This is a genomic window from Mesorhizobium prunaredense, assembly GCF_900156895.1.
GTDB lineage: Bacteria > Pseudomonadota > Alphaproteobacteria > Rhizobiales > Rhizobiaceae > Mesorhizobium > Mesorhizobium prunaredense.
This window is the reverse complement of sequence record NZ_FTPD01000013.1, coordinates 1-226,913: the sequence shown is the minus strand read 5'-3', so window position 1 is coordinate 226,913 and position 226,913 is coordinate 1. Positions and strand designations below refer to the sequence as shown.

The 226,913-nt window shown below is 63.0% G+C and carries 207 protein-coding genes, 1 tRNA gene, 1 other RNA gene and 1 pseudogene (1 of these 210 running past the window's edge); 86 read left to right on the top strand and 124 right to left on the bottom strand.

Annotation, left to right across the window (positions count from 1 at the left end):
• The 9 genes from pnp to rimP form a co-directional block, all read right to left on the bottom strand.
• Window positions 1-854 carry the 5' end (the start) of a polyribonucleotide nucleotidyltransferase gene (gene pnp / locus BQ8794_RS11915; RefSeq protein WP_077377256.1) on the bottom strand. Its footprint begins 1,294 nt before the window's first position, so only the first 854 of its 2,148 coding nucleotides appear in the window; its start codon is at window positions 852-854; its stop codon lies off the left edge, out of view.
• A 404-nt stretch (window positions 855-1,258) separates the two neighbouring features.
• Window positions 1,259-1,633, bottom strand: coding sequence for a 30S ribosomal protein S15 (rpsO, locus tag BQ8794_RS11910; RefSeq protein ID WP_274609416.1), 375 nt, complete (start codon window positions 1,631-1,633; stop codon window positions 1,259-1,261).
• Window positions 1,634-1,710: 77 nt separating this feature from the next.
• Window positions 1,711-2,805: a magnesium/cobalt transporter CorA gene (corA, locus tag BQ8794_RS11905; RefSeq protein WP_077377253.1), complete on the bottom strand. Its 1,095-nt coding sequence runs from the start codon at window positions 2,803-2,805 to the stop codon at window positions 1,711-1,713.
• Window positions 2,806-2,848: 43 nt separating this feature from the next.
• Window positions 2,849-3,811 carry a tRNA pseudouridine(55) synthase TruB gene (truB, locus tag BQ8794_RS11900; protein WP_077377249.1) on the bottom strand — a complete coding sequence of 321 codons (963 nt, stop codon included), beginning with the start codon at window positions 3,809-3,811 and terminating at the stop codon, window positions 2,849-2,851.
• Window positions 3,811-4,248, bottom strand: coding sequence for a 30S ribosome-binding factor RbfA (rbfA, locus tag BQ8794_RS11895; RefSeq protein ID WP_077377246.1), 438 nt, complete (start codon window positions 4,246-4,248; stop codon window positions 3,811-3,813). Before rbfA ends, truB begins: the two co-directional genes overlap by 1 nt.
• Window positions 4,249-4,462: 214 nt before the next feature.
• The gene (gene infB / locus BQ8794_RS11890; protein WP_077377243.1) at window positions 4,463-7,030 is read right to left on the bottom strand and encodes a translation initiation factor IF-2; all 2,568 of its coding nucleotides are present in this window, start codon (window positions 7,028-7,030) and stop codon (window positions 4,463-4,465) included.
• Window positions 7,027-7,677 carry an RNA-binding protein gene (locus tag BQ8794_RS11885; protein ID WP_077377240.1) on the bottom strand — a complete coding sequence of 217 codons (651 nt, stop codon included), beginning with the start codon at window positions 7,675-7,677 and terminating at the stop codon, window positions 7,027-7,029. The genes infB and BQ8794_RS11885 overlap by 4 nt, the downstream gene beginning before the upstream one ends.
• A 38-nt stretch (window positions 7,678-7,715) precedes the next feature.
• Entirely contained in the window at window positions 7,716-9,311 is a 1,596-nt protein-coding gene (gene nusA, locus BQ8794_RS11880) for a transcription termination factor NusA (RefSeq protein WP_077377530.1), read from the bottom strand.
• Between the two features lie 48 nt (window positions 9,312-9,359).
• Window positions 9,360-10,016 (bottom strand): ribosome maturation factor RimP, encoded by a 657-nt coding sequence (gene rimP, locus BQ8794_RS11875; protein ID WP_077377237.1) that lies wholly within the window; start codon window positions 10,014-10,016, stop codon window positions 9,360-9,362.
• A gap of 320 nt (window positions 10,017-10,336) precedes the next feature.
• Between rimP and BQ8794_RS11870 the strand changes: the two genes are divergently transcribed.
• Window positions 10,337-10,501: a hypothetical protein gene (locus BQ8794_RS11870; protein WP_077377234.1), complete on the top strand. Its 165-nt coding sequence runs from the start codon at window positions 10,337-10,339 to the stop codon at window positions 10,499-10,501.
• A gap of 74 nt (window positions 10,502-10,575) precedes the next feature.
• Here the strand turns inward: BQ8794_RS11870 and trmB are convergent, their stop codons facing one another.
• The 19 genes from trmB to BQ8794_RS11775 form a co-directional block, all read right to left on the bottom strand.
• Window positions 10,576-11,277, bottom strand: a complete 702-nt coding sequence (trmB, locus tag BQ8794_RS11865; protein ID WP_077377231.1) for a tRNA (guanine(46)-N(7))-methyltransferase TrmB — start codon at window positions 11,275-11,277, stop codon at window positions 10,576-10,578.
• A 26-nt stretch (window positions 11,278-11,303) separates the two neighbouring features.
• The gene (gene metK, locus BQ8794_RS11860) at window positions 11,304-12,617 is read right to left on the bottom strand and encodes a methionine adenosyltransferase (protein WP_244554923.1); all 1,314 of its coding nucleotides are present in this window, start codon (window positions 12,615-12,617) and stop codon (window positions 11,304-11,306) included.
• A 327-nt stretch (window positions 12,618-12,944) separates the two neighbouring features.
• Window positions 12,945-13,364, bottom strand: coding sequence for a helix-turn-helix domain-containing protein (locus BQ8794_RS11855; RefSeq protein WP_077377225.1), 420 nt, complete (start codon window positions 13,362-13,364; stop codon window positions 12,945-12,947).
• Between the two features lie 139 nt (window positions 13,365-13,503).
• The gene (gene lnt / locus BQ8794_RS11850; protein WP_077377222.1) at window positions 13,504-15,096 is read right to left on the bottom strand and encodes an apolipoprotein N-acyltransferase; all 1,593 of its coding nucleotides are present in this window, start codon (window positions 15,094-15,096) and stop codon (window positions 13,504-13,506) included.
• A 180-nt stretch (window positions 15,097-15,276) separates the two neighbouring features.
• Entirely contained in the window at window positions 15,277-16,101 is an 825-nt protein-coding gene (locus BQ8794_RS11845) for an alpha/beta fold hydrolase (RefSeq protein ID WP_077377219.1), read from the bottom strand.
• Between the two features lie 104 nt (window positions 16,102-16,205).
• Entirely contained in the window at window positions 16,206-16,424 is a 219-nt protein-coding gene (locus tag BQ8794_RS36390; RefSeq protein ID WP_244554922.1) for a VOC family protein, read from the bottom strand.
• A 267-nt stretch (window positions 16,425-16,691) separates the two neighbouring features.
• Window positions 16,692-17,765, bottom strand: a complete 1,074-nt coding sequence (locus tag BQ8794_RS11835) for a hemolysin family protein (RefSeq protein ID WP_077377216.1) — start codon at window positions 17,763-17,765, stop codon at window positions 16,692-16,694.
• Window positions 17,766-17,792: 27 nt separating this feature from the next.
• Entirely contained in the window at window positions 17,793-18,299 is a 507-nt protein-coding gene (ybeY, locus tag BQ8794_RS11830; RefSeq protein ID WP_077377213.1) for an rRNA maturation RNase YbeY, read from the bottom strand.
• Between the two features lie 12 nt (window positions 18,300-18,311).
• Window positions 18,312-19,304, bottom strand: coding sequence for a PhoH family protein (locus BQ8794_RS11825; RefSeq protein WP_029356966.1), 993 nt, complete (start codon window positions 19,302-19,304; stop codon window positions 18,312-18,314).
• An 83-nt stretch (window positions 19,305-19,387) separates the two neighbouring features.
• Window positions 19,388-20,797, bottom strand: coding sequence for a tRNA (N6-isopentenyl adenosine(37)-C2)-methylthiotransferase MiaB (gene miaB, locus BQ8794_RS11820; RefSeq protein WP_077377210.1), 1,410 nt, complete (start codon window positions 20,795-20,797; stop codon window positions 19,388-19,390).
• 98 nt (window positions 20,798-20,895) lie between these two features.
• The gene (gene olsA, locus BQ8794_RS11815; protein ID WP_077377208.1) at window positions 20,896-21,696 is read right to left on the bottom strand and encodes a lyso-ornithine lipid O-acyltransferase; all 801 of its coding nucleotides are present in this window, start codon (window positions 21,694-21,696) and stop codon (window positions 20,896-20,898) included.
• A 143-nt stretch (window positions 21,697-21,839) separates the two neighbouring features.
• Window positions 21,840-22,334: a ribosomal protein S18-alanine N-acetyltransferase gene (gene rimI / locus BQ8794_RS11810; protein ID WP_077377205.1), complete on the bottom strand. Its 495-nt coding sequence runs from the start codon at window positions 22,332-22,334 to the stop codon at window positions 21,840-21,842.
• Window positions 22,334-23,023: a tRNA (adenosine(37)-N6)-threonylcarbamoyltransferase complex dimerization subunit type 1 TsaB gene (gene tsaB, locus BQ8794_RS11805; RefSeq protein WP_077377527.1), complete on the bottom strand. Its 690-nt coding sequence runs from the start codon at window positions 23,021-23,023 to the stop codon at window positions 22,334-22,336. Before tsaB ends, rimI begins: the two co-directional genes overlap by 1 nt.
• A gap of 181 nt (window positions 23,024-23,204) precedes the next feature.
• Window positions 23,205-24,311 (bottom strand): DUF1513 domain-containing protein, encoded by a 1,107-nt coding sequence (locus tag BQ8794_RS11800; RefSeq protein ID WP_077377200.1) that lies wholly within the window; start codon window positions 24,309-24,311, stop codon window positions 23,205-23,207.
• A gap of 2 nt (window positions 24,312-24,313) precedes the next feature.
• On the bottom strand, window positions 24,314-25,405 hold the full coding sequence (locus BQ8794_RS11795) for an imelysin family protein (protein WP_077377197.1): 1,092 nt from the start codon (window positions 25,403-25,405) through the stop codon (window positions 24,314-24,316).
• Window positions 25,405-27,012, bottom strand: a complete 1,608-nt coding sequence (locus BQ8794_RS11790; RefSeq protein WP_077377194.1) for a di-heme oxidoreductase family protein — start codon at window positions 27,010-27,012, stop codon at window positions 25,405-25,407. Before BQ8794_RS11790 ends, BQ8794_RS11795 begins: the two co-directional genes overlap by 1 nt.
• 12 nt (window positions 27,013-27,024) lie before the next feature.
• Entirely contained in the window at window positions 27,025-27,510 is a 486-nt protein-coding gene (gene bfr / locus BQ8794_RS11785; protein ID WP_077377191.1) for a bacterioferritin, read from the bottom strand.
• Entirely contained in the window at window positions 27,476-27,787 is a 312-nt protein-coding gene (locus tag BQ8794_RS11780) for a (2Fe-2S)-binding protein (RefSeq protein WP_077377188.1), read from the bottom strand. Before BQ8794_RS11780 ends, bfr begins: the two co-directional genes overlap by 35 nt.
• Window positions 27,788-27,919: 132 nt before the next feature.
• Entirely contained in the window at window positions 27,920-29,212 is a 1,293-nt protein-coding gene (locus tag BQ8794_RS11775; RefSeq protein WP_174654421.1) for an imelysin family protein, read from the bottom strand.
• Window positions 29,213-29,681: 469 nt separating this feature from the next.
• On the opposite strand from BQ8794_RS11775, the gene BQ8794_RS11770 reads away from it, so the two are divergent.
• A complete protein-coding gene (locus BQ8794_RS11770) occupies window positions 29,682-30,935 on the top strand; it encodes an NAD(P)/FAD-dependent oxidoreductase (protein WP_077377185.1) in 1,254 nt (417 codons plus the stop codon).
• A gap of 158 nt (window positions 30,936-31,093) precedes the next feature.
• On the opposite strand, the gene BQ8794_RS11765 is transcribed toward BQ8794_RS11770, so the two are convergent.
• From BQ8794_RS11765 to ffs, 12 genes are all read right to left on the bottom strand, one after another.
• Window positions 31,094-32,371: a 4-aminobutyrate--2-oxoglutarate transaminase gene (locus tag BQ8794_RS11765; protein WP_077377182.1), complete on the bottom strand. Its 1,278-nt coding sequence runs from the start codon at window positions 32,369-32,371 to the stop codon at window positions 31,094-31,096.
• 329 nt (window positions 32,372-32,700) lie between these two features.
• Entirely contained in the window at window positions 32,701-33,447 is a 747-nt protein-coding gene (locus BQ8794_RS11760) for an ABC transporter ATP-binding protein (protein ID WP_077377179.1), read from the bottom strand.
• Window positions 33,444-34,277, bottom strand: a complete 834-nt coding sequence (locus BQ8794_RS11755) for an ABC transporter ATP-binding protein (RefSeq protein WP_077377176.1) — start codon at window positions 34,275-34,277, stop codon at window positions 33,444-33,446. Before BQ8794_RS11755 ends, BQ8794_RS11760 begins: the two co-directional genes overlap by 4 nt.
• Before the next feature lie 10 nt (window positions 34,278-34,287).
• On the bottom strand, window positions 34,288-35,214 hold the full coding sequence (gene nikC, locus BQ8794_RS11750) for a nickel transporter permease (protein WP_077377173.1): 927 nt from the start codon (window positions 35,212-35,214) through the stop codon (window positions 34,288-34,290).
• Between the two features lie 196 nt (window positions 35,215-35,410).
• Window positions 35,411-36,478 carry an ABC transporter permease gene (locus BQ8794_RS11745; protein ID WP_023802089.1) on the bottom strand — a complete coding sequence of 356 codons (1,068 nt, stop codon included), beginning with the start codon at window positions 36,476-36,478 and terminating at the stop codon, window positions 35,411-35,413.
• Between the two features lie 18 nt (window positions 36,479-36,496).
• Complete coding sequence (locus BQ8794_RS11740) at window positions 36,497-38,140, bottom strand: ABC transporter substrate-binding protein (RefSeq protein ID WP_077377170.1); 1,644 nt, start codon at window positions 38,138-38,140, stop codon at window positions 36,497-36,499.
• Between the two features lie 223 nt (window positions 38,141-38,363).
• Complete coding sequence (locus BQ8794_RS11735) at window positions 38,364-39,635, bottom strand: lytic murein transglycosylase (RefSeq protein ID WP_077377167.1); 1,272 nt, start codon at window positions 39,633-39,635, stop codon at window positions 38,364-38,366.
• 184 nt (window positions 39,636-39,819) lie between these two features.
• Window positions 39,820-40,425: a recombination mediator RecR gene (recR, locus tag BQ8794_RS11730; protein ID WP_023802085.1), complete on the bottom strand. Its 606-nt coding sequence runs from the start codon at window positions 40,423-40,425 to the stop codon at window positions 39,820-39,822.
• A gap of 275 nt (window positions 40,426-40,700) precedes the next feature.
• Window positions 40,701-41,579 (bottom strand): cell wall hydrolase, encoded by an 879-nt coding sequence (locus BQ8794_RS11720; protein WP_077377521.1) that lies wholly within the window; start codon window positions 41,577-41,579, stop codon window positions 40,701-40,703.
• 246 nt (window positions 41,580-41,825) lie between these two features.
• Window positions 41,826-42,149, bottom strand: a complete 324-nt coding sequence (locus BQ8794_RS11715) for a YbaB/EbfC family nucleoid-associated protein (protein WP_023802083.1) — start codon at window positions 42,147-42,149, stop codon at window positions 41,826-41,828.
• Window positions 42,150-42,218: 69 nt separating this feature from the next.
• On the bottom strand, window positions 42,219-44,063 hold the full coding sequence (locus tag BQ8794_RS11710) for a DNA polymerase III subunit gamma/tau (protein WP_077377161.1): 1,845 nt from the start codon (window positions 44,061-44,063) through the stop codon (window positions 42,219-42,221).
• Window positions 44,064-44,168: 105 nt separating this feature from the next.
• Window positions 44,169-44,265: signal recognition particle sRNA small type (gene ffs, locus BQ8794_RS11705), an RNA gene on the bottom strand.
• A gap of 232 nt (window positions 44,266-44,497) precedes the next feature.
• Between ffs and BQ8794_RS11700 the strand changes: the two genes are divergently transcribed.
• Genes BQ8794_RS11700 through BQ8794_RS11690 form a run of 3 tightly spaced genes read left to right on the top strand, consistent with a single transcriptional unit; the run spans window position 44,498 to window position 46,208 of the window.
• The gene (locus BQ8794_RS11700) at window positions 44,498-44,917 is read left to right on the top strand and encodes an HIT domain-containing protein (RefSeq protein ID WP_077377518.1); all 420 of its coding nucleotides are present in this window, start codon (window positions 44,498-44,500) and stop codon (window positions 44,915-44,917) included.
• A gap of 35 nt (window positions 44,918-44,952) precedes the next feature.
• Window positions 44,953-45,894: an NAD(+) diphosphatase gene (gene nudC, locus BQ8794_RS11695; protein ID WP_077377158.1), complete on the top strand. Its 942-nt coding sequence runs from the start codon at window positions 44,953-44,955 to the stop codon at window positions 45,892-45,894.
• A 20-nt stretch (window positions 45,895-45,914) separates the two neighbouring features.
• Entirely contained in the window at window positions 45,915-46,208 is a 294-nt protein-coding gene (locus tag BQ8794_RS11690) for a Dabb family protein (protein WP_077377155.1), read from the top strand.
• 584 nt (window positions 46,209-46,792) lie between these two features.
• Here BQ8794_RS11690 and BQ8794_RS11685 read toward each other — a convergent pair.
• The 4 genes from BQ8794_RS11685 to BQ8794_RS11670 all read right to left on the bottom strand — a co-directional run bounded on the left by BQ8794_RS11685 (window position 46,793) and on the right by BQ8794_RS11670 (window position 50,005).
• Window positions 46,793-47,446, bottom strand: coding sequence for a glutathione S-transferase family protein (locus tag BQ8794_RS11685; protein WP_077377152.1), 654 nt, complete (start codon window positions 47,444-47,446; stop codon window positions 46,793-46,795).
• Between the two features lie 91 nt (window positions 47,447-47,537).
• Window positions 47,538-48,341 (bottom strand): alpha/beta hydrolase, encoded by an 804-nt coding sequence (locus BQ8794_RS11680; protein WP_077377149.1) that lies wholly within the window; start codon window positions 48,339-48,341, stop codon window positions 47,538-47,540.
• A gap of 44 nt (window positions 48,342-48,385) precedes the next feature.
• Window positions 48,386-49,249, bottom strand: a complete 864-nt coding sequence (locus BQ8794_RS11675) for a prephenate dehydratase (protein ID WP_077377146.1) — start codon at window positions 49,247-49,249, stop codon at window positions 48,386-48,388.
• 27 nt (window positions 49,250-49,276) lie between these two features.
• Complete coding sequence (locus tag BQ8794_RS11670) at window positions 49,277-50,005, bottom strand: 3-deoxy-manno-octulosonate cytidylyltransferase (RefSeq protein WP_077377143.1); 729 nt, start codon at window positions 50,003-50,005, stop codon at window positions 49,277-49,279.
• A 193-nt stretch (window positions 50,006-50,198) separates the two neighbouring features.
• Between BQ8794_RS11670 and BQ8794_RS11665 the strand changes: the two genes are divergently transcribed.
• From BQ8794_RS11665 to BQ8794_RS11630, 7 genes are all read left to right on the top strand, one after another.
• A complete protein-coding gene (locus BQ8794_RS11665) occupies window positions 50,199-50,888 on the top strand; it encodes a c-type cytochrome (protein ID WP_077377139.1) in 690 nt (229 codons plus the stop codon).
• Between the two features lie 157 nt (window positions 50,889-51,045).
• A complete protein-coding gene (locus tag BQ8794_RS11660; RefSeq protein ID WP_077377136.1) occupies window positions 51,046-52,923 on the top strand; it encodes an extracellular solute-binding protein in 1,878 nt (625 codons plus the stop codon).
• Window positions 52,923-54,791 carry an extracellular solute-binding protein gene (locus BQ8794_RS11655; protein ID WP_077377133.1) on the top strand — a complete coding sequence of 623 codons (1,869 nt, stop codon included), beginning with the start codon at window positions 52,923-52,925 and terminating at the stop codon, window positions 54,789-54,791. The genes BQ8794_RS11660 and BQ8794_RS11655 overlap by 1 nt, the downstream gene beginning before the upstream one ends.
• A 279-nt stretch (window positions 54,792-55,070) precedes the next feature.
• Window positions 55,071-56,165, top strand: coding sequence for a microcin C ABC transporter permease YejB (locus BQ8794_RS11645; protein ID WP_077377130.1), 1,095 nt, complete (start codon window positions 55,071-55,073; stop codon window positions 56,163-56,165).
• On the top strand, window positions 56,165-57,304 hold the full coding sequence (locus BQ8794_RS11640) for an ABC transporter permease (RefSeq protein WP_077377127.1): 1,140 nt from the start codon (window positions 56,165-56,167) through the stop codon (window positions 57,302-57,304). The genes BQ8794_RS11645 and BQ8794_RS11640 overlap by 1 nt, the downstream gene beginning before the upstream one ends.
• Window positions 57,301-58,932 carry an ABC transporter ATP-binding protein gene (locus BQ8794_RS11635; protein ID WP_077377124.1) on the top strand — a complete coding sequence of 544 codons (1,632 nt, stop codon included), beginning with the start codon at window positions 57,301-57,303 and terminating at the stop codon, window positions 58,930-58,932. The genes BQ8794_RS11640 and BQ8794_RS11635 overlap by 4 nt, the downstream gene beginning before the upstream one ends.
• A gap of 31 nt (window positions 58,933-58,963) precedes the next feature.
• Window positions 58,964-59,905, top strand: a complete 942-nt coding sequence (locus tag BQ8794_RS11630) for a 2-hydroxyacid dehydrogenase (RefSeq protein WP_077377121.1) — start codon at window positions 58,964-58,966, stop codon at window positions 59,903-59,905.
• Here BQ8794_RS11630 and BQ8794_RS11625 read toward each other — a convergent pair.
• Window positions 59,902-60,234: a hypothetical protein gene (locus BQ8794_RS11625; protein WP_077377118.1), complete on the bottom strand. Its 333-nt coding sequence runs from the start codon at window positions 60,232-60,234 to the stop codon at window positions 59,902-59,904. The genes BQ8794_RS11630 and BQ8794_RS11625 overlap by 4 nt on opposite strands.
• Before the next feature lie 216 nt (window positions 60,235-60,450).
• On the opposite strand from BQ8794_RS11625, the gene BQ8794_RS11620 reads away from it, so the two are divergent.
• Window positions 60,451-61,461 carry a ligase-associated DNA damage response exonuclease gene (locus BQ8794_RS11620; RefSeq protein WP_077377116.1) on the top strand — a complete coding sequence of 337 codons (1,011 nt, stop codon included), beginning with the start codon at window positions 60,451-60,453 and terminating at the stop codon, window positions 61,459-61,461.
• A 241-nt stretch (window positions 61,462-61,702) separates the two neighbouring features.
• Window positions 61,703-63,304: a cisplatin damage response ATP-dependent DNA ligase gene (locus BQ8794_RS11615; protein ID WP_077377113.1), complete on the top strand. Its 1,602-nt coding sequence runs from the start codon at window positions 61,703-61,705 to the stop codon at window positions 63,302-63,304.
• A gap of 3 nt (window positions 63,305-63,307) precedes the next feature.
• Here BQ8794_RS11615 and BQ8794_RS11610 read toward each other — a convergent pair whose 3' ends face one another.
• Window positions 63,308-64,531, bottom strand: coding sequence for a hypothetical protein (locus BQ8794_RS11610; RefSeq protein ID WP_167378709.1), 1,224 nt, complete (start codon window positions 64,529-64,531; stop codon window positions 63,308-63,310).
• A 340-nt stretch (window positions 64,532-64,871) separates the two neighbouring features.
• Here BQ8794_RS11610 and BQ8794_RS11605 point away from each other — a divergent pair.
• Window positions 64,872-64,947: transfer RNA gene (locus BQ8794_RS11605), tRNA-Thr, on the top strand.
• A gap of 126 nt (window positions 64,948-65,073) precedes the next feature.
• On the opposite strand, the gene BQ8794_RS11600 is transcribed toward BQ8794_RS11605, so the two are convergent.
• Window positions 65,074-66,201, bottom strand: a complete 1,128-nt coding sequence (locus tag BQ8794_RS11600) for a PQQ-dependent sugar dehydrogenase (RefSeq protein ID WP_077377107.1) — start codon at window positions 66,199-66,201, stop codon at window positions 65,074-65,076.
• Between the two features lie 297 nt (window positions 66,202-66,498).
• On the opposite strand from BQ8794_RS11600, the gene BQ8794_RS11595 reads away from it, so the two are divergent.
• From BQ8794_RS11595 to BQ8794_RS11585, 3 genes are all read left to right on the top strand, one after another.
• Window positions 66,499-66,924: a globin family protein gene (locus BQ8794_RS11595; RefSeq protein WP_077377104.1), complete on the top strand. Its 426-nt coding sequence runs from the start codon at window positions 66,499-66,501 to the stop codon at window positions 66,922-66,924.
• A gap of 65 nt (window positions 66,925-66,989) precedes the next feature.
• Window positions 66,990-67,316, top strand: coding sequence for a hypothetical protein (locus BQ8794_RS11590; RefSeq protein ID WP_077377515.1), 327 nt, complete (start codon window positions 66,990-66,992; stop codon window positions 67,314-67,316).
• Between the two features lie 127 nt (window positions 67,317-67,443).
• Entirely contained in the window at window positions 67,444-67,983 is a 540-nt protein-coding gene (locus tag BQ8794_RS11585) for a DUF2380 domain-containing protein (RefSeq protein WP_077377101.1), read from the top strand.
• A 74-nt stretch (window positions 67,984-68,057) separates the two neighbouring features.
• On the opposite strand, the gene BQ8794_RS11580 is transcribed toward BQ8794_RS11585, so the two are convergent.
• The 6 genes from BQ8794_RS11580 to BQ8794_RS36385 all read right to left on the bottom strand — a co-directional run bounded on the left by BQ8794_RS11580 (window position 68,058) and on the right by BQ8794_RS36385 (window position 74,104).
• Window positions 68,058-68,888 carry a dipeptide ABC transporter ATP-binding protein gene (locus BQ8794_RS11580; protein ID WP_077377098.1) on the bottom strand — a complete coding sequence of 277 codons (831 nt, stop codon included), beginning with the start codon at window positions 68,886-68,888 and terminating at the stop codon, window positions 68,058-68,060.
• Window positions 68,885-69,760, bottom strand: a complete 876-nt coding sequence (locus BQ8794_RS11575) for an ABC transporter ATP-binding protein (RefSeq protein WP_077377095.1) — start codon at window positions 69,758-69,760, stop codon at window positions 68,885-68,887. The genes BQ8794_RS11580 and BQ8794_RS11575 overlap by 4 nt, the downstream gene beginning before the upstream one ends.
• A gap of 2 nt (window positions 69,761-69,762) precedes the next feature.
• Window positions 69,763-70,680, bottom strand: coding sequence for an ABC transporter permease subunit (locus BQ8794_RS11570; RefSeq protein WP_023802898.1), 918 nt, complete (start codon window positions 70,678-70,680; stop codon window positions 69,763-69,765).
• Window position 70,681: 1 nt separating this feature from the next.
• On the bottom strand, window positions 70,682-71,689 hold the full coding sequence (locus BQ8794_RS11565; protein ID WP_023802897.1) for an ABC transporter permease subunit: 1,008 nt from the start codon (window positions 71,687-71,689) through the stop codon (window positions 70,682-70,684).
• A 57-nt stretch (window positions 71,690-71,746) separates the two neighbouring features.
• Complete coding sequence (locus BQ8794_RS11560; protein WP_077377092.1) at window positions 71,747-73,339, bottom strand: ABC transporter substrate-binding protein; 1,593 nt, start codon at window positions 73,337-73,339, stop codon at window positions 71,747-71,749.
• Between the two features lie 243 nt (window positions 73,340-73,582).
• Window positions 73,583-74,104 (bottom strand): hypothetical protein, encoded by a 522-nt coding sequence (locus BQ8794_RS36385; protein WP_244554921.1) that lies wholly within the window; start codon window positions 74,102-74,104, stop codon window positions 73,583-73,585.
• Between BQ8794_RS36385 and BQ8794_RS11555 the strand changes: the two genes are divergently transcribed.
• Together BQ8794_RS11555 and BQ8794_RS11550 are read left to right on the top strand one after the other, a co-directional pair.
• Window positions 74,082-75,752 (top strand): long-chain fatty acid--CoA ligase, encoded by a 1,671-nt coding sequence (locus tag BQ8794_RS11555; protein WP_244554920.1) that lies wholly within the window; start codon window positions 74,082-74,084, stop codon window positions 75,750-75,752. The genes BQ8794_RS36385 and BQ8794_RS11555 overlap by 23 nt on opposite strands.
• Before the next feature lie 86 nt (window positions 75,753-75,838).
• Complete coding sequence (locus BQ8794_RS11550; protein WP_077377086.1) at window positions 75,839-76,522, top strand: class I SAM-dependent methyltransferase; 684 nt, start codon at window positions 75,839-75,841, stop codon at window positions 76,520-76,522.
• Here BQ8794_RS11550 and BQ8794_RS11545 read toward each other — a convergent pair.
• Both BQ8794_RS11545 and pgi read right to left on the bottom strand, forming a co-directional pair.
• Window positions 76,506-77,228 carry an HAD family hydrolase gene (locus BQ8794_RS11545; RefSeq protein WP_077377083.1) on the bottom strand — a complete coding sequence of 241 codons (723 nt, stop codon included), beginning with the start codon at window positions 77,226-77,228 and terminating at the stop codon, window positions 76,506-76,508. The genes BQ8794_RS11550 and BQ8794_RS11545 overlap by 17 nt on opposite strands.
• A gap of 5 nt (window positions 77,229-77,233) precedes the next feature.
• Complete coding sequence (gene pgi, locus BQ8794_RS11540; RefSeq protein WP_077377080.1) at window positions 77,234-78,877, bottom strand: glucose-6-phosphate isomerase; 1,644 nt, start codon at window positions 78,875-78,877, stop codon at window positions 77,234-77,236.
• 348 nt (window positions 78,878-79,225) lie between these two features.
• Between pgi and pdxR the strand changes: the two genes are divergently transcribed.
• Both pdxR and BQ8794_RS11530 read left to right on the top strand, forming a co-directional pair.
• On the top strand, window positions 79,226-80,719 hold the full coding sequence (pdxR, locus tag BQ8794_RS11535) for a MocR-like pyridoxine biosynthesis transcription factor PdxR (protein ID WP_077377077.1): 1,494 nt from the start codon (window positions 79,226-79,228) through the stop codon (window positions 80,717-80,719).
• A gap of 288 nt (window positions 80,720-81,007) precedes the next feature.
• Window positions 81,008-82,597, top strand: coding sequence for a trimethylamine methyltransferase family protein (locus tag BQ8794_RS11530; RefSeq protein ID WP_077377074.1), 1,590 nt, complete (start codon window positions 81,008-81,010; stop codon window positions 82,595-82,597).
• Between the two features lie 222 nt (window positions 82,598-82,819).
• Here the strand turns inward: BQ8794_RS11530 and BQ8794_RS11525 are convergent, their stop codons facing one another.
• From BQ8794_RS11525 to BQ8794_RS11515, 3 genes are read right to left on the bottom strand one after another with little or no spacing between them, the layout of a single operon-like run.
• Window positions 82,820-83,218 (bottom strand): hypothetical protein, encoded by a 399-nt coding sequence (locus BQ8794_RS11525; RefSeq protein WP_077377071.1) that lies wholly within the window; start codon window positions 83,216-83,218, stop codon window positions 82,820-82,822.
• A 55-nt stretch (window positions 83,219-83,273) separates the two neighbouring features.
• Window positions 83,274-84,671, bottom strand: coding sequence for a chromate efflux transporter (gene chrA / locus BQ8794_RS11520; protein ID WP_077377068.1), 1,398 nt, complete (start codon window positions 84,669-84,671; stop codon window positions 83,274-83,276).
• A complete protein-coding gene (locus tag BQ8794_RS11515; RefSeq protein ID WP_077377065.1) occupies window positions 84,668-85,486 on the bottom strand; it encodes a chromate resistance protein ChrB domain-containing protein in 819 nt (272 codons plus the stop codon). The genes chrA and BQ8794_RS11515 overlap by 4 nt, the downstream gene beginning before the upstream one ends.
• 188 nt (window positions 85,487-85,674) lie before the next feature.
• On the opposite strand from BQ8794_RS11515, the gene BQ8794_RS11510 reads away from it, so the two are divergent.
• Complete coding sequence (locus BQ8794_RS11510) at window positions 85,675-86,094, top strand: GFA family protein (protein WP_077377512.1); 420 nt, start codon at window positions 85,675-85,677, stop codon at window positions 86,092-86,094.
• A gap of 73 nt (window positions 86,095-86,167) precedes the next feature.
• Here BQ8794_RS11510 and BQ8794_RS11505 read toward each other — a convergent pair whose 3' ends face one another.
• Window positions 86,168-87,973 carry an IlvD/Edd family dehydratase gene (locus BQ8794_RS11505; RefSeq protein ID WP_077377509.1) on the bottom strand — a complete coding sequence of 602 codons (1,806 nt, stop codon included), beginning with the start codon at window positions 87,971-87,973 and terminating at the stop codon, window positions 86,168-86,170.
• A gap of 157 nt (window positions 87,974-88,130) precedes the next feature.
• On the opposite strand from BQ8794_RS11505, the gene BQ8794_RS11500 reads away from it, so the two are divergent.
• Window positions 88,131-88,592, top strand: a complete 462-nt coding sequence (locus BQ8794_RS11500) for an SRPBCC family protein (protein WP_077377062.1) — start codon at window positions 88,131-88,133, stop codon at window positions 88,590-88,592.
• A gap of 149 nt (window positions 88,593-88,741) precedes the next feature.
• Here the strand turns inward: BQ8794_RS11500 and BQ8794_RS11495 are convergent, their stop codons facing one another.
• Window positions 88,742-89,947, bottom strand: coding sequence for an Mrp/NBP35 family ATP-binding protein (locus tag BQ8794_RS11495; protein ID WP_077377506.1), 1,206 nt, complete (start codon window positions 89,945-89,947; stop codon window positions 88,742-88,744).
• Between the two features lie 238 nt (window positions 89,948-90,185).
• Between BQ8794_RS11495 and BQ8794_RS11490 the strand changes: the two genes are divergently transcribed.
• The 7 genes from BQ8794_RS11490 (at window position 90,186) to BQ8794_RS11460 (ending at window position 97,780) form a co-directional block, all read left to right on the top strand.
• Entirely contained in the window at window positions 90,186-90,563 is a 378-nt protein-coding gene (locus BQ8794_RS11490) for a VOC family protein (RefSeq protein ID WP_077377059.1), read from the top strand.
• A gap of 96 nt (window positions 90,564-90,659) precedes the next feature.
• Window positions 90,660-91,559, top strand: a complete 900-nt coding sequence (locus BQ8794_RS11485) for a LysR family transcriptional regulator (RefSeq protein WP_077377057.1) — start codon at window positions 90,660-90,662, stop codon at window positions 91,557-91,559.
• Window positions 91,560-91,690: 131 nt separating this feature from the next.
• Window positions 91,691-92,170 carry a formate dehydrogenase subunit gamma gene (locus BQ8794_RS11480; protein WP_077377054.1) on the top strand — a complete coding sequence of 160 codons (480 nt, stop codon included), beginning with the start codon at window positions 91,691-91,693 and terminating at the stop codon, window positions 92,168-92,170.
• The gene (locus tag BQ8794_RS11475; protein WP_077377051.1) at window positions 92,167-93,723 is read left to right on the top strand and encodes a formate dehydrogenase beta subunit; all 1,557 of its coding nucleotides are present in this window, start codon (window positions 92,167-92,169) and stop codon (window positions 93,721-93,723) included. Before BQ8794_RS11480 ends, BQ8794_RS11475 begins: the two co-directional genes overlap by 4 nt.
• A 10-nt stretch (window positions 93,724-93,733) precedes the next feature.
• Window positions 93,734-96,610 carry a formate dehydrogenase subunit alpha gene (gene fdhF / locus BQ8794_RS11470; RefSeq protein ID WP_077377048.1) on the top strand — a complete coding sequence of 959 codons (2,877 nt, stop codon included), beginning with the start codon at window positions 93,734-93,736 and terminating at the stop codon, window positions 96,608-96,610.
• Between the two features lie 2 nt (window positions 96,611-96,612).
• Entirely contained in the window at window positions 96,613-97,443 is an 831-nt protein-coding gene (gene fdhD / locus BQ8794_RS11465) for a formate dehydrogenase accessory sulfurtransferase FdhD (RefSeq protein WP_077377045.1), read from the top strand.
• A complete protein-coding gene (locus tag BQ8794_RS11460; protein ID WP_077377042.1) occupies window positions 97,433-97,780 on the top strand; it encodes a formate dehydrogenase subunit delta in 348 nt (115 codons plus the stop codon). Before fdhD ends, BQ8794_RS11460 begins: the two co-directional genes overlap by 11 nt.
• A gap of 68 nt (window positions 97,781-97,848) precedes the next feature.
• On the opposite strand, the gene BQ8794_RS11455 is transcribed toward BQ8794_RS11460, so the two are convergent.
• The 7 genes from BQ8794_RS11455 to BQ8794_RS11420 form a co-directional block, all read right to left on the bottom strand.
• On the bottom strand, window positions 97,849-99,276 hold the full coding sequence (locus BQ8794_RS11455; protein WP_077377039.1) for a gamma-aminobutyraldehyde dehydrogenase: 1,428 nt from the start codon (window positions 99,274-99,276) through the stop codon (window positions 97,849-97,851).
• 29 nt (window positions 99,277-99,305) lie between these two features.
• Window positions 99,306-100,121, bottom strand: a complete 816-nt coding sequence (locus tag BQ8794_RS11450; RefSeq protein WP_077377036.1) for an ABC transporter permease — start codon at window positions 100,119-100,121, stop codon at window positions 99,306-99,308.
• Window positions 100,111-101,076, bottom strand: coding sequence for an ABC transporter permease (locus tag BQ8794_RS11445; RefSeq protein WP_077377032.1), 966 nt, complete (start codon window positions 101,074-101,076; stop codon window positions 100,111-100,113). The genes BQ8794_RS11450 and BQ8794_RS11445 overlap by 11 nt, the downstream gene beginning before the upstream one ends.
• A 256-nt stretch (window positions 101,077-101,332) precedes the next feature.
• On the bottom strand, window positions 101,333-102,331 hold the full coding sequence (locus tag BQ8794_RS11435) for an ABC transporter ATP-binding protein (protein ID WP_077377030.1): 999 nt from the start codon (window positions 102,329-102,331) through the stop codon (window positions 101,333-101,335).
• A 189-nt stretch (window positions 102,332-102,520) separates the two neighbouring features.
• Complete coding sequence (locus BQ8794_RS11430; protein WP_077377027.1) at window positions 102,521-103,672, bottom strand: ABC transporter substrate-binding protein; 1,152 nt, start codon at window positions 103,670-103,672, stop codon at window positions 102,521-102,523.
• A gap of 126 nt (window positions 103,673-103,798) precedes the next feature.
• Window positions 103,799-104,725: a LysR family transcriptional regulator gene (locus tag BQ8794_RS11425; RefSeq protein WP_077377025.1), complete on the bottom strand. Its 927-nt coding sequence runs from the start codon at window positions 104,723-104,725 to the stop codon at window positions 103,799-103,801.
• Between the two features lie 71 nt (window positions 104,726-104,796).
• Window positions 104,797-105,570 (bottom strand): DeoR/GlpR family DNA-binding transcription regulator, encoded by a 774-nt coding sequence (locus tag BQ8794_RS11420; protein ID WP_077377022.1) that lies wholly within the window; start codon window positions 105,568-105,570, stop codon window positions 104,797-104,799.
• Window positions 105,571-105,996: 426 nt separating this feature from the next.
• Here BQ8794_RS11420 and BQ8794_RS11415 point away from each other — a divergent pair, with 426 nt between their 5' ends.
• Together BQ8794_RS11415 and BQ8794_RS11410 are read left to right on the top strand one after the other, a co-directional pair.
• Window positions 105,997-106,881, top strand: coding sequence for a phosphotransferase family protein (locus BQ8794_RS11415; protein WP_077377019.1), 885 nt, complete (start codon window positions 105,997-105,999; stop codon window positions 106,879-106,881).
• Complete coding sequence (locus BQ8794_RS11410; protein ID WP_077377016.1) at window positions 106,878-109,331, top strand: GcvT family protein; 2,454 nt, start codon at window positions 106,878-106,880, stop codon at window positions 109,329-109,331. The genes BQ8794_RS11415 and BQ8794_RS11410 overlap by 4 nt, the downstream gene beginning before the upstream one ends.
• Window positions 109,332-109,451: 120 nt before the next feature.
• Here BQ8794_RS11410 and BQ8794_RS11405 read toward each other — a convergent pair whose 3' ends face one another.
• A complete protein-coding gene (locus BQ8794_RS11405) occupies window positions 109,452-110,084 on the bottom strand; it encodes a class I SAM-dependent DNA methyltransferase (RefSeq protein WP_077377012.1) in 633 nt (210 codons plus the stop codon).
• Between the two features lie 158 nt (window positions 110,085-110,242).
• On the opposite strand from BQ8794_RS11405, the gene BQ8794_RS11400 reads away from it, so the two are divergent.
• Window positions 110,243-111,145 carry a phosphotransferase family protein gene (locus tag BQ8794_RS11400; protein ID WP_077377009.1) on the top strand — a complete coding sequence of 301 codons (903 nt, stop codon included), beginning with the start codon at window positions 110,243-110,245 and terminating at the stop codon, window positions 111,143-111,145.
• 41 nt (window positions 111,146-111,186) lie between these two features.
• Here BQ8794_RS11400 and BQ8794_RS11395 read toward each other — a convergent pair whose 3' ends face one another.
• The 4 genes from BQ8794_RS11395 to ilvD form a co-directional block, all read right to left on the bottom strand.
• A complete protein-coding gene (locus tag BQ8794_RS11395; RefSeq protein ID WP_077377006.1) occupies window positions 111,187-112,107 on the bottom strand; it encodes a DMT family transporter in 921 nt (306 codons plus the stop codon).
• Window positions 112,108-112,247: 140 nt separating this feature from the next.
• Window positions 112,248-112,502 carry a hypothetical protein gene (locus BQ8794_RS11390; RefSeq protein WP_077377003.1) on the bottom strand — a complete coding sequence of 85 codons (255 nt, stop codon included), beginning with the start codon at window positions 112,500-112,502 and terminating at the stop codon, window positions 112,248-112,250.
• A gap of 46 nt (window positions 112,503-112,548) precedes the next feature.
• Window positions 112,549-113,859, bottom strand: coding sequence for an amidohydrolase family protein (locus BQ8794_RS11385; protein ID WP_077377001.1), 1,311 nt, complete (start codon window positions 113,857-113,859; stop codon window positions 112,549-112,551).
• A 78-nt stretch (window positions 113,860-113,937) separates the two neighbouring features.
• Entirely contained in the window at window positions 113,938-115,782 is a 1,845-nt protein-coding gene (ilvD, locus tag BQ8794_RS11380; RefSeq protein WP_077377503.1) for a dihydroxy-acid dehydratase, read from the bottom strand.
• 298 nt (window positions 115,783-116,080) lie between these two features.
• Here ilvD and BQ8794_RS11375 point away from each other — a divergent pair, with 298 nt between their 5' ends.
• On the top strand, window positions 116,081-116,554 hold the full coding sequence (locus BQ8794_RS11375; protein WP_077376998.1) for a VOC family protein: 474 nt from the start codon (window positions 116,081-116,083) through the stop codon (window positions 116,552-116,554).
• Between the two features lie 278 nt (window positions 116,555-116,832).
• Here the strand turns inward: BQ8794_RS11375 and BQ8794_RS11365 are convergent, their stop codons facing one another.
• Window positions 116,833-118,440 (bottom strand): peptide chain release factor 3, encoded by a 1,608-nt coding sequence (locus BQ8794_RS11365; RefSeq protein ID WP_077376995.1) that lies wholly within the window; start codon window positions 118,438-118,440, stop codon window positions 116,833-116,835.
• 122 nt (window positions 118,441-118,562) lie between these two features.
• On the opposite strand from BQ8794_RS11365, the gene BQ8794_RS11360 reads away from it, so the two are divergent.
• A complete protein-coding gene (locus tag BQ8794_RS11360) occupies window positions 118,563-119,639 on the top strand; it encodes an NAD(P)/FAD-dependent oxidoreductase (protein ID WP_077376992.1) in 1,077 nt (358 codons plus the stop codon).
• On the opposite strand, the gene BQ8794_RS11355 is transcribed toward BQ8794_RS11360, so the two are convergent.
• The 3 genes and pseudogenes from BQ8794_RS11355 to BQ8794_RS11345 form a co-directional block, all read right to left on the bottom strand.
• Window positions 119,633-121,006: an amidase gene (locus BQ8794_RS11355; protein ID WP_077377500.1), complete on the bottom strand. Its 1,374-nt coding sequence runs from the start codon at window positions 121,004-121,006 to the stop codon at window positions 119,633-119,635. The genes BQ8794_RS11360 and BQ8794_RS11355 overlap by 7 nt on opposite strands.
• Window positions 121,007-121,172: 166 nt before the next feature.
• Window positions 121,173-121,770, bottom strand: a pseudogene (locus BQ8794_RS11350) (class II glutamine amidotransferase).
• A gap of 18 nt (window positions 121,771-121,788) precedes the next feature.
• Window positions 121,789-122,043 carry a DUF6356 family protein gene (locus BQ8794_RS11345; protein WP_077376989.1) on the bottom strand — a complete coding sequence of 85 codons (255 nt, stop codon included), beginning with the start codon at window positions 122,041-122,043 and terminating at the stop codon, window positions 121,789-121,791.
• Between the two features lie 115 nt (window positions 122,044-122,158).
• Between BQ8794_RS11345 and BQ8794_RS11340 the strand changes: the two genes are divergently transcribed.
• The 5 genes from BQ8794_RS11340 (at window position 122,159) to BQ8794_RS11320 (ending at window position 125,852) form a co-directional block, all read left to right on the top strand.
• Entirely contained in the window at window positions 122,159-122,629 is a 471-nt protein-coding gene (locus BQ8794_RS11340) for an Lrp/AsnC family transcriptional regulator (protein ID WP_077376986.1), read from the top strand.
• A gap of 84 nt (window positions 122,630-122,713) precedes the next feature.
• Window positions 122,714-123,199 (top strand): dUTP diphosphatase, encoded by a 486-nt coding sequence (gene dut, locus BQ8794_RS11335; protein WP_077376983.1) that lies wholly within the window; start codon window positions 122,714-122,716, stop codon window positions 123,197-123,199.
• On the top strand, window positions 123,199-123,855 hold the full coding sequence (locus BQ8794_RS11330) for an HAD family hydrolase (protein ID WP_077376980.1): 657 nt from the start codon (window positions 123,199-123,201) through the stop codon (window positions 123,853-123,855). The genes dut and BQ8794_RS11330 overlap by 1 nt, the downstream gene beginning before the upstream one ends.
• Before the next feature lie 201 nt (window positions 123,856-124,056).
• On the top strand, window positions 124,057-124,860 hold the full coding sequence (locus BQ8794_RS11325) for an isocitrate lyase/PEP mutase family protein (RefSeq protein ID WP_077377497.1): 804 nt from the start codon (window positions 124,057-124,059) through the stop codon (window positions 124,858-124,860).
• Window positions 124,857-125,852, top strand: a complete 996-nt coding sequence (locus BQ8794_RS11320) for a proline racemase family protein (RefSeq protein WP_077376977.1) — start codon at window positions 124,857-124,859, stop codon at window positions 125,850-125,852. The genes BQ8794_RS11325 and BQ8794_RS11320 overlap by 4 nt, the downstream gene beginning before the upstream one ends.
• A 101-nt stretch (window positions 125,853-125,953) precedes the next feature.
• On the opposite strand, the gene BQ8794_RS11315 is transcribed toward BQ8794_RS11320, so the two are convergent.
• On the bottom strand, window positions 125,954-126,649 hold the full coding sequence (locus BQ8794_RS11315; protein WP_077376974.1) for a sulfate transporter family protein: 696 nt from the start codon (window positions 126,647-126,649) through the stop codon (window positions 125,954-125,956).
• A 195-nt stretch (window positions 126,650-126,844) separates the two neighbouring features.
• On the opposite strand from BQ8794_RS11315, the gene BQ8794_RS11310 reads away from it, so the two are divergent.
• Complete coding sequence (locus tag BQ8794_RS11310) at window positions 126,845-127,837, top strand: adenosine kinase (protein WP_077376971.1); 993 nt, start codon at window positions 126,845-126,847, stop codon at window positions 127,835-127,837.
• A 54-nt stretch (window positions 127,838-127,891) separates the two neighbouring features.
• Here the strand turns inward: BQ8794_RS11310 and BQ8794_RS11305 are convergent, their stop codons facing one another.
• Complete coding sequence (locus BQ8794_RS11305; RefSeq protein ID WP_077376968.1) at window positions 127,892-130,171, bottom strand: NADP-dependent malic enzyme; 2,280 nt, start codon at window positions 130,169-130,171, stop codon at window positions 127,892-127,894.
• Window positions 130,172-130,376: 205 nt separating this feature from the next.
• Between BQ8794_RS11305 and mutS the strand changes: the two genes are divergently transcribed.
• Window positions 130,377-133,064 (top strand): DNA mismatch repair protein MutS, encoded by a 2,688-nt coding sequence (mutS, locus tag BQ8794_RS11300; protein WP_244554925.1) that lies wholly within the window; start codon window positions 130,377-130,379, stop codon window positions 133,062-133,064.
• 150 nt (window positions 133,065-133,214) lie between these two features.
• Here mutS and BQ8794_RS11295 read toward each other — a convergent pair whose 3' ends face one another.
• From BQ8794_RS11295 to BQ8794_RS11285, 3 genes are all read right to left on the bottom strand, one after another.
• Window positions 133,215-134,060 carry an aldo/keto reductase gene (locus BQ8794_RS11295; protein WP_077376962.1) on the bottom strand — a complete coding sequence of 282 codons (846 nt, stop codon included), beginning with the start codon at window positions 134,058-134,060 and terminating at the stop codon, window positions 133,215-133,217.
• A gap of 75 nt (window positions 134,061-134,135) precedes the next feature.
• Window positions 134,136-134,537, bottom strand: a complete 402-nt coding sequence (gene copM / locus BQ8794_RS11290; RefSeq protein WP_077376959.1) for a CopM family metallochaperone — start codon at window positions 134,535-134,537, stop codon at window positions 134,136-134,138.
• 43 nt (window positions 134,538-134,580) lie between these two features.
• Window positions 134,581-137,085, bottom strand: a complete 2,505-nt coding sequence (locus tag BQ8794_RS11285) for a heavy metal translocating P-type ATPase (protein WP_077376956.1) — start codon at window positions 137,083-137,085, stop codon at window positions 134,581-134,583.
• 307 nt (window positions 137,086-137,392) lie between these two features.
• Between BQ8794_RS11285 and BQ8794_RS11280 the strand changes: the two genes are divergently transcribed.
• The 5 genes from BQ8794_RS11280 (at window position 137,393) to BQ8794_RS11260 (ending at window position 144,528) form a co-directional block, all read left to right on the top strand.
• Window positions 137,393-140,194 (top strand): [protein-PII] uridylyltransferase, encoded by a 2,802-nt coding sequence (locus BQ8794_RS11280; RefSeq protein WP_077376952.1) that lies wholly within the window; start codon window positions 137,393-137,395, stop codon window positions 140,192-140,194.
• A gap of 46 nt (window positions 140,195-140,240) precedes the next feature.
• Window positions 140,241-141,818 (top strand): murein biosynthesis integral membrane protein MurJ, encoded by a 1,578-nt coding sequence (gene murJ / locus BQ8794_RS11275; protein WP_077376949.1) that lies wholly within the window; start codon window positions 140,241-140,243, stop codon window positions 141,816-141,818.
• A gap of 289 nt (window positions 141,819-142,107) precedes the next feature.
• The gene (gene trpS / locus BQ8794_RS11270; RefSeq protein WP_077376946.1) at window positions 142,108-143,190 is read left to right on the top strand and encodes a tryptophan--tRNA ligase; all 1,083 of its coding nucleotides are present in this window, start codon (window positions 142,108-142,110) and stop codon (window positions 143,188-143,190) included.
• An 88-nt stretch (window positions 143,191-143,278) separates the two neighbouring features.
• Window positions 143,279-143,770, top strand: a complete 492-nt coding sequence (locus BQ8794_RS11265; RefSeq protein ID WP_023796709.1) for a universal stress protein — start codon at window positions 143,279-143,281, stop codon at window positions 143,768-143,770.
• Window positions 143,771-143,958: 188 nt separating this feature from the next.
• Window positions 143,959-144,528 (top strand): NifU family protein, encoded by a 570-nt coding sequence (locus tag BQ8794_RS11260; RefSeq protein ID WP_023796710.1) that lies wholly within the window; start codon window positions 143,959-143,961, stop codon window positions 144,526-144,528.
• Window positions 144,529-144,646: 118 nt separating this feature from the next.
• On the opposite strand, the gene BQ8794_RS11255 is transcribed toward BQ8794_RS11260, so the two are convergent.
• Entirely contained in the window at window positions 144,647-145,264 is a 618-nt protein-coding gene (locus tag BQ8794_RS11255; protein WP_077377494.1) for a L,D-transpeptidase, read from the bottom strand.
• A 226-nt stretch (window positions 145,265-145,490) separates the two neighbouring features.
• Between BQ8794_RS11255 and cueR the strand changes: the two genes are divergently transcribed.
• Complete coding sequence (gene cueR, locus BQ8794_RS11250) at window positions 145,491-145,913, top strand: Cu(I)-responsive transcriptional regulator (RefSeq protein WP_077377491.1); 423 nt, start codon at window positions 145,491-145,493, stop codon at window positions 145,911-145,913.
• 101 nt (window positions 145,914-146,014) lie between these two features.
• Here the strand turns inward: cueR and BQ8794_RS11245 are convergent, their stop codons facing one another.
• A complete protein-coding gene (locus BQ8794_RS11245) occupies window positions 146,015-146,839 on the bottom strand; it encodes a TSUP family transporter (RefSeq protein ID WP_425293534.1) in 825 nt (274 codons plus the stop codon).
• Between the two features lie 28 nt (window positions 146,840-146,867).
• Window positions 146,868-147,101: a hypothetical protein gene (locus tag BQ8794_RS11240; protein ID WP_077377488.1), complete on the bottom strand. Its 234-nt coding sequence runs from the start codon at window positions 147,099-147,101 to the stop codon at window positions 146,868-146,870.
• A 197-nt stretch (window positions 147,102-147,298) separates the two neighbouring features.
• Between BQ8794_RS11240 and BQ8794_RS11235 the strand changes: the two genes are divergently transcribed.
• Complete coding sequence (locus BQ8794_RS11235) at window positions 147,299-147,553, top strand: hypothetical protein (RefSeq protein ID WP_143744527.1); 255 nt, start codon at window positions 147,299-147,301, stop codon at window positions 147,551-147,553.
• Window positions 147,554-147,598: 45 nt separating this feature from the next.
• Here BQ8794_RS11235 and BQ8794_RS11230 read toward each other — a convergent pair whose 3' ends face one another.
• The 3 genes from BQ8794_RS11230 to BQ8794_RS11220 all read right to left on the bottom strand — a co-directional run bounded on the left by BQ8794_RS11230 (window position 147,599) and on the right by BQ8794_RS11220 (window position 149,882).
• Entirely contained in the window at window positions 147,599-147,787 is a 189-nt protein-coding gene (locus tag BQ8794_RS11230) for a hypothetical protein (protein ID WP_077376937.1), read from the bottom strand.
• Window positions 147,780-148,592 carry a hypothetical protein gene (locus BQ8794_RS11225; RefSeq protein WP_077376934.1) on the bottom strand — a complete coding sequence of 271 codons (813 nt, stop codon included), beginning with the start codon at window positions 148,590-148,592 and terminating at the stop codon, window positions 147,780-147,782. The genes BQ8794_RS11230 and BQ8794_RS11225 overlap by 8 nt, the downstream gene beginning before the upstream one ends.
• Before the next feature lie 336 nt (window positions 148,593-148,928).
• Window positions 148,929-149,882, bottom strand: a complete 954-nt coding sequence (locus tag BQ8794_RS11220; RefSeq protein WP_077376931.1) for an IS1595 family transposase — start codon at window positions 149,880-149,882, stop codon at window positions 148,929-148,931.
• Window positions 149,883-149,992: 110 nt separating this feature from the next.
• On the opposite strand from BQ8794_RS11220, the gene BQ8794_RS11215 reads away from it, so the two are divergent.
• From BQ8794_RS11215 to BQ8794_RS11205, 3 genes are all read left to right on the top strand, one after another.
• Window positions 149,993-150,493 carry an MmcB family DNA repair protein gene (locus tag BQ8794_RS11215; protein WP_077376928.1) on the top strand — a complete coding sequence of 167 codons (501 nt, stop codon included), beginning with the start codon at window positions 149,993-149,995 and terminating at the stop codon, window positions 150,491-150,493.
• Window positions 150,494-150,655: 162 nt separating this feature from the next.
• A complete protein-coding gene (locus tag BQ8794_RS11210) occupies window positions 150,656-151,402 on the top strand; it encodes an SDR family NAD(P)-dependent oxidoreductase (protein ID WP_077376926.1) in 747 nt (248 codons plus the stop codon).
• A gap of 42 nt (window positions 151,403-151,444) precedes the next feature.
• Window positions 151,445-152,467 carry an RNA polymerase subunit sigma-70 gene (locus tag BQ8794_RS11205; RefSeq protein WP_077376923.1) on the top strand — a complete coding sequence of 341 codons (1,023 nt, stop codon included), beginning with the start codon at window positions 151,445-151,447 and terminating at the stop codon, window positions 152,465-152,467.
• Here the strand turns inward: BQ8794_RS11205 and nhaA are convergent.
• The 4 genes from nhaA to hrpB all read right to left on the bottom strand — a co-directional run bounded on the left by nhaA (window position 152,464) and on the right by hrpB (window position 158,456).
• Window positions 152,464-153,654: a Na+/H+ antiporter NhaA gene (nhaA, locus tag BQ8794_RS11200; protein ID WP_077377485.1), complete on the bottom strand. Its 1,191-nt coding sequence runs from the start codon at window positions 153,652-153,654 to the stop codon at window positions 152,464-152,466. The two genes, BQ8794_RS11205 and nhaA, sit on opposite strands and share 4 nt — an antisense overlap.
• A gap of 198 nt (window positions 153,655-153,852) precedes the next feature.
• Window positions 153,853-154,416 (bottom strand): ActR/PrrA/RegA family redox response regulator transcription factor, encoded by a 564-nt coding sequence (locus BQ8794_RS11195; RefSeq protein ID WP_023796717.1) that lies wholly within the window; start codon window positions 154,414-154,416, stop codon window positions 153,853-153,855.
• A gap of 63 nt (window positions 154,417-154,479) precedes the next feature.
• Window positions 154,480-155,805: an ActS/PrrB/RegB family redox-sensitive histidine kinase gene (locus BQ8794_RS11190; RefSeq protein ID WP_167378715.1), complete on the bottom strand. Its 1,326-nt coding sequence runs from the start codon at window positions 155,803-155,805 to the stop codon at window positions 154,480-154,482.
• Between the two features lie 32 nt (window positions 155,806-155,837).
• Complete coding sequence (hrpB, locus tag BQ8794_RS11185; protein ID WP_077376917.1) at window positions 155,838-158,456, bottom strand: ATP-dependent helicase HrpB; 2,619 nt, start codon at window positions 158,454-158,456, stop codon at window positions 155,838-155,840.
• Window positions 158,457-158,857: 401 nt separating this feature from the next.
• On the opposite strand from hrpB, the gene BQ8794_RS11180 reads away from it, so the two are divergent.
• The 14 genes from BQ8794_RS11180 (at window position 158,858) to BQ8794_RS11115 (ending at window position 172,268) form a co-directional block, all read left to right on the top strand.
• Window positions 158,858-160,189: an ABC transporter substrate-binding protein gene (locus BQ8794_RS11180; RefSeq protein WP_077376914.1), complete on the top strand. Its 1,332-nt coding sequence runs from the start codon at window positions 158,858-158,860 to the stop codon at window positions 160,187-160,189.
• A 126-nt stretch (window positions 160,190-160,315) separates the two neighbouring features.
• A complete protein-coding gene (locus tag BQ8794_RS11175; protein WP_077377482.1) occupies window positions 160,316-161,263 on the top strand; it encodes a carbohydrate ABC transporter permease in 948 nt (315 codons plus the stop codon).
• Window positions 161,260-162,210 (top strand): carbohydrate ABC transporter permease, encoded by a 951-nt coding sequence (locus BQ8794_RS11170; RefSeq protein ID WP_077376911.1) that lies wholly within the window; start codon window positions 161,260-161,262, stop codon window positions 162,208-162,210. The genes BQ8794_RS11175 and BQ8794_RS11170 overlap by 4 nt, the downstream gene beginning before the upstream one ends.
• A complete protein-coding gene (locus BQ8794_RS11165) occupies window positions 162,207-162,413 on the top strand; it encodes a hypothetical protein (protein ID WP_027151572.1) in 207 nt (68 codons plus the stop codon). Before BQ8794_RS11170 ends, BQ8794_RS11165 begins: the two co-directional genes overlap by 4 nt.
• 3 nt (window positions 162,414-162,416) lie before the next feature.
• Window positions 162,417-163,529, top strand: a complete 1,113-nt coding sequence (locus BQ8794_RS11160; RefSeq protein ID WP_077376908.1) for an ABC transporter ATP-binding protein — start codon at window positions 162,417-162,419, stop codon at window positions 163,527-163,529.
• Entirely contained in the window at window positions 163,522-164,541 is a 1,020-nt protein-coding gene (locus BQ8794_RS11155; RefSeq protein WP_077376905.1) for an ABC transporter ATP-binding protein, read from the top strand. The genes BQ8794_RS11160 and BQ8794_RS11155 overlap by 8 nt, the downstream gene beginning before the upstream one ends.
• Before the next feature lie 65 nt (window positions 164,542-164,606).
• Window positions 164,607-165,209, top strand: coding sequence for a dihydroxyacetone kinase subunit DhaL (dhaL, locus tag BQ8794_RS11150; RefSeq protein WP_077377479.1), 603 nt, complete (start codon window positions 164,607-164,609; stop codon window positions 165,207-165,209).
• Window positions 165,206-165,595 carry a dihydroxyacetone kinase phosphoryl donor subunit DhaM gene (gene dhaM / locus BQ8794_RS11145; RefSeq protein WP_027151568.1) on the top strand — a complete coding sequence of 130 codons (390 nt, stop codon included), beginning with the start codon at window positions 165,206-165,208 and terminating at the stop codon, window positions 165,593-165,595. Before dhaL ends, dhaM begins: the two co-directional genes overlap by 4 nt.
• 21 nt (window positions 165,596-165,616) lie before the next feature.
• Window positions 165,617-165,919: an HPr family phosphocarrier protein gene (locus BQ8794_RS11140; protein WP_023796727.1), complete on the top strand. Its 303-nt coding sequence runs from the start codon at window positions 165,617-165,619 to the stop codon at window positions 165,917-165,919.
• Window positions 165,903-167,489 (top strand): phosphoenolpyruvate--protein phosphotransferase, encoded by a 1,587-nt coding sequence (gene ptsP / locus BQ8794_RS11135; RefSeq protein WP_077376902.1) that lies wholly within the window; start codon window positions 165,903-165,905, stop codon window positions 167,487-167,489. Before BQ8794_RS11140 ends, ptsP begins: the two co-directional genes overlap by 17 nt.
• A gap of 8 nt (window positions 167,490-167,497) precedes the next feature.
• On the top strand, window positions 167,498-167,923 hold the full coding sequence (locus tag BQ8794_RS11130) for a hypothetical protein (protein ID WP_077376899.1): 426 nt from the start codon (window positions 167,498-167,500) through the stop codon (window positions 167,921-167,923).
• A 35-nt stretch (window positions 167,924-167,958) separates the two neighbouring features.
• Entirely contained in the window at window positions 167,959-168,945 is a 987-nt protein-coding gene (gene dhaK, locus BQ8794_RS11125) for a dihydroxyacetone kinase subunit DhaK (protein WP_077376896.1), read from the top strand.
• A gap of 198 nt (window positions 168,946-169,143) precedes the next feature.
• Entirely contained in the window at window positions 169,144-171,051 is a 1,908-nt protein-coding gene (locus BQ8794_RS11120) for a propionyl-CoA synthetase (RefSeq protein WP_077376893.1), read from the top strand.
• A gap of 134 nt (window positions 171,052-171,185) precedes the next feature.
• Window positions 171,186-172,268 (top strand): acyltransferase family protein, encoded by a 1,083-nt coding sequence (locus BQ8794_RS11115; protein WP_077376890.1) that lies wholly within the window; start codon window positions 171,186-171,188, stop codon window positions 172,266-172,268.
• 298 nt (window positions 172,269-172,566) lie between these two features.
• On the opposite strand, the gene BQ8794_RS11110 is transcribed toward BQ8794_RS11115, so the two are convergent.
• From BQ8794_RS11110 to BQ8794_RS11085, 6 genes are all read right to left on the bottom strand, one after another.
• Complete coding sequence (locus tag BQ8794_RS11110) at window positions 172,567-174,948, bottom strand: polysaccharide biosynthesis tyrosine autokinase (protein WP_077376887.1); 2,382 nt, start codon at window positions 174,946-174,948, stop codon at window positions 172,567-172,569.
• Between the two features lie 265 nt (window positions 174,949-175,213).
• On the bottom strand, window positions 175,214-176,110 hold the full coding sequence (locus tag BQ8794_RS11105; RefSeq protein WP_023796734.1) for a UTP--glucose-1-phosphate uridylyltransferase: 897 nt from the start codon (window positions 176,108-176,110) through the stop codon (window positions 175,214-175,216).
• Window positions 176,111-176,168: 58 nt separating this feature from the next.
• The gene (locus tag BQ8794_RS11100) at window positions 176,169-177,137 is read right to left on the bottom strand and encodes a glycosyltransferase family 2 protein (RefSeq protein WP_167378707.1); all 969 of its coding nucleotides are present in this window, start codon (window positions 177,135-177,137) and stop codon (window positions 176,169-176,171) included.
• Complete coding sequence (locus tag BQ8794_RS11095; protein ID WP_077376879.1) at window positions 177,127-178,077, bottom strand: glycosyltransferase family 2 protein; 951 nt, start codon at window positions 178,075-178,077, stop codon at window positions 177,127-177,129. The genes BQ8794_RS11100 and BQ8794_RS11095 overlap by 11 nt, the downstream gene beginning before the upstream one ends.
• On the bottom strand, window positions 178,077-179,072 hold the full coding sequence (locus tag BQ8794_RS11090; protein WP_425293533.1) for a glycosyltransferase family 2 protein: 996 nt from the start codon (window positions 179,070-179,072) through the stop codon (window positions 178,077-178,079). Before BQ8794_RS11090 ends, BQ8794_RS11095 begins: the two co-directional genes overlap by 1 nt.
• A gap of 25 nt (window positions 179,073-179,097) precedes the next feature.
• A complete protein-coding gene (locus BQ8794_RS11085; protein ID WP_077376876.1) occupies window positions 179,098-180,267 on the bottom strand; it encodes a glycosyltransferase family protein in 1,170 nt (389 codons plus the stop codon).
• 190 nt (window positions 180,268-180,457) lie between these two features.
• Here BQ8794_RS11085 and BQ8794_RS11080 point away from each other — a divergent pair, with 190 nt between their 5' ends.
• Window positions 180,458-181,954: an oligosaccharide flippase family protein gene (locus tag BQ8794_RS11080; RefSeq protein WP_077377473.1), complete on the top strand. Its 1,497-nt coding sequence runs from the start codon at window positions 180,458-180,460 to the stop codon at window positions 181,952-181,954.
• Between the two features lie 38 nt (window positions 181,955-181,992).
• Window positions 181,993-183,015: a phosphoribosyltransferase family protein gene (locus tag BQ8794_RS11075; RefSeq protein ID WP_077376873.1), complete on the top strand. Its 1,023-nt coding sequence runs from the start codon at window positions 181,993-181,995 to the stop codon at window positions 183,013-183,015.
• Between the two features lie 142 nt (window positions 183,016-183,157).
• Here the strand turns inward: BQ8794_RS11075 and BQ8794_RS11070 are convergent, their stop codons facing one another.
• The 8 genes from BQ8794_RS11070 to BQ8794_RS11035 form a co-directional block, all read right to left on the bottom strand.
• On the bottom strand, window positions 183,158-184,237 hold the full coding sequence (locus BQ8794_RS11070) for a glycosyltransferase (protein WP_077376870.1): 1,080 nt from the start codon (window positions 184,235-184,237) through the stop codon (window positions 183,158-183,160).
• A gap of 67 nt (window positions 184,238-184,304) precedes the next feature.
• Window positions 184,305-184,754: a hypothetical protein gene (locus BQ8794_RS11065; RefSeq protein ID WP_077376867.1), complete on the bottom strand. Its 450-nt coding sequence runs from the start codon at window positions 184,752-184,754 to the stop codon at window positions 184,305-184,307.
• Complete coding sequence (locus tag BQ8794_RS11060; protein ID WP_077376864.1) at window positions 184,751-186,211, bottom strand: GMC oxidoreductase; 1,461 nt, start codon at window positions 186,209-186,211, stop codon at window positions 184,751-184,753. The genes BQ8794_RS11065 and BQ8794_RS11060 overlap by 4 nt, the downstream gene beginning before the upstream one ends.
• 75 nt (window positions 186,212-186,286) lie before the next feature.
• Entirely contained in the window at window positions 186,287-187,618 is a 1,332-nt protein-coding gene (locus BQ8794_RS11055) for a UDP-glucose dehydrogenase family protein (RefSeq protein WP_077376861.1), read from the bottom strand.
• Window positions 187,619-187,679: 61 nt separating this feature from the next.
• Window positions 187,680-188,549, bottom strand: coding sequence for an endo-1,3-1,4-beta-glycanase ExoK (gene exoK, locus BQ8794_RS11050; protein ID WP_077376858.1), 870 nt, complete (start codon window positions 188,547-188,549; stop codon window positions 187,680-187,682).
• Between the two features lie 146 nt (window positions 188,550-188,695).
• The gene (locus BQ8794_RS11045; protein ID WP_077376855.1) at window positions 188,696-189,094 is read right to left on the bottom strand and encodes a single stranded DNA-binding domain-containing protein; all 399 of its coding nucleotides are present in this window, start codon (window positions 189,092-189,094) and stop codon (window positions 188,696-188,698) included.
• A 264-nt stretch (window positions 189,095-189,358) separates the two neighbouring features.
• Complete coding sequence (locus BQ8794_RS11040; protein ID WP_077377471.1) at window positions 189,359-190,372, bottom strand: glycosyltransferase family 2 protein; 1,014 nt, start codon at window positions 190,370-190,372, stop codon at window positions 189,359-189,361.
• A gap of 421 nt (window positions 190,373-190,793) precedes the next feature.
• Window positions 190,794-191,114, bottom strand: a complete 321-nt coding sequence (locus BQ8794_RS11035) for an exopolysaccharide production repressor exox (protein WP_244554916.1) — start codon at window positions 191,112-191,114, stop codon at window positions 190,794-190,796.
• A gap of 555 nt (window positions 191,115-191,669) precedes the next feature.
• Between BQ8794_RS11035 and BQ8794_RS11030 the strand changes: the two genes are divergently transcribed.
• From BQ8794_RS11030 to BQ8794_RS11020, 3 genes are all read left to right on the top strand, one after another.
• Window positions 191,670-192,344 (top strand): sugar transferase, encoded by a 675-nt coding sequence (locus BQ8794_RS11030; protein ID WP_023796749.1) that lies wholly within the window; start codon window positions 191,670-191,672, stop codon window positions 192,342-192,344.
• A 172-nt stretch (window positions 192,345-192,516) separates the two neighbouring features.
• A complete protein-coding gene (locus BQ8794_RS11025; protein WP_077377469.1) occupies window positions 192,517-193,725 on the top strand; it encodes a polysaccharide biosynthesis/export family protein in 1,209 nt (402 codons plus the stop codon).
• Window positions 193,726-193,927: 202 nt separating this feature from the next.
• On the top strand, window positions 193,928-194,686 hold the full coding sequence (locus tag BQ8794_RS11020) for a class I SAM-dependent methyltransferase (protein WP_077376849.1): 759 nt from the start codon (window positions 193,928-193,930) through the stop codon (window positions 194,684-194,686).
• A gap of 140 nt (window positions 194,687-194,826) precedes the next feature.
• On the opposite strand, the gene BQ8794_RS11015 is transcribed toward BQ8794_RS11020, so the two are convergent.
• Window positions 194,827-196,089: an O-antigen ligase family protein gene (locus tag BQ8794_RS11015; protein ID WP_077377466.1), complete on the bottom strand. Its 1,263-nt coding sequence runs from the start codon at window positions 196,087-196,089 to the stop codon at window positions 194,827-194,829.
• The gene (locus BQ8794_RS34615) at window positions 196,086-196,478 is read right to left on the bottom strand and encodes a hypothetical protein (protein WP_143744525.1); all 393 of its coding nucleotides are present in this window, start codon (window positions 196,476-196,478) and stop codon (window positions 196,086-196,088) included. Before BQ8794_RS34615 ends, BQ8794_RS11015 begins: the two co-directional genes overlap by 4 nt.
• 67 nt (window positions 196,479-196,545) lie before the next feature.
• Between BQ8794_RS34615 and BQ8794_RS11010 the strand changes: the two genes are divergently transcribed.
• The 3 genes from BQ8794_RS11010 to BQ8794_RS11000 all read left to right on the top strand — a co-directional run bounded on the left by BQ8794_RS11010 (window position 196,546) and on the right by BQ8794_RS11000 (window position 199,832).
• Window positions 196,546-197,475 carry a TIR domain-containing protein gene (locus BQ8794_RS11010; protein WP_077377462.1) on the top strand — a complete coding sequence of 310 codons (930 nt, stop codon included), beginning with the start codon at window positions 196,546-196,548 and terminating at the stop codon, window positions 197,473-197,475.
• A gap of 212 nt (window positions 197,476-197,687) precedes the next feature.
• Entirely contained in the window at window positions 197,688-198,440 is a 753-nt protein-coding gene (locus BQ8794_RS11005; RefSeq protein WP_077376846.1) for an SDR family NAD(P)-dependent oxidoreductase, read from the top strand.
• 51 nt (window positions 198,441-198,491) lie between these two features.
• Window positions 198,492-199,832: a glucoamylase family protein gene (locus tag BQ8794_RS11000; protein ID WP_077376843.1), complete on the top strand. Its 1,341-nt coding sequence runs from the start codon at window positions 198,492-198,494 to the stop codon at window positions 199,830-199,832.
• A gap of 111 nt (window positions 199,833-199,943) precedes the next feature.
• Here BQ8794_RS11000 and BQ8794_RS10995 read toward each other — a convergent pair whose 3' ends face one another.
• The gene (locus tag BQ8794_RS10995; RefSeq protein ID WP_174654419.1) at window positions 199,944-201,380 is read right to left on the bottom strand and encodes an aldehyde dehydrogenase family protein; all 1,437 of its coding nucleotides are present in this window, start codon (window positions 201,378-201,380) and stop codon (window positions 199,944-199,946) included.
• A 265-nt stretch (window positions 201,381-201,645) separates the two neighbouring features.
• On the opposite strand from BQ8794_RS10995, the gene BQ8794_RS10990 reads away from it, so the two are divergent.
• Window positions 201,646-202,677: a hydroxyacid dehydrogenase gene (locus BQ8794_RS10990; RefSeq protein WP_077376840.1), complete on the top strand. Its 1,032-nt coding sequence runs from the start codon at window positions 201,646-201,648 to the stop codon at window positions 202,675-202,677.
• A gap of 29 nt (window positions 202,678-202,706) precedes the next feature.
• On the opposite strand, the gene BQ8794_RS10985 is transcribed toward BQ8794_RS10990, so the two are convergent.
• The 9 genes from BQ8794_RS10985 to BQ8794_RS10945 all read right to left on the bottom strand — a co-directional run bounded on the left by BQ8794_RS10985 (window position 202,707) and on the right by BQ8794_RS10945 (window position 214,098).
• Window positions 202,707-203,192, bottom strand: coding sequence for a hypothetical protein (locus BQ8794_RS10985; RefSeq protein ID WP_027151538.1), 486 nt, complete (start codon window positions 203,190-203,192; stop codon window positions 202,707-202,709).
• A 154-nt stretch (window positions 203,193-203,346) separates the two neighbouring features.
• Window positions 203,347-206,022, bottom strand: coding sequence for a nitrate reductase (locus BQ8794_RS10980; protein WP_077376837.1), 2,676 nt, complete (start codon window positions 206,020-206,022; stop codon window positions 203,347-203,349).
• A 3-nt stretch (window positions 206,023-206,025) separates the two neighbouring features.
• Window positions 206,026-206,361: a nitrite reductase small subunit NirD gene (gene nirD / locus BQ8794_RS10975; RefSeq protein WP_174654416.1), complete on the bottom strand. Its 336-nt coding sequence runs from the start codon at window positions 206,359-206,361 to the stop codon at window positions 206,026-206,028.
• A complete protein-coding gene (nirB, locus tag BQ8794_RS10970; RefSeq protein ID WP_077376834.1) occupies window positions 206,361-208,811 on the bottom strand; it encodes a nitrite reductase large subunit NirB in 2,451 nt (816 codons plus the stop codon). Before nirB ends, nirD begins: the two co-directional genes overlap by 1 nt.
• A 4-nt stretch (window positions 208,812-208,815) precedes the next feature.
• On the bottom strand, window positions 208,816-209,613 hold the full coding sequence (locus BQ8794_RS10965) for an ABC transporter ATP-binding protein (protein ID WP_077376831.1): 798 nt from the start codon (window positions 209,611-209,613) through the stop codon (window positions 208,816-208,818).
• Between the two features lie 10 nt (window positions 209,614-209,623).
• Window positions 209,624-210,520, bottom strand: a complete 897-nt coding sequence (gene ntrB, locus BQ8794_RS10960; protein WP_077376828.1) for a nitrate ABC transporter permease — start codon at window positions 210,518-210,520, stop codon at window positions 209,624-209,626.
• A 65-nt stretch (window positions 210,521-210,585) separates the two neighbouring features.
• A complete protein-coding gene (locus BQ8794_RS10955) occupies window positions 210,586-211,902 on the bottom strand; it encodes a CmpA/NrtA family ABC transporter substrate-binding protein (protein WP_077376825.1) in 1,317 nt (438 codons plus the stop codon).
• 355 nt (window positions 211,903-212,257) lie between these two features.
• A complete protein-coding gene (locus BQ8794_RS10950) occupies window positions 212,258-213,496 on the bottom strand; it encodes a CmpA/NrtA family ABC transporter substrate-binding protein (protein WP_167378706.1) in 1,239 nt (412 codons plus the stop codon).
• Window positions 213,497-213,498: 2 nt separating this feature from the next.
• A complete protein-coding gene (locus BQ8794_RS10945; RefSeq protein WP_077376819.1) occupies window positions 213,499-214,098 on the bottom strand; it encodes an ANTAR domain-containing response regulator in 600 nt (199 codons plus the stop codon).
• Between the two features lie 242 nt (window positions 214,099-214,340).
• Here BQ8794_RS10945 and BQ8794_RS34610 point away from each other — a divergent pair, with 242 nt between their 5' ends.
• Window positions 214,341-214,634, top strand: a complete 294-nt coding sequence (locus BQ8794_RS34610) for a hypothetical protein (RefSeq protein WP_143744524.1) — start codon at window positions 214,341-214,343, stop codon at window positions 214,632-214,634.
• Between the two features lie 110 nt (window positions 214,635-214,744).
• On the opposite strand, the gene BQ8794_RS10935 is transcribed toward BQ8794_RS34610, so the two are convergent.
• Window positions 214,745-214,945, bottom strand: a complete 201-nt coding sequence (locus BQ8794_RS10935) for a hypothetical protein (RefSeq protein ID WP_077376813.1) — start codon at window positions 214,943-214,945, stop codon at window positions 214,745-214,747.
• Window positions 214,946-214,993: 48 nt separating this feature from the next.
• Complete coding sequence (locus BQ8794_RS10930; RefSeq protein WP_077377453.1) at window positions 214,994-215,341, bottom strand: hypothetical protein; 348 nt, start codon at window positions 215,339-215,341, stop codon at window positions 214,994-214,996.
• Between the two features lie 413 nt (window positions 215,342-215,754).
• Here BQ8794_RS10930 and BQ8794_RS36050 point away from each other — a divergent pair, with 413 nt between their 5' ends.
• Window positions 215,755-215,991 (top strand): hypothetical protein, encoded by a 237-nt coding sequence (locus BQ8794_RS36050; protein WP_244554915.1) that lies wholly within the window; start codon window positions 215,755-215,757, stop codon window positions 215,989-215,991.
• Window positions 215,992-216,635: 644 nt separating this feature from the next.
• Complete coding sequence (locus BQ8794_RS10920) at window positions 216,636-217,121, top strand: ion channel (RefSeq protein WP_077376810.1); 486 nt, start codon at window positions 216,636-216,638, stop codon at window positions 217,119-217,121.
• Window positions 217,122-217,241: 120 nt separating this feature from the next.
• Here BQ8794_RS10920 and BQ8794_RS10915 read toward each other — a convergent pair whose 3' ends face one another.
• Complete coding sequence (locus BQ8794_RS10915; RefSeq protein ID WP_077376808.1) at window positions 217,242-218,669, bottom strand: DUF2252 domain-containing protein; 1,428 nt, start codon at window positions 218,667-218,669, stop codon at window positions 217,242-217,244.
• 373 nt (window positions 218,670-219,042) lie between these two features.
• Between BQ8794_RS10915 and BQ8794_RS10910 the strand changes: the two genes are divergently transcribed.
• Window positions 219,043-219,804 carry an MIP/aquaporin family protein gene (locus BQ8794_RS10910; protein ID WP_210189828.1) on the top strand — a complete coding sequence of 254 codons (762 nt, stop codon included), beginning with the start codon at window positions 219,043-219,045 and terminating at the stop codon, window positions 219,802-219,804.
• A 58-nt stretch (window positions 219,805-219,862) separates the two neighbouring features.
• Complete coding sequence (locus BQ8794_RS10905) at window positions 219,863-220,189, top strand: hypothetical protein (RefSeq protein WP_077376803.1); 327 nt, start codon at window positions 219,863-219,865, stop codon at window positions 220,187-220,189.
• Window positions 220,190-220,216: 27 nt separating this feature from the next.
• On the opposite strand, the gene BQ8794_RS34605 is transcribed toward BQ8794_RS10905, so the two are convergent.
• Window positions 220,217-220,567 (bottom strand): hypothetical protein, encoded by a 351-nt coding sequence (locus BQ8794_RS34605; protein WP_167378705.1) that lies wholly within the window; start codon window positions 220,565-220,567, stop codon window positions 220,217-220,219.
• Window positions 220,568-221,675: 1,108 nt separating this feature from the next.
• Between BQ8794_RS34605 and BQ8794_RS10890 the strand changes: the two genes are divergently transcribed.
• The 4 genes from BQ8794_RS10890 to BQ8794_RS10875 all read left to right on the top strand — a co-directional run bounded on the left by BQ8794_RS10890 (window position 221,676) and on the right by BQ8794_RS10875 (window position 223,687).
• Window positions 221,676-221,906 carry a hypothetical protein gene (locus BQ8794_RS10890; RefSeq protein WP_077376795.1) on the top strand — a complete coding sequence of 77 codons (231 nt, stop codon included), beginning with the start codon at window positions 221,676-221,678 and terminating at the stop codon, window positions 221,904-221,906.
• 82 nt (window positions 221,907-221,988) lie between these two features.
• Window positions 221,989-222,753 carry a hypothetical protein gene (locus BQ8794_RS10885; protein ID WP_143744522.1) on the top strand — a complete coding sequence of 255 codons (765 nt, stop codon included), beginning with the start codon at window positions 221,989-221,991 and terminating at the stop codon, window positions 222,751-222,753.
• Window positions 222,750-223,226, top strand: a complete 477-nt coding sequence (locus tag BQ8794_RS10880) for a hypothetical protein (RefSeq protein WP_077376789.1) — start codon at window positions 222,750-222,752, stop codon at window positions 223,224-223,226. The genes BQ8794_RS10885 and BQ8794_RS10880 overlap by 4 nt, the downstream gene beginning before the upstream one ends.
• A 110-nt stretch (window positions 223,227-223,336) precedes the next feature.
• Window positions 223,337-223,687: a hypothetical protein gene (locus BQ8794_RS10875; RefSeq protein WP_077376786.1), complete on the top strand. Its 351-nt coding sequence runs from the start codon at window positions 223,337-223,339 to the stop codon at window positions 223,685-223,687.
• Between the two features lie 587 nt (window positions 223,688-224,274).
• Here the strand turns inward: BQ8794_RS10875 and BQ8794_RS37355 are convergent.
• Both BQ8794_RS37355 and BQ8794_RS35595 read right to left on the bottom strand, forming a co-directional pair.
• Window positions 224,275-224,559, bottom strand: a complete 285-nt coding sequence (locus tag BQ8794_RS37355; RefSeq protein ID WP_077376778.1) for a DUF982 domain-containing protein — start codon at window positions 224,557-224,559, stop codon at window positions 224,275-224,277.
• A gap of 347 nt (window positions 224,560-224,906) precedes the next feature.
• Entirely contained in the window at window positions 224,907-225,209 is a 303-nt protein-coding gene (locus BQ8794_RS35595) for a hypothetical protein (protein ID WP_167378704.1), read from the bottom strand.
• A gap of 11 nt (window positions 225,210-225,220) precedes the next feature.
• Here BQ8794_RS35595 and BQ8794_RS10860 point away from each other — a divergent pair, with 11 nt between their 5' ends.
• Window positions 225,221-225,667 carry a potassium channel family protein gene (locus tag BQ8794_RS10860; RefSeq protein ID WP_244554914.1) on the top strand — a complete coding sequence of 149 codons (447 nt, stop codon included), beginning with the start codon at window positions 225,221-225,223 and terminating at the stop codon, window positions 225,665-225,667.
• Between the two features lie 1,018 nt (window positions 225,668-226,685).
• Here the strand turns inward: BQ8794_RS10860 and BQ8794_RS36045 are convergent.
• On the bottom strand, window positions 226,686-226,913 hold a 228-nt coding region (locus tag BQ8794_RS36045; protein ID WP_077376772.1), incomplete at its 5' end, for a hypothetical protein.

Genomic DNA, 226,913 nt, shown 5'->3' with positions numbered 1-226,913 from the left:
CCTTCCGCGGGCGCGAACGCAGCCTTGACCTTCGCCTTGACGGCGTCGACGGCGGAATAGCGCTTCTGCTTGTCGGTGATCTTGTAGGCATCGCGAAGCTCGCCTTCGACGATCTTCAGCATCTCGGCTTCAAGCGCCGAATAATCCGGCGCGGTGAAGTCACGCGGGTCCTTGGCGGCGACTTCTGCCAGCTTGATGATGGCGTCGATCACCGGCTGGAAGCCGCGATGGCCGAACATGACGGCGCCGAGCATCAGATCCTCGCCGAGTTCCTTGGCTTCGGACTCGACCATCAGCACGGCGTCGGAGGTGCCGGCGACGATCAGGTCAAGCTTGGATTCCTGCATCTCGTCGACATGCGGATTGAGCACATATTCGCCGTTGATGTAACCGACGCGGGCGCCGCCGATCGGGCCCATGAAAGGGACGCCGGACAGCGTCAAAGCCGCCGAGGTGGCGACGATCGACAGGATGTCCGGGTCGTTTTCGAGATCATGCTGGACGACAGTGACAACGATCTGCGTGTCGTTCTTGTAACCGTCAGCGAACAGCGGGCGGATCGGACGGTCGATGAGACGGGAAACCAGCGTTTCCTTTTCGCTCGGACGGCCTTCGCGCTTGAAATAGCCGCCCGGGATCTTGCCGGCGGCATAGGTCTTTTCCTGGTAGTTGACGGTCAGCGGGAAGAAATCGAGGCCGGGCTTCGGTTCCTTCATCGAAACGACGGTGGCGAGAACCTTGGTTTCGCCGTAGGTGGCGAGCACCGCGCCGTCGGCCTGGCGCGCAATCTTGCCGGTTTCGAGGATGAGCGGACGGCCGCCCCATTCGATTTCCACTTTGTGGTGATTGAACATGTCTTGTCCTTCATATGCGGAAAGGGCCGCGCCATTTCACTGTGCGCGAATACCCCTTTCCCTTGGCTTCGTTTCTCGGGCAGTCACGGGCAAGACAACGGGAAGCTCGGGTAAATCCGGCGCTGTGCCGCGCGAGCATCCTGCAATCCTGCCCCATGACCGTCCATGGGCGGTTTCGAACGGCCCTGTGCTATCTCGAAACCGGGTCTGGCCAATCGATCCGACTGGCCTTGCGCATGACCCGAAAACCGCGGCTCTCGGAATGCCTTGCGCAAATTCAAAGTTTCAGAGCGTCCTATGTACGCGTCCAAATCGAAGCGCGGCGCTCTACTTCCTTCATTGGAGCAATGGACTGCTCCAATGCGCGACCGGCGGGCTCTCGAAAGAACCCGCCGGTCAATTCGTCAACGGCGCAGACCGAGCTTCTCGATCAGCGTCTGATAGCGCGCGTCATCCTTGCGCTTGAGATAATCAAGCAGGCTGCGGCGCTGGGAGACGAGAGCGAGCAGACCACGGCGGGAATGGTTATCCTTCTTGTGGTCCTTGAAATGGTCGGTCAGGTTCTTGATGCGCTCGGAAAGGATGGCCACCTGGACTTCCGGAGACCCGGTATCGCCCTTGGCGGTTGCGAATTCACCCATCAATTCCTTCTTGCGCTCGGCAGTAATCGACATCGTGTTTTTCCTTATCTGTTTGAGGAAACGGGACGCCCTCGGCCGGGATGTCGTCCAGCAGGGGCCGGTACAAGCAACGTGGCATTGCACGATGCTGCGGCGCATATAGTGCAATTCAGGCAAAAACACCAGCCCAATTCACAAGCCGGCTTTTTGCTGCACAAACGAAGATTTCGCTTCGGCTAAAGCCACTTCTTCCATCTGAAGAAAGCTATAAGCCCGAGCGCGACAACAGTCATGAACACCAGCGCTGCCGGATACCCGTATTGGGCCTTCAGCTCCGGCATGTTCCATGGCGAGGCTTCGGGATCGAAGTTCATGCCCCACACGCCAGCGAGAAAGGTGAGCGGGATGAAGATCACCGAGACGATCGTCAGATAGCTGATGACGTCGCTGGTGCGTGCCTGGCTCAGCGACAGATGCATCTCGATCAGACCGGTCAGCATGTCGCGCTGGGTTTCGACTAGCTCGATAAGCCGAAGCGAGTGATCGAGCGTGTCGTTCAGGAAGATCTTGGTCTCGGGCTTCACATAGGGCACGTCGTTGCGGATCAGCGTCGCCAGCGCGTCGCGCATCGGCCAAAGTACCCCCTTCAGCACATTGGCGTCGCGCCGCAACTCGTGAAGCCGCCGCATCTGGTGCTTGTCCGCCGCACGCAGCATCTGGTCCTCGATGCTGTCGACCAAGTCGCCGGCAGCCTCGATCGGCGGGAAATAGCTGTCGACGATGGCGTCGATCAGCGCATAGGCGAGATAGTCGGCACCGCGTGAGCGCAGCCGGTTGGGCATCGAGCTTTCGATGCGCTTGCGCACGGGATCGAACGGATCGCCTTCGCGCTCCTGGAAGGTGACGACGAAGTTCCTGCCGAAGAAGACCGCGATCTGCTCGTAGCGATGCGCGGTGACGTCGTCGATCATCCTGACGACGACGAAGGCATGGTCTTCGAAGAAATCCACCTTCGGCCGCTGGCCGGTGTTGACGACGTCCTCCAGCGCCAGCGGATGCAGGCTGAAAATCCGGCCAATCTCCTCGATCAGCGGGATGTTGGCGAGACCGGTGCAATCGAGCCAGATGACCGGCCATGCGTTGCAAAGAGCATTCAGGTCGTCGATGCTGGCATTTTCGATTGTCTCGAATTTGTCGGGCGACATCAGTGTCAGTCGCAGTTCGCTGCGCCGCGCCGCAGGGTCGGCGATCAGTGTGCCCGGTGATGCGCCGATCGGCGGCCGCCGTGCTGTCACCGGCGCCCGCTTCCTGATCGTCTCGGCCTTTGCCATGTGCCCCTCGAATGTACCTCTGATCGAGATTAGACGACGGGACTCACCCGGCAAAGACCCGCTTCGGCTTGAACATGCCTTGCTCGATGGCGCCGATGGCGACCAGCTTGCCGCGCGCCGTGGCGCAGGCTTCCTCGGCTTCCACCGGCGCGTCGCGGCCACGGATGATGACCGGGTTGCCGAGGCGGATTTTTGTTGCCGCGTCGTCGCTGATCGCGATCTGCGGCAGGCAGTCGAGCGCGGCTGATGTGTCGACCAGAAACGCGTCGATGGCGTCGAAGTCGACCGGCACCATGTCCGCTGAATCCGAACCTTCATCGCCCTGTTCGCCGAAGCGGGCGGCTTCCAGCTCGGCGATGGTGACGAAGTCTTCCTGCGTGAACGGCTCGACCTCGATCCGGCGCAGTTCGGCGATGTGACCGAAACAGCCGAGATCGCGGCCCATGTCGCGGGCCAGCGAGCGGACATAGGTGCCCTTGCCGCATTCGACCTCGAAAATGGTGCTGTCAGCATTGTGCTCGATCAGGTCGAGGCGGCCGATCTCGACTTCCCGCGCCGGAATGTCGACCGTCGCGCCGTCGCGGGCAAGATCATAGGCGCGCTCGCCTGCGATCTTGATGGCCGAAAATTGCGGCGGCGTCTGCATGATGACGCCGGTGTATTTCGGCATCAGCAAAAGCACATCGGCTTCAGCCGGACGCTGGTCGGAGCTTTTCGTCACCGGCCCTTCGAGGTCATCGGTCGAACGCTCCTCACCCCAGGCAACCGTGAAGCGGTAGACCTTGGCGCCATCCTGGACATAGGGCACGGTCTTGGTTGCTTCGCCGAGCGCAATTGGCAGCATGCCGGAAGCAAGCGGGTCGAGCGTGCCGGCGTGGCCGGCCTTTTCCGCCTGGAACAGCCATTTGATCTTGGACACGGCTTCGGTCGAGCCCATGCCGACGGGTTTGTCCAGCACCAGCCAGCCGGAGATCGGCCGACCCTTCTTCTTGCCCCGACGCGCCACTATTTTTTGTCCTTGTCGTTGTCTTTGTTCTGGTCGCCAGTCTGGGCGTCTGGGGTGAGATCGCGCGCCACTTCCGGCGAGTGCAACAATTCGTTGATCTTCTGGAAATTGTCGTAGCTGGTGTCGAGCCGGAAGCGGAATTCCGGCATGTACTTCATCTGCCGGAGCGCGCCGGAAACGCGGCCGCGCACGAATTTCGCATGCTTGTTGAGCGCCTCGACCACCGCATCGGCATCACTGGCGCCAAGCGGCGAGACGAAGGCGGTGGCGATCTTCAGATCGGGCGACATGCGCACCTCCGAGACCGAAACCACCGAATTCTCGATCAACGGATCGAGGATCTCGCCACGTTGCAAGGTTTCAGACAGCGCATGACGCACCTGCTCGCCGACGCGAAGCATGCGCTGGGATGGACCTGACGTGGTTGAACGCGGCATTTTTCTCTATCCTGAAATCGTGAGGCACGGGATAGGACCGTGCCGCATGTCTCATATGCTTTAGAGCCTGATCCATCCGATAAAAATCGGATGGATCAGGCTCTATCTTTTTGTTTGACCATGATCTTCTCCGAAAACCGGATTCCACTTTTCGGGATCATGGTTTAGGCGGCGGCCTTTCGACCACCGCCCGGTTGGCCTGGAATACTCGAACTCAAAGCGTTCTGGTCACCATCTCGACGCGGAAGCACTCGATGACGTCGCCGACGCGCATGTCTTCGTAGTTCTGGAAGGCCATGCCGCATTCCTGGCCACCCGGAACCTCCGCAACTTCGTCCTTGAAGCGCTTCAGCGTCTTCAGCGTGCCTTCATGGATGACGACGTTGTCGCGGATCAGGCGAACGCCCGCACCGCGCTCGACCTTGCCTTCGGTGACACGGCAGCCGGCGATCTTGCCGACCTTGGTGATGTCGAAGATCTCGAGGATCTCGGCATTGCCGATGAAGGTCTCGCGACGCTCCGGCGACAGCAGGCCGGACAGCGCCGCCTTCACGTCATCCACGAGGTTGTAGATGATCGAGTAGTAGCGGATCTCGATGCCTGCAGCCGCGGCCGCCGCACGCGCCTGCACATTGGCGCGAACGTTGAAGCCGATGATTGCGGCACCCGAGGTTTCCGCCAGCGACACATCGCTTTCGGTGATGCCGCCGGCGCCCGCATGAACGATGCGCGCACGCACCTCGTCGGTGCCGAGCTTGTCCAGCGCCGCGCTGATCGCCTCGATCGAGCCCTGCACGTCGCCCTTGATGACCAGCGGGAATTCCTTCAGCCCGCTCGTCTGCAGTTGCGACATCATCTGTTCGAGCGAACCACGCTGGCCGGCATGCTTGGCCACCGCCTTCTCACGCGCCAGACGCTGGCGATATTCGGTGATCTCGCGGGCGCGGGCCTCGTTGTTGACGACGGCGAAGCGGTCGCCGGCCTGCGGGGTTCCCTGCAGACCGAGCACTTCCACCGGCATAGCCGGCGGCGCTTCCTTGATCTGCCCGCCGCGGTCGTTGACCAGCGCGCGCACCCGGCCCCATTCGTTGCCGGCAACGAGGATGTCGCCAGGCATCAGCGTGCCGGTCTGGACCAGCACCGTGGCGACCGGGCCGCGGCCCTTGTCGAGCTGGGCTTCGATGACGACGCCCTCGGCGGTGCGGTCCGGATTGGCTTTCAGGTCGAGGATTTCGGCCTGCAGCAGGATCGCTTCGAGCAGCTTGTCGAGATTGGTGCCCTTGGTCGCCGACACTTCGACGTCCAGCACCTCGCCGCCCATCGATTCGACGAAGACTTCGTGGCGCAGCAGTTCCGAGCGCACCTTCTGCGGGTCGGCGTCATGCTTGTCGATCTTGTTGATCGCCACGATGATCGGAACGCCGGCCGCCTTGGCATGGCTGATCGATTCGATCGTCTGCGGCATCACGCTGTCGTCGGCCGCCACCACGAGGATGGCGATGTCGGTCGCCTGAGCGCCACGGGCGCGCATTGCCGTGAAGGCGGCGTGGCCGGGCGTGTCGATGAAGGTGATCTTGTTACCGTTCTTCTCGACCTGATAGGCGCCGATATGCTGGGTGATGCCCCCGGCCTCGCCGGACACGACATTGGCATTGCGGATGGCGTCGAGCAGCGACGTCTTGCCGTGGTCGACATGGCCCATGATTGTCACCACCGGCGGACGCGGCTCGAGATCTTCGGGGCGATCGGCGATGTTGAAGAGGCCTTCCTCGATGTCGGACTCGGCGACGCGGCGAACCGTGTGGCCGAATTCGGTAGCGACCAGCTCGGCCGTGTCGGCGTCGATGACGTCGCCCGGCTTCAGGATCTGGCCCTGTTTCATGAAGAACTTGACCACGTCGACGGCGCGCTCGGACATGCGCTGCGCCAGTTCCTGGATGGTGATGGTTTCGGGCAGTATCACTTCGCGCATAACTTTCTCGCGCGGTTCGTTATGCAGCGCGCGCTTGAATTTCTCCTGGCGCCGACGCATCGACGACAGCGAACGCGCCCGCGCATCCTCATCGGAAAGTGCGGCATTCAGCGTCAGCTTGCCGCGGCGGCGATCTTCCTCGCCCTTGGTCGGCTTGGCCGGACGCGCCACTTCGGGCGTGACCGGACGGCGCACCGGGGCACCGGCGCCGGTCCGCTTCGGCTTGACGTCCTCGTCCTCGACTGTCGCCAGTTCGGCGGCCAGCGGCGCGCGGCGGCGCGCCTCTTCCTCGGCACGCCGGCGGGACTCGGCCTCGGCCTGCAGCCGGGCTTCTTCCTCGGCCTGGCGGCGCGCGGATTCTTCGCGCTCGCGACGGCGGCGCTCTTCATCCTCGGCGCGGCGCTTGGCCTCTTCGATGGCGCGCTGGCGATCTTCGACATCGCGCACCTTCGAACCCTCAAGAGCCCGGCGGCGCGCCTCCATCTCATTGCGCGACAATTCGTTGAGCACCATGCCGCCGCGTTCTGCCGGCGGCGGAGGCGGCGGCGCCTTGGGCGCTTCCTGCACAACCGGCGCTGCCGCGACCGGCGGCTTCGGCGTGAAGACGGACACAGGGGCAGCGGCCGGCTCCGGCTTGTCACCGGGCAGCGAGAACTTGCGCTTCTTGGTCTCGACCACGACCGCCTTGGTGCGGCCATGCGAGAAGCTCTGGCGCACGGTGCCCTGCTCGGTACCGGGGCGCTTCAGCGTCAAGGTCTTCTTCGGCGTAACACTCAACGTCTTGTCGTCGCCCGATTTCGTATCGCTCATTCCATATCCTCTGCGGCATCATCTTCGTCAGCAACAGCCGCAAGCATTGCCAGATCGTCCGGGGAACCGCCCCGATATCGGTCGAGCGCAACCACGCGCTTCTGGACCGCCCTGCCCGCGTCTCCCGCGAGAACGGCAGCATGTATCACATTTGTACCCCCCAATGCCAAGCTCAACTCGGCCTCGGAGAAAAGTTTGTAGGCAAGGATGGCGGGACCACCGAGGTGGACGGTTGCCCGTCGCGCCTGGCTGATCTTGCGGACGCCGTCATCTGACGCCTCGGTCGCATGCAACACGAAAAGCGCCAGCCCACCACGCACCGCGCTCTCGACCTTGGTGGCGCCGAGCGCGATCGCGCCTGCCTTGCGGGCAAGACCGAGCATGCCCAGAGCGTATCTGGAAAGCAGCCCGTCGACCATGCCGCCGAGATCGGTCGGCACGGTCACCTGCGCCTTGAAGGCGCGAGCGAACAGGTTTTTCGCTGCCGCCTTGTCGATATGTAGGCGGTCGGCAGTCACCCAGCAACCGCGTCCGGGCAGGTTTTTCTTGATATCCGGAACGACGGCCGAATCCGGGCCGACGACGAAACGGATCAGTTCATCCGGTTCGGCCTGTTTGCGCGTAACGATGCAAGTGCGATCGTTCATCTCGTCCAAGGGCGGCTTGTGTGCGATGCGGTTTCACCTCACGCACCAACGGCTTCGTCAGCCGGCACGTCTTCGGCTGCAAGCTCGTCTTCGGTGATCCAGCCGGCCTTGAGGCGAGCAGCCAGAACCATCTGTTCAGCATCGGCCCGCGACACGCCGTGATTGGCGAGCACGCCCGGGAATACCTTCGTCTCGCCGTCCTTGCGTTCCTTCCAGCCGGTCAGATCATCGGCCGCATAGCCGGCGAAATCCTCGATCGTCTTCACGCCGTCCTCGCCGAGCGTCACCATCATGGCGGTGGTCACGCCTGGAATCTCACGCAACTCGTCCTTGACGCCCAGCGCCTTGCGCTTCTCGTCATGCTCGGCTTCGATCTTCTCCAGATATTCGCGGGCGCGCGCCTGGATTTCCGAGGCGGTGTCCTCGTCGAAGCCGTCGATCGACGCGATCTCGTCGGCATCGACATAGGCGACTTCCTCGACGCTGGTGAAGCCTTCGGAGGCGAGCACCTGGCCGACCATCTCGTCGACGTTGAGCGCATCCATGAACAGAGCCGAGCGTTCGACGAACTCCTTCTGGCGGCGCTCGCTCTCTTCCTGCTCGGTCAGGATGTCGATATCCCAGCCGGTGAGCTGCGAGGCGAGCCGGACGTTCTGGCCGCGGCGGCCGATGGCCAGCGACAGCTGGTCGTCCGGCACCACGACCTCGATGCGCTCGGCGTCCTCGTCGAGCACGACCTTGGCGACTTCCGCCGGCTGCAGCGCGTTGACGATGAAGGAAGCGGCCGAAGGCGACCACGGGATGATGTCGATCTTCTCGCCCTGCAATTCGCCGACCACCGCCTGAACGCGGCTGCCGCGCATGCCGACGCAGGCGCCGACCGGATCGATGGAACTGTCACGCGAGATGACGGCGATCTTGGCGCGCGAACCTGGATCGCGGGCGACCGACTTGATCTCGATAATGCCGTCGTAGATTTCCGGCACCTCCATGGTGAACAGCTTCGCCATGAACTGCGGGTGGGTGCGCGACAGGAATATCTGCGGACCGCGCTGCTCGCGGCGCACGTCATAGACATAGGCGCGGACGCGATCGCCATATTTGTAATTTTCGCGGGGGATCAGCTCGTCGCGACGGATGATCGCCTCACCGCGGCCGAGATCGACGATGACGTTGCCGTATTCGACGCGTTTGACAGTACCGTTGACGATCTCGCCGATGCGGTCCTTGTACTCGTCGTACTGGCGGTCACGCTCGGCCTCGCGCACCTTCTGCACGATGACCTGCTTGGCCGACTGGGCGGCGATGCGGCCGAAATCCATCGGCGGCAGCTGTTCGGCAATGAAGTCGCCGAGCTGGGCGTCGGGATTGCGCTCACGCGCCGAGGATATGGCGATCTGCGTCGCATAGTCATCGACCCTCTCGACCACTTCCATCAGCCGCTGCAGCTTCATCTCGCCGGTATTCGGATTGATGTCGGCACGGATGTTGGTTTCCTGGCCATAGCGCGAGCGCGCCGCCTTCTGGATCGCATCGGCCATGGCGGCGATGACGATCGACTTGTCGATCGACTTCTCACGCGCGACCGCATCGGCGATCTGCAGCAGTTCAAGCCTGTTTGCGCTTACAACCATCTCTTTTCTCCCGAGCTTGTTGCCGAGGCTTTGCGCCCGGCAGCCCAATCACATTTCCTGTTCGGTTTCATCTTCCGCGCCCGCTTCTACGCCCGCTTCCACGCCCTCTGGCGCGTCTTCGGGCTCGCCGCGGCGCTTCTTGGCTTCCTTGCGCGCCCTGTTGTCCTTCGACAGTGCGTCGCGGATAAGGTCGTCGGTCAGGATCAGCCGTGCTTCGGCAATCGCATCGTAGGGCACACGCACCGTCGGCTGTTCGCCATAGGCCGCCTTGTCGCGCTCGATCAGCACGCCGTCCGCGTCGCTCTCGGCGATCTTGCCCTTGAAGCGCTTGCGGTCGGCGACGAGGACCGAGGTTTCCATCTTCACCAGATGACCCGTCCAGGTCGCGAAATCCGTCTTGCGGACCAGCGGCCGGTCGATTCCCGGCGACGACACTTCGAGATGATACGCCTTTTCGATCGGATCATCGACATCGAGCGCCGGCGACACTGCCCGGCTGACCTCTTCGCAATCCTCGACGGTCATGGTGCCGTCCTCGCGTTCGGCCATGATCTGCAGCGTCAGCCCGTTCTGGCCCGTCAGATGCACCCTGACAAGGCGGAAGCCGATGGCACGCATCACCGGCTGCACGATCAGCGCGATGCGCGCATCGATGCCGCTTTCGCGGATGATGCGGTCGTCGCTGTCGGGTACCGTTGCCGTCATTCTATTCCTGTCGCTTCATCGGCGGCCGGAAGGTAACAAAAAAGAGCGGGACCGGGTGGACCCACTCTTCGCCATACCGACCAAGAATTTGAGCCTGATATAGACGATCGCAGCCGTCGTTTCAAGTCCGCATGCAGTCTGTGTCGTAAGCAGATAAGTTGCCCGCATGCAGGGGTGGGGCGAACTGTCGGGGCGGCAGCGTTGCACAGGGCGCATGGCGGCCATGCGCCAACGTCCCTGTGATATCAGGCAGTACGCGCCTATCTATGTTGCGTTGCACAAAATCAATCACGCATTGCAGCAGGCGAAAGGGCATAATCGTGACCAACCGCAAGGTTTTCTCGGCCATCGGCGATTTCTTCACCGTGTTCGGCAGCGCCGTCGCCGCTTCGCACGCCGTCGAAGCCGGCCGCAAGCCGCGCGCGCACGATCTGCGCAATCTCGGCATGGATCCGGCCGCCTTCAACAAGATCGGCCGCTTCTAAGTCCGGCGACGAGCGGCGAGGACATCACTGGTCCTCGTCGACGGCAAAGCGCGCTTAGCGCGCTTTGAATAGGACTATCTTCGGACGAAGGTGAGGTAGGCTGGCCGACGGCCTTCGCGAACGGCTTTCGCCTCGTAGCGTGTACCCGGCCAACCCTCATAGGGCCGCTGCCAGTCGGCTGCCTCTTCAGCCTGCCACGCAAACGCATCATGTGCCCGGCAGTTCAGCAGCGTCCAGTTCACATAGCTATCGATATCGGACGCAAAGCGGAATGTTCCGCCTGACTTCAGGACGCGCGCGAAACGGTCGAGATTGACCGGACTGACGAAGCGTCGCTTCCAGTGCTTCTTCTTCGGCCAGGGATCGGGATAGAGAAGGTCGATGCCGTCGATCGAGGCTTGCGGGAGCCAGTCGAGCAGGCGCGTGGCGTCGTCGTCATAGACCCGAAGATTGGCAAGCGGCCGTTCCCTGACCGCCATCATCATCTTGGCCATGCCGTTGACGAAAGGCTCGACGCCGACAAAACCGGTCTCAGGAGCCGCCGTCGCCCGATGCAGCAGGTGCTCGCCGCCACCAAAACCAATTTCGAGATGAATGGCGCGGACATCGGCTTCGAACAGGCTGCGCAATTCGGCCGGCGGTCCGGCCGTCAGATCAAGCCGGTAGGTGCTGAAACCGCTTTCCAGTGCCGCCGCCTGCTGCGGACGGATGGTCTTGCCGCGCCGGCGACCGAAAAATGCTTCGGTCGCACGGCTTGGCCGGTTTTTCGGATCCATGTCTTCCGGATCTATGGACGCCGCGGCTAGGCCGCGACTGCTTCGGCAGGCGCTTCGGCGAGTGCGTCCTTGAGTGCCTTGGCGAGGTCGGTCTTTTCCCAGGAGAAGGACCCGTCGCGGCCGGCCTTGCGGCCGAAATGACCATAAGACGACGTCTTGGCATAAATCGGCTTGTTGAGATCGAGATGGCGGCGGATGCCGGACGGCGACAGATCCATCACGGTGCGCAGCGCCTGCTCGAGCTTTGCCTCATCGACCTTGCCGGTGCCGTGCAGGTCGACATAGACCGACAGCGGCTGGGCGACGCCAATGGCATAGGAAAGCTGGATGGTGCAGCGATCGGCGAGCTTCGCCGCCACCACGTTCTTGGCGAGGTAGCGGGCCGCATAGGCTGCGGAACGGTCGACCTTGGTGGTGTCCTTGCCGGAAAAAGCCCCGCCGCCATGAGGGGCAGCACCGCCGTAAGTGTCGACGATGATCTTGCGCCCGGTCAGGCCGGCGTCGCCGTCGGGCCCGCCGATGACGAACTTGCCTGTCGGGTTGATGTACCAGTTGCAGCTGTCGGCGATCTTCAGCTCGCCCAGCGCCTCACGAATATAGGGTTCGACGACGTTGCGGACCTTCTTCGAATCCCAGCTGGCGTCGAGATGCTGGGTGGACAGCACGATTTGCGTCACTTCCGCCGCCTTGCCGTCGATATAGCGGACGGTGACCTGGCTCTTGGCGTCAGGCCCGAGCCGGCCGGCATCGCCGTTGCCCGCATGGCGCGCGGCGGCCAGCAATTCGAGGATCTTATGGCTGTAGTAGATCGGCGCCGGCATCAGATCCGGCGTCTCGCGGCAGGCATAGCCGAACATGATGCCCTGGTCGCCGGCCCCTTCCTCGCCTTGCCGGTCGGAAGCATTGTCGACGCCCTGGCCGATATCCGGCGACTGGCCGTGCAGCAGAACCTCGATCTTTGCCGTTTTCCAATGGAAACCTGGCTGTTCATAGCCGATTTCGCGAATCGCCTTGCGGGCGGCCGACTTGAACTTGGCCGGATTGACGAGCGGATGACCGGCGGCATCCATCAGGATGTTGCCGGCCTTGTCCTTTTTGAGCAGGGTCTCGGGGACGCGCACCTCGCCGGCGATGACGACGCGATTCGTGGTCGCCAGCGTTTCGCAGGCGACGCGGACCTTCCAGGGGTCCATGCCGGTCTTTCTGGCCTCGCGATAGACCAGATCGACGATCTCGTCGGAGATACGGTCGCAGACCTTGTCGGGATGACCCTCAGCAACGGATTCCGAGGTGAATAGATAGTTTTGCCGCGTCACGGGTGTCCCCTCTTGAAAAATCATCGGCACGCTGCCGATTGGCGCGCCACGTGTTAGCTGTGCCGAGCAGCGCTCGTCAAGCGGTGGGCGCCATTATCTTGTACCACTTTGACCGCCGGCAGGATGCCGCCAGCCTGCTTGGCTCCAGCACGTGCTTTAGCTTCAACACGTTGATGAGAAAGACTTTAAGCATGGCTGTCGAGCAAAATCGATCCGCTCTCCGGCATGCCTGCGGGATGTAAATTCCACGATGCGCGAGATCGAAAGAAATTGCCTGCCCGCAATGACGGCTTCGCTATCTTCGACTTTTCAACGGCTGCCCAATCAATCGACCCAGACCAATCTGCGTAATCAATCGACTCCGTCGGAGGAAAGGGCCTTCACAAGCTCGATAACCTTGCGGCGTACCTTCACGTCGGCGATCTTGACGAAGGCCCGATTGAGTTGAAGACCTTCAGGACTGCCGCAGAATTCGACGGCAGAAGCCATTGATGCATCCTCGGCAAATCCGCGGTTGCCCACGGCCTCCTGGCCCGGCGCGTCCTCGAAAAAGAAAGCGACAGGCACGCCCAGTATCGAAGCGATTGCCTGCAAACGGCTGGCGCCAACGCGGTTGGTCCCCTTTTCGTATTTCTGTATCTGCTGAAAGGTTATGCCGAGGTTCTCGCCGAGCTTTTCCTGGCTCATTCCCAACATATTGCGACGAAGCCTGATGCGACTTCCGACATGGATGTCGATAGGATTCGGCTTCTTCTTGTTTTCTTCTGCCATTTTTTCCTCGCCGAATTTTTCCGGCTTTTTGTGTTTTTTCTGCCCAAAACGAAGCCGGCGGCCAGTGCCCCAACAGAACGACGTGCTGACTTCGAGAAATTTCAGGCCGTTACAGTATGAGTTTCTAATGTGTCGACTGTCAATTCGCCCGTAGCCGTTGCCTTACATTCATTGTGAAAGCGGCGAGGGCGAACAGCAACATGATCATCAGTCCATTAATGCGTCTTTGGCTGGAAGAAACGATGGCTTGATTGGAAATCGGCACGTGGACATCGATGGCTCCGCGGGCGTCGATCGCCAGCGCGTCGAGGATGCGTCCGCGCGGATCGACGACAGCGGAAATGCCGTTATTGGCTGCACGCAACAAGGGCACCCCGTTCTCCACCGCACGAATCTGCGCCTGCCTGAAATGCTGGTACGGACCCGGCGTGTCACCGAACCACGCGTCGTTCGTGACATTCACAATAAGCTCAGCTGACGTTGCGTCAACCGCCACCAGATCGGGAAAGATGACTTCGTAGCAAATGAACGGAAGCACGCGGATGCCGCCGGGCAACGCGATCGGGTGCCGCTCATTGCCCGCCGCGTAGGTTGTCGGCCCAGCGACGAGCTGTTTGAGCCCCAAGCGGCCAAGCAGGTCGGCAAAAGGCAGATATTCGCCAAAGGGCACCAGATGAACCTTGTCGACTGCATCTGCGATTTGACCCTTGTCGTCGATCGCCACCACCGAATTGTAGTACCGCCTGTCGGCATCTTCCGCCGACCCGCCTTCCTCCCGGACGACGCCGGCGATGAGCGTCTGGTCGTCGCCAAGCATCTCTCCCAGCGCGGTCAGCGCATCGGGACGTTCGGCGAAAAAAAACGGCACGGAGGTTTCCGGCCACAGGATCAATTGCGGCTTGTCATGACCGGCCTCTGGCGCCTTGGCCGAAAGCCCCATCAGCGTCGCGAAGATCCGGTCGGGCACCGAAGCGTCCCACTTCTCGCTGAGGTCGACAGCCGGCTGCACGATGCGGACGTCGATTGCGCGGGTTGCGGGCTCGACCTTGGCAGCAAGCCTGATATAGCCGAAGCCGAGATGGGCCGCGACGAGAACGGCAACCAGTGCCCCCCCCAGGCGGACATGCCGGCGCGCCGCAAGCAGGGCCGGCAAGGCAAAGACGAAGACCGCCAGCGCGTTGATGCCGACCATGCCGGTCACCGACACGCTCTGCATAAGCAAGGGCACCGGCATCGCCGCGTAGCCGACGGCATTCCAGGGAAAGCCGGTGAACAGAAAGTCGCGCAGCCATTCCGCCAGGCCGAAGCCGAAGGCAAGGGCGGCGATGCGGCCGATGTCGTTGCTCCACAGCAGCCGGGCAACCGCTGTCGCGAAGCCGTAGAAAAAGGCGAGCGCCAGAGGAATTCCGACCACTGCGAAGGGAAGCGCCCAGGCGAAACTGTCGGCCTCGACCAGGAGTGCTGAGCCGATCCACCACAGGCCGGCGAGAAAATAGCCGAAGCCGAACCACCAGCCGACGGCGAAGGCCGGCCGCAAATGCCGGAACCAGCCATCGGAGGCTTCGCCGGTTGCGCCGTCGAGGAGCCAGACCAGCAGCGGAAACGAAACGAAACAGACGGCGAAGAAATCGTAAGGCGCCTGGGCAAGAACCGCCAGCGCACCGGCAAGAAACGCCACAAGCGCGCGGCGCCAGCCCCACAACAGAATTATCCGGCCGGCCAGGCGCTTCATCGATGCTTCCGAGTCGTGCGAATCACGGCAGAAGATTTATCAGGCCGCAGTCCACGCTCCAAACGGCCATGCTTCAGCCAGCGTGCCGGATTAGGTCTGCTGGATAGGTGGGGCGACTGACGCCGGCAAGATAATTGTCGCATGCGAATTGTCGCGCAGACCGCACGTGCCGGTGTATCACTATAATGCGCGCGATAGAAAAGCGTTCAGCCGCTCCAGTACGAGATCCGGGGCTTCGAGCTGAGGCAAGTGACCGACGCCAGGCAGTGTTTCGAACGATGCCTGCGGGATCAGCGCATGAAGCGCTTTGCCTCGCTCCAGCGGGATCCATGGATCGTCCTTGCCCCAAATTATCTTTACCGGACACCTGATATCCCCGAACGCCGGCTCGACTTCGGCGGTATATTTTTCGTCGGCTTGCGCGAATTGCCTATAAAAGCTTCCTCGTCCCTCCTCGGCAAGCCACGGCTCGACAAGTTTCTCGAAATCTCCGGGCGCGATGTCATTTACAATCGCCCCCTTGATATATGCTTCCACGACCGCTCTGTGGATATGCGGCGGCAGGCCCAGAAAGGCATCCACGTGGCGACCGACATGATCGAAGAACTCCGATCCCCAAGGGCGCATGGCGACGACATTCATCAGGACATACCGCTCGAAGTCGCAACCATGCAGCAAATGCGCCCGTAGCGTCGTCGCTCCGCCGAAATCATGGGCAACAACGATGGGCTGCTCAAGGTCCCAATGCGCGAGCATCTCGGCGAATACTTCTCCTTGCACATCGAGTGAGGTGCGCTGCTCCGCGCCTTTGTCGGATCGCCCGTATCCGGGCATATCGTACCAGTGGACACGATACCGCCTTGCAAGGTCTGGAATAATCCGATGCCATGAGAACGAAGACCACGGCCAGCCGTGAGCCAGCACAAGCGCCGGTCCACTACCAAATTGACCCGCTGCCACAGCGCCCGCGGATGTTTCCACGGTCTCATCGAGTTTCCACGACATCAGCCATTCTCCTAGTACTCAGGACAGCGTCCAGACGAATTGGTTCGCAAACCATTTAGTTCGAGACCGCTCCCCACCCATTGCTGAAATTCAGACCGAGGATACTATCGGTGCGAGCCTACGATCTGCAGATCGCCCAGCCGCTCAGCCTCCTCGCGTGGAACCAAGCGTACGGTCTGGGAAAATGTCCAGACGTGACCTTCAGGATCGCGCGCCCTGTACTGCCGTTCACCGTAAAACTGGTCAACCGGCTCCTGGACGATCTCGGCTCCCGCCGCCCTTGCACGATCGCAGTGGGAATCTAGGCCGTCCTTGAGGCACACATAAACCGACTGCGTGTTCTTGCCGGCGACCGACGCGGGACTGGCTACATGGTCGGCCCATTCGGAATCGACGATGATGTAGCGTCACCGAACCGCATCTCGGAATGAACGAGCCTGCCATCAGCGTCGCTGACCACCATGCTCGGCTCGAAGCCGAAAGCCTTTTCAAGCCAGATCAATGCAGCGCGCGGGCCCTTGCAGAATATGACTACGCCCAGGGTTGAGCGCTGAACGGATCGTCGACCGTCATCGGGCGAGCGGCGTCTTTCAAGCCTGCTCGGCGCGGACGGCGCGCCGCCGGCGCTCGCCTTTCTGGGTCTCCACGATGCGCACACGCTTGACGCGGCGTGGATCGGCGTCGAGCACATGGAATTCGAAGCCGGGGATGGCCTGCACCACTTCGCCGCGGGCCGGGACCCGGCCAAGCGTGTTGAAGATCATGCCGCCGATCGTGTCGACATATTCGCCATGCTCGCCGGCGGCGAAATCCTCGCCGATCATCTTGGCGACATCGTCGATCTCGGCCTTGCCGTCGACGACGAACACGCCCTCGCCGGTCTGGGTGATCATCGGCTCGTCCTCGTCGTGCTCGTCCTCGATGTCGCCGACCACCATCTCGACGATATCCTCGAGCGAGACCAGGCCATCGGTGCCGCCATATTCGTCGATGACCAGCGCCATCTGGGTGCGCATCGCCTGCATCCGCCCCATCAGGTCGGAGGCGAGCATCGACGGCGGCACGAAAAGCACCGGGCGGATTAGGGTCAGGTCGCCGATGGTGCGCGTGAGATCGACCTTGGCGAGATCGAGAAGCGTGGCAGGGGCGGCTTTCCTGGTCGTCCTGCCCTTTCTGACGCGGGCGAGCTTGGTGATGTGAGCGAGCACGTCGCGGATGTGGACCATGCCGCGCGGGTCGTCGAGCGTCTCCGAATAGACCGGCATGCGGGAATGGCCGGACTGCTCGAACAGTCCCAGAAGATCGCCCAGGTTCGTCGTGATCTCGACCGCCTCGATGTCGGCGCGCGGCACCATGACATCCTCGACGCGAACCTCGCGCAGGCGCAGAATGTTGTTGAGCATGGCCCGTTCGCCGGGCGAAAAGGCGCCGGCATCGCTCGCCGTTTCGGCAAGCGCGTCGGCGATCTCCTCGCGCAGGCTGGTGCCGTTGCGCTGCCTGAACAGGCCGAGCACGCGATCGAACAGGGAAGGACCGGCAGGCGATGGCTCGCTGGCGAAGCTGCCGGTCGTGGTACTCGGACTAGAGTCCTCTTCCGTCTGTTCGGATGGCTTGGTCGCACTGCCGGCGTCTGGGTGGGCGGCAGTCTCTGGTTTGTCGTTCATCGTCGTCCGGTCATTTGATCTTTTTAGTTACGCGTAGGGATCGGGAATGGCAAGCCTTGCAAGTGCTGCGCGTTCGACGGCTTCCATTTCTTCGGCCTCGGCGTCGGTCTCGTGATCGTAGCCCAGCAAATGCAGCAGGCCGTGGATGACGAGATGGGTGATATGGTTGTCGACAAGCTTGTCTTCCAGTGCGGCTTCCCGCGCAACCGTCTCGGCGGCCAGCACAATGTCGCCCAGCATGGGCGGCAGCGGACCGCCCTTGGCGAGCGGAAAAGCCGGGAAAGACAGGACGTTGGTCGGTTTGTCCTTGCCGCGCCATCCCGCATTGAGACTGCGGATATGGGCATCGTCAGAAAAAACGATGCTGAGCTCGGAACGGCCGGCCGCGCCGGTTCCGGCAAACGCGGCGGCAACGGCGCGATCGACCAGCCGCGTCAGCGCGGCCTCATCGGGCCAGTCGCCCGCTTCGACTGCTATATCGATGTCGACGGGAACCGGAAGATCCCCGCCTGCAGATTTTTTGTCCTCAGCCATAAGGCTGCATCTTCAGCTTTCGGCGCCCAGGCCCCGGGCCAGCTTGCCGTCGCGGTCGTAGGCCTTGACGATCTCGGCGACCAGCGGATGCCTGACGACGTCGCCTTCGTTGAAGCGCACCGTCACCATGCCGGTGACGCCGTCGAGGATCCTGAGCGCCTCGACCAGACCGGACTTGGTGTTTTGCGGCAAGTCGATCTGGGTCGGATCGCCGGTGACGATCATGCGCGAATTCTCGCCGAGACGGGTCAGGAACATCTTCATCTGCATCGGCGTGGTGTTCTGCGCCTCGTCGAGGATGACGGCGGAGTGCGCCAGCGTGCGGCCGCGCATGAAGGCCAGCGGCGCGATCTCGATCACCTCGGCGGCAATCGCCCGCTCGACCTTGTCAGCCGGCATCATCTCGTAAAGCGCGTCATAGAGCGGCCGCAGATAGGGATCGACCTTCTCCTTCATGTCGCCGGGCAGGAAGCCGAGCCGCTCGCCGGCCTCGACGGCCGGCCGCGACAGCACGATGCGCTCGACCATGCCACGTTCGAGCAGCATGGCCGCATGCGCGACCGCCAGGAAGGTTTTTCCGGTGCCAGCCGGGCCGATGCCGAAGACGAGTTCGGACCGCTCCAGCGCGCGCATATAGGCGTCCTGGTTGAGCGAGCGGGCATAGATCGTCTTCTTGCGCGTCGATATCTGGGCGGCGGACACCTTGCCCTTGCGCTCCAGCGTCGGCAGCGTCAGCTGGTCGTCGGCGGCGATCGCCATGCGCACGGCGCCGTCGACGTCCGACTGGCCGATGTCAGCGCCTTTCTGGAGAATGCCGTAGAGATTATCCAGGGCGCGGCGCGCCTGCTCGGCCGCCGAGGCGGAGCCCTTGATGGTCAGCTGGTTGCCGCGCGAGCGGATATCGACGCCAAGCTTCTGCTCGAGCCTGGCCAGATTCTCGTCGAACTGGCCATAAAGGGCACTGGCAAGCTTGTTATTGTCGAAAGTCAGAACGATGTGCGCCATATCCGAAGCCCCCGATGGTAGGTTCTGGGGCAGGTTCTTCACTTCCGCAGCGCTCAACCGTCTCTCCTCATCTGCCGAGACCTTCAGGCCAATTCGGCGAACAGGCTGTTGTAACCCGTCTTCGTGATTCGTACCTGGATAATCTCACCGATTTCGCCGGACTTTTCATCAACAATAACCGGCTGCAGCCACGGCGAGCGGCCGACCTTCTGGCCAGGCTGACGGCCCGGCTTCTCGATCAGCGTGTCGATGGTGCTGCCGACCAGGCTGGCGCCGAACTCCTGCTGCTGTGTCAGCAACAGCGCCTGCAGCTGCTGCAGGCGCTCGTCCTTGACCGCTTCCGGCACATGATCGGCCATCTCCGCGCCCGGCGTGCCGGGGCGCGGCGAATATTTGAACGAGAAGGCCGAGGCATAGTTCACCTGGCGGACAAGGTCCATCGTCGCCTCGAAATCCGCATCCGTCTCGCCGGGAAAGCCGACAATGAAGTCGCCTGAAAGTGCGATATCGCTCCGTGCGGCGCGGATCCGGTCGAGCAGCGTCAGATAGTCTTTTGCCGTATGCCTGCGGTTCATCGCCTTGAGGATGCGGTCGGAGCCGGATTGCACAGGCAAATGCAGATAGGGCATCAGCGCCGGCAAGTCACGGTGGGCGGCGATCAATTCGTCGTCCATGTCGCGCGGGTGGCTGGTGGTGTAGCGCAGCCGCGCCAGCCCAGGAATCTCGGCCAGCCGAAACAGCAGGCGGCCAAGACCCCATTCCTCGGCGTTTTCACCTTCGCCATGCCAGGCATTGACGTTCTGGCCAAGCAGCGTCACCTCGCGCACGCCGGCTTGCGCCAGCCGCTCGGCCTCGGCGACGATCTGCGCCACCGGCCGCGACACTTCCGAGCCTCTGGTATAGGGCACGACGCAGAAGGTGCAGAACTTGTCGCAGCCTTCCTGCACGGTCAGGAACGCGGTGACGCCGCGCCTGATGATCTCGGCGCGCTTCGGCTGCGGCAGATGCTCGAACTTGTCCTCGATGGCGTAGTCGGTCTCGACGATCTTTTCGCCGCCGCGCACCCGTGCCAGCACGTCGGGCAGCCGGTGATAGGTCTGCGGGCCGATGACCAGATCGACGGACGGCGAGCGGCGGATGATCTCGGAGCCCTCGGCCTGCGCCACGCAGCCGGCGACGCCGACCAACATCTCGCGGCCGGCACGAGCCCGTTCGGCCTTCATCTCACGAATGCGGCCGAGTTCGGAATAGACCTTTTCGGCGGCTTTCTCGCGGATATGGCAGGTGTTGAGCAGCACCAGATCGGCCTCGCCGATCGTATCCGTCGCAGTATAGCCGTCGGCGGCCAGCGCGTCGGTCATACGCTGCGAATCGTAGACGTTCATCTGGCAGCCATAGGTCTTGACGAAGACCTTCCGGCTCGCGGCAGGCGGCGCGACCGCAGTTTCGGTCGCAGTATCGATGTCGTCCCGTTCGATCGTGTTCAATTCCATCTGGCGGCTTCTAACGCCTTTCCCCGACAAAAAACAGACGATTCTGCCTTACAGCGCCGCGCCTCCTTGGACGGGCAAAGCGCTGGAGCTTTTCCGTCTTACCGGCTCGGGCGCGGATCGGCGAGTGCCGCCTGCACCATATCACGCACCTGACTTTCCATCAGCCTGGCCGTTTCCTTGCGGCTGGAGCCCTTGGAGAAGGCGACCGGCTCACCGAAATGCACTTCGACATCGAGCCCGCCCTCCGCCATCAGCACATTGAGATGCGGCATCAAATCCTCGTCGCCGATCCAGGCGGCAATCGGCCGGTGCCTGCGGCCGAGCGGCACGCCGTGCAGGCGCGTATAGACGATCGCCACCGGCTGGATGAAGACCTTTTCGGCCGCCCCTTCCGAAATCGCCATCGAGGCGGCGCCGAACAGCGTGCTCTTGAACGGCAGGATCATGTTGCCGTCGCTAGTCGAACCTTCGGCAAACAGCACCATGGCGTCGCCCCCGGCCATGCGGCTGGCGATCTCGCTCGCCTGGTCGCCCGACGAACGCTTGCGCTCGCGCTCGATGAAAACGGTGCGCTGCAGCTTCGACAACATGCCGATCAACGGCCAGCCGGCCATGTCGGCCCTGGCGATGAACGTCACGTCGGCCATCGATCCCAGCACCATGATGTCGGTCCAGGAGATGTGGTTCGACGCAACCAATAGCGGGCGCTGTTTGGACAAGGTCCCCTTGACATGGATGCGCATGCCGAGCGCCCGGATGATGAGCCGGTGCCAAATCTTGAGGATGAACGTCTCGCGCCAGAGGCCGGTCTTCATCGACAGGATCTGCAACGGCACGAGGATCAACGAGCCTGCGACAACGAGGCTCAGCGCCAGGAAGATCCTGATTTTTCCGATCATCCGCTCTTGGCCCTATCCGAGTTCTGGCTAGAGCGACGCGTCCAACTGGACGCCCAAAGTACGCTCTAGCGCTTTTTAATCTGCGCATCTCAACCTGCGCATCGTGCTTTCCGAAAATCGGTTCCGATTTGCGGGCCGATGCGCTAGCGAAGATCGCGGCGCATGACAAGCGCTCCGGTCGGGCCGTGCTCGGGCGATCTGTAATAGTTGGCACGTTTGCCTACCTCGCGGAATCCCAGCCGCCGGTAGAGCGCGATCGCGGCGACGTTGGTCTCGTCGACCTCGAGGAAAAGCGCCTCTGCGCGTTGCGCATGCAGTTCGCGCAGCACCGCATCCATCAGTTGCCAGCCGAGCCCCTGGCGGCGATGGGAGCGTGCCACCGCGACAGTCAGGATCTCTCCTTCGCCGGCTGCCAGGCGCGCCAGCACGAAACCGACCGGCGGCTTGGCACCCTGGCCGGTCTCGCGCGCCGCATAGCCGAACACCGTGTCCTGCTCGATCAGCGCGGCGAATTCGTCATCGCTCCACGGCCGGACGAAATCCTCGCGATGCAGCACCGACAGGGCCGCACTGTCGGCAATCGTCAGCGGCTCGAGCGCAAAGTCCCTGCGGCGCGGCTGGAGGAAAGGAATGCGCATCAGTCTTTCTTCCCGGCTTTCTTCCTGGACAGGATAAACCCGGCCTGCGGCTTGGCGTCCGCCCCGCGCAGATAAAGCGGTTTCGGCTTTTCGCCTTCACCCGTGGTAGCGGCCAGCCGGGCATAGATTGCGATATCCGCAGTGGCACTTGTCGGGCCGATGTCGAAGGCGCGCCCGGCCGATGCGGCGATTTGCGTGGCCGCCGTGCCGGCCAGAACCGGAGACCTGTCAGCCGCCATGGCGGCGGCTTGCGAAAGCGTGGTCACCGCGGGACCGTAAATCAAAACGGATGCTTCGTCGTAAAGCGCTGCATGGATCTCCTCGCGGCCGGCGTCGAGCGCGGCCAGCACGGCGCGGCCGGGAAATGTCGCTTTCGCTTGCGCCGCCAGCGCTTCCAGCGTCGTCACCCCGATTGCCGGTATTTTCAGCACCAGCGCCAGGCCCCGCGCCGCCGAGACGCCGACGCGCAGTCCTGTGAAGGAGCCCGGGCCGGTGGAGACAGCGATGGCGCCGAGGCCGGCATAGTCGGCGCCGCCGGTCGTCAACGCCTGTTCGATCACAGCCATGAGATGTTCGGCATGGCCCTTGCCGAGATCGAGCACCGAGCGGCCGAGTTCCTTCCCGGCCGCCGCGTCGTAGACACAGGCGGCGCAGAGATTGGCGGCACAATCGATGGCAAGCAGCTTCATGAGGCGGCCGGTTGGGAGCACCCGTTTGGGGCACAGGGGGTTCGAAAGACAATTTCCCTGTGCCTGCCATGGCTCGTCCCTGCAAGGGGATAATGCATAAATCGTTTGGCGGCTTCGCTTCGACCTCGCCCAGAAAGAGGTAGCTTTCGGCGACCACAACCGTCAATGAACCAGCGCCGCACTATGCGACCTGGTCGATGCGCAGCATGTGATTGTCCCAGACATAGTCCGGCTCGGACCGTGTCGCGCCGCCGGCTTGGGCTATTTGCCCCGTGCCGGTCGTCGCCATGAAGCTCGCCCCGTCGGGCGCCAAGCCGCAGACCTCGGCCAATGCGTTGGTAGCGACGATGCGGCCGCTGGCCGCATCGATCACCGCAAGCGAGTTGCCTTCCGGCGAGGACACCGCGACGGTGCCGGCAGCGGGGTTGGCGGCGACCGAGCCGATGTAGTTCCTGAAGCCGGAGAGCACGTCCTGCGGCATGTCGAGCAGTTGCAGATCCTTGCCGCGCGCGGCGCGGCCGACCAGCAGCGGACGATCGCTGCCCGGCCCCCTGTACTGGCAGCCGAACCAGACCGCTCCGGATTTGTCGGTATCCATGTGTCGGATCGAAAGCTGGTGCAGCGCCGGCGGCAATTCGTGCTTTTCGACAAGGTCGCCGGTAAGGCGGTCGACCAGAACATAGGATGGCTTCATCGTCGCGATGTTGAGCTCGGCGCGGCCATAATCCGGATGCGTCTCGATGCCGCCATTGGCGACGGCAATCGTCCTGCCGTCGCCGAGCAGCAGAAGCTCGTGCGGACCCATGCCATAGGTCGGGAACTCGCCAATGCGCTTGAATTTCGCACGCGCGTCATAGACGCCGACCACGCCGGCGGCATTGTCGAAATCGTTCTCGGTGGCGTAGAGCAGCGCACCATCGGTCGAAAACACGCCGTGGCCGAAGAAATGCCGGCCACTGATGCTGGCAATGGTCAGCGGCTCGTCGCGGCCGGTATGGTCGAACACAACCGCGAAAGTGCCGGGCTGCCTGGCAAAGACCACCGAGCGTTTCGACAGCGGATCGAAGGTGACGTCGTGACCGCGGGCGGGCAGGTCGATGGCATGCAGCACCTTGCCGGCCTCGGACAGGACCGCCGCGCCATAGCTGCCGTCGCGCTTGACGAAAGCGGTGGCGAAGACGGCGTCGGTGGCAAGCGTCTTCGCCCATGCCGATGGCGCCATCGCGGCAACAAAGCCTGCCCCGGCAGCCCTCAGGAAGTCGCGGCGGTCGATCAGCGACGTCTTCATGCTCAGTCGCCGTCGAGCGACGAGAAACCGGCGGTCAGGCCGAATTCGGCCGTCAGCCTGGTGCCGATCAGGGTCGACAGGCTGGATGTCACCAGCGAGAAGTGGTCGAGCTTCTGGCGCAGCGCCGGATCGGCAAGCGCCTTGTCGATCGGGCCTCTGATGGCGCTGGCGTCGGCGGCGCCGTTGACGAGCTGGATGTGGATCGATTCCGCCATCCAGCGCGCATCGGGCGGCAGCGCGTCGCCAAGCTGCGAAGCCTGGAACAGCGCGTCCATGCCCGAAAGGTTTCCGGTCAGCGAACGCGCGGTGTTTTGTGAACGCCAGTAGATCGCCTGTTTCGGCTTGTCGGCCTCCGGGCTACTCCCCAGAAAACCTTTCAGGCGCACGTCACGGACCATCTCCAGTTCGTTGATGAAGACGCCGACCAGTTCGGCCACCGCTTCCGTGCCGTCGCGGTAGAGTGCGTTTTGCGGCCCCGGATTGGCCCAAAGTGCTGCAAAGCCGTCGGGCTTGTTCCAGGCGTCTCTGACCTCGGCGGCAATCGTTTCGATGTTGCCGGCGACGGCCGCGCCGTAAGCGCAGCGATAGGGATCGTCCTTGCCGGCGAGCCGCTCGGCGCCATCGCCGTAAAGCACGAATTCCAGCGCGCCGAGCCCTTGCATTGCGACGCTCTTTTTCGCCAGCTGGGCCGGATCGGCGGCGGTCCGGTTTTTACTGGCCAGCGCCGCCTGCACCTGCCTCAGGCCGATGCTCTTGCGGTCCGGCCAGAACAGCATGCGCTCCAGCCGGTTGTTCTGCGTGATCGGTCCGATGCGGATGATCTCGACGACCGACCAGGCATCCACGGTGCCGGAGAATTCGGCGCGCGCCGCATCGAAATGGTCCTGCGAAGGCGCGTCGCACAGCGTGCGCATTGCCTTGCTCAGGCTGTCCGCATGGTCATGCAGGCGCGCATAGGCCGGGCGGACAAAGCCGTCGATCGCTCGCTGGATCACGTCGGAAGCCTTCACCGCTGCGGACGCCGGCAATGCGCCCGCGAGGACCAGCGAGAGGACCAGCGGGAGAACCAGGACAAACGCCAGAGGCTTCGACATCACAACGACTCCAGGAATTTGACCAATGCGGCGCGATCGGGCGCGTCGGCGGTGGCAAAGCGGTCGCGCGCCTTCTGCCCCTCGCCGCCATGCCACAGGATCGCCTCGGTCAGCGTGCGCGCCCGCCCGTCGTGCAGGAAGAAGGTGTTGCCGTTGACGGTCTCGGTAAGACCGATGCCCCACAGCGGCGGCGTGCGCCATTCGCTGCCGGTAGCATCGCCCACCGCTTGCCCGTCGGCGAGGCCCGGCCCCATGTCGTGCAGCAGAAAATCGGAATAGGGCCAGATCAGCTGGAAGGCCTGTGCCTTGTTCGGCGTGCCGCGGCGGGTGACGAATTTCGGCGTATGGCAGGAAATGCAGCCCATGTCGTAGAACAGCTTCTTGCCGGCCAGCACATCGGGCTTGTCGAGATCGCGCCGCGCCGGCACGGCGAGGTTTTGCGAATAGAAGGTGACCAGGTCCATGACCGGCGGCGGCGCCTCGACCGGGCCGAGGCGCTGCTGGGCGCCGTTGGCCATGGCAAGGCAGTTCTTTTCGGCCGCGGTGCAATCGCCCCAGTGTTTCGGCACTTCCGGCGTCGAAATGCCGATGTCGCCGGCGAACGCGTCCGCCGCTTGCTGGCGGATCGAAGGGGTCTGCGCCTTCCAGCCGAAGCGGCCGAGCGTCGGCTCGCCGGTCTGGCCGTCGCGCACGATGTTGGGCTTGCCGGAGATGCCGTCACTGTTGCGATCGTCCGGATCGGCACGGCCAAGAATGTCGGCCGGCGCGATCTGCTCGACCAGGCCGAGACCGATCATCGGCGGCGTCAAGCGCGGCGAAAGCGTGGTGTGCGGATCGAGCGGCCCGTCGGCAAGATCATCGACCGAATAGCTCGGCTTGCGCAGCGAAACCTCGGTGCCGTCCGGCAGCGTGACTTTTTGCTGCTGATAGACGACACGCATCCTGCCTTCGCCGCGAAGACCCGGAACGGCCAGTTCCTGCAATTGCGAGCCGTAGACCGGATCGGGGAAGTTGAGCACCTTGCGGGCGGCCAGCGCTGCTTTCTCCGCCTCGGTGCTCGCCTGCCGCGCCAGCCGCAGGAACATCGAGGTGGTGCCGCTGTCGGCTTCCGGCGGATGACCGCGGCCATCCTTCAGATGGCAATTCTGGCACGCCCGCTCGTTGAACAGCGGACCAAGCCCGTCCGATGCCTGCGTCGACGAGGGCGACGACACCCAGTTCTTGCGGAAAAGGGCATTGCCGAGCTTGAAGGTGCCCTCTTCCTCGAAAGTGATATTGGCGGAAGATTGCGAGAAAGCGTCCTTGTTGGCGCCTTTGCGCGACGTGCCGGCGCCGCCCTGCATCGGCTCGAACTGCTCGGGCCTGGAGAAATCCCTGGTCGGCCTGGTAATGGCAACGACGCGCGCCAGATCCTTCGGCGTCAGATCGGCACGGCTGGTGGCGAGGCCCGCCGGTTCGGGCGCGCCGGCCAGCGCCGAGGCGGTCAGCGCGACGACTGCGGCAAGCGAAAGCCCGCGATGCCAGCCGTATCGCGGGTTGTGCTGGGACGGCAGGCCGCAATCCTCGACCCGCCGCAAGCGGCGCAAGTAATCTAAGGAGCGCCGCATTCCCGCATGTCCCTAATCCGCCTCGTCGGCTGATGCGGCGTTGAGCTGGCCGTATTTTTCCTCGCCGATCGAGGCGAGCAGGTCGAGTTGCGTCTCGAGGAAGTCGATGTGACCTTCCTCGTCGGACAACAAATCCTCGAACAGCTTCATCGTCACATAGTCACCTGCTTCCTCACAAATCTCGCGCGACCGCTTGTAGGCAGTGCGCGCGTCATATTCGCCGGCAAGATCCGATTCGAGCACTTCCTTGACATTCTGTCCGATGCGCAGCGGCGCTACCGACTGCAGGTTCGGATGGCCTTCAAGGAAGATGATGCGGGCCACGAGCCGGTCGGCATGGTGCATCTCCTCGATCGATTCGGCGCGTTCCTTCTTCGCCAGCTTGGCGTAGCCCCAGTCCTCCAGCAGGCGGAAATGCACCCAGTACTGATTGACTGCTCCAAGTTCCAGAAACAGAGCCTCGTTAAGCCGCTCTATGATCTGTTGTTCGCCTTTCATGGGTTCTGCTCCCGTATTGGACGCGCAGGCCTCTGACGCGATCCAGGTGTGAAACGACATCCACGCCGCTCGCCTCCGAGCGGGTGTGGTAATTTTCGGTTACCCGAATGATCGTTTCGACCACATTTGGGAAGCAGCCGCAACAGCGACCACGCTTCTGCATGGCATGATAGATCTTCGCCGGCACGATAAGCTGCCAGGGGTCCTGATCCAGCAGCTCGACGATCGTCTGCTCAATCTCCTTCTCGGTGATGATGTTGCAATGGCAGATCAGCATTATTTGCTCTGTGTGGCTGACGGCGCGTGCTCGGCGCCGTGTGGCTTATTTTCTTAGGTGGGGCCTGATACCGAGACCGTTTTCCAGTTTTCGCGACTCGGACTTTCGGTTCTGGCTCCGCGCATCGACGCCTTACTGAAACACCTTGTCTGGCGCATCGAGGCTGTCCGAGCCCTCGAAGGCGATAGCATTGAGTTTCAGGGTGCCGACGGCGCGTTCGATCGACTTGGTCTGATCGACCAGCGCGTCGATCGCCGCCTGCACGGTGGCATTGCCTTGGCTATTGCCTTCGCCGATCTGCTGGTCATAGGCTTCGCCGCCAAGCGCCCGCGCCTTGATGGCTCCCATCTTGGCGACAGTGACATCAAGCTTGTCCGACAGTTCCTTGTCGATCGCCGGATCGGCCTCCTTGACCATGTCGGACACCGAAGGGCCTTCGACGACGGTGCCGTCGAGGCGCGTGTAGCTGCCCTTATAGGCGGCGCGAATGCCGACGGCATCGTAGAGATGGGAATCGTAGGTGTTGTCGGAGAAGCAGTCGTGCTCCTCTTCCGGGTCGTGCAGCAGCAGGCCGAGCTTCATCCGCTCGCCGGCGAGTTCGCCGTAGGAGAGCGAGCCCATGCCGGTGAGGATGGCCGAGATGCCGGCTTTCGGCTCGCCATCGGCAAGGTTCTTGCGGGCGGCGCCGCCTTCCTTCCAGTCGTCGACCATGTCCTGCAGATCGGAAACCACAAGCTCGCTCGCCGACTTCAAATACTGCGCGCGACGATCGCAATTGCCGCCGGTGCAGTTGGCGAGATCATAGTCCGTATAGGGCCGTTCGCCAGCGCCCGGACCGGTGCCGTGCACGTCCTGGCCCCACAGCAGGAATTCGATGGCGTGATAACCGGTCGCCACATTAGCCTCGATGCCGCCAGCCTCCTGCAGCGTGCCGGAGAGGAACTCGGGAGTAAGATTGGTGGCGTCGATCTTCTTGCCGTCGATCTCGATCGACTTGTTGGCGATCACATTGGCGGTGTAGAGCGCATTCGCGTCCGACTCGGTGCCGTAGTTCTCGGCGACATAGTCGATCAGGCCTTCGTCCAGCGGCCAGGCATTCACCTTGCCTTCCCAGTCGTCGACGATGGCGTTGCCGAAGCGATAGACTTCGGTCTGCTGATAGGGAACGCGCGCTGCCTTCCAGGCCTCGCGGGCGGCAGTCAGCGTTTCCACCGAAGGCTTGGCGAGCAGCGCGTCGACGGCCTTGTCGAGCGCCTGCGCCGTGGTCAGCGAATCCTCATATTTGGCGAGCGCAATATCGGAATAGGTCTTGATGACCGCCTTGGCATCGGTTTCCGCCTTGGCCGGCAGCACGAATATCGCCGCCGTCAATGCCGCCGTGGCGCCGATCGCTGCGAGCCTGCTGCCATATCGCGCCGTGATCATCGCTCTCATGATTGTCATCTCCCTCGGGAATTCAGTGAAAATGCCGGCGCCAAAGGCGCGCGGCAGGCAATCGGCGCCAAGGCAGGTCCATGCCATTGGGCGAGAAACAGGCCGCGGCATAGCGCGGTTTGCGGAAGAAAGACATCGAAATGCCTCCAATCGAAAGGGTTCAAGGCCCAGACATCAAAGGGATGCGCTTGACGCGCAAGCTTCCATAAAGCGATGAAGGTGCCGGAAGTCAACCAATTTCAGAGAGAAAAGCCAATCGAAACAACAGTTTAGAATTATTCTAAACTGTAAGTATCAACTTTAGCCGCATTTGCCGTGCCGCCGTCGAACGAAACGATTGACAGACCGCCATTCCGGGTGCGACCCGCAAAGGCGGTCTTGCGGCGGCGCCAGACAATCGCCACTTGGCGAGACGTCCTAGACTTGCATGACGCTGGAGAGACGAGGAATTGGGGCTGCGATGAAAAACGGTGTGGTCATTGTCGGTGCGGGTCATGCGGGCGTGCAAGCGGCCGCCAGCCTGCGCGAGGACGGCTACGACGGCCCCGTGATCCTCATCAGTGACGAGGACGAACTGCCCTACCACAAGCCGCCGCTGTCGAAGACCTTCATCAAGGATCAAGAGGCCAAACCGCAGCCGCTGCGCGGCGAGGCGTTTTATACCGGCAGCGCGATCGACTACCGGCCGGGCGTCTGCATCGATCGCATCGACGCCGGCGGCCGCAGGTTGGAGCTATCAGATGGCGCCACGCTGCCGTTCGACCGGCTGATCCTGGCGACTGGTTCGCGGCCGCGCATCCCGTCGCTGCCGGGTTCGGATTTTTCGGGCGTGGTGTCGCTGCGCTCGCTCGCCGACGCACGCCTGATCCGCGAATTGAGCGCGCAGAGCGAAGATGTCGTCATCCTCGGCGGCGGCTTCATCGGGCTGGAGATCGCCGCGACGCTCACTGCGGCCGGCCGCAAGGTCACCGTGGTCGAGGCGGTCGACCGGCTGCTTGGCCGGGCGGTGGCGCCGATCATCGCGAGCCACGTGCGGCAGCGGCTGGAAGCGACCGGCGTGCGCATCCTCAGCGGCATCACGATCGCGCGGCTCGAAGGCGGGAACGGCCATGTCTCGGCGGCAATCACCGCATCCGGCGAGCGGCTGCCGGCGCAGATGGTCATCATCGGCATCGGCGTCGTGCCGAATGTCGAACTGGCGCAGGCCGCCGGCATCACTGTCGCCAACGGTATCCGCGTCGACCAGCAGATGCGCACGTCTGTGCCCGAAATCCTCGCCATCGGCGATGCCGCCTCCTACCGGCACTGGCTCACCGGCGGCGATGTGCGGCTGGAATCGGTGCAAAATGCAACCGACCAGGCGCGCCTCGCCGCGCGCACCATCCTTGGTCACGCCGACGCCTTTACGGCGGTGCCATGGTTCTGGTCCGATATCGGCGACATCAAGCTGCAGATGGTCGGCCTGATTTCGGGCGGCGACAGCCATGTCGTGCTCGGCGACGTCAACGAGAACCGGTTCTCCATCTACCACTATGCTGGAAATCGTCTGCTCGGCATCGAATCGGTCAACCGGCCAGGCGACCACATGCTTGGCCGCAAGATGCTCGGCGCCGGCTTCTCGCCGACGCCGCAGACGGTCGCGACAGGACCAGACGGACTGAAGGCGGCGCTCGCCGCCTTCCAGCAGGAAGAGCCTGTCCGCGCCGCTGAATAAGGATATGTTGATATTCAGGTGATGCCGGCCTGCGAACGGCGGTTTCCTGCGCTTCCGGTACTCACGTACCCGAAAGTACGCTCCGTTCCGGTTCTCGGAACCCACCATTCTCGGCGCGGCCTGACCTGAATCTCATCACATCCCGGAGCAAACGAGGGTCAGGCGGCGCGGACCTCGCGGATTGAGCTTTCCAGGACGTCGAGCGCTTCGTTCATGACTTCGTCCTGGATGGTGATCGGCGCCAGGAAGCGGATGACGTTGCCGTAAACGCCGCAGGTGAGCAGGATCAGCCCCTTGTCGAGCGCCTTCAGCCGGACCGCATTGGCAATCTCGGCCGATGGCAGGCCCTTCTTCACATCGTTGAACTCGACAGCGTTCATGAAGCCCGGGCCTCTGATATCGACGATCTCCGGCGTGTCGTCGCGGATTGACTGCAGCCGCTGCTTCAGCCGGTTGCCCAGCGTGTTGGCGCGGTCGCACAGCTTTTCCTCGTCGATCACGTCGAGCACGGCGTGCGCCGCGGCAACGCCGATCGGGCTGCCGCCATAGGTGCCGCCGAGCCCGCCGGGGTTGGGCGCATCCATGATTTCGGCACGCCCGGTGACCGCCGCCAGCGGGAAGCCGCCGGCCAGGCTTTTCGCCATGGTGGTGATGTCGGGCGCCACCTCGTGATGATCCATGGCGAACATCTTTCCGGTGCGGGCAAAGCCGGTCTGCACCTCGTCGGCGATCAACAGCATGCCGTGCTGGTCGCAGATCTTGCGCAGCGCCGTCATGAACTCGCGCGGCGCCTCGTAAAATCCGCCCTCGCCCTGCACCGGCTCGACGATGATGGCGGCGACGCGGGCCGGATCGACATCGGCCTTGAACAGCCGATCGAGCGCGGCCAGCGAATCGGCGACCGAGACCCCGTGCAGCGCCACCGGGAACGGCGCGTGGAAAACATCGGCCGGCATGGCGCCGAAGCCGACCTTATAGGGCACGACCTTGCCGGTCAGCGCCATGCCCATGAAGGTGCGGCCATGGAAGCCGCCGGCAAAGGCAATGACTGCCGGCCGGCCGGTGGCGTTACGGGCGATTTTTATAGCGTTCTCCACCGCTTCGGCACCGGTGGTGACGAAAATCGTCTTCTTGTCGAACTTGCCCGGCAGCATGCCGTTCAGCCGTTCGGCCAGCCTGACATAGCTCTCATAGGGCACCACCTGGTGGCAGGTGTGGGTGAAGCGGTCGAGCTGCGCCTTGACCGCCTCGATCACCTTGGGATGGCGGTGGCCGGTGTTGACGACGGCGATGCCGGACGAGAAATCGATGTAGCGACGGCCTTCGACATCCCAGATCTCCGAATTCTCGGCGCGGTCGGCGTAAATCTGCGTGGTCATGCCGACGCCGCGCGAGATCGACTGGTTCTTGCGTTCGGAAATGGCTGAGTTCTTCATGATGTTCCCTCACCGGGCCGGCGCCCGTTCTCGTTTGGATGACTGCCGGGAATTGTTCTGACCTTATTTCACGTTTTCCTCAAGTTGGCACTGGCGGCAGGCGATTGGGCCTGCCGCCGTTAAGGTCGCGATCCTTCGCGCCCCCCTCTGGCCTGCCGGCCATCTCCCCCACGGGTGGGGAGATTGGCTGTCATTGATGGTTTCGCCAATCGCGAACGTTGCAGCAGGAGCGCCGTCGACGAAGCTGCCGATCTCCCTCCTTGTGGGGGAGATGGCCGGCAGGCCAGAGGGGGGCGCCAAGGAATGCGACATATGGAATAAAAGATACTCTAAGCCCTGACAAACCCGTCGCTCGCCCTCAGCAAATTGCGCGTGTAATCCTTGCTGACGCGGCGCTCGACGAGGTCGCCCGCGGTGAGGTGCTCGACCGCCTCGCCGTTCTGCATCACCATCAGCCGCTCGCACATATGGGTGATGATGGCGAGGTCGTGGCTGACCATCAGGAAGGTCAGCTTGCGCCGCCGCCGGATCTCTTCCAACAGGTTGAGCACCTCCGCCTGCACGGAAGCGTCGAGCGCCGAGGTCGGCTCGTCGAGCAGCAGGATCGCCGGTTCGAGGATGAGCGCCCGCGCGATCGCCACGCGCTGGCGCTGGCCACCCGACAATTGATGCGAATAGCGGAAGCGGAAGCCGGTACCGAGCCCGACCTCGTCGAGCGCCCGCTGGATGCGCTTCTCGCCATCGGCAAAGCCGTGGATGGCGAGCGGCTCCTGCAGTAGCCGGTCGACGGTCTGGCGCGGGTGCAGCGAGCCGTAGGGGTCCTGGAAGACCATCTGCACCTCGCGATAAAAGGCCTTGTCGCGGCGCGCACCGAGTTTTTTCCCGTTGACGGTGATGCTGCCCGAAGCGGCCGGCGCGAGGCCGGCAATCGCCCGCAGCAGCGTCGATTTGCCGGAGCCGGATTCGCCGACCAGGCCGAAGGATTCGCCGGATTGTACTTCGAGGCTGACGCCCTTGAGCGCGCGAAACCGATCGAAGACCACCTCCAGCCTGTCGACCGAAAGTGCTGCCGTCATACCGCCCACTCCGGCTTACGGTCGAGCACCGGCAGCGGGTGGCGGTCGGCGCCGATCTTGGGCATGCAGTTGAGCAGGCCGCGCGTATAGGGGTGCTGGGCGCGGCCGAGCTCCGACGCCTTGAGCTGCTCGACCACCTTGCCGGCATACATGACGATCACCCGGTCGCAGAAGGACGAGACCAGGCGCAGATCGTGCGAGATGAAGATCAGCCCCATGCCGCGCTCGCTGACCAGCCTGTCGAGGATGCCGAGCACGTCGAGCTGCACGGTGACGTCGAGCGCCGAGGTCGGCTCGTCGGCGATCATCATCTCCGGCCCGGCAATCAGCATCATGGCGATCATGGCGCGCTGGCCCATGCCGCCCGACACCTCGTGCGGATGCAGGTCGAAGACACGGGCGGGATCGCGGATCTGCACCGCCTCCAGCATGGCGAGCGCCCGCGCGCGGGCTTCCGCCTTGCCGACCTTCTCATGCGTGCGCAGCGTCTCGACGATCTGGCGGCCGATGCTCATCACCGGATCGAGCGAGTATTTTGGATCCTGCAGGATCATGGCGATGCGCTTGCCGCGCAGCGCTCGGCGGTCGCGGGGCGAGGCCGCGAGCAGGTCGATGCCGTCGAAGGCAAGCTTGCTGGCCGTGACCTCGGCCTGCGGCGGGGTCAGGCCCATGATGGCGCGGCCGGTCTGCGACTTGCCGGAACCGCTCTCGCCGACGATGCCAAGCCGTTCGCGGCCGAGCGAGAAGGAGACGCCGCGCACCGCCTCGATCCGGCCGGTGCGCGTCGGGAAGGTGACGCGCAGATCGTCGACCTCGAGAAGCGTGCTCATTGATCACCGCTCATTGGTCGCCACTCCGGGGGTCGAGCGCGTCGCGCAGGCCGTCGCCAAGCAGGTTGAAGCCGAGGCTGACGATGAGGATGGCAAAGCCCGGTGCGCCCGCCACCCACCATTGGTCGAGCACGAAGCGGCGGCCCGACGCGATCATCGCGCCCCATTCCGGCAGCGGCGGTTGCGCGCCGAGGCCGAGGAAGCCGAGACCGGCGGCGGTCAGGATGATGCCGGCCATGTCGAGCGTCACCCTGACGATCAGCGACGATATGCAGAGCGGCATGATGTGGCGCAGCACGATGCGGAACGGCGAGGCGCCCATCAACTGCACCGCCTTGATGTAATCCGAATTGCGCACGGTGAGCGTTTCGGCACGTGCAATACGGGCATAGGGCGGCCATGAGGTGATGGCGATGGCGAGCACCGCATTCTCGATGCCGGGGCCAAGTGCCGCGACAAAGGCCAGCGCCAGGATCAGCTTCGGAAAAGCCAGAAAGATGTCGGTGATACGCATCAGGATCGCATCGATCCAGCCGCCGGCATAACCGGCGACGGTGCCGACCAGCAGGCCGATAGGAGCGGCGATGACTGCGACGAGAATGACGACGTAAAGCGTCCATCGCGAGCCGAAGATGACGCGCGAAAGGATGTCGCGGCCGAGGTCGTCGGTGCCGAACCAGTGCTCGGCGCTTGGCGCCAGCAGCCGCGAGCCCTTGAGGTCGCCGAATGTCGGCGAATAGGGCGCCAGCACATCGGCAAGGGCGGCGACCACCAGCAAAGCGATGATGATGAGCAGGCCGAGAAACGCCAGCCGGTTGGCGGAAAAGCGCCGCCACGCCACATAGGCTCGCCCGAGCCTGGCCTGCATGCGCGACGCCGGCCGCTCGCTGAGCAGCCAGTCGCGGCGGGAGAGGAGGCCGGCGTGGGTGGCGGTCATGACGATGCCTCTTGAAGCTGTCGACCCCCACTCCGGTCTGCTTCGCAGACCACCTCTCCCCCGTTCGACGGGGGAGAGGAAAGGCGCCACGCGTGCGACCAGCTTTTCCTCTCGCCCGGGCAGGGGGAGAGGTGGCCCGAAGGGCCGGAGTGGGGGTGATTGGCCGCAGCCAAGCCCGCAAGTGCGATACCTCTGCTCATCGTACCTTGGTCCTTGGGTCGAGCACCCGATAGAGCAGGTCGGACAGCAGATTGATGCCGATGAAAACCGAGCCGATGATGATGGTGCCGCCGAGCACCGCGTTCATGTCGGCGTTCTGCAAGGAATTGGTGATGTAGAGGCCGATGCCCGGCCATGAAAAGACGGTCTCGGTGAGCACCGAGCCTTCGAGCAGGCCGGCATAGGAAAGCGCGATCACGGTGACCATCGGCACCGCCGCGTTGCGTAGCGCGTGGCCCCAGATGATACGTGTTTCCGACAGGCCCTTGGCGCGCGCCGCGACGATATATTCCTGGGCAAGCTCGTTCAGCATGAACGATCGGGTCATGCGGCTGATATAGGCGAGCGAGAAATAGCCAAGCAGCGAGGCCGGCAGGATGATGTGGCGGAAGGCATCGCGAAACACATCCCACTGTCGCTGCCACAGCGCATCCAGGAGATAAAAGCCGGTGATCGGCGTAAAAGTATATTCATAGACGATGTCGAGACGGCCGGGAAAAGCCACCCATTGCAGCCTGGCGTAGAACAGCACCAGCGCCAGCAGTCCTAGCCAGAAGATCGGCACGGAATAGCCGACCAGGCCGATGATGCGCACGATCTGGTCGATGATGCTGCCGCGCCGGACCGCTGCCAGCACGCCGAGCGGCACACCAAGCAATGCGCCGATCAGCGTTCCCAGCGTCGCCAGCTCGATCGTCGCCGGAAAGGCGCGGCGGATGTCGGTCATGACCGGATTGGTGGTCAGCACCGAGGTGCCGAAATTGCCGTTCAGGGCATTCTTCACATAGATGTAGAACTGCTCGATCAGCGGCAGGTCGAGCCCCATCTCGCGGCGCGTGCGCTCGACGACATTGGCCGGCGCCCGGTCGCCGAGCACCGCCAGCACCGGGTCGATCGGGATCACCCGGCCGATGAAGAAGGTCACCGCGAGAAGACCAAGATAGGTGGTTATCGCGATGACCAGGAAACGGGCGATCGACGACGCGACAGCGACGGCGCGGGCACTGCCGCGCCCTGCCGTCGCTTCGCTTTCAACAGTGCTCATGCGGCGCGTCCGCCGGCGTCACTCCTTGGAGATCTGGCTGACGAAATTGGTGTCGAAGCTCGGGCCGAGCGCGAAGCCCCTAAGGTTCTTGAGCAGGCCGGCCACTTCCAGCTGCTGGTGAACGATGATGAAAGGACTGGTTTCGAGAACCTTCCTCTGCAGATCCTGATACATTGTGGCGCGCTTGGCCGGATCCTTCTCGAGCAGGGCCGCTTCCGTCTGCTTGGACAAGTCCGGAATGTCCCAGGCGTTGCGCCAGGCCAGCGTCTTGGTCTTGCCTTCATCCGAATTGTCGGGGTTGCTGGCGAAGGTCTGGGCGTTGGAGTTCGGATCGAAATAATCCTGGCCCCACTGGCCGATATAGATGTCGTGGTTGCGGGCGCGGTATTTGGTCAGCGTCTGCTTGCCGTCGCCGGGAATGATCTCCAGCTTGACGCCGGCCTGGCCGAGCGTCTGCTGGAACGATTCCGCCATGCCGGTCACCGGCTGGGTGTTGCGAACGTCTATGGTGACGCTGAAGCCGTCGGCCAAGCCGGCCTTGGCAAGCAGTTCCTTGGCCTTGTCGAGGTCCAATTTGAACGGATTCTCGTCCAGCTCGCCGAGCACGCCTTTGGGCAGGAAGGTCTGGTGGATCTCGCCGATGCCCTTGAGGATGGTCGAGCTCAAGGCATCATAGTCGACGAGATATTTGAAGGCCTGACGAACCTCAGGCTTGGCGAGGTTCGGGTTCTTCTGATTGAGGCTGATGTAGAAGACCGTGCCCTTCGGCGCGCTGGTGGTGGTGAGATCGGCGTTCTTGGCGATGGCGTCGAGGTCGTTCGGCTCGAGATTGCGGGCGACGTCGATGTCGCCGGCCTCGAGCGCCAGGCGCTGGCCCGAACTTTCCTTCATGTTGCGATAGATGACGCGGGCAAGCTTGGCCTTTTCGCCGTGATAATTGTCGTTGCGCTCCATGACGACGACCTCGTTGGCCCGCCATTCGCGCAGCTTGAAGGCGCCGGAGCCGGCATAGCCGGTCTTCAGCCAGGCGTTGCCGAAGTCGTTGTCGTATTTGTAATCGTCGCTCGGCGTCACCGCGGCGGCATGCTCCTTGACCAGCTTGGCGTCGACGACCGAGGCAACGGTTGCCGACAGGCAGTTCAGGACGAAGCTCGGCGCATAGGTCTTGTCGACGGTGAACTGGAACGTCGTGTCATCGACGGCCTTGGCCTTCTCGGTGACGTTGTCGCCATTGATGCCGAACTGCCCGATGATGAAGGCCGGGCTCTTGTCGAGCTTGATGGCGCGCTCGAATGAATAGGCGACGTCAGCCGCGGTGATCGGGTTGCCCGAGGCAAATTTCAGGCCGGGCTTGAGCTTGAAGGTGTAGGTCAGGCCGTCGTCGGAGACAGTCCAGCTTTCGGCGAGATCGCCTTTGACCTTGGACGTATCGCTGAGATCAAGGCGAACAAGAAGATCGTAGGTGTTGCCGGTGACCTCTGCGGTCGACAACTCGAACGCCTCGCCCGGATCCATGGAGATGATGTCGTCGATGGCGAAACCCTCGACCAGCGTGTCGGCCGGCGTGACAGCAAGGGCAGGCGCACCGGCCAGAAGCAGCGCGGACATGGCTGCGCCGGCAAGCAGGACGCGGGAGCGTAGGGCAAACTTTTCCATCATCATTTTTGACTGTTCCCTGTTTTTGTTGACCTGAGTTCCCGGCTCAGGGTTTGGCATTCACATGCCTGATCGAACGGTGACCCTGAACCGGTCGTCCTGGTGATTTTTATCCAGTTCCGCCTCACCATATCCGGCGGTTTCAGGCGCGGCAACGAGCATTTGCAAAGCTGTTTGTTGGACCAGGATCAGCCAGCCGCCACCACCGGAAGCGACGCCCGCAGTCGCGTTATTTCAACGCGGTGACCAGGTCGGCGTCGGGAAAACAGGTGGCGGCGCGACCGTTCCTGGCCTGCCACTTGCCGATCGAGCGGCGGGTCTTGAAACCGGGCAGGCCGTCGGCGCTGCCGACGTCGTGACCCTCGGCCTCCAGCGCCCGCTGCAAGGCGGCGATATCGGACCTGTGGAGCCCGCCGACCGGACCCCAGCGCCCTGAAAAATTGCTGTCGCCATTGGCGATGCGGTCGGCGGCGTGGCCGATGAACAGGGCGTAGAGATCGCTGGTGTTGTATTGCTTCAAGACGTAGAAATTGGGCGTGACGATGAAGGCCGGACCGCTGCGCCCGGCCGGCATCAGAAGAAAGCCTTCGGCCTTCAATTCGCGCGCCGGAAACGGTCTTGCCGCGACGCGCTCGATGCCCATATCAGCCCATTCGGAAATCCTCTTGCCCTGGTCCGGACCTTCGAGCGAACAGGAGACCGCTTCCGGCACCGACACCTCAAAACCCCAGCCGCGGCCCTTCACCCAGCCATGGTGGACGAGATAGTTGGCGATCGAGGCCAGCGTGTCCGGCACCGAGTTCCAGATGTCGACCCGACCGTCGCCGTCGAAGTCGACGGCATGTCTGAGGAACGAAGTCGGCATGAACTGCGGCTGGCCGAGTGCGCCGGCCCATGACGATTTCATCGCGCCGACCGGGGCCAGCCCGCGCTCGACGATCTCGAGCGCCGCCATAAGCTCGGTGCGGAAGAAATCCTTCCTGGTCGCCATGAACGCCTTGGTGCCCAGCACTTCGAAAGCGTCGTAAGGCATCTTCGCCGCGCCAAAGCCGCTCTCGCGACCCCAGATCGCCAGCAGCACCTCGCCCGGCACGCCGTAGCGCTTCTCGATCGCGGCAATGGTCCCGGCATTGGCCGCCTTGCGCGCGCGGCCACCAGCGGTCACGGCGCGAACCGTCTTTTCGGCAAAATAGGCGCCGGGCGAACCGAACTCCGCCTGATGCTGCTTTTGCGGCGTCGTCGCCTTTTTGCCCGGGATCACCAGGTCGGGCAGTTTGAGGTTCGGTTTGACGCCGTCGAAGGCGGCGTCGAAGGTTTTTCTGGAGATGCCCTTGGCGTTGGCCTCGGGCCAGAGATCGTCGTTAAGCCAGGCGCGGAACTGGGTGTCGAGTTTTGTGGCGGAGGCGGGGGTGGCGAGGAGGAGGGCGACAAGGGCTGCAAGAAAAATCGCCAGTCTGCAAAGTCGACGTTCTGTCGCGCCCCCCTCTGTCCTGCCGGACATCTCCCCCACTTGGGGGGAGATTGGCAGCTTTGACCACCGCGCCTTTTCTCCAACGCTGGGGGTTGGCGAAAGCCGGCGTGACGTCCGATCTCCCCCCTTGTGGGGGAGATGCCAAGTTTTGGCAAAGAGGGCAGGACAGAGGGGGGCGCGACGGAATGCAATCATCTCAATAGGCCCCCCCTCCTCAAAACGCCGTCCGCGAACGCAGCGCGGCGGCCAGCGTGCCTTCGTCGAGATAGTCGAGTTCGCCGCCGACCGGCACGCCATGCGCCAGCCGCGTTACCTTGATATCGAAGCCGGACAATTGATCGGTGAGATAATGCGCGGTGGTCTGGCCCTCGACCGTGGCGTTGACGGCGAGGATCACCTCCTTGACCTCGCCGCCGGCGACGCGGTCGACCAGCGAGCGGATGTTGAGCTGTTCGGGGCCGATGCCGTCGAGCGGCGACAAGGAGCCGCCGAGCACGTGGTAGCGGACATTCATGGCCGCCGCCCGCTCCAGCGCCCACAGGTCGGCCACGTCCTCGACGACGATAAGCGTGCCGGCATCGCGGCGCGGATCGGTGCAGATCATGCAGGGGTCGGACGTATCGACATTGCCGCAGGTCGAGCAGATGCGCACCTTGTCGACCGCCTCGCTCATGGCGGCAGCGAGCGGCGACAGCAACTGCTCCTTCTTCTTGATGAGGTGAAGCGCTGCCCGCCTGGCCGAACGCGGCCCGAGCCCCGGCACCTTGGCCAGGAGCTGGATCAGGCGTTCGATCTCGGGACCGGCGATTCGCTTCGACATCGCATCGGTTTAGGATTTTTCAATGAGTTTTGGAACACTGCTGCGGCGCGGCTGCTGCGAACAATCGCTGAGGTCTGCGCTGCCCCTCATTGCCCTGCCGGGCATTTCTCCCCGTATAGTGACGGGGAGAAAGGACGCCTTCGCAAAAGATTTCGTCAACCTCAAGCGTCGCAGGAAGGGTGCCAAGGTTGCGGCCAGCTCCTTCTCCCTGTCCCTATACGGGGAGAAGATGCCGACGGGCAGATGAGGGGCGGCGCCGACGTCGGTCGATCGTCTCAGTAGGTTTCCAGCGGCCTGCCCTGGCCGGCGATCATCGCACCGATGGCATCGGTGTTCTCAGGTGTCGATTCAAACGACATCGTCGGCTCGGCCGGCGCCGCCGGAAATGACGTCACCGGTTGCGCACTGGCGGTGCCGCCGAAACGGGCCGCGTCCGGCTCCTGCATCGCTACAAGCGTCGCCTTCTGCGGCATCACCTTGTCCAGAGTAGCCTTTGCCGGTTGCGATGCGACCGCGGTCACATAGGTTGCCTTGGCGAATTCTGCCTTGGCGGCCGGCGCCGCGGAGGCCATGAGCGTCACCGGTGCGGCGCGCGACCCCCGCGGCGTGGCCTGCGCCACCGCGACCGTGGGCTCGTCCGGCAACGGTTTCCAGTTCCGGCCGCGCTTTTCGTAGAAGGCGTTGCCGCCGGCGACCATGGTGTAGTGCATGTTCTTGTAGGGAAAGCGCAGGCCGGCGGTGTGAAAGAACATCGAGTTCTTCAGCTTGGCCTTGCGCTCGCCCCTGAGCACCGCCTCGGCGGCTTCCTCGACATCGGGCATCGCCTTCGAATTCATCGGCCGTGTCATCACGCCCGGCGCGAACTGGCCGCGTTCGCCGACCACCTGGCAAATGGTGTTGCCGTGCTTGCCGGAGCGCAGCCGGTTCATCACCACCGTGCCGACGGCAATCATGCCGTCGCGGCTCGACCGGTTGGATTCGAAGAACATCGCGCGCTGGAGGCACTCCTTGTCCTTCGCGGTGTGGCTGTATGGCCGGGATCTGACGGTATCGGCCACGGACAGGCCGTGCGTGGTCTGACTGCAACCGGCCAAAAACAGCGGAGAGGTGATGACGCCGAGCAGCAACGGCGTCTTCCATCGGGTCGCGATCAAAGATATCCCCTCATTCTGTCGCCAGCCCGCCTCTGGTTGCGGCAAGAATGAGACACTTTCGGGCAAAAAGATGGCCAAAGCGTTATTAAGTCTGCGGAGTTGCCGAATAGACACAACTGGCCGGCGGGTGGCGTTGATCACTGCGCTCCTCGGCCACTGCAACGGCATGACCTTCGAGCGTCGCAGCCTTCGCAGCATAGCCTGCCGAGCCAAAGCCATGGGCTCGCTCGACCGGCATACAGCCTCTTAGAAGGGCAGCTTCATTCCCGGCGGTATCGGCAGCCCGGCGGTCAGTGCCTGGGTCTTTTCCTGCATCATCTGCTCGACCTTGGCCCTGGCGTCATTGTGGGCGGCGAGAAGCAGATCCTCCAGAATCTCGACCTCGTCCTCCTTGAACAGCGACGGGTCGATTTTCAGGGACTTCATCTCGAATTTCCCGGTCAGCGTCACGCTGACCAGGCCGCCGCCGGCCTGTCCGGTGGCCTCCAACGTGGCGATCTCGTCCTGCATGGCCTGGAACTTGGCCTGCATTTCTTTCGCCTTGCCCATCAGGCCGAGAAGATCTTTCATCGCGTTGTCCTCTACGATTGATCTGTTTCTTGTTTAAGCATGATCTTCTCCGAATTTTCGGGATCATGCTTAGGTTTCGTCTTCGTCGGTGGCCGGCTCGATCGGAACCTCGGCCTCCACCGCATCGGCTTCCGGTGCGTCGGGAATACGCACGTCGATGATCCTGGCGCCGGGAAAACGCGCCAGGATGGCGGCGACGGTCGGGTCGCTCTTGGCATCGAGGAGGGCGTTTTCGCGTTTGGTCGATTCCATCTCGGCCAGCGTCTGGCCGCCCGCTTCCTTCGACAGCGACACTAGCCAGCTGCGGCCGGTCCAGGCGCGCAATTTGGCGGTCAGATCGTTGAGCAGCATCTTCGGCGCGTCATCCGTCAGGCTGACGTCGATGCGGCCCGGCTCGATGCGCACCAGGCGCACGCAGCGCTTGACCAGCACCTTGAAGGCGATGTCGCGCTGGGCGTCGGCAAGGGCGACGATGTCGGCCAGCGATTTCACCGGCACCGGCGGCGCATCGGCGACCGGCTCTGGCGCCGGAACGAAAGGCGCAGGCATCGGCTCGGGTTCGACCAGCCGCATCGTCTGGGCGCCGCCATTGGTCGTCGGCATCCGCGTCTGCGCCACGGCGCCGGCGCCGCCATTTGTTGGATTTGCTGGGCCGGGATTTGCTTGGCCGGGATTTGCGGCGGCAGAGGTTGCGGGTGCAGCATTCGAGCGTGGCGCGCCATTCGGCACCGACGCAGCGCTTTCCAGCGATTTCAGCGCCTCGTCCAGTGTCGGCAGGTCGGCGGCATGCGCCAGCCGGATCAGCACCATTTCGGCGGCGCTGACCGGCCGGTTGGAGGACTGCACCTCGGGAATGCCTTTCAACAGCATCTGCCAGGTCCGCGACAGCACCCTGACCGACAGCGCCTTGGCGAAATCGGCGCCGCGCCGTCGCTCGTCCTCTGACAGCGAGGCGTCCTCGAGGGCTGTCGGCACAAAGCGCAGCCGGGTGACGAGATGGTTGAACTCGGCCAAGTCGGTCAGCACAGCGGCCGGATCGGCGCCGGTGTCGTACTGGTTGCGGAATTCGGCCAGTGCGGCCGCCACATCGCCCTTCATCACATGTTCGAACAGGTCGACGATGCGGGCGCGGTCGGCCAGCCCGAGCATGGCGCGCACCGCGTCGGCGCTGACTGCGCCGCTGCCATGGGCGATCGCCTGGTCGAGAATGGACAGCGAATCGCGCGCCGAGCCCTCGGCCGCGCGGGCGATCATCGCCAGCGCGTCGTCATCGACCGCGATGCCTTCTTTTCCGGCGATCGAAGAGAGGTGCGCGACCAGCGTGCCGGCATCGATACGCCTGAGATCGAAGCGCTGGCAGCGCGACAGGACGGTGATCGGGACTTTTCTGATTTCGGTGGTGGCGAAGATGAACTTGACATGCGGCGGCGGCTCTTCCAGCGTCTTCAGCAGGCCGTTGAAGGCCTGCGTCGAGAGCATGTGCACTTCGTCGATGATGTAGACCTTGTAGCGCGCCGACACCGGCGCGTAGCGCACGCGCTCGATGATGTCCCTGATGTCGTCAATGCCGGTGTGCGAGGCGGCGTCCATCTCGATGACGTCGACATGGCGGCCTTCCATGATCGCCTGGCAATGCTCGCCCGGCACGGCAAGATCGACCGAAGGCTGGTCGACGGTGGCTGTTTTGTAGTTCAGGGCCCGCGCGAGTATGCGCGCCGTCGTCGTCTTGCCGACACCGCGCACGCCGGTCAGCATCCAGGCCTGGGCGATGCGGCCGGTGGCGAAAGCGTTGGTGAGGGTGCGGACCATCGGCTCCTGGCCGATCAGTTCGGAGAAATTGGCAGGACGGTATTTGCGCGCCAGAACGCGGTAGGCGGCGGCCTTTTCCGTTCCCGAATTTCCGGCTTCGCTCATTCGCCCGTAAAGCTCCAAGGGCCGCGCCTGCAGGCGGCCGATTCCTGCGCATAGTTTCGCCCGCAGGGCTTGGCGCCGTCAATGTCGCGGGAGAAAGGCGAAGAGGTGGGAGGCTGGAACAATGACCCGTTCCGGGCTCGTTAGGGCTGCTTCCTTCCGGACCTGACCCGGTTGGCGAGTGGACCGTCCACCACCAACCTCCCGCTTTCCATATCGGCAATCCGGCAACGAAATGCAAGGGCGCAGTGAAATGCAAGGGCGCAGTGACGGTGGCTTCATTCCAGCCCAGGCCTTGACAGGCCACCTCCCGAGGTCGTCGCCGGACCATCATCGCAACGATAGAACTTGATTCGCTTGCGGCCCTCTTGCGGGCTAACGGCAGCCGCTCTAGCGTCCATGGAGTAAAAAATACTACAAAAGTGAAGGAAACGCCGATGTCGCCGGGCCTCGAGGCCGGATTCACGCTGGATGCTCGTCTGGAGGCCGACAGCGAGCAGTTGATGTGGCTCGGCCTGTGCGAGTTGCGGGTGATGAACGACCGCCGCTGGCCGTGGCTGCTTCTGGTGCCACAGCGACCGGGCGCGGAGGAAATCCATGAGTTGACGCCGCTCGACCAGGCGATGCTGACGTTCGAGACCAACATGGTGGCGCAGGCGCTGAAGACAGTGACCGGCTGCACCAAGATCAACAGCGGCGCCCTCGGCAACATCGTGCGTCAATTGCATGTCCATGTCGTCGCGCGCTCGGAAGGCGATCCCGGCTGGCCCGGCCCGGTGTGGGGGCACGGCATGCGCGAGCCCTATGAGCGCTCCGACCTGCGCCGGTTTGCGCAGAAGATAAAGGCGGCGCTATAAGCCTGTCCCGTGTCCATCTTGAACTTGAGTCTCCGATGAGCTTCCGCCTGTTTGACGCGCCCTTGCGCGAGCCGAGCCAGTTCGTCGGCTTCGCCGGCAATGTGATCGATCGGCAATCGGAAAACCGCGCCGACGATTCCGTCGAAAAGGCGCTCGCCGATCCCTCAGCCAGGCTTTTGCTGATGCATGGCGGGCGGCTTTATCTGAAGCTCAGCGGTGGCGGCTTCGACCCCTGGTTCGGCGCCGGGGAAAGCCAGCCGCTCGAGGCGTCGCTCGAGCGTGGCGTCCTGCTCGGTTTTTCTGACAGCGGCCCGGTGCTCGCGGTGCCGGCCGGCGTCGACCCCGAACAGCTGCCCGATACCATCAAGGCCATCGACTATCGCTCGGTCTATATGCAGGGGCTGATCGACGAGGCGGCGGCCGGCGCGATGGCGCAAGGAGCTGCATTGCTCGCCTGGCATGCCAGCCACCGCTTCTGCAGCAAATGCGGCGCTGAAGCCGCGATGCGGGCCGGCGGCTACAAGCGGCTTTGCCCGGCCTGCGCCACCGAGCATTTTCCGCGCACCGATCCGGTGGCGATCATGCTGACGGCGACGCGTGAAAAATGCCTGCTCGGCCGCGGCCGGCATTTCGCGCCCGGCATGTATTCGGCGCTTGCCGGCTTCATCGAGCCTGGCGAGACGATCGAGGCGGCGGTGCGCCGTGAAACGCTGGAGGAAGCCGGCATCCGGCTTGGCCGCGTCGTCTACCACGCCAGCCAGCCCTGGCCGTTTCCGTATTCGCTGATGATCGGCTGCTTCGGCGAGCCGCTCAACGAGGACATCCAGGCCGACCTCAACGAGCTGGAAGACTGCCGCTGGTTCTTTCGCGACGAGGTGCTGTCGATGCTGGCCCGCGAGCATGCGGGCGACCTGGTCACGCCGCCGAAGGGGGCGATCGCCCACAACCTCATCCGCGCCTGGGCAGACAGCGCATAGCCTTGCAGAGGGAAACAAAAATGATCCGTCATACAGTGGTGTTCAGGCTGAAGCACAAGGAGAGCTCGGCCGAGGAGGCAAAATTTCTGGAAGACGCCAAAATACTGGCGGCGATACCGGGCGTCGAGAAATTCGAGCAGTTGCGGCAGGTCAGCCCGAAGAACGATTATCGCTTCGGCTTCTCGATGGAGTTCGCCGACCAGGCTGCCTATTCCGGCTACAACGACCATCCCGAACACGTCGCCTTCGTCCGCGACCGCTGGATCCCGGAGGTCGCGGCGTTTTTGGAGATCGACTACGCGCTGCTGAGCTAGGATCAGAGTTCAATCAGTATCCAGAGAAGCTTACTATAGCTTGCTTATCAAAGGGTACGTGTCGATCTGTACCCAAGCCAACGCTGAAACCGCCTAGTGCAGGAAGTCCGACGAGGGCACCCACTCCGCTCTTATTTGCAAAATTTATAGAGGGCGGAGCGCTTCTCCTACGTCAGTGCTTTTTTATGATACTAACCAAGCGATAGACGCCATTACAAAAATCATCCCAATCTGAGAAAATCTCACCGTTTTAATTGATAGGTGCGGAAGATTCGCTCGGATGATTTTATCATTATGACTCTCATATTTTAAGTACATATAGGCCGTACCAAACATCAGTAAAACCAACAGCAAACGTCTTAGTCCCAAGGTTTCATAAAAATCTCCTGGGCTAGATATAACTAAGTAACCACCAATGCCTTTTGACAAAAAGAACAAACATAATATCTCAAAAACAAAGGCAAAAACTATTAGGATTTTTATGAGTCTGCGCATAAACGGCGGTTCTTTCACGAGATTGCACTTTTATAGAAATGGCCATTGCCCTTTCTGAACGAGCAAGTTCGGCCGATTGCAGATCTTTATCAGCCGGTCGGCGACTTGCCAGTGAAAATCGCCAGTTGAGCGGCGAAAGCACGCTTGTAGGCGGGCCGGGCTTCGCCACGGGCGACATAGGCGGAGAGGTTCGGATATTCGTCCAGTATCCCCGACCCGCTCAATCTTAGCAGCACGTGCACCATCATCAGGTCTCCGGCGCTGAAGGCGCCATCGAGCCAGTCGGCATCGCCAAGGCGACCGGAAAGCTCGCCCAGCCGGTCACGGATGCGATCATCGACCATAGGCAGGCGCTGTTCGTGCCAGGTTTCGTCGCGCTCCAGGAGCACGGCGGTTTGGCGTTCAAGGATCGGCGGCTCCACGGTGTTGAGCGCGGCAAACATCCATGAGATTGCGCGCGCCCGGGCATTCGCCTCGTCTGGCAGCAGGCCCGCATGGCGCTCGGCGATATAGAACACGATCGCCCCGGACTCGAACAGCGCGAGATCGCCTTCCTCATAGGTCGGAATCTGCCCGAAAGGATGAAGCGCGAGATGCGCGGGTTCCTTCATCGCCTTGAACGAAACGAGACGAACCTTGTAGGGCAGGCCGACTTCTTCAAGCGCCCAGCGAACCCGCATGTCACGCGCCAGTCCCCTGCCGCGATCGGGCGACCGTTCAAAGGCGGTGATGGTGGGGGTCATTGGCAGGCCTCATCTCGTCGTCTCCCTTCTTCGACTGCGGCAAGCAAAGGACGTATGTCGCGCCGGAATTCCGACATCCGGGAACTGTTTTTCAATCGCGCATGACCGCCGCGACGGAGGCGCGTAGCGCTTCGGCGAAGTCGGGATGGCCATAGAGGTCGTTGTGGCCAGCCGCTATGGCGATGTGGCTACGCAGGTCACGGGCAGCCGCGCGCAGAGGCGCCGAACGCGCCGCAGGTACGATGGTGTCGTTCTCGGCGGTGATGACCGCCGTCGGCACGTCGAGGCCGCGCAGAGCTTCAGCCGCTTCCATGCGGTGCCGCAGCAAGAGGCGCACCGGCAGCCAGGGATAGTGGTGTGCGGCGAGTTCTCTGAGCGAATCGAAGGGAGTAACCATGACGATGCCGCGCAGGCGCCGGGCCGTCGCCAGATCGACCGCGACCGCAGCGCCGATGCTAAGGCCGACGGCGACGATGCCGGATTTGGCATCGCCGGCCAGCTGGTCATGGGCGCGTCGGGCGTCCTCGAACAGGGCCGCGGCCGACGGGCTGCCGCTGCTTGGCGCATAGCCGCGGTAGTGCAGCGCAGCGACCTCATGTTCGGGAAATAGCTGGTGCAGCATGAGGGCAAGTGCGTCGGCGTTCCAGGCGTTGCCGGCGAACCCCAGCAGCAGCGGGCGTGGCTCGGCCGGCGCCTGCCTTGCCGGCAGGCGGACCAGAACGACGCGCTCGCCACCCTCAGTCGCCAGCTCGACATGGCGTGCCCCGGCCGGCAGATCGGGTCCGAAAGCCGCAAGGCCGGCTGGAAAGATCAGCCAGGACTGGAGCACATACACGACGGCAACAATCACCGCATACAATCCAGCGACCGCGAGCGTCAGTTTCAAAAGCCACATCGCAGGAATGTCGCCCGATGGTCGTCACCTGGCAAGGCGCTGAGCTAATCCGCCACCTTCCATTGCTCGCGCGACTGGCTGGCCGGGTAGACGCCGAGTATCCGCATTTCGCGCGAGAAGAAGGCAAGCTCGTCGAGCGCCAGTTTGACCAGCGGATCATCGGGATGACCCTCGATATCGGCGTAAAACAGGGTCGCCGTGAATGCGCCGAGCTGGTAGCTCTCCAGCTTGGTCATGTTGATGCCGTTGGTGGCAAAGCCGCCCATCGCCTTGTAAAGCGCGGCCGGCACGTTGCGGACGCGGAAGATGAACGTCGTCATCATCCTGGCATCGGCCGAGGGACGTTCGGCCCACTGCCTGTTCCTGGTCAGCACGACGAAGCGGGTGACGTTGCTGTCGGTGTCCTCGACATTCTGCTCGATGATGTCGAGCCCATAGAGCGTCGCGGCCAGCGCCGGCGCCAACGCCGCCATGGTGCGGTCCTTCAGCTCGGCGACCAGCTTGGCGGCGCCCGCCGTGTCGCCGGCGACCACCGGCTTCCAGCCGTTCTTGCGGATATACTTGCGGCACTGGCCGAGCGCATGGATGTGGCTATGCACGGTCTTGATCTCGTCGCGCCTGACGCCCGGCAGAACCATCAGCTGGAAATGGATCGGCAAAAAATATTCGCCGACGATGTGCAGCTTCGATTCCGGCAGGAGATGATGGATGTCGGCGACGCGCCCGGCAATCGTGTTCTCGATCGGGATCATGGCGAGGTCGGCCTTGCCGGTCTCGACCGCATTGAAGGCGTCCTCGAAGGTCGGACACGGCAACGGCTCCATATCAGGGAACATGTTGCGGCAGGCGGTGTCGGAATTGGCGCCCGGCTCGCCCTGGAAGGCTATTCTGTTGGTTTTTTCAGGCATGCCAAATGTCTCAGGTGTCCAAATGTCTCAGGTTGAAAGGACGGTTCTGGCGCGTTCGAGATCGTCCGGCGTGTCGACGCCGAACGGCGCCGACTTTACGATCTCGGCATCGATGCGCATGCCGGCCTCCAGCGCCCGCAACTGCTCGAGCTTCTCGCGCCGTTCCAGCGGCGACGGCTGCAGCGCGACAAAGCGCTCGAGCGCTGAGCGGCGATAGGCATAGAGGCCGATGTGATGATAGAGCGGCCCATCGCCCCAGGGTGCGGTGGCGCGGGTGAAGTAGAGCGCCCGCAGCCGTGTCTCAGACAGTGGCGAGCCGACGATCTTGACGACATTCGGATTGGTCTTTTCCTCGTCGCGGACGATCTCGATACCGAGCGTGGCGATGTCGACCGTCGCGTCCTCGAAAGGCTTCAGCGCGGCCTTGATGATGTCGGGATCGATGGTCGGCAGGTCGCCCTGCACGTTGACGATCGTTTCGACCTCACGCCCGGGATCCAGCGTGGCCAGCGCCTCGAAGATGCGGTCGGAACCAGATTCGTGGCCGACGCGCGTCATCACCGCCTCGAAACCGTGCGTGCGCACCGCCTCCGCCACGCTGACAGTATCGGTGGCGACGACCACCCGGCCGAGTCCGGCCTCGGCGGCGCGGCGGGCGACATGGACGATCATCGGAACGCCGGCGATGTCGGCCAGCGGCTTGCCCGGCAGGCGGGTCGAGGCCATGCGGGCCGGGATGAGGATGAGCGTGGACATCGGGTGATGAAGCATCCAAAAAAGAGCAAGGCAAAAGTGGCAAAAGGTCTCACTGGAAGCGCCCTTATATGTGTTGCAACGCCAGAGCAAAAGACCTAGTTTCCGCCCGATTTGACCGCCTCGCGGGGTGGTTCACGACTACCGACGGACGGAGTGGACGGATCGGTCCGCCGGAAAAGGGAGCCTGGGGCGTATGGACTCTTTCGAAATCAACAAGCTGATCGGCGGTCTGCTCGGAACCGTGTTCGTCGTCTTCTCGGTCGGCATCGTGTCCGACGCCCTGTTCGCCTCCCCGGCACCGGAAAAACCCGGCTACGCCATCGAGGCGACCGAGGAGCCTGCCGAGGGCGGCCCGGCAGCCCCCGCCGAAGCCAAGCCGATCGCCGACCTCCTGGCCAACGCCAATGTCGAGGCGGGTGCGTCCGTGTTCAAGAAGTGCCAGGCCTGCCACACCGGCGAAAAAGGCGGGCCGAACAAGGTCGGCCCTGATCTGTGGGACATCGTCGATCGTCCCGTCGCCGAGCATGCGGGCTTCGCCTATTCGGCGGGGATGAAGGAGTTTTCCAAGGGCGGCGCCGAGAAGTGGACCTACGACAACCTCAATCATTTCCTGCTCGCGCCGAAGAAGCTGGTGAAGGGCACGGCGATGGGCTTCGCCGGCCTGCCGAAGGACGAGGACCGCGCCAACGTCATCGCCTATCTGCGCACGCTGTCGGACAGCCCGAAGCCGCTGCCGACACCCGGCGCTTCGGCCGAGAATGCAGCCGCGCCCGCCGAAGGCGCCGCGCCGGCCAAGCCGGCAGAGGGTGAAGCACCGGCCGCACCAGCTCCGGCCCCTGCTGCGCCAGCCCCTGCCGCTCCGGCACCAGCTCCGGCGCAATAACGCAATTGTAATCGAAACATTCCTTGAAAAAGCCGGGTTCAGCCCGGCTTTTTCAATGGGAAAAGCGCACGTGCGGCGACAAAGCCGGGCTGGCGCGGTTTTCATGAGCGTCAAATGAACTAGATTGTCCGCTAGCAGCTATCGCACAGGAGAAGGCATGACGGTTGGCCGAACGGTTCTCAGATCGATGCTGGTTGTGGCGGCTTTCGCCGGCGGCCTGCAGGCAGCCTTCGCGGACGAATGGCGCACCACCTCGTCGCTGATCGGCGAATCCAAATATGGCGACAGCTTCCAGCACTATGATTACGTCAATCCGGACGCGCCGAAGGGCGGCACGCTGAATTCGGTGGTGCTCGGCACGTTCGACAGCTTCAATCCGTATATCGTCCAGGGTTCCGCCGCGGCTGGCTTCGCCCCGTTCGGCGGCGGATTGCTCTACGACACGCTGATGGAGCAGGCAACCGACGAAGGCAGCGTCAGCCATCCGCTGATCGCCGACGCCTACAAACATCCGGACGACTATTCGTCAGCGACCTACCGTCTCGATGCGCGGGCCAAATGGCATGACGGCAAGCCGATCACCACCGACGATGTGATCTGGTCGTTTCAGGTGCTGAAGGCCAACAGCCCGATGTACAGCCGCTATTTCGAGAATGTCACCGAGGCGATTGCGGTTTCCGACCGCGAAGTCGAGTTCCATTTCAACCAGAAGGGCAACCGGGAGTTGCCGAAAATCCTCGGCGATCTCGTTGTGCTGCCGAAGCATTGGTGGGAAGGCACCGACGCCAACGGCAAGAAGCGCGACGTCACCAGGCCGACGCAGGAGCCGCCGCTCGGCTCGGCCGCGTACAAGATCGCCAGCTTCAAGCCGGGCTCTGAAATCATCTGGCAGAGGGTTCCGGACTACTGGGCTGCCAAACTGCCGGTGAAGATCGGCCGCGAGAATTTCGACAGGCAGCGTTTCAGCTATTTTCTCGACGACAATGCCGCCTGGCAAGCCTTCACCAAGGGCGGACTGCATGACATCAGGCCGGAAAACAGTTCGAGGCGCTGGAACACCGCCTATAATTTCCCGGCGGTCCAGGCAGGCGACGTCATCAAGCAGGAATTCAAGACCGCCTCACCCGAGCCGATGCAGGCCTTCATGCTCAACACAAGGCGTCCGCTGTTTGGGGATCGTCTGGTGCGCGCCGCGCTGACTTACCCTCTCGACTTCGAGAGCATGAATCGTACCTTGTTCTTCGGTTCCAACACCCGTACCAGCAGTTACTTCCAAGGCACCGAACTGGCATCGAGCGGCCTGCCGCAAGGCAAGGAACTGGACATCCTCGAGCAATATCGCGACAAGCTGCCGCCCGAAGTCTTCACCCAAGAATTCAAGCTGCCGGTCTACGATTCGCCACAGGCGGAACGCAAGTATCTCAAGACTGCGGTCGATCTCTTCGCCAAGGCGGGCTGGGTGATCAAGGGCGGCAAGATGGTCAATGCCAAGACGGGCGAGCCTTTCAAGTTCGAAATCCTCGGCTGGAACGATACCGACCAGGTCCTTTCCAGTCCCTACATCGCCAATCTGCGCAAGATCGGCGTCGACGCCACGCTGCGGCTGATCGACCAGACCCAATACATCAACCGCGTCAACAATTTCGATTTCGACGTCACCATATCGCAGTTGGGGCAGTCGGATTCGCCGGGCAACGAGCAGCGTGACTTCTGGAGTTCCAAGGCCGCCGACACGCCTGGATCGCGCAACTACGCCGGCATCAAGAATCCGGTCGTCGATGCGCTGGTCGATCGCGTCATCTTTGCGACCGACCGCGACGATCTGGTTGCCGCCACCCATGCGCTCGACCGGGTGCTGCTTTGGAATTACTATGTCGTGCCGCAACACCATCGGTCGGTGGTCTGGATAGCCTACTGGAACAAGTTCGGCATCCCGGAAAAGCAGCCGGCCTATAGCGGCGTTGACCAGAATTCCTGGTGGATCGATCCGGACAAGGAAAAGGCGCTGGCGGCAAAATACAAGAGTGGCAATTGATGGCGGCGCTCCCCCGCCGCGACTTTCTGGCCCTAGGCGCTGCGGCCACGGCGGCAGCTTTGCTGCCCGGCCGGGCTTTCGCCGCCATCCCGACCGGCGTCAGACTGCACGGCCTGTCGGCCTTCGGCGACCTCAAATATCCCCAAGGTTTCAGCCATTTCGACTATGTCAATCCGGACGCGCCCAAGGGCGGCCAGATGAATTTCGCACCGCCGAACTCCACCTTCAATCAGAGCTTCCTGACGTTCAACACGCTGAATTCACTGGTATTGAGGGGGGAGTCGCCGCCGCGCACCGAACTCTGTTTCGATTCGCTGATGGCAGGCGCACTCGATGAGCCGGATACGGTCTATGGCCGGCTTGCCGAGTCAGTTACCTTATCGCCGGACCGCAATGGCTTCCGCTTCAGCCTGCGACCGCAAGCGCGCTTCCATGAGGGCTCGCCACTGACCGCGGAGGACGTCGCCTTCGCATTGAAGCTGTACAAGGACAAGGGCCATCCGAACCTCTCCCAGGCGTTGCGGCATATGACGGAAGCGGTTGCGGCCAATCCGGCAACCGTCGACCTCACCTTCAACGGCAAACAATCGGCGCAGAATATCCTTGCGATCGTCGCCATGCCGATCGTGTCCAAAGCCTTTTATACGGTCAATGATTTCGATGCCTCGACGATGACACCGCCGCTCGGCTCCGGACCTTACAAAATAGGGCGCGTGGCGGCCGGACAGACCGTCGAATATGAGCGCGTCGCTGACTATTGGGGCAGGGATCTGGCCGTGAACCGCGGCCTCTATAATTTCGACCGCATCCGCATCGATTTTTACATCAATCGCCAGGCAGCGTTTGAAGCCCTGAAGAAGGGGGACACGCATTTTCGCGAGGAATTTACCTCGCGGGTATGGGCGACCGGCTACGACTTTCCGGCGCTGAAGGACGGCCGGGTCGTCAAACGCGAATTTCCCGGCGAGAAAACGCCATCGATGCAGGCTGTCGCGCTGAACCAGCGTCGTGCGCAATTCCGCGATGTGCGCGTCAGACGCGCGATCGCCAATTGCTTCGATTTCGAATGGACCAGGCGGGTTCTGTTTTACGGCGCCTACGAGCGCTCGCAATCGAACTTCGAGCGGTCGGATTACAAGGCCGAGGGCCTGCCCTCGCCCGAGGAATTGGCCCTGCTTGAGCCGTTCCGAGCCGAGTTGCCGCCGGAAACCTTCGGCGAAGCGGTGATGCAGCCTGTCTCCGACGGTTCGGGCCACGACCGCAAGCTGCTGCGCGCTGCTTCGAGACTGCTTGCCGAAGCCGGTTGGAAGCGGGCGGGCAATTTCGTCGTCGATGAAAAGGGCGAGCGACTGCGGGTGGAAATGCTGGCCGAGGACGACGGCATCGTTCGGCTTTTCTCGCCCTGGGCCGAGAATATGAAAACGATCGGCATCGACGCTTCGATCCGGCAGGTCGATTCGACGCAATATGAACAGCGGCAAAGCAATTTCGACTTCGATTTCACCCTGCTAGCGTGGTCGATCGGGGCGACGCCGACTGCCGACGGCCTGGAGATACTCTATGATTCCCGGATGGCGAAAACGCCGGGGATGCGCAACTATCCCGGCACGGAAAGCCGGGCCATCGATGCGCTGATCGAGGCAGCCAGCAAGGCGCAGAGCCGGATCGAACTGGTCACGGCGCTCAAAGCACTCGACCGGGTCTTGCGCGCGCGGCTAGACTGGATTCCAACATATTATCTCGCGAATCACCGAGTCGCCTATTGGGACATTTTCGGCTTTCCCGAGCAGAAGCCCGATTTCGGCTTTCCGGTCGAGGCGCTGTGGTGGTTCGACAAGGACAAGGCGGCAAAGATTGGCAAAGGGTGAATTTCTTGCGGGCGTCGGCGCCGCCCCTCACCTGCCTGCCGGCATCCTCTCCCCGTATAGTGACGGGGAGAAGGGCGCCTTCATCGATGGTTTTGCCAATCACAAGCGTTGTAGAAAAAGCGCCGAGACTCCGGCCGGCCCCTTTCTCCCCGTCGCTATACGGGGAGAAATGTCCGGCAGGACAATGAGGGGCGGCGCTGCCGTCGACAATTGGTCTGACGCGATTGCCTTGGGGGACCCTCCAGACACAGTGCTCTTCCTCGAGGAGGACAACGCCTGATGGGCGCCTATATCCTGCGCCGCATCCTGCTGATGATCCCGACCTTGTTCGGCATCATGGCGGTGTCGTTCGCCGTCATCCAGTTCGCGCCGGGCGGGCCTGTCGAGCAGATCATCGCCCGGCTGACCAACCAGGGCGGCAGCGACCGCCTTGGCGGCGGCGGTGGTGACGCCGGCGCCAGCAATTTTGACGTGGCCGGCGACGCCGGTTCGAGATATCGCGGCGCGCAAGGGCTCGATCCCGAATTCATCGCCAAGCTGGAAAAGCAGTTCGGCTTCGACAAGCCACCGCTCGAGCGCTTCGGCATGATGCTGTGGAACTATATCCGGTTCGATTTCGGCGACAGCTATTTCCGAGACATCTCAGTGATCGATCTGATCCTGGAAAAGATGCCAGTGTCGATCTCGATCGGGCTGTGGATCACGCTGCTGTCCTACCTGATTTCGATCCCGCTCGGCATCCGCAAGGCCGTCAAGGACGGCTCGGCATTCGACGTATGGACCAGCGGCGTCGTCATTGTCGGCTACGCCATTCCGGGCTTCCTGTTCGGCATCTTGCTGATGGTGCTGTTTGCCGGCGGATCGTTCTACGACTTGTTTCCGCTGCGCGGCATCACCTCCGACAATTGGGACCAACTGTCCTGGCCGGCGAAGATCGTCGACTATCTCTGGCACATGACCTTGCCGCTGACGGCGCTGGTGCTGTCGGCCTTCGCCACCACGACGCTGCTGACCAAGAATTCGTTCCTCGAGGAAATCCGCAAGCAATATGTGGTGACCGCGCGCGCCAAGGGTCTGTCGGAACGGCGGGTTCTCTACGGTCACGTCTTCCGCAACGCCATGCTGATCGTCGTCGCCGGCTTTCCCGGCGCCTTCATCTCGGCCTTCTTCACCGGCTCGCTGCTGATCGAGAACATCTTTTCGCTCGACGGCCTCGGTCTGCTCGGTTTCAGGTCAGTGGTCGAGCGCGACTATCCGGTGGTATTCGCCAATCTCTACATCTTCTCGCTGCTTGGCCTGATCGTCGGGCTGCTGTCCGACCTGATCTATACCTGGGTCGACCCGCGCATCGATTTCGAGCGGAGGGACGTCTGATGGCCGGGGCCGCAGCCGAAACGGCGCCGGAGCGGATCGCACGGCCCTGGCTGTCGCCGCTAAACCAGCGGCGGCTGCAGAATTTCAGGGCTAACCGGCGCGGCTACTGGTCGTTGTGGATCTTCCTCGTGCTTTTCGTGCTGTCGCTGTTTTCCGAATGGATCGCCAACGACAAGCCGGTCCTCGTCTCCTACAAGGGCGAGATCCTGTTTCCGGTCGTTGTCGCTTATCCCGAGGAGAAGTTCGGCGGCTTTTATGCGGTCACCGACTATCGCGACCCGGTCATCCAGGACGAGATCAATGCTCATGGCTGGATGATCTGGCCGCCGGTCCGCTACTCCTACCGGACCGTCAACAACGCCATTCCCGAGGCGGCGCCCACCAAGCCGTCCTGGCTCTATGACGTCAAGACACGTTGCAACCAGTATCCGCAAGGTGCCGCCGACCCCAATTGCGTCGTCGGCAACTGGAACTGGCTGGGCACCGACGACCAGGCCCGCGACGTGCTGGCGCGCGTCATCTACGGATTCAGGGTCTCGGTGCTGTTCGGTCTGATCCTCACCGCCGGCTCGGCGGTGATCGGCGTGACGGCCGGCGCATTGCAGGGTTATTTCGGCGGCTGGACCGACCTTCTGTTCCAGCGCTTCATAGAAATCTGGTCGGCGATCCCGGTGCTTTATCTGCTCCTCATCGTCGCCGCCATCCTGCCGCCCGGCTTCTTCATCCTGCTCGGGCTGATGCTGCTGTTCTCCTGGGTAGCGCTGGTCGGCGTTGTGCGGGCCGAGTTCCTGCGCGCCCGCAACTTCGAATATGTCAACGCCGCCCGCGCGCTCGGCGTACCCAACGGTACTATCATGTTCCGGCATTTGCTGCCCAACGCCATGGTGGCGACGCTGACCTTCCTGCCCTTCCTGCTCAGCGGCTCGATCTCGACGCTGACCTCGCTCGACTACCTTGGCTTCGGCTTGCCGCCCGGCTCGGCCTCACTGGGCGAGCTTCTCAAGCAGGCGCAGCGCAACCTCAACGCGCCATGGCTGGGCATTTCCGGCTTCGTCGTCATCTCGCTGATGCTGTCGCTGCTGGTCTTCGTCGGCGAGGCGACCCGCGACGCCTTCGATCCGCGCAAGACGTTCAGATGAGCGAAGCCCCTCTCCTCTCGGTGCGCGATCTCAGCGTCGCCTTCGCGCAGGAAGGCCGCCAGTCGATGGCCGTCGACCACATCTCCTTCGACATCGCCAAGGGCGAGACGGTGGCGCTGGTCGGCGAATCCGGCTCCGGCAAGTCGGTCTCGGCGCTGTCGGTGCTGAAGCTGCTGCCTTATCCGGCCGCCAGCCATCCGTCGGGAAAGATCCTGTTCCAGGGCGCCGATCTGCTCGCTGCCGACGAGAAGGCATTGCGCCGCGTGCGCGGCAACAAGATCACCATGATCTTTCAGGAGCCGATGACCTCGCTCAACCCGCTGCACACGATCGAGCAGCAGATCGTCGAGGTGCTGACGCTGCACCAGGGCCTGGGTGACCGCCAAGCCAAGGCGCGCACGCTGGAGCTGCTCAACGAGGTCGGCATCCGCGAGCCGGAGAAGCGGCTCGACGCTTATCCGCACCAGCTTTCCGGCGGCCAGCGCCAGCGCGTCATGATCGCCATGGCGCTGGCCAACGAGCCGGAACTGCTGATCGCCGACGAGCCGACGACCGCACTCGACGTCACCGTGCAGGCGCAGATCCTCGAACTGCTCGCGGAACTGAAGAGCCGCAAAGGCATGTCGATGCTGTTCATCACCCACGATCTCGGCATCGTCAGAAAGATCGCCGACCGGGTCTGCGTGATGACCAAGGGCAAGATCGTCGAGACCGGGCCGACGAAAGAAATCTTCGCCAACCCGCAGCACAGCTACACGCGCCACCTTTTGGCCGCCGAACCGAAGGGCAAGCCGCCCGCCGCCAACGCGGCCGCCAGGCCAGTGATGACCGGCCAGGACATAAAAGTCTGGTTTCCGATCAAAAAGGGCTTTTTCCGGCGCACCGTCGACAATGTGAAGGCGGTCGACGGCATCGACGTTGCCGTACGCGCCGGCCAGACGCTCGGCGTCGTCGGCGAATCCGGCTCGGGCAAGACGACGCTCGGCCTGGCGCTGGCCAGGATGATCTCGTCGACCGGAACCATTCAGTTCAACGGGCGCGACATCAACGAGCTGTCATTCAACGCCATGCGGCCGCTGCGGCGCGAGTTACAGATCGTTTTCCAGGATCCGTTCGGGTCGTTGAGCCCGCGCATGTCGGTCTCCGAGATCATCGAGGAAGGGCTGAAGATCCACGAGCCGAAGCTGTCGCCTGATGAGCGCGACAAGCGCATTGTCGATGTGCTCGGGGAAGTCGGGCTCGATCCCGCCACGCGCAATCGCTATCCGCACGAGTTTTCCGGCGGCCAGCGCCAGCGCATCGCCATCGCCCGCGCCATGGTGCTCAACCCGCGCTTCGTCATGCTGGACGAGCCGACCTCGGCGCTCGACATGAGCGTGCAGGCGCAGGTGGTCGACCTTCTGCGCAGCCTGCAGGCGAAGCACGACCTCGCCTATCTGTTCATCAGCCACGATCTCAAGGTCATCCGTGCGCTTGCCAACGACGTCATCGTCATGCGCAATGGCAGGATCGTCGAAGCCGGCCCGTCCGAACAGATTTTCGAACGGCCGCAGACCGACTATACCAAGGCGCTGATCTCGGCCGCATTCAGGATCGAAACGGCACCGGTCGGCATCGTCAGCGAGTAGGCTGTACCGCATAAAGGAAAAAGAACCCGCCATGGAAAAAGGCCGTGTCCTGCTTGCCCTCACCGGTATCCATCCAGGCCGTTGGCGCGAACTCTTGGCGGCCGAACGCGAGGTGGTGCTCGAGCCGGAAGGCGCCAGCGATCCTTCGATCACCTATGCGGTGGTTTGGAAGCAGCGGCCGAACCTTCTGTCGTCCCTGCCCAATCTGCGCGCTGTCTTTTCGATCGGCGCCGGCGTCGACCACATCTTCGCCGATCCCACTTTGCCCGACGTGCCGATCGTCAAGGTCGTGGCCGACAATTTGACCCAGTACATGACCGAATATGTCGTCTGGCGGGTGCTCGATCATCACCGTCAAGGCATGCTCTACCGGGCGCAACAGCAAAAGAAGATCTGGCACGAGTCGCCGCAGCGGCCGGCCGGCGACATCTCCGTCGGCATCATGGGGCTCGGCACGCTTGGCCGCGCGGCAGCGTCGGTGCTTCTGTCGCTCGGCTTTGCGGTCAATGGCTGGTCGCGCAGCGAGCGGCCGATGGACGGCGTTTCAACCTATGCGGGTGAGGCCGGATTGATCCCCTTCCTCAACGCCACCGACATCCTGGTGGTGCTGTTGCCGCTTACGCCGCAGACGCAAGGCATCATCAATTACGGCGTGCTGAAGGAGTTGAGGAAACGCAACGGCCTCGGCGGCTCAGTGCTGATCAATGCCGGGCGCGGCAAGTTGCAGAAGGACGCCGACATTCTCCGTGCGCTGGAGGACGGCACACTGAAGGAGGCGAGTCTCGACGTGTTCGAGGTCGAGCCGCTGCCGAAGACCAGCCGGCTGTGGAGCCACCCGAAAGTGTTCGTGACGCCGCATGCGGCGGCGACCTCCGATCCCGTGCATCTGGTGCCGATCATGCTGCGCCAGATGGCCGCCTTCGAGCGCGGCGAGAAGCTCGAGAACGTCGTCGATCGCAACGCGGGGTATTAACCCGGCTTGCCACATTCGCGGCGGGCGATCGACCGGTTCATGGCGTCGATCCGGCCGCTGGCTTGTTCGACCTCGCGCTGGGCCTCGGAGCGGGTGTCCGGCGTGAACGGGCCGAGGCCCACACCCGGATCGGAGAAGGACGGCTTGGCGTCCTGCGGAAGACGATGTCGCTGCGCCAGCGCGTTGCGTTGCGCCAGCAATTGATCGCAAGGCACGCTGTCATATTGCAGCGAGGACTGGACATTCGCGTCCTGTCGCTCGGCAATCGAGGTGCCGACGCAACCGGCCATTGCCAGGCAAGATAACAAGACCACCAAGTTCCAGCGCATGCAACGTCCTCCATGTCGGTGTCCAGCCCTTTCGGGCATGCGAATCGGACCTTTTCGCAGCCGCTGCCACGCGTGGCGCAGGTGAACGAAAAGGGTCGCCGGACAAGGCCTGATGCGATTTCGTGATGGAAGTCCCGCCGGCAGTTGCCTGTATGCCGAGTCAGCAGTCACTTGCAACAGGCTTCCCGCGCCGGAATTAGCAACTATCTTGGAGCCATGCGCGCCAGCGACCTGCTTCACCCCCGGCCCGAGGGCCTCTATTGCCCGCCCGGCGATTTCTTCATCGATCCGGTGCGGCCGGTCAGCCGGGCGCTGATCACGCACGGCCATTCCGACCATGCCCGTTCCGGCCACCGCTCGGTGCTGGCCACACAACAGACGCTTGACATCATGGGACTGCGCTACGGCGAGGGTTTTGCCGGGACGACGCAAGCGGCAGCACTTGGCGAGGCGATTGCGCTGAACGGCGTCACCGTAACCTTCCATCCGGCCGGCCATGTGCTGGGCTCGGCGCAGATTGAGGTCGTGCATCAGGGCTCATGCATCGTCGCTTCGGGCGACTACAAGCGCCAGAGGGACGCGACTTGCGAGCCGTTCGAACCGGTCAAGTGCGACGTGTTCATCACCGAGGCGACTTTCGGCCTGCCGGTGTTCCGCCATCCGCCCGATACCGAAGAGATCACCCGCCTGCTGAAATCGACGGCGCAGTTTCCCGAACGCGCGCATTTGGTCGGCGCCTATGCGCTCGGCAAGGCGCAGCGCGTCATGCGCTTGCTGCGCGACGCCGGCTACGACAGGCCAATCTATATCCACGGCGCGCTGGCCAAGCTCAGCGACTACTATCAGAGCCAGGGCATCGAACTCGGGACGCTGGAGCCGGCGACCGTCGAAAGCAGTCGCAAGGAGGATTTCACCGGCGCCATCGTGGTCGGCCCTCCCTCGGCCTTCGCCGACCGCTGGGCGCGGCGCTTTCCCGATCCGATCTCGTGCTTTGCGTCCGGCTGGATGCGCATCCGCCAGCGCGCCAAGCAGGGCGGCGTCGAGCTGCCGCTGATCGTTTCCGACCATGCCGACTGGGACGAACTGACCGCCACGATAAGGGAAACCGGCGCCGGGGAAATCTGGGTGACGCATGGCCGCGAGGAGGCCCTGGTGCGCTGGTGCGAACTCGAAGGCATCGCCGCGAGACCGCTGCATCTCGTTGGCTACGAGGACGAGGGCGATTGATGGTCACGGCCGATGTAGCGCTCTACGGCGCCCCCCTCTGGCCTGCCCTCTTTGCCAAAACTTGGCATCTCCCCCACTTGGGGGGAGATTGGCAGCTTCTTCGCCGGCGCTCGTTCTGCAACGTTGATGGTTGGCGAAACCGGCGACGCCATCCGATCTCCCCCCAAGTGGGGGAGATGTCCGGCAGGACAGAGGGGCGCGCGACAGAACGCAAGGCTGGCCCATTGGCGCGGCCCGCATCATGAACCGGTTCGCCGAACTCCTCGACCGCCTCGTGCTGACGCCGTCGCGCAACGGCAAGCTGACGCTGCTGACCGATTATTTCCGCAGCGTCGAGGATCCGGATCGCGGCCTGGCGCTGGCTGCGATCACCGGCGACCTGACCATCGCGGCGGTCAAGCCGGCGATGCTGCGCGCGCTGGTGATGGAGCGCATGGACCCGGTGCTGTTCGGCTATTCCTACGACTATGTCGGCGACCTGGCGGAGACGGTGTCGCTGGTCTGGCCGCAATCGCCGGCGGATGTCGCCAACCATGAGCCGACGCTCGCCGAGGTCGTCGCCAAGCTGCAGGCGGCGAGCCGTTCCGACGGGCCGAAGGTGCTGGCCCGGCTGCTCGACAGCGCCAGCATCTCGGCGCGCTTCGCCATCATCAAGCTGGTCACCGGCGGCCTGCGCATCGGCGTTTCGGCGCGATTGGCCAAGCAGGCACTGGCCGATCTCGGCAAGGTCGACGTCGCCGAGATCGAAGAACTCTGGCATGGGCTGACGCCGCCCTATGCCGAGTTGTTCGCCTGGCTGGAAGGCAAGGCGGACAAACCCGAAAAGACAGCGCTGGCGCTGTTCCGGCCGGTGATGCTGTCGAACCCGATCGGTGACGGCGACCTCGAAAAGCTCGACCCGGCCGACTACGCCGCCGAGTGGAAATGGGACGGCATCCGCGTCCAGGCCGTCTCGGAAGGCGGTGTTCGCCGGCTCTACTCGCGCACCGGCGACGATGTCTCCGGGGCTTTTCCTGACCTCGCAGAGGCGATGAATTTTTCCGCCACCCTCGACGGCGAGCTTCTGGTCGGCGATCCCTTGCGGGCGACCGGCACGTTCTCGGACCTGCAGCAGCGGCTGAACCGCAAGAGCGTGACGCCGAAGATCCAGCAGCAATATCCGGCGTTCATGCGCTGCTACGACGTGCTTCAGATCGGCGACGAGGACTTGCGCGCGCACACTTTCCGCGAGCGGCGCGGCCGCCTCGAAGCCTTCGTGCAGACACTCGATCCGAGCCGCTTCGATCTTTCGCCGCTGGTCGAATTCACCGACTGGCAGGCGCTGGAGGAATTGCGCCGCAAGCCGCTGCATCCGGTCATCGAAGGCGTGATGCTGAAGCGCTGGGATTCGCCCTATCTCACCGGCCGGCCGAAAGGCCCATGGTTCAAATGGAAGCGCGATCCGCACACAATCGACGCCGTGCTGATGTATGCCCAGCGCGGCCACGGCAAGCGTTCGAGTTTTTATTCCGATTACACGTTCGGCGTGTGGTCCGGCCCGGAAGGATCGGAGGAACTGGTGCCGGTAGGGAAAGCCTATTTCGGCTTCACCGATGAGGAACTGAGGCAGATCGACAAATATGTCCGCGACAACACGATTGAGCGCTTCGGCCCGGTCCGCTCGGTGCGGGCCGACCGCGGACAAGGCTTGGTGATGGAGGTGGCGTTCGAAGGGCTCAATCGCTCGACACGGCACAAATCCGGCGTCGCCATGCGCTTTCCGCGCATTTCACGGCTGCGCTGGGACAAGCCGGCGGCCGAAGCCGACCGCATCGAGACGCTGCAGGCGCTGCTTGATACCTGAGGCTCAAGGAACAATCGCGACGCGGATCTCGTAGATATCGACCGACTTGCCCTGCTTGTCGAAGTCGGAATTGATGGCGATGGTGCCGGCAGCGCCCGGACGCTTGTCGGGAAACCGCACATCGAAGAGGTATTCGTTGCGCTCGTGGCCGACCGCGTAGCGCTTGCGGCCGCAGTCGCCGAGTTCGCCGAAATTGCAGTCGACGGAGATCTGCGTCTCCTGGCCCTCCTCGGAGCGGGCGATGATGTCGAACGTGGCGTGCTTGCCGGCGAGTTTCTCCAGGACGCCTTGCTCGACGTCGAAGCTGATCGCCGAACCGGAGGCGCCCGACCGGATGCGCAGGAAGGAACCGCTGTCGTCCTGCATGACTTCGGCCTTGGCATCCGAAGGCGCGCTGACAAGCGTCGGGTCGCTCGGTGAAAACACATTGATCCAGTCGCGCGCCTCATCCGCCTCGCCGGAGTTCAGCGGCGGGGCCGTGTCGCCTGGCGGCGTGAAATCATCGTCTTCCACCGTCGGTGGCGTTTGCGGCGGGGCGGTGTCGAGTTCGGCCGCCGACTTGAAGACGCCGGTCTGGGCAGCGAAATAGAGGCCGATGCCGGCGGCTGCGAGCAGCGTCACGCCGAGGAAGATCGCGGTGAGAGGCAGGCGGGGGCCTCTCACCCGCCTGTCGTCGCGGTCGGGCATCACCTCTGCGTCGGCGTCTCCGGCCGATGGAGGGGACGACATGTCGATCTCCGGCGCACCGGGAAAAACCGCTTCGGGCATGATGTCGGGAACGACCGGCAAGACGCGCGAGCGCGGCGCATCGGAAGCTTGGGGCGCGTCGGAAACGGGGCGCGCAGGAGGCTCCACCGGAGCGTCGACAACGACCTCGGGCGACGGCGCCGGTTCAGCGTCGGCGCCGGCATCCGGTTCGGCATCGGCCTCGGGTTCGGCATCGGCTTCGCTGCCAGCCGGCTGCTCCACAGCCGGTGCTGCAGCGTCATCATCGGTCGGCCGGCCGACAGCGGGAACCGCCGGCAGGAATTCGGATTCGATTTCGGTTATCTTGGCCTGCACCGCCTTGCGGCGCTTGATGGCGACTTCCACCGTCACGTTCGGGTTGGCCTGCAGGGCACGATCAAGTGCGGCGAAGGCCGATCGGTAGACCCGCTCGCGAAACGCGCGGTCTTCGGCATTGCCTTTCTCGAAGGCATTCCGGATCGCTTTTTCGATCGCGTCCAACGGGGACCCCTCTGCACGTACGGTCACATTGTCATGATCGTTAGCCGCAGGCGACCGATCAATCAACGGGCCAGCGGCCGCATTCTGCCTTGGCGATGCATCCAAAGCCGATTTCGGTGGTTTTCAGTAAAGGAATCAACATTTTTCGCCGGTTTCCCGATGCAGCGCCAACGCGACCGCGCGCAACCTGGCGTTGAGGCTTCGCGCGACCTCATGGCGAGATCGGTGGGCGGTCGCCTATAGGCCCGGGACGAGGCGACACGAATTGCCAAGTCCCATCTTGAATTTGTGGCAGGTTGCGTCTATCACCCAGCGCATCTTGGAGGCCTTGGCTTCCCGGGCCGCTTTAGCTCAGTTGGTAGAGCACATCATTCGTAATGATGGGGTCAGGTGTTCGAGTCACCTAAGCGGCACCACTAATCCACTGATATCATTACGCTTTCTGTCGTATCGAAACGCAACGTTTCGGATGATCTAGAAGCGTGGCAAAAAAGTGTGGCCGCGATGATGTTCGGCCCTTTCCCAAGCGCCACCGCGCGGCATCACTGCGACGCTGCCGGCGTCAGTCGCAATATCTTTCCCGCTGGTTCGTCGGTCAACGCCATGACCGCGCCGTCGGGAGCCTGCACCACGTCCCGGATACGCCTGCCGAGAGCGAGGACTTCCTCGGCAGCGACCTGCTTTCCGTCGATCCTGACACGAACGATGCCTTCCGCCGACAGTCCGCCAATCAAGAGGTCGCCTCGCCAATCGGCAAACATGTCGCCGGTGTAGAAGGTCATGCCGGAAGGCGAGATGACGGGCGTCCAGCTATGGATGGAGTCGGCAAACTCCGGGCGCGTCGAAGGATCGGGGATGCGTTCGCCCGAATAATGCCGGCCCCAGCTGACCACGGGCCAGCCGTGATTCCTGCCCGCTTGCGGAATGTTCAACTCATCGCCGCCGAGCGGTCCCATTTCCGCCGTCCAGAGCACGCCGGTTTGGGGATGGAGCGCAGCACTTTGCACATTGCGATGGCCGTAGGACCAGATCTCGTCGGCGCCGTCCTTGCCAACGAAGGGATTGTCGTCAGGCACGGAACCATCGGGGTTGATGCGGACGATCGTCCCAAGATAATTGTTCGCGTCCTGCGCCTCTCGCATCTTGCCGCGCTCGCCGAGCGTGACGAAGAGCTTGCCGTCCGGCGCGAAGACCAGGCGGGAGCCGTAGTGCAGCCGGCTGGACACGGCTGGTTCCTGCCGGAAGATCACTTCGAAGTTCGAAAGCGCGCTGCCGTTCTTATCCAGACGTCCACGGCCGACGGAGGTGGCCGCGCCGCCGCCGCGTTCCTCCGAATAGGAGAGATAGACCGTCCGGTTGTTGGCAAAGTCCGGATCGAGCGCCACATCCAGCAGGCCGCCTTGTCCGCTGGCAAAGACGTCCGGCACACCGTCGATCGGATCGGAAACGGCTCCGTCGGTCGAGACGAGCCGCAGCCGCCCCGGACGCTCGGTGACCAGCAACGCGCCGTCGGGCAGGTAGGTCGCGCCCCAGGGATGCTCGAGCCCTTCGGCAAAGGTCTCGACCGCAAAGCGGCCTGTTTCGCTCTCAATGCTGCTGTCCTGCGCGAGCGTGGTCGAGGGCGCACCGAAGGCAAGAAGAAGAGACGAAGCAATGAGTATCCGCAGCATGATTTCTCCATCCGAACGGAGGCATAGGGGAGGAGCCGCCGGCTCCCCGATATAATGACCGACTGCCGATGCAGTTCCAAACTGGCACCGCGCCCAGGTTTTCAGTTATGGCCAGGTCGAGGTCGACGAGAGTCCGGCCTGGCACTCTCGGCATGCCTCTACAGATAAAGAAGACAAATGAGCGCGAACTGAAACCAATTGAGACACAACTGAAACACTTCCAGGCGCAGGCGACATGTATGCGAAACGCTTTGGGGCGATGGTCGCCGCAAGACCAGGAACGCAGGAGCGTCGCCGATGACACCCGACCAGATAAGACTTGTCCAGGACAGTTTTCGCGAGATCGTGCCGATCCGCGTGGCCGCCGCCGCACTGTTCTACGAGCGTCTGTTCGCGATCGACGCGGACCTTCGCGCGCTGTTTCCAGTGACAGACATGACCAAGCAAGGCGCCAAGCTGATGGCGAGCCTCGGCTTCGTCGTACATGGACTGGAACGTGCCGACACCATCCTCCCGACGGTGCGCGTGCTCGCCAAGCGTCACGTGACTTACGGCGTCGAGGAGCGTCATTACCCGATCGTCGGGCAAGCGCTCATCGAGACGCTGGCGGCCGGCCTCGGTACGGCTTTTACGCCGGCTGTCCGCGAGGCTTGGGAGGCGGCCTACGGGTTGCTCGCCAGCGTGATGATCGCGGCTGCCCGTGAGGATCAGCTCGCCGCGTAATTTTTGGGATGCAGCCGCAGGCGACCACCCACCCAAACGACAATTCCAAAATGGAGAGAAACACCATGTTCAGATACACAGCACTTGCGGCGCTTTGCGTCGTGGCAAGTTCCGCTTCTGCCGGCGAACTCACCGCCCGTCAGGGTGGGACCGTCGATCTCGGCAATTTTCACGGCGTCGTCTACTACACGGAGGCGGATGACGGCTACCGGGTGGTCACCACGATGGCGGCGGGCGAAGAGAACCTGCCGGTACGCTTCGTCGCGACCCTCAGCGAGGGCCAGGCGTTCGTGATCTCGGTCCCGGGCGCGTTGGCAGGGGCCGGCCAGGCACTCGAAATCTCGCGCGCCCAAGGCAAGCTGGTTGTCGCCAAGGTGGAGTCCACCCAGTAACGGGTTGAAAGTTGACGTTGCGACGCAACCGGGTAGTCTGCGGCCGCTTCCGCGTCTTCCAACAGCGCGAAGAGACAAATCGGCACCGTCATTGGGATGGCTATCGTCCTAACCTCGGAGAAACGAGATGCTCAAGGTGCAAAGTGCGGAAGTTCGATTTCGACTTTTTGAGTGTGGACAATTTTTCCTGATCCTGATGGGCGCTGGTCTACTTGCGCCGGCCGCTTTTGCCGATGTCGTCGAGCCAGCGACCCTCGCCGTCGCGGATTTCGAGTTCAGGGATACATCAGGTGAAGTCAGGGACCAGACCGCCGAACACGAAGCGCGACTGAAGGCATTTGGGGTTGCGTTGCAGGATGGCCTTTCGGGCAACCAGAAGATCGACCTCGTCGCATTACCCTGTCAGGCAGAACAGTGCACCATCAAGGACCCCGGCCTTGTCGATCTCTCGAAACAGGCAAAAACAGCCAGCGCGAAATATCTCCTCATCGGTCAGGTGCACAAGATGAGCACGCTGGTCGGCTGGGTGAAGTTTGCAGTGCTGGATTTGAGCAACAACAAACCTGTCTGCGATCGATACCTGACTTACCGGGGAGATACCGACGAGGCATGGCGGCGAGCAGCAGAGTTCACGGCGCGTGACGTCGAGAAGCACTGCATTCCGTAGGTATCGCGGTCGCTGTAGCCCTTGATCAGCCGGCCCCTGAACCTCAGCATGGCCTGGGAGCCTCAGTTGCGGCGTCAGGCGGCTTTCTTTTTCGCCAGCCTCGCCCTGATGCTGGCGACGTCGGCGCGCGGCGTCGCCGCGAACAGCGTCTTGGTGTAGCTGTGCTTGGGGTCGGCAAAGACCGCGTCGCGCGAGCCGTATTCGACGGCCTCGCCATAATACATGACCATCACCTCGTCGGCGATGTAGCGCACCACCGAGAGGTCGTGGCTGATGAAGACATAGGTCAGCTCGAACTCGTCCTGCAGGTCGGCGAGCAGGTTGAGCACCTGCGCCTGCACCGACAGATCGAGCGCCGAGACCGGCTCGTCGAGCACCAAAAGGCTCGGATTGAGCATCAGCGAGCGGGCAATGGCGATGCGCTGGCGCTGGCCGCCCGAGAACATGTGCGGGTAACGGTTGTAGTGCTCGGGTCCGAGGCCGACCTTCTTCAGCATCTTCATGGCGAGATCGCGCCGTTCGTCGGCCGGCGTGTCGGTGTTGATGAGCAGCGGCTCGCCCAGTACGTCACCGATCTTCTGGCGCGGATTGAGCGAACCGTAGGGGTTCTGGAAGACGATCTGCACCTTGCGGCGCATCTCCTTCGTCAGCCCATCCCTGGCGATGTCGACCTTGTTGCCGTCGATGAAGAGCTCGCCCGCTGTCGCCGGATCGATCAGGGTGATGATACGTGCGAGCGTTGACTTGCCGCAGCCGCTTTCGCCGACGATGGCCAGCGTCTTGCCCTTGTCGACGCTGAACGAAACGCCCTTGACCGCGTGCACCGTGCGCGAGGGGCGAAACAGGCCGCCGCCGACATGATAGTCGCGCACGATATTCTTGCCTTCGAGAACCGTCACGCTCATGACGCGGCTCCCGTTGCAGACCCGCTTCCCGCAGCAGACGGAGCCGGTTCGAACAGCATGTCGGAAATGGTCGGCAGCCGATCGCCGACCGCGTTTTCCGGCAGCGCCGACAGCAGCGCCCGCGTGTAGTTGCTCTTCGGCTGCTCGAACAGCGACAGAACGTCGGCCTCCTCCATCTTGCGGCCCTTGTACTGGACGATGACGCGGTCGGCGGTCTCCGCCACGACGCCCATATTGTGGGTGATCATGATCAGCCCCATGCCGTATTTGGCCTGCAGGCCAACCAAAAGATCGAGGATCTGCTTCTGGATGGTGACGTCGAGCGCGGTGGTCGGCTCATCGGCGATCAGCAGCTTCGGATTGCAGGCGATGGCGATGGCGATCATGACGCGCTGGCACTGGCCGCCCGACATCTGGTGCGGGAACGAGTTCAGCCGCTCTTCCGGATCAGCGATGCCGACCAGCTTCATCAGTTCGATGGCACGGGCCCGGCGCTGGGCGCGGTCCATGCCCAAATGGAAGCGCAGCACCTCCTCGATCTGGAAACCGGCGGTGAAGCACGGATTGAGGCTGGCGATCGGCTCCTGGAAGATCATCGAGATGTCCTTGCCGACGATCTTGCGGCGCTCGGACGGGCTGAGCTCGAGCAAGTCGACGCCGTCGAAGGCCATGCGGTCGGCCTTCACTGTCGCCGTGTTCGGCAACAGCCCCATCACCGCCAGCATCGCCACCGATTTGCCGGAGCCGGATTCGCCGACGATCGCCAGCACCTCGCGCGGCTCGATCGACAGGTCGATGCCTTGCACGGCCATGAACGGTCCGGCGGCGGTATCGAACGACACGGTAAGGTTCTTGATCTCGAGAAGAGGCATGGTCACGACCTCTTCAGCTTGGGATCGAAGGCATCGCGCAGGCCATCGCCGATCAGGTTGATGGCGAGCACCGTGATCAGGATGGCAAGGCCGGGGAAGGTCACCACCCATGGCGCGCGCAGGATGAACTCGCGCGCCGTGGCAAGCATGGTGCCCCATTCCGGCGTTGGCGGCTGGGCGCCGACGCCAAGGAAGCCGAGAGCCGCGGCCTCGAGAATGGCGTTGGAGAAGGACAGCGTCGCCTGCACGATCAGCGGCGCCATGCAGTTCGGCAGGATCGTCTTCACCATCAGCCTGAGATGGCTGGCACCGGCCACCTTGGCGGAGATCACATATTCGCGGTTCTTTTCGGCCATCACCGCCGCACGGGTGAGCCGCGCGAAATGCGGCTGCAGCACGAGCGCGATCGCCAGCATGGCGTTGAACAGGCCGGGTCCGAGGATCGCCACAAGAACCAGGGCGAGGAGCAGCGACGGGAAGGCCAGAATAACGTCCATGACGCGCATGATCAGCGTATCGACCCAACCGCGGAAATAGCCGGCGAGCACGCCGAGGACGATGCCGCTGGTCAGCGAGAAAACGACGACGACCAGTCCGATGAACAGCGAGAACCGCGCCCCGAAAATCAGCCGCGAAAGCATGTCGCGGCCAACGGCGTCTGTGCCGAGCAGGAACGTCGATCTGCCGCCCTCCTGCCAGGCCGGCGGCGCCAGCAGCGCATCGCGAAACTGTTCGTCAGGTGAATGCGGCGCGACCAGCGGCGCGAAAATCGCCACCAGCACCAGGGCCGTGAACACGACCAGGCCGATGACCGCGCCGGTGTTCATCGAGTAGTAATGCCAGAACTCGGTGAAGGCGCGTTGCCGGCCGCCGGTCGGAATGGAGGCGGCGGTGGCTTCTGCCGTGGTTTGGTCGGTCATCTCACTGCACCCGGATACGTGGGTTGATGACGGCGTAGAGCACGTCGACGATCAGGTTCACCGCCATGACGATCAGCGCGATGATCAGCAAGCCGCTCTGGACGACAACATAGTCGCGCTTGGCGATCGCGTCGATCATCCACTTGCCGATACCGGGCCAGGAAAAGATCGTTTCGGTCAGGATGGCGCCCGCCATCAGCGTGCCGACCTGCAGGCCGATGGTGGTGACGACGGGGATCAGCGCATTGCGAAAAGCGTGGAGCCCGATGACGCGACGCGGCGCGAGGCCCTTGGCGCGGGCGGTGCGGACGTAGTCTTCGCCCAGCACCTCCAGCATCGCCGACCGCGTCTGGCGCGCTATGACGGCAAGCGGAATCGTCGCCAGCACGATCGCCGGCAGGACCAGATGACTGGCGGCGGACCTGAAAGCGCCGCTTTTGCCGGAGATCAGGCTGTCGATCAGCATGAACCCGGTCGTCGGCTTGAAGAAATATTGAAGGCCGATGCGGCCGGACACCGGCGTCCAGCCGAGATAGCCGGAGAAGAAGATGATGAGCAGCAGCCCCCACCAGAAGATCGGCATCGAATAGCCGGTCAGCGCCACGCCCATCGTCGCCTGGTCGAACCATGATCCGCGCTTGACCGCGGCGAAGATGCCGGCGGGAATGCCGATGAGAACGGCGATGATCAGCGCGATCGTCGCCAGTTCCAGCGTCGCCGGAAACAGCGCCTGGAATTCACCCAGCACCGGCCGCTTGGTGGCGAGCGATATGCCGAAGTCGCCGGTCAGGACCCTGCCGATATATTCCAGATACTGGACGACATAAGGCCTGTTATAGCCAAACCGCTCGACAAGCTCGGCGTAGCGTTCCGGGCTGACGCCGCGCTCGCCGGCGAGCGCCGTGATCGGGTCGCCCGGCAAAAGCCGGACGAAAGCGAACGCCGCCAGCGATATGCCGAACACGGTCGGGATGATCAAGGCGAGCTTGTGGAGGAGATAACGGAGCATCTTGCTTCATAGAACGGCGGCGCTTCAAGTCCAGCGTCGCCGTTCTATTTCTCAGCGTTATTCGGCGACGTCGACGCCGTCGAACCGATGAATGCCGAGCGGATCCATGACGAAGCCGGTAATTTTCTTGTTCATCGGCATGAAGACCTTGGAATGGGCGATGGTCAGCCACGGCGCCTCACGCTTGAACACCACCTGAGCCTCCTCGTAGATCTTGGTGCGCTCGGCGACGTCGGTGGTCGCCTTGCCCTTCTGCAGCAGGGCTTCGAACTCCTGGTTGCACCAGATCGCATAGTTGGACTGGCCGATGGCATCGCAGCCGAGCAGGAACAGGAAGTTGTCCGGGTCGCCATTGTCGCCGGTCCAGCCGAGTTGGAAGGCGCCGTCACGGTCCTTCTGCTTGCCGCGTTCGCGATACTCGGTCCATTCGTAGCTGACGATCTCGGCCTTCACGCCGATCTTGGCGTAGTCGGCCTGGATCAGCTCCGCGACCCTTTGGGCGTTCGGATTGTACGGGCGGCTGACCGGCATTGCCCAGATCTTCATCGACAGATCCGTGACGCCGGCATCCGTCAGCATCTTCTTGGCCGCGTCCGGATCGTACGGGTCGTCCTTGATCTCCTTGTTATAGGACCACATCGTCGGCGGGATCGGGTTTATCGCCGCCTGGCCAGCGCCCTGGTAGACCGCATCGAGAATGGCCTGCTTGTTGACGGCCATGTTGAGGGCCTTGCGGACCTCGACCTTGTCGAAGGGGGCCTGCGTCGTGTTGTAGGCCATGTAGCCGATGTTCAGGCCTTCCTGCTCATCGACCTTGAGGTTCGGGTCGGCTTTCAGGCCGGCAATGTCGGCCGGCGCCGGGTACGACATGATATCGCACTCGCCCGCCTTCAGCTTCTGCGCGCGCACGGCCGGATCGGTGGTGATGGCAAAGATCAGATCGTCGATCTTCTGGCGGCCGCCATGGTAGCCGTCCCATGCCGCATAGCGGATGACCGCATCGACCTGGTAGTCGACGAACTGGAACGGACCGGTGCCGATCGGCTTCTGGGTGAATTGCTGCCTGGTGCCGGCCTTGTCGAGCTGGTCGGCATATTCCTTGGAGACGATCGAAGCGAAATCCATGCCGAGATCCGGCAGGAAAGCGACTTCAGGCTTGTTCAGCACGAATTTCACCGTCAGGTCGTCGACCTTGACGATTTCCTTGAGAAGATCCGGGAAGCCCATGCCGGCAAAATATTCCCAGCCGGTGCCTGCCAGATAGTCGAACCACGGGTTTTCCTTCTTCCACTGGCGTTCGAAGGAGAAGATCACGTCGTCGGCGTTGAGATCGCGCGTCGGCGTGAAGTAGTCGGTGGTCTGGAACTTCACCCCCGGCCGAAGCTTGAACGTGTATTCGAGACCGTCGTCGGAAACCGTCCAGCTCTCAGCGAGGCCGGGTGTGATGGTGGTTTTGCCGTGCTCGAACTCGACCAGGCGCGAATAGATGGTGCGAGACGACGCGTCGAAGTCGTTGCCACCGCTCCACGGCGACGGGTCGAAGCCGGCCGGCGACGCCTCCGAGCAGTAGACCAACTGCTTGGCATTGGCCATGCCGCAGAGGACGCTTGCGGCCAGCAACGCGGCCGCAAAAGTCAGTTTCTTTTTCATGGAGGACTCCCTGATGTTCTTCCAAGCCCCTCTATCAGGCTCGCGAAGCGCGCATATAAGCACCGTTTTTCCGGCTTTGGAACACCTGGTTTGCCTACCCCATGGGAAGCAGAATTTCTTTCTTCGCATTCGCCGAAAGAGGGAATGAAATGTCAAAACTCATCGATCACGATATTGTTAACGACTGCATTTTTTTATCATCTCGAGCGCATCCGACGGTGAGGAACCGCCGCCTTCGGCTTGTCATTGGCGCGGACGATTTCTTCCCAGCTTGCCGCAGGGGCAGACTTGCACGGCTGCCGATAGTCGCAATACATAGATGACAGGCTGGATTTCCTGGGTGCCGGCAGCAACGGAGGACGTCTCTGTCATTCGGAGGCGACGCGGCGGGCGGAGACAACAAGAACGATCGAGGGAGGGACGAGTGGCAAAAACACCAAGGACGACGGCACCAGCGACAGCCAAGGCCAAAACTGCTGCGAAACCGGCCAGCCCCGACAAGCCCCCGACAAGCCAAAGGCCAAAAGCGCCGACGGCCAAAGCCAAGCCGAAGGCGGCCGCGGTGTCCGCGAAAACCAATGAATCCGCGAAGACCAATTCATCCGCGAAGATCAATGCATCCGCGAAGGCAGGCGCAAAGCCCGCCGCCGCCAAACCAGCGGCGAAGGCGGCGCCGACAGCGGCTTCATCGGCGTCAAACCCAGGTCCGGGCAGAAGATTGCCGAATGCGGCTGCCGCCGGATTGCCGGAAAAACCCTGGCTCAAAAGCTATCCGAAAGTCGTTCCGGCCGAGATCGGCGCTCTGCCCTTCGGCTCCATCGGCGATCTGCTCGCCGACGTCTGCAAGCAGTACGCCAGCCGGCCCGCCTTTACCTGCATGGGAAAGACCATCAGCTACGCGGAAGTCGAGCGGCAATCGGCCGCCTTCGGCGCCTATCTGCAATCGTCGGGGCTGCCGAAAGGCGCACGCGTGGCGCTGATGATGCCGAACGTGCTGCAATATCCGGTGGCGATGATGGCAGTGCTGCGCGCCGGCTATGTCGTGGTCAACATCAACCCGCTCTACACGCCGCGCGAGCTGGAGCATCAGCTCAAGGATTCCGGCGCGCAAGCCATCGTCATTCTCGAAAATTTCGCCAGCACCTTGCAGGCAGTAATCGCTAAAACAGCGGTCAAGCATGTCGTGGTCGCGGCGATGGGCGACATGCTTGGCGGCCTGAAGGGAACGATCGTCAATCTCGTCGTGCGCCGCGTGAAGAAGATGGTGCCGGCCTGGTCGCTGCCGGGCCATGTCAAGTTCAACGCCGCATTGGAGGCAGGCGCCGGCATGAGTTTCAAGCCGGTGAAGGTCGCTGCCGACGACGTCGCGTTCCTGCAATACACCGGCGGCACCACCGGCATCTCGAAGGGCGCGATGCTGCTGCACAGCAACGTGCTGGCCAACGTCGCGCAGAACGCGCTGTGGATCGAGGACGCCTTCACGGTCAAGCCCAGGCCGGCGCATCTCAACTTCGTCTGCGCGCTGCCGCTCTATCATATCTTCGCGCTGACGGTGAACGCGCTGATGGGCATGCAGTTGGGCGGCCAGAACATACTCATTCCCAATCCGCGCGACATTCCCGGCTTCGTCAAGCAACTCGGCAAATACCCGATCCACATCTTTCCAGGCCTCAACACGCTGTTCAACGCGCTGCTCAACAATGAGGATTTCCGCAAGCTCGACTTCAGGCCACTGATCCTGACGCTGGGTGGCGGCATGGCGGTGCAGAAGGGTGTCGCCGAACGCTGGAAGGCGTTGACCGGCTGCCCGGTCACCGAGGGCTACGGGCTTTCGGAAACCTCGCCGGTGGCCACCGCCAACACATTCAGCGATGGCAACTTCACCGGCACGATCGGCCTGCCGCTGCCCTCGACCGAGATCGCCATCCGCGACGACGACGGCAATGATCTGCCGCCCGTTGAGGTCGGCGAGATCTGCATCCGCGGACCGCAGGTGATGGCCGGTTACTGGAACCGGCCGGACGAGACCGCCAAGGTGATGACCAAGGACGGCTTCTTCAAGTCGGGCGACATGGGCTTCATGGACGAGCGCGGCTATACCAAGATCGTCGACCGCAAGAAAGACATGATCCTTGTGTCCGGCTTCAACGTCTATCCGAACGAACTCGAGGAAGTGGTGGCGCTGCATCCGGGCGTGCTCGAAGTGGCCGCGATCGGCGTGCCGGACGAGCATTCAGGCGAAGTGCCGAAGCTGTTCGTCGTCAAGAAGGACCCGTCGCTGACCGCAGAGGTGCTGACTGTGTATTGCCGCGATAACCTGACCGGTTACAAGCGGCCAAAATACATCGAGTTCCGGACCGAACTGCCAAAGACGCCGGTCGGCAAGATCCTGCGCCGTGCATTACGAGAATAGGGACAATTTTGGCCGATAGCCTTACTGTCGATGACGCGGCGGATAGGCTTTCCCGTCCCGATCCGCTAACATTCATCAAGGCGAACATGCGTATCGCCCCTGTTCCGGCACTTCCCGAAATCCGGCTTTATGCAGCCCATCCGGCAAGCGGCCTGTGGCGGCTCACGCGTCCCGAAGGACGAGCCGCCGAGCCGGAAGGAGAAGAAACCGACGAGGATGGCCCCGAGCCGCAGCCTCCTTACTGGGCCTATGCCTGGGCCGGCGGCGCGGTGCTTGCCCGCTACATCCTCGATCGGCCGGAGACCGTGGCCGGGCTTCGCGTGCTCGACATCGGCGCCGGGTCCGGCCTCGTCGGTATCGCCGCGGCAAAGGCCGGCGCCAGCGAAGTGATTGCATCCGAGATCGACCGCAACGGCGTCGCCGCGCTTGGTCTCAATGCGGCGGCGAACGGCGTCGCAATCACGGTCGTCGGCGAGGATATCACCGCTGGGCCGCCGCCGCCGGTGGACGTCGTAGCAGCTGGCGACTTGTTTTACCGGCAAGATCTCGCCGACCGGGTCATCCCCTTCCTCGACCGCTGCCTGGCCGCCGGCATCAATGTGCTGATCGGCGACCCGGGCCGCGCCTATCTGCCCCGCTCGCGGCTTCGCCTGCTGGCCGAATACCAGGTGCCGGATGTCGGCCAAGCAAAAGGCGCGGCGACGAAGCCGAGCGGCGTCTTCTCGTTCGAGCCGGAGCAACTCGGAGGCGCGTTCAGATCGTCTCCTTGACCCTTGCCGAAAGAAGGTCGGGCAGATCGGCAACCGAATCCAGAATGACATCGGCGATCTGCGACAGCGATTCCCGCGTCCCGGTGCCGGAGAGCACGCCGATCGCCAGACCGCAGCCGCCGGCCCGCGCCATCTCCAGATCGTGGCGATTGTCGCCGACCACGGCGATCGCTGCAGGCCTCAGGCCGGTCAGGTCCGAGAAGGCGAGGATCGTATCGGGCGCCGGTTTCGGATTGGCCACCGCGTCGTAACCATAGGCGGCGTCGAACAACTGCGCGACACCCAGCGTCAGCAATGTCTTCTCCGCGCCAGTGGTCGAATCGTTGGTGGCGACGCCGAGCCGGTAGGCTTTCCTGTGAAGAAGGCCAAGCGTCTCGACGATGCCCGGCAGCGCCACCGCCATCGCCGAGCCCTGCACCGAGGTGATCTCGTTGAAGCGGGCGACGGCAAGCATCTGGTCTTCATCCGACAGTCGCGGAAACCAAAGCTCGACGACATCCATGTTGGTGCCGGAGGCAAAGATGGAATCGGGCTTGAAGCGTTTGGTGGCGAAATCGTAGCCCGCCGCGGCAAGCAGCCTGTCGGCCTTCCAGCGGTCGCCCTCCGCCGCATCCATCGCCATGAAATCGGCAACGCCGAGCCACGTCGCGTTGAAGTCGACAAGGGTGCCGTCCTTGTCGAACAATATTCCTTTGATCTCGGCCAAGCCGCTTACTCCGATCCGCGCAATCGATGGATGTGTCCCACCAGTCCAGCGGTCGAAGCGTCCCGCTTTGCGGCATTCTCCTTGCCTTCCACGACAGGCAGCAGCCCGGTCGCCAGTTCCTTGCCGAGCTCGACGCCCCATTGGTCGAAGGAATTGATGTTGAAAAGCGTGCCCTCGACGAAGACGCGGTGCTCATAGAGCGCGATCAGCCGTCCGAACGTATGCGGATCAAGTTGTCTGTAGAGGATCGTCACCGAGGGCCGGTTGCCGGAGAAGACGCGATGCGGGGCGATCCTGTCGACCTCGGCGGGCGCCATGCCTTTTGCCAGCATCTGCGCGCGCGCTTCCTCCAGCGTGCGACCCTTCATGAACGCCTCCGACTGCGCCAGGCAGTTGGCGAGCAACAGGTCGTGGTGATGCTTGAGATCCGGCTCATGGCCGATGGCTGCGGCGAGGAACTCGACCGGAATGAAATCGGTGCCCTGGTGCAGCAGCTGGAAGAAGGCGTGCTGGCCGTTCGTGCCGGGCTCGCCCCAGACCAGCGGGCCGGTCGGCGTCGTGACAGCGCCGCCGTCGAGGGTGACGCTCTTGCCGTTCGATTCCATGTCGAGCTGCTGCAGATAGGCCGGCAGCCTCGACAGGCGCTGGTCGTAGGGAATGACGGCGCGGGCGGGGTATTGGCAGATCACCCGATGCCACCAGCCGATCAGCCCCATCAGCGCCGGCAGGTTGCTGGCCAGCGGCGCCGTCTGGAAATGTTCGTCCATCGCATGCGCGCCGTCGAGAATGGCGCGAAAATTCTTCGGGCCGACGGCGATCATCACCGGCAGGCCGATCGCGCCCCACACCGAATAGCGTCCGCCGACCCAGTCCCAGAAGCCGAAGACGCGGTCGGACGCAATGCCGAACTTGGCCACCAGGTCGAGCGCCGTCGAGACGGCGGCGAAATGCTTGTCGACCGCTTCCTTGCCGAGCGCCTTCTGCACCCATTCGCGCGCCGTCTCGGCATTGGTCATCGTCTCGATCGTGGTGAAGGTCTTGGAAGCAACGATGAACAGCGTGGTTTCGGCGGAGAGGTTCTTCAGCGTGTCGTGGATATGGGCGCCGTCGATGTTGGACACGTAATGCGTGCGCGGCCCGTCGTGATAGGGCGCCAGCGCCAGCGTCGCCATGGCCGGGCCAAGGTCGGAACCGCCGATGCCGATGTTGACGATGTCGGTGATCTTCTTGCCGGTGGCGCCGGCCGCCTTGCCGGAGCGCACGGCATCGGCGAAGCCGCCCATCGCATCGAGCACGGCGACAACCTCCGCCTTCACGTCCTGACCGTCGAGCACGATGCCCTTGCCGTTCAGGTTGCGCAGCGCGGTGTGCAGCACGGCGCGGCCTTCGGTGACGTTGATCTTCTTGCCCGAGAACATCGCGGCGCGCCGGCCTTCGAGATCCGCGGCTGCCGCCAGCTTCTCGAGCAAATCCATCGTCTGCGCATCGACCGCGCATTTCGACCAGTCGAGCAGCAGGTCGCCGTCGGTGGCGGAGAATTTTTCGAAGCGCTGCGGATCGGCGGCGAAAGCCTCGCGCATGCTGCCCGATTTGGCCGCACGGTGATCGTGCAGGGCGTCGAGCTGTTTTTGAAAGGACGATTGATCCACTGCCTCACTCCGAGCCTTGAGATGCCAACATATCAGACCGGATGTTTCCGGCGCGTGTCGTCGCGTCCAAACTATCTAGCCGAAATCCACTGGTTTCAATGCGCCGCGATGACGCGTTGCGTCCGGCAGCGATGACGCGTTGCGTCACAGCTGGGGATGACGCGTTGCTTCACGCCGCGATGACGCGTTGCGTCACGCGGGGGGATGACGCACAGCGTCACCCTGGGGAAGGATCACTGGCGTAAATCCCTACGATCAGAAAAATTGATTGGCGCAACGCCTTGTGCCACCGGTACATTCGACTGGTCCAGCCGGGTGAAAAAGGCTGGCCATCGAGGAACATCTCCCATGCCACAGCGAAACGACACGGCCATATGGTCCGGCCTGTTCCGGATTTCGGCGGAATCCGGCCAGACCCTGCAGGCGCAGATCCGCCAAGCGATCGTCGCCGCTATCCTCGACCGGCAAATCGCCGCTTCAATGCCGCTTCCGTCCTGCCGAATCCTGGCCGAGAAACTCGGCGTGGCGCGCGGCACCGTGGTGTTGGCCTTCCAGCAGCTCGTCGACCAGGGTTTTCTGGTGGCGCGCGAACGGCGCGGCCATTTCGTCAATCCGGACGTGCTGGCGACGCCGGCCAAACCGCACCAGAAGGCGCCAGACCAGGCCAACGAGATCGACTGGAAGGCGCGCCGGCAGATCGCGGCCAGCGACATGCCGCCGCCGGCCAAGCACGACAACTGGATCAAGTCGTCCTACCCCTTCGTCTATGGCCAGTTCGATCCGGCACTGTTCCCGACCGCCGAGTGGCGCGAGTGCAACCGCATGGCGCTCGCCGTGCTCGAGATCCGCAATTGGGCGTCCGACATGGTTGACCGCGACGATCCGCTTTTGATCGAGCAGATCCAGGCGCGGCTGTTGCCGCGGCGCGGCATCTTCGCCAATCCCGACGAGATCATCGTCACTCTCGGCGCGCAGAACGCGCTCTACATGCTGGCGACGCTGCTGATGACCAAGGGCTCCAAGGTGGCCATGGAAGACCCCGGCTATCCCGACGCACGCTCGATCTTCCGGCTGGCGGGTGCCGACGTCGCACCGGTTCCGGTCGACCATTCCGGCATTGTAACCGCTTCTATTCCCAGCGATTCCGGCTTCGTCTTCGTCACGCCCAGCCACCATTGCCCGACCATGGTGCCGCTGTCGGCGGAGCGCCGGCAGGATTTGCTGGCGCGCGCCAATCGTCACAACCAGATCATCATCGAGGACGGCTATGACAGCCAGCTTCTGGACGAAGCGCCGCAGCAGGCGCTGAAGAGCCTCGATCGTTCCGGCCGCGTCATCTATGTCGGCTCGATGTCGAAGACGCTGGCTCCGGGTCTGCGGCTCGGCTACATCGTCGCCTCGGCCGGGCTGATCTCCGAGCTTCGCGCGCTGCGCCGCTTCATGCTGCGTCATCCGCCGGCCAACAACCAGCGCGCGGTCGCGCTGTTCCTGTCGCTTGGCCATCACGAGGCGCTGGTGCGGCGGCTGTCGAGCGCCTTCGACGAACGGCGCAAGCGTCTGATCCATGCGATTTCCGCCTTCCTGCCGGAGTGGCGCTCGACCGATTCCGCCGGTGGCGCGTCGCTCTGGCTTGAGGGGCCGCGCGGCACCGATTCGCGCGGGCTGGCCGAGGCCGCCGCCTCGCGCAGCGTCATCATCGAGCCTGGCGACCGTTTCTTCGATCGCACCGAAAAGCCGTCGCGCTTCATGCGGCTGGGCATCTCCTCAATCGCGCTGCAGCACATCGAGCCCGGCATCCGCGAACTGGCGACGGCGGCCGGGCGCAGGCCGGCCGCCGCTTGATGCCTCGTCGGGGCCGGCACCGGCCACCGTTGTTTAGCGCCCTGGCATATGCGACGGGACCGTCTGGCTCATAGGCTGTGCCAATGCCGGCGGCATAGTTCGAGGCATAGCGCATGCCCCCGGAAACCAGTCTTCGGTTTGCGGAAAGGATCATGCGCAAGCAAGAAAGTCTTAGAGCGTCCTTTGCGCGTCCAAGTGGACGCGCGGCGCTCTAGCGGGAACGAAGCGGGCCGATGGTGGACCAACCACCGCCGCCCGCTTCGCAGCTAAAGGTGGAGTGTGCCTCCGATGTCAGTGGCTGTCGACAAGCCGGATGCGCCTTCGGACCAACGTTCGCGGCGTTCCGGCGGGCGCGAAGCGCGTCGCGCCATGCGGGCAGCGCCGCTTGCCGACGATATCAAGCCGGTGCGCGCCGGCCTCGAAGGCGGAAGCTACGGGCCGCTCAGCGACAACGACCGCGAGCGCATTCACGAAGCGGTGCTGACGCTGCTTGAAACGGTCGGCTTCGCCAATGCCATCCCATCCTGCATCGAGGCGCTGACCAAGGCCGGCGCCACCCTCAGCGAGGACGGCCGCATTCGTTTTCCGCGCGCGCTCGTCCTCGACACCATCAAGAAGGCGGCGCGCCATTTCACCCTGCATGGCCAGGATCCCAGGCACGACATGCTGATCCAGGGCAAGCGCGTGCATTACGGCACGGCGGGTGCCGCGGTGCATCTGGTCGACGTCGAGAAGCGCTGTTATCGCGAATCGCTGCTGCAGGACATCTATGACGCCGCCCGCATCGTCGAAGGGCTCGACAACATCCATTTCTTCCAGCGGCCGATGGTGCCGCGCGACATTCCCGATCCGCTCGATATGGATTTCAACACGCTTTACGCCTGCGTGATGGGCACGTCGAAGCATGTCGGCACGTCCTTCACGGTGCGCGAGAACGTCAAGCCGGCGCTCGACATGCTCTATGCGATTGCCGGCGGCGAAGAGAATTTTCGCGCCCGGCCTTTCGTCTCCAATTCGAACTGTTTTGTCGTGCCGCCGATGAAGTTTGCCGAGGATGCCTGCGGTGTGCTCGAGGCCTGCGTCGAAGGCGGCATTCCGATCCTGCTGCTGTCGGCCGGCCAGGCAGGCGCCACGGCGCCGGCGGCGATCGCCGGTGCGGTGGTGCAAGCGGTGGCCGAGGTGCTCGCCGGCCTCGTCTACGTCAACGCCATCAAACCCGGGCATCCGGCGATCTTCGGCACCTGGCCGTTCGTCTCCGACCTCAGGACCGGCGCCATGTCCGGCGGCTCGGCCGAGCAAGCGGTGCTGACCGCTGCCTGCGCCCAGATGGCGCAATTCTACGACCTGCCGGGCGGTTCGGCCGCCGGCATGACGGATTCGAAACTGCCCGACATTCAGTCCGGTTACGAAAAGGGCATCACCGATGTGATGGCCGGCCTTGCCGGCCTCAACCTTGTCTATGAATCGGCCGGCATGCACGCCTCGCTGCTCGGCTTTTGCCTGGAAAGCCTGATCATCGACAACGACATGCTCGGCCATTGCCTACGCTGCGTGCGCGGCATCGAGGTGACCGATGAGTCGCTGTCGATAGACACCATCGCCGAGGTCTGCCTGAAGGGGCCGGGTCACTATCTCGGCAACGAGCAGACGCTGCGGCTGATGCAGACGGAATATTTCTATCCGGCGGTCGGCGACCGCTTTTCGCCGAAGGAGTGGAACGAGAAAGGCAGGCCCGACATCTTGCAGCGGGCGATCATCGAGAAGAAACGCATCCTCGCCGAGCGCTTCCCGCGCCATGTGCCGAAGCCGGTCGACGACAAGTTGCGTGCCCGCTTCGGCAATCTTATCCAACTGCCGCGCAGCGGCATGGGCGGCTGAAGACGGTTCTCGTCAAAACGGTCAGAGCCTAATCCATCCCGACAAAATCGGGATGGGGCTCTAGCTTTCTGTTTGACCATGATCTTTTCCGAAAACCGGGTTCCACTTTTCGGGATCATGGTCAGAGCCTAATCCATCCCGACAAAATCGGGATGGGGCTCTAGCTTTCTGTTTGACCATGATCTTTTCCGAAAACCGGGTTCCACTTTTCGGGATCATGGTCTAGTCGGTGCTCAACCCGTAGTGCTCGACGACCTCGCCACTGATCAGCTTGGCATGCAGCGTCATCAGTATGATTTGCGCATCGAAGCTGTCGCCGGCCTCAAGTGCCGCCTCGAGCCGGCGCTCCGCATCCAGCCTATGTCTAAGGCCGTTGGATTGCTCGAATGCTTCCGGCCCGGCAATACAATAGCCAAGCAGTTGCGCCACCGGCGGGTAGGCCTGTGGCGGCGGCTCGTCGGGCCAGTGGTCCTTCATCAGATTGACGATGGTGAGCTTTGCTCCCTCCGGTACAAGGGCGGGATGAAGGTCGACGCCGCGTAACGCGGCATCGAGTTGCCTGAGGTCGCCTGAACGGCCGAACATTCCAAGGAAGCCTAGGGAGGAGCGCCGTCTCGCCATGATGTTCCTATCCGAATGCCCGAAACCGCAGCGAAACGCCGGCCGCGGCCAGCCGCTAACCGCTCGCTGCCAGCAACAAGACACCGGCGAGGGCCGATCCCGCAAGCGTCGGCAGCATGCCGATCTTCAGCTTCAGGATGGCGATCATGGCAGCACACGACAGCAGCGCCGCGCGCCAGTCGATCGATGAGAGCACCGGCACGTCCGTTCCAAGCCCGACGTTGCGCACCTCGCCGAAAATGACGTGCAAGCCGAACCACAGAGCGAGATTCATGATGACGCCGACGACGGCGGCGGTGATCGCGCCCAGCGCCGCCGACAGCGCCTTGTTGCCGCGCAGGGATTCGATATAGGGCGCGCCGAGGAATATCCAGAAGAAGCAAGGCGTGAACGTCGCCCACAGGGTGAGCATCGCCCCAAGCGATCCGGCAAGCAGCGGGCTCAACGATCCGGATTGGCGGAACGCGGCCAGAAAGCCGACGAACTGCAGGACGAGTATGAGTGGACCCGGCGTGGTTTCGGCAAGCCCAAGGCCATCGACCATCTCACCGGGTGCGAGCCAGCCGAAGGACTCGACCGCTGCCTGCGCGACATAGGCAAGGACCGCGTAGGCGCCGCCGAAGGTGACGACCGCCATGACGCTGAAGAAGCCGCCGATCTGCGTCCACACACTGGCGGATCCGGTAAAAGCCCAGATCAGCAGCATCGGCCCGAGCCAGATCGGCAGCCAGATCGCGACGGTGCGCGGCGCATGCCATCGCGTCGGCAGGGTGTGGGCCAGTTCGCCGCGCTCGAACATCAGGTCGACCGCGCCCTTGATGTCGGGAACCGCGTCCTTGCCGTGCGCCGCGCCGGAAAAAAGCGCTGGCGCAACACGATTTCCAATCCAGCCCGCCAGGCCGGCAAGCAGGACGATGAGCGGAAACGGCATGTTCAATGCATAGATGGCGATGAAGGCGGCGAGCGCGATCGAAACCATGACCCGGTTCTTCAGGGCACGACGTCCGATCCGGATCATCGCCTCGATCACGATGGCGAGCACGGCCGCTTTCACCCCGAAAAACAGTGCCTCGACGAGCGGAGCATCGCCATACAGCGCATAGAGGATGCTCAAGGTGAGCATCACAAGCGCGCCCGGCGCGACGAACAGGATGCCGGCGACCAGGCCGCCGATCGTCCGGTGCAGCAGCCAGCCGATATAAATGGCGAGTTGCTGGGCTTCAGGGCCGGGCAGCAGCATGCAGTAGTTCAACGCATGCAGGAAACGTTGCTCGCCGATCCAACGCCGTTCCTCGACCAATTCCTTGTGCATGAGTGCGATCTGGCCGGCCGGCCCGCCGAAGCTGAGCAGGCCGATTTTCGCCCAGAGTTTTACGCCTTCACGGAAGCTTGGCGCAGCCGCCGCTTCGACGGTTTCGCCCGTTTTTCCCGAAGCAGAAGGCAGGGCGCTCATGATGGCTTGCTCGCGCTTGGCCAGTTGTGCGTCTCCTCGGTGGCGTCGCGGCACCACCGGAAAAACGCGTCGTAGAGCAGCATGCCTGCCTCCATCTGTTCCAGATCGTCGCGAAACATCCGCGACAGGCCAAGCGAGGCGGCCAGGAATCCGGCTGCCTGGGGAACCAGATCGAGGCGTGCGGTATCGGCTGCGCGCACGATCATGGCCAGGCGGTCGAGTGCCTCGGATTCGAGCCCGAACTCTTCGATCATCGTATCGAAGGTGCAGCACTCGCCCCGGTGAGTCCAGAACACCTTGTCGATGTCGAAAGGCACGGCCTGAAAGCGATCCGCAGTGGCCGACACTTCGGCCGCCTCGACAAAGAGGAAGACCGCGCTCGGATCGATGAAGCGCCGGATCAGCCAGGGGCAGGCGATGCGATCGACCTTCGGGCGGCTCCGCGTCACCCACACGGTGCGGCCTTTTTCATCGCGGGGCGGTATCTTGCCGGCATCGATCAAAGGCCCCTTGCCATCGCGCCAGGCCTCGAACCCGCCTTCGAGGGATTCGGCACTGACGCCCTCATGCCGCAGCCATGCGGCCACGCCTTGTGAGAGCTTTTGCCCTTTTTGGCAGACGACCGTCACTCGGCTGCCGGCGAATTCGGATGCCCAGGTCGAGACGGTTTTGAAATCACGCCGGTTTGAGGCCGGCAGCAGGCGTGGATCGGCGCTGTAGTCCTCCTCGATGCGAACATCGACGATCGCGGGCGCACCCGGCAGACCAATCAGACGGGACAGTTGCGATACGGTGATAGCGGTTGTCGACGGCATGGCGTCCACCCTCCTTGAGAGAGAAGCTTGGACGCGAACGTTGGGCTGACGCCTCACGGGGTCGTCGCGATGCACCCCTTGCCATGATCGTGGATTTGTCGCGCCCGCTTGTCAAGCGCCATGCCTGCAGCAAAGGATGCTCTGGCTCCGGCGGGCGGCGGAGCCAGGACACGTCCGGGAGGAAACCCATGAAAAAGACCTATCACGGCAGCTGCCATTGCGGTGCGGTGCGTTTCGAAGCCGAAATCGACCTCGCCGAAGGCATCCGCAAATGCAATTGCAGCTTCTGCTGGAAACTCGGCTACCGGAAATCCTTCGCCGCCTATGAGGCCGTGCGGGTGACGGATGGCCGCGACCGGATGCGGGAGTACAAGGCGACGCCGTCGAACTGGCCGGAAGGCGACATCAACCACTATATGTGCCCGAACTGCGGCGCGAATTTTCTCTCGCGCGGCTATCTGGATTTCATGGGCGGGAATTTCTGGGCGGTGAACGTCGCCTGCCTCGACGACGTCACCGAAGAGGAACTCGCCGCAGCCCCGATCGTCTACGAGGACGGCAAGCGCGACAGGCAGGACCAGACGCCTGAGATCACTGTTTATCTATAGGCGCTTGGATGCGGATCTTCCTTCTCCCCTTGTGGGAGAACCCCACAGGGGGAGAAGGCAAGAAAAGAGGCGTTCAGTGATTGTCCCGCGGCACGCCGCGGGTGTGCGCCACATCCTGGTATTTCACCGCCGGCTTCAGCACCATTCCTTCGGAGAACTGGTCGACCATGCCGCGCTGGATCTCCTGCCACGGCGTCTGGTGCTCGGGGTATCGATAGCCGCCATTGTCCTGCAACTCGGCGCGCCGGCGCGTGATCTCGTCGTCGGTGACGAGAATGTCGGCGGTGCCCTTGCGCAGGTCGATGCGGACGCGGTCGCCGGACTTCAACAGCGCCAGCCCGCCGCCTATGGCGGCTTCGGGCGAGGCGTTGAGGATCGACGGCGAGCCCGACGTGCCTGACTGGCGGCCGTCGCCGATGCAGGCCAGCGCATGAATGCCCTTCTTGATGAGATGGGCCGGCGGCTGCATGTTGACGACTTCTGCGCCGCCGGGATAGCCGATCGGGCCGGCGCCGCGCATGAACAGGATGGTGTGCTCGTCGATGCCTTGCGCCGGATCGTCGATGCGGGCGTGGTAGTCTTCGGGCCCGTCGAAGACCATGGCGTTGCCCTCGAAGGCCTCGGGGTCGTTCGGGTTCGACAGATAGCGCTCGCGGAATTCGGGCGAGATGCCGCTGGTCTTCATGATCGCCGAATCGAACAGATTACCCCTAAGATTGATGAAACCGGCATTGGCCTTAAGCGGCTCGGCGACGGTGCGGATAACATCGAGATTCTCGTTGACGGCCGCGCTGCAATTGGCGCCGATCGTCTTGCCGTTGACCGTCATGGCGTCGGGATGAGGCAGCAGCCCGGCCTTCATCAGTTCGGCCACCACCGCCGGCACACCGCCGGCATGGTGATAATCCTCGCCGAGATACTCGCCCGACGGCTGCAGATTGACGAGGAGCGGCACTTTCAGGCCGACCGTCTGCCAATCGTCATTGTCGAGCGGCACGCCGAGATGGCGGGCGATGGCGTTGAGGTGGATCGGCGCGTTGGTCGAGCCGCCGATGGCCGAGTTGACGACGATGGCGTTCTCGAAGGCCTGGCGAGTCATGACGTCGGAGGGTTTCAAATCCTCATGCACCATATCGACGATGCGTTTTCCCGTTTCATAGGCGATCTGGCCGCGCTCGCGGTAGGGCGCCGGAATGGCGGCCGAGCCCGGCAGCTGCATACCGAGGGCCTCGGCCAACGAGTTCATGGTGGTTGCGGTGCCCATTGTGTTGCAATAGCCGGTGGACGGCGCCGAGGAGGCGACGATGTCCATGAACTCGTCATAGCCGATCTCGCCGGCCGACAGACGCTGGCGCGATTCCCAGACGATGGTGCCGGAGCCGGTGCGCTTGCCCTTGTGCCAGCCGTTGAGCATCGGGCCGACCGACAGCGCGATAGCCGGGATGTTGACGGTGGCGGCGGCCATCAGCAGGGCCGGCGTCGTCTTGTCGCAGCCGATGGTGAGCACGACGCCGTCAAGCGGGTAGCCGTAGAGCACCTCGACCAGGCCGAGATAGGCAAGGTTGCGGTCGAGTGCGGCGGTCGGGCGTTTGCCCGTCTCCTGGATCGGGTGGCACGGGAACTCGAAAGGGATGCCGCCCATCGAGACGATGCCCTCGCGCACGCGCTTGGCCAGCTCGAGATGATGGCGATTGCAGGGCGACAGATCCGAGCCGGTCTGGGCGATGCCGATCAGCGGCTTGCCCGACATCAGTTCAGCACGCGTCAGCCCGTAATTCAGGTAACGCTCGAGGTAAAGCGCCGTCATCCCCGGATTGTCGGGATTGTCGAACCACTCCTGCGAGCGAAATTTCTTTTTCTGCGTGGGGGCGCCGGCCATCATGGTCTCCGTATTTGTATGACAAATCGATATGACAACGCGCGAGAGCAGGCAAGAGGCACGCGCCATCCGATTCCGGACTTTGGTGCGATAGACATGCGTCTACCCCCGCGCTAGACCGCATCGGGGCTTGTCAATTCGTATCCGGGAGATTTTGATGGCTTTGGTTATCGAAGGCGAGGAACGCATCGCCGCACCCCTGCAAAAGGTGTGGGAAGCGCTGAACGACCCGGACGTTCTGAGGCAGACCATTCCGGGCTGCCAGAGCCTCGAAAAGAAGTCAGACACCGAGATGGCGGCGACCGTGGTGGTCAAGATCGGCCCGATCAAGGCGACGTTCAACGGCGAGGTGACGCTGACGAACCTCAACCCGCCGAACTCCTACACCATCCAGGGCGAGGGCAAGGGCGGCATCGCCGGCTTCGCCAAAGGCGGCGCCGATGTGACGCTGACCGCCGATGGCCCGGAGGCGACGATCCTCAGATATGCGGCCAAGGCCGATGTCGGCGGCAAGATCGCCCAGCTCGGCAGCCGGCTGATCGAATCGACATCGAAGAAACTGGCCGGACAGTTTTTTTCGAGTTTTGGCGAGAAAGTTGGCGGCTCCCCTCCCCCTTGAGGGCCCTTGAGGGGAGGGTGCCGCGCGGAGCGCGGCGGGAGGGGTCGCCTCAACCGCCTCGACCTCGACTTAAGAAGATGGAGCGCGTCGCTGCGGACCCCACCCAGCCCTGCGGGCCACCCTCCCCTCAAGGGGTAGGGATATCCGCATCACTCAAACACGATGCTCGGCACGGCGGCTTCGGCCGCGCCGCGTTCCTCGTTGACCCTGCCCCAGACGTTCGCCGCGATGTCGCGGTAGATCTTGGCCTCGGCGCTGTCGGGCTTCGAGACCACCACCGGCGTGCCGGCATCCGAGCTTTCGCGGATGCCCATTTCGAGCGGCACTTCGCCGAGGAAGGAGACGCCGAGACGCTCGGCCTCGCGGCGGGCGCCGCCATGGCCGAAGATGTCGTAGCGCTTGCCGGTGTCGGGGGCGAGGAAATAGCTCATGTTCTCGACGATGCCCAACACCGGCACGTCGACCTTCCTGAACATGTTGAGGCCTTTTCGCGCATCGATCAGGGCCAGATCCTGCGGCGTCGAGACGATGACGGCGCCGGCCAGCGGCACCTGCTGGGCCATGGTCAGCTGCGCGTCGCCGGTGCCGGGCGGCATGTCAACGACGAGCACGTCGAGCGGACCCCACTCGACCTCGCGCAGCATTTGCGTCAAAGCCGACATCACCATCGGTCCGCGCCAGATCATTGGCGTCTCCTCATCGACGAGGAAGCCCATCGACATGACCTTCAGGCCGTAATTCTCCATCGGCCTCAGGACCTTGCCGTCGACGGTCTGCGGCCGGCCATGGATGTTGAGCAGCCGCGGCATCGACGGGCCGTAGATGTCAGCATCGAGCACGCCGACCCTCAGGCCGTTGGCGGCGAGGCCTAGCGCGATGTTGACGGCGGTGGTCGACTTGCCGACGCCGCCCTTGCCCGAAGCGACAGCGATGATCGCCTCGATGCCGGGCACGCCGCGCTTGCCCTGGCTGTGCGAGGCCGGAGCATGCGGAGCCGGACGTGGCGCGGCAGCGGGTGCGGCCGCAGGTGTGGGCCTTGGGGCGGGCCTGGGGGCAGGCCTTTGCGGCACCGGGGCCTCCATGCCGCCGCCTTTCCTTTCCGCCGTCAGCGCGACCACGGCGCCGGCGACACCGGGGATCGCCTTGACGACACGCTCGGCGGCGGCGCGCAATGGCTCCATCTCCTGGGCACGGGCAGCCTGCACGGTGATCGAAAAGAAGACCTTGGAGTCGGCAATGAAAATCTCGGAAACCATGCCGAGGTCGACGATGTTGCCGGTGAAGTCCGGTCCGTTGACCGTCTTCAGGCGCTCGATGACGATTTCCTTGGTGACGTTTTCCTGGACGGCGGGCATCAGCTTTTCCTCTGCTTTTGCGCCTGAGATAATGCAGTTCCCGAACAGAACCAAGCGGCGGAACGACACGCACGGGCGTGGCTGCAAAAACTTGCGTCCGTTTGTCGGGCTTGCAGGGGACAAAACGTCCTTGGGGAAGAGGGCACGCCGATAGCGCCAGCTGCGATCGCCGGAAGACGAAGCAGCCCTATCTTTGCAGGCTTCGGACGTGCTCGCCCGCAAGCAAAGGAGACCAATCATGCTCGCAAACAGCAACGCAACGGCCAATCTCGCAGTGAAGGACCTGGCTAGGGCCAAGGCCTTCTATGAAGACGTTCTGGGGCTGACGGAGGTTCACAACGAGGGTGGCGAACTGATCGTCTACAAATGCGGCGACACCAGCATCAATGTCTATCGCTCGCAATTCGCCGGAACCAACAAGGCGACGGCGGTGACCTGGATGGTCGGCGATGAGATCGATAACACCGTCAAGGCGCTGAAATCGAAGGGCGTCGTCTTCGAGCATTACGACATGCCGGGCCTGACGATGGAAGGCGACATCCATGTCGGTCACGGCATGAAGGTCGCCTGGTTCAAGGATCCCGACGGCAACATCCTGAACCTTGTCGACAGGTAGGCCTGGACGGCGGCGATGCTTCGGCCGCATGAGGATTCGCCAAGCAAAAACAGCATGCATCTGGCGCAGCCTCGCTTGGCCGGCTAGCGTCCGCTCATGATCGACAAGCTGGAATTCTTCATCGCGCTGGCCAGGGAGGAGCATTTCGGCCGGGCGGCGGAGGTGTGCGGCGTCACCCAGCCGACGCTTTCGGCCGGCATCAAGCAGCTGGAGGGCCAGCTCGGCGTGATGCTGGTTCTGCGCGGCTCGCGCTTCCAGGGGCTGACGCCGGAGGGAGAACAGGTGCTGGCGTGGGCGCGCCGCATCGTCGGCGATACCCGCACCATGCGCGAGGAGATGCGAGCGGCGCGTCACGGCCTTTCGGGGCGCATCCGCATCGCCGCCATCCCGACGGCGCTAGCCATGGTGGCGCGGCTGACGACACCTTTTCGGGCAAAACATCCCGGCGTCACCTTCTCGGTGCTGTCGCGCACCTCGATCGAGGTGCTGTCGCTGCTCGGCAATTTCGACATCGACGCCGGCATTACCTATCTCGACAACGAGCCGCTGGGGCGGGTGACCAGCGTTCCGCTCTATGACGAGCGCTATCAGCTGATCACCGCGATCGGAAACCCCTATTCCGACCGCGACAAAGTGACATGGGCGGAGCTCAGCCAGCTGCCGCTCTGCCTGTTGACGCCGGACATGCAGAACCGCCGCATCATCGACCAGCATTTGGCCGAAGCCGGCACGCAGGTGCGGCCGACACTCGAATCCAATTCGATGATCGTGCTGTTCTCGCATATCCGTACCGGCAAATGGTCGTCGATCATGCCGCTCAACCTCTCGGAAACATTCGGCTTTTCCGAGCCGATCCGGGCCATTCCGATCATCGATCCGGACGCCAGCCACACCGTCGGGCTGGTGGCGACGCTGCGCGAGCCGCACACCCCGCTGGTCTCGGCGCTGCTGGACGAGGCGATGGCGCTGGCAGACGATTTCCGCGCCCGCCACTGAGCTAGAGATTGCAGGCTGGAAGGCATCGATAGAAGATTTCTATCGAGCGACGGATCAGCTTTATTGATTTAGCGGGTTTCGTCCGATTTCCTAAGCACTTAGCGGATCACCACGACCAGGGAGGGCGCTGCATGATCATGCAGCCTGCAAGTACCGAGATCGCATCGCGCACGGCGGCGATCGTCCAGGAGTTGAAGGGCCTCGAAGGCCCGCTGCTGCCGATCCTGCACGGCATCCAGGAAGAGTTCGGCCATGTGCCGCACGACGCGCTGCCGGTCATCGCCGAGGCGCTGAACATCTCCAAGGCGGAGGTGCATGGCGTCGTCACCTTCTACCACGACTACCGCAGCCGCCCGGCCGGCCGGCATGTGCTGAAGCTCTGCCAGGCCGAAGCCTGCCAGTCGATGGGCTCAGACGCGATTGCCGCCAAGCTCAAGCAATTGCTGGGCATCGGCTTCCACGAGACGGCCCGCGACGGTTCGGTGACGCTGGAGCCGGTCTATTGCCTCGGCCTTTGCGCCTGCGCGCCATCGGCGATGCTGGACGGCGAGGTGATCGGCCGGCTCGATGACGAAAAGCTCGACGAGATCGTTGCCGAGGTGCGCTCATGACCCCGCGCATCTATATTCCCGGCGATTCCGGCGCGCTGGCGCTCGGTGCGGAAAAGGTCGCCAAGGCGATTGAGAAAGAATTGGCCGATCGCGGCATCGAGGCCAAGATCGTGCGCAACGGCTCGCGCGGCGCCTATTTCCTCGAGCCGATGGTCGAGGTGGTCACAGACAAGGGTCGCGTTGCCTATGGGCCGGTGAAGCCGTCCGAGGTCAAAAGCCTGTTCGACAGCGGCTTCCTCACCGGCGGTCATCACAAGCGCTGGCTGGGCGCGCCCGACAAGATCCCGTTCCTGGCCAGGCAGACGCGGCTGACCTTCGCGCGCTGCGGCGTCATCAATCCACTGTCGCTCGATCACTACAAGGCGCATGGCGGGCTGAAGGGCCTGCAGAACGCCGTGGCTATGGCGCCGGCCGAAATCGTCAAACAGGTGACGGAATCAGGCCTGCGCGGTCGCGGTGGCGCCGGCTTCCCGACCGGCATCAAGTGGAAGACGGTGCTCGATACGACCGCCGACAAAAAGTACATTGTCTGCAATGCCGACGAGGGTGACAGCGCCACCTTCGCCGACCGCATGATCATGGAGGGCGACCCCTTCGTGCTGATCGAAGGCATGGCGATCGCCGGTGTCTCCACCGGCGCAACCAAGGGCTTTGTCTATATCCGCTCGGAGTATCCGCATGCGGTGGCGATGATGCAAAAGGCGGTCGAGGTCGCCCGCAAGGCCGGCCTGCTCGGCCTCAACGTGCTGGGCTCGCCCAACGCCTTCGACATGGAAATCCGCGTTGGCGCCGGCGCCTATGTCTGCGGCGAGGAAACCTCGTTGCTCAACAGCCTCGAAGGCAAGCGCGGCGTCGTTCGCGCCAAGCCGCCACTGCCGGCCATCCAGGGCCTGTTCGGCAAGCCGACGGTGATCAACAACGTCATTTCGCTGGCCTCGGTGCCCGTCATCATGGACAAGGGTGCTGCCTTCTACAAGGATTTCGGCATGGGCCGCTCGCGCGGCACCATTCCGATCCAGATCGCCGGCAATGTCAGATATGGCGGCCTGTTCGAGGCGGCGTTCGGCATGACGCTTGGCGAGATCGTCGACGACATCGGCGGCGGCACCGCGACTGGGCGGCCGGTCAAGGCGGTGCAGGTCGGCGGGCCGCTGGGTGCCTACTTCCCACGCAGCCTGTTCGACACGCCGTTCGACTACGAAGCCTTTGCCGCCAAGGACGGGCTGATCGGCCATGCCGGCATCACCGTGTTCGGCGACACCGCCGACATGTTGAAGCAGGCACGCTTTGCCATGGAGTTTTGCGCCATCGAGAGCTGCGGCAAGTGCACGCCCTGCCGCATCGGCTCGACACGCGGCGTCGAGACGATCGACAAGATCGCCAGGGGTATCGAGCCGGAAAAACAGATCGAGCTGGTGACGGACCTCTGCAACACGATGAAGTTCGGTTCGCTCTGTGCGCTGGGTGGCTTCACACCTTATCCGGTGATGAGCGCAATCAACCACTTCCGCGAAGATTTCAAGCCGGCGCCAGTCGCCGAAGCAGCAGAATAGGAGTCTCGCGATGGGTCTCATTCAGGAAATCGACTACGGCACGCCGGCCTCGACATCCGAGAAGCAGGTGACGCTGACGGTCGACGGCTTCACCGTCACCGTGCCGGAAGGCACCTCGATCATGCGGGCCTCGATGGAGGCCGGCATTGCCATCCCGAAGCTTTGCGCCACCGACATGGTCGACGCCTTCGGCTCCTGCCGGCTCTGCCTGGTCGAGATCGACGGCCGCAACGGCACGCCCTCCTCCTGCACGACGCCAGTTGCGCCGGGCATGGTCGTGCACACCCAGACCGGAAGGCTGAAGGACATCCGCCGCGGTGTGATGGAGCTCTACATTTCCGACCATCCGCTCGACTGCCTGACCTGTGCTGCCAATGGCGACTGCGAATTGCAGACGCAGGCCGGCGTCGTCGGCCTGCGCGACGTACGCTACGGCTATGAGGGCGACAACCACGTTTTCAAGACGAACGACGGCGCAGAGAACTTCAAATGGATGGCGAAGGACGAGTCCAACCCGTACTTCACCTATGATCCTTCGAAATGCATCGTCTGCTCGCGCTGCGTGCGCGCCTGCGAGGAGGTGCAAGGCACTTTCGCGCTGACCATCGAGGGCCGCGGCTTCGAAAGCCGTGTGTCACCCGGCATGCACCAGCTCTTCATCGACAGCGAGTGCGTGTCCTGCGGCGCCTGCGTGCAGGCCTGCCCGACGGCGACGCTTTCCGAGAAATCGGTGATCAAGATCGGTCAGCCGGAGCATTCGGTCGTCACCACCTGCGCCTATTGCGGCGTCGGCTGCTCGTTCAAGGCCGAAATGCGCGGCGACGAACTGGTGCGCATGGTGCCCTACAAGGACGGCAAGGCGAACCGTGGCCATAGCTGCGTCAAGGGCCGTTTTGCCTACGGCTACTCGACCCACAAGGAGCGCATCCTCAATCCGATGATCCGCGAAAAGGTCACCGATCCATGGCGCGAGGTGTCATGGGAAGAAGCGCTGACCCACACCGCCAACGAGTTCCGCCGCATCCAGTACCAGTATGGCCGAACCTCGATCGGCGGCATCACCTCGTCGCGCTGCACGAATGAGGAAACCTATCTGGTGCAGAAGCTGATCCGCCAGGGTTTCCGCAACAACAATGTCGATACCTGCGCCCGCGTCTGCCATTCGCCGACCGGCTATGGCCTTGGCCAGACTTTCGGCACCTCGGCAGGCACCCAGGATTTCGATTCGATCGAGCAGACCGATGTGGTGATGATCATCGGCGCCAATCCGACCGACGCACATCCGGTGTTTGCCTCGCGCATGAAGAAGCGGTTGCGCAAGGGCGCCAAGCTGATCGTGCTCGACCCACGCCGCACCGACATCGTGCGCTCGGCCCATATCGAGGCGCAGCATCATCTGCCGCTGAAGCCCGGCACCAATGTCGCCGTGGTCACCGCGCTTGCCCATGTCATCGTCACCGAAGGCCTGTTCGACGAGGCCTTCATCCGCGAACGCTGCGACTGGGACGAGTTCCAGGACTGGGCGTCGTTCGTCGCGCTGCCGGAAAACAGCCCTGAGGTGGTCGGCCAGCTTGCCAATGTCGATCCTGAAGAGATCCGCAGCGCCGCGCGGCTGTTTGCCACCGGCGGCAACGGCGCGATCTATTACGGCCTCGGCGTGACCGAGCACAGCCAGGGCTCGACCACCGTCATCGCCATCGCCAATCTCGCCATGGCGACCGGCAATATCGGCCGGCCGGGCGTCGGCGTGAATCCGCTGCGCGGCCAGAACAATGTCCAGGGCTCCTGCGACATGGGCTCGTTCCCGCATGAGCTGCCCGGCTATCGCCACGTCTCCGGCGACGCGGTGCGCGACATCTATGAAAGCCTGTGGGGGGTCAAGCTCGACGACGAGCCCGGCCTGCGCATCCCCAACATGCTGGACGCCGCCGTCGACGGCTCGTTCAAGGGCCTCTATGTGCAAGGCGAGGACATTCTGCAGTCCGACCCCGACACCAAGCATGTCGCCGCCGGCCTTGCGGCGATGGAATGTGTCGTCGTCCACGATCTCTTCCTCAACGAGACCGCCAACTACGCGCATGTCTTCCTGCCCGGCTCGACCTTCCTCGAGAAGGACGGCACCTTCACCAATGCCGAGCGCCGCATCAACCGCGTGCGCAAGGTGATGGCGCCGAAGAACGGGCTGGCCGACTGGGAAGTAACGCAGAAGCTCGCGCAGGCGATGGGGCTTGCCTGGAATTACCAGCATCCGTCCGAAATCATGGATGAGATCGCCAGGACGACGCCGAGCTTCGCCAAGGTCTCCTACGACTATCTGGAAAAGATGGGCTCGGTGCAGTGGCCGTGCAACGAGCAGGCGCCGGAAGGCACGCCGATCATGCATATCAGCGGCTTCGTGCGTGGCAAGGGCAAGTTCATCCGCACCGAATATGTCGCGACCGACGAGAGGACGGGACCGCGCTTCCCGCTGCTGCTGACCACAGGCCGCATCCTGTCGCAGTACAATGTCGGCGCGCAGACCAGGCGTACCGACAATGTCATGTGGCACAGCGAGGACCGGCTCGAGATCCACCCGCATGACGCCGAAAACCGCGGTCTGCGCGACGGCGACTGGGTCCGCCTGACCAGCCGCTCCGGCGAGACGACGTTGCGCGCGCTGATCACCGACAAGGTGTCGCCTGGCGTGGTCTATACGACGTTCCACCACCCCGACACGCAGGCCAACGTCATCACCACCGACTTCTCCGACTGGGCGACCAACTGCCCGGAATACAAGGTGACCGCAGTGCAGGTCGGCGCGTCCAACGGGCCGTCGGAATGGCAGCGCGACTATGACGAGCAGGCCCGCAACAGCCGTCGCATCGCGACCTTGGAAGCAGCGGAGTAACCTTGAGCGCGCGCCGCAAAGCGACGACGCAGATCTCGCGGCTGGCGCACCGCGCCGGCGGCACTGCGGCCGCCAACCGGATGGTGCCGGAAGAGACGCCGGTGGCGTTCTCCTTTGCCGGCACCACTCACGCGGTGATGATGGCAAGTCCGGCCGATTTCGAGGATTTCGCGCTCGGCTTCTCGCTGACCGAAGGCATCATCGCCGACGGCCGGGAAATCGAGGCGATCGAGGTTGAGGATCACGGCGCCGGCATCGACATCCAGATCAGGCTGAAGGACCAGGCCAATACGCGCTTCGAGGCGCGGCGCCGACGGCTGGCCGGCCCGGTCGGCTGCGGGTTGTGCGGCATCGAGTCGATCGAGGAGGCGATGCGCTCGTTCGAGGCGGTCGGTTCGTCAAGACTTACACTTAACACCGACGACATCGTCCGTTCGGTCAGGCTTTTGTCGAAAGCGCAGCCGCTGCATGCCGAGACCGGTGCGGTCCATGCCGCCGGTTTTTATATCCCAGGCAAGGGCATCGTCATGGCGCGCGAGGATGTCGGCCGCCATAATGCGCTCGACAAGCTGGCCGGGGCGCTCGCCAAAGCCGGCATCGATGGCACCTTGGGTGCCGTCGTGGTGACGTCACGCGTTTCGGTCGAGATGGTGCAGAAGACGGCGGCGATCGGCGCTGCGTTCATCATTGCCGTTTCGGCGCCGACGGCACTTGCCATCCGTACCGCCGGGGACGCCGGCATGACGCTGGTGGCTTTGGTGCGCGGCGATGATTTCGATATTTTCACCCACCCCGAGCGGGTGACTTCCGGAGTTGCCAAGCATGTCGCATGACGAGGGCCACATCATGAGCACCAGCGAAAAGCTGGTCCGCATGGCCAACCAGATTGCCGCCTTTTTTCACTCCAAGCCGCGCGAGGAAGGCATTGCCGGCGTCGCCGAGCACATCAACAAGTTCTGGGAACCGAGGATGCGGCGGCAATTGTTCGAAATGCTGGACAATGGTGGCGAAGGCTTCAACGAGCTTGTCGCGGCCGCCTCGGCAAGGATCAAGCGGCCGGCCGCACCGGAAGCAGCGGGCTTCGGCGCCGATGCCGGGGGCGTCGCTTCCGGCGGCAAAGGCCCCCGGGCCGGTGAGTCGAATACCGGGATCGCCGCTTCGCAGAAGTAGGCCCGTGCTGCCCCTCATCCGGCCCTTCGGGCCACCTTCTCCCCGTCAACGGGGAGAAGGAAAAGGCGCTACCCGTGCGCAACCATCACATGGCGGACGGCGGTATAATCTTCCAGCGCATAGAGCGACATGTCCTTGCCGTAGCCGGACTGCTTCAGCCCGCCATGCGGCATCTCGTTGGTCAGCATGAAGTGGGTGTTGATCCAGGTGCAGCCGTACTGAAGCCGCGCGGCCGTCGCCATGGCGCGCGAAACATCCTTGGTCCACACCGAGGACGCAAGGCCATAATCGCTGTCATTGGCCCAGTTCACCGCCTCATCGACCTCGGAAAAACGGGTGACCGAGACAACCGGCCCGAACACTTCGCGGCGCACGATCTCGTCTTCCTGCAGCGCTCCGGCGACGACTGTTGGCTGGTAGAAGAAGCCGGTGCCCTCGCCCGGCTTGCCGCCGGTGGTGATCTCGATGTGCTTAAGCTCCGAGGCGCGCTCGACGAAGCTCGAGACGCGGTCGCGCTGGCGGCGTGAGATGAGCGGCCCGATCTCGTTTTCGGTGTCGTCGGGGCGATTGTATTTGATGGTCGAGACGGCGGAGGAAAGATCGGCGACGAGCTTGTCGTAGATCTTCTTGCCGGCATAGATGCGGCAGGCAGCGGTGCAGTCCTGGCCGGCATTGTAATAGCCGAAGGCGCGCAGGCCGTTGACCACCGCGCCGAGATCGGCGTCGTCGAAGACGATGACTGGGGCCTTGCCGCCGAGCTCGAGATGCGTGCGCTTGACCGATTTGGCGGCGGCCTGCAGCACCTTCTTGCCGGTGGCGACATCGCCGGTGATCGAGATCATGTTGATTTTCGGGTGGTTGATCAGCGTGTTGCCGACGCTGTCGCCCCTGCCGAGCACGACGTTGACGACGCCCTCGGGCAGTATCTCGGCAAGGATTTTCGTCAGCTTCAGCGCCGTCAGCGGCGTCTGCTCGGACGGCTTGAAGACGACCGTGTTGCCGCCGGCAATCGCTGGCGCCAGCTTCCAGGCCATCATCATCAGTGGGTAGTTCCACGGCGCGATCGAGGCGACGACGCCGATGGCATCGCGGCGAACCATCGAAGTGTGGCCCGGAATGTATTCACCGGCGACCTGGCCCGGCATCGAGCGGACAGCGCCGGCAAAGAAGCGGTAGCAGTCGACGATCGCCGGGATTTCGTCGTTGAGCACGGCATTGATTGGCTTGCCGCAATTGAGCGCCTCGAGGGCGGCGAAATCTTGTGCCGCGGCCTCGATGCGATCGGCGATCTTCAGGAGATAACCGGAGCGCTGCGCCGGCGTGGTGCGCGACCAGGTGACGAAGGCCTTTTCGGCCGCCAGCACCGCGGACTCGATCTGCGCCTGGCTGGCTTCAGGCAGGTTGAGGATAGTCGCCCCGGTCTTTGGATTGAGGATCGGCTCCTCGGTCTCGGTGCCCTTCTCGAATTTGGAGCCGATCAGCATCTTTGTGTCCATGGCAGTCTCTCCCTTATGGATTCTTGACGTCATTTGCCCGAACCGGCGATCTGGTCGCCGTCGCGGGTGAGGTAATAGGCGACGAGGATGGGCAGCAGCGTCACCAGCACGACGACCATGGCCACGACGTTGGTGACCGGGCGCTGGCGCGGACGGATCAGCTCTTCCAGCATCCAGATTGGCAGCGTCTGCTGCTGGCCTGCGGTGAAGGTGGTGACGATGACCTCGTCGAACGACAGCGCGAAAGCGAGCATGCCGCCGGCAAGCAGCGCGGTGGCGATGTTGGGCAGCACGACATGCCGAAACGTCTGGAAGCCGTCGGCGCCGAGGTCCATCGACGCCTCGATCATCGAGCCGGAGGTGCGGCGAAAGCGGGCGACGGCGTTGTTGTAGACGACGACGACACAGAAGGTGGCGTGGCCGAGCACGATCGTCCAGAACGAGAACGGAATCTCGGCCAGCGAAAAGGCCGAACGCAGCGCGATGCCGGTGATGATGCCGGGCAGCGCTATCGGCAGGATAACCAGCAGCGAGATGGTTTCGCGGCCAAAAAACCGTGTTCGCGAAACGGCGGCCGCGCAGAGCGTACCGAGGACCAGTGCGACGAGTGTCGAGATAGCGGCGACACGGACCGACAGCGACAGCGCTTCCCACACGTCCGGGCGGTTCCAGGTGACGGCGAACCATTGCATCGTCAGCCCCGGCGGCGGCCAGGCGAAGCTCTTTTCCTCGGTCGTAAAGGCATAGACGAAGATCAGGAAGATCGGCAAATGCAGGAACAGCAGGCCGCAGGCGGCGGCGATCTTCAGGCCGAGAGGGGCGGATGGCGAGCCATCAGAGCGCATCGAAGGCCCCCATGCGCTTGGCGCCCCAGAGGTAGAGACCCATGATGACGATCGGCACCACGGTGAAGGCGGCTGCGAGCGGGATGTTGCCGGCGGTGCCCTGCTGCGAATAGACGGCCTGGCCGATGAACAGCCGCGAGGTGCCGATGATCTGCGGGATGATGTAGTCGCCGAGCGTCAGCGAGAAGGTGAAGATCGAACCGGCGACGATGCCCGGCAGCGCCAGCGGGAACAGCACGTTGCGGAAGGTCTGGCCGGGCGAGGCGCCGAGATCGGATGAGGCCTCGACCAGATTGCCGGGCACGCGCTCGAGCGCCGCCTGCACCGGCAGGATCATGAACGGCAGCCAGACGTAGACGAAGACGATGAAGGTGCCGGTGGACGACACCGACAGCGAGTTGCCGCCGACGACCGGCAGCGACAGCCAGCCATCGAGCAGCCATAGCAGATGCAGCTTGGCGAGCAGCCAGGTCAGGATGCCTTCCTTGGCCAGGATGAGCTTCCAGGCGTAGATCTTGACCAGATAGCTCGACCACAGCGGCAGCATCACGCCGAGATAGAACAGCGCCTTCCAGCGGCCGCGCGCATAGCGCGCCGCGTAATAGGCGATGGGAAAGGCGATGATCGCCGAGGCGAACGTGACCAGGGCCGCCATCGTCACCGTGCGCAGGATGATGTCGAGATTGGCGGCCTGCAGCAGGTCGCCATAGGTCTTCAGCGTGAACTGCCGGTTGATGAGGCCGGAGAATTCGTCGATCGAGAAAAAGCTCTGCAAGAGCAGCGCGAACAGCGAGCCGACATAGACGATGCCGAGCCACAGCACCGGCGGCAGCAGCATCAACAGCAGTAGCAGCTTGGGCTTGCGCCAGAACAGGTCGGACAACGCGCCGCGCACGCCGCCGCCGCGAGGCAGGATGGCTGAGGCGGATTTGGAGTTGAGCGCGACGATTGTCATGACGCCGCGCTGTCTTGACGGAGGATAAATGAGAGGTCGCGATCCTTCGCGCCCCCCTCTGTCCTGCCGGACATCTCCCCCACTTGGGGGGAGATCGGCAGCGTCGCCGGCGGCGCCTTTTCTGGAACGTTGATAATTGGCGAAAGTGGTCGCGACAGCCGATCTCCCCCCTCGTGGGGGAGATGTCCGGCAGGACAGAGGGGGGCGCCGTAGAGCGCCTTGCCTCGGCTATTAGCCACAATTGCCGAAACCTTCATCATCCCGGCTCGTCCATCAAATGCAAATGCTCGCGGTTGAAGGTGAGCACGACCGCCTCGCCTTCCCCAGGCAATTTCGCACCGGCCGGCACGATGGCATGCAATCTCAACCCTTCGGCGTCGAGCGCCAGTCTGGTCGTGGCGCCGAGATAATTGGTCGAGACGAGACGGGCGGTAACGCCGTCGCCCTTGGCGGCACGGCCGATGCGAATGGATTCAGGGCGCAGGCTGCCCCAGCGATGCTGGCCGCAATAGCGCTGGACGAAATCCGGCGGCAGCACATTGGACGAGCCGACGAAATCGGCGACGAAGCGCGTCTTCGGCCGCTGGTAGATGTCCTCCGGCGTGCCGATCTGCATGATCTTGCCGTCGTTGAAGACGGCAACGCGGTCGGCCATCGACAGCGCCTCGCCCTGGTCATGGGTGACGAAGACGAACGTGATGCCGAGCGCCTTCTGCAGCGACTTCAGCTCCTCCTGCATGTTTTCGCGGAGCTTGAGGTCGAGCGCGCCAAGCGGCTCGTCGAGCAGAAGCACCTTCGGCTGGTTGACCAGCGCGCGGGCGAGCGCGACGCGCTGGCGCTGTCCGCCGGAAAGCTGGCTCGGGCGGCGGGCGCCGTAGCCGGGAAGCCGGACCAGCGACAATGCCTCCTCGGCCGCCTTCTGCCGCTCCAGCTTGCCGACACCCTTGACCATCAGCCCGTAGGCGACGTTGTCGAGCACGTTCAGATGCGGGAACAGCGCGTAGTCCTGGAAGACGGTGTTGACGTTGCGGCGATAGGGCGGAACGCCTTCGGCGCGTTCGCCGAAAATGGAGATCGAGCCCGATGTCGGCTGCTCGAAGCCGGCGATCAGACGCAGGCAGGTCGTCTTGCCGGAACCCGAAGGTCCAAGCATGGCGAAGAACTCGCCCGGCACGATATCGAGATCGACCATGTCGACGGCGCGCACGCTGCCGAAATGGCGCGAGACTTTTTGGAAGGAAACGGCTGATGTCATGGGCTGTCCTGATCTGCCAGGCTCGTCAATTCAGGCGACAGCGCTGCCCCTCATCCGCCTGCCGGCACCTTCTCCCCGTATAGAGACGGGGAGAAGGGGCTAGCCGCAACGCTCGCGATCCCCTCTTCCCGTTCTTCACGGGGAGAGGGTAGGGGTGAGGGGCAGCGCCAACTTGCGAGCAAAACGAACTCAGCGTCCGCCGATGACGCCGATATAGTCCGACACCCAGCGATAATAAGGCACGCACTGGTCCTGGGTGGCGCATTTCGACACCGGCGTCTTCCAGAACTTGATCTTTTCGAAATTGTCGTAGCCGTTGGTCTTGCAGCCTTCGTCGCCGAGCAATTCGTTGCCCTTGCAGGCAGCCGGCACCACCGGCAGCGAACCGAACCAGGCGGAGACATCGCCCTGCACTTTCGACGACAGCGAGTGCTCCATCCACATATAGGCGCAGTTCGGGTGAGCTGCGTCGGCTGCCAGCATGGTCGTGTCGGCCCAGCCGGTGACGCCTTCCTGGGGGATGGTCGAAGCGACCGGCTTCTTGGCAGCAACCAGCGTGTTGACCTGGTAGGGCCATGAACCGGAGGCAACGACGCCTTCGTTCTGGAAGTCATCGACCTGGATGGCAGCGTCATGCCAGTAGCGTCCGACCAGCGTGCGCTGGACGCGCAGCAGATCGAGGGCGGCCTTGTACTGGTCTTCGGTCAACTCGTAGGGATCCTTGATGCCGAGCTCCGGCTTGTGGAACATCAGATAATTGGCGGCATCGGCGATGTGGATCGGCCCGTCATAGGCCTGGACGCGGCCCTTGTTCGACTTGCCGTCTGGCAAGGTCACCTCCTCGAAGACGACGTTCCAGCTCTTCGGCGCTTCCTTGAACACCTCGGTGTTGTACATCAGCACGTTCGGCCCCCACTGGTAGGGGGCGCCGTAGTGGACGCCGCCGACCGTGAACCACGGCGCATCCTTCAGCCGGTCGTCGACCGTGTTCCAGCTCGGGATCAGATCGGTGTTGATCGGCTGGACCCGCTTGCCGGCGACAAGGCGCAACGACGCGTCGCCCGAGGCGGTGACGAGGTCGAAGCCGCCCTCATTCATCAGCGCGACCATCTCGTCGGAGGTGTTGGCGGTCTTGATATTGACCTTGCAGCCTGTGTTCTTCTCGAAAGACGTGACCCAATCATAGTTCTTGTCGGTTTCGCCGCGTTCGATGTAGCCGGGCCAGGCGACAATGTTGACTTGGCCCTCGCCCTTGCCAAGTTCCTTAACCTGGGCGATCGCCTGGCCGGAGAAGGCCAGCGCGACCGTCAATGCAGTGCATGACTTCAGGAATGAATTCATCGTCGATCTCCCATCTGAGGGGCCGCACTCTCGCGGCGGCTTTGGTCCCTGATCATGAAGGTGCTGTGAAATTCCCGGTTTCGCAAATTCATTTATCAGAAAGGCGATATCGGTTTTTCCGATAGATCAGCGGCCGTTCTTGTCAGGCCGCTGACGAACCATGCGCTGCGACTGGGCAAGCCCGATAAAGTCGCGCGCGGCCTGCGGCAGGCCGGAGCCGCGCCGCCAGACCGTGCCGACCTGGACAACCGGCAACGAGCCCGAAACATCGCGCGATTCGATGCGGTCGCCTTCCAGCGACCATGGCCGGTAGACGAGATCCGGCAGCAGCGCCACGCCGGCGCCGGTGGCGACGAGGCTGCGCACCGCTTCGACCGAGCGGGTGCGGAAGGCGACATGCGGCTTGGCGGCGATCGCTGCCAGCAATTTTCCGGTATTCTCTTCGATCTCGTCGACGGTCAGCATGATCAGCGGCTCCGACGCGATATCGCTGATGCCGATGATGTCGGCGCCGGACAGCGGATGGCCAAGCGGCAGCCATAGCCGGTAGGGCGAGACTTCGAGAATTTCCGATTGCAGGGCGGTGCGGTCGCGCAGGTTCGAGGTGACCATGACGGCGATGTCGAGCTTGCCGCCGATCAGCAGATGTTCAAGGTAGTCGCCATTGTCCTCGATGGCCGAGATCTCGACGCCCGGATAGGCGCGGCGATAGCGGGCGAGAAGGTCGGACAGCACATAGCCGGCGACCAGCGAGGTGACGCCGAGTTGCAGCCGGCCGCCAGCCGCCGCATGCTCGCCGGAGAAGGCGCGGCGCGCATCGGAAACATCGGCAAGGATCTTTGTCGCGTGGCGCAGGAACTGGTGGCCCTTGTGGGTGATGTTGAGGCCGCGCGGATGGCGCTCGAACAGCTCGACGCCGAGATCGCCTTCGAGCTCCTTGATCGCCTCGGTGACCGACGATTGCGAGATGGACAGGTTTTGGGCGGCGCCAGACACAGTGCCTTGCTCAGCGACGGCGATGAAGAACTGCAATTGGCGAATGGTGAAGGCCATGGCCGGACTAAACACCGGGACGGCAAGGAAGAAAAGCCGCGGACCCCAGGCTCACCACTGCTCTGGCCAGGTCAGATCCCGCTTTCGCTGCCGGCAATGCTGAGCCGCGCGCCCGCTTGCTCGAGGGCTGCGGCGATGGCGCGCGGCGGCGGCCGATCGGTGACGAGTTCGGAAAAACCGTCGAGGCTGCAGACCTGGACCAGGCCTTGGCGGCCGAACTTGGTGTGGTCGGTGATGACGAGCGAGCGCTGGCCGCGCGACAGCACCATGCGGGCGAATTCCGCCTCTTCCAGATCATAGTCCATCACGCCGGTGACGGCATCGACCGCGCCGGTGGAGATCACAGCGTGGCTAACGGAAAAGCGGCTGACGAATTCAATGGCCGTGACGCCGAAGGCGGCGCCCGAATCGCTGCGCAGTTCGCCGCCGGCCATATAGACCTTGTTGCCGTTGACGGTGGCCAGCGTGCGGGCGATGTCGGAGGAGTTGGTGACCACCGTCAACCGCCGGTGGCCGAGCAGTTCGCGGGCCAGGAAAGAGGTCGTGGTGCCGGTGTCGAGCATGATCGCTTCGCCGTCGCGGATGGTCGCGGCAACCATGCGGGCGATGGCGCGCTTGGCATCGGCATTCTCGCGCATGCGCCGCTCGAACGGCGCCTCGCCGGCCATCGACGGCAGGCCGACGGCGCCATGCATCTTCAGGATCGAACCGTCACTGGTCAGTGGCTTGACGTCGCGGCGCACGGTCTCCAGCGAGACGCCGAGCCGGTCGGCCAGGCTGGCGATGGTGACGGTGCCCTCCTCATGGAGGAGACGCAGGATTTCGCCATGCCGCTTCGAGTGCATCGGTCTCACCCACTCGGTTTGTTGCGCTACTGACCGCTTCTAAGGCAAATCGGCCACAGCTTACAAGAAAACCTTGTGATTTCGGGCAAAAAGCCACAAGTTTTCGTTGACAAGCCAGATCACATGGCGTGAGACTGGCTTGTGACAGGCTTCGGAACTGCCACGGGAGAACGATGGCAGAGCCGCACCAAAATTCGCCTGCCCGAACGTCCGGGAAATCGTCTGACGTGAGGGAAAAGGACTTTTTTGAATCCGCGGGGGCGGATGCCGGAGTCAAAGAACCCGGCACTGGGGCTCGTCGGTGCGGTGCGGGATACCGATCCCGGGATCCCGCACCGACGAGAATTTCGCATTTCTCCCTCCTGCCGGCCGCCCTCTTTGCGACGCCCGCGACGCCTTGAACCCCGCGCAACGAGGGATCCCCCTGTGACCGCCGAGGACCGCATCCGCGCCCTGCCCTGCTGGACCGGCAGCATCGAGATCGCGCCGCTGCCGGGCGGCCTGAGCAACGCCAACTATCTGATCAAGGACGCCGCCGGGCGGCATGTCGTGCGCATTGGCCAGGACTTTCCCTTCCATCACGTTTTTCGCGAGCGCGAGGTGATGACCGCGCGCGCGGCGCACGCCGCCGGCTTCGCGCCAGCGGTCCACTACTCCGAGCCCGGCATCCTGGTGACGGAATTTCTCGGCGCCAAGACTTTTGTCGCCGAGGACGTACGCGCCAATATCGGCCGCGTCGCCGCCCTGATGCGGGGCTTCCATCGCGAGATGCCCAATCATGTCTCCGGCGCCGGCTTCATGTTCTGGGTATTTCATGTCATCCGCGACTATGCGCGCACGCTGGAGGAAGCCGACAGCCGCATGCGAAGCGAGTTGCCGCGGCTGCTGACACTTGCGGACGAGCTTGAACGGGCGCAGAAACTGCTGCCAATCGTCTTTGGTCATAATGACCTTCTGCCGGCTAACATTCTCGATGACGGCCACAGGCTGTGGCTGATCGATTTCGAATATGCCGGCTTCAACACGGCGATGTTCGACCTCGCCGGCGTCGCCTCAAACGCCAGCATGAACGACGAGGAGTCCTTCGCCTTCCTGACCGCCTACTTCATGAAGGAGCCGGACGAGGCGATCCGCCGCTCGCATGCGGCCATGCAATGTGCATCGTTGCTGCGCGAGGCGATGTGGAGCATGGTTTCCGAACTTTATCTCGACGCGCCCGGCATCGACTACGTCGCCTATACCGACGAAAACCTGACGCGGCTCGATGCCGCGCTGGAAAACTACAGAACAAAATACGGACAGAAATCATGACCTTGCCCGCCTACGCCGAGATCGTCGTCATCGGCGGCGGCATAATCGGCTGTTCGACGGCTTATCATCTGGCGCGTGACCACAAAGCCGATGTCGTGCTCCTGGAACAGGGCAAACTGACTTCGGGCTCGACATGGCATGCCGCGGGGCTGGTCGGTCAGTTGCGGTCTTCGGCCTCGATCACCCGCGTGCTCAAATATTCGGTCGATCTCTACAAGGGGCTGGAAGCCGAAACCGGCCTCGCCACCGGCTGGAAGATGACCGGGTGCCTCAGGCTCGCCACCAATGCCGACCGTTGGATCGAGTACAAGAGGCTGGCGACGACGGCGAAAAGCTTCGGCATGGATATGCCGTTGCTGTCACCGGCCGAGGTCAAGGCAATGTGGCCGCTGCTGGAGACTGGCGATCTCGTCGGCGCCAGTTGGCTGCCGACCGACGGCCAGGCAAGCCCTTCCGACATCACGCAGTCGCTGGCCAAAGGCGCGCGCATGCATGGCGCCAGGCTGTTCGAGGATGTCCGCGTCACCGGCTTCGACATGAAGGGGGGCCGCATCACAGCGGTAAAGACCAACAGGGGCGATATCGCCTGCGACAAGGTGGTGAACTGTGCCGGGCAATGGGCGCGTCAGGTGGGGGCGCTAGCCGGCATCAACGTGCCGCTGCAGCCGGTGAAGCACCAGTACATCGTCACCGAGAGAATAGACGGGTTGGCGACCGATGCGCCGACGATCCGCGACCCCGACCGCCGCATCTATTTCAAGGAGGAGGTCGGCGGGCTGGTGATGGGCGGCTATGAGCCGAACCCGCAAGCCTGGACGACCGATATTCCCGGCGGCGATGTCCCTGACGAGTGGCAGTTCCGGCTGTTCGACGACGACTACGATCATTTCGAGCAGCATATGAACCAGGCGATCACGCGGGTTCCGGCGCTCGAAACCGTCGGCGTCAAGCAGATGATCAACGGGCCGGAGAGCTTCACGCCGGACGGCAATTTCATTCTCGGCGTGGCGCCAGAATGCGCCAACATGTTCGTCGGCGCCGGCTTCAACGCCTTCGGCATCGCGGCGGGCGGCGGCGCCGGCTGGGTGCTGGCGCAGTGGGCGGTCGACGGCGAGGCGCCGCTCGACCTGTGGGTGGTCGATGTCAGGCGCTTTTCCGACCTGCACCGCGACCGGCAATGGGTCCGCGACCGCACGCTGGAAGCCTATGGCAAGCACTACACGATCGGCTTCCCGCATGAGGAGTATGTCACGGGTCGGCCACGGATCGTGTCGCCGCTCTATGAACGGCTGCAAAAGCACCGCGCCGTGTTCGGCTCCAAACTCGGTTGGGAGCGGCCGAACTGGTTTGCGCCCGAAGGCGTCGAGCCGAAGGACATCTATTCGATGGGCCGGCAGAACTGGTTCGCGCCGGTCGGCGACGAGCACCGGCACGTGCGCGAACACGTCGGCATCTTCGACCAGTCATCCTTCGCCAAATACGAAATGACCGGTGCGGATGCGCTGAAGGCGCTCGACTGGATCTGCGCCAACGACGTCGCCAAGCCGGTCGGCCGGCTGACCTACACGCAGCTTCTCAACACGCGCGGCGGCATCGAGGCCGACCTGACCGTGGCGCGGCTCGGCGAAGACCGATTCTACGTCGTCACCGGCACCGGCTTTAGGACGCATGACTTCTCGTGGATCGGCGACCATGTCGGCAACGAGCTCGACGTGACGCTCACCGATGTCACCGAGGATTTCGGCACGCTGTCGCTGATGGGGCCGCGCGCCCGCGACGTGCTGGCTGCGGTGACCGATGGGGACGTGTCGAACACCGCTTTCCCGTTCGGACACGTGCGGGAAATCTCCATCGCCGGCCACACAGTTCGGTCGCTGCGCGTCACCTATGTCGGCGAGCTCGGCTGGGAGCTGCATGTGCCGATCGCGGCGACGGGCGAAATCTTCGACGCGCTGATGGCGGCGGGCGAGGAGCACAGCATCCGCCCGGTCGGCTATCGGGCGCTGGAATCGCTGCGGCTGGAAAAAGGCTACCGCGCCTGGGGCTCCGACATCACGCCCAACGACACACCGCAGGAGGCCGGCCTCGGCTGGGCGGTGAAGCTTCGCAAGAATACCGATTTTCTCGGGCGGCGGGCGCTGGAAGAGATCAGCGGCGCGGCGCTGAAAAAACGCTTTGCCGGCTTCACCGTCGATGATTGCGAGATCGTGCTGCTCGGGCGCGAAACGATCCTGCGCAACAGCGAGCCGGTCGGCTACCTGACCAGCGGCGGCTATGGCTACACGATCGGCAAGAACATCGGCTACGGCTATGTGCGCAATGCCGACGGCGTCAGCGACGATTTCCTCACCTGCGGCGACTACGAGTTGGTGGTGGCTATGGAGCGCACGCCGGCAAAAATTCATCTCAAGCCGCTTTACGACCCGGCCGGAGAAAGGATCAAAGCCTAAAGCGCGGCGCGTCTGAACGGATTCATGCGAGACCCTTTAAGTCGTATCGCAAAACCGCTGCGCACCCTCGGGTCAGGCCCGGGGCGTGCTTTTGCGCGACAAGTCATTAGAGCAGGATGGTCAGTTCACGCGCAGAACGAGGCCGCGGCTGGGCACGGTATCGGCCTCGCCCGGCATGGAGACATAGGGCGATGTCTCCTCGGCGCGCGTGACGACGCCCTTCGCCTCAAGGTCGGCGATCCGTGCGGAAAAGCCGGCGTCCCACAGCGTGTTCTTGACCGTCAGCACGATTATCCCGCCCGGCCGGCAGATGCGGATCAGTTCGTCCAACCCCTCAGCGCCGACATGGCCCGAGGTGAAGACGCCGGCCGATATGATGCCGGCATAGGCATCATCCGCGAAGGGCAGCGGACCGCCGAGCGCCAGGCAGTGAAGCGCCGAATAGACGCCCTTGCGCGCTGCCTGGGCCAGCATGCCCTCCGAAATGTCGAGCGCCTCGACCTGCGGATAGCCCGCGATCTTCAGCCACTCGCCGATGAGCCCGGTGCCGGCGCCGGCATCGAGGAGTGGCGCCGCGCCGCGCGGCAGGTGGCGGGCAAGCAGGGCGAGGCAGATGGTCGGATGGCGATAACCGGCCGCCGACATGTCGGCGTCGTAGGTGTCGGACCAGCGGTCGTACAGCGCCGCCACTTCTTCAGGCCGCTTCGCTGCATAGGCCGCGGCGAGCGCGCCTTCATTTTTCTTGTCCGCCATCACAGTCTCGTCCGCAAATCAAAGCGCCGCAGCGTCCTTAGCGCGTCCTGCGGGAACGCACGGCGCTGGAGTGAACCGCATGCCGGCGATGATAGCCAAACGGCGAAATTTGTGGAACCGTCGTCACCACAAATAAGACGCGAAAGAGGGCAGAAGCGATGGTGGACGAGGAAGCACGCGCGGCGCTTGCAGCCATTCCGGCGCTGGCCGGCTACGAGGGACCGCTGGAGCGGCTGGGTGGCCTCACCAACTTCGTCTTCAGGGCTGGAGATGCCTGCCTGCGGATTCCCGGCAAGGGCACGGAGGAGTATATCAACCGCGCCAACGAGGCGGTGGCAGCGCGGGAGGCAGCGATGGCCGGCGTCAGCCCCGAGCTGCTGCATGTCGACGGCGAGACAGGCGTGATGGTGACGCGCTTCGTCGCCGGCGCCGAGACGATGTCGCCGGAAAAATTCAAGACCCGGCCGGGCAGTCCGGCGCGTGCCGGCAAGGCCTTCCGCAGATTGCATACATCCGGCGCGGTGTTTCCCTTCCGCTTCGAGCTGTTTGCGATGATCGACGACTATCTGAAGGTGCTGTCGACCAAGGACGTCGCCCTACCTGCCGGTTACCACGACGTCGTTATCGAGGCGGAAACCGTGCGCTCGGCGCTTGCCGCGCATCCCCTGCCTCTCGTCGCCTGCCACTGCGATCCGCTGTGCGAAAACTTCCTCGATACGGGCGACAGGATGTGGATCGTCGACTGGGAATATTCCGGCATGAATGATCCGCTCTGGGATCTCGGCGACCTCAGCGTCGAAGGCCAGTTTGATACGGCACAGGAGGAAGAGATGATGGGCGCCTATTTCGGAGGCGAGCCAACCTCGGCGGAGCGCGGCCGCATCGTCATCTACAAGGCGATGTGCGATCTCTTGTGGACGCTGTGGGGGCTGATCCAGCTTGCCAACAGCAATCCGGCCGACGATTTCCGCGCCTATGCCGACGGTCGTTTTTCACGCTGCAGGGCGCTGATGGAGACGGCCGACTTCTCAACGCATCTGGCGGCGGTGCGCGCCGGTTAAGTACCAAAAATCTGAACCTTAAGGTACCAGAAATCTGGACCCTAGTTGACACCTTTCGGCACGTTTTCGGGCGGCACCGTGTCGACCACTTTCTGGCGATGGAAGATGAACAGGCCGGCCAGCACGATGATGCCCGAGCCGATCAGGATGCGCGGGCCGGGCATGTCGCCGAAGAAGGCCAGCCCGAAGATGACGGCCCACAACAGCAGGCTGTAATGCAGCGGCGCCAGCGTCGACGCCGGCGCCAGCTTCAGCGCCCTGGTGATCATCAGATGCGCGCCGCAGGAGACGATGCCAAGAAGCAGCATGGCGCCGAAATCGAGCGAGGACGGCGTCTGCCAGTTGCCGATGGTGAGAAACCCGCCGACCAGCAGCGTGCCGATGGTTTGCCAGGTAACGAGCGAGGTGTCGCTGGTGCCGCGCAACCGCCGGTTGAGGATGATGGCGAAGGCGAATGAAATGCTTCCAGCCAGCGCGAAGGTCGACGACAGCGAAAACGCGGCCGAGGACGGTTCGAGCATGATCAGCACGCCGCAGAAGCCGACCAGGATCGCCATCCAGCGGCGCCAGCCGACCTTTTCACCAAGCAACAGGTGGGACAGCGCCGCCACGTAGATCGGCCCCGCCATGTAGAAGCTCATGACGTCGGCGAGCGGCAGATAGACGACGGCGGCGTAGAACAGCGCCGTGTCAAGCGTCGTCATGACGACACGCAAGACCTGCAATTCCAGGCGCTCCATGCGGAATAGCTTGGCCGAGCCTTGACGCGCGATCATCGGACCGAGCACGAAAAAGGCGCCGACCGAGCGGATCAGCACAACCTGACCGACGGAAAAGCTGGCGACCAGCCATTTGCCCATCGCATCGTTCAACGCAAACAGGAAGTCGCCGGCCAGCATCAGCAGAATGCCAGCCAAAAGCACGTTCCTGATCGTCGAATTCTGGGCTGTTGGCTCTGCCATGCCGATGTCGCTTCCTCCCGCATGAAAGCCCGGTGGGCAGTGTCGTAGACGCAAGCAGCCGCTTTGACGAGCGGAAATCGAGAAGCCGGCCAGACCAGGGACCGGAAATCGGCTGGGCCTGTACGGACGATCGGAACGGCCTACTTTGGCCGTGGCCGAATGATAACCGGACGATAGATCACCGGCCGATCCCAGGGATCGAAGACCGACGCACTTCTGAGTTCGGCGCGGCGCGCCAGATCGATGCGCTGCAGACATTCGGCGAAGGCATCATTCTTCCTGACGAAGCCGTAGGAACGGCATTTCGCCTCGTCCGCGGCACGACGGTCCTCGGCCGTCATGCAGCCTGCACAGGTCGCCGCCAACGCGACCACCATCGCCGTCTTGTGCCACATGGCATCCTCCTCGGCATAAAACTGGAGGTTGATTGTAGGCTTGTGGTTAGGACCTATCAATCTGATCGATGGAGTTTTGAGACGGGCGATGCCTGCGGTTCGCTGTTGCCGGCCGTCCGGCGATCGAGAGCCGTGTTTCCTGCCTGGCCCGCTCGGCCACCACCTTGCCCCTGGCGATGACACAGAGTCGCTCGGGACGCAGGCGCAAGGCCTCGACCGGATCGCCGGCATCAAGGACGACGAGGCTGGCGCGCTTGCCGACCGCCAGGCCGAGATGGTCGAGGCCCATGATGGCGGCGTTGACGTTGGTGACCATGTCGAAGCAGCGCGCCATGTCGGCCGGGCTCGACATCTGGGCAACGTGAAGGCCCATGAAGGCGACGTCGAGCATGTCGGCGGTGCCCAGCGAATACCAGGGGTCGAGCACGCAATCCTGGCCCCAGCCGACGCGGATGCCGTGGGCAAGCATTTCCTTGACCCGCGTCAGGCCGCGGCGTTTGGGGAATGTGTCGTGGCGGCCCTGCAGCATGATGTTGATCAGCGGATTGGGGATCGCCGAGACGCCTGCCTCTGATATCAGCGGCAACAGCTTCGAGACATAGTAATTGTCCATCGAGTGCATCGAAGTAAGATGCGAGCCGGCGACCCTGCCCTGCAGGCCGAGGCGTTGTGTCTCATAGGCCAGTTGTTCGATATGGCGCGACAGCGGATCATCGGTCTCGTCACAATGCAGGTCGACCATGAGGCCGCGTTCTGCCGCGATTTCGCACAGTTCCGTCACCGAACGCGTGCCGTCGGCCATGGTGCGCTCGAAATGCGGAATACCGCCGACGATGTCGACACCCATGTCGAGCGCGCGGATGGTGTTATCACGCGCCGTCGGCGAGCGATAAAACCCATCCTGCGGGAAGGCGACCAGTTGCAGGTCGATATAGGGCGCGACGGTCTTCTTCACATCGAGCAGGGCTTCGACCGCCAGCAGCCTGGTATCGCAGACATCGACATGGCTGCGGATGGCGAGCAGGCCCATCGACACTGCCCAGTCGCAATAAGCGAGCGCGCGGTCGCGCACCGCTTCGTGCGTCAACAGCGGCTTCAGTTCGCCCCACAGCGAGATGCCTTCGAGCAGCGTGCCCGACACGTTGATGCGCGGGATGCCCAGCGAGAGCGTGGCGTCCATGTGAAAATGCGGATCGACGAAGGGCGGAGAGATCAGATTGCCATGGGCGTCAATCGCCGTGCCCGTGCCAGCGTTCAGCGCCGGCTCGATGGCCGCGATCGTCTCGCCGATGACGCCGATATCGGCGATCCTGCCGTCGGGCAGCGTGCCGCCGCGGACGATAAGGTCGAAATCCATCTAAAGCCACCTCGTTCAAAAGCCGGAACTTTCAGCCGCGGCTCTCCTTTCTCCCTGTGGGAGAAGGAAAAGCGAGCCCTATTCCGGCACATGCCTTACCGCACCCTTTGCAGCGCTGGTCGCCATCGAGGCATAGGCGCGCAAGGCCATCGTCACCTTGCGCTTGCGCTTTTCCTCGGGCTTCCAGGCGGCGGCTCCCTTGGCCTCCATCGCGGCGCGGCGGGCGGCCAGTTCGGCATCGTCGACGGCAAGCCGGATGGTGCGGTTCGGGATATCGATCTCGATCGTGTCGCCCTCATGCACCAGCCCGATCAGCCCGCCTTCCGCCGCCTCGGGAGAGGCATGGCCGATCGACAGGCCGGAGGTGCCGCCGGAGAAGCGGCCATCGGTGACCAGCGCGCAGGCCTTCCCGAGGCCCTTCGACTTCAAATAGCTGGTCGGGTAGAGCATTTCCTGCATGCCGGGGCCGCCGCGCGGCCCTTCGTAGCGGATGACGACGACATCGCCGGCCTTGATCTCGTTGGACAGGATCGCCTTGACGCTGGCGTCCTGGCTTTCGAACACCCTGGCCGGGCCGGTGAATTTCAGGATCGATTCATCGACACCCGCGGTCTTCACGATGCAGCCGTCGAGCGCCAGGTTGCCTTTCAGCACGGCAAGGCCACCATCCTTGGAAAAAGGATATTGGGCCGAGCGGATGACACCCTTCTCCCGGTCGAGATCGAGTTCGTCCCAGCGCCGATCCTGGCTGAAGGCGACCTGCGTCGGCACGCCGCCCGGGGCCGCCAGAAAGAAGTCGCGGACATTCTGGCTTGTCGTGCGCGAGATATCCCAATGGTCGAGCGCTTCGCCGAGGCTTGCGGTGTGCACCGTCGGCAGGTCGCGGTTGATCAGGCCGGCGTTATCGAGCTGACCGAGGATCGCCATGATGCCGCCGGCGCGGTGGACGTCTTCCATGTGCACATCCGCCTTGGCGGGGGCAACCTTGCATAGCACCGGCACCTTGCGCGACAGCGCGTCAATGTCGTCCTGATCGAAATCGATCTCGCCCTCATGCGCGGCAGCCAGGATGTGCAGCACGGTGTTGGTCGAGCCGCCCATGGCGATGTCGAGGGTCATGGCGTTCTCGAAGGCTCCCTTCGAGGCGATGCTGCGCGGCAGCGCGGTGTCGTCGTCCTGCTCGTAGTAGCGCTGGGCGAGATCGACGATCAGGTGGCCGGCCTCGACGAACAGCCGCCTGCGTTCGGCGTGCGTCGCCAGCGTCGAACCGTTACCGGGCAGCGAAAGGCCGAGCGCCTCGGTCAGGCAATTCATTGAATTGGCGGTGAACATGCCCGAGCAGGAGCCGCAGGTCGGGCAGGCCGAGCGCTCGATGGTCTTGACGTCCTCGTCGGAGATCTTGTCGTCGGCTGCCGCGACCATGGCGTCGACCAGGTCAAGCGCCTGCGTCTTGCCGGCAAGCACCACCTTGCCGGCTTCCATCGGGCCGCCGGAGACGAAGACGGTCGGGATGTTGAGACGCAGCGACGCCATCAGCATGCCCGGCGTGATCTTGTCGCAATTCGAGATGCAGACCATCGCGTCGGCGCAGTGGGCATTGACCATGTACTCGACCGAGTCGGCGATCAACTCGCGCGACGGCAGCGAATAGAGCATGCCGTCATGGCCCATGGCGATGCCGTCGTCGACAGCGATGGTGTTGAACTCTTTCGCAACGCCGCCGGCCTTCTCGATCTCGCGGGCGACCAGCTGGCCGAGATCCTTGAGATGGACGTGGCCTGGCACGAACTGGGTGAAGGAATTGACCACCGCGATGATCGGCTTGCCGAAGTCGGAATCCTTCATGCCGGTGGCGCGCCACAGGCCGCGGGCGCCGGCCATGTTGCGGCCATGGGTGGTGGTGCGGGAGCGATAGGCGGGCATAGGCTGTCCCTTGCTGTCTGCGTCGCGCCCGGACAGGCGCGGAAAACCGGAATTGAGCGGCGTTATATACGCCGCGGTCTGGTCTGGCCACGGTTTTGCGATGCGCCAGATAATGGATCCAGCGGCGATGGCCTCGAGCCAAAACCGGCAGCCGGACCAGGCCGTAAAAAAAGTCGGAGGTGCTGTCGGATCGTGTTTTGTTCGAGCGTCCTTGGGCAGACGGCGGCGACCGGCATCAATCGCCAGCCGGCCGTTGTACGCGTGAAAACAAAGCCAAAACAGCCCGAGGAGCAAGAAAATGCAAAAGATCACCCCCTGCCTGTGGTTCGACGACCAGGCCGAGGAGGCCATGAACCACTACATCTCCATCTTCAAGAACTCGAAGGTGCTGAGCGTGATGCGCTGGCCCAAGGGCAGCGGCGATAATGAGGGCAAGGTGCTGGTGACCTATTTCGAGCTCGACGGCGTGCAGTTCCAGGCGCTCAACGGCGGGCCGCAATTCAAGTTCACCGAGGCAGTCTCGCTGTCCATCGACTGCAAGACGCAGGAGGAGGTCGACTATTTCTGGGACAGGCTCATCGAGGGCGGTGGCGAGCCCAGCCAGTGCAGCTGGCTGAAGGACAAATTCGGCGTCTCCTGGCAGGTCGTGCCGGAGCAATTGCCTAGACTGCTGCAGGACCCCGACACCGAAAAGGCCGGCCGTGTCATGCAGGCGATGATGCAGATGACCAAGATCGACATCGCCAAGATCGAAGAGGCCGCCAGGGGGTGAGCGAGTCGCTCCCGACTGGCGATCTTCGCCCGATTTTGGGAATATCAACTGCCGAAGTCGGCGCCGCCCCTCACCTGCCTGCCGGCATCCTCTCCCCGTATAGTGACGGGGAGAGGGGCGCTCTCATACATGATTTCGCCAATTACCCACGTTGCAGGAAGGCGTTGGCATTGCGGCCAGCCCCCTTCTCCCCGTCACTATACGGGGAGAAGGTGCCGGCAGGCGGATGAGGGGCGGCGCAACGCGCGAGTGTGATCTTGGCGGCCATACGGCGCAGCTCAAGCCGCCTTGTCGCGGACCTGGTAATCCTTGACCGCTGCGAAGCGGATCGCCTTCCAGCGCTCGGCCTCGTAGTTGAGCGAAAAGGCGTGCTGGGCCAGGAACACCGGATCGTTATCGAGATCGCGGGCGATGTCGCCGCGATGCGCCTCGATGAAGCGATGCATCTCGGCCTTGTCGTCGGCCGATATCCAGCGGCATACGGAAAAGCGCGACATCTCGAAATCGACAGGCAGCGTGTATTCAATGTTCAGCCGCTCCTTCAGCACGTCGAGCTGCAGCGCACCGACGACGCCGACGATTGCCGGCGAACCGTCCTCCGGCGAGAACAGTTGCACGACGCCTTCCTCGGCCATCTGGTGCAGCGCCTCCTTCAGCTTCTTGGCCTTCATCGCGTCGCCGAGACGGACGCGGCGCAGGATTTCCGGCGCGAAATTCGGCACGCCGCGGAACAGGATCTCCTCGCCCTCGGTCAGCGTGTCGCCGATGCGCAGCGTGCCATGGTTGGGGATGCCGACGACGTCGCCAGCAAAGGCCTCGTCGGCGGTGACACGGGTGCGGGCGAAGAAGAATTGCGGCGCCGACAGGCTCATCGGCTTTCCGGTGCGCACCAGTTTTGCCTTCATGCCGCGCTCGAGCCTGCCCGAGCAGACGCGGACGAAGGCGATGCGGTCGCGGTGGTTGGGATCCATGTTGGCCTGGATCTTGAAGACGAAGGAGGTCATCCTGTCCTCGGTCGCCTCGACCTTGCGGGTGTCGGCCTCCTGCGCGCGCGGCGGCGGCCCGTAGGCGCCAAGCGCCTCGATCAGGTCGCGCACGCCATAATTGCGCAGCGCCGAGCCGAAATAGACCGGCGTCAGATGGCCCTCGCGGAACGCATCGATGTCGAGCGGGCGGCAGGCTTCGCGCGCCAGTTCCAGCTCCTCGATGAAAGCCTCGCGCTCGTTCTCCGGCAACAGGCCGGCGACGCGGTTGGAGTCGGGACCATTGACCGGCGTGCGTTCTTTCTCCGCGTCGCCCTTGCGCACGGCGTTCAGCGCCAGATGGTAGGTGCCGGAAAAGGTCTTGCCGCGGCCGATCGGCCAGGTGATTGGTGCGGTGTCCAGTGCCAGCTTCTGCTCGATCTCGTCGAGGATCTCAAACGGGTCGCGGCTTTCGCGATCCATCTTGTTGACGAAGGTTATGATCGGGATGTCACGCAGCCGGCAGACCTCGAACAGTTTTAGCGTGCGCGGCTCGATACCCTTGGCGGCGTCGATGACCATGACCGCCGCATCGACTGCTGACAGCGTGCGATAGGTATCGTCGGCGAAATCCTCGTGGCCGGGCGTGTCGAGCAAATTAAAGACATTGTCCTCATACTCGAAGGTCATCACCGAGGTGACGACCGAAATGCCGCGCTCGCGCTCGATCTTCATCCAGTCCGACCGGGTCTGGATGCGATCCTTCTTGGCCTTGACCTCGCCGGCAAGCTGGATGGCGCCGCCGAACAAAAGCAGCTTTTCGGTCAGCGTCGTCTTGCCGGCGTCCGGATGCGCGATGATCGCGAAAGTGCGGCGGCGCGCCACCGCGTTCGTGATGTCTTCAGCCAATTTATGGAATCCCATGTGGTGCGCGGGCTTCTAGCAGCGCTTTTGTAGCCTGTCGAACAATTTTGGGCGCTTGCCCGGCCTTGAGATAGGTCCGCCGCAATGGCATCAACAGAGGCGGTTCGATAAAGGCCCCATCCATGAGCGCAGCCAAGCACGTCATTGTCGTCGGCGCCGGCATCATCGGCGCGTCCATCGCCTGGCATCTGGCGAAGGCTGGCGCGAACGTGACGATCGTTGCCGACAGCGGCGCCGGCGGTGTCGCGACGCCGAATTCCTTTGCCTGGATCAATGCCAGTTGGGGCAATCCAGAGCCGTATTTCCGGCTGCGTACCCGTTCGATGGCCGAGTGGACGCGGCTTGCTCATGACGTGCCCGGCATTCCGCTCGCCTGGTGCGGCGGCCTGTGCTGGAACCTGCCGCCGGCCGCGCTTGAGGCCTATGCCGCCGAACATTCCGCCTGGGGCTACGGGATCGCGCGAGTCGACCGCGTGGGCGCCGCACGTATAGAGCCCAATTTGACCGCGCTTCCCGATTTCGCCCTTCACGTCGCTGAGGAGGGCGTGGCCGAACCGGTCGCGGCCACGCAGACGCTGCTGGCCGACGCCGAGCGGCTTGGCGCGCGGGTGATTACCGGCACGACAGTCACCGCGCTGATACAGACCAATGGCAGGATTAGCGGCGTCGATACGTCAGGCGGACGCATTGTCGCCGACGAGGCGGTGATTGCGGCCGGCGCCGGCTCTGCGGCAATTGCGGCGACCGCTGGGCTAAAACTGCCGATCGAGACGCCGCCCGGCCTGATCGTCCATTCACGCCCGTACGAAAAGCTGCTCAACGGCCTGGTGATCGGCGACCGGCTGCACATGCGCCAGACTGCCGAGGGCCGCATCATCGCCGGCTCGGATTTCGGCGGCGCCGATCCGGGCATGGATGCCGCAGCCACCGCCCGCGACCTGTTTGCGGCGATGAAGAGCATGCTGCGCGGCGCCGACCGGCTGGAACTGGATTTCCACACGGTCGGCTACCGGCCGACGCCCGTCGACGGTTTTCCGATCATCGGACGGGCTGAAGGCATCGGCGGCCTCTATGTTGCGGTCATGCATTCGGGGATCACGCTGGCGCCTGCCGTAGGCCTGTTCGCCGCCCGGGAAATCCTCGACGACGCGCGCGATCCGCTGCTTGAGCCCTATGGGCTGACGCGGTTTGCTCAATAGCCGGGCGGACGGCGAAAACCGCCGCTCAGCGGCGCCATCGCCTTGGCGATGCCAAGCAGCTGCGATTCGGACCAGCGACGGCCGACCAGCTGCAGGCCGATGGGCAGGCCGTCGCGGTCCTGCCCGCAGGGCAGCGAAAGCGCGGGGTGGCCGCTATAGTTGAACACCGCGCCATAGGCCGGCAGGAGCCAGTAGCTCTGCTCCCGGTCATCGACCTTGATTGGTGTTCCCGGCTCGCAATGTGGAAAGGCCGTGGTCATGGCGACGGGGCAAAGCAAGACATCGCAACCTTCGAAAAACCGGTCCCAGGCAAGGATTGACTGGTCGCGGCGGGCGAGCGCCTCGAACCAGCGCGAGACCGGTGTCGGTTCTTCCGGCGGCTCAGGCTGCACAGCCTCCAGCATCATGCCGATCAGCGCACTGCCTTGCGTCAGATCGTCATGCAGGTCGAGCGTCGGCAGTCTTGCTTCCTCGACGGCCGCGCCCGCAGATTTGAGTTGCTCGACCAGACTTTCGACCGCGGCCCTGATCTCGCCGGCTACCGGAAAACCCGGAAAGGCCGGCGCGAAAGCGATGCGCAGGGTCTTGGGATCAACCTCCGGCGTGCCCTCGACAGGCACCGGGGCAAGATCGGTGTCGCTGCCATCCGGCCCTGCTATGATCCCCAGGATCAGCGCCAGATCTTCGACGTTGCGGGCGAGCGGACCGATACAGGACATCAGCCGTACGCCGCGCGGTACGCCACCGGGATCGGGAAAGGCGCCGGCCAAGGAGACGCGATGCTCGGTCGGCTTGAGGCCGTAGACGCCGCAGAAGGCTGCAGGCAGGCGGATCGAATTCTGCATGTCGGTGCCGAGTTCGAATGGCGTCATGCCCGCGCAAAGTGCTGCCGCCGCTCCCCCGCTGGAACCGCCGGCGGTGCGCGATAGATCCCACGGATTACTGGTGCGGCCGAACAGCGGGTTGTTCGACTGCCAGTCGCCCAGCATCGTTGCGACATTTGTCTTGCCGACCAGCACGCCGCCGGCAGCCTTCAACCTGAGGACGACCGGGCTGTCTTTTCTCGCCACATAGTCGGCAAAAGGCGGGAAGCCGACCGTCGTCTTCATCCCCAGTGTTTCGTGGGTGTCCTTCAGCGTGAACGGCACGCCGTGCAGCGGCCCGAGAGCGTCGCCGCGCGCCTGCGCTTCGTCGGCCTTCTTCGCGCGAGCGCGAGCCCCTTCCCTGTCGAGCGTGACGACCGCGTTGACCGTCTCATTATGCCTGTCGATCTCAGCCAAATGCGCGTCCAGCGCTTCCACTGCGGAAATCTTGCGGTCGCGGATCGCGGCAGCCAATTCTCTGGTGGAGGAAAAGACGAAGTCCATGACCAATGCTCCGGCTTGCTAGCGGCGCCAGCCTCACCAAATGGCGGGCTACGGCGCGTCTTCAAGCCGAGTTCAGCATTCGAGGACTGGCGGTGCTTGATTGGAATTGCGCTGCGGTCTGCTGAGGTCGGCGCCGTCCCGCGATATTGCCGCGACAGCGAGAGATCTACACGGCCAGCGCCAGTCTTGCCGGCTCCGGCGCAAACGGACGAATGGTCATGCCGTCTCTGGTGATGGTGACGAAGCTAGAGGGCGGGATCGGCTGCCAGTCGCCGCCATCACGGTCGAAAGGCTCCGACATTAGGCATCGTCCGCCGCCATTGCGGAAGACGGAGGTGTAGAGCGTCGGCGCGTGGGCATCGGTCGCCCGCGTCAGAGAGCGAATTTTCCAGCGCGTGGCGGATTCTTTCGAAGCCGCCGATCTGGCCGTTGTGCATGAACGACCAGCGGCCGGCAGTGAAGGGATGACAGTTCATGCGGCTGGTGGCGCCGCCGGTCGAGGCGCGCACATGGGCGAGAAACAGGCCGGATTTGATCTGCCGGCACAGGCTCTTCAGATTGGGATCGGACCAGGCCGGCAGGATGTCGCGATACAGCCCGGGTTCGGGCCGGTCACCGTACCAGGCTAGACCAAAGCCATCGCCATTGGTCGGCGACTTGGCTTCCTGGGCGCAATGGCTCTGGGCGATCAGCGAATGGCAGGGTGCGGTGACGATGTCTTCGAGGAAAACCGCTTCGCCGAGGTAGGCCGCCCACCGGCACATCGCTTAATCTTCCCTCCCTCAGGCGCGATCCATGAGAGCCGCAGGCTCCTTGATTGCGTGTGTGCCTCTGTTGTGCGTGCGCTCATAGAGCTCGCGAACGATTCGGCTGGCCGTGGTCTCGAACAGAAACGGCAAGAAAGCGTGAATGAGCGCGGCGAACGCTGCCATGAACAGACGCGAGCAGAACCACGCCGCGAAGGCCATATGGCTGAAATAGGTCTCGCCCACCTTGGCCGGGTGAGAGGTAAAGAGCCTTGCAAGCCGTTTCGTCATGGTGATCCCTCCTGCCTGGGTAAGCCCCCGATGCTGAGTATTCTGGCACGAGCTTTCGGTTCATCGGTCCCAAATCATCCTTGTGTTTGGCCAATAATTGGGACAAGTATCCCACATGTCTCTGGAAATCGATGAAATCGACCGAAGATTGCTGGCCGAGCTGCAACGCGACGGCACCTTGTCGGTCGATCAATTGTCGGAAAGGGTGTCGCTGTCGCGCAACGCCTGCTGGCGCCGGGTCAAGCGGCTGGAAGAAGACGGCGTCATTACCGGCCGGGTGGCGCTGGTCGATGCCGACAAGCTTGGCCTTGGCCTTTCGGTGTTCATCCTGGTCCGGACCTCCAATCATGATCCGGACTGGCTGCAAAAATTCCGGGCGGCAGTGAGCGGCTTTCCCGAGATCACCGGCGTCTACCGCATGTCCGGCGACCTCGATTATGTCTTGCGCGCCCGCGTCGCCGACGTGAAGGCGTATGACCGGCTCTATCAGCGGCTGATCGCCAAGGTGGCGCTGTCGGATGTTTCGGCGTCGTTCGTCATGGAGGAGATCAAGGAGACGACGGTCGTTCCCGTAGAACTTCGCTGAAACGGAACTGCGCTGAAAGAAAGCCGTTGATAGTATTACCGCCGAGTTGACCGAATCGGTGTTGATAGCGATAGGATCAGCCTCATGCGCGCAGCCCTCTACACTTCCTCTGTCATCGGTCCGGCCGTCGGCTTCGTGAGGTTGCCGCATGGTGAAGGCCTGCCGCTTCCCGCCTATGAAAGCCCGGGCGCCGCCGGAATGGATCTGCGCGCCGCGGTGCCAGACGACCGGCCGCTGCTGATCCTGCCGGGAAAACGCGCGCTGGTGCCGACCGGGCTGATCCTGGAGATCCCGGAGGGCTTGGAAGGCCAGGTCCGGCCGCGCTCCGGCCTCGCCTTCAAGCACGGGCTTACCTGCCTCAACACGCCGGGCACCATCGACAGCGACTATCGCGGCGAGGTCAAGGTGCTGCTGATCAATCTAGGCGACGAGGATTTCGCGGTGACGCGCGGCATGCGGATCGCCCAGATCGTCTTCGCCCCGGTGACGCAGGCGACGGTTGAGGAGCGCAGCTTGGCCGGTGGAACGACGCGCGGCGCCGGCGGCTTCGGATCGACCGGCACGGCCTGATGTCCCTACCCAAACTCGTCATCTTCGATTGCGACGGGGTTCTGGTCGACACCGAGAACCTGGCCAATCGGCGCCTTGCCGAATGGCTCAGCGCCGCCGGCCACCCGGCAAGCTTCGAATATTGCCGCAAGAATTTCTCCGGCCGCGCCATGGTCTCGGTGCAGAAGGAAGTCGAGGCAACCGGCGTCAGCCTCGGCGCCGATTTCGTCGACCGTTGGAACGCCGGTCTGCCGGAGCTGTTCGCGCATGGCGTCGAAGCCGTTCCCTATGTCAGGGAGTTCATCGAAGCCGTGCACGCGGCCGGCATCGCAACTTGCGTCGCTTCGTCGGCGCGGGTGTCTAAGATGCACATCACTCTCGGCCAGACCGGGCTGCTGCCGCTGTTCAAGCATGCACTGTTCAGTTCGACCATGGTTTCGCGCGGCAAGCCGTTTCCCGACCTGTTCCTGCATGCCGCAAGCACGATGGGCTTCGCGCCCGCCGACTGCATCGTCATCGAGGACAGCGTCGCCGGAACATTAGCCGGCATTGCCGCCGGCATGCGCGTATTTTCCTATCACGGCGACCCGCATTCCGACCGCGACGGTCTGACCGAGGCCGGCGGCATCCTGTTCGACGACATGCGCGAACTGGCCAGGCTGGTGCCGATCCACTGATCTGATATCGAGCTCATCTCCGGCTGTACGCCTCGGTCGTCCGTATCAGCTTTCGAACGCTCGACAGTGCGAGGCGTCAAGGGGTCCGACGCACTGGACAAATTGGCAGGAGAGAACGCCAATCGCTACTGAACCAATCGCATTCGTTTGCCCGGCGCGCGACGGCGGGATAAAATGCGCTTCGCACTCTGGGGAGCATCCATGGACAAGGGCAAAATATTTCGCGACCTGCACAGCTCGATCTTCGTCATGCCCAACCCTTGGGACGTCGGCACGACGAAACTGCTGGCCTCCTTCGGTTTCAAGGCGCTGGCGACGACCAGCGCCGGCTTTGCCTTTTCGCGCGGCCTGCCCGACGGCGCGGTGACCTTCGAGGCGATGATCCACCATTGCCGCGAGGTGGCGGCGGCGACCGGCCTGCCGGTTTCGGCCGATCTCGAGAAGGGCAAGGGTGACAGCGCGACAAGTGCCGCGGAGACTGTCTTCGCGGCCGAAGCGGCGGGCCTCGCCGGCTGCTCGATCGAGGACCACACGGGCGAGCCCGACAAGCCGATCTATGATTTTTCGCATGCCGTCGAGCGCGTCGCCGCTGCAGCGGAGGCGGCACGGGCGCTGAAGCACGATTTCGTCTTCACCGCGCGAGCCGAGAATTTTCTGTGGGGCAAGCCAGACATCGACGACACGATCAAGCGGCTGCAAGCCTTCGAGAGGGCCGGCGCCGACGTGCTCTACGCGCCGGGCCTCGGCGATATCGAGACGGTGCAAACCGTCTGCTCGGCGCTGACCAAGCCGGTCAACGTCATGGTCAGGCCCGGCTTCACCATCGCCGATCTTGCCCTGGCAGGGGTCAAGCGCATTTCGCTCGGGCCCTGGCTGACCAATTACGCCTTCGGCATGCTGGAAACGGCGGCGCGTGAGATCCAGCAGGACGGCACCTTCGGCTTCACCCGCACCGCCATGCCGTTCGGCAAGCTGCAGGCGTTGTTTGCCGAACCCAACGCATGAACCTCAGCGTCGTCGACATGCACACCGGCGGCGAGCCGCTGCGGATCGTCACCGGTGGCTACCCCAAGGTTCCTGCAGGCACGATCCTGGAAAAACGCGCCTTTTTGCGCGATCACCTCGACCACCTCAGGAAGATCCTGATGTTCGAGCCGCGCGGCCATTACGACATGTATGGCGCGCTGCTGGTGGAACCCGACCTGCCCGGCGCCGACCTCGCCGTGCTGTTCATGCACAATGAGGGCTATTCGACGATGTGCGGCCACGCCATCGTCGCGCTCGGCCGCTACGCCGTCGACGAAGGGCTGGTGGCGCGGCAGGAGCCGCTGACGACAGTCAACATCGAGGCGCCGTGCGGGCTGGTCGCCGCCTCGGTCGAGGTGCAGAACGGCAAGGCCGGTGCGGTGTCGTTCGAAAGCGTGCCGGCCTTTCTGTTCGCCCGCGACCAGGAGATCGAATTGCCCGGCTTCGGGGCGATCAGCTTCGACATCGCCTATGGCGGTGCCTTCTATGCGCTCGCCGATTGCCGCCAGTTCGGACTGGTGTTCGGCGACAACCGCGTGCGTGATTTCGTCGATGCGGCGACAGCTCTGACGGAGAAGCTGAAGAAAGCATTCCCGCTGTCGCATCCCGACCATGCCGACCTTGCCTTTCTCTACGGCACCATCCTGACCGACGGACAGGACGCATATTCCGATAGCCCGACCAAAAACATCTGCGTCTTCGCCGACGCCGAGGTCGACCGTTCGCCAACCGGCTCGGGCGTCGCCGCGCGGCTGGCGGCAATGCATGCCAAGGGCGAAATCGGCGGCCAGACGCGGCTGTTCGAAAGTATCGCCGGCTCGCGCTTTTCCGGCCGCGTGGCGAGGACCGCGAAAGCCGGGCCGCATGATGCCATCATCGCCCGCGTCGGCGGCCGCGCCTTCTACTGCGGCCGGGCCGAATTCATCGTCGAACCCGACGACGAACTGGGACGTGGTTTTCTTTTACGCTAGCGCCGGGCCCCGAGAAGCGGAGTCGAGCGTACCGTTGGGTACGCCCCGGAAGCGCAGGACATCGGCATTCGCAAGCCGGCCTCACCTGAGCATCAGCACTCCTACGCCGCTTCCCGCGCCGAGATCGCCTTGTGCAGGTGCACCATCATGGCGGCGGCGAACAGCGGCGTCAAAAGGTTGAGCAGCGGCACGGCGAGGAAGGCAGCAACAACCAGCCCGGCGAGGAACACCGTGACGGCATGTTTTTTGCGCAACGCCCGGGCCTCGGCCTCCGGGCGAAAGCGCATGGCGGCGAATTCGAAGAACTCACGTCCCAGCAGATAGCCGTTGACGATGAAGAAGGCGGCGATGTTGATGCCCGGCACCAGCAGAAGCAGCAAGGCCACGATGTTGCCGAGGATGACGACGCCGAAGAATCTTATCGCCAGCACCATCGAGCGCAGTGCCGGCATGGCGCGGCCGGGCGGATCATTGGGATAGTCGGTGCGCTCGACCACTTCGGCGACGTCGTCGAGGAACAGGCCGGCGATGATCGCCGTCACCGGCGCGATCAGCAGCGCCAGACCCAGCGCCAGACCGATCCCGGCGACGATGAAGCCCAGCCATCCGGCCCAGGACGGCAGGCCGGGCAGCCATGCGTCGATCCATGGCCAGGCCAGCCATTCGAACAGGCCCTCGATGGCGAACCAAAGTGCGGCGAGCGCCAGCAAGGTCAGGCCCAGCGTTTTTACGAACACCGAGCGGAATTCGGACGAGAACAGCTGGCTGGCGGCGGCGCGGGCGGCGCTGGAGATCACGGCGTTTCCAATTCCATGTTGAACATCTGCGAAATAGGCGGAGACACGACAAGTCACAAGCGCAACCAAGGGCGCAACCACGTGCGGCGTCACGCCATTTAAAAATCACGGCCTAGGCAAAGCCGCATCAAATCGCTAGACCCGCCCGCGGCCGGCATGCCAGAAAGCCGGTGGTTTTTCGCGGAGACATCATTGATGCCGAACTATGACGTGCTTTGTATCGGTAATGCCATTGTCGACATCATCGCCCAGTGCGACGAGGCATTTCTGCAAACCAACGGCATCATCAAGGGCGCGATGAACCTGATCGACACGAGGCGCGCCGAACTGCTCTACAGCCGCATGGGCCCGGCCATCGAAGCCTCGGGCGGCAGCGCCGGCAACACGGCGGCGGGCGTCGCCAGCTTCGGCGGCCGCGCCGCCTTCTTCGGCAAGGTTTCGAACGACACGCTCGGCGAAATCTACGCCCATGACATGCACGCGCAGGGCGTCGCCTTCGACACCAGGCCGCTCAATGGCGAACCGCCGACGGCGCGCTCGATGATCTTCGTCACGCCGGACGGCGAGCGCTCGATGAACACCTATCTCGGCGCTTGCGTCGAGCTCGGTCCGGAAGATGTCGAGGCGGACAAGGCGTCAGGCGCCGCCGTCACCTATTTCGAGGGCTATCTGTGGGACCCGCCGCGCGCCAAGGAAGCGTTCCGGCAGACGGCGAAGCTCGCCCATGCCGCCGGGCGCGAAGTGTCGATGACATTGTCGGATTCGTTCTGCGTCGACCGCTACCGCGACGAGTTTCTGGAGCTGATGCGCTCGGGCACCGTCGATATCGTCTTTGCCAACAGCCACGAGATCAAGTCGCTCTACCAGACCGCCTCCTTCGACGAGGCGCTGGCCCAGATCCGCAAGGATTGCAAGATCGCCGCCGTCACCCGCTCCGAAAAGGGCTCGGTCATCGTGCGCGGCGACGAGACCGTCACCATCAATGCGACAAAAATCCGCGAGCTGGTCGACACCACCGGCGCCGGCGACCTCTATGCCGCCGGTTTCCTCTACGGCTACACGCAAGGGCGCAGCCTGAAGCATTGCGGCGATCTCGGCTCGCTGGCGGCCGGGCTGGTGATCCAGCAGATCGGGCCAAGGCCGCGGCAGAATCTGCGCCACGAGGCTGAGCAGGCAGGGCTGATTTAGGAGGCGGCACCTCTTCCTTCTCCCCTTGTGGGAGAAGGAAGAGGCGCTCGCTCCTCAGGCCCCTGCCGTATAAGCGGCAATCGCCGCCATGTTGACGATGTCGCTGTCCTTGGCGTTGAGCGAGACGATCTGAACCGGCTTGTCCAAGCCGACCAGCAGCGGGCCGATGACGGTCGAGCCGCCGAGCTCCTGCAGCATCTTGGTCGAGATCGAGGCCGAGTGGAAGGCCGGCATGATCAGCACATTGGCCGGACCGGTCAGCCGGATGAACGGGTATTGCGCCATGGCGCGTGCGTTGAGCGCCACGTCGGCTGCCATCTCGCCGTCATACTCGAAATCGACGCGCCGCTTGTCGAGGATGCGCACCGCTTCCTGGACGCGTTCGGAGCGCTCGCCCTGCGGATGGCCGAAGGTGGAATAGGCAAGCATGGCCAGCCGTGGCTCATAACCCATGCGGCGGGCAAAGCCGGCGGCTTCCTCGGCGATGTCGGCGATCTGTTCGGCATTCGGCATGTCATGCACGGCGGTGTCGGCGACAATCACGGTTCGACCCCGCGCCAGCACGATCGAGGCGCCGATGACGCGGTGGCCGGGCTTGGCGTCGATGATGCGGCGGATGTCGTCGAGCGCCGTCGAGTAGTTGCGGGTGACGCCGGTGACGATGCCATCGGCATCGCCCAGCGCCACCATGCAGGCGGCGAAATGGTTGCGGTCGTTGTTGATCAGGCGCTGGCAGTCGCGAAACAGGAACCCCTTGCGCTGCATGCGCTCGTACAGATAGTCGGTGTAGACGCCGTTGCGGCGCGACAGCCTGGCATTGATGATCTCGATGCCTTGCTTGTTCAGTTCGATGCCGGCGTTCCTGGCGTTCTCCTTGATGATGTCGTCGCGGCCGAGCAGGATGGCGGTGCCGAGCCGCTGGTTCACATAGGAGACGGCGGCGCGCATCACCTGCTCCTCCTCGCCCTCGGCGAAAACGATGCGCTTGGGCTGGCGGCGCACGCGGTCGTAGATGCGCTGCAGGGTCGAGGCGATCGGATCGCGGCGGGCGGAAAGCTCCTGCGCGTAGCGGTCGAGGTCGAGGATCGGCTTGCGCGCGACGCCGGATTCCATCGCGGCCTTGGCAACCGCGATCGGAATGGCCGAGATCAGGCGCGGGTCGAACGGCACCGGGATGATGTAGTTGGGGCCGAATTTCGGCCGCATGCCCTGGTAGGCGGCGGCGACGTCGTCGGGCACATCCTGGCGCGCCAGTTCGGCGAGCGCACGCGCCGCGGCGATCTTCATGTCGTCATTGATGGTGGTCGCCCGCACGTCCAGCGCGCCGCGGAAGATGTAAGGGAAGCCGAGCACGTTGTTGACCTGGTTCGGATAGTCCGAACGCCCGGTGGCCATGATGGCATCGGCGCGGATTTCGGCGACTTCCTCCGGCGTGATCTCGGGATCGGGGTTGGCCATGGCGAAGATGATCGGCTTCTCGGCCATCGACTGCACCATCTTGGTGGTCAGCACGCCCTTGGCTGAGAGGCCGAGGAACACGTCGGCACCGTCGAGCGCCTCGGCCAGCGAGCGCGCATCGGTCTTGACGGCATGCGCCGACTTCCACTGGTTCATGCCTTCGGTGCGGCCCTGGAAGACGACGCCTTTGGTGTCGCACAGGATGATGTTTTCGGGCGCAAAGCCCATCGCCTTCATCAGCTCGATGCAGGCGACGCCGGCGGCACCGGCGCCGTTGCAGACCATTTTGGTGGTCTTCATGTCGCGGCCGGTGATTTCCAGCGCGTTGATCAGGCCGGCCGCCGAAATGATGGCGGTGCCGTGCTGGTCGTCATGAAAGACCGGTATGTCCATAAGTTCGCGCAGCCGCTGCTCGATGATAAAGCATTCCGGAGCCTTGATGTCTTCCAGATTGATTCCGCCGAACGACGGCCCGAGGAAACGCACGCAATTGATGAACTCTTCGGCATCCTCGGTGTCGACCTCGAGATCGATCGAATCGACATCGGCGAAGCGCTTGAACAGCACCGCCTTGCCTTCCATCACCGGCTTGGCGGCCAGCGCGCCGAGATTGCCGAGGCCGAGGATGGCGGTGCCGTTGGAGATGACGGCGACCATGTTGCCGCGCGCCGTGTAGTCGAAGGCGCGGCTGGGATCCTCGGCAATGGCAAGCACCGGAACCGCGACGCCCGGCGAATAGGCGAGGCTGAGGTCGCGCTGGGTGGCCATCGGCTTGGTGGCGACGATCTCCAGCTTGCCCGGGCGGCCCATGGCGTGGAATTCCAGCGCCTCCTGCGCACTGACGGAGGGGCCGTTGCTTTCGGTTTTCTTGGCCATGATGCTTTCGATTTCCTCACCCGTGCAGCACCTCGTTGAGACGGGCGCGACGCTTTCTTTTGTGGAACGTTCGGGATTAAGGCTACACTTCGCCGCTGTAAACCGCCAAGCAGATGGCTTGGGAAATTTTGGAAGCAACTTCTTGAACGACGAAACGCCCATTCGCAGCGACAGTGCTGCGCCGGCCTTTGCGCCGGCAACGCCGATGATGGAGCAGTATATCGAGATCAAGGCGGCGAACCCGGATTCGCTGCTGTTCTACCGCATGGGCGATTTCTACGAACTGTTCTTCGACGACGCCGAGAAGGCGAGCCGGGCGCTCGGCATCGTCCTGACCAAGCGTGGCAAGCACCAGGGCCTCGACATCCCGATGTGCGGCGTGCCGGTGCATGCCGCCGACGATTATCTGCAGAAGCTGATTGGACAAGGGTTCCGCGTCGCCGTCTGCGAGCAGATCGAGGATCCGGCAGAGGCGAAGAAACGCGGCGGCAAATCGGTGGTGCGCCGCGACGTGGTGCGGCTGGTAACGCCCGGCACCATCACCGAGGACAAACTGCTGGCGCCGTCGGAATCGAGTTTCTTGATGGCACTTGGCCGGGTCAAGGGCGGGGCCGATCCAAGAGGCGGGGAGCGCGGCAGCGCGACAGGGAACCAAGGAAGTTTTGCGCTGGCCTGGATCGAGATCTCGACCGGCGCCTTCCGCGTTGCCGAGACGACCGCCGACCGGCTGCTCGCCGATGTCTTTCGCGTCGACCCACGCGAGCTGATCGTCGCCGAGCCGGTGTTTTACGATCCGGAGCTGAAACCGGTGTTCGATGTGCTCGGCCGCATCGCCAATCCGCAGCCGCCGAGCCTGTTCGACTCGGCGTCGGCCGCCGGGCGCATCGCCCGTTTCTTCGAGGTGGCGACGCCGGACAGTTTCGGTACGTTTTCCCGCGCCGAACTGTCGGCGATCTCAGGCGCCATCGCCTATGTCGAGAAGACGCAGAAGGCCGAGCGGCCGCCGCTGTCGCGGCCCGAGCGCGAGGAGCAGGGTTCGACGCTGTTCATCGATCCGGCGACACGCGCCAATCTGGAACTGCTGCGCACGCTGTCCGGCAGCCGCGAGGGTTCGCTGTTCAAGGCGATCGACCGCACGGTGACCGGCGGCGGCGCGCGGCTGCTCGCCGACCGGCTGATGGCGCCGCTGACCGATCCGGCGGCAATTGGCGCAAGGCTGGATTCGGTGTCGTTCTTCCGGGCCGAGACACGGCTGTGCCATGCGGTGCGGGCGAGCCTGAAGAGCGTCGCCGACATGCCACGCGCGCTGTCGCGGCTGGCGCTCAACCGCGGTGGCCCGCGCGATCTTGGCGCCCTGCGTGCCGGGTTCGAGGCCGCCGGCGCTATTGCCGAACTGTTTGCGGCGACCGCCCTGCCGCCAGAATTGGCGGCGGCGCTGGCGGCGATCGAGGCGCTGCCGCGCCCGCTGGCCGAGCATCTGACGCGGGCGCTCGCCGACGAACTGCCGCTGCTCAAGCGCGACGGCGGCTTCGTCCGTTCCAGCTACAACGCTGAGCTCGACGAGATGCGGGCGCTGCGCGATGAATCGCGCAAGGTGATCGCCGGGCTGGAGCGCTCGCTGATCGACGAAACCGGCATCCGCTCGCTGAAAATCCGGCACAACAATGTGCTTGGCTACTACATCGAAGTCACCGCCAACCACCATGCGATCTTGACGAGCAGCGACGGGGCGAAGGCGCGCTTCATCCATCGCCAGACCATGGCCAACGCCATGCGCTTCACCACGACCGAACTGGCCGAGCTGGAATCGAAGATCGCCAATGCCGCCGACCGGGCGCTGGCGATCGAGCTTGCCGCCTTCGACAGGCTGACGGCGGAAGCGGTTGGCGAGGCGGACAAGATCCGCGCCGGCGCCGAAGCACTCGCCGTGCTCGACGTGTCGGCGGCACTGGCGCTGCTTTCCGAAAGCGAGGCCTGGTGCCGGCCCATCGTGGACGCGAGCCTCGCCTTCGCCATTTCGGGCGGGCGGCATCCGGTGGTGGAACAGTCGCTGCGGCGTTCGGGCGAAGGACCGTTCGTCGCCAATGATTGCGATTTGTCGCCGGAAGGCAATGCCAAAAACGGCGCGATCTGGCTGCTGACCGGCCCCAATATGGGCGGCAAATCGACCTTCCTCAGGCAGAACGCGCTGATCGCCATCCTCGCCCAGACCGGCTCCTTCGTGCCGGCGGCATCAGCCCATATCGGCGTCGTCGACCGGCTGTTTTCACGTGTCGGCGCCTCCGACGATCTGGCGCGCGGCCGCTCGACCTTCATGGTCGAGATGGTCGAAACGGCGGCGATCCTCAACCAGGCCGGCGAGCGCGCGCTGGTGATCCTCGACGAGATCGGCCGCGGCACCGCCACCTTCGACGGCCTGTCGATCGCCTGGGCGGCGGTCGAGTATCTGCACGAGAAAAACCGCTGCCGGGCGATCTTCGCCACCCATTTCCACGAAATGACTGCGCTGGCCAGCAAGCTTGCTCGACTGCACAATGTCACCATGCGGGTCAAGGAATGGGAGGGCGACGTGGTCTTCCTGCACGAGGTCGGCAAGGGTGCCGCCGACCGCTCCTACGGCGTGCAGGTGGCGCGTCTGGCCGGCTTGCCGGAGGCAGTGGTCGGGCGGGCCAGGGAAGTGCTGCACCAGCTGGAAGCGGGCGAGGTTTCGGGCAAGGCCAACCGGCTGGTCGACGATCTGCCGCTGTTTTCAGTGGCGGTGAGGCGGGAAACGCCGAAGCCGGTGAAGGACGATGCACTCGGTGCCGCGCTCGGCGCGATCAACCCCGACGAGATGACGCCGCGGGAGGCGCTGGAGGCGCTTTACCGGTTGAAGGGAATGGCGGGGAAGTAGCTGGGCCTCGTCGGATAGTGCTCTACGGCGCCCCCCTCTGTCCTGCCCTCTTTGCCACCACTTGGCATCTCCCCTACTTGGGGGGAGATGTCCGGCAGGACAGAGGGGGGCGCGAAGGAACGCGGCCTTAGTTTATTTCCGCTCCCATCCTCAAATCATCTGCAGGCCCTGCTTGCGCCTCGGCGGCGGGAAGGCGCGGTCGATTTCGGCGAAATCCTCACGCGTAAGCTCGATGTCGAGCGCTGCGACATTCTGGCGGATATGCTCCTGCTTGCTGGCCTTTGGAATGGCGATGACGCCGTCCTGTGCCATCACCCAGGCCAGCGCCAGCTGAGCCGGCGTCGCATCGTGGCGGGCGGCGATGGCTTCGAGGCTGGCGTTGCGCGCCAATGCGCCCTGGTCGACCGGCGAATAGGCCATCAGCGGAATGCCGCGCCGCCGGCTCCAGGGCGCAAGGTCGAATTCGGGGCCGCGCTGGGACAGATTGTAGAGGATCTGGTTGGTCTGGACGCTGTCGCCGGCCGGCAGGCTGACCAGTTCCTCCATCTCATGAGTGTCAAAATTGCTGACGCCCCAGTGGCGGATCTTGCCGGCCTTTTTCAACGCCTCGAAGGCCTCGACCGTTTCCGCCAGCGGCACGCTGCCGGGCCAGTGCAGCAGATAGAGATCGATGCGGTCGGTGCGCAGATGCCTGAGGCTTCTGTCGCAGGCCGCCGGCACGCCGGTGCGCGAGGCGTTGGACGGCAGCACCTTGGAGACCAGTAACACCTCGTCGCGGCGCCCGGCAATAGCATCCGCCACCACTTCCTCGGCGCCACCGCTGGCATACATTTCGGCGGTGTCGATCAGCGTCATGCCGAGATCCAGCCCAAGCTTCAGGGCATTGACCTCATCGGCACGGCGGCGGGCGTCCTCGCCCATTTTCCAGGTGCCTTGACCGAGCACGGGAACGGCTTCGCCCGAGGGCAATGTTGTGGTTCTTATCGTTGACGGCATGGCGTCCTCCAGTCGAGGCCCGATGGCAGCCGGGGATAAATCCAGATCAAAGTCCTTCGCGCGAGCTGCCTGATGCTACTTCACCGGATGGGCGGCCAGCCAATCCTGCATCTGCTTGATCTCGGCTTCCTGCGCCGCGATCACCGCTTCGGCCAGCTTGCGCATTTCCGGATCCTTGCCATTGGCAAGCTCGACCTTGGCCATGTCGATAGCCGCCTGGTGATGCGGGATCATGCCGCGGGCGAAATCGACATCGGCATTGCCGGAATATTCGATCGCCATCATCGCGCTGTGCATCTTGTCCATCGCCGCCTTGTAGCTATCGGTCGAGGCACCCTGCGCGCCCATCGCTCCCATGTCGTGCGCCCCCATGTCGTGTTTCGTCTCCTGGGCTTGCGACGGAATGCTTTCCAGGAAAACGGCAAGCAGCATTCCGGCCGCCATCAGCAGCAGCACGATCTTCTTGGCCAAAGTCATTCATGATCTCCTTTTTGAACGAATTCCTATCTGGGGACTTCGCTCAGAGTTTCAACGTCCTGAGCCGCAACGCGTTGCTGATCACCGAAACCGAGGACAGGCTCATCGCCGCTGCCGCAATCATCGGCGACAACAGCGTGCCGGTGAGCGGATAGAGCACGCCGGCGGCGACCGGCACGCCAAGCACGTTGTAGAGGAAGGCGAAGAACAGGTTCTGGCGGATGTTGCGGATCGTCGCCTGGGCGAGCGTGCGGGCCCGGACGATGCCGTTGAGATCGCCCTTGACCAGCGTGATCCCGGCGCTTTCGACCGCGACATCGGCGCCGGTTCCCATGGCGATGCCGACATCGGCGGCAGCCAGCGCCGGCGCGTCGTTGACGCCGTCGCCGGCCATGGCGACGCCGCCGCCGCTGGCGCGCAACTCCTCGACCAGCGCGCTCTTCTGTTCCGGAAGCAGGCCGGCATGCACCACGTCGATGCCGAGTTTGCTGGCGATGGCTTTCGCCGTGCGTTCATTGTCGCCGGTCGCCATGATGATCTTCAGGCCGCGCTCGTGCAGCGCCTTTATCGCCTCTGATGTCGTCGCCTTGATCGGGTCGGCGACGGCGACGATGCCGGCCAGTTTGTCGCCGACGGCGACGAACATCGCGGTCTTGCCCTCGGCCTGCAGCGCCTCGGCGCTCATCGAGATGGGTAGAATATCGATGCCGAGAGCGGCCATCATCGCGGCGTTGCCGAGCGCCACCTTCTGTCCCGACACCGTGCCGGAAACGCCCTTGCCGGTGACCGCCTCGAAACCGCCGGCGTCGGGAATTTTTACCCCGCGTTCCCGGGCGCCTTCGACGATCGCCTCGGCCAGCGGATGCTCGGAGGCTTTTTCGAGGCCGGCGGCAAGTGCCAGCAGATCATCTTGCGTCATGCCCTCGGCAGCGACGACGTCCGTCAATCTCGGCCGGCCTTCCGTCAATGTGCCGGTCTTGTCGACGATCAGCGTGTCGACCGAGGCAAAGCGCTCGAGCGCCTCGGCGTCCTTGATCAGCACGCCGGCATGCGCGCCGCGCCCTGTGGCGGTCATGATCGACATCGGCGTGGCAAGCCCCAGTGCGCAAGGACATGCGATGATCAGCACCGAGACCGCCGAGACGATGGCAAAGATCAGGCTGGGTTGCGGCCCGAAGATCGCCCAGGCGATGAACGCAACGATCGCAACCACGACGACGGCGGGGACGAAATAGTAGGAGACGCGGTCGGCCAGACCCTGGATCGGCGCGCGCGAACGCTGCGCCTTGGCGACGAGCGCGACGATCCGCGCCAGCGTGGTTTCGGCGCCGATCCTCTCGGCGCGCATGATCAGCGAACCGTTCTTGTTGAGCGTGCCGCCGGTGACGGAATCGCCTTCAGTCTTTTCGACCGGCAGAGGCTCGCCTGACAGCATCGATTCGTCGATGGAAGAGCGGCCTTCCAGCACCATGCCGTCGACCGGCACGGCATCGCCGGGGCGGATGCGCAGGCGGTCGCCGGCCTTGACCGTGTCGAGCGGCACGTCGTTTTCGGAACCGTCCTCGCCGATCAGCCGCGCCGTCTTCGGCGCGAGGTCGAGCAGCGCGCGGATCGCCGAGCCGGTTTTTTCACGGGCGCGCAATTCCAGCACCTGGCCGAGGAAAACCAGCGCCACGATAACGGCGGCTGCCTCGAAATAGACTGGGACCGTGCCCTCATGACCGCGGAACTGGTGCGGAAATATATCGGGGAATAGCGCGGCGGCGACGCTGTAGAGATAGGCCGCACCTACACCGAGCGAAATCAACGTCCACATGTTGGGGCTGCGGTTGAGAACCGATTCCCAGCCTCGATGGAAGAAAGGGAATGCCGCCCACAGCACAACCGGGCTGGCCAGCGCCAATTCCACCCAGATCTTGGTCGAATCCTCGATGAAGGCGCTAAACGTCAGGCCGAGCATCGGCGCCATGGCGAAGATCAGCAATGGCACCGACAACACGGCACTCACCCAGAAGCGCCTGGTGAAATCGACCAGTTCCGGGTTCGGGCCCTCGTCGCCGGTCGGCACCCCCATCGGCTCCAGCGCCATGCCGCAAATCGGGCAGGCGCCTGGCTTGTCGCGGATGATTTCGGGATGCATCGGGCAGGTGTATTGCGTGCCTTTCGGCATCGCCTGCGGCTCCGGCCTGTCGCCAAGATACTTTGCCGGCTCCGCCTCGAATTTCACCTTGCAACCGGCCGAGCAGAAATAGAAGCCCTGGCCTTCATGCCGGGAAAAGTGCTTCGCGGTGGCACGCTCGACACGCATGCCGCAGACCGGGTCGGTGGCGATAATGTAGTTTTCCGGCTCGGCCATGAACTTCGAACGGCAGCGCTCGCTGCAGAAATGATAGAGGTGGCTGCCATGCTCGGCAGTCGGCTTGCCGGCGGCCGGATCGACGGTCATACCGCAGACCGGATCGCGAATGACCGCGTCGGCGACGGACGGAGCAGGTTTCGGCGAGCAGCAACCGCTATGGGCGTGATGGTCGTGGTCGGAATGCGTCAATGCGGAAAGGCCTCTCTGTCTCGAACTTGCAACAGAGGTAGTGCTTCCAGTAACTGGAAGGTCAAGGGCCAATTTCGACCTTTGGTGCCGTGGTACATGCCGGACTGCCTGACCCAAACCGCTTCCATGCTTATGGCGGCTGCCACTTCTGGGCTTGGCAACATCGTCCAGCAAGACCATCTATCAACTGCGGCAGGAGGCGATCATCGGGATTCGACTCCCGTGGAGAGCGTGTCCGTCCGCCCATACCCAGCGCCGCGAAAACGCGCTATAGACGCCGCCAAAACGGCGAGGCCGAACGGCACTTATGGCAAGAATCTCTCTAAAGCTCGACGAACTGATCGACGGCGAAGCCTTGCGCCGCGAGATGACCGCGCTGACTGCGGCCACGGCAGGCGACGGCTCCGGCAAGGCTGCGCGTGCCGGCGTTCTCCAGCTTCTCAAGAGCAGGCTGGCCGCCGGCCGCAGCATCGCCGAACGCATGCTGATGGATGACGGCAGCGGCACTGCCTGCGCCGCCCGGCTGTCGCATCTCATGGACGAAATCATCCGCGCGCTCTACGAGTTCGCCGCCACCCACGTCTATCGCGTCAAAAACCCGTCATCGGCCGAACGGATGGCCGTCGTCGCGGTCGGCGGCTATGGCCGCGGCACGCTGGCGCCGGGATCCGATATCGATCTGCTCTTCCTGCTGCCCTACAAGCAGACGCCATGGGGCGAGCAGATCGTCGAATACATGCTCTACGTGCTGTGGGACTTGGGGCTGAAGGTCGGCCACGCCACCCGCAACATCGACGAATGCCTGCGGCAGTCGCGCACCGACATCACCATCCGCACCTCGATCCTGGAGGCGCGTTTCCTGTGGGGCGAGGAGAAACTCTATGACGAGCTCTTGCAGCGCTTCGACCGCGAGGTGGTTCGCACGACCGGCCCCGAATATGTGCAGGCCAAGCTTGCCGAACGCGACGAGCGCCATGCCAAGGCCGGCGAAAGCCGCTATCTGGTCGAACCCAACGTCAAGGACGGCAAGGGCGGCCTGCGCGACCTGCAGACGCTGTTCTGGATCGGCAAGTATTTCTACCGGGTCCGCACCGGCGAGGAACTGGTCGACAAGGGCGTCTTCACCGGCACCGAATACCGGGAATTCCAGAAGGCCGAGGACTTCCTGTGGGCGGTTCGCTGCCACATGCATTTCCTCACCGGCAAGGCCGAGGAACGGCTGCATTTCGACATCCAGCGCGAGATCGCCGAGCGCCTGGGCTACACCACACATCCGGGCCTGTCGGCGGTCGAGCGCTTCATGAAGCATTACTTCCTCGTCGCTAAGGACGTTGGCGATCTGACCCGCATCTTCTGCGCTGCGCTCGAGGAAGAACAGGCCAAGCATGTGCCGGGCTTCAACCGCATCTTCCTCACCTTCTCGCGTCGCAAGCGCAAGCTTGCCGGCACGTCAGATTTCATTGTCGACAACCATCGCATCAACATCGCTGACGACTTGGTGTTCGAGCGCGATCCGGTCAATCTCTTGCGGCTGTTCTGGTTCGCCGACAAGCACGGGCTGGAATTTCACCCCGATGCGCTGAAGCTGCTGACCCGTTCGCTCGGCCTCGTCGGCAAGGCGCTCAGGCGCGACGAGGAAGCCAACCGGCTGTTCCTCGACATATTGACGTCGGACCGCAATGCCGAACTCAATCTCAGGCGCATGAACGAGGCGGGACTGCTGGCAAAGCTGATCCCGGATTTCGGCAAGATCGTCGCCATGATGCAGTTCTCGCTGTACCACCACTATACGGTGGACGAGCACCTGATCCGCTGTATCGGCGTGCTGGCCGAGATCGAGCGTGGCGACGGTGAAAAGATCCACCCGCTTGCCCACTCGCTGATGCCGGGGCTGAAGAAAAGCCGCGAGGCGCTCTATGTCGCGGTGCTGTTGCACGACATCGCCAAGGGCCGGCCGGAGGACCATTCCGAAGCGGGCGCCCGGATCGCGCGGCGGATCTGCCCGCATATGGGGCTGTCGGCGGCCGACACCGAAACGGTCGCCTGGCTGGTCGAGAACCATCTCGTCATGTCGATGACGGCGCAGACCCGCGACCTCAACGACCGCAAGACGATCGAGGACTTTTCCGCGATCGTGCAGTCGGTCGAACGGTTGAAGCTGCTGCTCGTCCTAACCGTCTGCGATATCAGGGGCGTCGGGCCTGGCGTCTGGAACGGCTGGAAGGGGCAGTTGCTGCGCACGCTCTACTACGAAACCGAATTGCTGTTGACCGGCGGGTTTTCGGAGGTGTCGCGTGCGATGCGCACCGCGGCTGCCCGCGAAAAGCTGGCCGAGGCGCTCGCCGATTGGCCGGAAAAGGCGCGCAAGCGCTATGTCGCCAAGCACTATGAGAATTATCTGCTGGCGGTCGATCTCGCCGACCAGCTTCGCCACGCCGAATTCATCCGCGAGGCGGATGCGGCGGGCAAGAAGCTCGCCACCATGATCAAGACCCATCAATTCGAGGCGGTGACCGAGATCACCGTGCTGGCACAGGACCATCCGCGCCTGCTGTCGGTCATTGCCGGCGCCTGTGTGGCGGCCGGCGGCAACATCGTCGACGCGCAGATCTTCACCACCTCCGACGGCCGCGCGCTGGACACCATCCTGATCTCGAGGGAATTCGACCGCGACGAGGACGAACGCCGCCGCGCCGAACGCGTCGGCCGTCTGATCGAAGACGTGCTGTCGGGCAAGAGCTGGCTGCCGGAGATGATCGAGAAGCGCACCAAGCCGCGGCGCGGCGCCAAGGTCTTCCGCATCCCGCCGCGGGCCGAAATCCGCAACACGCTGTCGAACCGGTTCTCGGTGATCGAGGTCGAGGGGCTGGATCGGCCGGGCCTGCTGTCCGAGATAACCGGGGCATTGTCCGACCTGTCGCTCGACATCGCCTCGGCACACATCACCACGTTCGGCGAAAAGGTCATCGACACCTTCTATGTCACCGACCTCACCGGCCAGAAGATCGACAGCCCGACGCGCATGGCCGCCATCCAAAACAGGCTGATTTCGGTCCTCGAAGGCGCCGTGCCCGAACGCGGCGGCAAGGCCAAGGCTGCGGCCGAGTGAACGCCGTCCTCGATTTTTTCCGATCACCCAGGCAATCTCCACACAAATGAGCCTTGTCAAAAAGTTCGCGACGGTCGCTTCCGGCACGCTGATGAGCCGCGCTCTCGGCTTCGGCCGCGAGATGCTGATGGCGGCCGCGCTCGGCACCGGGCCGATCGCCGATGCCTTCAACGCCGCCTTCCAGTTTCCCAACACCTTCCGCCGGCTGTTTGCCGAAGGCGCCTTCAACGCCGCCTTCGTGCCGCTCTTCGCCAAGGAGATCGAGACCCACGGCACCGATGGCGCCAAGCGCTTTTCCGAAGAGGTGTTCGGCGTGCTGTTCACGGCGCTGCTGGCGCTGACCATCGCCATGGAACTGGCGATGCCGCTGATCGTGCGCTACCTGGTGGCGCCGGGCTTTGCCGACTCGCCGGGAAAGTTCGAGATGACGGTCGGGCTCGCGACCATCATGTTTCCCTATCTGATCTGCATGTCGCTCGGTGCCATGATGGCCGGCATGCTGAATTCGCTGCGCCGCTATTTCGCCGCCGCGGTGGCGCCAGTGTTCCTAAACGTCATCCTGATCGGCGTGCTCGCCTATGCCTGGCACAAGGGATCGGACGCGCGCACCGTTGGCTTCGCACTGGCCTGGGGCGTGCTGGCGGCGGGGCTGGTGCAACTGGCGATCGTCTGGGTGGCGGTGCGCCATGCCGGCATCTCGATCAGCTTTCGCCGGCCAAGGATGACGCCCAATGTCAAGCGGCTGCTGATCCTGGCGCTGCCGGCGGCGATCACCGGCGGCATCACCCAGATCAACCAGCTGATCGGCACCGCGATCGCCTCGGCCCAGGACAGCGCGGTGTCGTCGCTCGCCTATGCCGATCGCATCTATCAGCTGCCGCTCGGCGTCGTCGGCATCGCCGTCGCCATCGTGCTTCTGCCCGAACTGTCGCGGGCGCTGAAGTCGGGCAATCTGATCGAGGCGGCCAATCTGCAGAACCGGTCGGTGGAGTTCACGCTGTTCCTGACCTTGCCGGCGGCGGCGGCACTGCTGGTCATGGCGGAGCCGATCGTCGGGCTGGTCTACGAACGCGGAGCGTTTGCCGCCAACAACTCGACGCCGATCGTGGCGGCGATCCTGGCGATCTTCGGCTTGGGGCTGCCGGCCTTCGTGCTGATCAAGGCGTTCACCCCCGGCTATTTCGCCCGCGAGGACACGCGCACGCCGATGATCTTTGCCGCGATCTCGGTGGCTGTGAACATCACCACCGCGCTGACGCTGTTTCCGCAGATGGGCGCGCCGGGCATCGCCGTCGCCTCGGCCGTCGCCGGCTGGGTCAATGCTCTGATGCTGCTCGGCGTGCTGATCCGGCGCGGCCATTGGGGCCGCGACGTACCGCTCATGAGACGCATCCCACGGCTGGTGCTGTCGGCGGCGGTGATGGCGACGGCGCTGTATTTTGCCGAGCACTGGTTTGCCGCCCAACTTGCCTCGGCCTCACCGCTGGTCATAAAGGCTACGACGCTTCTCGCGCTGGTAGCCGGCGGGGCGTTGCTTTATTTCGTCACCGCCTTCGCCATCGGCGGCGCCGATTTCGGCATGATCCGGCGCAATATCAGGCGGAAGGGTTCCCCTTCGACCTAGGGAATAGTCTCCAAATCCGTAAACCTGACCGTAACGATCCCGTCGACAAGCATCAGACTCGCCGGACAATTCGTCATAGACCGGACGGGGCAGCACATATCGATGCCAAGCCGAGACAGGCGCTATAAGCGCGGCGCCAACACCATCGAACAAGCAATCCGAGCTGAAGCAATTGCTCTGCCGCGATCGCCTACAGCCCCTTGATCGTCTACTCGCTCTCGTCCATAAGCGCGCCGTCGCAAGACTTTCGCCGCGCGCGAAACGGCCCTCCACAAGCCAGGGAAACACCATGACTGACGCCAATCAGCCTGCCTTCAAGCCACTCGTCTTTTCCGGCGTCCAGCCGACCGGCAACCTGCATCTCGGCAACTATCTCGGCGCCATCAAGAAATTCGTCGCCCTGCAGGACACCTCGGATTGCATCTATTGCGTCGTCGACCTGCATTCGCTGACCGCGCAGCTTGTCCATGAGGATCTCAAGGACCAGACGCGCGCGATCACCGCGGCGTTTCTCGCCTCCGGCATCGACCCGAAGAAGCACATCGTCTTCAACCAGTCGCGTGTCATGCAGCACGCTGAGCTTGCCTGGATCTTCAACTGCGTGGCCCGCATCGGCTGGATGAACCGGATGACGCAGTTCAAGGACAAGGCCGGCAAGGACCGCGAGAACGCCTCGCTTGGGCTGCTTGCCTATCCGAGCCTGATGGCTGCCGACATCCTCGTCTACCGCGCCACCCATGTGCCGGTCGGCGACGACCAGAAGCAGCATCTGGAACTGACGCGCGACATCGCGCAAAAATTCAACAACGACTTTTCCGACCGCATTGCCGGCCTTGGCGTCGGCGTCGAGATGAAGGTCGGCGAGGAGACGGTCAACGGCTTTTTCCCGCTCACCGAACCGATCATCGGCGGACCAGCGGCGCGCATCATGTCGCTGCGCGACGGCTCGAAGAAGATGTCGAAGTCGGATCCGTCCGACCTGTCGCGCATCAATCTGACCGACGATGCCGACAGCATCTCGAAGAAAATCCGCAAGGCCAAGACCGACCCGGAGGCATTGCCTGGCGAATTGGACGGCCTGGCCGGCCGGCCGGAAGCCGAAAACCTGGTCGGCATCTATGCGGGTCTCGCCGAGATCTCGAAGGAGGCGGTGCTGAAAGAGTTCGGCGGCCAGCAGTTTTCGGTGTTCAAGCCGGCGCTGGCCGACCTTGCCGTGGAAAAGCTGGCGCCGATCGCCGGCGAAATGCGCCGCATTTCCGACGACCGCGCCTATGTCGACGCGGTGCTGAGCGACGGCGGCGAGCGGGCCGGCCTGCTGGCCGAGGCGACGATGAAGACGGTGCGCGACATCATCGGCCTGCTGCAGGGTTAATCTGCAGCCAATATCGCTACATCCGCCGGTCGCTTGCGGCCGAGCTGTGGCGGTGGCAGATTGCGACCGAAACCATCGAAGGTAGAATATGGTCTCCAAACGCCTCAGCCGCGAAGCCGGCCATCGCCGCAAGTTTTTGGCGATCATCGACGACACGCCCGAATGCGAACGGGCCGTCGTCTACGCCTCGAAGCGCGCGCAGAGCACCAGCGGCGTGCTGGTGCTGCTCTATGTGATCGAGCCGGACGATTTCCAGCATTGGCTGGGCGTCGAGAAGATCATGCGCGAGGAGGCTACCGCCACCGCGCGCGCCGCACTGGACAGCTATGCCAACAAGGTGCGCCAGAAGCTCGGCATCGAGCCGGAACTGGTGGTGCGCGAAGGCAAGCCGACGGAAGAGATCCACAAATTGATCGAGGAGGACCAGGATATTGCCATCCTCGTGCTGGCCGCCGGCGCCGGCAAGGAGGGGCCGGGGCCGCTGGTCGGCGCGGTCGCCGGCAAAGGCGCCGCTTTCCCGATCCCAGTGACAGTGGTGCCGCAGAACCTGTCGGACGAAGAAATCGACAGCCTGGCCTAAGGTGTGTTGATAGTCAGGTGAGGCCGGCCTGCGAACGGCGGCTTCCTGCGCTTCCGGTGCGGCGCGGCAGAAGAAAAAACATTCTCTTGGGCGGCGGTTCCGGCGATGGCTTTCGCTTGAATGTCCTGCCGATAAGGCCTATTTAGAATTATTCCAGACTATCTGCCCGAACGGGCTCGGAGACGTCCATGTTCATCCAGACCGAATCGACGCCAAATCCGGCGACATTGAAGTTCCTGCCCGGCAAGGAAGTGCTTGTCGAAGGCACCGCCGATTTCCGCGATGCCGACAGCGCTGCCGCGGCTTCGCCGCTGGCCGGCCGGCTGTTCGAGATCCCCGGCGTCACCGGCGTCTTCTTCGGCTATGATTTCGTCACCGTGACCAAGGACGGCCCCGACTGGCAGCATCTGAAGCCGGCGATCCTCGGCGCCATCATGGAGCACTTCATGTCCGGCGCGCCTGTCATGGCCAGGGCCGGCCCCGCCGCCGAGACCAGCCAGACCGGCGAATTCTACGACAAGGCCGACGAGGAACTGGTCATCACCATCAAGGAACTGCTCGACACGCGGGTGCGCCCGGCGGTCGCCCAGGACGGTGGCGACATCACCTTCCGCGGCTTCGAGAACGGCACCGTGTTCCTGCACATGAAGGGCGCCTGCGCCGGCTGCCCGTCGTCGACGGCGACGCTGAAGCACGGCATTCAGAACCTGCTCCGGCATTTTGTGCCCGAGGTGCAGCAGGTCGAACAGGTCTCTTAGAGACTCCGCTCAAAAAACGTCAATTCGCCTTTCGCGCGACACAAAAAACCGGGCCAAAGTGCCCGGTTTTCTGTCTGCGACGTCTGTTGTTGCCTAGACGGTCCGCGTATGAAAGTTTCTACAAGACTATGACTTTAGCGCCGACGGAGGTGCGGTCGTAAAGGTCGATGATGTCCTGGTTCATCAGCCGGATGCAGCCCGACGACATCGCCTTGCCGATCGAGTTCCACTCCGGGCTGCCATGGAGGCGGTAGCCTGAATCGCCGCCCTTGTTGAACAGATACAGGGCGCGCGCGCCGAGTGGGTTGGTCAATCCGGGATCCATGCCGCCGGCAAATTTGGCGAGTTCCGGCTGACGCTTGATCATCGCCGAAGGCGGCGTCCAGGTCGGCCATTCGCGCTTCACCGCGATGCGGGCGGTGCCGCGCCATTCAAAACCCTCGCGGCCGACGCCGATGCCGTAACGCATCGCCTCGCCGCCGCCCATGACGTAATAAAGAAACTTGTTCTGCGTATCGATGACGATGGTGCCCGGCTTTTCATCGGTGTCGTAGCTAACGATCTGCCGGCGGTACTTGAATGGCACCTTTTCGATCGGAATGCGCGGCAGTCGATAGCCCGCATCGGTCATCGGGCCATAGTTGTTGGTGAATATCTGCGAGCCGATGGTGCTGCAACCAGCAATAGCCGTCGACAGCGCAAGTGCGGCGACGATTGCGAATGACTTCATGCGCATGAAAAGGTCCGATGCCCCGCCCGAAAGATAGCGGCACGAGACGGCCGCCTTGTCGCCATCATTCATGCTGGCATTTGCTTTGCTTGCCAAGCGGGCGATGCCTATATGCAGAGGCTTACATGCCGGTAGGTCCGCAGCTGTGGCTTTTCGGCAACTGCTCTCATAAGATTATGTAGGAAATTCAATGAGGCGGTCGGCCAGGCCGCCGGAAGTCAAGGAACCAATCATGAATGTCGGAGATGCCGCCCAGCGTTCCGGCCTGCCGGCCAAGACCATTCGCTACTATGAGGAGATCGGCCTGATCCGTCCGGTACGCGCCAGCAATGGCTACCGTGACTATTGCGGCGACGACATCCACCGGCTGACTTTTCTGCGCCGCGCGCGCAATCTCGGCTTTTCCATCGATGACTGCCGCCAGCTGATGGCGCTCTACCAGGACCGCAGCCGCGCCAGCCATGACGTGCGCGAGATCGCCGCCGCGCATGTGACGGCAATCGAGGAGAAGGTGCGCGAATTGCAGTCGATGCGCTCGACCCTGCAGAAGCTGATCCATGCCTGCCACGGTGATGACAGGCCGGACTGCCCGATCCTTGACGATATTGCGGGGGCGGTTTTGCCAGCTGACAAAATCGTTCCCGCACAGGTGTGATGCTTGCGCGGCTAGGGCTGAGTAGCGCTGGCTGCGTGAGGCAATGGCTTTTCAAGCTCTGCCTTCACCATCAAAGAGACCAAGCGCGAGCGCCGGTGGTGCTATTCGTGCCGCCAGATCTTGTAGGCTGAGATCACCAGAATTGCCGCCAGCAGCGGGAGCAGGATTTGCTCGGGGACCACGCCAAGCAACTGCCCGCCGAGATATGTCCCGACAATCGAACCGGCAGCCATGGCCAGCAAGAACGCCTTGTTCCTGCCGATGACCGAAAAGCTTTGGTCGCGGCTATAACGCGTGAAGCCGACCAGCATCGTCGGCAGGCTTACCGCCAGCGATAGAGAGCCCGCCAGCTTGATGTCGGCACCGAACAGAAGCACGAATGTCGGGACGAGCAGTTCACCGCCTGCCACGCCGAGCAGGGATGCCACGACGCCGATGGCAAACCCCGCAATGATCCCGGCAACGATCAATGCGGCTCCGGTGACAAATTGCAATCCTGCAGCATCTGGATCATGGCCGAAAACCAGGACAATCGCGATTAGGATCAGCAGTGCGGCAATCACCTTGTAAAGCGTCGCGGACTGGAGGCGGGTTGCCCATCCTGCGCCAAACCAAGCGCCCAGAAGGCTGCCAGCCAAGAGATTGAGTATGATCGGCCATTGTGCGGCCACCGAGGCTAGCGGCACCGTGGTGGCCCGGAATGGCAGCGCTGCAGCGACGACTACCAGGCCGGAGGCCTTGTTCAAGATAACGGCTTCAAGAGCGGCAAATCGAAACAGACCGATCAGGAACGGCAGACGAAATTCTGCACCGCCAAGCCCGATCAAGCCGCCAAGCGAACCGACACCAGTTCCAACTGCAAATGCACCGAGGCCACGCCGCTCAATCATCGAACCGCTATGCCGTGGCGAGACCCGGAATGCCAGCCGTTTTGCAGGTTGGGTTTTCCTGCGATCAAGAGGTACCGTCGACACGCTCGGCTATGGCGAACGCCTGCAGGTTCCTTGCCTTGCCGTGGTCTTCTTCGGCGTTGGCGATAATCGAGAAGAACGCCGCGCGGGCGATGTCCTTCTTTGACGCGTTCGGGTGTTCCTTCCTGGCCGCTTTGATCAATTGCTTGGGTGCCATGTCAGGCGTCACGACCCGCATCAGGGTGTCGGCTACCGCCTGCATCTCGTCCGCGTTCATCATCCAAACTCCCTAGAGCCACCCGCATTCTCACAATATCTCATATTGCTAATGTGTGGAACGTGCAGTGCCCGTTTGAGTACCAAGATTTCACGCAAAAACCACATTTCAAGCGCGCCTTGGGTGCCTCCCAGAAAGGCGATTATATATTTGACAGACCCGGATGACGCCGTCCCGATCCTATGCTACTGGAGGCAATGGAAATTTTCTTGACGAAGCAAGCGGCCATTCGCAACGACCCTGGTCCGCCATTGAACAAGCCCTACGAAACGATCACTATTGTGACCTCGTCTGAGAAGTTCGTTTTTACTGGCGAGGGCAACACCGCTCGCGGGAAGCTGGATATCGTGCGCGGCGGTAAAGCCACATCCAAGGACAAGCGCTGCTACGAGGCCATCAAGGCTGCCGGTGGCGCCAAGGCAACGGTAGTGTTCCCAGCCAAGACGGCTTAGGCGCTACCCAGCCGTAGGGGAAATATCTAACCCCGCCACAAGGCTCTAGCGTTTCTTCGGCCTTACCACTGCGCCTTTGCCGGCGCGCTCGACCGCTTCGTCATGTGGTGAGTGCTTGGCCTGCGCAACCTTCTTCAACACGCGGTCAAAGGCTTCCTCGGACTGGTCGGTTTCCAGTTCGCGGGCGGCTTCTTTAAATTTGTCGATCTGCTCGCTAGGCGGGGGGTTATTCAAACGCCCCTTCCCCTTCGTTGTCCTCGGCATCGGCCAAAATCTCTTTGTCGAGTTCGAGCTTCTTAATTAGGCGCTCGATCTCTTTTTCGCCAATCCGACCGTTCACAATAAGGCGGAAACTTGCCTCTTTCGACAAAAGGCCGGTCGTCAACTCTCGCTCACCGTCCATCAGATGTATTCCCTTTTCCTTGGGCGGTGTGGGCGATTTCAACTTGCCTGTACCGCCGCCGTCCTGCTTCGTCCGCTCCTCTTTCGCGCCATCTTCGGTGCCCGGACCAGCGTCATCGGAAACCTTATCAGAAACAGACGGGTTTGAGAATCGCTTAGTTTCATCATAAACTCGAAGGAATTTGTGGGCGGATTCATCGGTAAAGCCATGCTCGAATTTCAAGCTGCTGATCGCGTGGGTATCATCGGGGCGACCGTCCTTCCAGTGCGTGGTGGCGAACTCGGCCAGCAACTTGGGTTTCAGCGCGGCCTCAGATAGAAGCATCTCACGGACGCCGGGGCGCTTGTCCTCAAGGATGCGCATCCCGGCATCTGAGATCTTGATCTTTCGGCCTTCCCCGCTTCCGCTGTCCTCAATCAAGCCATAGGCGAGTAGGGCGCTGACCGTCTGAAACGTGCCACTGCTCTTAGGCCCCAAACCCCAATCGCCAGCGGCATCAGCAATGCGGGCTTCGAAACGCTTTGCCTTCGCGTAGAACTGCGCCGTTCGCTCGACAGCCTTTTCAAGGCTTATGAAGGGGAATGATGGCCCTCGGTCTCGTTTTTGCGAGGCATCTGCTGGTGTGTCGGCTTCCATGTTTATCTCCTATCTGATAGCGGTATAGATAGCCTGTCTGACAGCGATTGACAAGAGCGCCAGGCAGGACTAGCTTCGCGACAGAAAGGAGAGTGCGATGCGAATCAGGAGGGTTTCCCTAGCCGCCGTCACGGTCCACGGACGCGGCGCGGGATAAACAAAGAGGCCCCGTAACCGGCAGGGTCACGGGGCCTCGAAGTGGGCCACCCACAGAAGGGAGCGGCGGTGATTCTATCACCGCCGCTTTCGTTTGGGAATCCCTAATCCGTTTTGCGGTTGCGGCGCTTTTCATAACGCCACAGGGGAAGCTTCAATTGTACTGGTTTCCGGTAGTAGTCATGCTTGGAATTCAGCAGGCCTACGATAGGTGAGGCGCTTGCCCTTGGCGCCCTTCAAGGCGATGAGAGAACGAACGTTGTCTTCAACGCCCATTGCCGAACGGTTCGAATACCGGAAGTCAAATTCGGCAAGGTAACGATGCAGATGGTGTTCGGCGCAATGCTGATAAACGCCCTTCATGCCGCGCTTGAAGATCGAATAATAGCCTTCGACCGTGTTCGTATGGATGTTGCCGCGAACGTACTCATCCTTGGAATGCGTGACGAAATCATGCGAGGCGAACTCAGTTCCGACGCGGCGATAAACGCCAGCCTCATCAGTCATCAACGCGCTTTCCTTGGCGATGTTGGCTCGGACGATCGGCATAACAGTACCGATGCGGGCGCTATCGACATGGAAGGAACGAGCGCGACCGCCGCGCTCAACCAATGTGACCACCGTGTTCTTGTGAGCGCCGCCGCCACGTTTAACGGGAGTGTTAGTCAAGCGACCGATATACGTCTCGTCCACCTCAACAAACTTGCCGTTGCCGCCCATGGGCGAGAAGTCATCCGAGCGCATGGCCTCGCGAATGCGATGCGACAGGAACCAAGCCGTCTTGTAGGTGCATTCCAGAACGCGGTGGAGCTGGTGCGAGGAAATGCCCTTCTTTGACGAGCACATGAGGTGGATGGCCTGCAACCACTTGTGCAAGGGCAGATGGCTTTCCTCGAAGATCGAGCCCATGCGAACCGTGAACTTCTTGCGGCAGTCGCGGCACTTGTAGAGGCCGTGGATTTCGACGCCGTTCGGGTTCTTCTTCGAAGCCTTGGTGCGAACGCCCATCAATGCGTAGTGCTTTTCCATCGAGCCACAGTGATGGCAGACCGGACCCTGCGGCCACAGCATCGCCTCGACATGCTCAAATGCGGCGGCTTCGTCGTGGAAGTAGGGGCGGGACAGGACGGACATGGCGATAACTCCTTGGAATCGTTATCGCATACCAAATTGGGTCTGTCAAATATATAATCGCCCCCAGAAAACGGGTTCAAACCGTGAACAAAGTCTGGCATGGTGCTCCCATGCCAATCATCTCACCTGTACCCCTAAATCCCCTGATCGACGGCCGCCAGTCGGAACGCGCGATGCTGGTTCGGCGCGGCGTGCAGCGGCTGCTCAAGGAGATGGGCGCGCATGTGCTGCCCGAACTGTCGCTGGCGACCGGGCGCCGCGCCGACCTCGTCGCGCTGACCCGCCAGGGCGACATCTGGATCATCGAGATCAAGTCCTCGATCGAGGATTTCAGGGTCGACCGCAAATGGCCGGACTACCGGCTGCACTCTGACCGCTTCTTCTTCGCCACGCATCCCGGCGTGCCCTCGGATATTTTTCCGCAGGAATGCGGTTTTATCCTTTCCGACGGCTACGGCGCCGAAATCCTGCGCGATGCGCCCGAGCACCGTATGGCGGCGGCGACGCGCAAGGCGCTGATGCTGAGGATCGCGCGGGCCGGTGCATCGCGGCTGCTGGCGGCGGAACTCGCCGGTGTGGCGGTGCCGGCACTGGAGGGCGAGAGCGAATAGGAGTGCGCGCCGCGTCGGCGACAAGCCTCGCACCTCGCCTTTCTGCGGGCCTGCCGATCCCCTCGAGACGTTTTTTGATCTTGCACCGATGATTTCCGCCTGCCTGCGCTGTCCTGATCAATAGGCGCTGGAATGGTCCGGTGGCGGAAAGGGAGGTGATCCATGGGATCGTTACAAGGTCAGAATGTCGTCGTCATCGGAGGCAGCCGGGGTGTCGGCCGCTCGATCGTGGAAGCCGCGCTTGGCGAAGGGGCAACAGTGCTTGCAGTTGCTCGTGGCACAGCCGCCCTGAAAGAGCTCTCCCGGGAGACATCAGGCGTGAAGACGCTTGCGGTCGACGCCACCAACGAGACCGCACCCGATGCGGTTTTCGCCGCGCTTGAACCAGACGTCCTGGTGATCTGCGCCGGCGCCCTCGCTCCGTCCGCGCCCGTCCAGGAACAGAGCTGGGAGGACTTCTCGGCAAACTGGGAAATGGACGTCAAGGCATCGTTCCTGTTCTGCAAGGCGGCACTCCAGGGTCGGCTCAAGCCGGGGAGCCGGGTGGTTCTGATCTCCAGCGGCGCGGCATTCAGCGGCGGGCCGCCGAACTCTGGCGGCTATGCCGGCGCAAAACGCATGCAGCTGTTCCTCGCCGGTCATAGCCAGAAGGAATCGGACCGACTTGGTTTCGACCTGCGTTTCATGGCGCTTTCGCCGGCGCGCATCATGCCGGGCACCGGCGTCGGCGATCGCGGCATCGACGGCATTTCGGCCTATATGGGCATTAGCCCGGCGGACTTCCTGGCGAGCATGACCGACATGCAGACGCCGGCCGATGTCGCACGGGCTGTAGTCGCGCTCGCCACCGGCCAGGCGCAGGGCTGCTCCTTCGTGGTGAGCGGCAGCGGACTTGCGGCGGCGGCATGAGGCGCGCAGGATGCCAGCCGACTTCAGCACCGCGGGCTTCCTATGACAGACGCTCCTGGCCCTGTTGAGCCATTGGGCCGACCGGTCCTCGATCGGCTGGCCTTCGAGCGCTTGACAGTGGCTCATCGCCGCGAGCTCAAGCTCCACTGCTACCGGATGATGGGCTCGTTGCACGAGGCGGACGACCTCGTGCAGGACACTTTCCTGCGGGCGTGGCGCGCACGGTCGCAGTTCGACGGACGAGGCTCGGTTCGCGGCTGGCTCTACACGATCGCCACCAATAGCTGCCTCAACGCCATCAAGGCGAGGTCGACGGCGCATCGCATTCTCCAGCAACCCGAACGGCCGCCCTCCAACGGGCGGGCCGTCGGAGGGCCTGCCGAGCTCACCTGGCTGGAGCCCTATCCGGACGCCGAGCTTCCGGACCTCGTTGACGGCGAGCCCGGCCCCGAAGCGCGCTACGAGACTCGAGAAGCGGTGCAACTTGCCTTCGTCGCGGCAATCCAACTTCTGCCGCCCCGGCAGCGGGCCGTCCTGTTGCTTTGCGACGTGCTGGGGTGGTCTGCGGTCGAGTCGGCGCAATTGCTGGGTGGATCGGCCGCTTCGATCAACAGCGCCTTGCAGCGGGCCCGCGCAACGCTTCGCGAGCGATATCCTGAGGGGCGTCCCGTTCAGCGATCACGGTCCAGTCCGGAGGAGGGCTTGCTGCTCGAACGCTACATGCATGCCTGGCAGACCGCCAACCTCGACGGCTTCATCGAACTCTTGAGGGAGGACGCCACCTACCAGATGCCGCCATGGCGGGAATGGTACCAAGGGCGCAAGGCGATCCGCGATTTCATCGAGACCGTGTGGGGCAATTTTGCCGGCTATCGCACGGTGGCCACCCGAGCCAACGGCCATCCCGCTGTCGGGGTCTATGCACTGGACCATCGTGACCGTGTATGGCGACCCCACTCGCTGCATGTCATTGAGCCCGCCGACGGCAAAATCGTTTCCCTGACGATCTATGTGCCGCCGCTCGGGCCCGAACTGTTTGCAGCCTTCGGCCTGCCGCCGGTCTAGTCCTCGTCCACCCCATTCGCCGCCGGCGCCACCAGCAGCACAGCGGCGCCAAGCAGTGCCGCGATGAGCGATCCGGCGAGGATGCCGACCTTGACCGCGTCCTGCAGCTCGACATTGCTGGCGAAGGCGAGCAGGCCGATAAACAGGCTCATGGTGAAGCCGATGCCGCAGAGCAGCGAAATGCCGACCATGTGCAGCCAGCCGGCATTGACCGGCAGATCGGCGAGGCCGAGCCGGATGGCAAGTGCGGAAGAACCGAACACGCCGACCAGCTTGCCGGCGACGAGCCCGGCGGCGACGCCCAGCGTCAGCGGCTCGAACAGGGCGGCAGCGCTCAGGCCGGCCAGCGAGACGCCGGCATTGGCGAAGCCGAAGATCGGGATGACGACGAACGGCACTATTTTGTGCAGGCCGTGCTCGAGCCGGTGCAGCGGCGAATGATCAAGATCATGGCTGATGCCCGGTGAGACCTTTAAAGGTATGGTCAGGGCCAGCGCCACGCCGGCGAGCGTGGCATGGACGCCAGATTTCAGCACCAGCACCCACAGGACGACACCGAGCAGGATGTAGGGCACCAGCGTCAGCACCTTCATGCGGTTGAGGACGACGAGCACAGCGATGACGGCGAAGGCGGTGCCGAGATAGGCGAGCGACAGGCCGCTCGTATAGAACACCGCGATGATGATGACGGCACCAAGGTCGTCGATGATGGCGAGCGCGGTGAGGAAGACCTTCAGCGATCCCGGCACGCGGCTGCCGAGCAGCGACAGCACGCCGAGCGCAAACGCGATGTCGGTGGCGGTAGGGATCGCCCAGCCGGACAGGGCGGCTGGGTTGTCGCGGTTGATGGCGACATAGACAAGTGCCGGCACCAGCATGCCGCCGGCGGCGGCGACGCCGGGCAGGACGCGCCGCGGCCAGGTCGAGAGCTGGCCGTCCAGCATCTCGCGCTTGATCTCCAGACCGACCAGCAGGAAGAACACCGCCATCAGGCCGTCATTGATCCAATGCGATACGCTGAGCGGTCCGAGATAGGCGTGAAGGGTGTCGAAATAGGCTTCGGCCAGCGGCGAATTGGCGACGATCAGGGCCAGTGCCGCGGCTGCCATCAGGATGATGCCGCCTGCAGCCTCGCTGTCGAGGAATTCGCGAAAAATGGAGACCGGCCGTTGTTTGTCGTCCTGCATGTCGCCCTCCGCCATGTCCCCGGTCGGACGGAATCACTTTGCGGGATGATGCGCAACCGCCAATGGCAGGGCAAGCCTCTACAGTGCTGCGAATCCTTTGGCCGCGCAAAGGACGCTATAGCACTTTGAGTTTGCGCGTGATCCCCAACGAAAACCGATTTCGCTATTCACCGACACGAACCTTCGGTTCGGTCAGGGTTAGCGCGGCGCGCGCTTGGCGAGTATCCGCTGCAGCGTGCGGCGATGCATATTGAGCCGGCGCGCCGTCTCGGAGACGTTGCGGTCGCACATTTCGTAGACGCGCTGGATGTGCTCCCAGCGCACCCGGTCGGCCGACATAGGGTTTTCAGGCGGCGCGGCGCGCTCGCCCGCAGTGCGGGTAAGAGCCGCGAAAACCTCGTCGGCATCGGCCGGTTTCGACAGATAGTCGATGGCCCCGAGCTTCACCGCCGTAACCGCGGTGGCGATGTTGCCGTAGCCGGTGAGGATCACGGCGCGGGCGTCGTCGCGCTTCTCGCGGATGGCGGCGACGACGTCGAGGCCGTTGCCGTCGGCGAGCCGCATGTCGACCACCGCGTAGGCTGGCGGATTGGCGCGCGCCTTGGCCACGGCCTCCTCGACGCTCTCGGCCGTCTCGACCACGAAACCCCTGGTCTCCATGGCGCGGGCAAGGCGCGTGAGGAATGGCCTGTCGTCGTCGACGATCAGCAGCGAGGTGTCCTCGCCCTCAACCATTGCGCCAATCGTTTCGTCGCCATTCATCGTCTTGACGTTCCTGCTGCCTGAATTTTACGCAGATATAGTTTTGGAGCGCTATTGTCCATTTCAAGCCGTGTCAAACATGGTGGCCGAAGCCGATTCAGGATTGAGGAAGACGCTGCGCGGCCACGATATCCGCACGACGGCGCCCTCGCCCGGCTCGTTTGAATTGCGGAAATCGAGCGTGGCGCCCGAGCGTTCAAGCAGGGTCTTGGCGATGAACAGCCCCAGTCCGAGGCCGCCGCCGGCCTCGGTGCCCTGGCGCGTCGACATATAGGGCTCGCCGATGCGATCGATGATTTCGGGAGGAAAGCCCGGCCCGTCGTCGGTGATCGAGAAGGTGACCGTGGCCTCGTTCCAGTTCCAGCGCACGGTGACGCTCTTGCGGGCAAAATCGACGGCGTTCTCGACTAGATTGCCGAGGCCGTAGATGACGCCGGGATTGCGCCGTCCCACCGGTTCGGGGCCGATGCGCTCGCCGGGGCGAAGCTTGATCGAGATGCCGAAATCGCGGTGCGGGGCCGTCATCTCCTCGACCAGCGAGGTCAGCGGCAGGCGGGAGAGATGCGCCTCACCCTCGGAGGACAGGCTGGTGAGGCGTTTGAGGATCTCGCGGCAACGCTCGCTCTGCGAGCGCAGCAGCGTCACGTCCTCGCCGTATTTCGGGTCATTGCGGAGCGCCTTCTCCATCTCCTTGGCAACAAGCGTGATGGTGGCGAGCGGCGTGCCGAGCTCATGCGCGGCGGCGGCGGCAAGGCCGTCCAGCGCCGACAAATGCTGCTCGCGCTGCAGCACCAGTTCGGTGGCGGCAAGCGCGTTGGCGAGCAGCCGGGCTTCCTCAGCCACGCGGAAGGCGTAGATCGCTGTAAAGGCAATCGAGGAAAACACCGCCATCCACATGCCGGCGACGTAAATGAACGGCATCTCCAGCGGCGCGCCCTCGTACCAGGGCAGCGGCATATGGAAGAACACCAGCAGGCTCGCCATCACCATCACCAGCGCGCCGAGGATGGCGGTCAGGCGCAGCGGAAGCGACGTCGCCGAGATGACCACCGGCACGGTGACCAGCACTGAAAACGGGTTGGTGAGGCCGCCCGTCAGGTAGAGCAGACCGGCAAGCTGCAGGCTGTCGATAGTCAGGATGGCGAAAGCCTGTAGCGGGGTCAGCCGATGCGCCGCCGGATAACGAAAGGTCAGCAACAGGTTCATCCAGGCCGAACAGGCGATCAGCGCAAAGCAGAGGCTGACCGGCAGCGGGAATTCCAGCCCGTAGGCAACGACAAGAACCGCCAGGCTCTGGCCGACAATGGCAAGCCAGCGCAGCCTGATCAGCGTGTTGAGGCGCAGCCGCTGGCTTTGCTGGAAGTCGGGCGCCCGCAGGATGTTTATCATGGCCAAGGATTATAGCCGGGAAAGGATAAAGGCTAGGGCCCCCGCGGTTTGGCGCGGCTGGTGGCGGTGGCGAGAAGCGGGTTCTCCGGCCAGACGTGCCGGGGATAGCGGCCACGCATCTCGGCTCGCACATCGGTCCAGGAGCCGCGCCAGAAACCGGGCAGGTCACGCGTCGTCTGGATCGGCCGGTGCGCCGGCGACAATAGCTCGAGCGTCAGCGGCACGCTGCCGTTGGCGATCGCGGGATGCCGGTCGAGACCGAACAGTTCCTGGACGCGGATCGCCAGCACCGGCCATTCACCGTCATAGCGGATCGGCACGCGGCTGCCGGATGGAGGGTCGAAATGGGTCGGCGCCAACGCCTCGATCCGGCGCTGCAGATCGTGCGGCACCAATGCCATCAGGCCGGCCGAAAGCACGCCCGGATCGATCGCGGCAAAGGACGCCGCGCCGGAAAGGAAGGGCAGCAGCCAGTCGTCGAGGCGATCGATGAGCGCCGCGTCGGAAACATCCGGCCAGGGCGCGCCAAGACCGCGATGCAGCCAGCCGAGCCGTTGGCGCAGCGTTTCGGCCTCCTTGCCCCACGCCAACAGCGCCAGCCCGTGTTGGCGCAAGGCGTCGAGGATGGCGCGATCGGCGGCGACGCCGGCCGGCGCCGGCAGCATGCGTTCGGACAGGGTGATGGCGCCGAGGCGAACGGTTTCACGCACACGCACCGCACGCCTGTCGCGGTCGAAACTGGTTTCGCGGTTTGTCTCGATCTTATCGGCGAGCGAAGCGCGAATGTCGGCTTCGTCTATCGCCGCCGCTGCCGTAATGCGGGCGTTCTGCGCCTTGCCCTGCAGATCGGCGACGACAAGCCAGGTTTCGCCCGCCAACGGGTCGGCGGCGTCGAGCATGGCGCCCGAACCGTTGGCCAGCACGAAACGGCCGCGCTCGCCGCGCGCCCTGGCGACGCGGTCCGGCCAGGCATGAATGAGGAGAGCGCCGGCGCTGCTTCCCTCCCCCTCGCGGGGGTCGGAAGGACGGGCGAGACCCGTGGCTCGCCCGGGCACGTCGATCCGCGACGCGGAGCGGGGTTGGGTCGGGTCGGGCACGCCATCGGCGACCCCACCCCGTCTCCTTCGCTTCGCTGCGCTCGGCTCGCTCGCCGACCCTCCCCTCGAGGGGGAGGGTGAAGCCTGTTTCGCCAGCCGCTCGGCGAGTTGCCGGGCGGCGGTGGCGCGCGGCGATCTTTCGGATCGGAACCGAATCAGCCGCCGTTCGAGGTCGGCGCCGTCGCCGCCAAGCCCACGCTCGGTGAGCAGCACGGCGAGCATGGTCGCCGCGAACGCCTGGCCGGTGTTTGCCGCCTCGGCGACCATGTGAGCCAGCCGCACCGGCAGTGCCAGCCTGCGCATCGCAGCACCCGATTGCGTCAGGCGCCCTGCCTCGTCAATGGCGTCGAGCGCACGAAGCAGCGCCCTTGCCTCGCTGAGTGCCGGGGCCGGCGGCGGATCGAGGAAGCAGAGGCTCGACGGGTCGGCGACACCGAAGGCGGCGCAATCGAGCAGAAGTCCGGAAAGGTCCGCCTCGAGGATTTCCGGCGGCGTGAAGGCGGGAAGTGCCGCGGTCTGCTCGGCCCGCCACAGCCGGACGGCGACGCCCGGCTGCGTGCGGCCGGCGCGGCCGGCGCGCTGGTCGGCGGAGGCTTTGCTGACCCGCACCGTCTCCAGCCGCGTCAGGCCGCTGGCCGGCTCGTAGCGCGGCAGGCGCGACAGGCCGGAATCGATGACGACGCGCACGCCGTCGATGGTAATCGAGGTCTCGGCGATCGAGGTCGCCAGCACCACCTTGCGGCGGCCGGACGGCGCCGGCTTGATCGCGGCGTCCTGCGCCTTGTTGTCGAGCATGCCATAGAGCGGCACGATGTCGGTGTCGGCACTGACACGGCCTTGCAGCCGCTCGGCAGTGCGCTCGATCTCGCGCTGGCCGGGCAGGAAGGCGAGCAGGCTGCCGCTCTCCTCGGCAAGGGCCGCGCGGATCGCCTTGGCCATCGCGTCCTCGATGGCGATGCCGGCCGGCCGCTCGTCGTAGCGGATGTCGACGGGAAAGGCGCGTCCCTCGCTCTCGACCACCGGGGCGCCGGAAAGCAAGCGAGCGACGCGCGCGCCGTCGAGCGTCGCCGACATGACCAGCAATCGCAGATCGGGCCGCAGCGCACCTTGCACATCTAGCGCCAGCGCCAGACCAAAATCGCCGTCGAGCGAGCGCTCGTGGAACTCGTCGAAGAACACCGCCGAGACACCGGGCAACTCCGGATCGTCGAGGATCATCCGCGACAGCACGCCTTCGGTGACGACAAGGATTCTGGTCCTCGCAGAAGTGCAGTTCTCCATCCGCATGGCATAGCCGACCGTTTCGCCGGGCTCCTCGCCGAGCAGTTCGGCCATGCGGCGGGCGGCAGCGCGGGCAGCGAGCCGGCGCGGCTCGAGCAGAATGATCTTGCCCCTGCCGAGCCATGGCGCGTCGAGCAGCGCCAGCGGCACCAGCGTCGTCTTGCCGGCGCCGGGCGGCGCCACCAGCACGGCACTGTTGCCATGGCCGAGCGCTTCACCGAGCGCCGGCAGGACGGCGGAGACCGGAAGCTCTGGCAAGGGTTTTCTGGTCATTGTTTCAGGGATGCATCCATCCAATCGCGGCAGGCCGGTCGCGCCCCGCATATCAGCGGTGGCGGTCGCCGCGCAACCGGGCAACGGACCAACTCAAAGCGGGTCCACCTCCTCGCCATAGTCAAAGGCGGGAGCCACCGACGATGGCGCGGCCGAGGAGCGACAGGAAGTCGGGATATTTCCTGAGAGAACGGCGCGGCCGGGACCACCGCCCAGATACAAGCGAATTATGCTGCAGCGCAGCAACGAATTCGCTTGCCTTGTTTAGTAAAAATTGCATCACTAAACAAATTACTAAACATCCGCCGCTTAACCGCGTCGTCATGTTTAGACCCCTGAGGAGGGGGTTTGAGGTTTTTTGAAACCGCCATCCGGGCGCGTTTCGCAAATGGGAGGAAGGCATGAAATCGACCTTGAAACTCACGTTGGGACTGACATCGGCGATGTTTGCGTCGACCGCCGTTTCGAATGTCGCGCAGGCTGAAGATCTGACGCTTTGCTGGGCAGCCTGGGACCCGGCCAACGCGCTTGTCGAATTGTCCAAGGATTTCACCAAGGAAACCGACATCGGCATGAAATTTGAATTCGTGCCGTGGACCAACTATGCCGATCGCTTCCTCAACGAACTGAATTCCAAGGGCAAGCTGTGCGACCTGATCATCGGCGACAGCCAGTGGATCGGTGGCTCCGCCGAGAACGGCCACTACGTCAAGCTGAACGACTTCTTCGACAAGGAGAAGATCAGCATGGACGACTTCGTGCCGGCGACCGTCGTCGGCTACTCCGAATGGCCGAAGAACTCGCCGAATTACTGGGCGCTGCCGGCCATGGGCGACGTCGTCGGCTGGACCTATCGCAAAGACTGGTTCTCCAAGCCGGAACTGCAGAAGGAATTCAAGGAAAAGTACGGCTGGGATCTCGCCGCGCCGACGACCTTCGACCAGCTGAAGCAGATCGCCGAGTTCTTCCAGAAGCGCGAGATCGACGGCAAGACGGTCTATGGCGCATCGATCTATACCGAGCGCGGCTCCGAAGGCATCACCATGGGCGCCATGGACGTGCTCTACAGCTTCGGCTTCAAATATGAGAACCCCGACAAACCCTACGAGATGGACGGCTTCGTCAACTCCGAGAAATCGGTGAAGGGTCTTGAGTTCTACAAGGCGCTCTATGACTGCTGCACGCCTCCCGGGGCCTCGAACAGCTACATGGGCGAAGGCGTCGACGCCTTCAAATCCGGCCAGGTGGCGATGCACATGAACTTCGCCTTTACCTGGCCAGGCCTGCAGAAGGACGAAAATGTCGGCGGCGACAAGATTGGTTATTTCGCCAATCCCAAGGGCCCCGATGGCGATCAATTCGCCCAGCTTGGCGGCCAGGGCATCTCGGTGGTCTCCTATTCGGACAAGCAGGAGGCGGCGCTCAAATACATCAAGTGGTTCGCCAACAAGGATGTGCAGGCCAAATGGTGGTCGCTCGGCGGCTTTTCCTGCCTCAACGCGGTCGTCAAAGATCCAGGCTTCCCGGCCAGCCAGCCTTACGCGCAGACCTTCCTCGACTCCATGGCCATCGTGAAGGATTTTTGGGCAGAGCCCAGCTATGCGCCGCTGCTGCAGGCGTCGCAGAAGCGCTTCCATGACTATGTCGTCGCCGGCCAGGGTTCGGCCAAGGATGCGCTTGACGGCCTGGTCAAGGACTGGACCGAGGTCTTCCAGGACGACGGCAAGATGTAGTTGGGGCAAGACCTAACCGGCTCCTCCCGAGCCACGACCGCGTGTCCCGTGCCACTCTTGGCACGGGACACAGTTCAGATAAATTCCATTGTCGAGACAACCCAAGTGACCGAAGCGGGACTGACCATGCTCAATCGGACTGCGGACAGCGTTGCCCGGGCTACGCCTGAGCCGTTGGCCCGCAAGGTCCGGGGCATCAGCGACAAGGGCCTCGCTTGGCTGTTCATCTCGCCGACGATCCTGTTGCTGCTCGCCATCAATATCTTCCCGCTGTTCTGGGCGATTTATCTGTCCTTCACCAACTACCGCGCCAACCGTCCGAACGAGGTGGTCAGGAATGTCGGCCTTGCCAACTACAAACGCATCCTCGGCGACCAGGACATCTGGATCGCCATGCAGACGACGGCGCATTTCGTGTTCTGGACCATCCTGCTGCAGACGCTGATCGGTTTCACGCTGGCCTGGCTGATCGACCGGAAGTTTCGCGGCCACGCCTTCTGGACGACCATCATTCTGGTGCCGATGATGCTGTCGCCGGCAGTCGTCGGCAATTTCTGGCGCTTCCTCTACGAGCCGCAGATCGGCCTGTTCGCCTATGCCATCTCGTTCGTCACCGGCATTCCGGCAACGCAGATCGGCATGCTCTCCAACGTGTCGCTGGCGCCGTGGTCGATCGTCATCGTCGACACCTGGATGTGGACGCCTTACGTGATGCTGATCTGTCTCGCCGGCCTGCGCTCGATCCCCGAATACATCTACGAGGCAGCCGAGGTCGACCGTGCCTCCAACTGGCGGCAGTTCTGGTCGATCACGCTGCCGATGGCGCTGCCCTTCATCATGCTGGCGGTGCTGTTTCGCGGTATCGAGAACTTCAAGATGTTCGACATGGTCAACCTGCTCACCGGCGGCGGACCCGGCTCGACCACCGAAGTCGCCTCGATCACGCTGAAGCGGCAGGCCTTCGAAAGCTGGCGGACCGGCTATTCCTCGGCCTTCGCCATCATCCTGTTCGTCGCGGTGTTCGGACTTGCCAACATCTACGTCAAGGCGCTCAACAAGGTGAAGCAGAGATGAGCCTGACGTCAGCCCATTCGGTCGTCGCACCCTCGGCCATTTCGAAGCGCGTCGCCGGCACGATCATCGTGCTTTACGCGCTGATCTCGATCGTGCCGCTGCTGTGGATCTTCGCCACCAGCTTCAAGACACCGCCGGACTCAATCGCCTATCCGCCAAAGATCCTGTTCCAGCCGAGCCTCGAGGGCTACTGCAATTTGTTCTCGACCCGCACACGGCAGACACCGGAATACATCAACTCGCTGGGACCGGCGACGGGCGTCTGCGACGAGACCGTGCGCAAGCGCAACATGGTGATCGCCGGCCCGTCCAACTTCATGCCGCGCTTCATCAATTCGCTGATCATCGCCTTCGGCTCGACCTTCTGCGCGGTGTTCCTCGGCACGTTGTCGGCCTATGGCTTCTCGCGCTTCAAGGTGCCGTTGGCCGACGATCTCCTGTTCTTCATCCTGTCGACGCGGATGATGCCGCCGATCGCGGTCGCTATTCCCATCTACCTGATGTATCGCGAGCTTGGCCTGTCGGACACCGCGCTCGGCATGATCCTGCTCTACACCGCGGTCAACGTGTCGCTTGCGGTGTGGCTACTGAAGGGCTTCATCGACGAGATCCCGCGCGAATATGAGGAAGCGGCGATGATCGACGGCTATACGCGGCTGCAGGCCTTCTGGCGCACCGTGCTGCCGCAGGCGACCACCGGCATTGCCGCGACCGCCATCTTCTGCCTGATCTTCGCCTGGAACGAGTATGCGTTCGCCGCCCTTTTGACCTCGGGCACGGCGCAGACCGCACCGCCCTTCATCCCCACGATCATCGGCGAAGGCGGCCAGGACTGGCCGGCGGTCGCCGCAGGCACGACGATCTTCCTGGTGCCGATCCTGGTCTTCACCATCCTGCTTCGCAAGCAGTTGCTGCGCGGCATCACCTTCGGCGCGGTGCGCAAATGAGCATGACCCAACCCGCAAAACGCAAGTCGCGCTGGCCGGTCTGGGCGAGGCGCGGATTGATGGAGAACATCGCCACAGTAATCATAGCCATTGGCTTCCTGATGCTGTTCCAGCCGTTCGCGCTGTCGCTCTACACTTATTCGTTCATCACCATGCTGGCCGGCACGGCGATGTTCATCATCGTCTCGAAGTTTCCGGAGTAGACGATGGCGGAGATCAGGGTCGAGCATCTGAGGAAGGCATTCGGCGATTTCGTCGCCGTGCAGGATTCCAACTTCGTCGTCGGGGATGGCGAGTTCTTCGTCATGCTGGGGCCGTCGGGTTGCGGCAAGACGACGACGTTGCGCATGATTGCCGGGCTCGAACTGCCGACCGGCGGCAAGATCCTGCTCGGTGGCGAGGACGTCACCATGCGGCGTGCCCGCGAGCGCGACATCGCCTTCGTCTTCCAGCTGTTCGCGCTCTATCCGCACATGAATGTGCGCAAGAACATCGGTTTCCCACTGTTGGCACAAGGCATGCCAGGCATCGAAATCCGCCAGCGCGTCGAAGAGACGGCGAAGCTGTTGCGCATCGACCATCTGCTCAACAAATCGGTCTCCGGCCTTGCCGGCGGTGATCGCCAGCGCGTCGCACTCGGCCGCGCCATCGTGCGGCGGCCAAAATGCTTCCTGATGGACGAGCCGCTCGGCACGCTCGACACCGAATTCCGCGATCTCATGGTCCATGAGCTGCGCGAACTGCACAACCGCATCCACGCCACCACGGTCTATGTCACGCATGATCAGATGGAAGCGATGTCGATGGCCGACAAGATCGCGGTTATGAACCACGGCGTCATCGAGCAGTTCGGCACGCCACGCGAAATCTACGACCGGCCGGCGACCATGTTCGTCGCCGATTTCATCGGCTCGCCGCCGATGAATTTTCTCGGCTTCGGCGGCGGGCTTTCAAAGGGCGCCAGGGAGATCGTGGTGCAAGGCGCCAAGGTGGCAGTGCCGGAGGTGCGTGAGGACATCGCGCCGGCCGAGATGGCGCTCGGCATCCGACCGGAACACATCCGCTTCGACGACGCGTCGAAGCTGCGCGGCGCCATCTATGGCACCGAATACCTCGGCACCACGCAGATCGTTGCGGTGGAGACATCAGGCGGCATCATCAAGGCGCGGGTGCCGGCCGAAATCCGGCTCAATGCGGGCGACCATGTCGGCCTGGCGCTGAGCAGCGCACGGCTGTCGCTGTTCGAGAAGGGCTCCGGCCGCGCGGTGCGAACCGCAATCCATGACGCGGCTTCCCAGGGAAGAGCGCATCATGGCTGACGTGCACATCAAGAGCGTGACCAAGAGCTTCGGCGAGCATGTCGCGGTGGACACTCTCGATCTGCACGTCGCCGATGGCGAATTCGTCGTGCTACTCGGCCCGACCGGCGCCGGCAAGACGACGACGCTGCGGCTGATCGCCGGATTGGAACGGCCGGACGCGGGCTCGATCCATATCGGCGGCCGCGATGCGACAATGTTGTCGCCGGCCGAGCGCGACACGGCCTTCGTCTTCCAGCAATATTCGCTCTATCCGCATCTGTCGGTCTACGACAATTTGGCCTTTCCGCTGCGCTCGCCGGCGCGGCGGCTGAGCGAGGACGCGGTGCGCCGCCGCGTCGAGGATGTGGCCAAGATGGTGCGCATCCATCACAAGCTCTCCAGCCGCTCCACCAAACTTTCCGGCGGCGAGATGCAGCGCGTCGCCATCGGCCGCGCTTTGGTGCGCAAGCCTTCGATCTACCTGATGGACGAGCCATTGTCGTCGCTCGATGCCAAGCTGCGCGCCGACCTCCGGCTCGAACTGAAGCGCATCCAGGCCGAGGTCGGCGCCACCATGCTTTATGTCACGCACGACCAGATCGAAGCGATGACGATGGCCGATCGCATCGGCATTCTCGCCGACGGCGTGCTGGCGCAGATCGGCACGCCACGCACCATCTACTCGGAGCCGGCAAACCTTCATGTCGCCGCAAGGCTCGGCCAGCCGGCGATCAATCTGTTGCCGACCGGCCTGCTGCCGGATGGCGACATGCCGGCGGGAACCAAAACGATCGGCGCGCGCACAGAACATCTGTCGATCGGCAAGGCATCGAATGGCCCCGCCGACGGCGTTGTTAACTGGGTCGAGCATCTGGGCGACCAGAACCACCTGCATGTGACGGTGGGAAGCAGAAAGCTGGTGACGCTGACCGACCCCGACATCCAATTGGAAAAGGGCGACAGGGTGACTATCCGCTACCGGGCGCCGCTGTTCTTCGACCAGGCCGGAAACAGGATTGCAAACCGATGAGCCCTGGGACACTGGAAAAGAACGGGACACGGGACAAGACTGCGACACTGGACAAGACCGGGATGATGGACAAGCTTGACCTGAAGACGCTGATATCCGTCACCGCCGACACGATTGCCGCTCACGCCGAAGAGCTGACCGCGCTCGACCAGGCGATCGGCGACGGCGACCATGGGCTCAACATGAAGCGCGGCTTCGAGGCAGTGCGCGCCGAGGCCGACACGTTCGCGATAAAGCCGCTGCCGGACGCTCTGAAGGCGATCGGCACCAAGCTGGTGATGACTGTCGGCGGGGCTTCGGGCCCCTTGTTCGGGACGCTGTTCATGGCGCTCGGCAAGGAAATTTCCGCAGAGCCGGATCGCGCCAATCTGATGGCAGCGTTCGGCAAGGCGATCGAGGCGGTGGCGGCACGTGGCAAGTCGCAGGTTGGGCAGAAGACCATGCTCGACGTGCTGCAGCCGGTGCATGATGCCCTGCTGCAGGGAAAGACCGGATCGGAAATCGCCGATGTCGCTGACAGTGCTGCCGATGCCACCGTGCCGATGAAGGCCTTGCGCGGGCGCGCCTCGTTTCTCGGCGACCGCTCCATCGGCCATATGGATGCCGGGGCACGCTCGACCGCGCTTCTGGTGCGGGCTGTCACTGCGACCATCGAGGGGCAAGCATGAGCAATGTCGGCATCGTCATCGTATCGCATTCACCGCTGGTCGCCGAGGGCACGGCCGACATGGTGCGCCAGATGGTCGGCGACGAAGTGCCGCTTGCATGGTGCGGCGGAAACGGCCATGGCGGGCTGGGAACCAATGTCGAGGCGATCATGGGCGCGATCGACAAGGCCTGGTCGGAGGCGGGTGTCGCCATACTTGTCGATCTTGGCGGCGCCGAGACCAACAGCGAGATGGCGGTCGAGATGATCGGCGAGCCGCGCGCGCATAAGATCATCGTCTGCAACGCGCCGATCGTCGAGGGCGCGGTGATGGCGGCGACGGAGGCGTCCGGCGGCGCTTCGCTCAGGGAAGTGGTGGCGACAGCACACGAATTGTCGCCATCGTGAATGAACAGGAATTTTGACAGCATGTCCGCATCCGCCGAAGCCACCGTTCTGATCACCCATGAGGTCGGCCTGCATGCACGCCCTTCGGTGAAATTCACCAAGCTCGCCAAGACGTTTTCGGCCGAAGTCGAAGTGGCGCTCGCCGCCAACGGGCCTTGGTTCGACGCCAAGAGCATCGTCAAGGTGATGGCGGCCAAGGCGCCGAAAGGTACGGTGCTGCATATCAGAGCCAAGGGCGACGGTGCCGGCGAGGCGGTCGGCGCGCTCGTCGAGCTGGTGCGGCGCGACTTCGACGAGGGCGTGGACCATGCCCGAACCGCTTAAGCTTAAGGGGATCCCGGCTTCGGCCGGCTATGCCGAAGGGCCGCTGTTCAACCTCGAGCCGGTTGTCGCGCGCTATAGAAGTAAAGCGACCGCAGCTGACGAGAGGCTCGCGCTCGAAACGGCAATCGGCACAGCGACAGGCCGGCTTGCCAAGCTGATCCAGGCGACCGAGGGCGATGCCGCCGACATTCTCGAATTCCAGCTCGCCATGCTGGAGGACGATGCGCTGACCGGCCCGGCCTTTGCCGCGATTGCCGCCGGCCAGCCGGCCGATGCGGCATGGCGGCAGGCGCTCGACGCCGAAATTGTCGGCTACGAAACGTCAGATCAGGATTATTTCCGGGCGCGCGCCGCCGACATGCGCGACATCAGAGACCAGGTGCTGCGCGCGCTGACCGAGGACAGCGCGGCTGCCGCGCCGGCAGGCGCCATCTTCTACGGCGATGACATCGCGCCGACGCGCTTTCTCGAAACCGACTGGAGCGCCGGCGGCGGCATTGCGCTGAAGGCGGGCAGTGCCGCCAGCCACGTCGCCATGTTGGCGCGCTCGCGCGGCGTGCCTATGGTCGTGGGGCTCGGTGCTTCGCCGGCTCACCTTGCCGGCGTCGCCCTGCTCGATGCCGAGCATGGCGGCATCGTGTTGGCGCCAACAAGGGCAGAGGTCGAGGCGTTCCGGCAATCGTCGTCGTCTTTCGCGGCACGTCGCGACAGGGCGGAAACTTTTTTGACCCGGCCGGCAGTGACGAAAGCCGGCACGGCGGTGCGGGTGCAGGTCAACATCGCCGATCCGTCCGATGTCGACGGTATCGATGTCTCGACCTGCGACGGCGTCGGGCTGATGCGGACCGAATTTCTGTTCGGCAAGACGCTGCCGGACGAGGAAACGCAGTATCGCGCCTACCGCAAGGTGCTCGAATGGGCCGGGAATAAACCGGTGACCATTCGCACCGTGGACGCCGGCGGCGACAAGCCGGTGCCGGGCTTCACCGTCGAAGAAGGCAATCCGTTTCTCGGCCTGCGCGGCATCAGGCTATCGCTGGCGAGACCGGAGGTTTTTCGGGTGCAGATCAGGGCGCTGCTGCGCGCCGCCTTGCATGGCAATCTCAAGGTGATGTTCCCGATGGTCGCCGTGTGGGACGAGTATCAGCGAGCAGCTGTGCTCTTCGCGGAAGAGCAGGCCGCGCTTGCGACGCGCGGCGTCGCGCAAAAAATACCGCCGCTCGGCATCATGGTCGAGGTGCCGTCGGTGGCGATCGCTCCTGAGGCGTTTGCCGAGGTCGCCTTCTTCTCGATCGGCTCGAACGACCTGACCCAGTATGTGATGGCGGCGGCGCGCGACAACGCGTCGGTCGCGCATCTCAATTCGGTCAGGAACCCGGCCGTGCTTCGGCTGATCGCCTCGGTTGCGGCGTTCGGCCGCGCGCAAAGGATTCCGGTCAGCCTGTGCGGCGACGCCGGCGGCGATCCGGCGGCGATCCCGGCGCTGATCGAGGCCGGCCTGCGCGACCTTTCCGTGGTTCCCGCCCAACTCGCAATGGCCAAGGCGGCCATTGCGGACGTCTCGATCTAGGCAGCGGCATGGCCGGCAAGACACCTGAAGCCGGCTCCGAAGAGGCGATCCGCGCCTATAAGACGATCCTGTCGCAGGTCCTCGACCAGCGTCCGTCCGGCATGCGCCAGCGCCTGGCCGACGCGTTGGGCAAGCATCGCAGCTTCGTCACCCAGATTTCCAGCCCGGCCTACTCGATCCCGATCCCGTCAAAACATTTGCCGGCTATTTTCGCCGTCTGCCATTTCAGCCCGGCCGAACGCGACCATTTTCTTGCCGCCTACCATCAGGCGCATCCGGGAAAAATGTCGCTGGCATCCGGCATGCGCAAGACGCGGCATGTTTCGCTCATCGTTCCCGATTTCGGCGACGACAAACAGAACGCGGCGCTCGACAGGGCGGTCAACGATTTCATCCAGAAGATCACCAGCATCGCCGGCAAGGGCGGGATATAGTCGCGCCACGTTCAGCTATTTGGGGAGAGACGGCCATGAAGAAGTTTCTGAATTCTGTGGACACGGTGCTGACCGAAAGCCTCGACGGATTCGTTGCCGCCCATGCCGATATCCTTGTGCTTGGCGACGAGCATAAATTCGTGCGCCGCAGGACACTCAAGCCGGGCAAAGTGGCGCTGATTTCCGGGGGCGGCTCTGGCCACGAGCCACTGCATGGCGGGCTGGTCGGGCATGGCATGCTGGATGCCGCCTGCCCCGGCCAAGTGTTCACCTCGCCGACGCCGGACCAGATGATGGCGGCCGCGGAAGCGGTCAACACCGGTGCCGGCTGCCTGTTCATCGTCAAGAACTACGAGGGCGACGTGATGAATTTCGACATGGCCGCCGAAATGTCGGAGGGCGTGATGCAAGTGGTGACCAATGACGACGTCGCGGTCGAGAACTCCTCCTACACCACTGGCCGGCGCGGCGTTGCCGGCACGCTGGTGGTCGAAAAGATCCTCGGCGCCGCGGCCGAGCAAGGCATGGCATTGAAGCCGTTGAAGACGCTCGGTGAGCGCGTCAATGGAGCAACGCGCTCGATGGGCGTTGCGCTGACCAGTTGCACCGTACCGGCCGCCGGCAGGCCGACCTTCGATATTGGCGACGGCGAGATGGAGTTCGGCGTCGGCATCCATGGCGAACCCGGGCGCCGCCGCGACACATTGAAGAGCGCCGACGCCATCGCCGAGGAGATTTGCGCGGCTATATCTGGCGATCTGGGTGACCAGGCAAAAGGTCCGGCGCTGCTTTTCGTCAACGGCTTCGGCGGCACGCCGCTGATGGAGCTCTACCTGATGTACAACAGCGCCCGAAAAATCTTCGAGAAAAACGGCGTGACGGTCGCCCGTTCACTGGTCGGGTCCTATGTGACATCGCTCGACATGGCCGGCTGCTCGATCACGCTGACCATGCTCGACGACGAGACGACCGCATTGTGGGACGCACCGGTGCATACGGCTGCGCTGCGCCGGGGGATGTAGCACGGCCAACACCGCGCCACGGCTATAGGAACAGTCTTAAGCAAGCAGGCGCATTCTACGCACCTGGCCGGTTGCGGCGATAAAGCGGCGGTCACGTCCATTTCGACCAAAGCGAGGTCGCCAAGACGAATTTGCACGTGCTTGCAAAAGCAGCATACGCTATTTCCAAGGACAGAAACATTCCTGGGAGAAAGCTGGATGGCGTCACGCTACCACGAGGTCTATGACGGCTGGAAACGCGATCCGGAAAAATTCTGGGCGGATGCGGCCAAGGCCATCGACTGGTTCTCGCCGTTCGACACGGTCTTCGATCCGAATGCCGGCGTCTATGGGCGCTGGTTTGGCGGCGCCTCCTGCAACACCTGCTTCAACGCCGTCGACCGCCACGTGGCGGGTGGCCGCGCCGATCAGATCGCGCTGATTCATGACAGCGCGATTTCCGGCGCTGTCAGGAAATTCACCTATGCCGAATTGAAACGCGAGGTGGTCGCGCTGACGTCGGTGCTGAAGAACCGCGGCGTCCAAAAAGGCGATCGGGTCATCATCTACATGCCGATGGTGCCGGAAGCTGCGTTTGCCATGCTTGCCTGCGCCCGGATCGGCGCCGTGCATTCGGTCGTCTTCGGCGGCTTTGCGTCGCACGAGCTCGCCACGCGCGTCGACGACGCCAGGCCGAAGCTGATCATTTCCGCCTCTTGCGGCCTCGAGCCCGGGCGCGTCGTCGCCTACAAGCCGCTGCTCGACAAGGCGATCGAGATGTCTCGGCACAAGCCCGAAGCCTGCCTCATCCTGCAGCGCGATCAGCTGCGCTGCGAGCTAAAGGAGAACCACGACATCGACTATGCCGACGCTGTCGCCCGCGAGCGGGCCGCGGGCGCCAATGTCGACTGCGTTCCGGTGCTCGCCACCGACCCGCTCTACATCATTTACACGTCCGGAACGACCGGCCAGCCCAAGGGCATCGTGCGCGACAATGGCGGCCACATGGTTGCGCTGAAATGGTCGATGGAGAACGAGTTCGGCGTCAATCCGGGCGAGGTGTTCTGGGCGGCTTCCGACGTCGGCTGGGTGGTCGGCCATTCCTACATCGTCTACGGCCCGCTGCTGCATGGCTGCACGACCGTCCTGTTCGAGGGCAAGCCGGTCGGTACGCCCGACGCCGGCACCTACTGGCGGGTGATATCAGAGCATGGCGTGGTCGCCCTGTTCACCGCGCCGACCGCATTCCGCGCCATCAAGGGACAGGACCCCAAGGGCGAATTCGTCCCGAAATACGACCTGTCGAAATTCCGCACGCTGTTTCTCGCCGGCGAGCGCGCCGATCCGGAAACCATCAAATGGGCGGAGCAGAAATTGAACGTGCCGGTAATCGACCATTGGTGGCAGACCGAGACGGGCTCGCCGATGACGATCAACCCAGCCGGATTGGGGCTACTGCCGGTGAAATACGGCTCGCCCGGGGTTCCGATGCCCGGCTACGACATCCGTGTGCTCGACGATGCCGGCCACGAAGTGCCGCGCGGCACGTTGGGCAATGTCGTGGTCAAGCTGCCGCTGCCGGCCGGCTGCCTGCCGACGCTGTGGAATGCCGATGACCGGTTTCGCCAAGCCTATCTCGAGGAGTTCCCCGGATTCTACAAGACGGCGGATGCCGGCATGATGGACGAGGACGGCTATTTGTTCGTGATGGCCCGCACCGACGACATCATCAATGTCGCCGGCCACCGGCTGTCGACCGGCGCAATGGAGGAGGTACTGGCCGCGCATCCGGACGTTGCCGAATGCGCCGTCGTCGGCATCGCCGACGCGATGAAGGGCCAGGTGCCGCTCGGCTTCGTCGTGCTGAATGCCGGTGTCACGCGTGACAGCGGCACTATTGAGACCGAGGTGGTCACGCTGGTCCGCGAGCGGATCGGCCCGGTCGCCGCCTTCAAGACGGTGGTCACGATCAAGCGCCTGCCCAAGACGCGCTCCGGCAAAATCCTGCGCGGCACCATGCAGAAGATTGCCGACAAGGAAGACTGGACGATGCCGGCGACCATCGACGACCCGGTCATTCTCGACGAAATCGCCGCGGCGCTGAAGGGACGCGGAATCGGGCTTTAGTTGCTTTCGGAGCGCGGCAGGCCGATCGCGGCTTCGGACGAAATCACGAATTCATCCCGCAACGCAATCGTCTGTTGTGCAATGCAGCAATAGCCCTTAAACCTCTGCGTGGGGGGCCATTCCGAAGGCACGGCATGGCTCAGCAAAAAACCACATTCGGCGGCGTCGACATCCTGCGTTTTCTCGCCGCTGTCCTCGTGATGTTCTACCACTACGGCTTCTGGCTGTGGGCGTTCCCCGAGGGCGTTTCGGCGCGCGCGACGGGCGGCATCCCGCCGCATCCGGAAATAGGTGGGCTGGTCCAATTCGGATGGGTCGGCGTCCAGATATTCTTCGTCATCAGCGGCTTCGTCATCGCCTTCAGCGCCGAGCATTCGACACCGCTGCGGTTTTTCGAGGCAAGGGTGAAACGATTGGCACCGGCCGTCTGGATCTGCGCACCAGTCACCGCGATGGTGCTGCTTCTCGTCGATCTCAGTTGGCCGACGGACGCTGTCACCACGCTCATACGTACCGCTCTGTTCGTTCCGTTCAACCCCTGGGTCGACAGCGTCTACTGGACGCTCGGCATCGAGATCGCCTTTTATGCCATCGTCTGGATCATGCTGCGGCTCGGCCGCTTCGACCTGATGGAAGCGGTGGCAGTTGCGCTCGGCGCGATCAGCACGCTTTTCTGGTGCCTGTACTATCCATTCGACTGGTCGGACCTTGCCGAGGCGCGCTGGCTCGACCTGCTCCTGGTGCATCACGGATGTTTTTTCGCGACAGGTGTGCTGTTCTGGCTGATGCGTTTCAAGGCAGTGACGCCCGCCCGCCTTGTCTTCTGCGCCTTGTTCCTGGCCGGCGGCGTGCTGCAGATCATAAGTGCTGTCGACGTCCGCAGCATCAAGGTCGAAGCCGCGATGCCCTACGGGCCGCCGATCGTCCTGTTCCTCGCTGCCATGGCGCTGATGGCGTGGTCGTTACGGCTCGACCTGTCCTGGCGCGGCTGGCGCCGGATCGGCCTGATGACCTACCCTCTCTATCTGATCCATAATGTCGTCGGCGCAGCCATTCTCGGCGCCTTGATGCGATCGGGAGTGCCATACCTGCTTTCGGTGGTGATCGTCGGGGCGACCATGATCGCCGCGAGCTGGCTGATTGCGATCGAGGCCGAACCGCGCATCCGGCTTCTGCTCGACCACACCATCTTCCGCTACCGTCTCAAGGCGGCGTAACGCGCCAGCGTTGTCACGCCGGTTCCTGGCTGCAAACGTCCTACGGAGGAATGTCCGGCACAATGCAGGGCGCACACGCTTTTGCGCGACCCGTCGCGGCTCGGCGACCTCTACTGATCAAGCGATGAAATCGACCGGCACCAAAAGGAACGTCATTCCCTCTACCGGCTCGTGCGCAGGCTGCCGGTCATGGTCTGTTCGAGGCGCATTCGTCTTCGCTCACGACGGCCCCGGGCCCGGTATCAAGCCTGGCGGCGGAAGACGACGATCTGCTCAATATCGGTCCTACAGACCGGCCTCAGCTGTTCACCTTCGTCCGCGCTTCCGACTTCTCCAGATAGTATGACGAATATCTGTCGAAGAATTTTTCCGAGCCGCCGATCGATCCATACTTCGCCAGCTTCTTCAAATCGACCTTGTTGAGGACCACGCCGACGATCTTGTTGGCGATATAGGATTCCGAACTCAATATGGATTGCACCATCGCACGCGGTGTGCGCCCCCACTCGGTCACGAGCACGAAGCCGTCGGCAAGCGGAGCAAAGGCCTTGGCATCGACCACGGGGCCGAGCGGCGGCAGATCGACGATGATGTACTGGAAGGTCTCCTTGGCATTGTCTATGAAACGCCGCATCCCGGCCGACGAAAGAAGCTCGCTTGTGTGCGAGAAATGACCGCGCGGCACAGCCGGGACGATCGCCAGCTTGGTCTGCCGGTCGATCTTGCCGACGGACTGCCAGGTCTGCCCGCTCACCACCGCTTCCATCAGGCCTTGCTCGGCCTCCATGCCAAGGCTGCGGCTGAGGCCGGGGTTGCGCAGGTCGCCGTCCACCAGCAGCGTTTTCGACCCGTTGGCGGCAAGCAATCCGGCCAGATTCGCCGCCACGGTCGACTTGCCCTCGCCGGGAAGGACCGAAATCACGCCGATGACCCGGCTGCCCTGCCCTTCCATCACCACGTCGAAGGCAATCTTGGCGCTGCGCAGCGTCTCGGAAAACATCGATGCCGGGGCGTCTATGCTCACCCGCATGCGCGCGCGTCTTTCAGCCGCCGACGGTGATTGGGCGCTTTTGATATCCGACTGACCGTCATCGCGCTTGTCGTCCTTGGCGACCTTGCTGCCAATGATCGGCAGGTAGCCGAGGAATTTGAGGCCGACGCGATCGCGAACGTCTTCGCCGGTCCTGAAGAACCGCTCCCTGAACTCATTCAGGCCACCAACCCCGGCTCCCAACATCACGCCAAGCACGAGCGAAAGTCCCAGCACTATGGACGTGCGCGGGGTTGCCGCGGACTTCGGCAGCGTCGCGTCCGAGATGACGCGGATCTTGCCGACCGGGAAGGATTGCTGCTGGGAGGCTTCCTCGTAGCGGCCAAGGAACGTCTGATAGAGCGTCGAGAGCGCCGTTGCCTTCTGCTCCAGTTCGCGCAGCTTGACCTGCGACTGGTTGTCGATGGAACTCTTGCCAGCCGCTAACGCGACATTCGCGCGGAGCGCCGTCTCGCGCGCGAGAGCGACTTCGTATTCATTGCGGTAGCTTTCGGTCAATTGCTTCAGCTCGCCGAATATCTGCGCCGATATGTCGGCCTTTTCCTTGGCAAGCGCGACCGCCTGGGGATGCTCAGCCCCAAAATTGGCTTCGATATCCTGCTGCCGCTTGGCGACAGTGAGATAGCGGGTCTTGAGCGTTGAAATGATCGAGTTGCTCGGCTGGTCGGCGGATATGGCCGCGTCCCTGAACGCGTTGTCCGAACCGCTTTCGACGATCGACTTGTATTGCTGGTAGCGGGCGCTGGCGCGGGCGGTATCGGCCTGCGCCTCAATGAGCTGGCCATTGAGGTCCGACAGTTGCTTGTCACTGATCAACTGGCCGTCATCGACGGCCAGTCCATGTTCGGCCCTGAACTTCTCGACGGCGAGCGCCGCTGCCTGGGAGCTTTCGCGAAGCTCCGTCAGCCGGCCTTGCAGCCAGACCGCCGCCCGCTCGGTCGCATCGAAGCTCGCATCGAGCTGATCGGCGAGATAGGCGTCGGCATAGGCTTTGGTGACCGCGGTCGCAAGTGCGGGGTCCGTCGCCTGGTAGGCGATGGAGATCACATAGCTTCGACCGATACGCTCGGCTTGCACCTCGTCCTGCAGTTTGAGGATTGCGTAATCGCGGCGTGACGAGGCAATCATCGCGTCACGCGTCGCCGGATCAAGCTGAGTAACGTCGGCCGTACCCACGGCGGGATTGGGACGGAAATACCGGACCACGCCGCGCACAAAACCGGAAGCCTTCGACACGGCCGACGTCGGAGGGTCCATGAAAGCGTCGTTCTGATCGAGCTTCTGCTTGTCGACGACCACCGCCGCCAGTCTCGCCGAGTGGAGTATTTCGATCTGGCTCAGAATGGCGGAGTCGGTCTGCATGCTGACCGACGCCGCCGAGACCTCGTCGACGACCTTGTTCAACCCTTCGTCGATCAGCACACGGCTCGTCGCCATGTAGGTGGGAGGCGTGGTCTGCAAATAGAGCACGCCCAGAAAAAGACCGATGGCAGCGCATGCCGCAACCACCTTTGCCTGCCTTGCTGCCATGCCGAGCAGGCGCTCGACATCGATGAAATCGTCGGCGCTGACTGGGTCCGAACTCGGCAATGGTTTCCTCTTGTCGAGAGGAAAATTGGCATAATTCATCTTCGGTCCAATTCAAGTTTGCATCTAGAGCGGCGGTCTCTCAAGTCGAACGCGCCGCCGCTCTATCTTTGTTTGAGCCTCGGATTTTCTCAAACCCTGTCTCCACTCGGGTCCGCTGCTCTCGTTTGCAGGCGCTAGAGCAGATCGGGAGCATCAGCATATGCCCAACGCAAGCTTCATGCCAGCCACCGCGGGACCTGGGCAGCCAAACATATCGGCATGTCTTACGTCACCATTCATATGCTTGCTCCCAAAAAAATGGGCTTTATGCGGCTTCCACCCGGCGCTCATGCAACCGGACGAACTCCTGAAGCATCTCGAAGATCGGTCCCTTCATGTCGTCGCGCGCCAGCGCGAAGGCGACATTGGCCTGGATGAACCCTTCTTTCGAGCCACAATCGAACATCCGGCCGTTGAAGGGCTGGGCGAAGAAAGCCTGGCTTTGCGCAAGGCGGACCATGGCGTCGGTCAGTTGGATCTCATTGCCGGCGCCGCGCTGCTGATTGCCGAGCAGCCCGAATATCTCGGGCTGCAGGATATAACGGCCGTTGATGTAGTAGTTCGACGGCGCATTCGCCGGAGCCGGCTTTTCGACCATGGCGGTGACCTCGAAGCCCGAGCCGACATCGGCGCCGCAGCCGACGATGCCGTATTTGCTGGTCTCGGTCGGGTCGCAGCGCTCGACAGCGATGACGTTTCCGCCGGTCTGCGCATAGAGGTCCGCAATTTCAGCGAGACATCCGCGGCCGCCGAAGGACACCATGTCCGGCAACAGCAATGCGAAGGGCTCATCGCCGATGACTTCCCGGGCACACCATACCGCATGGCCGAGACCTTGCGGCGACTGCTGCCGGATGAAGCTCGTCGCACCAGCCACGGGAAGCAGGCTTTCCAGCGCCTGAAGCTGCGCTGTCTTGCCGGTCTGCTCCAAAGTTCCGATCAATTCTGGATGCAGGTCGAAATAATCCTCTATGACCGCCTTGTTGCGGCCCGTCACGAAGACGATGTGCTCGATGCCGGCTTCGAACGCCTCGTCCACCGCATATTGCACGACAGGCCTGTCGACGACCGGCAGCATTTCCTTCGGCATCGACTTGGTCGCCGGCAGGAATCGCGTTCCAAGCCCCGCTACCGGTATGACTGCCTTCCTGACTTTCTTCATTGCATATTCCTTCTGAGGAGATCGACTTCAACCTGTCGCAGGCCGCGAAAACTATCTTTCAGCTGCCTGCACCCTTCACCTCCCCCGCACCCACGGCAAATTGCGCCGCCACCCTTCGCAGCCGAACGGCGATCGGCATGCCCATATGCCAAACCGCCGCCGGATCGCTGAGCGCCGTCCACACCGCCTTGAGTGGGGATCGCGCCTTGATGTGCTGGACCAGAGAAAGGAACGACGCCGCCTTGCGCAGGCTGCGCGTGCGCCTTGCGAAAGCGGCTGCGGCCTTTGCGTCCATCGAATGGGTTCTGGCGAAAACGAGGTCGGCCTTACGCATCGCCTCGACGTGATGAAGTTCGAGCACGCGGGAAATGGAGCCGGTCCGGATATGGTAGACATAGCCGGTCGTCGGCTCGACCACGCACTTGCCGCCCTTGGCCAGAGCACTGGCCAGCAGGATGTAGTCCTCGCCGATGATCAGGCTTTCGTCATAGCGAAGCCCGTTTTCGTTCAGAAACCGGCGCTGGAAGATCGGTTTGAGATAGCCGAGATTGAACCTGGATTCGAAGACCACATTGCCAGCAATATAGTCCGCCAGCGAGATTTCACTCAAACCCTCGAGATAGTCGGCCGGGAACATCGTCTCTTCGGCAACACCGTCCTCGCGAACGACCTGGAGATTGTCGACTGCGATCGCGGCGCCCGCTTTCTCGGCGCGTTCAATCATGGTGCAGATCCGCCCGGGATAGACCGCGTCGTCGGAATCGAGGACCGCCACCCACCTGCCGCGGGCAAGCTCAAGGCCGACATTCCTGGCGCCGCCTGGACCGCGGTTTTGCTCAAGTGCGACGACGCGCACGATGTCTTCGGGGTAGGATCGCGCCAGATCGAGCGTCCGGTCGCGCGACTGGTCGTCGACGACGATCACCTCGACGCTGACATCGCGCTGGGCGATGGCGCTGGCGATCGCCCGCTCGATGGTCAGCTCCGAATTGTAGGCGGCAATGACAAAGGTGACGTCAGGCTGCACGCTTGCCACCTTCCTGCGGCGAGGGCAGGCCGTATTGGCGGATTTCACGCACGCCGACAAGACCGCTCACGACGCCGACATGCATGATGCCGCGAAGCACGCTGCGGTTCCTACGCACGGGACTGATGGCGACCGGGATTGCCGATGCGAAACAAAAAACCGCCTTTGCCGAGGCGAGGCCGACTTGCCTGACCAGCGCGAGGCCACGCGCGTCGCGCCCCAGCAGGTGCCCATGCGTCTGCCCGACGCGGAACCGGCGGCGACGGAGCCAGTCGAAAGCCGCCCTGGCGCGCGGCACCACTTCATCGACCCAGGCCTGCGGCGAAAAGGCGATGCGACCGCCGGCCTTGACCATATGGTCGAAGAATTCGGTGTCCTCGCCGCCGGTCTGGCCACGCGCCAGGCTGAATCGCCGACCGCGGAGGCTGTCGGCGCCCATCCTGAGCAGGACGTTGCAGGTGTAGCCGCTACGGATCTCGCCGCCCACCCAGACGGGCAAGGTGGAGTGAAAATCGCCGCGGCGCATCCAGTTGGGCGCATCCGGCCGATAGCGCGCCCGCACTGGCCCGAGCACGGCGGCAGCGCCACTCAAGTCCGCCGTCGCAACCAGTTCGACGAGCCATCTGGACGATGCCGTTTCGTCATCGTCGAGGAAGGCGACGAAATCCGCCGTGCTGGCGTCGAGGCAGGCATTGCGGGCGATCGAGATGTTGCGTGCCGGGCAATGACGATAGCTGATCGGCAGCTTCAGCGTCTCCGCCAGCGTCGCCACCAGCAGTTCGGCCGTCGGCCCGTCATCATTGTCGGCGACGATGACACGGATGTCGAATCCCGAAGGCACGTCCAGGGCGGCTACCGAGCGAAGCGTGTCGGCAAGCTCCGGCCGCCGAAACGTGCAGACGCAGACGTCGACGCTGCGGTTTTTTTCGGCCACACCCACTATGCCACCCTCCTACGCTGCGATCGCGGTCCAAGCAGTTGCAGCCAGAAACCGACGGACCAGCCGAAATGCATGACCATTGCCGAAATCCCGGCAAGGGCGCTGTCCGGATTGCGCTGGCTGATGGCCATCCTCACGCCATAGCCGAGACAAACCGACGCCCACACCAGAATCGGCATGACTGCCAGCCAATGCACGAAGAAAAAGGCAGAGAGAAGGACGACAGGGAACACCAGGAGCGGCACCATCTGCCGGACCTTCGGTATCATGCGGTGCTTGAGAACGTTCTTTGCCCGGCCGCGGCCATAGCCGAGATACTGGAAATAGAGGCCGGCGAGCGACGAGCGCGGGTAATAGATCATTTGCGTCTTGCCGCTCATCCAGATCCGGTAGCCGGCCTTGCGCAGCCGGTAGTCGAACTCCGCATCCTCGTTGTGGCTGAACGTCTCGTCATAGCCGCCCACCGCCTTGAACGCCGAAATCCGCATCAGCGCATGGTGACCGTGGTCGACCCACTCTCCCGCCGAGAGATGCCGGTGCTTGGAGCCGCCCGTGCCGAGCTTGGAATTCTGTGCAGCCGCAACCGCGTTCTGCACTGTGCCGCTGCCGCTGGTCAGCATCGAGACGACGACCGAATCGGCGCCGGTGGCCAGCGCCTCTTCGATCAGCCGGTCGCAATAATCCGGTGGGTAGCCGCCATGCGCGTCGATGCGAATGAAATATTCAGCCCCATCGCCGTACCTGGCGATGGCGAGATTGATCGCCGCGCTCTGGAGGCGCTTTTCATTGTCAAGAAGGATGATCCTCGGATCCTTCCCGGCGATCTCCTCGACGATCGCCCTGGTGCCGTCCGTGCTACCGCCATCGGCAACGATGATCCGGGCGCCGAGCCTCTCGGCGGCCGGTCGAAGCTCATGAACAAGCGCACCGATGTGAGCCGCTTCGTTCAGGCACGGAATCACGATCAGGTTGGACGGCATTTCGGTCTGCATCATCGGCCCATGTCCTTCCCTAGCCATCCTAAGCCAGTGCCTCGGCAGCATATGAACCGGGCGCGACCGTCAACCCGCGAAGCTTCTCGACGAGCGCCCGGCAATCGCCGCGATCGTGGCTCCAGGTTCGCGGATTGCGGGCAAGAACACGCTCCCGCAATTTCCCGAAACGATGCTCCTCCAACTCGCCCAAGGCGGCCTCGAGTGCCTCGGGCGTGGCTTGAGGCAAAAGAACACCGATTCCCTGCTGGTCGAGGAACCGGCCGGTTTCGGTGTGGCCCATCGAGATCGGCACGGCGCCGAAGCGGCAGCCCTCGTAGAGGCGGTTGGGCAGCAGCCATTCGGAATTCAGCCCCTGCTCAAAAAAATCGATGGCCCAGGAAAAATGGACCTGACGGTAGATCGTAGCCATATCCTCGGGATTCCGATAGGGTCCGCCAAACGAGAGCCAGGGCTCAGATTCGACGAAACCGTGGAAATCCGGAAATTCGGAAAGCGCCGGACGGCCCCTTAGGATGATTTCGAAGCGACCCTCGAGTCGTCGGGAAAATTTGGCCAGCAGCTCCAGGGAGCGGCGGCATCGGAGCGCGCCGAACCAGCCGATCCGCCAAGGCGGAGCGACGGGCTCCGCCGCCATGCGATCATTCAGCGAAACCGCGGCAGGCTCGAAATATTTGTTTTCGAGCAGTTCGACCGGCGCGGCAATCTGCCCGAACGGCTTGAAATAGTTTGCGATGAAGGCCGGCGAACTGGTGACTAGCAGCTTTACATCCCTGGCCAGATAGCGCTCCGCGCCGCGCATCGCCTTGCCCAGAAAATCGTCGCGAAGCATCAGACGATGGATGTCGAGACACTCATAGACGATCGGCACGGTTGCCTGGAATGCCGATTTGGCACGCCGGGCAAGCGCCAGCATTTCCAGATTGCGCGCGATGATGAGGTCGGGTCTCGGCATCGAACCGAGTTTCGACCCGATCGAAACCGCCGCCTTGGTGACCGCTGCCAGCCGTTGGGCGAATCGGCCATCGCGCGTTGCGCCAAGATCGATCGGATGCAAGCCCTCGACCTCGGCGATCGGGCTTGCTGACCGGCGAAAGCCCGCCAGTGTGACCTGGGCGCCGCCTGCCTTGAGCATTATGATCCGCCGGCGCACTGCCGGGTCGGAGACGTCGTGCACCAAGTACAAGACATGCAGCATGAAAAACTCGACCGCTGTTGGCCCACCCGAAAGAATCCTAGTACAGCTCGTGCTGCATCGCAACATTTTTGGTGCAGCGTAGCAGGGATCGACGTTTTTTGTTGCGCTGCAAAATTATTGCCGTAGTTTGATGGCAGCATCGGGCATGGGTCGGGACTCCGGGACCGGCACGAAATCAGGGACCCTGAATTTGCAAGCCAATGCATTCGACCCGCCAGAGGGCTCTCTCCGCAGATCGGTCGGACGCGGCGCTATCATTACGGCTTTGGCGCAATCGGTGCGGGTTGCGACGCAGATCGTCTCCGTCATCGTGCTGTCGCGCTTGCTCTCGCCGCAGGACTTCGGCGTCGTGGCGATGTGCGCGCCTGTGCTGGCTTTCATCGCGCTGTTCCAGGATTTCGGCCTGACCCAGGCGACGGTTCAGAAAAGCGAAATCAAGCATGAGGAGGTCAATTATCTCTTCTGGGTCAATGTCGCGGTTAGCGCATTGCTCGCCTGCGTGCTTGCCGGCGCGGCGCCTCTGGTCGCCGCCTTCTATGGCGAACCGCGGGTGTCAGGCCTGGTGGCAGCACTCGGGCTGCAGATCATAGCCTATGGGCTGGGCGCCCAGCATCTGGCGCTGCTGACACGCCGAATGGAGTTCGCCCGCTTGGCTATCATCGACGTCGCAAGTGCCATTGCCGGCCTTGCCGTATCGATCGCCTGGACTTTCATAGACCGTTCCTATTGGGCGCTTTTTGCCGGCACCCTGACAGCAGCCGTACTGCCCACGCTTTGCTACTGGGCAAACTCGCGATGGCGCCCCAGCCTGCCGCGCAAGGTCAACGGCATTAGCGAGCTGATCAATTTCGGCGCCGGCATCACCGGGTTCAACTTCGCCAACTTCTTTGCCCGAAATCTCGACAATGTGCTGATCGGAAAATACTGGGGCGAAGCGCAGCTTGGACTCTATGACCGCGCCTACAAGCTGCTTCTGTTTCCGTTGAGCCAGATCACCAACCCGCTGTCGAAGGTCATGGTGCCGGCTCTTTCCAGGCTGAAGGACGAGCCGGATCGCTACCGCAGCGCTTACCTTCGCGTCATGCCGCTGATATTGCTGGTCGCACTTCCAGGTGTTGCCTTCGCCATCGCCATGGCCGACATGCTGATACCGTTCGTGCTCGGCGAGCAGTGGCGGCAGAGTTCCAGCATCTTCCTGGCGCTCGGTTTTGCCGGGCTGCTGCAGCCGCTCAACAACCCGGCGGGATGGCTTTTCATCAGCCAGGGCCGCTCGGGCGATTTCATGCGCTGGGGCATCATAACAGCCTTGACGTCGGTGCTGGCCTTCCTGGTCGGCCTGCCCTATGGCGCGCTGGGGGTGGCGATCGCCTATGCGGTCAGCGAGTATCTCAGAACGCCTTTTCTGTGGCTGTATATCGGCAAGACCGGGCCGCTGCGGGCAAGCCATATACTTCGCGCGGCAACGCCCTTCGTGCTTGGCGCGCATCTGGCGCTTGCCGCGATCTGGTTCGCCAAGCCGCTGCTGCCGCAACAGCACATCGTCGCGATGGCAAGCGCGGTGGCGCTGTCCTACATGATCACGGTCATGACCGCGCTGGCGTTTGCTTCCGGCCGCGAGACGTTGCGGGAGGCCCTAAGACTGCTGCCGGCACGGGCGCCTAAGGCAGCACCAAGCGAGGCGAAGTAATTTGCACGGACATCCATACAAGGACCAGGTCTGATCCCATGCACTACCGATCGATCTCCGACATGAATGATGCGATTGTCAGGAACCTTCACCGGTTGCCGCGCGACATCGACCTGGTGGTCGGGGTCCCGCGAAGCGGCATTCTCGCCGCCACTCTGCTCAGCCTGACGGCGAACATTCCAATGACCGACCTGGACAGTTTCCTGGCGGGAAAGATCTATACTTCGGGCGTCACCAAACGCCGCGCCGCGCTCGACCGCCAGGCGACCGATATGCGCAAGGTCCTGGTGATCGACGACAGCGTCAGCGGCGGCGCTGCCATGAGAGAGGCGCGCAGCCGGGTAGAGGCCGCCGGCATCAAGGCGGACTTCACCTTTGCCGCGGTGTTTGGCCTGCTGCCCCAACACGAGGAAACCGACATCGTCCTCGAGGTCGTGCCGCATCCAAGGATGTTCCAATGGAACTTCATGCACCACAAATTCCTCGCGCAATGCTGCGTCGACATTGACGGCGTGCTTTGCTTGGACCCGACCGAAGCAGAGAACGACGACGGCCCCGCCTATGAGAAATTCCTGGGCGAAGCGCTGCCTCTGTTTGGCCCGACCCGCAAGATCGGCTGGCTCGTCACCAGCCGGCTCGAGAAATACCGCTCGCTTACCGAAGCATGGCTGGCAAAGCACGGCATAGAATACGACAAGCTGATCATGCTTGACCTGCCGAGCAAGGCAGAACGGCAACGGCTTGGCGTGCATGGCAGTTTCAAAGCCGATTTCTACCGCAAATCCGATGCCATACTGTTCATCGAAAGCGAGCACCAGCAGGCCCTCAAGATCGCCGAGCTTTCCGGCAAGCCGGTGCTGTGCGTGGAAACGCATCTGGTAATTTATCCCGACACGCTATCACTTCCGGCACTTGGACTGGCGGCGCGCAACCTTCCGGGCAGGTTGCGGCAGATCAGTTCGCCTGACGGGCGCAAGACGGCAATCAAGACCGTCGCGCGCACGCTGCTTGGCGAACGCGGTTACGAGACGCTGAAAAGCCGTGTCAAACGACCGGCTTGAACCAGGTTCCGGGACTTAAAGCGCGTCACGCGACGCGCGCCTTAAGGTTTTGTTTTATGCAGTTGTTGTCGCAAAACCGCTGCGCACCCTCGGGTCAGGCCCCATACGCGCTAACCGAGGGCATGCTTTTGGGCGACATGCATTAGGCGGCTTGCCGCGAAGGCTGCCGTGTCGCCCTCTCCAACATCGAGAAGAAGGTCGCGAACTGACCCGCCGGTTCGAGTTCCGGGCGCTCGGAGAATGCACGCGCCGCCGCTGAGAGCCGCCCATATTCCTGGCTGTCGGTCCACAGACGCCTGACCACCGCCACCCAGTCGGCGAGTGGGGCATCGTAATCCAGCACCACGCCACCGGAGCCGATCGCTTCGGGCAGGCCGCCACGACGCGAGCCGACGACTGGAATGCCGCTGCAATGGGCTTCCGACGCCACCCGGCCCCAGGCCTCTTCCCACTTGCTGGGAGCCAGCAGGATTTTCGTGCGGCCGTAGACCGTCTTCATGTCGTTGGTCCGGCTCTCCAGCGTGACGTTGCCGAGCGGCGCGATCGTCTGCTCGATCCGGGCCCGATGATCATCGTCAAGCTTCCAGCTTTCGACGAATAGGAATGGGATTTCAGAGCAGGCGGCGGCGATGCGCACCGCAAGCTCGAAACCTTTTTCCTCATAGGGGTTGATCAGCGTGACAAACTCGCCTGTCGTCGGCGTGCTGTAGAGCGCGGGATTGATGGTCGGCGGTATAACCGTCGAATCGATATCGAATTTTGCCTTGTAGGTGCGCGCCGTGAACTCGGAATTGGCGATGTAGAGCGCCGAATGCAGCTCGCGCAGATCGCCACCCAATTCGTGGAACTCGACATTCCTGAGATAGACGACCAGCGGCACGCCTTCGGCCTGCAGCGCCTTGCCGATCGGAACCGACTTGTGGCACTGGACCACGGCGACATCCGGCCTCAGCTTTTCGACGGCAAAACCCGCCGCCTCCCAGGGAAACCAGGCGCGCACGACCGGATAGCCCGGAAAGCTGTCGATGACAGCGCGCTGCCTCAAAAGCTTCATCTTGGCGCGCGCCTTGTAGCCGAAGACGCCCTGGCCGAACAGGGCGGCGAGCACCGAAGCCTCATGCCCGCGCTCGCGCAACTGTTCGGCAAGATGATGGGTGCTGGACTGGACACCGCCGCTGAACTGGGGCGTGTAACCGTTACCGCCTGCAAAAAGCACTTTCATGGTTTCGGCTCCTTGTCGCATTCTCAAGTTTACGGGCTCGCACGGCTATTACGGCTTGCGACCCGCTTCAAACATCCTGCTGCGTCTCTAAATTGGCGAACGGATTGGTGCATGGCTGCCATCCGGTGAACCGGACCGGGTCGGCTGGCGAACTGCGCCGGGCGTAGTCGGTCAGCATATGGAACTCGGCAATGACCCAGCGGTCGAAATGTCTCAGATCCTCTTTTTTCTGTTCGGGCAGAAACCGGCGGGCGGCGCCCAATTTCAGCGCCTCAAGCAGAGTGACAGCATCGCCCAGCTTTGTGTTCGGAAATATCCAGGGGTTCCGCTTCTGGAATTCCAGGACGAACTGCTGCAAATGCTCGATGCGCATGTTCAGCCTGCCGAAATATCTTTCGAGCGTGACGCGCACCAGGTCCTCGTCCGAAAGCGAGGAAACGGTGGCGTAGGCGATGCCGGTCGAAGCAACTCCGCCAGCCATGATGGCCAGTGCCGCGCGTCGCGAAACCTTGATCATCCGGCCATTTCCTTTCCTGCTATCCGACTAGCCGCCCGCAGGGAGAGGGCCGCCGCCGTCAGGCTCGGGTTGGCGCAGGAGCAGCTTGGATATGTGCTCGAGCCGACGACAACCAGGTTCCTGAGCTGATGGTGGATCATGTCCCGATCGACGACCGAATCGGCCGGGCTCGAGCCCATCCGCAACGTGCCCTGGACATGCGACTCGGTGCGCCGGATGCCGCGATCGAAGATCTCTTCGACCGGCAGCGGCGCCAGAAGCGCCGCCAATTTCTCCTTTGCCCGCGCCATGCCCTTGACGGCATAGTCGGATGCTCCCGCGAAACTGACAAAGGCGTTTTCATCCTCGTCGAGAATCACGAGATTTTCCGGGTCGAGCAGGTCTTCGGTAACAATGATGAGGGGAAGCGTCTGACGGACACGTCCCTTTTCGGGGCGCATCCCGTGCTGCCAGCGGTTTTCGAAATAGACCAGCGCCGCCGCATGGTCTGATCTGTGAGCGCCGTCATAAAGGCCGAAATTCAAGCCGGTGGTGATGGTGCTTCCGTCGAAATTATCGACACCGTCGAGATAGGCTTCGAAGTTCCATCCGTAGGATTCGTGCAGGCCGCGCCCGACGAATTCGCCCGACAGGCCGGACCGCAACATGATCGCCGGGCTCTGGATGGCATTGGCACCCAATATGAAAAGATCGCCGCTGACCGAATATTCCTTGCCCTCATGCACGAAGGCGACCGAACGGACCGAACCGCCGATATGGTCGAGCCGGCGCACTTCAGCGCCAAGGCAGACCGAAACGTCGGGATGCTCGAAGACGTGCATCAGGCCATTGTTGGCGGTGAATTTGGCATCGACCGGACATAATCCGCATCGCAAGTTGGCGCAGCACGAAGACCGCTGCGCAGTCGGCACGCGCGCCCGGGCTGTCGGCATGACAAAATGCTGGTCCGGCTGCGCCGTTTTCATCATCCGGTCCGGCGTCGACATGTGATGCGGTGGCTGGGGAAATGGCCTGGAACGCGGCATCATCGCCGCCATGTCGGGGTCGCCCGAAATCGACATGACGTCCTCTGCATCGCAGTAGAACGGCTCGAGCTCGTCATAGCTGATCGGCCAATCGTTACCGACGCCGTAGAGGCTTTTCAGCCTGAAGTCGTTCGGATGAAAGCGCGGCGTCTGAGCGAACCAGCAATTCGTTCCGCCACCCAATCCGATGGTATAGTTCCACGGCTTGTCAGAGTTGGTCTTGTAGGTGGTCTCGTCCTCGATGTCGGTGTTGACGTTCTGCTCGAGCTGCCATTCATGTGTGTTGTGGCGGCCCCATTCCAGAACCAGAATGCGTGCCTTTCGCTGCTTGGCGAACGCATGCAGGAAGAAGGCCGAACCGAAGCCGGAACCGATGGCGACAAGGTCGAAATGCTCGTTGGCGATCTGTTCCGGCCTGATGCCCAGCACCATCAGATAAAACCCTTTGTTGATACGAGCGCGTTCATCAGCTTCCTTGGTGCCCCAGCCGGCCGTTCTCGCATGATCTCACGCCGCCATCCTGCCGATCGAGTGATATTCGATGCCGTAGCGAGTGATGACCTTGGGATCGTAGAGGTTTCGGCCGTCGAAGATGATCGGCGTGGACAGCGCATCCTTGATCGCGTCGAACGACGGCGCCTGGAAGGTCTTCCAGTCGGTGGCGATCATGAGCGCATCGGCGCCACGCAGTGCTGCCTCCTTGGTCCCGCACAAGAGCAGATCCTCGCGCAGTCCGTAGATGGCCTGGCATTCCTGCATCGCCTCGGGATCGTAAGCCTGCACTTTGGCGCCGGCCTTCCAGAGCGCTTCCATGAGAACCCGAGCCGGCGCCTCGCGCATGTCGTCGGTATTGGGCTTGAAGGCCAGGCCCCACAGCGCAAAAGTCTTGCCCTTCAGATTGCCCTTGAAATAGCGGTTCACCTTATCGAACAGGACCGATTTCTGTTCGTTGTTGCGTTCCTCGACGGCGCGCAGCAGCTTGGCATCGAATTTGACGCCTTCGGCGGTCTTGATCAGGGCGCGCACATCCTTGGGGAAGCACGAGCCGCCATAGCCGAGGCCCGGATAGATGAAGTGGTAGCCGATGCGCGGATCGCTGCCGATGCCCTTGCGGACCTCCTCGATGTCGGCGCCGAGTTCCTCGGCCAAATTGGCCATTTCGTTCATGAAGCTGATCTTGGTCGCCAGCATGCAATTGGCCGCGTATTTGGTGAACTCGGCGCTGCGCACATCCATCACGATCATCTTCTCGTGGTTGCGGTTGAAGGGAGCGTAAAGCTCGCGCAACACCGCCTCGGTGTCCTCGCTGCCGGTGCCGACGATGATGCGGTCGGGCTTCATGCAGTCGGCCACCGCGGAGCCTTCCTTGAGGAATTCCGGATTGGAGGCGACGTCGAAAGTCAGATCCTCGCGGCCCCGCGCCTTCAGCGTCGCGGCGATCCTGGCCTTTATCTTTTCGCAGGTGCCGACCGGCACGGTCGACTTGCCGACGACGATCTTGGGCGCGGCCATCTCCCGGCCGATGGCCTCGGCAACGGCCAGCACATATTTGAGGTCGGCCGAACCATCCTCGCCCGGAGGCGTGCCGACAGCGATCATCTGGATCTGGCCATGCTTGACGGCGGCCGCGGCGTCGGTGGTGAACTTGATGCGGCCGGCCGCATGGTTCTCCTTGACGAGGTTTTCGAGCCCGGGCTCGAAAATCGGGATGAGGCCCTGATTGAGCCGCTCCACCTTTTTCACGTCGATGTCGACGCATACTACCTGATGGCCGACTTCGGCAAGCACCGCCGCCTGCACCAGACCGACATAGCCGATTCCAAAGACCGTCAAATTCATGTGATTTCATTCCTGTTCAAGACTTCGGAGCGCTTTCGGCCCGGCCGGTTCAGATTGGTCTTTACTTAATGCTGCATGCCAGCGATTCCGGAAACTGGCATGGCTGGCCGAGCGCCGTGAATGCGACGCGATCCACTTGCAAGGTAAGCTTGCGACCCGGATCCGAAAACGGCCCCAGCCATTCCTTCATCGTGTCGCTGCCCCAGAGGCTAAAAAATATCTTTTGCGCATGGCTGGGCAGCTTTGCCGGATCGGTGATCGTGTTCACCAGCTCGCCATTGACGTACCAGCGCAGCCGGTCCTTCTCCCAGACGAAGGCGTAATCGTTGAAAGCCTTGTCCGTGCCGCCAGCTACATCCACCACTTTCTCGTTATTGCCCTTGCCGGCGATGTAGGCGTTGACCTGCACTTTGGAGGTGTCCTTGGTCAGCACCTCGAAGTCGATTTCATCCCACGGCTGCTTATCGGTGGGGCCGATGTAGGTGAAGAAGGAGGCGTTGATGCCAGAGCCCGAATCGGTTTTCAGCCGCGCCTCATAGGTGCCATAGCCGAAGCGCTGCTTGGATTGGACCTCGCCGCAGGCAAAGTCGCGATCCTTCACTTTCTGCTTTTCGAAACCGAGCGTCAGCATGCCATCGGAAAGCTTGACCTGTCTTTTGGACCAGATGCAGTTCTGATACTTGCCGTTCGCCCAGCCGTCGGCAATGTACCAACGCGCCCGGTCGAAGCTGGTGAAATCATCTACGAACGATGGCGCAGTCGGGATGTCCTGCGAACGGGAAGGGGTCGGGCCCGCAACCAGGCTGCCGAGTGCGACCAGCAGAAACGCACCGCCCGAACATAGCTGCCTCAGTTTCCGTTGCCTCCTCAATTGCGTGAACGGCCGGTCGCCGGTTGCCGGGGTGGACGTGCTTTTCGAATCCGCGTTCATACCAAACTCACCTTGTGCTGTGCGCCCCCCCAACCCAAAGTCGATGTTCAAAACCATGACGAAACGAGCTGACCTTGACCTTCTGCCGGTAGCTTCTCCGGTTGCCTGGTTGTTGCCCAGTGGCGCCACCCAGGATCTTTGAAATTTCACCCCGCGCCGGCGGCCGGGTTGGCGAAATCAGCCTTGGTGGTCGAGCTAGGCTGGGCGCTTTCGTCGAAGATAGCATCCAGCGAATGCCGGAGACCCTTCATCAATTCGTTCTGGCGGGCGAGCGCCGCGATGCGCCGCTCGTAATTCAGGATCGACTTCGTCAGTTCGCTGACCTCGGAGGATCTGCTGGGGGAGGCCGCGCCATTTTCCATCGCCTCGACCAGGAAGGCGGCGTTGGTGGCCTTTGTCCGGTAGCGATTCTCAAGCCCGTTTTTCTCCGCCTCGATCTCGGCTGCGATCTGGTCAAGCAGCTTTGCCAGGCGGTCAAGGCGCGAGATATCGGTCTGCCTATCTCGAGCCGGATCCCTTGATCTGAAGCCAAATATCGAGGCCATGCGCTCAGTTTCCTGTCATAGCCGGCCTAAGCTATCCCTTGTGCCCGGCCGGGCCAAAAAAGTTCTTGTCGCATCGTCCCGCTCCTCTGACAGGCGGACATTTTCGGCCGATTCAAACAGCCAATCAAAATTGCTGCACCGCAACATACATGCCATCCCCAAAGCGAGTAGGCAACCACCTAGTGCGGCGAATCGGAAATTCGCATCGCTTTGAGGCAGGGTAAGGACCTGTTGACATGATTGGCATGGCGCCGGCGGACCAGCTCAAGCCTCGCCGACCGGGCTGGTTGCGGCCATGAGAAAGCGCCGCGGCGGCACAGGCTGTTTCGAGCCAAAGCCGGCGCGGCGAAACAGCGCATCCAGCTTGTCGGCGGCCACGCCGCGAACGATGGGGATGAGATTGGATTGGCTGGCCAGGGCGTAGGCCGCAGCCGCTGTCAGCCCTTTCTCGTTCTTCACGTCGAGGAAGTTTCGCAACCGATATTTGTCGCGCACCTGCCGTTCGTGCTTTCTGAGCATCGCCTTGGAGCCTTCCGGCAAACTGTCGATCGCCAGCAGCGCCAGATCCGCGTCGGCCAGACGCTTGAGATCCTGCGTCTTGTGCTGACCGCTCAGCGAATCCGCGCGAACGATCGCGCCGTAGCCGCAGGACCTGATGACCTTGAAGCGCGCCCCGCAAGCAACCGCGCGCGCGTAGAGTTCATAGTCTTCGCCCAACCGCAGGTTTTCGTCATAGCGCAGCCCATGCCGGTCCAGAAAAGCGCGGCTGATCACCGGTTTGAGGAAACCCAACTCACCTCTCTGCACACGACGACTGGAGATGTTGCCTTCGATGAAGCGCTCGAAATCGAGAAATTCCGGATCGGCCGAAAACCGCGGAGCGGTGATTTTCGAAACGTCGGTCGCCGCATCGTCCCTGATCATCATGATGTTGTCGGCAGCGAAATCCCAATCGGCGCTGGCGAACAACTCGCGAAATCTGCCCTCGAGAAAAAAATCGTCGGCGTCCAGAATGCTGATGAACGGCGATTTGGAACTGGCGATCGCGGCGTTGCGGGCGAAGGAAGGACCGCCGTTGACGTCGAGCCGGATGACGGAAAGCCTGCCGCTGCCATCGTCGGCCGCCCGAGCGACTTTCGCGGTATCGTCAGTGGAGGCGTCATCGACGACGACGACTTCGCCCACCTCCGGCTCGCGCAAGGCCGAAGCGATGGCAACCGCAATTGTCCGCGCCGCGTTGCGGGCGGCGATGATCACGCAGACTTCCGGTTCTGTCACCAATTCGCCTCTCGACTGCACAGGTAGCTCCGAATTTTCTCCCCCTTTGATGTCCAATGCAGCTCTCGTTCTCACTGACTGCGGCTGTACGAAACATCAGCCGGCGCTATGCTGCGAGTGCGAAGCATCGTTAAAATCATTCGGTCCGTCCAGTCTTTCCTTTCGGTGTCGTCATGGCGCAAATCAACGGGCGGTGAAATGCCAGCGAATAGGCGGGCCGCTTCGCACACCGTCCCTGCCCATTCTGGATGGGGCGTCAGCGCACTCGAGTCGCTGAACACCAGGTCGATCGACAGAGTTTAGGCAGTGGTGGCTGAGTCAGACGATCCGAGCCTGAAGGGGAAATCCGCAAGCCGGTTGCCCAGGATGCTGTCGGGCGAGCAGTCCGCCAGGGACCTGGCCGACGCTACCTGCCGTCAGGTCAGTGGAGGCTTCTCCGGGCACCGAACTTCTCGCCATCGGCCGCTTCGGTCGAACTCAGCCTTCGTTCGGCGTCGCGAATCTTATCCGCCGACGTCGGGGTATTTCTGGCAACCATGGCGAAAACGAGCAGAAAGTAGCCCAGTTGAATGACAATGGCGCAGGCTATAGCGCGAAAAAGCGTTGTGCCTAGCGAAGCGCCGTCGAGATAAGACCAGGCGACCACGATCGCCATCGCGAAAATCATGCCAATAATGAATTTTGGTAGCGACATACCCGACAGCCCGTCAACCTGCTCGGGCAAAAATCGATGATTGACCACCCCGAGCCTCCCTTCGCCATGCGAGCTTGTCGAGGCCACCCGCTTTTTTAGCCGGTTGCTTCCGGCCTTCCCACGCTGTCCATACTCTGACAGAAACAATTTGCGACTCTATTAAAGTGTGCAATAGCGGGCAAGGCCAACCGCAAATTATTTTGGATAAGTTCGGGGGATCGACTCTGCCATGTTGCGACGCACACCCCGGTATCATGACCAATGACCCGGTATGGACTCACTCCAGTAAGAGCAACAATATTAACCAGTATTTTACTATAACAGCGCTATATATTTTACAAAGCTACAGCACGATATTTCTCAACCACGCGGCACAAAGAGCGATACGCCCAAAATCAGCCTCATAAAGGTACTGAATTTTTCAAGATTGCCCATAATTTGTCACGAACGCGCCATAAAAGGCCAAAATTTGCGCAGGATCGGTTTATTATTTAACCAATGCATGACGTGATTATTTCAGGCGCTCAAGGAATTGTGTGTTGCGCTGCAGCATTTTTTTGATATCGTGCGGCAAACCATCCGTTCAACGTATGGAGTTTACGCATGAGGGACGTAGCCAAGCCGGCCGACGCGAATTTTCCGCAGGCCGGTATCGACTTTCCACCAATCGGCGGCCTGCTTAAACGCAGCTTCGATATCGCCGGTTCACTGATTGGCCTGGTTGCTCTCAGTCCGCTGTTTGTGATGGTCGCGCTGCTTGTCAAGTTTTCCGACGGCGGCCCGATTTTCTACGGTCACAGCCGGATCGGGCGGGGAGGACGGATTTTCCCGTGCCTCAAGTTTCGCACTATGGTACAGAATGGCGAACAGGTGCTGGCGGCATACCTTGCCGCCAACCCGGAAGCCAAGGCCGAATGGATAGCCACCCGCAAGCTCAAGAACGATCCACGCGTCACGCGCGTCGGGGCCGTGCTGAGGAAGCTCAGCCTCGATGAACTGCCGCAGATCATCAATATCCTGCAGGGTGACATGAGCCTTGTCGGTCCTCGCCCGGTGGTGCGCGACGAGCTCGAAATCTATGGCAGTTCGGCCGTCTATTACCTGAAATCGCGCCCTGGCCTGACCGGGCTCTGGCAGGTCAGCGGCCGCAATGACGTTTCCTATGACAGCCGCGTCGCATTCGATCGCCACTATGTCGAGAACTGGTCGCTGTTCGAGGACATTCGCATCATCATCAAGACCGTACCTGCCGTCTGGATGTCGCGAGGCTGCTATTGACCGGCCGGGAGCCGGTTGTGTGCGGAGGAGTGACTGTCCAGACGCCAAGCATTCTGCAGCAAGCTTCATCGGGCCGGGCTAAAGCGAATCGGAAAACGGACAGTTGAAAACAAACATCTTCGACATCTCCTGGGCCGGCACGGTTAGCAATCGCATGCGACGGATGCGGCTTATGACCACTTGCCTCGCGCTGGCGCTCGCCATTCCCCAACTCGCCGCGGCCGACGAGTACCGGCTTGGATCCCAGGACAAGCTGACCATCCGCGTGGCCGAATGGCAGACCGTTGAAGGCACGTTCCGCGACTGGACGGCCGTCAACGGAGAATACACGGTCGGCCCGTCTGGAACATTGTCCGTGCCGTTCGCCGGCGAAATGCCGGCATCCGGCAAGACCACATCCGAGATCGCGGCAGCGATCAGCCAGGCGCTCCAGCGCAAGCTCGCTCTGGCCGACCGGCCGGAAGCCTCCGTCGAAATGGCGCAGTACAGGCCGTTCTACATTTCCGGGGAGGTCCAGACGCCGGGCCAGTATCCCTACGTGCCCGGCCTGACCGTCCTGAGGGCGATGAGCATCGCCGGCGGCGTCCGGCGGGCCCCCGAAGGACAGCGGTACGCCCGCGACATAATCAACGCCAAGGGCGAGTTTGACGTTCTCCAGGACCAACGGGTCCGACTGATCGTTCGGCGCGCGCGCATCGAAGCGGAGATCGCCGACAAGCCGACATTCGACGTGCCGAAGGAGCTAGCCGAGGATCCGAAGCTGGCAAGCATCGTTGCCGACGAGATGGCGATCCTGACGGCCGATCAAAAGAACCTCAAACTGCGCCTTCAGGCGCTCGACGATTTGAAGAAGCTTCTGCAGAGCGAGATCGATTCGCTGCAGAAAAAGATCGTCAACCAGCAGCGGCAGGTCGACCTGGCAAAGGGACAGCTCAGCGGCATCGGTTCGCTTGCGCAAAAGGGCCTTGTCGTCAACACTCGGGTTCTGACTTCGCAGCAAACGATCGCCGACCTGGAAGGAAAAATCCTGGATTACGAAACGGCTATCCTCACCGCCAGGCAGTCGATCAGCAAGGCCGACCAGGACGCCATCGACCTGGAGAACACCCAGAATGCGGATCTCGCCACCGGCCGGCAACAAGCAGAAGCCGATCTCAGCGAAACAATGCTCAAGATGAACATGCACACCGGCCTGATGGCCGAAGCCATGTCGGGGAGCCCGGCGCTACAACGCTACCGCGACGGCGAAGAGCCAACGATGTCGTTTGGCCTGGTTCGGGTTGTCGACGGCAAGACCAGCGAAATCGCTGCCAGCGAAGATACGCCCGTGCTGCCCGGGGACGTGATCAAGGTGAAGCTGGTGCCGATGGCAAGCCAGTAGGCATTGGAGCGATCGGCCGATCCGACCGCGCCGTACAGATTCGATCTGCAAGGAGTTCGACCCGGACGAGTTCGACCTTGAACTCGTCGACACTGTGCTCGCTGCCCGACAGGCTAGCCTACCGCCAACTCGGGACGTGAGTAATTACAGCGCAAGAAGATGTTGTGCTTTAGTTGCAACTTGAATCCGAGGAGGACGCGTCATGCACAGTGAAAGGGACGAAATCGTCAGTCGAGAAAGAGAATTTCACAATCTCAGATTCAGTCAGGAGGAGGATCCAAGAGGAAGCCTGGACAAGTGGTATCGAACAATTCGTCACGGCGCTGAACGTCAAGACGAGCAGATAAAACGGCTTTCGAAAAACGCAGACGTGCTCGAGTACGGTTGCTCCGATGGGGGGTGGTCTCTGCATTCCCTGCACCTGCCCGATCTTTGCCGATCTCTGACGGGGATTGATATTTCGGATGTAGCAGTAAACAAGGCGAACGAACGGGCGAGCACGCTTGGAAGCACGAACGCTACATTCCTGGCGATGAATGCGGAAGCCATGTCGTTCGAGGACAACAAGTTCGACCTGGTGTATGGACGCGGGATCATCCATCACCTGGACCTGGACCGGTGTTTTTCCGATGTGGTCCGTGTCCTGAAGCCGAACGGCGTGGCGTCCTTCTACGAGCCGATGGGACACAATCCGCTCCTGAATGCCTACAGAAATCGGACACCCCTCATCCGCACCGCTGATGAACATCCCTTGCTAATTTCGGACTTCGCTTTGGCCCGCCGCTATTTCAGCAATGTCCAGGTGGACTATTTCGGCCTGTGCTCCGTAGGAAGCGCGCTGATGCCGCGAACCATCTCGGAGACCGTCTACAAAGTTGGCAAAGCTGTCGATTCAGTACTTTTGACGCTTCCCTTTGTGAAGCGGTTCGCATGGTATGCGCTCCTGACCCTCAGGGCCTGATCAATAGGCAGCAAACCCAACTCGGGCGAGGCTCGCCTGCTGCCTGTGAGATGAAATGAAATGATTGCTTGGCCTTGGCGCTGTCAGGCGGCGTTTTTGTGCGCGGCACCAAAAATCAGGGTAATATTTTAGCCCTTTGCTTAGCGCCCCGCAGTTTCTGGTTCCGCGAGGTCGGCCGCGGTCCATCGGGGACGGGCGACATGCACCCTGACCAGCCTGAAGTAGCTGTAATACAGGAGGAAGGAGCCCATGATGTAGGGGTTGAAGGTGTCGATCTCAACGAAGGACCGGATGAGCAGAAGCACCATCACGCCGCCAAGAATCACCGACTCGGCTTGCCATGTCCTGAATATCAGGGCCGATATATGGCCCCATAGCGTGCGCACGATGATCAGCGACATCAGCGTCGCCCCGACATAACCTAGCTCGACGAGGGCTTCGATATAGGTGTTGTGGAAGTGGAAGCCGCTTCGGGTGGTGATGTAGAATTCGTTCCAAAGCCGCTCGGCCTCGGCGAACCCCTGCACCCAATAGGCCGCGTAGCCGACGCCGAGGATCGGCGCTTGCTGCGCCGCTTCCCAGCCCTGCTCCCAGAGATAGGTCCGTCCGGTGAGCGTGGAATCCTTTCCGAAGGCGCCAAGGACGAAATCCAGAAGTCCTGCAAAGGCAACCGCGGTGACCACGACCAGCCCGCATGCGCCGACAACGAAAATCACCCGTCGGTAGCGGAGTGGAAGCTTCTTGGCCATGGCAAGCAGAGCCACCAGAGCGAGAACTGCCGGTATCGAAGCCGTCGAGGTGGCGGAATGCGCCATGATCAGCAGATAGGCCGATAGGACGAAGATGGGCGCCGTCAGGATAAAGCTTATCCGGCCGCGCCTGAGAAAGACCAGGAAGACAATGCAAAAATAGATGCCAAGGGAGGCGACAAAGCCGAGCTGGTTCTTGGAGCTGAATGCGCCGACGAAATTGTACGTCCCGTCGAGCATATCATAGGAATATCCCCCGACCTTGAGTGAATAGAGCAGGACGACAAAAATCCCTATCAGTGAGCCTATCGTCAATGTCCGGACGCTGACGGTGCGCGCGGCGATGTAGGCGCAGGCGATATGGGAGCAATACTGGATTGACGTCCTCAACGTGATGCCGGGGGCATCCGACCAGAACACCGAGAGGCAGACATAGAATGCAAACGCCAACGGCAGCCACGCGCTGGAGGCATGTCGCAACAGCCGCCGGTAGTCTACCAGAACCAGGGGAAGCCAGACCGCATAATAGGCCAAGATCAGGATCGGGCCGAAAACCGAGGAGTAGGAGAACGCCCAAATGGAGAGGGCAACAGCAAATGCGCCGTAGACCGTGCTCTTCTCCGGGTCGACCAACAGAGATTTTGGAATCTTCATCTCGGTAGCGAATTCCCGTCCATGCAGTTCAATGCCGATTCGCCGCCGCGCCATGCGCGAACGCTTCTATTGTGCAGTGCAATATAACCCATGCCCCGCAGCGTGTCACCCAAATGAGGCAAAAACAGTCCTAAGGCGCCCCCGGACGGCGGCAAAAGGCCACGACAGACGGTGCGTGCGGCAAGAACCGAACATCCGGCGCAGGGCTGGGCATCGCTTTCGGCGCCGTCAAAAACCATCGCCGCCGCATTTAACGAGAGGCTCGGCATCACCACCGCGCGGAACTGTTTTTGCAGTTCTTTCAGCACCGGACCGAAAAATAGCAGTCGGCATTCGTTGCATCCGTTGCAATGAATGAGGCCCTCCGCGTACGCTATCTCGGGGGCCACCAGACGATGGCCACACCAACAATTGGCAGGCGCTGGTCGTCCCCGATCTGCTGGGTTGGAGCAACGGATGGACAAACCTCGAATCTTCCTGGGCTCGTCGGGGAAGCAGAAAAAACTGCTGCAGGCGCTGACACGCGGTCTTGAAGAGATCGCGCATGTGGAACCCTGGACGACGTCCTTCAATCCGGGGACAACCACCCTGGGGCGCCTCCTCGAGCTTACGCGTGAGGTCGACTTCGCCGCTTTCGTCTTCGCCCAGGACGACTGGACGAGTGTAAGCCTGCCAGCATCATCTGCTCCTGTATCCGCTCAAGCTTCTCCGCGAGACAATGTCGTCTTCGAAGCCGGCCTTTTTGGCGGAGTCCTTGGAATGCGCCGAACGTTTATCCTCCATGCCAACGGTTCCAAGCTTCCAAGCGATCTCCTGGGCCTGACATCCGTGAGGTATGGCGAAGCGACGACCGCCGCGGAGATGAGAGCGGTCAACCAAAAGCTGCGAAAAGCTATTGAAAATGAAGGCCGCGTCGCCCGAATAGAGGGCCTTTGGTGGCAGTTTTCCCTGTCGGAGCGGACCGTAAAGGAACCGTCCGCCGTGAGCCTCCTGCGTATTTCGCGAGACCGCGATGGTGCGTTGGAGTTGGCCGGCCGCTCGTGGCAAGAGAATGGCAGTCTGTCAGCCAGATACTGGAGCGAGGCGGTAAAGGAGAGAAAGGAGCCTGCCGGCATCTTTTACTTTTGGAATGGAGAACGGCCCTTGGATGCGAACGCGTCGCAGTTGTACGGGACGGGAGAGATCCGGCTGGAGTCCGCCGATCGCGCGTCCGGGTACTTTACCACACGCGCCGACACACAGCCAAAACTGAACGCACGCACCTCAGGCGTCTACTTGCGCGCAGAACCGGAGGACTTGAGCATCCTGGACGGGCGCGACAACCAGCGACGAGTGGAGCTGATCGCGGAGCGGCTGAGCCATTGGAAGTCGATCAAGAACGTTTGAACTGTGCGCGTGGAAGTCGCCTTGCAGCGACGGCAGCCCCAGCATCGAATGGACATGTCGTAGCCAAGAGCGGCTCTCAACCGCCGCTCCTGGCCCGCGATGAACCTGTTCGAGGCTCCAGTCCCCGGCTTGACTTCTCCGCCGTTGACTTCACATTCGCCGCCGGCGGTGCCGCCAGCGCCCGTCGGGACGGGCAAATGAGGGAAGACCATATGCCAATGAGTTTTGCGGGTCGGTTTGCCGGACGATCGGCCGTGGTCACTGGTGGTGCCTCAGGCATCGGCCTGGCCGTCGCGCAAAGAATCGTAGAGGAGGGCGGGCGCGTTTGCGTCTGGGATCGCGACTCCACCCAGATCGAGCAGGCCAAGGCTGTCATTGCCGACTTGCACGGCGTGACTGTCGACGTCGCCGATCCCGAAGCGGTCGCACAGGCCGCCCGGCAGACGATCGATGCCCTTGGCGCGGTCGATATCCTGGTCACCAGCGCGGCCATCACCGGACCGAACATGACGACCTGGGACTATTCGGTGGAGGATTGGCGCCGGGTCATCGACATCAACATCAACGGCGTCTTCTTCTGCAACAAGGCGCTGGTACCGCACATGCTCGAGCGCAATTACGGTAGGATCGTCAACATCGCCTCCATCGCCGGCAAGGAGGGAAACCCGAATGCCTCTGCCTACAGCACTTCCAAGGCGGCGGTGATCGGCCTGACCAAGTCGCTGGGCAAGGAACTGGCCAAGACCAAGGTGACGGTGAACTGCGTCACGCCGGCGGCGGTGCGCACCGCGATCTTCCAGCAGATGAGCCAGCAGCACATCGATTTCATGCTGTCGAAGATACCGATGGCGCGGTTCGGCGAGGTCGAGGAGGTGGCGGCGCTGATCTCGTGGATTGCTTCCGAGGAATGCTCCTTCACGACGGCTGCTGTTTTCGACGTTTCCGGCGGCCGGGCAACCTATTGAAGCAAATCGGGCGATCTACCACCAGGGCCGCCGGACTGGAGTTTACGTCGTTTGCTTAGGGTCGAACCTCCACTGTCCGACGAAGAACTGCTCGACCGCTTCCAGCGCGCCGCCTTCGGCTATTTTCTGGAAACCGTGAATCCGGAAAACGGACTGGTCGCCGACACCTCGCGGCCCAATTGGCCGGCAAGCATCGCGGTCGTCGGCTTCGCCTTGTCCTGCTATCCGGTCGGGGTCGAGCGCGGCTGGATAACGCGAGACGCAGCCGTGAAGATGACGCTTGCCGCACTGCGCTTCTTCTGGAACAGCCGGCAAGGCGATGGCGACGACGTCACCGGCCACAAAGGCTTTTACTACCATTTCCTCGACATGCGGACCGGCCTGCGCGCCTGGCGATGCGAGTTGTCGGTGGTTGACACGGCGCTGCTGATGGCCGGCGTGCTCGCGGCTGGCGCCTATTTCACAGGCGACACTGACGACGAAACCGAAATTCGCGAGCTGGCGGAAATGCTCTACCGGCGCGTCGACTGGCGATGGATGCAAGGCAGCAGATCGACCTTGCGACAGGGCTGGAAGCCGAAGAGCGGTTTTCTGCGCTATGGCTGGGAAGGCTACAACGAAGCGACGATCCTTTACGTCCTGGCAATGGCCGCCCCCGACAAGCCAGCCTCGGACGACAGCTATGCCGGCTGGACGGCGACATATCAGTGGGAAAACATCTACGGCTACGACGTGCTCTATGGCGGCCCGCTGTTCATGCACCAATTCTCGCATGCCTGGATTGACTTCGATGGCATCCGGGATGCGTTTATGCGGGACAAGAACTCGGATTATTTCGAAAACAGCCGCCGCGCGACCTACCTTCACCGGGACTACGCGCGGCACAACCCCTCTGGCTATGACGGCTACGGCGAAGCACTTTGGGGACTTTCAGCGGGTGACGGACCCGGCAAATTCCGCGCGCGGATCGAGCGGCGGCCGCGCAAATTTTCCGGCTATGCGGCGCGCGGCGCACCGTTCGGCCCCGATGACGGAACGATCGCTCCGTGGTCGTATCTCGCATCGCTGCCCTTCGCGCCTGAAATCTGCCTGCCGGCGCTGCGCCACCTCAGAGAACGCCACCCTGAGGTGGTCGACAGTTTCAGGATGCCGAGCGGCTTCAACCCGACGCTGGCGAACCGGCGGAAGTTCGGGCCGAGCGGCTGGATATCGGATGCGCATTATGGACTGGACCAAGGCATCGTCGTGCTGATGATCGAAAACCACCGCTCGCGCCTGATCTGGGACCTGATGCGGTCGAGCCCGCATATCCGTCGCGGCCTGTGCAAGGCCGGGTTCAGCGGCGGCTGGCTGTCGCAGCCGGCGAGCACTCCTCGCAAGGACCCCTGCTGAATGACGGCTACTGCCCAGCTGTCGCTGTCGTGTCGGGCACGAAGACGTTCGCCCTTCCCAGCAACTCGCGCTTGCTGGGAAGGCCGTTCGATTTCGTTTGGCTTGATTTACTTAGCCGGCGAACGTGTAAGCGGTCTTTACCGTAGTGTAGAATTCCGCTGCGTAGCGGCCTTGCTCGCGCGGGCCATAGCTCGATCCCTTGCGTCCGCCGAAAGGCACGTGGAAGTCGACGCCCGCCGTCGGCAGATTGACCATCACCATGCCGGCCTCCGAGTTGCGCTTGAAATGCGTGGCGTGCTTGAGGCTCGAGGTGCAGATGCCCGACGTCAGCCCGAACGGCGTGTCGTTGGCTACCGCCAGCGCCTCGTCATAGTCCTTGACGCGGATGACGTTGGCGACCGGCCCAAAAATCTCCTCGCGTGAAATGCGCATGGCGTTGGTGGCTTGCGTGAACAGCGCCGGTTGCAGGTAGAAGCCGCGGGTTTCGCGATCGAGCCGCTCGCCGCCGAAGGCGAGATCGGCGCCTTCCTGGCGGCCAATGGCGATATAGTCTTCGTCCTGTTTCAACTGGCTCTGGTCGACGACGGGTCCGATCTGGGTTTTCGCATCGAGGGCGTCGCCGACAACCAGCTTGGCTAGGCGATCTTTCATCGCATCGACGAAGCGGTCATGGATGCCGTCCGTCACGACCAGGCGGGACGACGCCGTGCAGCGCTGGCCGGTCGAGAAATATGCGCCATTGATCGCGCAGTCGACGGCGACGGCAAGATCTGCATCGTCGAGCACGACGAGCGGGTTCTTGCCGCCCATTTCGAGCTGGTACTTGCGCATGTGCTCGACGCTGGCGGCGGCCACGCGCTTGCCGGTGCCGACCGAGCCGGTGAAGGTGATGGCATTGAGGTCAGGGCTGTCGAGCATGGCCTGGCCGACCACCGAACCCTTGCCCATGACGAGATTGAGCACACCCTTAGGCAGGCCGGCGCGGTGCAATATGTCGACAATGGTCCAGGCGCTCTCCGGAACCAGCTCGGCCGGCTTGAAGACGATGGTGTTGCCGTAGGCCAGGGCAGGAGCGATCTTCCACGCCGGGATGGCGATCGGGAAATTCCACGGTGTGATGATGCCGACGACGCCGACCGCTTCGCGTGTGATCTCGACACCGACCCCGGGCCGCACGCTTGGAACCAGCTCGCCCGACAGGCGCAGCGTCTCACCCGCAAAGAAATCGAAGATCTGGGCGGCCCGCACGGTTTCGCCAATACCCTCGACCAGCGTCTTGCCTTCCTCGCGCGCCAACGCCCGGCCGATTTCATCCTTGCGCGCGGTGATCTCGTCCGACGCCTTCCTCAACACCGCATGGCGTGCCAGCACGCCCGATCGGGACCACGCCGGAAATGCCGCTTTCGCCGCGGCGATGGCCTGCCGCGCCTGCTCGGCGTCGCCCGACGCATATTCACCGACCAAGTCGTCGAGATTGGAAGGGTTGATGTTGCGGGAGCCGGCATCGCCCACCCACTCGCCATCGATGAGGTTCTTTCGAAACGGGATCATGTCGCTGTCTTCCTTGTCGTCCTTCGATTGCCGTCTATCTGGACCACCGGCCGCCACACCGCAAGGCCGCCGGAGGCAAAGTTCTGCTCCTCGACAGGCATGTGCTAAGCAGGTTTCGGAAAAGTGTTCGATGGTTTTCCGATAAAAACCTGCGACAAACAAAAACCCGGCAGGCGAAGCCGCGCAAGCCTGCTTGGGTGTCGAGGTGGTAAACCATGATTCTAGTGCGGTGCGACGCGGATCGCGCCAGGAGGAAGCTGCCATGTCCGACAGCGCGTTGCCGCTGGTGATCAGCGCGCCCGAGCCACGCACGCTCGACCTGATTTTCACGCCCGAGGCACTGGCGAGATTCCGCGCCAGATACCGTATCGTCGAAACGTCGCCAGAAGGCGTCGCGGGCCTGCCACACGATGTGCTCGCCGAGGCGCGCTACATCGTCGGCCAGCCGCCGATCGCGCCGGAGACGCTGGAAAGGATGACGGCGCTGCGCTGTGTCTTCAATGTCGAGAGCAACCTCATCAACAACATGCCGTATGAAACGCTGTTTTCGCGCGGCATTCATGTCGTCACCACGGGCATGGTGTTTGCCGAGCCGGTGGCCGAGTTCGGTCTTGCCATGGCGCTCAACCTCGCCCGCGACATCATCGACGCCGATCTTGCGTTTCGTCAGGGCAAGGAGTTGTGGGGCGGCGAGGGCAACCAGGCGGCGCGGCTTCTCTCCGGCGCGGATGTCGGCATCATCGGCTTCGGCGATCTCGGCCGTGCGCTCAACCGGCTGCTGTCGGGCTTTCGCACGCGGACCAAGGTCTTCGATCCGTGGCTGCCGCCCTCGATCCTGATCGAGAACGGCGTCGAGCCGGCTTCCCTCGATACGGTTTTGTCGAGTAGCGATTTCGTCTTCGTCGTCGCTTCGGTGACCAGCGAAAACCAGGGTTTTCTCGGCACTGAGGCCTTTGCCAGGATGCGCAAAGGAGCCGCCTTCATCCTGCTCAGCCGTGCCGGCGTGGTCGATTTTCCGGCGCTGATGGATGCAGTTCGTAGCGGCCACATCGTCGCCGCCAGCGATGTGTTTCCGCAAGAGCCGCTGGCGCAGGACCATCCTGTCCGCACGCTGCCCGGCTTCCTGCGCTCCGCCCACCGGGCCGGCGCGCTCGACATTGCTTTCAAGCGCATGGGCGACATGGTGCTGGAAGACATGGACCTGATCGACCGCGGCCTGCCGCCAATGCGTTCGAAGCGCGCCGAACGCGAGACCGTTTCGCGCATGCGCTCGAAGCCGGTCGACAAGAACTGAGCCGTCAGGCCCAGCGGCTGCGAGGTTTCTCAGATGGTGAACGACCAGAACAGGCAGGCGAGAGTCGCTGCGGCGAAAACGACAAAGAACAGGCTTCTAAGCAGGATATTGCGGCGCAGCTCGTTCATGAAGAGATGGCAGCCGACGACGGCTACGACAAACAGGAACCGCCAATTCAGCAGTGCCGGCAGGACATTGCTTCGATCGAAAGCCCATCTGGCGGCGAGGCCGCCAATGATGGCCGCGAACAACACGATGACTGTCCAGAAGATCGCGTCCGCAGCATGTGTCAGGACGATGCCGGCGACCCTGATCGGCAGGATCATCATCAGCAGCGCACTGAAGAAGTACACGGCCGCGAGCGGGATAAACGTCCCGGCATCGGCGACGTCGTCCAGGCGTTCTGCGCCGATCGCACCAAAGGGATAGCCATGCCTGGCCACTGCCAGGCTGAGAGCCATCAGCAAAGCCGTCAATATGGCCACCAATGCGAATGAAGTGAGGGCTTTGCTCATAAGGGTCCTGCTCGGAACGAATCGGATAAGGACGTTGGTAGCCCACGGTTTGTAAATTGCTGGTAAGCGCCGAGGCCCGGCGTGACAGAGTTCTCATGCATGTCACGCAAAAGCATGCCCTCGGCCTACCAAACGAGACCCGCTTTAGACGCCCTCACTCTGCCGCGTGAAGGCGTCGCGCCTCGATGATGGTCCTGATCTCGGCGCGGCAGGAGCCGCAATTGGTGCCGGCATGCAGGGTGGCGCCGATCGCTTCGACGCTTACGCAGCCGCCCGCCACCGCTTCGGCGATCTGATTGGCGCCGACCCCGAAACAGGAGCAGACGATGGCGCCACGATCGACGCTGTTGCCGCCCGGCCGCCCCGCCACGATCGCCAGTCGCCCGCGCCGATCGGCATGGTCCGCGCTCAACTGCTCGACCGCCCAGCCGCGCGACACCGCGACCGGCCTGGGCGCAAGATAGAGCGCGCCAGTCAGCCGGCTGCCGGCAAAGCGGGCGAAGCGATAGTGCCCGCCGGCGACATCATGATAGGCGAGCGTCTCGCCTGGCGCGTCCGCCCCGAAAAGCGAAGCCGCGAAATCCGGCCAGTCCCGGTCGGCCTCCAGCGCAAGCTCGAGACGCCAGCCGGCAGCACAGCGGGCGAGGCTCCAATAGTCGGCGTCGATCGAGGCTGGCCGTTCGGCAAGCACCGCGAAGCCGAACGCGACGGCAGTGAAGCGTTCCACCCGGGCGGCAACATTCTTCGAGGCCGGCTGTCCTGAAATCGGATCGGTGATGGGCGCCACCAGCGCATCGACACGAGCCCGCGCGGAAAACTGGTCCGTCCAATGCATCGGCACGAAGACCGAGCCTGGCCGCTGCCGCATCGTTACCAGCGCACGAAGCAGCACCTCGCCATGCTCGGTCGAGACGCTCACGATGTCGGCGTCGCCGATGCCGAAGTGCTGCGCGTCCGCCGGGTGGATTTCGGCGAACGGCTCGGCCAGGTGCTGCGACAGCCGCGGGCTTTTTCCCGTTCGTGTCATGGTGTGCCAGTGGTCGCGGACCCGCCCGGTGTTGAGCACCAGCGGATAATCCGAGCTGGTGCGGGTTTGTGCCGTTGGGCGGATGGCGATGAATTTCGCTCTGCCGTCGGGAGTGTAGAAGCTGCCGTTGGCGAAGAAGCGAATGGGCTGGCGTCCGATCGTGCCGCCTGGGCTCGGCGCTGGCCACTGGAAAGGCACCAGCGCTTCGTAGCCTTCTTCATCGACCCCGGCATACGCGCCGATGTCGAAATCGCGGGCGCCGTCATTCTCGAACGCCGACAGCGCGGCGTGCTCGGCGAAGATATCGGCTGGCGACGGATGCGAAAACGCTTCGTCAAAACCCATCCGCTTGGCGACTTCGGCGATGATCCACCAGTCGGCCCTTGCCTCGCCGGGCGTGGCCAAAAAGGCGCGCTGGCGCGAGATGCGGCGCTCCGAATTGGTGACCGAGCCGTCCTTCTCGCCCCATGCGGCGGCGGGCAGCCGGACGTGGGCGTGGCGGACCGTGTCGGTCTTGGCCAATACGTCCGACACCACGACAAACGGGCAGGCCTTGATCGCCGCCTCGACGGCATCGGCGTCCGGCATCGAGTCGACCGGGTTGGTCGCCATGATCCATAGCGCCTTGATGCGCCCGTCGGCTACCGCCTGAAACATCTCGACCGCCTTCAGGCCGGGCTTTTCGGCGACGGTCGGCGCACTCCAGAAACGCTGCACGCGGTCGCGGTGCTCGGGGTTTTCGATCTCCATATGGGCGGCCAGCATGTTGGCTAGGCCGCCGACCTCCCGACCGCCCATGGCGTTGGGCTGGCCGGTCACCGAAAACGGTCCGGCGCCGGACTTGCCGATGCGGCCGGTGGCGAGATGACAGTTGATGATGGCGTTGACCTTGTCGGTGCCCGAGGACGACTGGTTCACGCCCTGGCTGTAGACGGTCACCGTATTCGCCGTCGCGGCGAACAGGCTGTAGAACCGGACAAGCTCGTCCTCGCCGAGGCCCGTGGCAGCGGCGATGCCGGCAAGGTCGAGCGCGGAGGCGGCAAAGAGGGCTTGCCCGAAGCCGGTTGTGTGCGCCGTGATATAGGCGCGGTCCAGCGCGTTGTGCTGGCCGAGATGGGCGAGCAGCCCTGTGAACAGCGCGACGTCGCCATCCGCCGCGATCGCCAGATGCATGTCGGCAATATCTGATGTCATCGTGCGGCGCGGGTCGACCAGCACCACCTTCATGTCGGGCCGTTTTTCCCGGGCAGCGGCAATGCGCTGGTAGAGCACCGGATGGCACCAGGCGAGATTGGAGCCGACCAGCACGATCAGGTCGGCGAGTTCCAGATCCTCGTAGCTGCCCGGCACCGTGTCAGAGCCGAAGGCGCGGCGGTGGCCGGCAACCGATGAGGCCATGCACAGGCGCGAATTGGTGTCGATATTGGCCGAGCCGATGAAGCCTTTCATCAGCTTGTTGGCGACATAATAGTCCTCGGTCAGCAATTGACCGGAGACGTAGAAGGCGACCGCGTCGCGACCGTGCTCGGCGATGGTCCGCGAGAAGGTCGAGGCGACGAGGTCGAGCGCCTCGTCCCAGTCGGTGCGGCTACCGTGGATCTCCGGATAGAGCAGCCGTCCGTCTAGGTCGATCGTCTCGGCCAACGCCGAGCCCTTGGAACAGAGCCGGCCGAAATTCGCCGGATGGTCAGGGTCGCCGCGAACGGTTACCTCACCGTTCGCGGCGACCTTCGCCAGCACGCCGCAGCCCACCCCGCAATAGGGGCAGGTGGTCCTCACCTCGCGCGCTTCGTCGATCTTCATAATTCAAGCCGCGCGGCTGGCCAGCGCTTCCAGCGCAATGAACAGGCGCTCGCCCTCGATCCGCACCGGAATGGTGCGCACCGCACCTTCGTCAGCGCCAAGCGCCTTGCCGGTTTCCAGCGAGATCACCCAATTGTGCAGAGGACAGGTCACCGCCGCGCCATGGACGATCCCCTGCGAGAGCGGTCCGCCCTTGTGCGGGCAATGGTCCTCGATGGCAAAGACCTGGTCGTCTGCCGTGCGGAAGACGGCGATCTTGCCTTGAGGCGTGGCGACGCAGCGCGCGCCGCGGCGCGGAATGTCTGAGAGCGTGCCTATTGATATCCAGTTCATCATCATCACTCCGCCGCCTGCGCGAAGCCGACCGAAGCCATCGGCCGGAATTCGTGCTTGTCCTTGCCGGAAACGCGTTCCGACCACGGGTCGACCTGAGCGAATTTCTGCGAAAAGACGAAGCGGTCGAAATAGGCCTTGCGCTTCTCGCCATCGTCCATGATCTGGCGCTTGATCTCGGCGATGCCGATGCGCTTGGCCCATTTGTAGATGCGCTCGAGATAGCGGCCCTGCTCGCGATACATCTGCGTAAGCGCCACGATATGCTCCAACGCCTCGTCCTCGGTCTTGACCAGGCCGAGCACCTCGGTGCCCTTGATGTCGAGGCCGGCTGCCCCGGCGAAATGGATCTCGTAGCCTGAATCGACGCAGATCACGCCGACATCCTTGCAGGTTGCCTCGGCGCAGTTCCTCGGGCAGCCCGACACCGCCATCTTGACCTTGGCCGGCGTCCACGAGCCCCACATGAATTTCTCGATGCGGACGCCGAACCCCGTCGAATCCTGCGTCCCGAAGCGGCACCAGTCCGAACCGACGCAGGTCTTTACCGTGCGCAGTCCCTTGGCATAGGCGTGGCCGGAGACGAAGCCGGCCTGGCCGAGATCGGCCCACACCGCCGGCAGATCCTCCTTGCGGATGCCGAGCATGTCGATGCGCTGGCCACCGGTGACCTTGACCATTGGGATTTCGAATTTGTCGACGACATCGGCAATGGCGCGCAGTTCGGCGGCATTGGTGACGCCGCCCCACATGCGCGGCACCACCGAATAGGTGCCGTCCTTCTGGATGTTGGCGTGGACGCGCTCGTTGATGAAGCGCGACTGGTAGTCGTCGGCATACTCGTCCGGCCAATCGCAGACGAGATAGTAATTGAGCGCCGGCCGGCATTTGGCGCAGCCGCAGGAGGTGGTCCATTCCAGTTCCTGCATGACGGCGGGAATGGTCTTCAGGCCCTTGGCCTTGATCAGCCGACGGACCTCATCATGGCCGAGCGTGGTGCAGCCGCACATCGGTTGCACCGCCGCGGGATTGTATTTGTCGCCGATGGTAAGCACCATCAGCTTTTCGACCAGCCCGGTGCAGGAGCCGCAGGAGGCGGACGCCTTGGTGTGAGCGCGCACGTCATCGAGCGAGGTCAGGCTTTTGGCCGTGATCGCGCCAGTGATCTTTCCCTTGCAAACGCCGTTGCAGCCGCAGATTTCCGCATCATCCGGCAAGGCTGCAACGGCCGCCATAGGGTCCAGGGAGGCGCCTCCCTGGTATGACTGGCCGAAGATAAGCGTGTCGCGCATTTCCGATATGTCGGTCTGCTTCTTCTTGAGGTCGTTGAACCAGGCGCCGTCCGCCGTCTCGCCGTAAAGCACGGTGCCGATGATGCGGTCATCCCTGAGCACCAGCCGTTTGTAGATGCCGGCGGCGGCATCGCGCAGCACGATCTCCTGGCGGTCCTCGCCCTCGGCAAAGTCGCCGAGCGAGAACAGCTCGATGCCGGTGACCTTGAGCTTGGTCGGCGTGTCCATATGGACGAAAGCCGCCGCCTCGTTGCCGGCAAGCTGGCTGGCCGCGACGCGCGCCATCTCGTAGAGCGGCGCCACCAGCCCGTAGACCTGTCCGTTGACCTCCGCGCATTCGCCGAGCGCGTAGATATCGGGATCGTTGCTGCGCATGCCGGCGTCGACGACGATGCCGCGGTTGACGGCAATGCCGGCGTCCTTCGCCAGCGCCGCATTCGGCCTGATGCCCACCGCCATGACGACGAGCGTCGCCGGGATGATGGTGCCGTCGGCGAGCTCCACCTGCTCGACCTTGCCCTTGCCCGTGATCGCCTGGGTGTTGGCCTTGGTGATGACCTTGATGCCGCGTTGTTCGACGGCGCGCTGCAGCAGATAGCCGGCGGCCGGATCGAGCTGACGCTCCATCAGCGTCGGCATGACATGCAGCACGGTTACGTCCATGCCTTGCGAGTTCAAGCCCGCTGCCGCCTCCAGCCCGAGCAAACCCCCGCCGATGACCACGGCCTTGGCCCTTGACTGGGCGGCAAGCAGCATGGCCTGGACGTCGTCAAGATCGCGATAGGTGAGCACGCCCGGCAGATCGTGGCCGGGCACCGGAATGATGAACGGCACCGAGCCGGTGGCGATGACGAGCTTGTCATAGGGCTCGGTGACGCCGTGGTCGGAAGTGACGGTCTTCGCCGTCCGGTCGATGGCGACGATCTTGTGGCCCTTGTAGAGGGTGATGCCGTTGGCGATGTACCAGCCGTCGCCATGGATGATGATTTCCTCGAAGGCCTTCTCACCCGACAGCACCGGCGAAAGCATGATGCGGTCGTAATTGACCCGCGGCTCGGCGTTGAAGATGGTGACCTGGTAGCGGCCGGGCGCCTGTTCGAAGAGATGCTCCAGCATCCGCCCGGGCGCCATGCCGTTGCCGATGATGACGAGTTTTTCGGTCATTGAGCTACTCCGCGGCTTCGACGAAGCGGTGGCGTTCGTAGAGGAATTTCAGCACCGCCTCGCGGCAGCGCAGGAAGGTCCGGTCGGAGGACAGCTCAACGCGGCGGCGCGGCCGGGCCAGCGGCACGGCAAGCACCTCGCCGATGGTCGCCGCCGGACCGTTGGTCATCATGACGATGCGGTCGGACAACAGCACCGCTTCGTCGACGTCGTGGGTGATCATGATCGTCGTCGAGCCAAGCCTCGAATGGATATCCATCACCGCGTCCTGCAGATGGGCGCGCGTCAGCGCGTCGAGCGCGCCGAATGGCTCGTCGAGCAGCAGGATCTTCGGCTCCATGGCCAGCGCGCGGGCGATGCCGACGCGCTGCTTCATGCCGCCCGAAATCTCGGCGGGCCGCTTGTCCCTGGCATGCGCCATCTGCACGAGGTCGAGATTGCGCATGATCCAGTCGTGCCGTTCGGCTCGGCTCCTGGTGCGGCCGAACACCTTCGACACCGCCAGGTTGATGTTTTCGTAGACGGTGAGCCATGGCAGCAGGCTGTGGTTCTGGAACACCACGGCGCGTTCAGGACCGGGGCTGTCGACTTCCTTGTTTTCGAGCAGGACCGCGCCGGCGGTCACTTTCGTCAGCCCGGCGATCAGGTTGAGCAAGGTCGACTTGCCGCAGCCGGAATGGCCGATGATCGAGACGAATTCGCCCTTGTCGATGGTCAGCCGGATGTCTTTCAGCACCTCGCTGACCTGCCCGCCGCGGGCGAAGGACTTGTCGATATGGTCGAGTTTCAGATAGGCCGTCATTGCCCTCTCCTCACTTTGCCGTTGTACCGCGGGTGACGAAGGCGCCGACCGCCGCGACCAGGCGGTCGAGGCAAAAGCCGGTGACGCCGATATAGGCGAGCGCAACGATGATGTCGGGCAGCCGCGACGAGTTCCAGGCGTCCCAGATGAAGAAGCCGATGCCGACGCCGCCGGTCAGCATTTCGGCGGCGACGATGGCAAGCCAGGACAGGCCGATGCCGATGCGCAGGCCGGTGAAGATGTAAGGTGCCGCGGCCGGCACCATGATCTTCACGAAGAATTCGAGCTGGTTGAGCCTGAGGATGCGGGAGACGTTGCGATAATCCTCTGGAATGTTGCGGACGCCGACGGCGGTGTTGATGATCACCGGCCAGATTGAGGTGATGAAGATGACGAAGATCGCCGACGGGCTGGAGTCGCGGAAAGCGGCCAGCGACAGCGGCAGCCATGCGAGCGGCGGCACGGTGCGCAGGATCTGGAACACCGGGTCGAGCCCGCGCATCGCCCAGATCGATTGGCCGACCAGAGCGCCGAGCGCGACGCCGACGATTGCAGCCAGGCCGAAGCCGATGGCGACGCGCTGCAGCGAGATCAGCACCCGCCAGGCCAGTCCGATATCCTGCGGACCATAATCGAAGAACGGATGGGCGATCAGATCGTAGGCCTCGTTCCATACCTGGCTAGGCGACGGCAAGCTGGCGTTGGGCGACGAGCAAGCGATCTGCCAGATGACGAGCATGACCACGATGACAACTGCCGGCGGCACCAGCGTGCTCGCCACTTTGCCGGCGATCGCGCCGGGTTCGAAGCGGCGCCTCACCTTGGCGGTGAAAGCTATGACCTCTGCAGGCTTGGCAGGCGTGGGGAACGCCTTCACCTTGGGGTCCTCGATGGCTTGGATAGACATTTCGCAAAAAGCTCCTTGAGCATTGGAGTGACAGGCGGCGCCAAGTGGCGGCGCTGCCGGCGACGTCAGGCCGATGCCTTGATCTTCAGGCTGTCGAGATAGGCGGACGGATTGGCCGGATCGAAGATCTTGCCGTCGAAGAAGGTTTCGACGCCGCGCGATGAAGACGCCGGGATGTCTGCCGCGGCGACGCCGAGATCCTTCGCCGCCTCGCGCCACAGATCTTCGCGGTTGACCTGATCGACCAGCGCCTTGATGTCGGTGGTCGCCGCGAATTTGCCCCAGCGGATGTTTTCGGCGAGGAACCAGCTGTCGTGGCTCTTGAACGGATAGGACACACCGCCTTTCCAGAACTTCATGTAGAGGTCGGTGCCGGTGGCGACGCGGTCATTGCCATAGTTGATGTCGCCCTTGAGGCGGCCGATGATGTCGGCGGTCGGCACGTTCATCCATTGCCGCTTGCCGATGATGGCCGCCATCTCGTCCTTGTTTTCCATGGCTTCGCACCATTGCTGGGCTTCCATGACGGCCATCAGGATCGCCTTGGTGGCGTTCGGGTTCTTGTCGATGAAGGCGGCGCGCAGGCCGAGCGCCTTTTCCGGATGGCCTTTCCAGAGTTCGCCCGTGGTGGCGGCGGTGAAGCCGACGCCCTGATGGACGAGTTGCTCGTTCCACGGCTCGCCGACGCAGAACACGTCCATGTTGCCGACCTTCATGTTGGCGACCATCTGCGGCGGCGGCACGACGATGGTCGAGACATCCTTGTCGGGATCGATGCCGCCGGCAGCCAGCCAGTAGCGCAACCAGAGATCATGGGTGCCGCCCGGGAAGGTCATGGCGGCCTTCACCTCCTTGCCTTCGGCCTTCTTGGCCGCAAAGACCTCCTTCAGCTTGGAGGCGTCGAGGCCGACGCCGGTGCCGGCATATTCCTGCGCGACGGAAATCGCCTGGCAGTCGTAGTTGAGCCGAGCCACGATCGCCATCGGCATCGGCTGGTTGTTCTGCGTCACCTTGCCGGTGTGCATCAGGTAAGGCATCGGCGTCAGGATATGGGCGCCGTCGATGCCGTTGGCTTCGCCGCCGAGCATCAGATTGTCGCGTGTCGCGCCCCAGGAGGCCTGCTTGAGCACCTCGACATCGGGCATGCCGAATTTTTCGAACAGGCCCTTCTCCTTGGCGATCATCAGCGGCGCTGCATCGGTCAGCGCGATGAAGCCGAGCTTGGCGCCAGTGACTTCCGGCGCCGCCGTTGCCGCATAGGCGCCGGACGGCAGCAGCGCGCGCGCCGCCGCCAGCGTTGCCGCAGTGGCCGCGCTCATCATCAGGAAATCGCGGCGGGTGACGCCCGTGAGGACGGATTGGGTTTTGATGCGTTTCGTCATCGTTATCTCCGTTGGGCGCGGCTTGGGATCTGCGCCGTCGATTTGCGTGTTCGACCAAAAACAAAAAAGCTGCCGGCCAGGCCACTGCGTCCGTTGATCCGGATCGCGTGTTGACCTGAGCGGCAGCTTTGCCTGTGGCGCCCGCCATTGGACGCCGTATTCAATGGCCTGAAGGCCTATGGATTACTATGCAGGAACCGTGCCAGTTTAGACTTACGGCAAATTCTGCAATAAAAACAATCGATAGCGCGGGCGCGAAGACTGGGCCGCCGGATTGTCGATGCTCACGCAGCAGTCACGTTCATTGTGCAGTGGCACAAAAATTGTGCAGTGCACGGTAGTGCGCAAGGAATGCTCAACTCGTCGGCATCGCCCAGTCGCGGATAGCGAGGTAGTCGTCGATCCTGTCCGGATCGAAGATACGGCCGTCGAAGAAACCATCCGGACCAAGGACGAGGCTGGCGCCGGCCGAGCCGACCGGGGTGGCAGCGGTCAGCGCCCCCTCGACCTTGGCGTTGGCCCCCGGCAGGGCGACGCCGAGCGGCTTTAGCGCTGCGCGATAGAGGTCGGGCCGGTAGGTGTCGCGCGCGAGCGCCATGTGGGCGGCGCTGTGCTTGACCTGCCCCCAACGGACCATCTGCGTGTAGAACCACAGCGCGTGGCTTTTCCACGGAAAATTTGCCGCCTTGCCGAAAGGCAGAAAAAAGTCCTCGACGGTCAGTTCCGCGCCGCCGCCCAGCGCAAGATGTCCGGTCAGGACCGGCATCTGCAGCGCCGGCGAAAGGCCGAGGAAGGAAGGCTGCGCCATCAGGGCGGCCAGTTCGCCGCGGTTTGCCGGATCCTGGCACCAGCGCGCGGCGTGATGGAGCGCGCGCAGCAGCGCCGAAAGGGCTTCCGGGTGCTTTTCGGCCCAGGCCTTTCGCACGCCGACGACTTTCTCGGGGCTGGTCTTCCAGATGGTGGCCTTGACGGTTGCGATATGGCCGGTGCCGGCGACGACCGAGGCGCTGTTCCAGGGTTCGCCGGCGCAGTAGCCGTCGATCCTGCCGGTGGCGAGTGCGTCGGCCATGAAGGGCGGCGGCACGATGACGATTTCTATTTCGCGCGACGGATCGATGCCGCAGGCGGCGAGCCAGTAGCGCAGTTCGTAATTGTGTCCGGAGTGCGGATGCACGACCGCAAAGCGCAGCGGGTCGCGACCGGCATTTGCCCGTTCACGGATCAGCGCTCCCAAGGCCCTGCCGGCGCGCGCCGGATTGAGATCGGGCAAGGCTCCGTGCGCGGCCATTCCCGCCCATAGCGTGTTCGAAACCGTTACGCAGTTGCCACCCAGCCCCAGCGAGAACGGCACGATCGTGTCGGAGGCGAGTGGGGTGAGCCCCAGATTGCAGGCGATCGGCATCGGCCCCAGCATATGCGCCAGGTCGAAATGTCCGATCGCGATGCGGTCGCGGATGTTGGCCCAGGACGTTTCGCGGCTGAGCGTCAGGTCGACGCCTTCGCGTGCGGCAAAGCCGATCTCCCTCGCTGCGACAAGGACGGCGCTGTCGAAGAGCGGTATGAAACCGGCATTGATCTGGTGTTCGGCCGCCATGCTCAACTTTCTCCGGGATCCAGAAGGCCTGCCGCCGTCACCAGGCTCTGCGCGATTTCGCTGATCTTGCGGTTCTGGTTCATGGCGGTCTTGCGCAGAAGGGTATAGGCCGCGTCCTCCGACAAGCCGCGCGACCGCATCAGGATGCCCTTGGCGCGGTCGATGACCTTGCGGTCCTCCAATTCACTGCGGGCTTCCTCCAGTTCGCGCGCCATCCGCGAGAACGCGTTGAAGCGGCTGATCGCCATGTCGAGAATCGGCTTGACGCGCTCCTGGCGCAGCCCGTCTACGACATAGGCGGAGACCCCCGCTTCCACCGCAGCTTCAATTGAAGCCTGATCCGACCGGTCCACGAACATGGCGATCGGCCGCTTCACCACGCGCGAAAGCTGGAACATGTTTTCAAGCATATCGCGGTTGGGATTTTCGAGATCGATGACGATTACGTCCGGTTCGATCTCGGCAATGCGCCGCGCTATTCCCGCAACATCGTGAACGACCGTGACCTGCTCATGCCCGGCCTCCCGCAATCCCGCCTCGATGATGGAGGCGCGGATGTGGTTTTCGTCGATCACCAGGACGGCGAGGGATTTGCGGATCATGCCGCATTTTGCGCACGGCGCGCGATTGTGCAATGCGGCAAGGTAAGAATTGACGCAGTCATCGCTTCGGGAACTGCCCTACGTTCGCGGAACTGACCCGTTAACTTAAATCCTGCTCGTAAGGGCTGACATTGCTTTTGTATCCACCGCGCTATCTTCCAATTGCGAACCTTGCCTCGCTGACTGGCTGAGCCGGTCCGCCATCGGAGCTGGCACCGCAGGCGGCGGCGCCGGCGGCGCGCTTGGAGAAGGGTCTGTCGTCGCGCCTGGCGATATGGCCGTCTGCGCAGACGGTGCTTTCGCAGGCGTTGGTGCCCCGGCGGTGCCCCGAGGCTCAAACCGGGTTAGCGGAAATGTCAGAAGGCGCCAAGTCAGTCAAAATCACAAAGCGGGTGGTTGATGCCACCAAGCCGAACGGCACAGACTTCTATGTGTTCGATAGCGAACTGATCGGGTTTGGCCTTCGCGTCCGCGAACGCGTCCGCGCTACTGGCGGAATGTTGCCTTTTGTCTCGTCGACCGGAACGAGCAGGTAGCGCCATTTGCCGACATTCACGGAGCGTTGGCAATCCCGACCTACGCCCGACCGCCGAATCGGCTGTGCGGTCGTGCCCTGTGCCGGCACGGAACTGCACGAGTGCAGCATTCATGTCCCACGACCAGGTAGCAGTCGCCAACGTTGTACGAAAAAAGCGGGATGCGTTTCGGTCCACTGGGCGACAAGTGGTTGCGCCTGTATAAAAGCGGCCCCGGGATGGATGGCCAAATCGCCGACGATCAACTCGCGCGACTCGCAGGCCTCCGGAGCGGATGTCAGGCAAGCCAGAATGACGAGCGTATAAAGCATTGTCTTGTTCCTTCGCGGAGATCGAGTTCGTCCTCGGAGGCGACAGATTCAATGGCCGGCACGAACGAGTTCGGGAGGGGGCTCGGCTCCTGCCACGAAGAGTTTGCCGCCGGCCCGCGAAATCTCGACGGTTTGGCTGCGCTCGTCCAACCTGCCTGGAACCGAGATCGTGAGGCTTTGGCCTTCATCGAGGGTTGCCTCGAAGCGCACAGGCAAGCCCGCCTCGCCTTCAGCGATCGTGGTGACCACCCGGAAGCTGTTATCGGCTTCCGTATAATAGACGACGCCTTGAAAACCGCCGAGATCGATACTCCCTCCTTGTAGGGGGTCCAGTTCACCTGCAGAGGCGTAGCCCGTCGTCACGCAAAGCGCTGCAAGGACCGTGTATCTGTGCATGATATTTTCCTCCTCAACCGAACAGGTCAGAACAAGATCGGTGCGCAAAGCATATGAGAAGTGGGTAGGTTCGTCTGTGGGAATTCTCACACGCGTGGCAACGCATTCAAAAACGAGGCCGGGCGCGTGTGGCAAGATGCGGATCGCGTCATGAGCGCCGGTCGCACCCAACGTCGGCTTTTGGGAAAGATTCCAACGCAGGAAGGTCGGGATTGGGTCATGGGCGTGAATTCGGCCGGGGGCGAACGAGCTTCCGCTTAGGGTCGGTAGCGGGAATTTAGCGTCGGTACCAAGCGTCAGAATTTAACCACTAGGCGGCTTTCACCAATTGGCTGAAAACCAAGTCGTTCACGGAAAGCGAGTTTGAACTTCTCGGCGTCGAACGCGAGAGGGGCAAGCCCGCGTTTGCTCTGATGGCCCAGCCGGGAACTCGGAAATATGTCGGCAGTGCCTTCGTCAGCGTCAACCGCGAGATGCGGGAGCGGCTATGGAAGCGGGTCCAGGAACATGCCGGGCCACCGCCCAAGGACATCCCAAAGCGGCCGGCAACGCAGTGGGTCAAGCCGGGGATCAAAGCCCGCGTGAAGCACCTCCGGGGCGAGAAAGACCTTCGGCACGCATCGCTGCAGGATTTTTGGGACGAAAGCTAGTGGTCAAAATCTAACACTTGGTACCGGAGCCGTAGGGCCGCTCAGGGTGGAATGTTGCCATTCGTCTTGTCGACCGGAACGAGCAGGTAGCGCCATCTCCTGACCTTGAGGGGCGCTCCATCAAAGTGACGCTTTCAGACGTGAAGCGGTCGTTGACTTGGCGGCTGGCGCTGCCTCGCAAATCCTTTGTGAATGACGACAAACGCCAAGGCCAGCCACAGTCCGCTGGGATTCCGTTTGAACAGCCGCCAGCGGGTCCGAGACAAATGGGAGCCGTGCGCTATGCCCTCATCTCTGCAGTGTTGATTTTTCATCGTTGACTTATCGTTGCACAACTCTGGGTCACTTTTACAGACTGAGCAGGTCAACCACTACGTTACCAACGTGAGATCGCATTCGCCAGCTTTGAAAGAAAATTGAGCAAGGCTCTACGAACGGAAAGTCGCTAGACGTGACCCGATTTCCGGTTCAGCGCCCACGCAAGTAGTCGAGAGCTTGGTTCGCACCGGGCAGCGACAGTCTAGATATTCACCGAGGGACAACGGAAGACTAATACCAATTAACATCAAGAAAATACGTTTGAACATGAAGCTTAGGTTCTTTGCTTAAGCAACTCAGCTCTGACCGGATGTTAGGATATCGCGATGGACGCACTTTTGACTTCGAACCCCCTGTTGGAAATCATTCTCGGAACCTTGGGCATGATACTAGTAATCTTCGTGCACGGGATTGGAATCAGAATCATCAACCAGCGTTTCATCGGATCGTGGATACGAATAAGTGAGATCACGCCGCGGTGGAGAATCAACATAGTGCTAGCCTTCACAATAGGTTCTCTTGGCGCTCTCCACTTCTTGGAAACACTTTTCTGGGCAGTCCCTGTGTCTGCATCTGGGTTGATTCCGTCAATGCGTGACAGCTACTTTTTCGTTCTGGAAAGCTACACGACGCTGGGCGAAGGCAATGTCAGTCTGCCCGATCAATGGCGTCTGATCGGACCCATCATAGCCATGTCGGGGCTCTTTACGTTCGGTTGGACGGGCAGCGTCTTGGTCAACATAATGACGGAATTTGGCAAGGCCGACAGGAAGCGCGCTGAAGCGCGAAGCAACCGCCGATCCGGTGAATGACGACCTGCGTGACAGTCTCCAAGGTTCTCGCGCCCGGACCCTGTAGCCCGGACCCCGTAGAGTGTGGGGTCTCCAAGCGTAAAACGGCTAGTCCCAGCATCGCGCTGATGTACCCGCCCGTCAGACACCCGTATCGGCCTTCACCCGGCCCGAGGCGACGGCGGCCTGGAGCGCCGCGAAGTCCAACTCGTTCTGGTCGGCGTACGTCTCGGCGAACGAGGCCATAGCCCGGTCGAAGGCATCCGACTTGCCGAGGTACGCGCTGATCGCGATTCGGTCGCCCGAGCGTGCGTGGGCACGCGCGAGCGTCCAGCCGCAGGCCTTCCCGTACGCGGCCAGGGCGGGCGGGCTCATCGCCTCGATCACCAGTGACATCTTCCAGTCCTTCAATTGGCGCACGTAGAAGTCTCGTTCCTGCCCGTCGAGCGGGGACTTGATGTGCTGCCAGCCGACGAAGATATCGGTGGCGGCCTGCATCAGCTGCTGCCCTGCGACAACCCGCTCGCCGTGGGTTGCGTATTCGCTTTTGCCCACGAACCGCTCGAGTACCGACGGTTGCGCCTCCTTAACCTGTAGGAAGAGCGGATCTCGGTCGTCGGTGCCCAGGAAGAGGGCGATCCGGTCGCGGGTGCCGACGCTCCCGACCCCGACTACCTTGCGAGCTTGGTCTACGTAGCGAAACTGCTCGAGCAGGACGCGCCGGTCGCTGGCCAGCGTGCGCCGGTAGGCACCGAACAGGTCTCGGATCTCGTTCTCAATCTGGTCGCGGCTCTGGCCCGGGGGTATCAGCTCGACGATCGGCACGATGAGCGGCGGGTCATTGATGATGCGGGGTTCGCCATCGACGAGGTGGGTCAGCTTCTCGTAGGAGTGCATGCTGTCGCGCGTACGTGCCTTGGCGACGTCGGCCTCTGCCCGCTTAAGCTGTTTCACGTCGACCCCGGCCGAAAATTCGCGCAGCACCTGCTCCATCTGGAGGCTGGCGTACCAGACCTGAAGATTGCGCATCGCGGCAAAGCCGTGCATCGCCTCCCGGTACGAGCGGATCGTGGCCAAGACGGCATGCGCTCGTTCCTTGTGCGAGAAGCTGTTGTCGCGGCCCGCGATCGCGAAGCTCGCCGCCAAGCGCTTCACGTCCCACTCCCACGGCCCCGGCGTTGTCTCGTCGAAGTCATTGACGTCAAAGACGAGGGTCCGCTCCGGCGAGCCGAACGCGCCGAAGTTCGAGAGGTGCGCATCGCCGCACAGCTGGGTGCGGATGCCTGAGTTCGGCGTCCGCGAGAGATCCGCAGCCATAATCAGCGCGCCGCCGCGATAGAAGGCGAACGCTGACGCGAGCATCCGACCGTACCGGGTCGGCACCAACTCGGGCAAGCGCGTGACAGTCTGCTCCTCGAGCAAGGCAACCGGATCCCGATCCTTTGAGATCTCGATCTCTGCCTGGAGCGCCCGCGGTATCTCAACCCGCGCTGCCTTGCCGCGCGCCGCACGCTCGGCCGGGGTGAAGTGCGGGACGACCTTGGGCCGGCCTGCCTCGACTCTGCTCATCGGCCCCCCTTTCTTTGTGGCGATGCCGTGCTCGAACTATCACCCCTTCTCATGTCGCCGTCAAAGGCTCCATCCGATCGCGCGCCCCCGCACGCCCAGCCGCCGGACGGGTGGCGTGCGTTGAAGGAGCGTGAGATGGCGAAGCGTCGGTCAGTCACCTTGCGACACGTGGAGGGGCGAAGACCCATGTTGACAAGCCTCCCGCTCTCCGTTTCACGGTTGACCGCGTGCGGCTCTTTGCGTAGCGTCGCCCTATAGTGCCTCAGGCCCGATCGTTCATCGAATTGCTGACGCTCACGCCCCCGACTGACGAGTAGAAGTCATCGTGATGAGTGCCCCTGACCAACATCTTATCCAAAGGTACGAGCAGTCGTTGGTCGACACGTTCGCGAACTTCGCTGATCCGAAGCAGGAGTGGCGCAGGCTGTTCTCGGAGCTGCTGGGGACGTTTTTCCTCGTCCTCGTCGCCGCTGGCGGCGGGATGATGGGGCAGGCGTTTCCCAACACCATCGACCGTAGCGCGGCAGTGGTCGCGCCCGGGCTGATGGTGATGGCGGTCATCCTGTTTATGGGCAAAGTCTCCGGCGCGCACTTGAATCCCGCCGTCAGCGTTGCCTTCTCGCTACGCGGCGACTTCCCGTGGCGTCGCGTGCCCGGGTACATCATCGCGCAGCTGATCGGCGCCACTCTCGCGGCGCTGTTCCTGCACGCTGTGATCAACGTCTCGGCGACCTACGGGTCGAACTATCCGGTGGCAGGCTACTCGGCGGGCAGCGCGTTCCTGATGGAGGCGGTGCTGACGTTCGGGCTCGTCAGCGTCATTCTCGGCACCGCATCCGGAGCGCAGAACATCGGCGTCTTCGGGGCGATCGGGGTCGGGGCCTACATCGCGCTCGCGGGCCTCTGGGGAAGTCCGATCTCCGGTGCGTCGATGAACCCCGCGCGCACGTTCGGGCCGAATCTTGTCGGCACCGATTTCACGAGCTACTGGGTCTACGTGGCGGGTCCACTGGCCGGCGCTATGCTCGCGGTGGGAGCGGCATGGGTGCTGCGAGGGCCGGGCGGGGGCCGCGCAGGGTCAGGCGCCGCCCAGGGCGACCTCTACACCGAGATCGAGCACCCCGACAAGGCCTGAAGCGGTATCGGGTCCGTCACTATTTTTCCGTTTCGCCTATCAGCGCGGCTGGCAAGTCGTGGATGGCAGCACGGTCGTGCGGACCTTCGAAAAGAAGGAGGACGCATTCCATTTCTTGGTGGACCGTGGCGCCCGCGTCTGGTTGGAATGGAGCAGGACCGTCATCGGCGGGAAAGCACCGCCGTCTGACTTCGCTGCCAGTTTCATGCAGGATACAGTCGGCCGCATCCTGAAGACGCTCCACGGCAAGGAAGCCGGGACATGGTTCTGGACATGTCATGAAGGTGGCGCGAACGGGAAGGTGTCCACAAAGGAGGAAGCGGTCTTTGGCGTCGAGCGCGCCTATACCCGCCGCGTCGTCAAAGCGGACTGGCGGGCAATCTGACATGAGGGCGTCAATGGCTGAGGCCAATCAATAAGTTGTGCAATTCATGGTGTTGCCGAAGCGGTTGCAAGTCGTCGTTTTCGGCTGACTGTTTTGCATGTTGGTAAATGCCGCATTCGCCCTGGCAGATGCCCTGCCGCGAGACGAAATGGATTCATTTTGGATGCATTGGGCCATGGCCGGGGTCCCTGGCTCGAAGCCGTAGGAGACACATCGGTTCCGGAAATAGGTTGCCTGTTCCGCCTGCGGTGTGGTGGCAAACCAAGCAGGTGAGCCAGGCATACCTAGGCCCGAACCGGAGCAGCCGCTTAAAAGGATGGTCGCTGCCCCTGCCGCGGCGAAAATGTTGCGTTTGCGCATGGTGATTTCCCCCTGCATGCACAGAACTCCAATAGCTTCGCCCGCGCAAGGGTGAGATGGGGGATCGGCGGAAAGGCAGAGGATTCATCGATCTCGCCCGTAGAGTATTGCCATGAAGGCAGTTCCCTTATTCCATATCGGGCACTTCGCTGCCTGAGAGGTGGACGAGAATCGGTCGGGAGGGACTAGAATGGAAGATGAAATAGGAAAGCCAAAGCCGCATTTGCGCCTGGCCGTCGAGAACGATCAGAAGGCGATCAAGCGTGGGCGAAGGAAGCCGTTGGATGGCCGCTTCGTGAGCTTGCCGCCAACATCATCCGCGTCGTGCGCGGAGCCGGGAAGTCATACGAGATTGCAGGGCAGTGCGTGTCGGTTATCAAGGCGTTCCAGCAGTACCGAGATACGGTGGGCCAATGGCCATCGAGCTGGGAAATAGATCAGGCATTGTCGATTAGCCGAGAAAGGCACGGCCAGCAGACATACGACGAAGCCTGGCAGCGCGAGCAAGCTCGCGACACCGTTATTCGCGGAGCACTCCAGGTCAGCGCCTCTCGCCTTGTGGGTCAGAATACGCAGGAGCAACGCGGGCGTTCTGAGATGATGGATGGCCTACGAGAACTCGAACAGATTAGAGAAGAAACCCGGAAGCGGGCTGCGGAAGAGGAGAAAGCTCGGCGACTGAGTCTCAAAGCAAGGGCCTCACCGTCAAAAAAGCGGGGCAAACGAAAGATGTTGACGCCCCGGAAAAAACCCGATCCAGATGTTTCATTCTAGGGCCTATCGGCTCTTCCGCAGCCTCACGCCCTGCCCCTCGCCGTTCTCTGCAACGAAGATAACTCCGCCGCGGTCAAACGCCTCCAGAAGTGCGGCGACTGTCCGGGGCTGTGCCGCAAGCAGTCCCGGCTGAGACTCAAGTCGCTTGATCGACGGCAGAGACACCTTTGATGCCGCAGCCAAATCCTTCTGCTCCCAGCGGAGTAGTGCCCTAGCGGCTCGGATTTGTTCGCTCGAAATCGCCATTTTTGTTTAGTTCCTCGGGAACCATTTAATACCTGAGGTATTGACAGGGTTCCAACAATGAATTAATACCTCAGGTATCGCACAAGGCGGCGTGAGGAGCAAGCTAATGTTGAACCGCTCGGAAATCATGAAGACCGCCTGGGTGAAGTGGAATGCCCATTTCACAGCCCGTCCGCATCTAGTGCGTAAGCTCAACCGGGCCGACTTCGGCTTCTATCTCGCCGCCGCTTGGCGTGAGGCGAAGGCCGCGCAGATGACCGCGCCAGAGCGCCGCGCTGATCGCATTACGGTTGAGATTGACCGCCTCAAGTATCAGTCGTTCCGCGTCAACATTTGAACCCCGCCGCCGTCAACTCGAAACGGAACTCGCAGCCCTCGCCGGATAGCCCGGCACAACGTTCAACATAGGGAGAATGACAATGCCGAACACCACTGTTCGGGCAGCCGCCGAAGGTTTGCCCGCGATCAATCGCCGTCGCATGCTACTCGGGCTCGCGGCTGCTTCAACCGCTGCCGCCGCCATCACTGCGGCGTCGGCCGCTGGCTGCGCACCTGTCGAAAACCCGGAACTGGTCCGACTCGGCAACCAACTGCCGGAAGCCTCCACCGAATATCTCGCCGCGCTCGAAGAAATTGAATGGATCGCCGCGGAATGGAAACACCGCTGGCCGCTTGCCCCCGACGAAATCACTTGGCCGCGCGGGGACTACATAGACGGCGAGCGCGATATCGCCGGGCGGCTCCTTAAGCGTCCAGGAGAAGAGCACGTCCGTTGTGTCCGCGATGTCAGAAACCTCGCGGCCATAGCGGCCACCGACCGCCCGCCGCGCCACAACGCGAGTGACGCCACGCGAGCGAGGCATGCGATCTGGCTTGCCAGAGCCAAGAGAGAGCTCAAGATCGGCAAGGCCTATAAGTCTCAAACCGCCCGCCTTCGGGACATTTCAGGGATGGACCTGGCGAAGGCGAGGGCGGCGGCGGCGAAGAAGTCACTTTCAGATCTGGTGACCGCTATCATGGAGCAGCCGGGAACGACCATGGAGGGAATACTGATCAAGGCGCAGGCGGTCACCACCTTCAACAAGGCGATGGCGCGCAAATACCCCTTGGAGGGCGAGCTTTGGGCTGCACAGTTGGCAGCGTCGGTTCTCCAGTTGGCTTCGGAAGGGGACGCATCAGCATGAGCGCCGCCGTCAAGACGAAGGCGCTGGCTGCATTCGTGCAGCAGTGCCTTGATCCGCTGCCCGATGCCGTCCTCATCGACACGCACCACAATCAGCTCATGCGTCAGGCGCGGCGCCTCCCTTGGCGCAAGGCTGATGCTGTCACCAGCCTGACAGGAGCGGAAACGGATTACTGGTACCCGAAAAGCCTTCACGCGATGTACGTCCTAGAGGACGAGGATCGATCTAGCGCCTATTCTGACAAACGGATGCTCAGCGTGGACAGGAACCGGCAGGCTGTGGCCGATCAAATCCGAGTTCCAGCGCCCGATCTCCTGGCCATTCAATGGAAGCGAGAAGCCGCAAAGGACCCATCCCTACCGATCGGTGCGGATGAAGTCGCCAAGCTCATCGCGGCGGACGAGGCGTTTCTTGCAGCGCATCCGATCACGAAGCAACCTCGTAGAAAACGTGGGTTGAGCGACCATCACTGATCCCCGGCAACAACTGCCTAAGCCCGTTGCCTCACGGTGGCGGGCCTTTTTGTCGCTTAGGAACCTTACGCCTCGGCTGGCCGTTGAGGCCCACTAAAAAGGAGATCAAAATGGCTGACGACCCGAACGAAGCTGCGCCGCCGAACAAGACGCAACGCGAAGCTCAGGAAGACTTGGAGAAGCAGGTTGCGCAGCTGAAGCGCGAGATCAACAAAATCAATCGGACGCTCGCGGAGCGTGCTGAAGAGGTGGTCGAAGAAGCCACTGGTTGGTATGAGGGCGCGGCCGATAGCGTGTCTCGGACCACGCAAGCACTTCGCAAAAGGGCGTCTACGGCTTCCGGTGTCGTTCAAGAAAATCCTGGCACTGTGTCGTCCGCCTTCATGCTGGGCGCGGCTGTAGGCCTGCTGTTGGGCCTTGTTCTTGTGGCCGGCGACCAGCGCCGGGACCGCTGGATCTAACACGCCGTAAATGAGGGCCGGAGCCCGCTGCCTCCGGTGGTGGCGGGTTTTTTGCTGAGGCGGTCAGTTCGGCGCGATTAACGTTCTCTGCGATTTCCAAAACTGAGTGTCGATCGCGTCTTTAGTAGCCGCCACCGCCAGTACTGCCGGCACTGCCACTACTGCTCCCGCTCGATGTAGACGCGGTTGGCGATGCGGGTGGAGCGTGGAGCGCCGCCCTACTGAGGCCGCGCGAGCCGCTCTACGAGCGCGTTGGCTTCAGCCAACCTGGCCAGCGCTTGCTCGACTTTCTGCGCCGAGCGGTCCGTGCGCTGGATGTGCCTCACGATTTGCTGCCTTAACCGCGCGAGCCTTTCGGCGCGATATACGTCGCCGTACCTCGCAGTTTCAAGGTGGAGGGTCGCGAGCCTCATGGGCGACGATTCCATTATCTACTGACGCGCCACAACCGGGGTAAGTCGCGCCATGCATCAAAGTAGCAGCGGCCCATGATGGGCTTCATCCATCGATTGGATGACGCGGGCTCATCTACCTGGCGTCGCGCGAGCGCCATCCAATACTCGGTTATCTGAGAGCAGGTTCTGACCTCACAGCAGGTCTTCGGCAACCCCGTCGAATTTCCTGAGGCCTACGCTTGGAGGCTTTTGCTTGAGAAGGCCCTGTTCAGATGCAGCCGCCTCGAAGGCAGCGAACGCAGCCTGGTGACTGCAATGTCCGGCCAGGCATTCCTCCACCATTCGTATTGCTTCCAGTCGGGACGGCTTGTCCATGAATGGCCATGGTTGCTGAAGCGCCGTCTCAGCATCAGGTATGGACGCAACCAGCATCGATCTATGATTTAGGTAGATCGTTATCGGTGTAAACGCCGGCATCTTTGTCGCTCTCCAGAATTGAAGTGGCTAAACGCGAAGACCTGCCGGTTCGCCGCCCGTCTCCTCTGGGCGGCGGGTTTTTCTTTGCGTGAACCTCCAATTAGGATTGACACCTAGCGGCGCATTTCTCCCTCGCCCCGTATGACCGAACCGTAACCTCGACCGGCAAGGGGGAGCGCTGGTTTTGCAGCGAGGCAGAAGCCCGAGCGGCCGGCTGGCGAAAAGCGCGACGGTGGCGTCCGCCTTGCTCCTGCCCCGCAGCTATTGCGCGACTTTGGTTCCGTTGACGCCCGGCAATCATGGAAGGCCGAGGGGCGAGTGATCGAGTTCCGGTTCCCATAGCCACACTAGCCCAGCACTAAGCCTGCAATCAAAACGGCAAATCCGATAGAAAGCGGGACCGCCAAAAGCCAGCCCGCCTCCAAAACGCTATTTTCTTGCCGATCCATAACAGTCTCCTCTTTGACGCTGCCCCTGATTACGAAAGCCATTGGGAGCGGTTCGGTTCCGACGATTTTGCCGAGGACCCGGGGAGATGGCACCACCGGGTGCTCGCGTTCGTCCTCACCATTCGCGTGTTCGGCATCGCATCGCGTCGCGTCAGGTCGACGCTGTTCGAACCGCTCGCGCGGTGATAAGCGGTTGAGCATCTGAGTCCTACTTGAAGGTACCGCAATTGCCCATCGCGTTCGCCATATCTGTAGGTCTCGCACTGGTAACGGTTCTGATGCACTATGAAGTGCTAAATATCGCCGGAACGATGAGGCGTCGTTTTTCACTTCCGATGCGGGTTGATCTGCTGCTCTTGGTCGTCGCAGCAATCATTGCTCACGTGGTGGGGATCTGTCTTTTCGCGCTTGCCTACGCCTGGATGCACCACCATCCAGACCTTGGAGGTCTCGCAGGCTTGTTTTCCGGAAGCGCAGCGGATTTCTTCTATTTCTCGGTTACCTGTTACACGACGATCGGCTTTGGCGAAGTCTATGCCACTGGGCCGATGCGAATCGTTGCTGCCTTGGAGGGTCTCAACGGACTCGTCCTGATCGCTTGGTCAGCATCGTTCGCATACGCATCGACTTCGGATCTGTGGAAGCGGAAGCAAGACTGACGCGCGTTGCAGAGGTCGTGTTCCTTCGTCATAGCTGTTCGCGCCGAAAAGGTGCGGCGGGCTTTTTCCCTTCGGGCGCCAAGGAGCTTGTAACCGTTTACCTGAATGTTCCCCATAGCGGGGCCTATGCAAAAATTCGCCACTGCACCGCTATCAGAACGGCCCGTTGCTATGGCGTGGTAATCGCTGCAATTACCCCCCGTTTCGAGTGGTAGTTGCGCGACCAATACGCTCGCGCGAGGGGAGTTGGCTCCAGGAACCTGTAAGAAACCAACGGCTTGAGCTAATTTAATAACCGCTTTCCGGTTAATCGGTTTCCACGGCCCAGCGCTGAAGAGAGACGAACGCCCGCCTGCAAGGTGGACTTTTGAACCTTTTGAGTGTTCGCCCTAGGGGGCGCCATAGAAAATTTCGGCCACTAATCGGGGCCTATCAAAGCCGAGCAACAATGTCCCGAAGGCTATTGCAGCCAGTTGTGTCGAGAGCGGTCAGATTGTATTCAACACCCTCCCCAGCTCCTGTCGGTCAACATTCAGTCATGCGGTCGCAGGTGTAGCGCCGTTCGAAGGTCCCGTCCGCGCGCCGCTGCTTGTCGAAGCGGGAATGTGAGGCTCGATCCCGTGCTCGTGGACCAGCCAAACGGGGTCTCGGCAGAGGCGTAGCCAGTGTAGGCGCCAACCGTTCGGGATCGAGGCTGAAGCGATCCTGGTGCGCTCGATCGTGCTGGCCGCACCTGCCTCCGCAGGGCGGGTGGCGCGGCTTTGCAAAGCGCACATGATTTCGTCACGAGAGATGCCGATGTCGCCAAGGACGCCATCGGGTAAACGGCTCAACTGGTCCGTTGCCGATAACAGAGCCTTTCGCTCGGCGTGGAGGCGTAACCACCTGCGAAATGGACCAACTGCGACAGCATGAATTGCAACCATGATCAGATCGTCCCTTCGCTGATCTGAATTGACCGGTACGGAACGGCGCGGCTGGCACTCCGGGCAAGAGCGCCAGCCGTCCGCGAAGCAGGTTACGCGTAGTGGTCGATTGACCGGTTTTGCTGTGGCGTGCCCGCACGGCGGGCGGTGGCTGGCCCCGGGCCACGCATATAATAAAGCTCCGGCCGGTAGCGCCGCGCGGCGAATTTGCGAAACGCCGCAGCAAGTTTTGTGAAGGGAGCCAAGAATTTCATGACCGTTCCCTTTCCCTTCCCCTGCTTGAACACGAGCCGGCGGGGCCTGGATGTTGCAAACAAGGA

Excerpts from the sequence above, each read along its gene's own strand:
- rpsO (WP_274609416.1), bottom strand. The coding sequence starts at position 1,633 with ATGCGCCGCAGCATCGTGCAATGCCACGTTGCTTGTACCGGCCCCTGC.
- corA (WP_077377253.1), bottom strand. The coding sequence starts at position 2,805 with ATGGCAAAGGCCGAGACGATCAGGAAGCGGGCGCCGGTGACAGCACGG.
- rbfA (WP_077377246.1), bottom strand. The coding sequence starts at position 4,248 with ATGCCGCGTTCAACCACGTCAGGTCCATCCCAGCGCATGCTTCGCGTC.
- infB (WP_077377243.1), bottom strand. The coding sequence starts at position 7,030 with ATGAGCGATACGAAATCGGGCGACGACAAGACGTTGAGTGTTACGCCG.
- BQ8794_RS11885 (WP_077377240.1), bottom strand. The coding sequence starts at position 7,677 with ATGAACGATCGCACTTGCATCGTTACGCGCAAACAGGCCGAACCGGAT.
- nusA (WP_077377530.1), bottom strand. The coding sequence starts at position 9,311 with ATGGTTGTAAGCGCAAACAGGCTTGAACTGCTGCAGATCGCCGATGCG.
- rimP (WP_077377237.1), bottom strand. The coding sequence starts at position 10,016 with ATGACGGCAACGGTACCCGACAGCGACGACCGCATCATCCGCGAAAGC.
- trmB (WP_077377231.1), bottom strand. The coding sequence starts at position 11,277 with ATGGATCCGAAAAACCGGCCAAGCCGTGCGACCGAAGCATTTTTCGGT.
- metK (WP_244554923.1), bottom strand. The coding sequence starts at position 12,617 with ATGATTTTTCAAGAGGGGACACCCGTGACGCGGCAAAACTATCTATTC.
- BQ8794_RS11855 (WP_077377225.1), bottom strand. The coding sequence starts at position 13,364 with ATGGCAGAAGAAAACAAGAAGAAGCCGAATCCTATCGACATCCATGTC.
- lnt (WP_077377222.1), bottom strand. The coding sequence starts at position 15,096 with ATGAAGCGCCTGGCCGGCCGGATAATTCTGTTGTGGGGCTGGCGCCGC.
- BQ8794_RS11845 (WP_077377219.1), bottom strand. The coding sequence starts at position 16,101 with ATGTCGTGGAAACTCGATGAGACCGTGGAAACATCCGCGGGCGCTGTG.
- BQ8794_RS11835 (WP_077377216.1), bottom strand. The coding sequence starts at position 17,765 with ATGAACGACAAACCAGAGACTGCCGCCCACCCAGACGCCGGCAGTGCG.
- ybeY (WP_077377213.1), bottom strand. The coding sequence starts at position 18,299 with ATGGCTGAGGACAAAAAATCTGCAGGCGGGGATCTTCCGGTTCCCGTC.
- BQ8794_RS11825 (WP_029356966.1), bottom strand. The coding sequence starts at position 19,304 with ATGGCGCACATCGTTCTGACTTTCGACAATAACAAGCTTGCCAGTGCC.
- miaB (WP_077377210.1), bottom strand. The coding sequence starts at position 20,797 with ATGGAATTGAACACGATCGAACGGGACGACATCGATACTGCGACCGAA.
- olsA (WP_077377208.1), bottom strand. The coding sequence starts at position 21,696 with ATGATCGGAAAAATCAGGATCTTCCTGGCGCTGAGCCTCGTTGTCGCA.
- rimI (WP_077377205.1), bottom strand. The coding sequence starts at position 22,334 with ATGCGCATTCCTTTCCTCCAGCCGCGCCGCAGGGACTTTGCGCTCGAG.
- tsaB (WP_077377527.1), bottom strand. The coding sequence starts at position 23,023 with ATGAAGCTGCTTGCCATCGATTGTGCCGCCAATCTCTGCGCCGCCTGT.
- BQ8794_RS11800 (WP_077377200.1), bottom strand. The coding sequence starts at position 24,311 with ATGAAGACGTCGCTGATCGACCGCCGCGACTTCCTGAGGGCTGCCGGG.
- BQ8794_RS11795 (WP_077377197.1), bottom strand. The coding sequence starts at position 25,405 with ATGTCGAAGCCTCTGGCGTTTGTCCTGGTTCTCCCGCTGGTCCTCTCG.
- BQ8794_RS11790 (WP_077377194.1), bottom strand. The coding sequence starts at position 27,012 with ATGCGGCGCTCCTTAGATTACTTGCGCCGCTTGCGGCGGGTCGAGGAT.
- bfr (WP_077377191.1), bottom strand. The coding sequence starts at position 27,510 with ATGAAAGGCGAACAACAGATCATAGAGCGGCTTAACGAGGCTCTGTTT.
- BQ8794_RS11780 (WP_077377188.1), bottom strand. The coding sequence starts at position 27,787 with ATGCTGATCTGCCATTGCAACATCATCACCGAGAAGGAGATTGAGCAG.
- BQ8794_RS11775 (WP_174654421.1), bottom strand. The coding sequence starts at position 29,212 with ATGATCACGGCGCGATATGGCAGCAGGCTCGCAGCGATCGGCGCCACG.
- BQ8794_RS11770 (WP_077377185.1), top strand. The coding sequence starts at position 29,682 with ATGAAAAACGGTGTGGTCATTGTCGGTGCGGGTCATGCGGGCGTGCAA.
- BQ8794_RS11765 (WP_077377182.1), bottom strand. The coding sequence starts at position 32,371 with ATGAAGAACTCAGCCATTTCCGAACGCAAGAACCAGTCGATCTCGCGC.
- BQ8794_RS11760 (WP_077377179.1), bottom strand. The coding sequence starts at position 33,447 with ATGACGGCAGCACTTTCGGTCGACAGGCTGGAGGTGGTCTTCGATCGG.
- BQ8794_RS11755 (WP_077377176.1), bottom strand. The coding sequence starts at position 34,277 with ATGAGCACGCTTCTCGAGGTCGACGATCTGCGCGTCACCTTCCCGACG.
- nikC (WP_077377173.1), bottom strand. The coding sequence starts at position 35,214 with ATGACCGCCACCCACGCCGGCCTCCTCTCCCGCCGCGACTGGCTGCTC.
- BQ8794_RS11745 (WP_023802089.1), bottom strand. The coding sequence starts at position 36,478 with ATGAGCACTGTTGAAAGCGAAGCGACGGCAGGGCGCGGCAGTGCCCGC.
- BQ8794_RS11740 (WP_077377170.1), bottom strand. The coding sequence starts at position 38,140 with ATGATGATGGAAAAGTTTGCCCTACGCTCCCGCGTCCTGCTTGCCGGC.
- BQ8794_RS11735 (WP_077377167.1), bottom strand. The coding sequence starts at position 39,635 with ATGTCCGGCAGGACAGAGGGGGGCGCGACAGAACGTCGACTTTGCAGA.
- recR (WP_023802085.1), bottom strand. The coding sequence starts at position 40,425 with ATGTCGAAGCGAATCGCCGGTCCCGAGATCGAACGCCTGATCCAGCTC.
- BQ8794_RS11715 (WP_023802083.1), bottom strand. The coding sequence starts at position 42,149 with ATGAAAGATCTTCTCGGCCTGATGGGCAAGGCGAAAGAAATGCAGGCC.
- BQ8794_RS11710 (WP_077377161.1), bottom strand. The coding sequence starts at position 44,063 with ATGAGCGAAGCCGGAAATTCGGGAACGGAAAAGGCCGCCGCCTACCGC.
- BQ8794_RS11700 (WP_077377518.1), top strand. The coding sequence starts at position 44,498 with ATGTCGCCGGGCCTCGAGGCCGGATTCACGCTGGATGCTCGTCTGGAG.
- nudC (WP_077377158.1), top strand. The coding sequence starts at position 44,953 with ATGAGCTTCCGCCTGTTTGACGCGCCCTTGCGCGAGCCGAGCCAGTTC.
- BQ8794_RS11690 (WP_077377155.1), top strand. The coding sequence starts at position 45,915 with ATGATCCGTCATACAGTGGTGTTCAGGCTGAAGCACAAGGAGAGCTCG.
- BQ8794_RS11685 (WP_077377152.1), bottom strand. The coding sequence starts at position 47,446 with ATGACCCCCACCATCACCGCCTTTGAACGGTCGCCCGATCGCGGCAGG.
- BQ8794_RS11680 (WP_077377149.1), bottom strand. The coding sequence starts at position 48,341 with ATGTGGCTTTTGAAACTGACGCTCGCGGTCGCTGGATTGTATGCGGTG.
- BQ8794_RS11675 (WP_077377146.1), bottom strand. The coding sequence starts at position 49,249 with ATGCCTGAAAAAACCAACAGAATAGCCTTCCAGGGCGAGCCGGGCGCC.
- BQ8794_RS11670 (WP_077377143.1), bottom strand. The coding sequence starts at position 50,005 with ATGTCCACGCTCATCCTCATCCCGGCCCGCATGGCCTCGACCCGCCTG.
- BQ8794_RS11665 (WP_077377139.1), top strand. The coding sequence starts at position 50,199 with ATGGACTCTTTCGAAATCAACAAGCTGATCGGCGGTCTGCTCGGAACC.
- BQ8794_RS11660 (WP_077377136.1), top strand. The coding sequence starts at position 51,046 with ATGACGGTTGGCCGAACGGTTCTCAGATCGATGCTGGTTGTGGCGGCT.
- BQ8794_RS11655 (WP_077377133.1), top strand. The coding sequence starts at position 52,923 with ATGGCGGCGCTCCCCCGCCGCGACTTTCTGGCCCTAGGCGCTGCGGCC.
- BQ8794_RS11645 (WP_077377130.1), top strand. The coding sequence starts at position 55,071 with ATGGGCGCCTATATCCTGCGCCGCATCCTGCTGATGATCCCGACCTTG.
- BQ8794_RS11640 (WP_077377127.1), top strand. The coding sequence starts at position 56,165 with ATGGCCGGGGCCGCAGCCGAAACGGCGCCGGAGCGGATCGCACGGCCC.
- BQ8794_RS11635 (WP_077377124.1), top strand. The coding sequence starts at position 57,301 with ATGAGCGAAGCCCCTCTCCTCTCGGTGCGCGATCTCAGCGTCGCCTTC.
- BQ8794_RS11630 (WP_077377121.1), top strand. The coding sequence starts at position 58,964 with ATGGAAAAAGGCCGTGTCCTGCTTGCCCTCACCGGTATCCATCCAGGC.
- BQ8794_RS11625 (WP_077377118.1), bottom strand. The coding sequence starts at position 60,234 with ATGCGCTGGAACTTGGTGGTCTTGTTATCTTGCCTGGCAATGGCCGGT.
- BQ8794_RS11620 (WP_077377116.1), top strand. The coding sequence starts at position 60,451 with ATGCGCGCCAGCGACCTGCTTCACCCCCGGCCCGAGGGCCTCTATTGC.
- BQ8794_RS11615 (WP_077377113.1), top strand. The coding sequence starts at position 61,703 with ATGAACCGGTTCGCCGAACTCCTCGACCGCCTCGTGCTGACGCCGTCG.
- BQ8794_RS11600 (WP_077377107.1), bottom strand. The coding sequence starts at position 66,201 with ATGCTGCGGATACTCATTGCTTCGTCTCTTCTTCTTGCCTTCGGTGCG.
- BQ8794_RS11595 (WP_077377104.1), top strand. The coding sequence starts at position 66,499 with ATGACACCCGACCAGATAAGACTTGTCCAGGACAGTTTTCGCGAGATC.
- BQ8794_RS11590 (WP_077377515.1), top strand. The coding sequence starts at position 66,990 with ATGTTCAGATACACAGCACTTGCGGCGCTTTGCGTCGTGGCAAGTTCC.
- BQ8794_RS11585 (WP_077377101.1), top strand. The coding sequence starts at position 67,444 with ATGCTCAAGGTGCAAAGTGCGGAAGTTCGATTTCGACTTTTTGAGTGT.
- BQ8794_RS11580 (WP_077377098.1), bottom strand. The coding sequence starts at position 68,888 with ATGAGCGTGACGGTTCTCGAAGGCAAGAATATCGTGCGCGACTATCAT.
- BQ8794_RS11575 (WP_077377095.1), bottom strand. The coding sequence starts at position 69,760 with ATGCCTCTTCTCGAGATCAAGAACCTTACCGTGTCGTTCGATACCGCC.
- BQ8794_RS11570 (WP_023802898.1), bottom strand. The coding sequence starts at position 70,680 with ATGACCGACCAAACCACGGCAGAAGCCACCGCCGCCTCCATTCCGACC.
- BQ8794_RS11565 (WP_023802897.1), bottom strand. The coding sequence starts at position 71,689 with ATGCTCCGTTATCTCCTCCACAAGCTCGCCTTGATCATCCCGACCGTG.
- BQ8794_RS11560 (WP_077377092.1), bottom strand. The coding sequence starts at position 73,339 with ATGAAAAAGAAACTGACTTTTGCGGCCGCGTTGCTGGCCGCAAGCGTC.
- BQ8794_RS11550 (WP_077377086.1), top strand. The coding sequence starts at position 75,839 with ATGCGTATCGCCCCTGTTCCGGCACTTCCCGAAATCCGGCTTTATGCA.
- pdxR (WP_077377077.1), top strand. The coding sequence starts at position 79,226 with ATGCCACAGCGAAACGACACGGCCATATGGTCCGGCCTGTTCCGGATT.
- BQ8794_RS11530 (WP_077377074.1), top strand. The coding sequence starts at position 81,008 with ATGTCAGTGGCTGTCGACAAGCCGGATGCGCCTTCGGACCAACGTTCG.
- BQ8794_RS11525 (WP_077377071.1), bottom strand. The coding sequence starts at position 83,218 with ATGGCGAGACGGCGCTCCTCCCTAGGCTTCCTTGGAATGTTCGGCCGT.
- chrA (WP_077377068.1), bottom strand. The coding sequence starts at position 84,671 with ATGAGCGCCCTGCCTTCTGCTTCGGGAAAAACGGGCGAAACCGTCGAA.
- BQ8794_RS11515 (WP_077377065.1), bottom strand. The coding sequence starts at position 85,486 with ATGCCGTCGACAACCGCTATCACCGTATCGCAACTGTCCCGTCTGATT.
- BQ8794_RS11510 (WP_077377512.1), top strand. The coding sequence starts at position 85,675 with ATGAAAAAGACCTATCACGGCAGCTGCCATTGCGGTGCGGTGCGTTTC.
- BQ8794_RS11505 (WP_077377509.1), bottom strand. The coding sequence starts at position 87,973 with ATGGCCGGCGCCCCCACGCAGAAAAAGAAATTTCGCTCGCAGGAGTGG.
- BQ8794_RS11500 (WP_077377062.1), top strand. The coding sequence starts at position 88,131 with ATGGCTTTGGTTATCGAAGGCGAGGAACGCATCGCCGCACCCCTGCAA.
- BQ8794_RS11495 (WP_077377506.1), bottom strand. The coding sequence starts at position 89,947 with ATGCCCGCCGTCCAGGAAAACGTCACCAAGGAAATCGTCATCGAGCGC.
- BQ8794_RS11490 (WP_077377059.1), top strand. The coding sequence starts at position 90,186 with ATGCTCGCAAACAGCAACGCAACGGCCAATCTCGCAGTGAAGGACCTG.
- BQ8794_RS11485 (WP_077377057.1), top strand. The coding sequence starts at position 90,660 with ATGATCGACAAGCTGGAATTCTTCATCGCGCTGGCCAGGGAGGAGCAT.
- BQ8794_RS11480 (WP_077377054.1), top strand. The coding sequence starts at position 91,691 with ATGATCATGCAGCCTGCAAGTACCGAGATCGCATCGCGCACGGCGGCG.
- BQ8794_RS11475 (WP_077377051.1), top strand. The coding sequence starts at position 92,167 with ATGACCCCGCGCATCTATATTCCCGGCGATTCCGGCGCGCTGGCGCTC.
- fdhF (WP_077377048.1), top strand. The coding sequence starts at position 93,734 with ATGGGTCTCATTCAGGAAATCGACTACGGCACGCCGGCCTCGACATCC.
- BQ8794_RS11460 (WP_077377042.1), top strand. The coding sequence starts at position 97,433 with ATGTCGCATGACGAGGGCCACATCATGAGCACCAGCGAAAAGCTGGTC.
- BQ8794_RS11455 (WP_077377039.1), bottom strand. The coding sequence starts at position 99,276 with ATGGACACAAAGATGCTGATCGGCTCCAAATTCGAGAAGGGCACCGAG.
- BQ8794_RS11450 (WP_077377036.1), bottom strand. The coding sequence starts at position 100,121 with ATGCGCTCTGATGGCTCGCCATCCGCCCCTCTCGGCCTGAAGATCGCC.
- BQ8794_RS11445 (WP_077377032.1), bottom strand. The coding sequence starts at position 101,076 with ATGACAATCGTCGCGCTCAACTCCAAATCCGCCTCAGCCATCCTGCCT.
- BQ8794_RS11435 (WP_077377030.1), bottom strand. The coding sequence starts at position 102,331 with ATGACATCAGCCGTTTCCTTCCAAAAAGTCTCGCGCCATTTCGGCAGC.
- BQ8794_RS11430 (WP_077377027.1), bottom strand. The coding sequence starts at position 103,672 with ATGAATTCATTCCTGAAGTCATGCACTGCATTGACGGTCGCGCTGGCC.
- BQ8794_RS11425 (WP_077377025.1), bottom strand. The coding sequence starts at position 104,725 with ATGGCCTTCACCATTCGCCAATTGCAGTTCTTCATCGCCGTCGCTGAG.
- BQ8794_RS11420 (WP_077377022.1), bottom strand. The coding sequence starts at position 105,570 with ATGCACTCGAAGCGGCATGGCGAAATCCTGCGTCTCCTCCATGAGGAG.
- BQ8794_RS11410 (WP_077377016.1), top strand. The coding sequence starts at position 106,878 with ATGACCTTGCCCGCCTACGCCGAGATCGTCGTCATCGGCGGCGGCATA.
- BQ8794_RS11405 (WP_077377012.1), bottom strand. The coding sequence starts at position 110,084 with ATGGCGGACAAGAAAAATGAAGGCGCGCTCGCCGCGGCCTATGCAGCG.
- BQ8794_RS11400 (WP_077377009.1), top strand. The coding sequence starts at position 110,243 with ATGGTGGACGAGGAAGCACGCGCGGCGCTTGCAGCCATTCCGGCGCTG.
- BQ8794_RS11395 (WP_077377006.1), bottom strand. The coding sequence starts at position 112,107 with ATGGCAGAGCCAACAGCCCAGAATTCGACGATCAGGAACGTGCTTTTG.
- BQ8794_RS11390 (WP_077377003.1), bottom strand. The coding sequence starts at position 112,502 with ATGTGGCACAAGACGGCGATGGTGGTCGCGTTGGCGGCGACCTGTGCA.
- BQ8794_RS11385 (WP_077377001.1), bottom strand. The coding sequence starts at position 113,859 with ATGGATTTCGACCTTATCGTCCGCGGCGGCACGCTGCCCGACGGCAGG.
- ilvD (WP_077377503.1), bottom strand. The coding sequence starts at position 115,782 with ATGCCCGCCTATCGCTCCCGCACCACCACCCATGGCCGCAACATGGCC.
- BQ8794_RS11375 (WP_077376998.1), top strand. The coding sequence starts at position 116,081 with ATGCAAAAGATCACCCCCTGCCTGTGGTTCGACGACCAGGCCGAGGAG.
- BQ8794_RS11365 (WP_077376995.1), bottom strand. The coding sequence starts at position 118,440 with ATGGGATTCCATAAATTGGCTGAAGACATCACGAACGCGGTGGCGCGC.
- BQ8794_RS11360 (WP_077376992.1), top strand. The coding sequence starts at position 118,563 with ATGAGCGCAGCCAAGCACGTCATTGTCGTCGGCGCCGGCATCATCGGC.
- BQ8794_RS11355 (WP_077377500.1), bottom strand. The coding sequence starts at position 121,006 with ATGGACTTCGTCTTTTCCTCCACCAGAGAATTGGCTGCCGCGATCCGC.
- BQ8794_RS11345 (WP_077376989.1), bottom strand. The coding sequence starts at position 122,043 with ATGACGAAACGGCTTGCAAGGCTCTTTACCTCTCACCCGGCCAAGGTG.
- BQ8794_RS11340 (WP_077376986.1), top strand. The coding sequence starts at position 122,159 with ATGTCTCTGGAAATCGATGAAATCGACCGAAGATTGCTGGCCGAGCTG.
- dut (WP_077376983.1), top strand. The coding sequence starts at position 122,714 with ATGCGCGCAGCCCTCTACACTTCCTCTGTCATCGGTCCGGCCGTCGGC.
- BQ8794_RS11330 (WP_077376980.1), top strand. The coding sequence starts at position 123,199 with ATGTCCCTACCCAAACTCGTCATCTTCGATTGCGACGGGGTTCTGGTC.
- BQ8794_RS11325 (WP_077377497.1), top strand. The coding sequence starts at position 124,057 with ATGGACAAGGGCAAAATATTTCGCGACCTGCACAGCTCGATCTTCGTC.
- BQ8794_RS11320 (WP_077376977.1), top strand. The coding sequence starts at position 124,857 with ATGAACCTCAGCGTCGTCGACATGCACACCGGCGGCGAGCCGCTGCGG.
- BQ8794_RS11310 (WP_077376971.1), top strand. The coding sequence starts at position 126,845 with ATGCCGAACTATGACGTGCTTTGTATCGGTAATGCCATTGTCGACATC.
- BQ8794_RS11305 (WP_077376968.1), bottom strand. The coding sequence starts at position 130,171 with ATGGCCAAGAAAACCGAAAGCAACGGCCCCTCCGTCAGTGCGCAGGAG.
- mutS (WP_244554925.1), top strand. The coding sequence starts at position 130,377 with ATGATGGAGCAGTATATCGAGATCAAGGCGGCGAACCCGGATTCGCTG.
- BQ8794_RS11295 (WP_077376962.1), bottom strand. The coding sequence starts at position 134,060 with ATGCCGTCAACGATAAGAACCACAACATTGCCCTCGGGCGAAGCCGTT.
- copM (WP_077376959.1), bottom strand. The coding sequence starts at position 134,537 with ATGACTTTGGCCAAGAAGATCGTGCTGCTGCTGATGGCGGCCGGAATG.
- BQ8794_RS11280 (WP_077376952.1), top strand. The coding sequence starts at position 137,393 with ATGGCAAGAATCTCTCTAAAGCTCGACGAACTGATCGACGGCGAAGCC.
- murJ (WP_077376949.1), top strand. The coding sequence starts at position 140,241 with ATGAGCCTTGTCAAAAAGTTCGCGACGGTCGCTTCCGGCACGCTGATG.
- trpS (WP_077376946.1), top strand. The coding sequence starts at position 142,108 with ATGACTGACGCCAATCAGCCTGCCTTCAAGCCACTCGTCTTTTCCGGC.
- BQ8794_RS11265 (WP_023796709.1), top strand. The coding sequence starts at position 143,279 with ATGGTCTCCAAACGCCTCAGCCGCGAAGCCGGCCATCGCCGCAAGTTT.
- BQ8794_RS11260 (WP_023796710.1), top strand. The coding sequence starts at position 143,959 with ATGTTCATCCAGACCGAATCGACGCCAAATCCGGCGACATTGAAGTTC.
- BQ8794_RS11255 (WP_077377494.1), bottom strand. The coding sequence starts at position 145,264 with ATGCGCATGAAGTCATTCGCAATCGTCGCCGCACTTGCGCTGTCGACG.
- cueR (WP_077377491.1), top strand. The coding sequence starts at position 145,491 with ATGAATGTCGGAGATGCCGCCCAGCGTTCCGGCCTGCCGGCCAAGACC.
- BQ8794_RS11240 (WP_077377488.1), bottom strand. The coding sequence starts at position 147,101 with ATGAACGCGGACGAGATGCAGGCGGTAGCCGACACCCTGATGCGGGTC.
- BQ8794_RS11235 (WP_143744527.1), top strand. The coding sequence starts at position 147,299 with ATGGAAATTTTCTTGACGAAGCAAGCGGCCATTCGCAACGACCCTGGT.
- BQ8794_RS11225 (WP_077376934.1), bottom strand. The coding sequence starts at position 148,592 with ATGGAAGCCGACACACCAGCAGATGCCTCGCAAAAACGAGACCGAGGG.
- BQ8794_RS11220 (WP_077376931.1), bottom strand. The coding sequence starts at position 149,882 with ATGTCCGTCCTGTCCCGCCCCTACTTCCACGACGAAGCCGCCGCATTT.
- BQ8794_RS11215 (WP_077376928.1), top strand. The coding sequence starts at position 149,993 with ATGCCAATCATCTCACCTGTACCCCTAAATCCCCTGATCGACGGCCGC.
- BQ8794_RS11210 (WP_077376926.1), top strand. The coding sequence starts at position 150,656 with ATGGGATCGTTACAAGGTCAGAATGTCGTCGTCATCGGAGGCAGCCGG.
- BQ8794_RS11205 (WP_077376923.1), top strand. The coding sequence starts at position 151,445 with ATGACAGACGCTCCTGGCCCTGTTGAGCCATTGGGCCGACCGGTCCTC.
- nhaA (WP_077377485.1), bottom strand. The coding sequence starts at position 153,654 with ATGCAGGACGACAAACAACGGCCGGTCTCCATTTTTCGCGAATTCCTC.
- BQ8794_RS11195 (WP_023796717.1), bottom strand. The coding sequence starts at position 154,416 with ATGAATGGCGACGAAACGATTGGCGCAATGGTTGAGGGCGAGGACACC.
- BQ8794_RS11190 (WP_167378715.1), bottom strand. The coding sequence starts at position 155,805 with ATGATAAACATCCTGCGGGCGCCCGACTTCCAGCAAAGCCAGCGGCTG.
- hrpB (WP_077376917.1), bottom strand. The coding sequence starts at position 158,456 with ATGACCAGAAAACCCTTGCCAGAGCTTCCGGTCTCCGCCGTCCTGCCG.
- BQ8794_RS11180 (WP_077376914.1), top strand. The coding sequence starts at position 158,858 with ATGAAATCGACCTTGAAACTCACGTTGGGACTGACATCGGCGATGTTT.
- BQ8794_RS11175 (WP_077377482.1), top strand. The coding sequence starts at position 160,316 with ATGCTCAATCGGACTGCGGACAGCGTTGCCCGGGCTACGCCTGAGCCG.
- BQ8794_RS11170 (WP_077376911.1), top strand. The coding sequence starts at position 161,260 with ATGAGCCTGACGTCAGCCCATTCGGTCGTCGCACCCTCGGCCATTTCG.
- BQ8794_RS11165 (WP_027151572.1), top strand. The coding sequence starts at position 162,207 with ATGAGCATGACCCAACCCGCAAAACGCAAGTCGCGCTGGCCGGTCTGG.
- BQ8794_RS11160 (WP_077376908.1), top strand. The coding sequence starts at position 162,417 with ATGGCGGAGATCAGGGTCGAGCATCTGAGGAAGGCATTCGGCGATTTC.
- BQ8794_RS11155 (WP_077376905.1), top strand. The coding sequence starts at position 163,522 with ATGGCTGACGTGCACATCAAGAGCGTGACCAAGAGCTTCGGCGAGCAT.
- dhaL (WP_077377479.1), top strand. The coding sequence starts at position 164,607 with ATGGACAAGCTTGACCTGAAGACGCTGATATCCGTCACCGCCGACACG.
- dhaM (WP_027151568.1), top strand. The coding sequence starts at position 165,206 with ATGAGCAATGTCGGCATCGTCATCGTATCGCATTCACCGCTGGTCGCC.
- BQ8794_RS11140 (WP_023796727.1), top strand. The coding sequence starts at position 165,617 with ATGTCCGCATCCGCCGAAGCCACCGTTCTGATCACCCATGAGGTCGGC.
- ptsP (WP_077376902.1), top strand. The coding sequence starts at position 165,903 with ATGCCCGAACCGCTTAAGCTTAAGGGGATCCCGGCTTCGGCCGGCTAT.
- BQ8794_RS11130 (WP_077376899.1), top strand. The coding sequence starts at position 167,498 with ATGGCCGGCAAGACACCTGAAGCCGGCTCCGAAGAGGCGATCCGCGCC.
- dhaK (WP_077376896.1), top strand. The coding sequence starts at position 167,959 with ATGAAGAAGTTTCTGAATTCTGTGGACACGGTGCTGACCGAAAGCCTC.
- BQ8794_RS11120 (WP_077376893.1), top strand. The coding sequence starts at position 169,144 with ATGGCGTCACGCTACCACGAGGTCTATGACGGCTGGAAACGCGATCCG.
- BQ8794_RS11115 (WP_077376890.1), top strand. The coding sequence starts at position 171,186 with ATGGCTCAGCAAAAAACCACATTCGGCGGCGTCGACATCCTGCGTTTT.
- BQ8794_RS11110 (WP_077376887.1), bottom strand. The coding sequence starts at position 174,948 with ATGAATTATGCCAATTTTCCTCTCGACAAGAGGAAACCATTGCCGAGT.
- BQ8794_RS11105 (WP_023796734.1), bottom strand. The coding sequence starts at position 176,110 with ATGAAGAAAGTCAGGAAGGCAGTCATACCGGTAGCGGGGCTTGGAACG.
- BQ8794_RS11090 (WP_425293533.1), bottom strand. The coding sequence starts at position 179,072 with ATGATGCAGACCGAAATGCCGTCCAACCTGATCGTGATTCCGTGCCTG.
- BQ8794_RS11085 (WP_077376876.1), bottom strand. The coding sequence starts at position 180,267 with ATGCTGCATGTCTTGTACTTGGTGCACGACGTCTCCGACCCGGCAGTG.
- BQ8794_RS11075 (WP_077376873.1), top strand. The coding sequence starts at position 181,993 with ATGCACTACCGATCGATCTCCGACATGAATGATGCGATTGTCAGGAAC.
- BQ8794_RS11070 (WP_077376870.1), bottom strand. The coding sequence starts at position 184,237 with ATGAAAGTGCTTTTTGCAGGCGGTAACGGTTACACGCCCCAGTTCAGC.
- BQ8794_RS11065 (WP_077376867.1), bottom strand. The coding sequence starts at position 184,754 with ATGATCAAGGTTTCGCGACGCGCGGCACTGGCCATCATGGCTGGCGGA.
- BQ8794_RS11060 (WP_077376864.1), bottom strand. The coding sequence starts at position 186,211 with ATGGTGCTGGGCATCAGGCCGGAACAGATCGCCAACGAGCATTTCGAC.
- BQ8794_RS11055 (WP_077376861.1), bottom strand. The coding sequence starts at position 187,618 with ATGAATTTGACGGTCTTTGGAATCGGCTATGTCGGTCTGGTGCAGGCG.
- exoK (WP_077376858.1), bottom strand. The coding sequence starts at position 188,549 with ATGAACGCGGATTCGAAAAGCACGTCCACCCCGGCAACCGGCGACCGG.
- BQ8794_RS11045 (WP_077376855.1), bottom strand. The coding sequence starts at position 189,094 with ATGGCCTCGATATTTGGCTTCAGATCAAGGGATCCGGCTCGAGATAGG.
- BQ8794_RS11030 (WP_023796749.1), top strand. The coding sequence starts at position 191,670 with ATGAGGGACGTAGCCAAGCCGGCCGACGCGAATTTTCCGCAGGCCGGT.
- BQ8794_RS11025 (WP_077377469.1), top strand. The coding sequence starts at position 192,517 with ATGACCACTTGCCTCGCGCTGGCGCTCGCCATTCCCCAACTCGCCGCG.
- BQ8794_RS11020 (WP_077376849.1), top strand. The coding sequence starts at position 193,928 with ATGCACAGTGAAAGGGACGAAATCGTCAGTCGAGAAAGAGAATTTCAC.
- BQ8794_RS11015 (WP_077377466.1), bottom strand. The coding sequence starts at position 196,089 with ATGAAGATTCCAAAATCTCTGTTGGTCGACCCGGAGAAGAGCACGGTC.
- BQ8794_RS11010 (WP_077377462.1), top strand. The coding sequence starts at position 196,546 with ATGGACAAACCTCGAATCTTCCTGGGCTCGTCGGGGAAGCAGAAAAAA.
- BQ8794_RS11005 (WP_077376846.1), top strand. The coding sequence starts at position 197,688 with ATGCCAATGAGTTTTGCGGGTCGGTTTGCCGGACGATCGGCCGTGGTC.
- BQ8794_RS10990 (WP_077376840.1), top strand. The coding sequence starts at position 201,646 with ATGTCCGACAGCGCGTTGCCGCTGGTGATCAGCGCGCCCGAGCCACGC.
- BQ8794_RS10985 (WP_027151538.1), bottom strand. The coding sequence starts at position 203,192 with ATGAGCAAAGCCCTCACTTCATTCGCATTGGTGGCCATATTGACGGCT.
- BQ8794_RS10980 (WP_077376837.1), bottom strand. The coding sequence starts at position 206,022 with ATGAAGATCGACGAAGCGCGCGAGGTGAGGACCACCTGCCCCTATTGC.
- nirD (WP_174654416.1), bottom strand. The coding sequence starts at position 206,361 with ATGATGATGAACTGGATATCAATAGGCACGCTCTCAGACATTCCGCGC.
- nirB (WP_077376834.1), bottom strand. The coding sequence starts at position 208,811 with ATGACCGAAAAACTCGTCATCATCGGCAACGGCATGGCGCCCGGGCGG.
- BQ8794_RS10965 (WP_077376831.1), bottom strand. The coding sequence starts at position 209,613 with ATGACGGCCTATCTGAAACTCGACCATATCGACAAGTCCTTCGCCCGC.
- ntrB (WP_077376828.1), bottom strand. The coding sequence starts at position 210,520 with ATGTCTATCCAAGCCATCGAGGACCCCAAGGTGAAGGCGTTCCCCACG.
- BQ8794_RS10955 (WP_077376825.1), bottom strand. The coding sequence starts at position 211,902 with ATGACGAAACGCATCAAAACCCAATCCGTCCTCACGGGCGTCACCCGC.
- BQ8794_RS10950 (WP_167378706.1), bottom strand. The coding sequence starts at position 213,496 with ATGGCGGCCGAACACCAGATCAATGCCGGTTTCATACCGCTCTTCGAC.
- BQ8794_RS10945 (WP_077376819.1), bottom strand. The coding sequence starts at position 214,098 with ATGATCCGCAAATCCCTCGCCGTCCTGGTGATCGACGAAAACCACATC.
- BQ8794_RS10935 (WP_077376813.1), bottom strand. The coding sequence starts at position 214,945 with ATGCTTTATACGCTCGTCATTCTGGCTTGCCTGACATCCGCTCCGGAG.
- BQ8794_RS10930 (WP_077377453.1), bottom strand. The coding sequence starts at position 215,341 with ATGCACAGATACACGGTCCTTGCAGCGCTTTGCGTGACGACGGGCTAC.
- BQ8794_RS36050 (WP_244554915.1), top strand. The coding sequence starts at position 215,755 with ATGGCCCAGCCGGGAACTCGGAAATATGTCGGCAGTGCCTTCGTCAGC.
- BQ8794_RS10920 (WP_077376810.1), top strand. The coding sequence starts at position 216,636 with ATGGACGCACTTTTGACTTCGAACCCCCTGTTGGAAATCATTCTCGGA.
- BQ8794_RS10915 (WP_077376808.1), bottom strand. The coding sequence starts at position 218,669 with ATGAGCAGAGTCGAGGCAGGCCGGCCCAAGGTCGTCCCGCACTTCACC.
- BQ8794_RS34605 (WP_167378705.1), bottom strand. The coding sequence starts at position 220,567 with ATGCAGGGGGAAATCACCATGCGCAAACGCAACATTTTCGCCGCGGCA.
- BQ8794_RS10890 (WP_077376795.1), top strand. The coding sequence starts at position 221,676 with ATGTTGAACCGCTCGGAAATCATGAAGACCGCCTGGGTGAAGTGGAAT.
- BQ8794_RS10885 (WP_143744522.1), top strand. The coding sequence starts at position 221,989 with ATGCCGAACACCACTGTTCGGGCAGCCGCCGAAGGTTTGCCCGCGATC.
- BQ8794_RS10880 (WP_077376789.1), top strand. The coding sequence starts at position 222,750 with ATGAGCGCCGCCGTCAAGACGAAGGCGCTGGCTGCATTCGTGCAGCAG.
- BQ8794_RS10875 (WP_077376786.1), top strand. The coding sequence starts at position 223,337 with ATGGCTGACGACCCGAACGAAGCTGCGCCGCCGAACAAGACGCAACGC.
- BQ8794_RS37355 (WP_077376778.1), bottom strand. The coding sequence starts at position 224,559 with ATGCCGGCGTTTACACCGATAACGATCTACCTAAATCATAGATCGATG.
- BQ8794_RS35595 (WP_167378704.1), bottom strand. The coding sequence starts at position 225,209 with ATGCTCAACCGCTTATCACCGCGCGAGCGGTTCGAACAGCGTCGACCT.